General features: G+C 48.4%; 209 protein-coding genes, 4 tRNA genes and 1 other RNA gene (2 of these 214 only partly in view). 89 read left to right on the top strand and 125 right to left on the bottom strand.

Annotated elements, in window-relative coordinates; genetic code table 11:
- A protein-coding gene (thrS, locus tag JQX58_RS01545; protein WP_204145069.1) for a threonine--tRNA ligase crosses the window boundary here: on the bottom strand, nucleotides 1-1,344 show its 5' portion. The gene continues 573 nt to the left of window position 1, outside the view; the window shows 1,344 of its 1,917 coding nt (coding positions 1-1,344); it begins with the start codon at nucleotides 1,342-1,344; its stop codon lies beyond the left edge, outside the window.
- Between the two features lie 245 nt (nucleotides 1,345-1,589).
- Here thrS and JQX58_RS01540 point away from each other — a divergent pair, with 245 nt between their 5' ends.
- Both JQX58_RS01540 and JQX58_RS01535 read left to right on the top strand, forming a co-directional pair.
- Nucleotides 1,590-2,216 (top strand): O-methyltransferase, encoded by a 627-nt coding sequence (locus JQX58_RS01540; protein WP_204145068.1) that lies wholly within the window; start codon nucleotides 1,590-1,592, stop codon nucleotides 2,214-2,216.
- Nucleotides 2,217-2,311: 95 nt separating this feature from the next.
- On the top strand, nucleotides 2,312-3,100 hold the full coding sequence (locus JQX58_RS01535) for a GIY-YIG nuclease family protein (protein WP_204145067.1): 789 nt from the start codon (nucleotides 2,312-2,314) through the stop codon (nucleotides 3,098-3,100).
- A 73-nt stretch (nucleotides 3,101-3,173) separates the two neighbouring features.
- On the opposite strand, the gene JQX58_RS01530 is transcribed toward JQX58_RS01535, so the two are convergent.
- From JQX58_RS01530 to ppiC, 4 genes are all read right to left on the bottom strand, one after another.
- Entirely contained in the window at nucleotides 3,174-4,523 is a 1,350-nt protein-coding gene (locus JQX58_RS01530) for a class II 3-deoxy-7-phosphoheptulonate synthase (protein WP_204145066.1), read from the bottom strand.
- A gap of 31 nt (nucleotides 4,524-4,554) precedes the next feature.
- Nucleotides 4,555-5,166, bottom strand: coding sequence for a helix-turn-helix domain-containing protein (locus tag JQX58_RS01525; protein WP_204145065.1), 612 nt, complete (start codon nucleotides 5,164-5,166; stop codon nucleotides 4,555-4,557).
- A gap of 130 nt (nucleotides 5,167-5,296) precedes the next feature.
- On the bottom strand, nucleotides 5,297-5,722 hold the full coding sequence (locus tag JQX58_RS01520; RefSeq protein WP_204145064.1) for a protein tyrosine phosphatase family protein: 426 nt from the start codon (nucleotides 5,720-5,722) through the stop codon (nucleotides 5,297-5,299).
- Nucleotides 5,723-5,738: 16 nt separating this feature from the next.
- Entirely contained in the window at nucleotides 5,739-6,017 is a 279-nt protein-coding gene (gene ppiC, locus JQX58_RS01515) for a peptidylprolyl isomerase PpiC (protein WP_204145063.1), read from the bottom strand.
- A 102-nt stretch (nucleotides 6,018-6,119) separates the two neighbouring features.
- Between ppiC and JQX58_RS01510 the strand changes: the two genes are divergently transcribed.
- A complete protein-coding gene (locus JQX58_RS01510; protein WP_239090117.1) occupies nucleotides 6,120-6,908 on the top strand; it encodes a response regulator in 789 nt (262 codons plus the stop codon).
- 31 nt (nucleotides 6,909-6,939) lie between these two features.
- Here JQX58_RS01510 and mutT read toward each other — a convergent pair whose 3' ends face one another.
- From mutT to JQX58_RS01385, 25 genes are all read right to left on the bottom strand, one after another.
- Nucleotides 6,940-7,323 (bottom strand): 8-oxo-dGTP diphosphatase MutT, encoded by a 384-nt coding sequence (gene mutT / locus JQX58_RS01505; protein ID WP_204145061.1) that lies wholly within the window; start codon nucleotides 7,321-7,323, stop codon nucleotides 6,940-6,942.
- Nucleotides 7,324-7,326: 3 nt separating this feature from the next.
- Nucleotides 7,327-8,547, bottom strand: coding sequence for a bifunctional glutamate N-acetyltransferase/amino-acid acetyltransferase ArgJ (gene argJ / locus JQX58_RS01500; RefSeq protein ID WP_204145060.1), 1,221 nt, complete (start codon nucleotides 8,545-8,547; stop codon nucleotides 7,327-7,329).
- A gap of 28 nt (nucleotides 8,548-8,575) precedes the next feature.
- Nucleotides 8,576-11,275, bottom strand: a complete 2,700-nt coding sequence (gene secA / locus JQX58_RS01495; RefSeq protein WP_204145059.1) for a preprotein translocase subunit SecA — start codon at nucleotides 11,273-11,275, stop codon at nucleotides 8,576-8,578.
- Between the two features lie 133 nt (nucleotides 11,276-11,408).
- Complete coding sequence (gene lpxC, locus JQX58_RS01490; RefSeq protein ID WP_204145058.1) at nucleotides 11,409-12,323, bottom strand: UDP-3-O-acyl-N-acetylglucosamine deacetylase; 915 nt, start codon at nucleotides 12,321-12,323, stop codon at nucleotides 11,409-11,411.
- Nucleotides 12,324-12,427: 104 nt separating this feature from the next.
- A complete protein-coding gene (ftsZ, locus tag JQX58_RS01485) occupies nucleotides 12,428-13,696 on the bottom strand; it encodes a cell division protein FtsZ (protein ID WP_204145807.1) in 1,269 nt (422 codons plus the stop codon).
- Nucleotides 13,697-13,740: 44 nt separating this feature from the next.
- A complete protein-coding gene (ftsA, locus tag JQX58_RS01480) occupies nucleotides 13,741-15,015 on the bottom strand; it encodes a cell division protein FtsA (RefSeq protein ID WP_204145057.1) in 1,275 nt (424 codons plus the stop codon).
- A 65-nt stretch (nucleotides 15,016-15,080) separates the two neighbouring features.
- Nucleotides 15,081-15,779 carry a cell division protein FtsQ/DivIB gene (locus JQX58_RS01475; RefSeq protein WP_204145056.1) on the bottom strand — a complete coding sequence of 233 codons (699 nt, stop codon included), beginning with the start codon at nucleotides 15,777-15,779 and terminating at the stop codon, nucleotides 15,081-15,083.
- 4 nt (nucleotides 15,780-15,783) lie between these two features.
- Complete coding sequence (locus tag JQX58_RS01470; protein ID WP_204145055.1) at nucleotides 15,784-16,734, bottom strand: D-alanine--D-alanine ligase; 951 nt, start codon at nucleotides 16,732-16,734, stop codon at nucleotides 15,784-15,786.
- A gap of 1 nt (nucleotide 16,735) precedes the next feature.
- Nucleotides 16,736-18,154, bottom strand: coding sequence for a UDP-N-acetylmuramate--L-alanine ligase (gene murC / locus JQX58_RS01465; RefSeq protein WP_204145054.1), 1,419 nt, complete (start codon nucleotides 18,152-18,154; stop codon nucleotides 16,736-16,738).
- Nucleotides 18,151-19,224 (bottom strand): undecaprenyldiphospho-muramoylpentapeptide beta-N-acetylglucosaminyltransferase, encoded by a 1,074-nt coding sequence (gene murG, locus JQX58_RS01460; protein ID WP_204145053.1) that lies wholly within the window; start codon nucleotides 19,222-19,224, stop codon nucleotides 18,151-18,153. The genes murC and murG overlap by 4 nt, the downstream gene beginning before the upstream one ends.
- Complete coding sequence (ftsW, locus tag JQX58_RS01455; RefSeq protein WP_204145052.1) at nucleotides 19,211-20,428, bottom strand: putative lipid II flippase FtsW; 1,218 nt, start codon at nucleotides 20,426-20,428, stop codon at nucleotides 19,211-19,213. Before ftsW ends, murG begins: the two co-directional genes overlap by 14 nt.
- A complete protein-coding gene (gene murD / locus JQX58_RS01450; RefSeq protein WP_204145051.1) occupies nucleotides 20,425-21,774 on the bottom strand; it encodes a UDP-N-acetylmuramoyl-L-alanine--D-glutamate ligase in 1,350 nt (449 codons plus the stop codon). Before murD ends, ftsW begins: the two co-directional genes overlap by 4 nt.
- A gap of 4 nt (nucleotides 21,775-21,778) precedes the next feature.
- Nucleotides 21,779-22,861: a phospho-N-acetylmuramoyl-pentapeptide-transferase gene (gene mraY / locus JQX58_RS01445; protein ID WP_204145050.1), complete on the bottom strand. Its 1,083-nt coding sequence runs from the start codon at nucleotides 22,859-22,861 to the stop codon at nucleotides 21,779-21,781.
- Between the two features lie 14 nt (nucleotides 22,862-22,875).
- Complete coding sequence (locus JQX58_RS01440; protein ID WP_338040634.1) at nucleotides 22,876-24,252, bottom strand: UDP-N-acetylmuramoyl-tripeptide--D-alanyl-D-alanine ligase; 1,377 nt, start codon at nucleotides 24,250-24,252, stop codon at nucleotides 22,876-22,878.
- A complete protein-coding gene (locus JQX58_RS01435) occupies nucleotides 24,218-25,681 on the bottom strand; it encodes a UDP-N-acetylmuramoyl-L-alanyl-D-glutamate--2,6-diaminopimelate ligase (RefSeq protein WP_204145049.1) in 1,464 nt (487 codons plus the stop codon). Before JQX58_RS01435 ends, JQX58_RS01440 begins: the two co-directional genes overlap by 35 nt.
- A 2-nt stretch (nucleotides 25,682-25,683) precedes the next feature.
- Entirely contained in the window at nucleotides 25,684-27,474 is a 1,791-nt protein-coding gene (locus JQX58_RS01430; protein ID WP_204145048.1) for a peptidoglycan D,D-transpeptidase FtsI family protein, read from the bottom strand.
- Nucleotides 27,471-27,749: a cell division protein FtsL gene (ftsL, locus tag JQX58_RS01425; RefSeq protein ID WP_338040632.1), complete on the bottom strand. Its 279-nt coding sequence runs from the start codon at nucleotides 27,747-27,749 to the stop codon at nucleotides 27,471-27,473. The genes JQX58_RS01430 and ftsL overlap by 4 nt, the downstream gene beginning before the upstream one ends.
- On the bottom strand, nucleotides 27,742-28,680 hold the full coding sequence (rsmH, locus tag JQX58_RS01420) for a 16S rRNA (cytosine(1402)-N(4))-methyltransferase RsmH (protein WP_204145047.1): 939 nt from the start codon (nucleotides 28,678-28,680) through the stop codon (nucleotides 27,742-27,744). Before rsmH ends, ftsL begins: the two co-directional genes overlap by 8 nt.
- On the bottom strand, nucleotides 28,677-29,132 hold the full coding sequence (gene mraZ / locus JQX58_RS01415; protein ID WP_204145046.1) for a division/cell wall cluster transcriptional repressor MraZ: 456 nt from the start codon (nucleotides 29,130-29,132) through the stop codon (nucleotides 28,677-28,679). The genes rsmH and mraZ overlap by 4 nt, the downstream gene beginning before the upstream one ends.
- Nucleotides 29,133-29,291: 159 nt before the next feature.
- Nucleotides 29,292-29,643: RNase P RNA component class A (rnpB, locus tag JQX58_RS01410), an RNA gene on the bottom strand.
- Between the two features lie 64 nt (nucleotides 29,644-29,707).
- Complete coding sequence (locus JQX58_RS01405) at nucleotides 29,708-31,027, bottom strand: HAMP domain-containing sensor histidine kinase (protein ID WP_204145045.1); 1,320 nt, start codon at nucleotides 31,025-31,027, stop codon at nucleotides 29,708-29,710.
- A 25-nt stretch (nucleotides 31,028-31,052) separates the two neighbouring features.
- Nucleotides 31,053-31,748 (bottom strand): response regulator transcription factor, encoded by a 696-nt coding sequence (locus JQX58_RS01400; RefSeq protein WP_204145044.1) that lies wholly within the window; start codon nucleotides 31,746-31,748, stop codon nucleotides 31,053-31,055.
- Between the two features lie 181 nt (nucleotides 31,749-31,929).
- Nucleotides 31,930-33,447 (bottom strand): fumarate hydratase, encoded by a 1,518-nt coding sequence (locus JQX58_RS01395; RefSeq protein WP_204145043.1) that lies wholly within the window; start codon nucleotides 33,445-33,447, stop codon nucleotides 31,930-31,932.
- A gap of 145 nt (nucleotides 33,448-33,592) precedes the next feature.
- Nucleotides 33,593-35,257, bottom strand: a complete 1,665-nt coding sequence (locus JQX58_RS01390; protein ID WP_239090116.1) for a coiled-coil domain-containing protein — start codon at nucleotides 35,255-35,257, stop codon at nucleotides 33,593-33,595.
- A 166-nt stretch (nucleotides 35,258-35,423) separates the two neighbouring features.
- Complete coding sequence (locus tag JQX58_RS01385; protein ID WP_204145041.1) at nucleotides 35,424-35,849, bottom strand: HIT domain-containing protein; 426 nt, start codon at nucleotides 35,847-35,849, stop codon at nucleotides 35,424-35,426.
- 86 nt (nucleotides 35,850-35,935) lie between these two features.
- Here JQX58_RS01385 and JQX58_RS01380 point away from each other — a divergent pair, with 86 nt between their 5' ends.
- From JQX58_RS01380 to JQX58_RS01360, 5 genes are all read left to right on the top strand, one after another.
- Complete coding sequence (locus tag JQX58_RS01380; RefSeq protein ID WP_204145040.1) at nucleotides 35,936-36,805, top strand: SMP-30/gluconolactonase/LRE family protein; 870 nt, start codon at nucleotides 35,936-35,938, stop codon at nucleotides 36,803-36,805.
- A 32-nt stretch (nucleotides 36,806-36,837) separates the two neighbouring features.
- Nucleotides 36,838-38,568, top strand: coding sequence for a proline--tRNA ligase (locus JQX58_RS01375; RefSeq protein ID WP_204145039.1), 1,731 nt, complete (start codon nucleotides 36,838-36,840; stop codon nucleotides 38,566-38,568).
- A 92-nt stretch (nucleotides 38,569-38,660) separates the two neighbouring features.
- Nucleotides 38,661-39,005 carry an arsenate reductase (glutaredoxin) gene (gene arsC, locus JQX58_RS01370; RefSeq protein ID WP_204145038.1) on the top strand — a complete coding sequence of 115 codons (345 nt, stop codon included), beginning with the start codon at nucleotides 38,661-38,663 and terminating at the stop codon, nucleotides 39,003-39,005.
- On the top strand, nucleotides 39,005-39,604 hold the full coding sequence (gene wrbA / locus JQX58_RS01365; RefSeq protein ID WP_204145037.1) for an NAD(P)H:quinone oxidoreductase: 600 nt from the start codon (nucleotides 39,005-39,007) through the stop codon (nucleotides 39,602-39,604). Before arsC ends, wrbA begins: the two co-directional genes overlap by 1 nt.
- An 80-nt stretch (nucleotides 39,605-39,684) precedes the next feature.
- Entirely contained in the window at nucleotides 39,685-40,095 is a 411-nt protein-coding gene (locus JQX58_RS01360) for a DUF2069 domain-containing protein (RefSeq protein WP_204145036.1), read from the top strand.
- On the opposite strand, the gene yegD is transcribed toward JQX58_RS01360, so the two are convergent.
- On the bottom strand, nucleotides 40,092-41,453 hold the full coding sequence (gene yegD / locus JQX58_RS01355) for a molecular chaperone (protein ID WP_204145035.1): 1,362 nt from the start codon (nucleotides 41,451-41,453) through the stop codon (nucleotides 40,092-40,094). The genes JQX58_RS01360 and yegD overlap by 4 nt on opposite strands.
- Nucleotides 41,454-41,617: 164 nt before the next feature.
- Here yegD and JQX58_RS01350 point away from each other — a divergent pair, with 164 nt between their 5' ends.
- On the top strand, nucleotides 41,618-42,613 hold the full coding sequence (locus JQX58_RS01350; protein WP_204145034.1) for a GGDEF domain-containing protein: 996 nt from the start codon (nucleotides 41,618-41,620) through the stop codon (nucleotides 42,611-42,613).
- A gap of 90 nt (nucleotides 42,614-42,703) precedes the next feature.
- Here JQX58_RS01350 and JQX58_RS01345 read toward each other — a convergent pair whose 3' ends face one another.
- From JQX58_RS01345 to orn, 12 genes are all read right to left on the bottom strand, one after another.
- Complete coding sequence (locus tag JQX58_RS01345) at nucleotides 42,704-44,005, bottom strand: adenylosuccinate synthase (RefSeq protein ID WP_204145033.1); 1,302 nt, start codon at nucleotides 44,003-44,005, stop codon at nucleotides 42,704-42,706.
- 40 nt (nucleotides 44,006-44,045) lie between these two features.
- Nucleotides 44,046-45,224 carry an ATP phosphoribosyltransferase regulatory subunit gene (locus tag JQX58_RS01340; protein ID WP_204145032.1) on the bottom strand — a complete coding sequence of 393 codons (1,179 nt, stop codon included), beginning with the start codon at nucleotides 45,222-45,224 and terminating at the stop codon, nucleotides 44,046-44,048.
- A 326-nt stretch (nucleotides 45,225-45,550) separates the two neighbouring features.
- Nucleotides 45,551-46,417, bottom strand: a complete 867-nt coding sequence (hflC, locus tag JQX58_RS01335) for a protease modulator HflC (RefSeq protein ID WP_204145031.1) — start codon at nucleotides 46,415-46,417, stop codon at nucleotides 45,551-45,553.
- The gene (hflK, locus tag JQX58_RS01330; protein ID WP_204145030.1) at nucleotides 46,417-47,658 is read right to left on the bottom strand and encodes an FtsH protease activity modulator HflK; all 1,242 of its coding nucleotides are present in this window, start codon (nucleotides 47,656-47,658) and stop codon (nucleotides 46,417-46,419) included. Before hflK ends, hflC begins: the two co-directional genes overlap by 1 nt.
- A 37-nt stretch (nucleotides 47,659-47,695) precedes the next feature.
- Nucleotides 47,696-48,985 carry a ribosome rescue GTPase HflX gene (hflX, locus tag JQX58_RS01325; protein WP_204145029.1) on the bottom strand — a complete coding sequence of 430 codons (1,290 nt, stop codon included), beginning with the start codon at nucleotides 48,983-48,985 and terminating at the stop codon, nucleotides 47,696-47,698.
- A 36-nt stretch (nucleotides 48,986-49,021) separates the two neighbouring features.
- Nucleotides 49,022-49,267, bottom strand: coding sequence for an RNA chaperone Hfq (gene hfq / locus JQX58_RS01320; RefSeq protein WP_204145028.1), 246 nt, complete (start codon nucleotides 49,265-49,267; stop codon nucleotides 49,022-49,024).
- Between the two features lie 89 nt (nucleotides 49,268-49,356).
- Nucleotides 49,357-50,289: a tRNA (adenosine(37)-N6)-dimethylallyltransferase MiaA gene (gene miaA / locus JQX58_RS01315; RefSeq protein WP_204145027.1), complete on the bottom strand. Its 933-nt coding sequence runs from the start codon at nucleotides 50,287-50,289 to the stop codon at nucleotides 49,357-49,359.
- Nucleotides 50,290-50,293: 4 nt separating this feature from the next.
- On the bottom strand, nucleotides 50,294-52,273 hold the full coding sequence (gene mutL / locus JQX58_RS01310) for a DNA mismatch repair endonuclease MutL (protein ID WP_204145026.1): 1,980 nt from the start codon (nucleotides 52,271-52,273) through the stop codon (nucleotides 50,294-50,296).
- A gap of 26 nt (nucleotides 52,274-52,299) precedes the next feature.
- Nucleotides 52,300-53,628 (bottom strand): N-acetylmuramoyl-L-alanine amidase, encoded by a 1,329-nt coding sequence (locus tag JQX58_RS01305; RefSeq protein WP_204145025.1) that lies wholly within the window; start codon nucleotides 53,626-53,628, stop codon nucleotides 52,300-52,302.
- 108 nt (nucleotides 53,629-53,736) lie between these two features.
- On the bottom strand, nucleotides 53,737-54,204 hold the full coding sequence (tsaE, locus tag JQX58_RS01300; protein ID WP_204145024.1) for a tRNA (adenosine(37)-N6)-threonylcarbamoyltransferase complex ATPase subunit type 1 TsaE: 468 nt from the start codon (nucleotides 54,202-54,204) through the stop codon (nucleotides 53,737-53,739).
- A gap of 43 nt (nucleotides 54,205-54,247) precedes the next feature.
- The gene (locus JQX58_RS01295; RefSeq protein WP_204145023.1) at nucleotides 54,248-55,729 is read right to left on the bottom strand and encodes an NAD(P)H-hydrate dehydratase; all 1,482 of its coding nucleotides are present in this window, start codon (nucleotides 55,727-55,729) and stop codon (nucleotides 54,248-54,250) included.
- A gap of 58 nt (nucleotides 55,730-55,787) precedes the next feature.
- Nucleotides 55,788-56,339: an oligoribonuclease gene (gene orn, locus JQX58_RS01290; protein ID WP_204145022.1), complete on the bottom strand. Its 552-nt coding sequence runs from the start codon at nucleotides 56,337-56,339 to the stop codon at nucleotides 55,788-55,790.
- Between the two features lie 72 nt (nucleotides 56,340-56,411).
- Here orn and rsgA point away from each other — a divergent pair, with 72 nt between their 5' ends.
- Nucleotides 56,412-57,446 (top strand): small ribosomal subunit biogenesis GTPase RsgA, encoded by a 1,035-nt coding sequence (gene rsgA / locus JQX58_RS01285; protein ID WP_204145021.1) that lies wholly within the window; start codon nucleotides 56,412-56,414, stop codon nucleotides 57,444-57,446.
- On the opposite strand, the gene JQX58_RS15510 is transcribed toward rsgA, so the two are convergent.
- Together JQX58_RS15510 and motA are read right to left on the bottom strand one after the other, a co-directional pair.
- On the bottom strand, nucleotides 57,443-58,345 hold the full coding sequence (locus JQX58_RS15510; RefSeq protein WP_204145020.1) for a flagellar motor protein MotB: 903 nt from the start codon (nucleotides 58,343-58,345) through the stop codon (nucleotides 57,443-57,445). The two genes, rsgA and JQX58_RS15510, sit on opposite strands and share 4 nt — an antisense overlap.
- 9 nt (nucleotides 58,346-58,354) lie before the next feature.
- The gene (gene motA / locus JQX58_RS01275) at nucleotides 58,355-59,209 is read right to left on the bottom strand and encodes a flagellar motor stator protein MotA (RefSeq protein WP_204145019.1); all 855 of its coding nucleotides are present in this window, start codon (nucleotides 59,207-59,209) and stop codon (nucleotides 58,355-58,357) included.
- 129 nt (nucleotides 59,210-59,338) lie between these two features.
- Between motA and JQX58_RS01270 the strand changes: the two genes are divergently transcribed.
- Nucleotides 59,339-60,817, top strand: a complete 1,479-nt coding sequence (locus tag JQX58_RS01270) for an HDOD domain-containing protein (RefSeq protein ID WP_204145018.1) — start codon at nucleotides 59,339-59,341, stop codon at nucleotides 60,815-60,817.
- A gap of 23 nt (nucleotides 60,818-60,840) precedes the next feature.
- Nucleotides 60,841-61,698, top strand: coding sequence for an archaetidylserine decarboxylase (gene asd, locus JQX58_RS01265; RefSeq protein ID WP_204145017.1), 858 nt, complete (start codon nucleotides 60,841-60,843; stop codon nucleotides 61,696-61,698).
- 56 nt (nucleotides 61,699-61,754) lie between these two features.
- Here the strand turns inward: asd and JQX58_RS01260 are convergent, their stop codons facing one another.
- Nucleotides 61,755-63,053 (bottom strand): M18 family aminopeptidase, encoded by a 1,299-nt coding sequence (locus JQX58_RS01260; protein WP_204145016.1) that lies wholly within the window; start codon nucleotides 63,051-63,053, stop codon nucleotides 61,755-61,757.
- Nucleotides 63,054-63,177: 124 nt separating this feature from the next.
- Here JQX58_RS01260 and JQX58_RS01255 point away from each other — a divergent pair, with 124 nt between their 5' ends.
- Nucleotides 63,178-65,196: a carboxy terminal-processing peptidase gene (locus JQX58_RS01255; RefSeq protein WP_204145015.1), complete on the top strand. Its 2,019-nt coding sequence runs from the start codon at nucleotides 63,178-63,180 to the stop codon at nucleotides 65,194-65,196.
- A 34-nt stretch (nucleotides 65,197-65,230) separates the two neighbouring features.
- On the opposite strand, the gene JQX58_RS01250 is transcribed toward JQX58_RS01255, so the two are convergent.
- Nucleotides 65,231-65,434 carry a DUF2788 domain-containing protein gene (locus tag JQX58_RS01250; protein WP_204145014.1) on the bottom strand — a complete coding sequence of 68 codons (204 nt, stop codon included), beginning with the start codon at nucleotides 65,432-65,434 and terminating at the stop codon, nucleotides 65,231-65,233.
- 34 nt (nucleotides 65,435-65,468) lie between these two features.
- On the opposite strand from JQX58_RS01250, the gene ybfE reads away from it, so the two are divergent.
- From ybfE to JQX58_RS01230, 4 genes are all read left to right on the top strand, one after another.
- Nucleotides 65,469-65,759 carry a LexA regulated protein gene (gene ybfE, locus JQX58_RS01245; RefSeq protein WP_204145013.1) on the top strand — a complete coding sequence of 97 codons (291 nt, stop codon included), beginning with the start codon at nucleotides 65,469-65,471 and terminating at the stop codon, nucleotides 65,757-65,759.
- 15 nt (nucleotides 65,760-65,774) lie between these two features.
- On the top strand, nucleotides 65,775-66,353 hold the full coding sequence (locus JQX58_RS01240; protein WP_204145012.1) for a thymidine kinase: 579 nt from the start codon (nucleotides 65,775-65,777) through the stop codon (nucleotides 66,351-66,353).
- Nucleotides 66,354-66,356: 3 nt separating this feature from the next.
- Nucleotides 66,357-67,259: a recombination-associated protein RdgC gene (locus tag JQX58_RS01235; RefSeq protein ID WP_204145011.1), complete on the top strand. Its 903-nt coding sequence runs from the start codon at nucleotides 66,357-66,359 to the stop codon at nucleotides 67,257-67,259.
- Nucleotides 67,260-67,403: 144 nt separating this feature from the next.
- Nucleotides 67,404-68,564, top strand: a complete 1,161-nt coding sequence (locus tag JQX58_RS01230; RefSeq protein WP_204145010.1) for a cation diffusion facilitator family transporter — start codon at nucleotides 67,404-67,406, stop codon at nucleotides 68,562-68,564.
- Here JQX58_RS01230 and JQX58_RS01225 read toward each other — a convergent pair.
- The gene (locus JQX58_RS01225) at nucleotides 68,561-69,859 is read right to left on the bottom strand and encodes a DNA recombination protein RmuC (RefSeq protein WP_204145009.1); all 1,299 of its coding nucleotides are present in this window, start codon (nucleotides 69,857-69,859) and stop codon (nucleotides 68,561-68,563) included. The genes JQX58_RS01230 and JQX58_RS01225 overlap by 4 nt on opposite strands.
- A gap of 97 nt (nucleotides 69,860-69,956) precedes the next feature.
- Here JQX58_RS01225 and JQX58_RS01220 point away from each other — a divergent pair, with 97 nt between their 5' ends.
- The 3 genes from JQX58_RS01220 to JQX58_RS01210 are packed head-to-tail and all read left to right on the top strand — an operon-like array spanning nucleotide 69,957 to nucleotide 74,034.
- Nucleotides 69,957-70,574, top strand: coding sequence for a YigZ family protein (locus tag JQX58_RS01220; RefSeq protein WP_204145008.1), 618 nt, complete (start codon nucleotides 69,957-69,959; stop codon nucleotides 70,572-70,574).
- Nucleotides 70,575-70,576: 2 nt separating this feature from the next.
- Nucleotides 70,577-73,408, top strand: coding sequence for an RNA polymerase-associated protein RapA (gene rapA / locus JQX58_RS01215; RefSeq protein WP_204145007.1), 2,832 nt, complete (start codon nucleotides 70,577-70,579; stop codon nucleotides 73,406-73,408).
- 8 nt (nucleotides 73,409-73,416) lie between these two features.
- Nucleotides 73,417-74,034, top strand: coding sequence for a pseudouridine synthase (locus JQX58_RS01210; RefSeq protein WP_204145006.1), 618 nt, complete (start codon nucleotides 73,417-73,419; stop codon nucleotides 74,032-74,034).
- Nucleotides 74,035-74,086: 52 nt separating this feature from the next.
- On the opposite strand, the gene JQX58_RS01205 is transcribed toward JQX58_RS01210, so the two are convergent.
- Entirely contained in the window at nucleotides 74,087-74,734 is a 648-nt protein-coding gene (locus JQX58_RS01205; RefSeq protein ID WP_204145005.1) for a DUF2959 domain-containing protein, read from the bottom strand.
- Nucleotides 74,735-74,890: 156 nt separating this feature from the next.
- Between JQX58_RS01205 and JQX58_RS01200 the strand changes: the two genes are divergently transcribed.
- Nucleotides 74,891-75,229 carry a zinc ribbon domain-containing protein YjdM gene (locus JQX58_RS01200; RefSeq protein WP_204145004.1) on the top strand — a complete coding sequence of 113 codons (339 nt, stop codon included), beginning with the start codon at nucleotides 74,891-74,893 and terminating at the stop codon, nucleotides 75,227-75,229.
- A gap of 6 nt (nucleotides 75,230-75,235) precedes the next feature.
- On the opposite strand, the gene JQX58_RS01195 is transcribed toward JQX58_RS01200, so the two are convergent.
- Genes JQX58_RS01195 through JQX58_RS01185 form a run of 3 tightly spaced genes read right to left on the bottom strand, consistent with a single transcriptional unit; the run spans nucleotide 75,236 to nucleotide 77,639 of the window.
- Nucleotides 75,236-75,505 carry a hypothetical protein gene (locus tag JQX58_RS01195; RefSeq protein WP_204145003.1) on the bottom strand — a complete coding sequence of 90 codons (270 nt, stop codon included), beginning with the start codon at nucleotides 75,503-75,505 and terminating at the stop codon, nucleotides 75,236-75,238.
- 50 nt (nucleotides 75,506-75,555) lie between these two features.
- The gene (locus JQX58_RS01190; protein ID WP_239090114.1) at nucleotides 75,556-76,500 is read right to left on the bottom strand and encodes a histone deacetylase family protein; all 945 of its coding nucleotides are present in this window, start codon (nucleotides 76,498-76,500) and stop codon (nucleotides 75,556-75,558) included.
- Between the two features lie 44 nt (nucleotides 76,501-76,544).
- The gene (locus JQX58_RS01185; protein ID WP_204145002.1) at nucleotides 76,545-77,639 is read right to left on the bottom strand and encodes an HD domain-containing phosphohydrolase; all 1,095 of its coding nucleotides are present in this window, start codon (nucleotides 77,637-77,639) and stop codon (nucleotides 76,545-76,547) included.
- A 129-nt stretch (nucleotides 77,640-77,768) separates the two neighbouring features.
- On the opposite strand from JQX58_RS01185, the gene JQX58_RS01180 reads away from it, so the two are divergent.
- Nucleotides 77,769-78,233, top strand: a complete 465-nt coding sequence (locus JQX58_RS01180; RefSeq protein WP_204145001.1) for an EVE domain-containing protein — start codon at nucleotides 77,769-77,771, stop codon at nucleotides 78,231-78,233.
- Here JQX58_RS01180 and JQX58_RS01175 read toward each other — a convergent pair.
- A complete protein-coding gene (locus JQX58_RS01175; RefSeq protein ID WP_204145000.1) occupies nucleotides 78,230-78,865 on the bottom strand; it encodes a hypothetical protein in 636 nt (211 codons plus the stop codon). The two genes, JQX58_RS01180 and JQX58_RS01175, sit on opposite strands and share 4 nt — an antisense overlap.
- A gap of 243 nt (nucleotides 78,866-79,108) precedes the next feature.
- Between JQX58_RS01175 and miaB the strand changes: the two genes are divergently transcribed.
- Genes miaB through lnt form a run of 5 tightly spaced genes read left to right on the top strand, consistent with a single transcriptional unit; the run spans nucleotide 79,109 to nucleotide 84,437 of the window.
- Entirely contained in the window at nucleotides 79,109-80,467 is a 1,359-nt protein-coding gene (miaB, locus tag JQX58_RS01170) for a tRNA (N6-isopentenyl adenosine(37)-C2)-methylthiotransferase MiaB (protein ID WP_204144999.1), read from the top strand.
- Between the two features lie 8 nt (nucleotides 80,468-80,475).
- Nucleotides 80,476-81,528 carry a PhoH family protein gene (locus JQX58_RS01165; RefSeq protein WP_204144998.1) on the top strand — a complete coding sequence of 351 codons (1,053 nt, stop codon included), beginning with the start codon at nucleotides 80,476-80,478 and terminating at the stop codon, nucleotides 81,526-81,528.
- Nucleotides 81,529-81,530: 2 nt separating this feature from the next.
- The gene (gene ybeY, locus JQX58_RS01160; RefSeq protein WP_204144997.1) at nucleotides 81,531-81,992 is read left to right on the top strand and encodes an rRNA maturation RNase YbeY; all 462 of its coding nucleotides are present in this window, start codon (nucleotides 81,531-81,533) and stop codon (nucleotides 81,990-81,992) included.
- Nucleotides 81,993-82,003: 11 nt separating this feature from the next.
- The gene (locus tag JQX58_RS01155) at nucleotides 82,004-82,870 is read left to right on the top strand and encodes an HlyC/CorC family transporter (RefSeq protein WP_204144996.1); all 867 of its coding nucleotides are present in this window, start codon (nucleotides 82,004-82,006) and stop codon (nucleotides 82,868-82,870) included.
- Nucleotide 82,871: 1 nt separating this feature from the next.
- On the top strand, nucleotides 82,872-84,437 hold the full coding sequence (gene lnt, locus JQX58_RS01150; RefSeq protein ID WP_204144995.1) for an apolipoprotein N-acyltransferase: 1,566 nt from the start codon (nucleotides 82,872-82,874) through the stop codon (nucleotides 84,435-84,437).
- Nucleotides 84,438-84,449: 12 nt separating this feature from the next.
- On the opposite strand, the gene JQX58_RS01145 is transcribed toward lnt, so the two are convergent.
- Nucleotides 84,450-84,857 carry a type 2 periplasmic-binding domain-containing protein gene (locus JQX58_RS01145; protein WP_204144994.1) on the bottom strand — a complete coding sequence of 136 codons (408 nt, stop codon included), beginning with the start codon at nucleotides 84,855-84,857 and terminating at the stop codon, nucleotides 84,450-84,452.
- A gap of 182 nt (nucleotides 84,858-85,039) precedes the next feature.
- Here JQX58_RS01145 and leuS point away from each other — a divergent pair, with 182 nt between their 5' ends.
- The 4 genes from leuS to JQX58_RS01125 all read left to right on the top strand — a co-directional run bounded on the left by leuS (nucleotide 85,040) and on the right by JQX58_RS01125 (nucleotide 91,243).
- Entirely contained in the window at nucleotides 85,040-87,487 is a 2,448-nt protein-coding gene (leuS, locus tag JQX58_RS01140; protein WP_204144993.1) for a leucine--tRNA ligase, read from the top strand.
- A gap of 48 nt (nucleotides 87,488-87,535) precedes the next feature.
- Nucleotides 87,536-88,045 carry an LPS-assembly lipoprotein LptE gene (locus JQX58_RS01135; protein ID WP_204144992.1) on the top strand — a complete coding sequence of 170 codons (510 nt, stop codon included), beginning with the start codon at nucleotides 87,536-87,538 and terminating at the stop codon, nucleotides 88,043-88,045.
- Between the two features lie 2 nt (nucleotides 88,046-88,047).
- Nucleotides 88,048-89,085, top strand: a complete 1,038-nt coding sequence (holA, locus tag JQX58_RS01130; RefSeq protein WP_204144991.1) for a DNA polymerase III subunit delta — start codon at nucleotides 88,048-88,050, stop codon at nucleotides 89,083-89,085.
- 139 nt (nucleotides 89,086-89,224) lie between these two features.
- Complete coding sequence (locus tag JQX58_RS01125; protein ID WP_204144990.1) at nucleotides 89,225-91,243, top strand: methyl-accepting chemotaxis protein; 2,019 nt, start codon at nucleotides 89,225-89,227, stop codon at nucleotides 91,241-91,243.
- A 65-nt stretch (nucleotides 91,244-91,308) separates the two neighbouring features.
- Here the strand turns inward: JQX58_RS01125 and JQX58_RS01120 are convergent, their stop codons facing one another.
- From JQX58_RS01120 to JQX58_RS01110, 3 genes are read right to left on the bottom strand one after another with little or no spacing between them, the layout of a single operon-like run.
- Nucleotides 91,309-92,826, bottom strand: coding sequence for a SpoVR family protein (locus tag JQX58_RS01120; protein WP_204144989.1), 1,518 nt, complete (start codon nucleotides 92,824-92,826; stop codon nucleotides 91,309-91,311).
- Nucleotides 92,810-94,099 (bottom strand): YeaH/YhbH family protein, encoded by a 1,290-nt coding sequence (locus JQX58_RS01115; protein ID WP_204144988.1) that lies wholly within the window; start codon nucleotides 94,097-94,099, stop codon nucleotides 92,810-92,812. The genes JQX58_RS01120 and JQX58_RS01115 overlap by 17 nt, the downstream gene beginning before the upstream one ends.
- 50 nt (nucleotides 94,100-94,149) lie before the next feature.
- Nucleotides 94,150-96,072, bottom strand: a complete 1,923-nt coding sequence (locus JQX58_RS01110) for a PrkA family serine protein kinase (protein ID WP_204144987.1) — start codon at nucleotides 96,070-96,072, stop codon at nucleotides 94,150-94,152.
- 533 nt (nucleotides 96,073-96,605) lie between these two features.
- Between JQX58_RS01110 and JQX58_RS01105 the strand changes: the two genes are divergently transcribed.
- Nucleotides 96,606-99,221 carry a cyclic nucleotide-binding domain-containing protein gene (locus tag JQX58_RS01105; RefSeq protein WP_204144986.1) on the top strand — a complete coding sequence of 872 codons (2,616 nt, stop codon included), beginning with the start codon at nucleotides 96,606-96,608 and terminating at the stop codon, nucleotides 99,219-99,221.
- Nucleotides 99,222-99,247: 26 nt separating this feature from the next.
- Here JQX58_RS01105 and JQX58_RS01100 read toward each other — a convergent pair whose 3' ends face one another.
- On the bottom strand, nucleotides 99,248-101,884 hold the full coding sequence (locus tag JQX58_RS01100) for a bifunctional diguanylate cyclase/phosphodiesterase (protein WP_204144985.1): 2,637 nt from the start codon (nucleotides 101,882-101,884) through the stop codon (nucleotides 99,248-99,250).
- Nucleotides 101,885-102,231: 347 nt separating this feature from the next.
- On the opposite strand from JQX58_RS01100, the gene dapA reads away from it, so the two are divergent.
- Entirely contained in the window at nucleotides 102,232-103,104 is an 873-nt protein-coding gene (gene dapA, locus JQX58_RS01095; protein ID WP_204144984.1) for a 4-hydroxy-tetrahydrodipicolinate synthase, read from the top strand.
- A gap of 55 nt (nucleotides 103,105-103,159) precedes the next feature.
- On the opposite strand, the gene JQX58_RS01090 is transcribed toward dapA, so the two are convergent.
- On the bottom strand, nucleotides 103,160-104,797 hold the full coding sequence (locus tag JQX58_RS01090) for an NAD+ synthase (protein ID WP_204144983.1): 1,638 nt from the start codon (nucleotides 104,795-104,797) through the stop codon (nucleotides 103,160-103,162).
- A 75-nt stretch (nucleotides 104,798-104,872) separates the two neighbouring features.
- Between JQX58_RS01090 and JQX58_RS01085 the strand changes: the two genes are divergently transcribed.
- Complete coding sequence (locus tag JQX58_RS01085) at nucleotides 104,873-105,118, top strand: PP0621 family protein (RefSeq protein ID WP_204144982.1); 246 nt, start codon at nucleotides 104,873-104,875, stop codon at nucleotides 105,116-105,118.
- Here JQX58_RS01085 and JQX58_RS01080 read toward each other — a convergent pair.
- The 6 genes from JQX58_RS01080 to JQX58_RS01055 form a co-directional block, all read right to left on the bottom strand.
- Nucleotides 105,115-105,516: a hypothetical protein gene (locus tag JQX58_RS01080; RefSeq protein ID WP_204144981.1), complete on the bottom strand. Its 402-nt coding sequence runs from the start codon at nucleotides 105,514-105,516 to the stop codon at nucleotides 105,115-105,117. The genes JQX58_RS01085 and JQX58_RS01080 overlap by 4 nt on opposite strands.
- Nucleotides 105,516-106,409, bottom strand: a complete 894-nt coding sequence (locus tag JQX58_RS01075; protein ID WP_204144980.1) for a type II secretion system protein — start codon at nucleotides 106,407-106,409, stop codon at nucleotides 105,516-105,518. Before JQX58_RS01075 ends, JQX58_RS01080 begins: the two co-directional genes overlap by 1 nt.
- Complete coding sequence (locus JQX58_RS01070) at nucleotides 106,403-106,693, bottom strand: hypothetical protein (RefSeq protein WP_204144979.1); 291 nt, start codon at nucleotides 106,691-106,693, stop codon at nucleotides 106,403-106,405. The genes JQX58_RS01075 and JQX58_RS01070 overlap by 7 nt, the downstream gene beginning before the upstream one ends.
- The gene (locus JQX58_RS01065; protein WP_204144978.1) at nucleotides 106,690-107,196 is read right to left on the bottom strand and encodes a GspH/FimT family protein; all 507 of its coding nucleotides are present in this window, start codon (nucleotides 107,194-107,196) and stop codon (nucleotides 106,690-106,692) included. The genes JQX58_RS01070 and JQX58_RS01065 overlap by 4 nt, the downstream gene beginning before the upstream one ends.
- 84 nt (nucleotides 107,197-107,280) lie before the next feature.
- Nucleotides 107,281-108,543 (bottom strand): DUF5610 domain-containing protein, encoded by a 1,263-nt coding sequence (locus JQX58_RS01060; protein WP_204144977.1) that lies wholly within the window; start codon nucleotides 108,541-108,543, stop codon nucleotides 107,281-107,283.
- Between the two features lie 78 nt (nucleotides 108,544-108,621).
- Nucleotides 108,622-109,497 carry an alpha/beta fold hydrolase gene (locus JQX58_RS01055; protein ID WP_338040629.1) on the bottom strand — a complete coding sequence of 292 codons (876 nt, stop codon included), beginning with the start codon at nucleotides 109,495-109,497 and terminating at the stop codon, nucleotides 108,622-108,624.
- A gap of 91 nt (nucleotides 109,498-109,588) precedes the next feature.
- Between JQX58_RS01055 and pabB the strand changes: the two genes are divergently transcribed.
- From pabB to JQX58_RS01040, 3 genes are all read left to right on the top strand, one after another.
- Entirely contained in the window at nucleotides 109,589-110,980 is a 1,392-nt protein-coding gene (gene pabB, locus JQX58_RS01050) for an aminodeoxychorismate synthase component I (protein WP_204144976.1), read from the top strand.
- Between the two features lie 7 nt (nucleotides 110,981-110,987).
- Nucleotides 110,988-111,635 (top strand): NUDIX hydrolase, encoded by a 648-nt coding sequence (locus JQX58_RS01045; RefSeq protein WP_204144975.1) that lies wholly within the window; start codon nucleotides 110,988-110,990, stop codon nucleotides 111,633-111,635.
- 101 nt (nucleotides 111,636-111,736) lie between these two features.
- Nucleotides 111,737-112,471 (top strand): phosphoadenylyl-sulfate reductase, encoded by a 735-nt coding sequence (locus JQX58_RS01040; protein WP_204144974.1) that lies wholly within the window; start codon nucleotides 111,737-111,739, stop codon nucleotides 112,469-112,471.
- 26 nt (nucleotides 112,472-112,497) lie between these two features.
- On the opposite strand, the gene JQX58_RS01035 is transcribed toward JQX58_RS01040, so the two are convergent.
- Nucleotides 112,498-112,800: a LysR family transcriptional regulator gene (locus JQX58_RS01035; protein ID WP_204144973.1), complete on the bottom strand. Its 303-nt coding sequence runs from the start codon at nucleotides 112,798-112,800 to the stop codon at nucleotides 112,498-112,500.
- A gap of 111 nt (nucleotides 112,801-112,911) precedes the next feature.
- On the opposite strand from JQX58_RS01035, the gene JQX58_RS01030 reads away from it, so the two are divergent.
- The gene (locus tag JQX58_RS01030) at nucleotides 112,912-114,258 is read left to right on the top strand and encodes an anti-phage deoxyguanosine triphosphatase (protein ID WP_204144972.1); all 1,347 of its coding nucleotides are present in this window, start codon (nucleotides 112,912-112,914) and stop codon (nucleotides 114,256-114,258) included.
- Between the two features lie 13 nt (nucleotides 114,259-114,271).
- Here JQX58_RS01030 and JQX58_RS01025 read toward each other — a convergent pair whose 3' ends face one another.
- The 3 genes from JQX58_RS01025 to JQX58_RS01015 are packed head-to-tail and all read right to left on the bottom strand — an operon-like array spanning nucleotide 114,272 to nucleotide 116,598.
- Entirely contained in the window at nucleotides 114,272-114,769 is a 498-nt protein-coding gene (locus tag JQX58_RS01025; protein ID WP_204144971.1) for a GNAT family N-acetyltransferase, read from the bottom strand.
- A 1-nt stretch (nucleotide 114,770) separates the two neighbouring features.
- Nucleotides 114,771-115,796 carry a DUF2333 family protein gene (locus tag JQX58_RS01020; protein WP_204144970.1) on the bottom strand — a complete coding sequence of 342 codons (1,026 nt, stop codon included), beginning with the start codon at nucleotides 115,794-115,796 and terminating at the stop codon, nucleotides 114,771-114,773.
- 16 nt (nucleotides 115,797-115,812) lie between these two features.
- The gene (locus tag JQX58_RS01015) at nucleotides 115,813-116,598 is read right to left on the bottom strand and encodes a hypothetical protein (protein WP_204144969.1); all 786 of its coding nucleotides are present in this window, start codon (nucleotides 116,596-116,598) and stop codon (nucleotides 115,813-115,815) included.
- 105 nt (nucleotides 116,599-116,703) lie between these two features.
- Here JQX58_RS01015 and dsbD point away from each other — a divergent pair, with 105 nt between their 5' ends.
- The 9 genes from dsbD (at nucleotide 116,704) to purD (ending at nucleotide 127,345) form a co-directional block, all read left to right on the top strand.
- On the top strand, nucleotides 116,704-118,509 hold the full coding sequence (gene dsbD / locus JQX58_RS01010) for a protein-disulfide reductase DsbD (protein WP_204144968.1): 1,806 nt from the start codon (nucleotides 116,704-116,706) through the stop codon (nucleotides 118,507-118,509).
- Nucleotides 118,510-118,730: 221 nt separating this feature from the next.
- Complete coding sequence (gene accB, locus JQX58_RS01005) at nucleotides 118,731-119,177, top strand: acetyl-CoA carboxylase biotin carboxyl carrier protein (RefSeq protein ID WP_204144967.1); 447 nt, start codon at nucleotides 118,731-118,733, stop codon at nucleotides 119,175-119,177.
- A gap of 21 nt (nucleotides 119,178-119,198) precedes the next feature.
- The gene (accC, locus tag JQX58_RS01000; protein ID WP_204144966.1) at nucleotides 119,199-120,539 is read left to right on the top strand and encodes an acetyl-CoA carboxylase biotin carboxylase subunit; all 1,341 of its coding nucleotides are present in this window, start codon (nucleotides 119,199-119,201) and stop codon (nucleotides 120,537-120,539) included.
- A gap of 99 nt (nucleotides 120,540-120,638) precedes the next feature.
- Nucleotides 120,639-121,526, top strand: a complete 888-nt coding sequence (prmA, locus tag JQX58_RS00995; RefSeq protein WP_204144965.1) for a 50S ribosomal protein L11 methyltransferase — start codon at nucleotides 120,639-120,641, stop codon at nucleotides 121,524-121,526.
- A 24-nt stretch (nucleotides 121,527-121,550) separates the two neighbouring features.
- The gene (locus tag JQX58_RS00990) at nucleotides 121,551-122,879 is read left to right on the top strand and encodes a zinc-ribbon and DUF3426 domain-containing protein (RefSeq protein WP_204144964.1); all 1,329 of its coding nucleotides are present in this window, start codon (nucleotides 121,551-121,553) and stop codon (nucleotides 122,877-122,879) included.
- 152 nt (nucleotides 122,880-123,031) lie between these two features.
- Nucleotides 123,032-123,997, top strand: coding sequence for a tRNA dihydrouridine synthase DusB (dusB, locus tag JQX58_RS00985; protein ID WP_239090113.1), 966 nt, complete (start codon nucleotides 123,032-123,034; stop codon nucleotides 123,995-123,997).
- A 100-nt stretch (nucleotides 123,998-124,097) separates the two neighbouring features.
- Nucleotides 124,098-124,376, top strand: a complete 279-nt coding sequence (gene fis, locus JQX58_RS00980) for a DNA-binding transcriptional regulator Fis (RefSeq protein WP_204144963.1) — start codon at nucleotides 124,098-124,100, stop codon at nucleotides 124,374-124,376.
- An 84-nt stretch (nucleotides 124,377-124,460) separates the two neighbouring features.
- Nucleotides 124,461-126,035 (top strand): bifunctional phosphoribosylaminoimidazolecarboxamide formyltransferase/IMP cyclohydrolase, encoded by a 1,575-nt coding sequence (gene purH / locus JQX58_RS00975; protein WP_204144962.1) that lies wholly within the window; start codon nucleotides 124,461-124,463, stop codon nucleotides 126,033-126,035.
- Between the two features lie 20 nt (nucleotides 126,036-126,055).
- A complete protein-coding gene (purD, locus tag JQX58_RS00970) occupies nucleotides 126,056-127,345 on the top strand; it encodes a phosphoribosylamine--glycine ligase (protein WP_204144961.1) in 1,290 nt (429 codons plus the stop codon).
- 75 nt (nucleotides 127,346-127,420) lie between these two features.
- On the opposite strand, the gene JQX58_RS00965 is transcribed toward purD, so the two are convergent.
- The gene (locus tag JQX58_RS00965) at nucleotides 127,421-127,672 is read right to left on the bottom strand and encodes a hypothetical protein (protein ID WP_204144960.1); all 252 of its coding nucleotides are present in this window, start codon (nucleotides 127,670-127,672) and stop codon (nucleotides 127,421-127,423) included.
- 122 nt (nucleotides 127,673-127,794) lie between these two features.
- Here JQX58_RS00965 and JQX58_RS00960 point away from each other — a divergent pair, with 122 nt between their 5' ends.
- The 8 genes from JQX58_RS00960 to JQX58_RS00925 all read left to right on the top strand — a co-directional run bounded on the left by JQX58_RS00960 (nucleotide 127,795) and on the right by JQX58_RS00925 (nucleotide 136,758).
- Entirely contained in the window at nucleotides 127,795-129,990 is a 2,196-nt protein-coding gene (locus JQX58_RS00960) for a 7TMR-DISM family protein (protein ID WP_204144959.1), read from the top strand.
- A gap of 47 nt (nucleotides 129,991-130,037) precedes the next feature.
- A complete protein-coding gene (locus JQX58_RS00955) occupies nucleotides 130,038-130,379 on the top strand; it encodes a histidine triad nucleotide-binding protein (RefSeq protein ID WP_204144958.1) in 342 nt (113 codons plus the stop codon).
- Between the two features lie 14 nt (nucleotides 130,380-130,393).
- Nucleotides 130,394-131,029: a 2-polyprenyl-3-methyl-6-methoxy-1,4-benzoquinone monooxygenase gene (gene coq7, locus JQX58_RS00950; protein ID WP_204144957.1), complete on the top strand. Its 636-nt coding sequence runs from the start codon at nucleotides 130,394-130,396 to the stop codon at nucleotides 131,027-131,029.
- 3 nt (nucleotides 131,030-131,032) lie between these two features.
- Nucleotides 131,033-131,677: a pyridoxamine 5'-phosphate oxidase gene (gene pdxH, locus JQX58_RS00945; RefSeq protein ID WP_204144956.1), complete on the top strand. Its 645-nt coding sequence runs from the start codon at nucleotides 131,033-131,035 to the stop codon at nucleotides 131,675-131,677.
- A 446-nt stretch (nucleotides 131,678-132,123) separates the two neighbouring features.
- Entirely contained in the window at nucleotides 132,124-134,391 is a 2,268-nt protein-coding gene (gene nrdA / locus JQX58_RS00940) for a class 1a ribonucleoside-diphosphate reductase subunit alpha (protein ID WP_204144955.1), read from the top strand.
- Between the two features lie 90 nt (nucleotides 134,392-134,481).
- Entirely contained in the window at nucleotides 134,482-135,618 is a 1,137-nt protein-coding gene (nrdB, locus tag JQX58_RS00935; RefSeq protein ID WP_204144954.1) for a class Ia ribonucleoside-diphosphate reductase subunit beta, read from the top strand.
- Nucleotides 135,596-135,889 carry a class I ribonucleotide reductase maintenance protein YfaE gene (yfaE, locus tag JQX58_RS00930; protein ID WP_239090111.1) on the top strand — a complete coding sequence of 98 codons (294 nt, stop codon included), beginning with the start codon at nucleotides 135,596-135,598 and terminating at the stop codon, nucleotides 135,887-135,889. The genes nrdB and yfaE overlap by 23 nt, the downstream gene beginning before the upstream one ends.
- Before the next feature lie 107 nt (nucleotides 135,890-135,996).
- Complete coding sequence (locus tag JQX58_RS00925; protein WP_204144952.1) at nucleotides 135,997-136,758, top strand: alpha/beta fold hydrolase; 762 nt, start codon at nucleotides 135,997-135,999, stop codon at nucleotides 136,756-136,758.
- Here JQX58_RS00925 and JQX58_RS00920 read toward each other — a convergent pair.
- Nucleotides 136,755-137,618, bottom strand: coding sequence for a prephenate dehydratase (locus JQX58_RS00920; RefSeq protein WP_204144951.1), 864 nt, complete (start codon nucleotides 137,616-137,618; stop codon nucleotides 136,755-136,757). The genes JQX58_RS00925 and JQX58_RS00920 overlap by 4 nt on opposite strands.
- A 91-nt stretch (nucleotides 137,619-137,709) precedes the next feature.
- Between JQX58_RS00920 and yidD the strand changes: the two genes are divergently transcribed.
- The gene (gene yidD / locus JQX58_RS00915) at nucleotides 137,710-137,961 is read left to right on the top strand and encodes a membrane protein insertion efficiency factor YidD (RefSeq protein ID WP_204144950.1); all 252 of its coding nucleotides are present in this window, start codon (nucleotides 137,710-137,712) and stop codon (nucleotides 137,959-137,961) included.
- Here yidD and JQX58_RS00910 read toward each other — a convergent pair.
- The 4 genes from JQX58_RS00910 to JQX58_RS00895 form a co-directional block, all read right to left on the bottom strand.
- Nucleotides 137,954-138,595 (bottom strand): LuxR C-terminal-related transcriptional regulator, encoded by a 642-nt coding sequence (locus tag JQX58_RS00910; RefSeq protein ID WP_204144949.1) that lies wholly within the window; start codon nucleotides 138,593-138,595, stop codon nucleotides 137,954-137,956. The genes yidD and JQX58_RS00910 overlap by 8 nt on opposite strands.
- A gap of 28 nt (nucleotides 138,596-138,623) precedes the next feature.
- A complete protein-coding gene (gene acs, locus JQX58_RS00905) occupies nucleotides 138,624-140,582 on the bottom strand; it encodes an acetate--CoA ligase (protein WP_204144948.1) in 1,959 nt (652 codons plus the stop codon).
- Nucleotides 140,583-140,672: 90 nt separating this feature from the next.
- Nucleotides 140,673-141,422, bottom strand: a complete 750-nt coding sequence (locus JQX58_RS00900) for a class I SAM-dependent methyltransferase (protein ID WP_204144947.1) — start codon at nucleotides 141,420-141,422, stop codon at nucleotides 140,673-140,675.
- A 37-nt stretch (nucleotides 141,423-141,459) separates the two neighbouring features.
- Complete coding sequence (locus tag JQX58_RS00895; RefSeq protein ID WP_204144946.1) at nucleotides 141,460-142,071, bottom strand: HAD family hydrolase; 612 nt, start codon at nucleotides 142,069-142,071, stop codon at nucleotides 141,460-141,462.
- A gap of 187 nt (nucleotides 142,072-142,258) precedes the next feature.
- Between JQX58_RS00895 and JQX58_RS00890 the strand changes: the two genes are divergently transcribed.
- The 4 genes from JQX58_RS00890 to JQX58_RS00875 are packed head-to-tail and all read left to right on the top strand — an operon-like array spanning nucleotide 142,259 to nucleotide 147,160.
- The gene (locus tag JQX58_RS00890) at nucleotides 142,259-142,873 is read left to right on the top strand and encodes a DUF4402 domain-containing protein (protein ID WP_204144945.1); all 615 of its coding nucleotides are present in this window, start codon (nucleotides 142,259-142,261) and stop codon (nucleotides 142,871-142,873) included.
- A 29-nt stretch (nucleotides 142,874-142,902) separates the two neighbouring features.
- Nucleotides 142,903-143,364 carry a DUF4402 domain-containing protein gene (locus tag JQX58_RS00885; protein WP_204144944.1) on the top strand — a complete coding sequence of 154 codons (462 nt, stop codon included), beginning with the start codon at nucleotides 142,903-142,905 and terminating at the stop codon, nucleotides 143,362-143,364.
- 59 nt (nucleotides 143,365-143,423) lie between these two features.
- On the top strand, nucleotides 143,424-144,203 hold the full coding sequence (locus tag JQX58_RS00880) for a fimbrial biogenesis chaperone (RefSeq protein ID WP_204144943.1): 780 nt from the start codon (nucleotides 143,424-143,426) through the stop codon (nucleotides 144,201-144,203).
- A 5-nt stretch (nucleotides 144,204-144,208) separates the two neighbouring features.
- Nucleotides 144,209-147,160: a hypothetical protein gene (locus JQX58_RS00875; RefSeq protein WP_204144942.1), complete on the top strand. Its 2,952-nt coding sequence runs from the start codon at nucleotides 144,209-144,211 to the stop codon at nucleotides 147,158-147,160.
- Between the two features lie 18 nt (nucleotides 147,161-147,178).
- On the opposite strand, the gene JQX58_RS00870 is transcribed toward JQX58_RS00875, so the two are convergent.
- A complete protein-coding gene (locus JQX58_RS00870; RefSeq protein ID WP_204144941.1) occupies nucleotides 147,179-147,916 on the bottom strand; it encodes an SPOR domain-containing protein in 738 nt (245 codons plus the stop codon).
- 27 nt (nucleotides 147,917-147,943) lie between these two features.
- Nucleotides 147,944-148,408: a YqaA family protein gene (locus JQX58_RS00865; RefSeq protein WP_204144940.1), complete on the bottom strand. Its 465-nt coding sequence runs from the start codon at nucleotides 148,406-148,408 to the stop codon at nucleotides 147,944-147,946.
- Nucleotides 148,409-148,616: 208 nt separating this feature from the next.
- Between JQX58_RS00865 and JQX58_RS00860 the strand changes: the two genes are divergently transcribed.
- The 5 genes from JQX58_RS00860 to JQX58_RS00840 all read left to right on the top strand — a co-directional run bounded on the left by JQX58_RS00860 (nucleotide 148,617) and on the right by JQX58_RS00840 (nucleotide 158,367).
- Entirely contained in the window at nucleotides 148,617-151,772 is a 3,156-nt protein-coding gene (locus tag JQX58_RS00860; protein ID WP_204144939.1) for a phosphorylase b kinase regulatory subunit alpha/beta, read from the top strand.
- Nucleotides 151,773-153,947 carry a 1,4-alpha-glucan branching protein GlgB gene (gene glgB / locus JQX58_RS00855; RefSeq protein ID WP_204144938.1) on the top strand — a complete coding sequence of 725 codons (2,175 nt, stop codon included), beginning with the start codon at nucleotides 151,773-151,775 and terminating at the stop codon, nucleotides 153,945-153,947. It begins immediately after the preceding gene.
- Between the two features lie 11 nt (nucleotides 153,948-153,958).
- Entirely contained in the window at nucleotides 153,959-155,989 is a 2,031-nt protein-coding gene (gene glgX, locus JQX58_RS00850; protein ID WP_204144937.1) for a glycogen debranching protein GlgX, read from the top strand.
- Nucleotides 155,990-156,108: 119 nt separating this feature from the next.
- Entirely contained in the window at nucleotides 156,109-157,380 is a 1,272-nt protein-coding gene (locus JQX58_RS15505; protein WP_338040628.1) for a response regulator, read from the top strand.
- A gap of 27 nt (nucleotides 157,381-157,407) precedes the next feature.
- Complete coding sequence (locus tag JQX58_RS00840) at nucleotides 157,408-158,367, top strand: serine/threonine protein kinase (RefSeq protein WP_204144936.1); 960 nt, start codon at nucleotides 157,408-157,410, stop codon at nucleotides 158,365-158,367.
- Nucleotides 158,368-158,374: 7 nt separating this feature from the next.
- On the opposite strand, the gene JQX58_RS00835 is transcribed toward JQX58_RS00840, so the two are convergent.
- Nucleotides 158,375-158,740 (bottom strand): VOC family protein, encoded by a 366-nt coding sequence (locus JQX58_RS00835; RefSeq protein WP_204144935.1) that lies wholly within the window; start codon nucleotides 158,738-158,740, stop codon nucleotides 158,375-158,377.
- Between the two features lie 9 nt (nucleotides 158,741-158,749).
- Nucleotides 158,750-159,097: a GIY-YIG nuclease family protein gene (locus tag JQX58_RS00830; RefSeq protein ID WP_204144934.1), complete on the bottom strand. Its 348-nt coding sequence runs from the start codon at nucleotides 159,095-159,097 to the stop codon at nucleotides 158,750-158,752.
- A gap of 207 nt (nucleotides 159,098-159,304) precedes the next feature.
- Between JQX58_RS00830 and JQX58_RS00825 the strand changes: the two genes are divergently transcribed.
- The 8 genes from JQX58_RS00825 to JQX58_RS00790 all read left to right on the top strand — a co-directional run bounded on the left by JQX58_RS00825 (nucleotide 159,305) and on the right by JQX58_RS00790 (nucleotide 168,875).
- Nucleotides 159,305-160,684: a TolC family protein gene (locus JQX58_RS00825; protein WP_239090110.1), complete on the top strand. Its 1,380-nt coding sequence runs from the start codon at nucleotides 159,305-159,307 to the stop codon at nucleotides 160,682-160,684.
- A complete protein-coding gene (locus tag JQX58_RS00820; protein ID WP_204144933.1) occupies nucleotides 160,684-161,853 on the top strand; it encodes an efflux RND transporter periplasmic adaptor subunit in 1,170 nt (389 codons plus the stop codon). The genes JQX58_RS00825 and JQX58_RS00820 overlap by 1 nt, the downstream gene beginning before the upstream one ends.
- The gene (locus JQX58_RS00815) at nucleotides 161,850-164,996 is read left to right on the top strand and encodes an efflux RND transporter permease subunit (RefSeq protein ID WP_204144932.1); all 3,147 of its coding nucleotides are present in this window, start codon (nucleotides 161,850-161,852) and stop codon (nucleotides 164,994-164,996) included. The genes JQX58_RS00820 and JQX58_RS00815 overlap by 4 nt, the downstream gene beginning before the upstream one ends.
- A 175-nt stretch (nucleotides 164,997-165,171) precedes the next feature.
- A complete protein-coding gene (locus JQX58_RS00810; RefSeq protein WP_204144931.1) occupies nucleotides 165,172-165,432 on the top strand; it encodes a DUF4212 domain-containing protein in 261 nt (86 codons plus the stop codon).
- Between the two features lie 5 nt (nucleotides 165,433-165,437).
- The gene (locus JQX58_RS00805) at nucleotides 165,438-167,204 is read left to right on the top strand and encodes a sodium:solute symporter family protein (RefSeq protein ID WP_204144930.1); all 1,767 of its coding nucleotides are present in this window, start codon (nucleotides 165,438-165,440) and stop codon (nucleotides 167,202-167,204) included.
- A 110-nt stretch (nucleotides 167,205-167,314) separates the two neighbouring features.
- Nucleotides 167,315-167,842 (top strand): hypothetical protein, encoded by a 528-nt coding sequence (locus JQX58_RS00800; protein WP_204144929.1) that lies wholly within the window; start codon nucleotides 167,315-167,317, stop codon nucleotides 167,840-167,842.
- An 85-nt stretch (nucleotides 167,843-167,927) separates the two neighbouring features.
- On the top strand, nucleotides 167,928-168,575 hold the full coding sequence (bluB, locus tag JQX58_RS00795; protein WP_204144928.1) for a 5,6-dimethylbenzimidazole synthase: 648 nt from the start codon (nucleotides 167,928-167,930) through the stop codon (nucleotides 168,573-168,575).
- A 99-nt stretch (nucleotides 168,576-168,674) separates the two neighbouring features.
- Nucleotides 168,675-168,875, top strand: coding sequence for a hypothetical protein (locus tag JQX58_RS00790; RefSeq protein WP_204144927.1), 201 nt, complete (start codon nucleotides 168,675-168,677; stop codon nucleotides 168,873-168,875).
- A gap of 185 nt (nucleotides 168,876-169,060) precedes the next feature.
- Here JQX58_RS00790 and JQX58_RS00785 read toward each other — a convergent pair whose 3' ends face one another.
- A complete protein-coding gene (locus tag JQX58_RS00785) occupies nucleotides 169,061-169,543 on the bottom strand; it encodes an FKBP-type peptidyl-prolyl cis-trans isomerase (RefSeq protein ID WP_204144926.1) in 483 nt (160 codons plus the stop codon).
- A gap of 169 nt (nucleotides 169,544-169,712) precedes the next feature.
- Nucleotides 169,713-170,060 carry a DOPA 4,5-dioxygenase family protein gene (locus JQX58_RS00780; RefSeq protein ID WP_204144925.1) on the bottom strand — a complete coding sequence of 116 codons (348 nt, stop codon included), beginning with the start codon at nucleotides 170,058-170,060 and terminating at the stop codon, nucleotides 169,713-169,715.
- Between the two features lie 188 nt (nucleotides 170,061-170,248).
- Here JQX58_RS00780 and JQX58_RS00775 point away from each other — a divergent pair, with 188 nt between their 5' ends.
- Nucleotides 170,249-173,710 (top strand): hybrid sensor histidine kinase/response regulator, encoded by a 3,462-nt coding sequence (locus tag JQX58_RS00775; RefSeq protein ID WP_204144924.1) that lies wholly within the window; start codon nucleotides 170,249-170,251, stop codon nucleotides 173,708-173,710.
- Here the strand turns inward: JQX58_RS00775 and JQX58_RS00770 are convergent.
- From JQX58_RS00770 to JQX58_RS00660, 23 genes are all read right to left on the bottom strand, one after another.
- Complete coding sequence (locus JQX58_RS00770; protein WP_204144923.1) at nucleotides 173,707-174,342, bottom strand: TetR/AcrR family transcriptional regulator; 636 nt, start codon at nucleotides 174,340-174,342, stop codon at nucleotides 173,707-173,709. The genes JQX58_RS00775 and JQX58_RS00770 overlap by 4 nt on opposite strands.
- A 19-nt stretch (nucleotides 174,343-174,361) precedes the next feature.
- Nucleotides 174,362-174,862 (bottom strand): HugZ family pyridoxamine 5'-phosphate oxidase, encoded by a 501-nt coding sequence (locus JQX58_RS00765; protein ID WP_204144922.1) that lies wholly within the window; start codon nucleotides 174,860-174,862, stop codon nucleotides 174,362-174,364.
- A gap of 17 nt (nucleotides 174,863-174,879) precedes the next feature.
- Nucleotides 174,880-175,260, bottom strand: a complete 381-nt coding sequence (locus JQX58_RS00760) for a DUF2750 domain-containing protein (RefSeq protein ID WP_204144921.1) — start codon at nucleotides 175,258-175,260, stop codon at nucleotides 174,880-174,882.
- Between the two features lie 20 nt (nucleotides 175,261-175,280).
- Nucleotides 175,281-175,994: a pseudouridine synthase gene (locus JQX58_RS00755; protein WP_204144920.1), complete on the bottom strand. Its 714-nt coding sequence runs from the start codon at nucleotides 175,992-175,994 to the stop codon at nucleotides 175,281-175,283.
- 202 nt (nucleotides 175,995-176,196) lie between these two features.
- Nucleotides 176,197-176,814, bottom strand: a complete 618-nt coding sequence (locus JQX58_RS00750) for a YitT family protein (protein WP_204144919.1) — start codon at nucleotides 176,812-176,814, stop codon at nucleotides 176,197-176,199.
- A gap of 204 nt (nucleotides 176,815-177,018) precedes the next feature.
- A complete protein-coding gene (locus tag JQX58_RS00745; RefSeq protein ID WP_204144918.1) occupies nucleotides 177,019-177,474 on the bottom strand; it encodes a tetratricopeptide repeat protein in 456 nt (151 codons plus the stop codon).
- Nucleotides 177,475-177,556: 82 nt separating this feature from the next.
- A complete protein-coding gene (gene cobO, locus JQX58_RS00740; RefSeq protein WP_204144917.1) occupies nucleotides 177,557-178,168 on the bottom strand; it encodes a cob(I)yrinic acid a,c-diamide adenosyltransferase in 612 nt (203 codons plus the stop codon).
- Between the two features lie 132 nt (nucleotides 178,169-178,300).
- Complete coding sequence (locus JQX58_RS00735) at nucleotides 178,301-178,885, bottom strand: histidine phosphatase family protein (protein WP_204144916.1); 585 nt, start codon at nucleotides 178,883-178,885, stop codon at nucleotides 178,301-178,303.
- A complete protein-coding gene (gene cobS, locus JQX58_RS00730; protein WP_338040626.1) occupies nucleotides 178,885-179,664 on the bottom strand; it encodes an adenosylcobinamide-GDP ribazoletransferase in 780 nt (259 codons plus the stop codon). The genes JQX58_RS00735 and cobS overlap by 1 nt, the downstream gene beginning before the upstream one ends.
- Entirely contained in the window at nucleotides 179,645-180,736 is a 1,092-nt protein-coding gene (gene cobT / locus JQX58_RS00725) for a nicotinate-nucleotide--dimethylbenzimidazole phosphoribosyltransferase (RefSeq protein ID WP_204144915.1), read from the bottom strand. The genes cobS and cobT overlap by 20 nt, the downstream gene beginning before the upstream one ends.
- 20 nt (nucleotides 180,737-180,756) lie before the next feature.
- The gene (gene rlmB, locus JQX58_RS00720) at nucleotides 180,757-181,521 is read right to left on the bottom strand and encodes a 23S rRNA (guanosine(2251)-2'-O)-methyltransferase RlmB (RefSeq protein ID WP_204145798.1); all 765 of its coding nucleotides are present in this window, start codon (nucleotides 181,519-181,521) and stop codon (nucleotides 180,757-180,759) included.
- A 32-nt stretch (nucleotides 181,522-181,553) separates the two neighbouring features.
- A complete protein-coding gene (gene rnr / locus JQX58_RS00715; protein WP_204144914.1) occupies nucleotides 181,554-184,166 on the bottom strand; it encodes a ribonuclease R in 2,613 nt (870 codons plus the stop codon).
- Between the two features lie 322 nt (nucleotides 184,167-184,488).
- Nucleotides 184,489-184,755, bottom strand: coding sequence for a DksA/TraR family C4-type zinc finger protein (locus JQX58_RS00710; RefSeq protein WP_204144913.1), 267 nt, complete (start codon nucleotides 184,753-184,755; stop codon nucleotides 184,489-184,491).
- 142 nt (nucleotides 184,756-184,897) lie between these two features.
- On the bottom strand, nucleotides 184,898-186,160 hold the full coding sequence (gene fes, locus JQX58_RS00705; protein WP_204144912.1) for an enterochelin esterase: 1,263 nt from the start codon (nucleotides 186,158-186,160) through the stop codon (nucleotides 184,898-184,900).
- 188 nt (nucleotides 186,161-186,348) lie between these two features.
- Nucleotides 186,349-186,422: transfer RNA gene (locus JQX58_RS00700), tRNA-Cys, on the bottom strand.
- A 33-nt stretch (nucleotides 186,423-186,455) separates the two neighbouring features.
- Nucleotides 186,456-186,542 (bottom strand) — tRNA-Leu (locus JQX58_RS00695).
- A 16-nt stretch (nucleotides 186,543-186,558) separates the two neighbouring features.
- Nucleotides 186,559-186,632 (bottom strand) — tRNA-Cys (locus JQX58_RS00690).
- 26 nt (nucleotides 186,633-186,658) lie between these two features.
- Nucleotides 186,659-186,733 (bottom strand) — tRNA-Gly (locus JQX58_RS00685).
- Nucleotides 186,734-186,871: 138 nt separating this feature from the next.
- A complete protein-coding gene (gene pgsA, locus JQX58_RS00680; protein ID WP_204144911.1) occupies nucleotides 186,872-187,432 on the bottom strand; it encodes a CDP-diacylglycerol--glycerol-3-phosphate 3-phosphatidyltransferase in 561 nt (186 codons plus the stop codon).
- 41 nt (nucleotides 187,433-187,473) lie between these two features.
- On the bottom strand, nucleotides 187,474-189,291 hold the full coding sequence (gene uvrC, locus JQX58_RS00675) for an excinuclease ABC subunit UvrC (RefSeq protein ID WP_204144910.1): 1,818 nt from the start codon (nucleotides 189,289-189,291) through the stop codon (nucleotides 187,474-187,476).
- 15 nt (nucleotides 189,292-189,306) lie between these two features.
- The gene (locus JQX58_RS00670) at nucleotides 189,307-189,948 is read right to left on the bottom strand and encodes a response regulator (RefSeq protein WP_204144909.1); all 642 of its coding nucleotides are present in this window, start codon (nucleotides 189,946-189,948) and stop codon (nucleotides 189,307-189,309) included.
- Nucleotides 189,949-190,089: 141 nt separating this feature from the next.
- The gene (locus JQX58_RS00665; protein ID WP_239090108.1) at nucleotides 190,090-190,905 is read right to left on the bottom strand and encodes a replication protein P; all 816 of its coding nucleotides are present in this window, start codon (nucleotides 190,903-190,905) and stop codon (nucleotides 190,090-190,092) included.
- Nucleotides 190,814-191,632 (bottom strand): DnaT-like ssDNA-binding domain-containing protein, encoded by an 819-nt coding sequence (locus tag JQX58_RS00660; RefSeq protein ID WP_204144908.1) that lies wholly within the window; start codon nucleotides 191,630-191,632, stop codon nucleotides 190,814-190,816. Before JQX58_RS00660 ends, JQX58_RS00665 begins: the two co-directional genes overlap by 92 nt.
- 249 nt (nucleotides 191,633-191,881) lie before the next feature.
- On the opposite strand from JQX58_RS00660, the gene hpf reads away from it, so the two are divergent.
- From hpf to JQX58_RS00630, 6 genes are all read left to right on the top strand, one after another.
- Nucleotides 191,882-192,199, top strand: a complete 318-nt coding sequence (gene hpf, locus JQX58_RS00655; protein ID WP_204144907.1) for a ribosome hibernation-promoting factor, HPF/YfiA family — start codon at nucleotides 191,882-191,884, stop codon at nucleotides 192,197-192,199.
- A 150-nt stretch (nucleotides 192,200-192,349) separates the two neighbouring features.
- A complete protein-coding gene (locus JQX58_RS00650; RefSeq protein WP_204144906.1) occupies nucleotides 192,350-193,006 on the top strand; it encodes a Bax inhibitor-1/YccA family protein in 657 nt (218 codons plus the stop codon).
- Between the two features lie 80 nt (nucleotides 193,007-193,086).
- Nucleotides 193,087-193,476, top strand: a complete 390-nt coding sequence (gene tusD, locus JQX58_RS00645) for a sulfurtransferase complex subunit TusD (protein WP_204144905.1) — start codon at nucleotides 193,087-193,089, stop codon at nucleotides 193,474-193,476.
- 1 nt (nucleotide 193,477) lies between these two features.
- Complete coding sequence (locus JQX58_RS00640) at nucleotides 193,478-193,825, top strand: DsrE family protein (protein ID WP_204144904.1); 348 nt, start codon at nucleotides 193,478-193,480, stop codon at nucleotides 193,823-193,825.
- An 8-nt stretch (nucleotides 193,826-193,833) separates the two neighbouring features.
- The gene (locus JQX58_RS00635; RefSeq protein WP_204144903.1) at nucleotides 193,834-194,118 is read left to right on the top strand and encodes a DsrH/TusB family sulfur metabolism protein; all 285 of its coding nucleotides are present in this window, start codon (nucleotides 193,834-193,836) and stop codon (nucleotides 194,116-194,118) included.
- A gap of 2 nt (nucleotides 194,119-194,120) precedes the next feature.
- The gene (locus tag JQX58_RS00630) at nucleotides 194,121-194,438 is read left to right on the top strand and encodes a TusE/DsrC/DsvC family sulfur relay protein (RefSeq protein WP_204144902.1); all 318 of its coding nucleotides are present in this window, start codon (nucleotides 194,121-194,123) and stop codon (nucleotides 194,436-194,438) included.
- A 42-nt stretch (nucleotides 194,439-194,480) separates the two neighbouring features.
- On the opposite strand, the gene cobA is transcribed toward JQX58_RS00630, so the two are convergent.
- The 7 genes from cobA to JQX58_RS00595 form a co-directional block, all read right to left on the bottom strand.
- Nucleotides 194,481-195,224: a uroporphyrinogen-III C-methyltransferase gene (gene cobA, locus JQX58_RS00625; protein WP_239090107.1), complete on the bottom strand. Its 744-nt coding sequence runs from the start codon at nucleotides 195,222-195,224 to the stop codon at nucleotides 194,481-194,483.
- Nucleotides 195,225-195,286: 62 nt separating this feature from the next.
- Complete coding sequence (gene serS, locus JQX58_RS00620) at nucleotides 195,287-196,582, bottom strand: serine--tRNA ligase (RefSeq protein WP_204144901.1); 1,296 nt, start codon at nucleotides 196,580-196,582, stop codon at nucleotides 195,287-195,289.
- A 50-nt stretch (nucleotides 196,583-196,632) separates the two neighbouring features.
- Nucleotides 196,633-197,001, bottom strand: coding sequence for a fluoride efflux transporter CrcB (gene crcB, locus JQX58_RS00615; RefSeq protein WP_204145795.1), 369 nt, complete (start codon nucleotides 196,999-197,001; stop codon nucleotides 196,633-196,635).
- Nucleotides 197,001-198,353 (bottom strand): replication-associated recombination protein A, encoded by a 1,353-nt coding sequence (locus tag JQX58_RS00610; protein ID WP_204144900.1) that lies wholly within the window; start codon nucleotides 198,351-198,353, stop codon nucleotides 197,001-197,003. The genes crcB and JQX58_RS00610 overlap by 1 nt, the downstream gene beginning before the upstream one ends.
- A gap of 3 nt (nucleotides 198,354-198,356) precedes the next feature.
- Entirely contained in the window at nucleotides 198,357-198,977 is a 621-nt protein-coding gene (gene lolA, locus JQX58_RS00605) for an outer membrane lipoprotein periplasmic chaperone LolA (protein WP_204144899.1), read from the bottom strand.
- 20 nt (nucleotides 198,978-198,997) lie between these two features.
- A complete protein-coding gene (locus JQX58_RS00600) occupies nucleotides 198,998-201,823 on the bottom strand; it encodes a DNA translocase FtsK (protein ID WP_204144898.1) in 2,826 nt (941 codons plus the stop codon).
- 105 nt (nucleotides 201,824-201,928) lie between these two features.
- A complete protein-coding gene (locus JQX58_RS00595; protein WP_204144897.1) occupies nucleotides 201,929-202,804 on the bottom strand; it encodes a hypothetical protein in 876 nt (291 codons plus the stop codon).
- Nucleotides 202,805-203,284: 480 nt separating this feature from the next.
- Here JQX58_RS00595 and aat point away from each other — a divergent pair, with 480 nt between their 5' ends.
- The gene (gene aat, locus JQX58_RS00590) at nucleotides 203,285-204,013 is read left to right on the top strand and encodes a leucyl/phenylalanyl-tRNA--protein transferase (RefSeq protein ID WP_338040624.1); all 729 of its coding nucleotides are present in this window, start codon (nucleotides 203,285-203,287) and stop codon (nucleotides 204,011-204,013) included.
- 133 nt (nucleotides 204,014-204,146) lie between these two features.
- Entirely contained in the window at nucleotides 204,147-204,365 is a 219-nt protein-coding gene (gene infA / locus JQX58_RS00585) for a translation initiation factor IF-1 (protein WP_204144895.1), read from the top strand.
- 93 nt (nucleotides 204,366-204,458) lie between these two features.
- Here the strand turns inward: infA and clpA are convergent, their stop codons facing one another.
- Both clpA and clpS read right to left on the bottom strand, forming a co-directional pair.
- Nucleotides 204,459-206,720, bottom strand: coding sequence for an ATP-dependent Clp protease ATP-binding subunit ClpA (clpA, locus tag JQX58_RS00580; protein ID WP_204144894.1), 2,262 nt, complete (start codon nucleotides 206,718-206,720; stop codon nucleotides 204,459-204,461).
- 20 nt (nucleotides 206,721-206,740) lie between these two features.
- Nucleotides 206,741-207,088, bottom strand: a complete 348-nt coding sequence (gene clpS / locus JQX58_RS00575) for an ATP-dependent Clp protease adapter ClpS (protein WP_204144893.1) — start codon at nucleotides 207,086-207,088, stop codon at nucleotides 206,741-206,743.
- 268 nt (nucleotides 207,089-207,356) lie between these two features.
- On the opposite strand from clpS, the gene JQX58_RS00570 reads away from it, so the two are divergent.
- The 6 genes from JQX58_RS00570 (at nucleotide 207,357) to JQX58_RS00545 (ending at nucleotide 213,013) form a co-directional block, all read left to right on the top strand.
- A complete protein-coding gene (locus tag JQX58_RS00570) occupies nucleotides 207,357-207,596 on the top strand; it encodes a cold shock domain-containing protein (RefSeq protein ID WP_204144892.1) in 240 nt (79 codons plus the stop codon).
- A gap of 99 nt (nucleotides 207,597-207,695) precedes the next feature.
- Complete coding sequence (locus JQX58_RS00565; protein WP_204144891.1) at nucleotides 207,696-208,403, top strand: pseudouridine synthase; 708 nt, start codon at nucleotides 207,696-207,698, stop codon at nucleotides 208,401-208,403.
- Complete coding sequence (locus JQX58_RS00560) at nucleotides 208,336-208,725, top strand: NUDIX domain-containing protein (protein ID WP_239090106.1); 390 nt, start codon at nucleotides 208,336-208,338, stop codon at nucleotides 208,723-208,725. Before JQX58_RS00565 ends, JQX58_RS00560 begins: the two co-directional genes overlap by 68 nt.
- 84 nt (nucleotides 208,726-208,809) lie before the next feature.
- A complete protein-coding gene (gene mnmA, locus JQX58_RS00555; RefSeq protein ID WP_204144889.1) occupies nucleotides 208,810-209,919 on the top strand; it encodes a tRNA 2-thiouridine(34) synthase MnmA in 1,110 nt (369 codons plus the stop codon).
- Nucleotides 209,920-209,933: 14 nt separating this feature from the next.
- A complete protein-coding gene (gene hflD, locus JQX58_RS00550) occupies nucleotides 209,934-210,563 on the top strand; it encodes a high frequency lysogenization protein HflD (RefSeq protein WP_204144888.1) in 630 nt (209 codons plus the stop codon).
- Between the two features lie 230 nt (nucleotides 210,564-210,793).
- Nucleotides 210,794-213,013: an NADP-dependent isocitrate dehydrogenase gene (locus tag JQX58_RS00545; RefSeq protein ID WP_204144887.1), complete on the top strand. Its 2,220-nt coding sequence runs from the start codon at nucleotides 210,794-210,796 to the stop codon at nucleotides 213,011-213,013.
- 107 nt (nucleotides 213,014-213,120) lie between these two features.
- On the opposite strand, the gene gbdR is transcribed toward JQX58_RS00545, so the two are convergent.
- The 4 genes from gbdR to JQX58_RS00525 all read right to left on the bottom strand — a co-directional run bounded on the left by gbdR (nucleotide 213,121) and on the right by JQX58_RS00525 (nucleotide 218,369).
- Entirely contained in the window at nucleotides 213,121-214,221 is a 1,101-nt protein-coding gene (gene gbdR / locus JQX58_RS00540) for a choline metabolism transcriptional regulator GbdR (protein ID WP_204144886.1), read from the bottom strand.
- A 385-nt stretch (nucleotides 214,222-214,606) separates the two neighbouring features.
- Nucleotides 214,607-215,317 carry a 3'-5' exonuclease gene (locus JQX58_RS00535; RefSeq protein ID WP_204144885.1) on the bottom strand — a complete coding sequence of 237 codons (711 nt, stop codon included), beginning with the start codon at nucleotides 215,315-215,317 and terminating at the stop codon, nucleotides 214,607-214,609.
- Between the two features lie 12 nt (nucleotides 215,318-215,329).
- Entirely contained in the window at nucleotides 215,330-217,210 is a 1,881-nt protein-coding gene (locus tag JQX58_RS00530; RefSeq protein ID WP_204144884.1) for a DUF294 nucleotidyltransferase-like domain-containing protein, read from the bottom strand.
- A 25-nt stretch (nucleotides 217,211-217,235) separates the two neighbouring features.
- A complete protein-coding gene (locus tag JQX58_RS00525) occupies nucleotides 217,236-218,369 on the bottom strand; it encodes an FAD-binding oxidoreductase (protein ID WP_204144883.1) in 1,134 nt (377 codons plus the stop codon).
- Nucleotides 218,370-218,686: 317 nt separating this feature from the next.
- Here JQX58_RS00525 and JQX58_RS00520 point away from each other — a divergent pair, with 317 nt between their 5' ends.
- The gene (locus tag JQX58_RS00520; RefSeq protein ID WP_204144882.1) at nucleotides 218,687-219,958 is read left to right on the top strand and encodes an aromatic ring-hydroxylating oxygenase subunit alpha; all 1,272 of its coding nucleotides are present in this window, start codon (nucleotides 218,687-218,689) and stop codon (nucleotides 219,956-219,958) included.
- A gap of 67 nt (nucleotides 219,959-220,025) precedes the next feature.
- Here JQX58_RS00520 and JQX58_RS00515 read toward each other — a convergent pair whose 3' ends face one another.
- The 8 genes from JQX58_RS00515 to dgcA form a co-directional block, all read right to left on the bottom strand.
- The gene (locus tag JQX58_RS00515) at nucleotides 220,026-221,879 is read right to left on the bottom strand and encodes an Lnb N-terminal periplasmic domain-containing protein (protein ID WP_204144881.1); all 1,854 of its coding nucleotides are present in this window, start codon (nucleotides 221,877-221,879) and stop codon (nucleotides 220,026-220,028) included.
- 65 nt (nucleotides 221,880-221,944) lie between these two features.
- A complete protein-coding gene (locus tag JQX58_RS00510) occupies nucleotides 221,945-222,424 on the bottom strand; it encodes a DUF3015 domain-containing protein (RefSeq protein WP_204144880.1) in 480 nt (159 codons plus the stop codon).
- A gap of 206 nt (nucleotides 222,425-222,630) precedes the next feature.
- Entirely contained in the window at nucleotides 222,631-224,220 is a 1,590-nt protein-coding gene (locus JQX58_RS00505) for a BCCT family transporter (protein ID WP_204144879.1), read from the bottom strand.
- Between the two features lie 461 nt (nucleotides 224,221-224,681).
- Nucleotides 224,682-224,918: a hypothetical protein gene (locus tag JQX58_RS00500; protein WP_204144878.1), complete on the bottom strand. Its 237-nt coding sequence runs from the start codon at nucleotides 224,916-224,918 to the stop codon at nucleotides 224,682-224,684.
- 114 nt (nucleotides 224,919-225,032) lie between these two features.
- Nucleotides 225,033-225,803, bottom strand: a complete 771-nt coding sequence (gene etfB, locus JQX58_RS00495) for an electron transfer flavoprotein subunit beta (RefSeq protein WP_204144877.1) — start codon at nucleotides 225,801-225,803, stop codon at nucleotides 225,033-225,035.
- Nucleotides 225,793-227,052, bottom strand: coding sequence for an electron transfer flavoprotein subunit alpha (etfA, locus tag JQX58_RS00490; protein ID WP_204144876.1), 1,260 nt, complete (start codon nucleotides 227,050-227,052; stop codon nucleotides 225,793-225,795). The genes etfB and etfA overlap by 11 nt, the downstream gene beginning before the upstream one ends.
- Nucleotides 227,052-228,965: a (Fe-S)-binding protein gene (locus JQX58_RS00485; protein WP_204144875.1), complete on the bottom strand. Its 1,914-nt coding sequence runs from the start codon at nucleotides 228,963-228,965 to the stop codon at nucleotides 227,052-227,054. The genes etfA and JQX58_RS00485 overlap by 1 nt, the downstream gene beginning before the upstream one ends.
- A gap of 88 nt (nucleotides 228,966-229,053) precedes the next feature.
- Nucleotides 229,054-230,686, bottom strand: partial view of a dimethylglycine demethylation protein DgcA gene (gene dgcA, locus JQX58_RS00480; RefSeq protein WP_204144874.1) — the 3' portion only. Its footprint extends 431 nt past the window's final position; only the last 1,633 of its 2,064 coding nucleotides appear in the window; its start codon lies beyond the right edge, outside the window; it ends in the stop codon at nucleotides 229,054-229,056.

The following is a 230,686-nucleotide window of genomic DNA, read 5'->3' as shown; positions in this document are numbered from 1 at the left end:
AGCTGAATTCAATGCTTCAGCCAAGGCTTTCTCAGCTTTATCCCAAACCTCATCCGAGCCAACACGTTGCTCTGGACGAGTAGATAAGCGGTAAATAATTTGATCGAAACCAAAATCTGCATACACTTCGTGCAGCAAATCAATGAATTCAGACACTTCTGACTGAATCTGATTTTCTGTCACAAAAATATGACCGTCATCTTGTACGAAGTTACGTACACGCATGATGCCATGTAGTGCACCCGATGGCTCGTTACGGTGACATGAACCAAATTCTGCCATACGGTATGGCAAATCACGGTAACTCTTCAAGCCTTGGTTGTACACTTGTACGTGACAAGGACAGTTCATTGGTTTTACGGCGTAGTCGCGGTTTTCTGAATGAGTAGTAAACATGTTTTCATGATACTTACCCCAGTGACCGGATTTTTCCCACAAAACGCGATCGACGATCTGTGGCGTTTTCACCTCTTGGTAACCGTTTTCTAACTGTTTCTGACGCATGTACTGCTCGACAGTTTGGTACAGATTCCAGCCTTTTGGATGCCAGAACACCATGCCAGGTGCTTCTTCTTGCACGTGGAACAAGTCTAGCTTTTTACCAAGTTTACGGTGATCTCGTTTTTCCGCTTCTTCGATACGTGTCAAATACGCTTTTAGATCTTTTTTATCAGACCAAGCCGTACCGTAGATACGTTGTAATTGTTCGTTGCTAGAATCACCACGCCAATAGGCGCCTGCTAGCTTCATCAATTTGAAGTGACGTAGAACACGTGTATTAGGCACGTGTGGGCCACGACACATATCCATGTATTCTTCATGATGGTACAGACCGACTTCTTTAACTGAGTCGTCCATATCATCGATCAATTGTACTTTGTACGATTCACCGCGCTCATCGAATTTAGCACGTGCTTCGTCGACCGGCGTCATCACTTTAACTACGTCGTAGTCTTTTTTGATGAGCTCTGCCATACGTGCTTCGATCGCCGCCATGTCTTCTGGCGTAAACGGACGCTCGTAAGCGATATCGTAGTAAAAGCCTTCATTGATCACAGGACCAATGGCCATTTTGGCAGTTGGGAACAACTGCTTCACTGCATGACCTACCAGGTGGGCAAACGAGTGACGAATGATTTCGATACCTTCTTCGTCTTTTCCCGTCACCAAGCTGACGTCAGAATCTTCGGTAATAAGCTCACATGCATCGACCAACTTGCCGTTGATTTTGCCGGCAACAGTTGCCTTGGCAAGACCTGGACCGATATCCTCGGCCACTTGCATAAGAGTAACGGGCTCAGCAAAGGTACGCTGGCTACCATCTGGTAAAGTAATTACTGGCATTTTTTTCCCCTGTCGGAGTCAGTGGTGCTCCATACGAAAGAGCACATGGAAATTTGAGTGCGTTAAAATAACACTTCTTAGACTATTTTGCGACCATCTTGGCCGGCTTTCATAGTCGTTGAAAATAAGGCACTCTCGCGCATAAAAATCAACCATTTTTTGTGCGCTTCAGCCATAGACTTTCCTCTCTAAGCGGGTAAAATGGCGCCTGTTTCACAACAACCCCTCCAAGATATATAGGCCTTATGGATCACGACGCGATTGACAATTACTGTGTTGAGACAACTCAACCAGAGCCAGACCTTTTGTTGGAATTAGTCGACAAGACTTATACCGACATGGGTTACCCGAATAAATTGTCTGGACGCACGATCGGTCGAGCACTGAAGCTGCTCGCCAAAATCCACCAGCCTAAAAACGCGCTTGAAATCGGCATGTTCACCGGCTATTCAGCGCTATCAATCGCCGAGGGCATGCCAGAAGATGGCAAGCTGATTTGTTGTGAGACCAACCCACGTGCAATTGAGTTTGCACAAAGCTTTTTTGATCGCAGCCCGTTCGGGAACAAGATCACCCCCATTTTCGGCCCCGCCTTGGAGACCATCCAAACCCTCGAAGGGCCGCTCGACTTTGTGTTTATCGATGCCGATAAACGCAACTATCTCAATTATTACGAAGCCGTGCTGCCTTTAGTCCGCAGCGGGGGCTTAATTGTAATTGACAATTCTATCTGGCAAGGACGAGTTCTCTCTCCCGAAGAGAACAGCGATATCGCAGTAGACGCCATGAATAAGCGTATCGCAGAGGATCCGAGAGTGGAAAACGTCCACCTCCACGTACGAGATGGTTTGAATCTCGTCATCAAACTTTAAAACTAATTCTAATAAGTAGGCACCCAGACACTGCCTCTTCTAGGCGGTGTTGGGTGCTATGCTTTTGACTGTAAAAAATTCAAGAGGCAGGGATTTTGGTTGTTTTTAAAATCACAAATAATGTCACTGGAAAGCATTACATCGGCACATCTTTTAACAGTGGATTTCAGCGCTTCGAGCAGTATGTCGAAGCTGCCAACGAAAATTTAGATTTCCCACTGTACGAAGATATCCGCCAGCACGGCGTCGATGCTTTTTCAGTTGAAGAACTGTATGACACAAACGATAAAGAAGAGCTTTACGAGCTAGAGCAGGACTACTTGGTGATCTACAACGCTGAGAGTCTACGTGGCTACAAGATTGGTCAAACAACCGCTAAAGGCCGCCAGCTTGAGCTGGGCAAAAAAGCGATGTTTGATACCAATGGTAAATCGACAGCTGAGCCAGAAAAGAAAACACCTGGCCGTAAGCCAGCGGCTAAAACAGCTGGCAAAAAGAGCGAATTACCTAAGGTAGAGCTACCTAAGAAAGAAGAACCAAAACCAACGGTGTCATCTTTCTTTGGCGAATTGATTGGCGAAGACCGTCTAGACACACCCGCTTCAGGTGAACTAGAAGATCCGACTAAGCCTTCAACTATCAAGCGTAGCGCTGCACCAGCAGCAAGCGAAAAAGCCGCCAGCAGCGCCCCAAAAGGCACCACTCGCAGCTCAAGCAGCATTCAAAAAATGCTCCGTGAAGCCGAGAAACAAGCCAAAGCAGAGCGCGCCGAAGAGCTGCGTAAGCAGCAGCAGGAGCAAGCCGATGAGATGGCGTTGATCATGGCCAAGCTGGACATGACTGCAAAATCAGCACAATCCGCTTTCCGCCGCCGCAAAGGCTAAGTTAGATCCAGTATTAACGAAAAAGCCCCAGTGATCACTCACTGGGGCTTTTTTATACGCGCTTGCTAGCGAATTAAGCGCGCGCTTTTTTCAACGTTTCAGAAATCATGAAGGCCAGCTCTAGCGACTGGTCCGCATTCAAACGTGGATCACAGTGAGTATGATAACGGTCAGCTAGGTCAGCCTCAGTGACTTGGAAAGCACCGCCTACGCACTCAGTGACATTCTGCCCCGTCATTTCAAAATGCACGCCGCCTGGGTAGGTACCTTCAGCTTTATGCACCTCAAAGAACTGCTGCACTTCACGTAGCACATCATCCACTTTGCGAGTCTTGTAGCCTGTACTCGCCTTCACTGTGTTGCCGTGCATTGGGTCACTACTCCACAGCACTTTCTTACCTTCACGCTCAATCGCACGAATCAAGTTTGGCATACCATCAGCTACCTTATCCGCCCCCATACGAACAATAACGTTTAAGCGCCCTTCTTCGTTATCAGGGTTTAAGATATCGCATAGGCGCAACAGATCTTCAGGGTCCATCGATGGGCCAGCTTTCACCCCGATCGGGTTATTTACACCACGCAAGAACTCAACATGAGCACCATCAATCTGACGTGTGCGATCACCGATCCACAGCATATGCGCCGAACAGTCGTACCAATCACCCGTCAAGCTATCTTGGCGCGTCAACGCTTGCTCGTAAGGCAGTAAAAGCGCTTCGTGCGAGGTATAGAACGAGGTCTCACGCAATTGAGAGGCACCGGCACCGATACCACAGGCTTCCATAAACTGTAGCGCGTCATCAATTTTATCGGCCACTGTTTGATAGCGCTCACCAGCAGGACTATTGCTAATGAAATCCAGGTTCCATTGATGCACTTGATGCAAGTCGGCAAAGCCACCTTGCGCAAACGCACGCAATAGGTTCATAGTTGCCGCACTCTGATTGTAGACTTTGAGCAAACGCTCAGGGTCAGGAATACGTGCAGCTTCATCAAACTCGATACCGTTGATAATGTCACCACGGTAGCTTGGCAGCTCAATGCCGTTAATATTTTCCGTACCAGCTGAACGCGGCTTAGCAAACTGCCCTGCCATACGCCCTACTTTTACGACTGGGCATTTGCCTGCATAGGTCATCACCACAGCCATCTGCAACAATACTTTAAAGGTATCGCGAATATTGTTTGCTGAGAACTCAGCAAAACTTTCCGCACAGTCACCACCTTGCAGTAAAAAACCTTTACCATTGGCTACATTGGCCAACTCAGATTTCAACTGACGTGACTCACCGGCAAATACCAATGGCGGCACTTGCGCTAAAGTTTGTTCAACACCGCGCAGTGCTTCCACACTCGGGTATTCTGGCTGCTGTAAAGCCGTCTTTTGACGCCAGCTTTGTACGTCCCATGCGTTAGGCATTATTTCCCCTTACCTATATTTTTATTTGCTGTTAGCGTGCCACCACCCAAAGTATTTGAGCATCGTCTTGTGACTTCGATATGACAATATGCCCCATACCAGCATCATAGTACACACTATCACCTTCGTTTAATTCGACTGGCTCGTAAAACTCCGAATAGAACACCACACTCCCCGAAAGCACCAATAAAAACTCTTCGCCATCGTGGCGCACCCACTCCTTGAACTCATCAAAGCTACGTGCGCGTACTATGGTTTTAAATGGCACCATCTTTTTGCGACTGATAGAAAAGCTCAACAGCTCGTGTTCATAGGTCGCTGTCGGGTGTGGCTCCCCTTCTTCGTTACGTGTTATATCGCGCCGCCCCGCGATCGAGTGCTCTTGCGTTTCCACAAACAGCTGCGGTAAATCCATCCCCAGACCGCCAATCAGCTTTTGCACAATAGCAAAGCTGGGGGAGACATGATCATTCTCGATTTTAGATAAGGTTGAGCGTGCAATTCCCGTGCGCTTACTCACCTCTTCGAGTGTCCAACCTTTGGTCAAACGTATTTCTTTAACACGCTTGCCCAATTCTAACGGCTCGACAAATTGATCCGGGTCTGAAGCGGTAGCAGTTTCTAATGAGGGTCGACTTACCATCTACATTTCTCCTATACGCTCCGCAAGTTTACTAAAATAAACTCTGTTGACCTATATGATATTTAATTTAGTCATTTCATGCAGAGACAAAAAAGCCCGCTTTGAGCGGGCTTTGCACTATTAACGCACCTTAGCGTTTTTTTAATAGCTCCATCGCCGGCAAGCATCGACCCAAATCAAAGCCCTTTTTCATGACATGGGCAACATGTTCGATAAACGAGTTTTCGTCTTTTTGCTCTGCCAAGACCCACAGCACAGATGAGCGAGTCCCCGTACGACAATAAGCAAACACCTTATCAGCCTCGGCCATAGCGTTTTGCTGCTGAACCACTTCTCGGTTAGTTAATTGCTTTAAGTCAATAGGGTTATGGATGTACACCAAACCAGCTTGCTCGGCTGCCGCTTGGATCTCAGCACTGCTTGGCTGATCCTCAGACTCACCATCTGGGCGATTGTTGATTAAAACATCAAAACCTTGCGCTTTAATTTCAGCCACATCAGCCACGTCAATCTGCGGTGCTACAGAATAATTTGAGGCAAGTTCAACACTGTTCATAACTTTGTTCCTTTTACTACGAGCGGTACAGCACTTTAATTAAATGAAAACCAAACTGTGTTTTCACAGGACCTTGGATTTTAAGCAAAGGTCCATTGAATACCGCTTTATCAAACGGCGCAACCATATCGCCTTTACGGAATTCACCTAAATCGCCCCCTTTTTTGCCTGAAGGGCAAGTGGAATGCTTCTTAGCCAACTGATGAAAGTCTGCACCATTATCCAACTTGGTTTTCAGCTGCTCAGCTTCCTGCTTGGTTTTTACGAGTATATGGCAGGCACTTGCTGTAGCCATTTATCACCTCTTCGTTGATTCAACTTAAATACACGGGTAGATTCGTGTGATACATTCAGTTTAAGTATAACTTGTTTCGGATACGAGGATAGTATGGAGTTAATGCCATCATCGGAAGAATTATCGATTTTATTAGTTGAGCCCTCTTCCACACAACAAAAAATTATTCAACGCGCATTGGCCGAAACTGGCATTAGAGATGTGCGCTTCGCCGACTCCATTAAGTCCGCCATCAACGCCGTGAAAGATTACGAACCTGACCTAATTGTGTCCGCCATGTATTTGCCCGATGGTGAGGCTGATACCATGGTCACCATGATGAAAAAGCATCCCGACACTGAACACATTCATTTTATGATCGTCTCCAGTGAGAGGGATCGCTCGCATCTTGAAACGTTACGCCAAGCGGGCGTGATTGCCATCCTGCCGAAACCTTTTGAAATGAAAGACCTACAGCGCGCGATTAATGCCACGCTCGATTTAAGTGTTGAGCAAGAAATCGATCTGGAACTGTTGGACCCGCACGAGATGAGCGTGCTACTGGTGGATGACAGCAAATTGGCGCAAAAGCACATTACCCGCGTCCTAGAGACAATGGGGATCATCAATATCGATGTGGCAGCTAACGGCGCTGATGCGATTCGCTTACTACAAGATGCCGACTACGATTTGGTCATTACTGATTACAATATGCCAGAGATGGATGGCAAAGAACTGGCTCACACCATCCGTATGACGGAAAGCATCTCTCACATTCCTGTACTCATGGTCGCTTCTAACGCCGACCAACCTCAGCTGGCCAACATCACCCAAGAAGGTGTCGATGCGATCTGCGACAAAGTCTTTGAACCTGAGACGTTAAGACGTTTACTGCATAATATCTTAGATTAAAAAAACGGCCCACTGGGCCGTTTTTTGTCTCTTACTTAGACTGTAGCATATCAACAATCGGGACATTGGCCTCAGGAAAGGCCAACTCAGTGAGCTGCTGGCGCGATACCCAAGCCACTTGCTGACCTTCCTTACCGTGAGGTTCGCAAGCAAAGTCAAACACTCGATAAAAGTGTAACTCTACTGATTTGTCACTGTAGTCATGTCGAATGACATGAAATGACTCACTGCCCTGAACCTCGATACCACACTCTTCAGCAAGCTCCCTAGATAAGGCCGCTTGAGGCGTTTCATCAGCCTCAACCTTGCCGCCAGGAAACTCCCAAAGACCACCTTGATGCTTATCACTTGAGCGCAATGCTACAAAAATTTGCCCATCACGCTCAATAATACCTGCTGCGACTCGAATCAACATTGTTTAGGTACGGTACTCAGCATTGATGGTTACATACTCATGCGAGAAGTCCGTTGTCCATACAGTATCGCTTGCCTCACCGGCGCCGAGATCGACAACTATGTGGATTTCCTCAGGCGCCATCGCGGCCTGGCCTGCTTCTTCAGTGTAATCAGGTGAACGACCACCATCGCGTGCGATTTCACAGCCATTAATAGTGAGTGACACGGTGTCGACGTTCAGATCTTCAACGCCCGCACGACCCACCACCGCCAAAACACGACCCCAGTTCGGATCCGATGCAAACAAGGCCGTTTTGACTAGCGGCGAATGCGCAATTTCAAAGGCTGTTTTAGTGGCATCCGACACTTGTTTCGCACCTTTTACTTCCACCGTTACAAACTTAGTTGCACCTTCGCCATCACGAACGATGGCATGAGCTAACTCCTGCATCACTTCAAGGAAAGCCGCTGCGAATACGGCACCGGCACCCGTCGTTAAATCGGTTAACGGTGCATTGCCCGCTTGACCTGTTGCGGCCGCAATACAAGAGTCATTGGTGGATGTATCGCTGTCGATGGTAATACGGTTAAAGCTTTGCTCTGTGGTTTGCTTGAGCAAACTTTGTAGCGCTAGCGGGTCCACTGCGGCATCAGTAAAGATAAAACCTAGCATGGTCGCCATGTTAGGGCGAATCATACCAGCACCTTTAGAGATACCACCAATAGTCACTTGCACACCATCCAACTCAACTTGGCGGTAAGCGCCTTTAGGTAGGGTATCAGTTGTCATAATGCCCACACCCACAGACTGCCAAGCATCGCTTGACAGTGAATGCAAGGCATTAGGCAAAGCCGCTGTAATCTTAGAAACAGGTAATGGCTCACCGATCACGCCCGTAGAAAACGGCAAAATCTGCTCGTTGGCCACACCCGTTAAATGCGCCATGGTTTCACAGGTATGCAACGCATTCTCCATACCTGATTTACCCGTACCAGCATTGGCATTGCCGGTATTAATGACCAGATAGCGTGGTGCTGCTTTGGCTAAATGCTCACGACAAACACGCACTGGTGCCGCGCAAAACTGATTCTGCGTGAATACGCCTGCGACATTCGTGCCTTGAGCTAACTCAAAGACCACTACGTCCTTCTTGTTCGCTTTCTTAATGCCCGCTTCCACTGCTGCAAATCGAACACCTGGGATAGATGGAATATTTGGAAAAGAACCTAAACCAACTGCCATAACGGCCTCTCAAATGAAAACTAATTAATTAAACCAACTTACCGTGGCACTGCTTGAACTTCTTACCAGAACCGCATGGGCACGGCTCATTGCGACCAACACGTGGCGCTTCACCAGCAGGCGCTTGCCCAGCACTCGCTTCAGCAGGCTTACTTGGCTCATCGGACGCATTGGTGGTTACGCGAGTTTTGGCTTCTTGCTGGCGACGCGCTTCTTCAATCTTTTCAGCCTCTTCAGCCGATTGAACCTTGACGCGAGTGACCACTTGAATAACTTCAAACTTAATTTGCTCAAGCAAACCTTGGAACAACTCAAATGCTTCACGCTTGTATTCTTGCTTAGGATTCTTCTGCGCATAACCACGTAAGTGAATACCTTGACGCAGCATATCCATGGTTTGCAAATGCTCTTTCCAAAGCGTATCTAGCACTTGTAGCAATACTTGTTTTTCGAAGTTACGCAACGCTTGAGGGCCAGCAATGGCTTCTTTGGCTTCATAATCATCGATGAAGAATTGCAGAATTTTTTCGCGCAGCGGCTCTTCGTAAAGTTTCTTATCTTCCGCAACCCATTGCTGAATCGGAATCTCCAAGCCAAACTCATTACGAATACGCTCTTCTAAACCTTCAAGATCCCACTGATCGAAGATACTCTGTGGCGGAATGTATTCATCAATCAAGCCTGACACGACGTCTTCACGCATTGATAGAATCGCATCAGAAAGATCGCCCGATGACATCATGTCATAGCGTTGACGGTAAATTACTTGACGCTGATCGTTGGCTACATCGTCGTATTCAAGTAGCTGTTTACGAATATCAAAGTTACGCCCCTCAACCTTACGCTGAGCTTTTTCGATAGCATTAGACACCATCTTATGCTCAATGGCTTCGCCCTTCTCCATGCCTAGCGCTTGCATCATTTTCTTAATGCGCTCAGACATAAAGATTCGCATTAAATTGTCTTCTAGGGACAAGTAGAAACGTGATGAGCCCACATCACCTTGACGACCCGCACGACCACGCAATTGGTTATCAATGCGGCGAGACTCATGACGCTCGGTACCAATGATATGCAAACCGCCTGCCTCTAGCACGGCATCATGGCGTTGCTGCCAATCTTCCTTTAACGCTTCTTTCTCAGCGTCCGTAGCGTCTTCACCAAGTTGCGCAAGTTCTACTTGAAGGTTACCACCCAACACAATATCAGTACCACGACCGGCCATGTTGGTAGCAATCGTTACAGCACCCGGACGGCCCGCTTCAGCAATGATTTCGGCTTCGCGTTCGTGTTGCTTGGCGTTCAACACGTTGTGCTTGATGCCTTTTTTCTCAAGGAAACCTGATAACAACTCAGAGTAATCGATCGATGCCGTACCGACCAAGATCGGGCGACCTTGCTTAACAGCTTCATCGATGTCTTTAACAATGGCCTCAAATTTCTCTTCTGTGGTCATAAAGATCAAGTCATTGAAATCTTTACGAGCAACACCTTTGTTAGTCGGAATAACCACCACAGATAGCGAGTAGATTTGCTGGAATTCAAAGGCTTCTGTATCCGCAGTACCTGTCATACCTGACAACTTATCGTACAAACGGAAGTAGTTCTGGAAGGTTGTCGACGCTAGCGTCTGACTTTCGGCTTGAATCTGCACGCCTTCTTTGGCTTCTACCGCTTGGTGAATGCCTTCAGACCAACGACGCCCTGCCATAGTACGGCCGGTGTGCTCATCGACAATCACTACTTGGCCATTCTGTACCACGTAATCAACGTTTTTCTTAAAGACAATGTGCGCACGCATACAAGCGTATACATGGTGCAGCAACTGCAAGTTGCCAGCCGCGTATAGGCTATCACCTTCTTCTAATAGGCCTTGCTCAACAAGCCACGCTTCAACGAACTGGTGACCATCTTCGGTCAGCTCGACATTTTTTTGCGCTTCGTCGTAAGTGTAATGGCCGACCTCTTCACCTTCGTCTTCTTGACGCGTCAGCAATGGGGCCAATTCATTGATTTTTTTGTACTGAGCAGAGCTGTCTTCGACTGCTCCAGAAATAATCAACGGTGTGCGCGCTTCGTCGATCAGGATCGAGTCCACTTCATCGACGACCGCAAATGATAATTCACGCTGCATACGCTCTTCCATGCGGAAGACCATGTTGTCACGCAAGTAATCAAAACCAAATTCATTGTTAGTACCGTAGGTGATATCCGCTACGTAAGCCGCACGCTTTTCTTCGCGATCTTGCCCTGCGTAAACGACACCAACGTTCATATCCAAGAATTCGTACAACGGACGCATCCAATTCGCGTCACGACGGGCTAGATAATCGTTGACGGTAACGACGTGAACGCCCTTGCCAGCTAACGCATTAAGGTAAACGGCCAAGGTCGCTACCAAGGTTTTACCTTCACCGGTACGCATCTCTGCGATACGCCCTTCATGTAGCACCATGCCGCCGATCAGCTGCACATCAAAGTGGCGCATGCCCATGATACGCTTACTTGCTTCGCGTACCGTTGCAAAAGCTTCTGGCAAAAGAGAGTCAAGTGACTCGCCCTTAGCCAGACGCTCCCGAAACTCGCCCGACTTGGCCATCAAGTCATCGTCAGTTAAATTGTTGAAGCTTTCCTCTAGCTTATTGATCTGTGTAACTGCTTTTTTATAGCGCTTTACTTCTCTGTCGTTTTTAGTACCGACGATCTTTTTAATGACTGTTCCGAACATCTTTTCAACACAACTTAAAATTAGAATGATTTAGAGTCTAACATGGTAGATAGCCATAAAACATGAATTATCAAGCCCTTATAACGAAAAAAGCCAGACATATGTCTGGCTTTTATTCAATACTGAGCATTAATTAGGCAGTGGCCGCTGACTCGGTAAAAGAGATCGGGTTTAGCGCTTCATCTTCTTCAAATGTTACATATTCCCAGCAGTCCTGATTTTGCAATAACTCAAGAAGCAACTTATTGTTTAGGCCGTGCCCCGACTTAAATGCCTTATACTCACCGATGACACTGTGGCCTAGCAAGTAAAGATCACCAATCGCATCCAACACCTTATGACGAACAAGTTCATCACGGTAACGCAGGCCTTCATCATTCATAACACGGTAATCGTCTAGTACGACCGCATTTTCCATGTTGGCGCCACGTGCCAAGTTGTTGTTCTTGAAGTATTCAAGATCTTTCATGAAGCCAAACGTACGCGCACGACTGATTTCTTTAACGAACGTAGTCGTTGAGAATTCCATGGAGGTGTACTGCACTTCTTCGTCAATCGCAGGGTGATCAAAATCAATGGTAAACGACAGTTTGAAACCGTTGTAAGGTTCAAGTGACGCGTACTTATCACCATCTTCAACACGAATCGGCTTAGTGATACGGATGAATTTCTTCGCTGCATCTTGTTCTTCGATGCCGGCTGACTGCAACAAGAATACAAATGGGCTAGCACTACCGTCCATCAACGGGACTTCGCTAGAGCTAAGCTCAACATAAGCATTGTCCACACCCAAACCTGCCATCGCAGACATCAAGTGCTCAACTGTGCTCACTGTGGTTTCACCATCACGCAAGGCTGTAGCAAAGTTGGTCGCACCAACAGATTGAGCTGAGCCCATGATCTCTACTGGCGGTTCCATATCTGTACGCACAAAGACAATACCAGTGTTAACTGGTGCTGGCTTAAGCGTGAGATAAACTTTCTCGCCCGAGTGTAAGCCCACTCCGGTAGCGCGAATGATGTTCTTTAAGGTGCGCTGACGTACCATTACTTTCCTACAATATGATGACAGTGAAAATTTGTTGCAATGATAGCAACAAGTTTTTCGTTATACAATTGACGACCCACAAGCTGCGCAGTTTTTGCGCAAACTTAATCTGCCTGACGACGCAAAAATGCTGGAATATCCAAGTATGACAACTTGTCTTCTGTATTTTGCTCCGCCTGAACAGAGTTCGTTTCCGCTTGCGCTTTAGGCTGTTCAGTCACTTTTGGTGCCACTGGCTCAGCAGGCTTAACTGGCTCTGCTGCAGGCTGCTGCACCGCACTCGCTGCTGGCGCTTGTGGCTCAGCTTTCGGCGCAGGCGCTTCTGTTGGTGCTGGCGTTGTCGCAGCATGCGTTACGCTTGCTGACACACCTGAACCCACTGCAGATTGCATTTGCGCAACGCCACCTTTACCTTCAAGGCCCGTCGCTACAACCGTAACACGCATCTCTTCGCCAACACTTGGATCGATCGCACAACCAATAACAACCGTCGCGTCTTCTGAAGCGTATTCCTCGATGATATTACCCACCTCAGTAAACTCAGAAAGACCCACTTCGTCGTTGGCGGTAATGTTGACCAATACGCCACGCGCACCTTTAAGGTTAATGTCTTCAAGTAATGGGTTATGAATAGCCGCTTCAGCTGCCACACGTGAACGATCTTCACCTGTTGCAGAGCCTGACCCCATCATGGCCATACCCATTTCTTTCATAACCGTCTGCACATCGGCAAAGTCGACGTTGATCAGGCCAGGGCGCATAATCAAGTCCGTGATACCCTGCACTGCATTAAGCAACACATTGTTCGCTTCACCGAAAGCCTTTAGCAACGAAATGTTTTTGCCTAAGACTGGCAACAAACGCTCGTTTGGCACTGTGATTAATGAATCGACATTATCACGCAATTCTTTAATGCCTTCTTCGGCTACCTTAGCTCGACGACGACCTTCAAACGGGAAAGGCTTAGTGACGACAGCCACTGTTAAGATGCCTAATTCACGCGCAACTTTTGCGATCACTGGCGCAGCACCTGTGCCAGTACCACCACCCATACCAGCGGTGATAAAGACCATATCCGCGCCAGTTAGCAACTCTGTAATCTTTTCTTGATCTTCTAGAGCAGAGTCACGACCAATGTTTGGATTCGCACCAGCACCAAGACCTTTAGTAACTGTATTACCTAGTTGCAAGGTAATACCAGAATCCAAGCCAAGCAGGGCTTTGGAATCAGTGTTTGCACAAATGAATTCAACGCCATCCAAGTTGCTCTCAAGCATGTGCTTAACGGCGTTACCGCCGCCACCACCAACACCAACTACTTTGATGACAGCATTGTCTGACAAGTTTTCTTCGGCTAAATCAAATACGTTCATGGACATGGGCTTTAAGCTCCTATAATTCTGCTGTCTATCCTGACCTAAATATAACTCTGAAACCAATCTTTAACCTTGTGCCACGCTTTCGTTGGACTGAAAGCAGGCTTGGTTTCACCTGCTGCCACATCGGGCAGATATTTTTTCTTTAATGTTTTGGTTTGAGCAGTGGTCTCAAACGCCTCGGAAGCGGGCACGTTCGCTCCGGCATACATTAATAATCCTACACTGGTAGCATAACTTGGGTTATCTACCACCTCACTGACTCCCTTCGCCTGTCCAGGCCGAGCAATACGAACTGGCATATCAAAGATACGCTCAGCTAATGCTTCTGCCCCTTCCATCAATGACGTACCGCCAGTGAGTACAATACCTGCCGGAATACGCTCAGCAAATCCACTGCGATTGAGCTCTTCTTGCACCATTGTATAAATTTCTTCGTATCGCGCTTCGACCACTTCCGCTAACGCATGACGCGAAATAGAACGTGGCTGACGATCGCCCACACTTGGTACTTCAATAATTTGTTCCGCGGACGCTAAATCTGACATAGCGCAGGCGTACTTAATCTTGATATTTTCTGCATGTAAAGTCGGCGTACGCAGCGCCATCGAAATATCATTGGTCACTTGATCGCCCGCCACAGGTACGACGGAAGTATGATGCAGTGCACCATCCAACCACACAGCAATGTCTGCTGTACCGGCACCGATATCCACCAAGCACACACCAAGATCTTTTTCATCTTCACTTAAACATACATAGCTTGAAGCCAGCTGTGACAGAATCACACCATCAACTTCTAAGCCACAGCGACGGATGCACTTTTCGACATTCATCACTGCATTCTCCGCGCCTGAGATCAGGTGTACGTTCGCTTCCAAACGCACGCCCGACATCCCTAGCGGATCACGAATCCCCTCTTGAGCGTCGATATGATACTCCTGAGGCAAAACGTGGATAAGACGCTGATCAGAAGAGATCGGTACCGCTTGCGCCGCATCAATCACTCGCTCAATGTCTTCTTTAAAAACTTCACCGTGCTTAATCGCCACAATGCCATGCGAGTTTTGGCTGCGAATATGACTGCCCGCCACACTGACATACACAGAGTGTATGTTGCAGCCTGCCATCAACTCAGCTTCTTCCACCGCACGCTGGATCGACTGGACCGTGGACTCAATATTGATAACGACACCTCGCTTCATACCTTTAGCGACGTGCGAGCCAATACCTACCACTTCCATTACACCATCAACACCGACCTCACCTACGATGCAGGTTATTTTCGAAGTGCCAACGTCTAATCCAACAATCATGAAAAATCCTAAGTTAACTAACGTCCAATGACCCTGTGTTCAAAAAAGCAACAATCAGACCAATTTTACTCGTCTGACGTCCATTTTACCGCTACACCATGTGGGTAACGTGCATCGACGGAGATAATCCGATCTATTCTACCCGATAAATCCGTTTTATACACTGCCACAAAGCGCTGTAATCGATCTAAAATCTGGTCTCGACCCAGTTTTACCGCGATTCCATTGGCGAATTTAATACTCCAAGCACCGCGATCTTCCAACGCCAGCTCTGACACCCTTAAAGACGACGTTGACAGCATTTGACTAACCAAGCTGAATTGATCCAACACCGCTTCTTCGGTATCCACTGGACCACGCAACCAAGTGAGTGGCAATTCTGGGCCTTTACTAGGCGCAATAACCTGCCCCTCTGCGGTAATAACCTTCCCGTCATTCCAGCGCGCCAAGGGCCTATGCTCTGTCACCTCAATGCGTAATGTGTGCGGCCAAAGTCGTCGAATCTGAGCGCTTTTCACCCATTGCGGTTCTGTCGCAAAAGCTTGCAATTGGGCCATGGAACGATCAAACAGTCCTTCACCTAGCAACTGATTGTAAAATCGCTGCAGTTCAGCTTCATCTGCGTAAGTCAGCTGCCCAACAATCTCGACCGTGCGAATATCGAACATCGGCGTTTCATCTGCCGTCGTTGCCGATTCCGGCCCATCTTGAAAGACCGCAAACAATATCAGCAATATCGCGCCAATCAGCGCTGCTATGCGCATACTATCAAGCTACCTCTGAATCCTGCCAAGCGTTCAGCGCGATCATCTCAACCAGATCATCATAAGCAATGCCTTCATAAGCTGCTGCCATCGGCACCAAGCTATGGGATGTCATGCCAGGCGAGGTATTAACCTCAAGCACCGTAAAGGCGCCGGACTCAGTCTGCATCACATCGACACGCCCCCAACCTCGACAACCGAGCGATCGGTATGCTTCGAGCGCTAGTGCTTTAAGCTCTTCCTCCTGCTCTGAGGCAAGACCACAAGGCAACAAGTAAGCCGTATCATCTGCTAAATATTTTGCTTCGTAATCGTACAAAGCATGCCCTTGTGATGGTTTTAAACCAATCGCAGGATACGCTTTATCGTTTATCACGGTGACCGTAAATTCTGGCCCAGAAACAAACTCTTCCACCAAAATATCCGAATCATAGCGACGCGCATCGATTAAAGCTGCAGCCAATTCCTGCGGGCCGTTTACTTTGCTAATGCCAATAGTTGAGCCTTCGCGAGAAGGCTTGATGATCAACGGGTAACGCATCTCTTGCTCAATCTGAGCTACATCTGGCTCAGCACTAAAGCATAGATATTTAGGCGTTGCGATACCAATGCCCTGCCAATAGCGTTTAGTCAAAGCCTTATCCATGGCAAAGCCAGACGCCAAAGGCAAACTTCCGGTATAAGGCTTGTTGAGCATGTCCAGTAAAGCCTGAACACGACCATCTTCACCTTCGCCACCGTGCAGAGCAATAAACGCTAAATCAAACTTTGCACTGGCCAGCTGTTGCACTGGATCCTGCGCAGCTTGCTCGCCGTATAGATCAATTTTGACTACTTGGTAGCCTTTATTAAGCAAGGCTTGGGCAACACGAGTGCCACTTTCAAGAGATACTTCACGCTCTGCTGAGCGACCACCATAAACAACGGCAATGGTTTTATCCTGCAGCACAGTCATATTAAATCCCCTCTGCCGCTAACTTCTTCGATAGCGCCCCTATATCACCAGCTCCTTGCGTGATCAGCAAGTCGTCTGGGCGTAAAACATTTGCCAAGATTGCGCGCAAATCTTCCTCACTACTCACATGAATCGGATCCACCGTGCCACGCTGACGAATACTGCCACATAAGGTTTTACTGTCAGCACCATTAATCGGGGTTTCGCCTGCCGCATAGACATCTAATAACAGCAGCACATCCACCTTTGACAATACTCTGACGAAATCCTCGTATAAGTCACGAGTACGTGAATAACGGTGTGGCTGATAAACCATGACCAGGCGCTTGTCCGGCCAGCCATCACGGATCGATGCAATCGTAGCCTTAACCTCACTTGGGTGATGACCGTAGTCATCGATAAACATTACCTCACCGCCTTCAACCGCTAACGCACCTTGCTCTTGGAAACGACGCCCCACCCCTTCAAAGCCCATCAAACCCGCTTGAATCGCCGCAGGCTCAACACCCAAATCGGTAGCGACTGCGATAGTCGCCAGCGCATTCAAGATGTTATGACGGCCTGGCATAGGTAAACGTATACGCAATGGTTCACCTTCAGGGCGATGCGCTAAGAACTCACAGAAGCGACCGTTTTGCGTGATTTCAGTGGCATAAATATCGGCCTCTTGCTCAATACCGTAGGTCAGTACAGGACGGCTCAGGTGCGGCATAATCGAGCACACATTTTCATCATCTACGCACAGTACTGCCAAGCCGTAGAAGGGTAAATTATGAATGAATTCGATGAAGGTATGCTTCACTTGCTCGAAATCACCGTTGTAGGTGTCCATGTGATCTTCGTCGATATTGGTGACAATGACGGTTTGTGGCTGCAAATGAAGGAAAGACGCATCACTTTCATCAGCCTCAGCCACTAAGTATTTGCTGTCACCTAGCTGCGCATTGGCACCAGCACTGGTCAAACGTCCACCAATGACAAACGTCGGCGATTCATCAGTGGCTGCCAAAATAGACGCCATTAAACTGGTTGTGGTGGTTTTGCCATGCGTACCAGCGACTGCGATACCATGGCGGTAGCGCATCAGCTCTGCCAACATTTCAGCACGACGAACGATAGGAATGCGGTTTTCTTTGCCCCACTTAATTTCAGGGTTGCTCTCATCAATCGCACTGGAGACCACTATCACGTGGGCATTTTTGACATTGCTTTCTTGGTGACCGATAAAGATATCTACCCCAAGACTAGCGAGACGATCCGTCGTCGCCGATGCTTTCAAATCCGATCCACTGACTCGATAACCCTGATTGTTGAGTACCTCTGCAATCCCCGACATCCCCACACCACCGACACCAATAAAGTGGATATTTTGAATGCGGCGCATGGTTGGGATATCGTAGCGAAATTTAGCTTCCATCATTTCTTCATTAACCTTATACAGTGAGATACCACTATCTGTGTGGCCTCGGGTCGACCAGCAGACTTAGCCTGCTGGGACATATGTTTTAACTTATCATTATCTTGTATCAATTCAGTCAAATGCGCTTGTAAAGCCGCAGGCGTCAATTCGGTCTGCGGCAATAAAATAGCCGCACCTACATTCGCCAGCGAACGCGCATTTTCTGTTTGGTGATCATCAATCGCATAGGGATAAGGAATCAGGATCGAGGGCAAACCAGCGATGGCTAGCTCACTGACCGTCATCGCTCCCGCACGACAAATCACCAAGTCAGCCCAATAATAGGCCTGACTCATATTGTTAATATAAGCATCTACTCGGGCTTCGACTGCTAATGCCTCATAACTTTGCGACACGGCTTCAAAATTTTTCGCGCCCGTCTGATGCCACACATCTAAGCGTTGTTCGTGAGGCCAGTTTGCCAATAACGTCGGCACCGCATCATTCAGGGCTTTGGCACCTAAACTGCCACCCACTACTAATAAGCGTAATGGACGCGCCGCGTCTTCACGCACCTCACGCGCTGGTTGCCCTAAAATCGCACCGCGAACAGGGTTACCGACCGTCTGACCGTTTGGCAAAGCGCCATCAAACGCCTGCAAGCAGCTATTGGCCACTTTGGCTAAGAGCTTATTCGTGGTACCAGCGACCGCATTTTGCTCATGAATTAACAATGGAATACCGAGCAATTTAGCTGCAATACCACCAGGCCCTGCGACAAAACCGCCCATACCTAGTACCACGTCAGGCTTAACACGCTTTAAGATCGCAACGGCTTGACCAATAGAATGCGCGATGCGCCATGGTGCCAATGCTAATCCTAATGCGCCTTTACCACGCACCCCTTTGATAGCGATGGTATGCAGCGGAATATCGTGCTCTGGCACCAGTTTTTCTTCCATACCGCCAGCTGAGCCAATCCACTCAACCTCGATACCTTTCTCAATGAGTTTTTCAGCGCAGGCCAAGGCAGGATAGATGTGCCCACCCGTACCACCTGCCATCAATAATACTTTTTTAGCTTGGAACACTTTCGACCTCTTTGCTCTCAATCGGGCTTGATGACGCTTTGGTGACGTCACCCGCTGCTGCCTCAATGCGTCGGTTTTCAATGTCCACTCGGGCAATCACGAATAAGCTCGCCAAGGTAATAATCAAACTACTGCCACCATAACTGATCAGTGGCAGCGTCAAACCCTTGGTCGGCAAAAAACCAGTATTTACCCCGATATTGATAATCACCTGAGCCAGTACCAAAATGGCAAAACCAAAACACATATAACCTTGGAACAAACGCTCTAAACGCATGGCATGCTGACCGATTTTAAACGCTCTTGAGACCATCAACCCGAATACTGCTAGCAGCAACAAGCCGCCCATCATGCCGGTTTCTTCCACCCAAATGGAAAATACAAAATCTGTATGGGCCTCGGGCAAATACGCCAACTTCTGCACACTATTACCAAGACCTAGACCAAACCACTCACCACGGCCGTAAGCAATCAACGCTTGCGACAGCTGATAACCATCATTGTAAGGGTCGGCCCAAGGATCAATGAAGTTCATCAGACGCTTAACACGGTAGCTTTCTGAGAACGCTACCACAGTAAGAGCCCCCGCCACTGCGATGACCAAGCCAATAAACTGCCAGATGGGCGCTCCAGCGATGAACAATAGCGCAATCACTGTACCCACTAGCACCACGGACGCACCGAAGTCAGGCTCCAGCATCAAACAGATCAAAAATAAGAACGACACCACCATCGGCATGCCAGAGCCGATTAACTGCTGACGTACTCGATCAGCCCGACGCACCAAGTAGCCTGAGACGTAGACCACCATACAGACTTTGGCTACCTCTGAAGCTTGCAGGTTAAACACCACTAAATTGATCCAGCGACGACTACCGTTTACCGTTTTACCAATCACTGGCATCAGCACCAAGATCAGCAACACCAAGGAAAACAGCATGAGCCACACCCCCCAACGCTGTAAGGTATCGGTGGGCAGAGACATCATGAAATAGCCAAACACCAAGCCCAAACCTAGGTAGATTAGCTGACGCGTCATAAAATAATAGGGATGTCCGTAGCTAGTCTCCGACAAAAAGATCGAAGCGCTTGAGACCATCACAATACCTAGCATCAAGATGCCTGCTACCGATGCTAAAAACCAAGCATCGACGTGGCGAAACTCTTGATAGGAAATTGGCTCGAGAATGTCACGCCATTTCATAATGCGCTAACCAGCTGGCAAAAATGTTGGCCACGCGTCTCGAAATTCTTGTACTGATCAAAGCTGGCACAAGCAGGTGAAAACAGCACCACATCGCCAGCATTTACTTCTGTTGCCAACGCCCGCATTGCCTCGTCTAACGTCTCAGCTCGAGAGTATGGCGTGCCTTCAGGAACAATGTCGATGATGTTTTGTGCATCTTTACCAAATACATATAGGTGTTTGACAAACTTGGCTAACGCCGGCGCTAAAGGCGCAAAGTCAGCCCCTTTGCCCACACCACCTGCCAGCAGGTGCAAGGTTTTTTGCTGCTTATTGCCCAAACCTTCTAAGGCCGCCAGCGTCGCCCCTACATTAGTGCCTTTGGAGTCATTTATGTAAGTCACTCCATTCACTTCTCGTACCGTTTCGCAGCGATGCGGTAGACCTGAATATTGTGCCAGCACTTGCGCTATTTCAGGCGTATCAATCGGCAAGCCCATCACATCCAAGATAGCCAAACAAGCCAATACATTCGCGTGATTATGTGCACCTTTAAGTCTGATTGAATCTGTGTTGTAAAGACGCTTCACCCCGTAAGACAACCAAGTACCGTCACTGTCTTTTAGTAAGCCAAACTCTTTTAGATCAGGGCTCGCTGTAGTAAAGGTTCGCACAGGTGTATCTTGTGGCAAAAGTGGCGCCGTTAGGATGTCTTGCTTATTACATACCGCTGCCTGACAGCCACGATAAATACGCTGCTTAGCCCGCTGGTAGCTGTACAGATCATCATAACGATCCATATGATCAGCCGACACATTAAGCAAACACGCCACATCGGCTTTTAAGGCATGGGTAGTTTCTAATTGGAAGCTCGACAACTCAAGGACATAGCAGTCAACTGCATCATCCAGTAAATCCAGTGCTGGCAACCCAAGGTTGCCACCGGCTACCGAGCGTTTACCGCTGGCTAAAAGCAGCTCATTCACAAGGGTTGTGACGGTACTTTTAGCATTAGAGCCAGTGATCGCCACAATCGGCGCCTTGGCATAGTCACGAAATAAATCAATGTCGCCACGCATCGCCACACCGTCTGCGGCCAACTGCTGCAATACAGGCGTCGCTAAGGCGATACCAGGACTGACAAAAAGCTCGGTCACACCAAGAGTGGTCAACACCTGAAGGTCGCCAGTAAAAATGCGCTCTTTAGGGCATAGTGCTTCGACCTCAGCTAGCCCCGGCGGCTGCTCGCGCGAATCCACTACATAAAAGTCCAAACCTTGCTGTGCCAAAAAGCGCACCGTAGCAACGCCTGAGACCCCCAAACCTACTACCGCACGTACGCGGTCAGAAGAAATCAGCGACATGGTGTTACCTTACCTTCAGGGTAGCGATACCGATAAGCACTAGGCAAACCGTGATGATCCAAAAACGCACAATCACCTTAGGCTCAGCCCAACCTTTTAATTCAAAATGATGGTGAATCGGTGCCATACGGAAAATACGTCGTTTGGTAAGCTTGTAAGAGGCCACCTGCAAAATCACTGAGACGGTTTCCATCACAAAGACACCGCCCATGATAAACAACACCAACTCTTGGCGCACAATCACCGCAATCACACCCAGTGCAGCCCCTAATGCCAAGGAGCCTACGTCGCCCATGAAGACCTGAGCTGGGTAAGTATTAAACCAAAGAAATCCAAGTCCCGCGCCCACCAGCGCCGCACAGAAGACGATTAACTCGCCGCTACCTTGCACATAAGGAATTAATAGATATTCGGCAAACTTAACGTTACCAGTAAGGTAAGCAAACAAACCTAATGCTCCGCCGACCAACACCGTTGGCAAAATTGCTAAGCCATCTAAGCCGTCCGTTAAGTTAACAGCGTTACTGGTACCGACAATGACGAAGTAGGTTAGCACCACAAAAAATATGCCTAAAGGAATGGCAGCATCTTTAAACAGAGGAATTAGTAATTCAGTTTCGGCAGGTGTAGAGGCATGAAAATATAAGAACAGTGCGGCTGATAAGCCGATAAAGCTTTGCCAGAAATATTTCCACTTAGCAGGCAGTCCTCGAGAGTTTTTCTCTACCACTTTGCGATAATCGTCGATCCAACCAACCGCTCCAAACGCGATCATGGTTAACAAGGTTAACCAGACATACTCGTTAGTAAGATCGCCCCATAATAAGGTACTGATCGTGATGGAAAATAAAATCATCACGCCACCCATGGTTGGCGTGCCCGCCTTACTCAAATGGGATTGTGGACCATCGTCACGTACCGCTTGTCCAATCTGCAAGCGCTGCAGCAAACGTATTACCTTCCCACCGATTAATAAAGAAATGAACAGAGCTGTCAGCACCCCAAGAATGGCGCGCAGCGAAAGGTAATTAAACACCGTAAAAAAGGTAAAGTACTTGCTTAGGTAAGCAGTCAAAAGCAATAGCATGGTTAGGGGTAGTCCTAAATTTTCAAAGCGTTAACAATGTCTTCCATTTTGGCCGAACGCGAGCCTTTTACCAAAATGACGTGATTCGAGTCGAGTTTCTCTAGTAACGCTAGAGCCTCAGTTTTAGACGCACATGCGTGTGTCGTTTGGGTTTGATCAGCCACGCTCTCGAATGCCTTGGCCGCCAACCCAGCGAGCTCACCAATGGTGATAATATGATCGATTTTTTGTTGTGCCGCGTAGCTGCCTAGATCTTGATGAATGACGTCTTCTTGGTCACCCAACTCCCCTAAAGCGCCTAACACTAGCCATTTTGATCGGTCTTTATACAACGCCAACACATCGATGGCCGCCTCAACGGATTTTGGGCTGGCATTGTAACAATCATTAATGATTAGAGCTTCATTTTTTGCATCGACAAGTTCCATTCGCCCCGGCACTTGCGCTGGGTGACGCAGGCGCGATAAGGCCTGCGCCATAGAAAACCCAAGTGCCAACAATGCCAGCGCAACAGCCATTGCATTGGCAACGTGATGCTTGCCTGGACGATCCAATGACAGCGAAAACTCTTCGCCAGCATAGACTAATGTCGCTTGGGTGCCCTGCTCCGATACCTGCATGTCACGCACCCATAAGGTGGCGGGGTTATCAAAAGCAAAGCTCAGCAGATTACGCTGCTCGAGCAAACCGCACCAATACTCAAACGACGCATCATCTGCGTTTAATACCACCGTAGCATTATCTCTGGCAGTTTCGATCAATTTACCTTTCTCTTCGGCAATGCCTTGGATCGAGCCGAAGCCAGATAAATGACTACCACTGGCGTTGGTCAGCACCACCACATCCGCTGCTAAGCAATGACCCAGCTTTTCGATCTCACCTGGAAAGCTGGTCCCAGCTTCGACGACCGCATAGTCATACTGGTCAGAGAGTCCTAATAACGTCTTAGGCACACCAATTTGATTGTTTAAATTGCTGTGCGTTTTGAGCACACACGCCTCTTGCTCTAGCGCACTGGCCAACCAGTCTTTGACACTGGTTTTGCCATTACTGCCCGTGATCGCGACAACAGGATGGGTAAAAGCTTCGCGCTGTAGGCGACCGATCGCACCATAAGCAAGAGTCGTATCGACCACTTCAATACGTGGCTCAAACGCAACGGACTGACTGACCAGCAAAGCCGCTGCACCTTGCTGCATCACGGCTTCGGCAAAATCATGACCATCAAATCGTTCGCCGACCAAAGCCACAAACAGTTTTTGCTCGAGCGCCTCACGAGAGTCAGTGGAGACATCAATGATGTCACAATCATCACCAATTAAAGTGCCATCCACGGCTTGAGCGATGGCAGATAGTTTAAGCTTTTTTAACATAGGCTTGTAACGCGGCACGCGCTTCCTCGGTATCATCAAAATGGTGGCGCACACCGTTTACTTCTTGGTAGGTTTCATGGCCTTTACCCGCTATCAAAACAATATCGCTAGGTTGGGCTTGAGCAATAGCAAGCTTAATGGCTTGGCGGCGATCGGCCTCTATCGCTAATTCAGAATGTTGAGTGCGAGCCACCAAAGCATCTTTAATGATGGCATCAGGATCTTCACTACGCGGATTGTCGGAAGTCAGCCATACACTGTCAGCATGACGCTGCGCCACTTCTAACATCAAAGGACGCTTGCCCGTATCGCGATCACCGCCGCAGCCAAACACACAAATAAGTTTACCTGGGGTATGAGCTCGTACCGCCTGAAGCGCGACCTCTAGTGCATCAGAGGTATGGGCATAATCCACCAATATCAAAGGCGCGTGTGGCATAACAATCGGCTGCATTCGTCCAGGCGCACCCGCTAACGATTCTAACGCCACCACCAAGTCATCACTTATACCTTTGCAGTGGACGATAGCCGCCAGTGCAGCCAGCGCATTTTGAATATTAAAGTCACCCAGTAGCGGCAAAAACAGGTGTATAGGCTGACCCAAGACGCGCACATCCAATTCAACACCAGACTGCACAAAGGTTTTGTTGATCACCGCGAACTCTACCGCTAGATCACGATCAGAGTACTGCCACAAGGGCGCTTCACAACCTTGCTGCATAAACTCTGCGTAGTCGGAATCGGCACAGATAATCGCGCGCTCAAGTGTCTCGAAACGCAATAGCTTACGCTTAGCTTCAGCATAAGCCTGCATTGATCCGTGGTAATCTAAGTGATCGCGGGTGAGATTAGAAAAAATGGCTGTGGTGACGGGCACCCCAGCAAGACGCTTTTGATCTAAGGCATGGGAAGAGGCTTCAAACGCCACTAAGTCAACACCTTGATGCGCAAACGCGGCGAGCTGCTTATGTAAGGTAAGTAAATCTGGCGTGGTTTGTTTGGCTTCTTGTAATTGCCCCAACAGACCGACACCGAAGGTGCCAATCATGGCACTTTTAAGCCCCATCGCTTGCCCTAATTGTGCCACATAAAAACAAATGCTGGATTTGCCATTCGTGCCTGTGACCGCCACAATATGCTTTGGTGGCGGGCCGTAAACATGCTTCACTAAGACCGACACTGCCGCTTCGATATCGTCCACTTCAATCAGTGTTAGTGTCGGATGCACGATGCCTTTGTTAGCGGGCACTAACGCAACGTTTGCACCACGTTCGGCGACTTGATCAAGGTACTCCCAGCCATCACTCGATACCCCCGGCAGCGCCAAAAACAGTGTCTTATTGTCCACTAAACGCGAGTCGGTTTCGATCGTTTGAAAGGTATGCTGACAAGCTTGGTCATCTACTGAAATAGCCAGCCACTGCGCTAGCATTGATACGGTAAACATGACTAACCTCCCTGCTGCACCACACGATATGGCACATCATTATCACTTTCTAGGCGCACTTCACGCAGACCTTCAGGGCGATCTGGCGGAATATTGAGTGTGGTCAAAGCCCCTTCCATTACCCGTGAAAATACTGGTGCTGATACCTCACCACCGTAGTATTTACGTCCTTTAGGGTCATTCACCATCACCACCATTGCCAAACGCGGATTAGTGGCTGGCGCAATACCCGCAAACAGCGAAATGTATTGATCGTATTCATAACCGCCAGCGCCAACTTTGTGCACCGTACCGGTTTTACCCGCCACGTTGTAGCCTGGAATTTGCGCTTTTTTACCCGACCCTTCGATCACCACAGACTGCAGCATGCGTACCACATCGCGCGCGATGTCTGGCGGCACTACTTGATCACCCTGAGGTGGAATGTCCTGTTTAAATAGCGTAATAGGTACTTTGTTACCATCGTTAGCTAGGGTCATATACGCTTGAGCCAACTGCAGAGTCGATACAGATAAGCCGTAACCGTATGACAAGGTAGCAATTTCCGAGGGGTGCCACTTAGGGTGCATAGGCAGCTTACCTGTGGTTTCACCAGGGAAACCTAACCCTACTGGCGAACCAATCCCCAGCTCATAAAACATGTTCCAGATCGTATCCTGCGGTAAAGACAAGGCAATGCGCGACGTACCGACGTTACTGGATTTCACCAGTACCGTTTCTAGATCAATTTCACCATAGTTACGAAAATCACGAATGGTGTAACGTCCAAAGCGGATGTAACCAGGGTTGGTATCAATGACAGATTCTGTCGAATACTGACCGGAGCGTAGTGCTGCGGTCACAGAAAAAGGCTTCATGGTTGAGCCTGGCTCAAACAAATCGATCACTGCACGGTTACGCAATTGCTCAGGCTCGATATCCGAACGATCGTTAGGGTTATAAGATGGCTGGTTAACCATGGCCAATACTTCCCCAGTACGCACATCCAAAATCACCGCCGAAGCCGATGACGCACGCTGCTCGGTCACTACCGCCTTAAGCTCACGATAAGCTAGGTATTGCAGGCGCATATCGATACTAAGCTCAATGGTTTCACCACTTTGCTCTGGAATCTCTTGGCCTAGTGTGCGGATGATATTGCCTTTAAGGTCTTTGATGTAGGAAATCTGACCAGGCTTGCCTTGCAGAGCCTGCTCATAAGCCAACTCAATACCTTCTTGGCCTTTATCATCAATATTAGTAAAACCAACCACTTGTGCCGTTACTTCGCCAGCTGGGTAAAAGCGCTTATATTCTTTAATCTTGGTCACACCCACGACATCGGCTTCAACAATTGCCTCGGCTTCATGTGGTGGAATCTGACGTTTAAGGTACATAAAACCGCGTGAACGGTTGCTTTCAAAGCGCTCTTCAAGCCATGCACTACCAACCCCCATGGCTTCTGCTAGGCGCGCTATTTCCTCGCGTGGTTGTTTACGCTCACCGATTGGCTTAGCCAAATTAACGGGGTCTTCGTCCAGTTTCCACAGCGCTCTAGGATTGGCAATCACCGTCCAAGTCGGCGTACTGACCGCTAGCGGTTCACCATTACGATCCAAAATCATGCCACGCGTCGCTGGGATCGACTCGGTGCGTTCGGCACGCATATCCCCCTGTGACTGAAGAAATTCCTTGTCCAGCACAGTCAAATAGAACAACCTGCCACCGGCGACGGCAAACAGGGCGAACGCGATCGCATAGACTAGATACAATCGCCATCTTGAGGGTAAGTGTTTTTGGTCATGTGCACTCATGGCTTTACTATTACCAATTCTTCAGGGGTCGGGGCATGCATATCAAGGTCTTTTATGGCCGCCTGTTCAAGGCGACTGGGTTGGGTGAGCGCGCTCTGCTCTAGCAATAACTGCCCCCACACCACTTCATAATTAACCTCATCCTTTTTCAGCTTTTGTAGGTACGCGAAATCCCTACGAAAGTCGTAAACCTGTGCTACAAGAATGATTGCCATCGCGCCGGTCGCTATAAGCCCCAGCAAAAATGAAGCAATTTTGCCATTCTCACTATTCACTGATGCGCTCCATTACGCGCAATACCGCACTGCGTGAACGCACATTATCTGACACCTCACCTTTAGACGGCTTAATGGCTTTGCCGACGGTTTTAAAGTGGATATCTAAATGTGCATTCTGGATGGGTAAGTGGCGAGGTAAATCCGGCCCCTTACACATCTTCTTCATAAACTGTTTTACAATTCGATCTTCCAATGAGTGGAAACTGATGACTACTAAGCGACCGCCGACTTTGAGCGCTTTCGCCGCTGCTTCTAAGCCCTCTTCTAAGTCGCCTAGTTCGTTATTGATATGGATTCGAATACCTTGAAAAGCACGTGTGGCAGGGTTTTTACCTTTTTCCCATGCAGGATGGGCTTCGGCGACAATTTTCGCCAATTGCTTGGTAGTCGTGATCGAAGTGTCTTTGCGATACTCGACGATGGCTCGGGCGATGCGACGCGAGAAGCGCTCTTCGCCATATTGATACATCACATCGGCAATTTCTTTTTCCGGCGCACTAGCGATCCATTCGGCAGCACTTTGACCTGCTTCAGGGTTCATGCGCATATCCAATGGACCATCATTCATAAAGCTGAAGCCACGCTCAGCATCATCTAGCTGTGGTGATGAGACACCCAAGTCCATCATGATGCCATCGACTTTTTCCACCCCAAACACGTCGGGAATGTGCTCTGCCATGGCCGCAAAGCTATCTTGAACGATGGTAAAACGATCATCTTCTGCTTCCAGCGCCTTGCCATGGCCAATGGCCACTGGGTCTTTATCAAAGCCCAACATTTTGCCTTGCGCTAAGCGTGACAATACCAAACGCGTATGACCTCCACGACCAAAGGTGCCATCTACATATAAGCCATTATCATCGGTCACTAACATATCCACCGACTCATTCAGCATTACGCTAATATGTTCTGGGGCCGTATCTGTCATAGTGAAATATCCATCATTGTATCGAGTTCTAAGTTTTCTGAAGCGGCTTCAGAGAGGTAGGCATCACGCTGCGCTTCCCATTCCTCTAAGCCCCAAATTTCTATTTTTTTACCTTGCCCCAACAACGTTGACTTACGGTCAATCTTGGCAAACTCTCGCAGCGGCGCAGGCAGTAATAAACGCCCAGCGCTGTCGAGCTCTAAATCTGTGGCATGACCCACCAGCAAACGTTGCAAACGCCTTGTTTGCGGCTGAAACGTCGGCAAACGGTCCAATTTCGCCTGAATCTGCTCCCACTCTTGTACTGGGTAAAGCAACAAACAACAGGACATCGGGTCGATTGTGACGACAAGCCCAGACTCTTCGTATTGTTCAAATTCGTCGCGCAAGCGTGCCGGAAGCGCTAATCGCCCCTTTGCATCCACACTGACTTGATGAATCCCACGAAACATGTCCATATCCCACTTATCGACACTATTCCCCACAATTTAACATTAAAATAAAAAATAGGTAAAAAAATCCCGATAAAAAACGCCAAAAGCACGTTTTTTTCTTTAAACAAGGGATTCGTTTGCGAGAACTTTAAAGAAGAGAGGTAAAAAACGAGGAAGTGTGCAAGCCGGCCGATAAGCCGGGTTCTGTCGTGGACAGTCATTCATCTAGGCCATACATCGCTGCATGGCTCGAGCAACCTACCCGAACTCAGTGCGGGTCACACCTATGAGTTCCTATTTGGTCTTGCTTCAAGTGGGGTTTACCTTGCCGCATACTGTTGCCAGATGCGCGGTGCGCTCTTACCGCACCATTTCAACCTTACCGGCAGTAAACTGCTTAGGCGGTATTTTTTCTGCTGCACTTTCCGTAGGCTTGCGCCCCCCAGGCGTTACCTGGCACTTCACCCTGCGAAGCCCGGACTTTCCTCCCCTTTGAACGAGTCAAAGCGGCGACTGTCTGGCCGACTTGCGGGGCGCATACTACAGTGTGTAGAGGTAAATGCAAGGGGAAATCCCCCTTGCGTGAGGATTTTTTAGACTGGCAAACAAAAACGTACTTCTAAACCGCCTTCTGGGCGGTTAAAAGCCTGTATTTCGCCATTGTGCGCTTGAGCAATACGCTTAGCGATCGTTAAACCTACGCCAAAGCCGCCGCTATTGGACTCACGCGCAGAAGAGGATCGAAAAAAGGCGTGGAAGATCTTGTCTAGCATTTCATCGGCAACACCTGGGCCATTGTCCTTGATGGAAATGACCGCTCGACCGTCTACCACATCAGAAGATAACTCCACTCGGCTGTTATCCCCCGAATAGAAGCAAGCATTACGCAGCACGTTCTCTACTGCATGACGCAACTGTACTGAGTCGCCATACAAAAGCTTAGGCGCATCGCCTGTGCGGGCTATCGAAATACCACGCAACTGTGATTCAAATTGCACATCCGCAACAATATCATCGAGCCAAGGCTGCACTTTGATCTGCTCTTTTTGCATCGACGCCGCCTCCAGCCGAGACAAGGTCAACACTTGGCCGATCAATTCATCCAACTCGTGAAGCTCATTACGAATACGGTGCAGGTAATTCTGTTGAACTTCTTGGCCTTGTTTGTCTTCTGCAATGGTAAGCGCCACTTCTATACGCGCCAGTGGCGTACGCAACTCGTGAGAAACATCTCTAAGTAAGCGCTCTTTGGAGCTCAGCAAGGTTTCGATACGACCCGCCATTTCGTTAAATTCACGGGCCAAATTACCGATCGCATCGTTACGATCCACCAAGCGTTGATCCACTCGCGCGGTCATATCACCTTGGCCAAACAAGCGGGTGATTTTCTGCAGCTTTAGCAAAGGACCAAGCAACCAATACGCTAGAATCGCACTAGACACCAATAAACCAAGCAAGGAAAGCAAGGTAATAGCCCAAGGGCTGACAGGGCCTGCTTTATCCAGCGGACGGAACACCAGTAGGTACTGAGTATTGCTCGCACCGATAACTTGGATAAATTGACTACGACGTGCATCGGCTGAAGCTTGTGCTGAACCGTCATCCATAGGGTCGCCTGAGTCTGGGCTTTCACGGAAGTTGCGTGGCAAAGGGCGCAACAAAGGACGCCCATTCTCTTGATAAATGAAGATACTACCCTGTAACTTCTTCTCGTACTTCGCTGCCTCTTCTTCAAGAGCACCTACTCCACTGCTTTCATAGGTTGATACCAGTGTGACACCCACATCCCCCAACAAGTCAGCTGACACCTCGTCTTGGTCTTGCACAAAATTAACAATCCCAAGGCCGATCGTAACAACCACCATGTTAGAAAACAGTACAACCAAAAAAACCCGTAAAAAAGTACTCTTCATAAAATTAGGCAACTAACACAACTGGCTAGCCTTCTGCTCCATCAACAAAAATATATCCAACGCCTCGAACTGTCTTGATGCGCGGCTCACCGCTCTCAAGGACACCGACTTTTTTACGCAAGTTACTGATATGCATATCTAGGCTGCGATCATACATGGTTAGCTTACGGCCCAGCGCTTTTTCTGACAGTTCCTGTTTCGTCAACACTTGCCCAGGCACCATCATCATACATTCTAACAAGGCATACTCTGAGGTAGTCAATTCGATTGGCTCATCATGCAAAAATACCGTGCGATCGCGACGACGCAACAACACGTCTGATAAAAACAAATCCGACATTGGGTCGTCTTCTTGCTCTTGTGAAGAACGACGCAAGATAGCTTTGATACGCGCCAACAACTCGCGTGGATTAAACGGTTTTGACAAATAATCATCTGCCCCCATTTCCAAGCCAAGAATACGGTCGATGTCATCACCTTTGGCCGTCAACATGATCACGGGGATAGAGCTTTTATTACGAATCTGCTTCAGTGTCTCAAAACCATCCAACACCGGCATCATAACATCTAAAATCACAATATCTGGGCGATCTTGCTCCATGTAATCTAGCGCCTCTTGACCATTCCAAGCATGCGTGACTTCATAGCCTTCGCCATCAAAGTATTCTTTCACCAAATCTGATAGACGCGCATCATCGTCTGCTAATAGCAACTTAACCATAATCAACCCTTTCTATTTGTAAAGTTGTTTGACTATTCAATAGTAAGGTAGTAATGCGACAAAGAAACCCCTCTTTTCAAAGAACTGACAATTTTTGCAATTCGGCTGACCTATTAGCCCATAAAAAACGCCCTGCTGACAAAATCAGAGGGCGCTCTTGTGTAAACCATTGATTAAAGGTTTATTTTATTTCTAGGGTTTGCGCTTCGATTTTCGCTTTCCACTCAGCTGGGCCCGTCAAATGCACCGACGTACCTGCTGCATCAACAGCAACGGTTACCGGCATATCGACTACGTCAAACTCGTAGACCGCTTCCATCCCCAATTCTGGGAACGCCACAACCTCTGCATTTTTGATCGCTTTGGATACCAAGTACGCAGCGCCGCCCACAGCCATTAGATAGACCGCACCAAACTCTTTGATCGCCTCGATCGCCACAGGACCACGCTCAGCTTTACCGATCATGCCTAGTAGGCCTGTCTTTTCAAGCATAGTATGTGTGAACTTATCCATACGCGTCGACGTGGTCGGACCAGCCGGACCTACAGCTTCATCTTTTACAGGATCAACTGGGCCTACGTAGTAGATAAAGCGCCCTTTAAGGTCAACTGGCAACTCTTCACCATTGGCCATCATTTCGACCATTTTCTTGTGTGCCGCATCGCGGCCCGTGAGCATTTTGCCATTCAGAAGAACTGTTTCGCCTGGTTGCCACTCTTTGACCATCTCTGGCGTCACTTCATCAAGATTGACGCGACGCACACTGTCACCTACTTCCCAAGTGATATCTGGCCAGTCGTCCAATGAAGGCGGCACAAGATCCGCCGGACCGGAACCATCTAGCACAAAATGCGCGTGACGCGTTGCTGCGCAGTTAGGGATCATGGCAACAGGCAAGGACGCCGCGTGTGTTGGGTAGTCCATGATTTTGACATCTAGCACTGTCGTTAGACCACCAAGGCCTTGTGCACCAATACCTAGATTGTTGACCGCTTCAAAAATCTCTAGACGTAGCTCTTCCACACGATTTTGTGGACCACGAGCCTTCAGCTCATGAATATCGATGGGCTCCATTAAAGATTCTTTAGCCATGACCATGGCTTTCTCTGCGGTACCGCCGATGCCTATACCCAGCATACCTGGCGGACACCAACCAGCACCCATTGTCGGTACGGTTTTCTTAACCCACTCAACAATAGAGTCTGATGGATTTAACATAGCAAGTTTAGACTTATTCTCTGAACCACCACCTTTAGCTGCCACATGCACTTCCACCGTGTCACCTGGCACAATTTCCATGTGAATGACGGCCGGCGTGTTGTCTTTGGTGTTTTTACGTGCCCCAGCAGGATCGTCAAGAATCGATGCACGTAAAACGTTATCTGGGTGCAAGTAAGCACGACGCACACCTTCGTTAATCATGTCAGTCACGCTCATTGAGCCTTCCCACTGAACATTCATGCCAACTTTCACAAATACTGTCACGATACCAGTATCTTGACAGATTGGTCGCTTACCCTCGGCACACATGCGTGAGTTGATAAGGATTTGCGCCATTGAGTCTTTTGCGGCCTGACTTTCTTCGCGCTCGTAAGCTTCGTGAACGGCTTTAACGAAGTCTAATGGATGGTAGTAAGAAATAAACTGAAGGGAATCTGCAACGCTGTCGATCAGATCATCCTGTTTAATAATGCTCATGCGCCTCTCCTGCCGAGTATTATGCTTTTATGGGGAAGCAGAATGTTAAAAGATGCGGCAGGGGTTTAAAAGCTAAAAGCAAAATTTTCAGCAGGTATAGTGTCTATTCACAAGATCTATGTCGCTAAACTCACATTGCCTCTTATCAGGCCTTTTGCGACGACGGTGGATTCATCAAAGAATACTGAACATATTCTTCGAGTACGGATGAGGTGAATTTTTCCCGCTCACTCAAGGAATGGATCTGCTCCGCCTCCCAGTTGATCAAACATACAAAGACTGAGTATTTATTGATGCAGCCATAATCCAAATCGCGCACACTGATTTGGTGCGACTCCATTAAGCGCAACACCTGCTCAATGACTTTTTGACTTTCAAAATGCCCCACACCCTCGATGCTTTTAAGCATACGCTGAACTCGTTCAACTGGGTTTTCTGAAGGTTTTGGTACTTCAGTTTGACGACTGGCTAATAAAAATTTATCCAACATTTCTTCGGTGTACAGCTCGCGCTCGTGGACGTCCGAAATCTGCGCTGACTCACGTTCCAAAAGACGAATAAACAAGCTTTTGTTACGGATATCAGAAAACTCCAGATCGCGCAGACTCAAACCGCTATCAGACATGATCGCAATGACTGCTTCGTAAGACCCTGTGGCTTGCTCATCACCTTTTGCAGCTAAGGTTAAATGGCGACGCAGCTCGTGCATGATTTTAGCCGCACGATAATCTTCCTTAAGTTGCTGGTGCTGGGTGTACTGCTCTTTGCAATGCTCCAAACGCCCTTCCAAGTCTTGGAAGCCTTGCTGCGCTTCTTGTTCAGCTCGCATTGATGTGACGCGCAGCTCAGCGCGGCGTTTTTCCCAAGCTTCATAAGCACGGGCACGGGCTTGGAATGCTCGCTCAATGGCTTCTTCAAAACTTTGCTCGATGCGCGCCCGCTCCGAGCGTTCGCGCTGTTCTTCCTGCTCCACTGCCGCACGTTCAGTGCGCTTACTGCTTAGCTCTGCTTCAGCAGCGCTTAACTCATGCTCAAGCGAATCAATTTGTGACAGTACATCCGACTCATCAAAGTCCGCCAACAAGTTGTACACTTTGCGCCAATAAGAATCTTCTTCAAACGGCACATCAGGATTACTCGACGCATACTGATTGCGCAGTGTCTCCTTAAATTGCTCGCCACTTGGACGAAAGGCATTAGCCGCATTAATAACATTATCGTAAGAAGAAAAACGCTCGGCGTTCACGTTTGTGTCATCCTTAGAAGTTGGCGTAGATTCATCCTGTTTTACGGATGCGCTTTGATCATTTTCATGTACTTCAGTAAGGGCCTCTTCAAAGACCTCATCCATTTTATTGCTCGGTATCGAGTCTTCTACTTCCTGCTCGCAGGCTTTTGGTTCAACCGTGTGCGCTGAATCATGATCTTGTGGCTCACAGGCAGGTTCGTTTTGCTCTCTAAAATGCGCCGCATCAGCGGTAGCTGATGCCATGTCCGAAGTTGCTGTATGATCTGCAGCCACATTAAATTCAAATGGCGCATTCTTGGCAAAAGGTGCCTCTTCAAGATCGTCCAAGATAGTGCGCGCACTGGCGTACGCCTTGCTGGGATCGACTGGCTTTTCACTAAAACGACGGGCAGACAAGGATTCGGAACGCGGCCGCTGATCCGCCGCAGATTTAGCATGCAAAGGGACACCATTCCAGCTCACTTTGAATAAAGTGTTGCGATCACACAACTGGTACATCGGGATATCGCCCTGGGTCAGGCCATTTTGCATGATAATGGATTCAGCGTGACGAAGCGCCATTGAGGATTCACTAGCGTTAGCTGAGGTCGCTAAATTTAACAATTTTACTACCTTACCAATCGCTTTTTTTCTTCGTCTTAGACTCATCGTATGCCGTCCTATACTTAGTATTCCTGCCCGTGTTGATCGCGTATTTCAATCGAATTTTGTCTGCACTCACTATAGATCAATCTGCTTGAGCGACCAACTCATCACCCAATAAACTTCTAACCTTTTGCAAAATACTCGCCAACTCTGACTCACTATAAGGTGTGGCTGCAATTTTGCCCCAAACAGGCTCGGGCCAGCAGCTGTCTTGGGTAAAACGTGCCACGTGATGCAAATGGAGTTGCTGAACTTTGTTGCCGATAGCGGCAACATTTAGTTTATCGGGCGCAAAGACATCCTGCATGGTTTCCGCCAAGAGGCAACTTTCTGCCATCAACTGTTGACGATCCTCAGGCTCAAGATGATGAATCTCACGAATATCGGCACGTTTAGGCACTAAAATAAACCACGGCGCATTGGCATTATTGATAAGACGTAATTGACTGAGTGGAAAATCTCCCACCCACACAGAATCACGCTCCAAAACGGCGTCTAATTCAAACATGTAACGGTACTCCTACTTTACTTTACGGCCTTACATAAGCACTATAGCATTCTATTTTTAATTGTACCCTACGACTTGGAGTTCCCATGACGGAAATGCGTTGTGTCTTGGACGCAAAAGCCAAACTCGCAGAGTGTCCCCGCTGGGATGAACAGACCCAAACTTTGTATTTTGTGGACATCGACTCCTTTGCGCTACACGCTTATCACTTACCTAGTGAGAGCCATAAAGTGCGCCATTTTGACGAAGAAATTGGTTGCTTTTCTCTAGCTCAGGGCGGCGGCTTCATCGCTGCGTTTCGTTCCGGTGTCTACACCTTTTCAGATTTTGATGCGCCTCTGACCTCGTACTGGCAAGCCGATTATGACGTCACAACGACCCGTTTCAATGATGGTCGTTGCGATCCTGCAGGGCGTTTTTTAGCGGGTACTATGTACGCGCCCAAAGATGCTTTTGCGGCTGGGCTTTACCAATTTGAAAAAGGCCAACAGCGTCTACTAGATCAAGCCGCATGGACCTCTAATGGGCTAGCGTTTTCACCTGACCACAGCATTATGTACTACTCGGATACCCCCAATCACATCGTGTACCAATTCGATTACGATGTGAGCACCGGCGTGGCCAGCAACAAACGCACCTTTATCGAATTTCCACGTGGCAATGGCCGCCCAGACGGCGCCGCTGTTGATCGTGATGGCAACTACTGGTCTGCCCTATACCAAGGTCAGCGCGTGGTCAAAATCAGCCCAGCGGGTGACATTTTGGCAGAGTATCCGGTACCCGCCACATATCCGACCATGGTTGCGTTTGGTGGTAAAGACATGAACACCCTGTTTGTGTCCACCTGCCGTGCCGCCCAAAGCGCCGAAGAACTGGAACAATTTCCAGCAGCCGGCGGCATCTTCGCCTTAGATGTTGAAAACGAAGGTCAAATTGAATTCCGCTTTGCGGGTTAATTTAATACTAAAAAATTGAAGACGACATAATCATGCGCGCAAGCAATTATCTATTCTCTACACTACGTGATGCCCCATCCGATGCAGTGGTGGCTAGCCACCAACTTATGATTCGTGCCGGTATGATCCGCCAAGTTTCAAAAGGCTTGTACACTTGGCTACCAACCGGTGTCAAAGTCTTGAAAAAAGTGGAAAACATCGTTCGCGAAGAAATGCAAAAAGCGGGCGTATTAGAAGTCATCATGCCTGGCGTACAGCCAGCGGAACTGTGGGAAGAAACGGGTCGCTGGCAAAAATACGGCCCAGAGCTACTGCGCCTAAAAGATCGTCATGACCGTGATTACTGCCTTGGCCCAACCCACGAAGAAGTCATCACAGACATCGCCCGTAATGAGCTAAGCAGCTACAAGCAACTGCCACTAAACGTATTCCAAATCCAGACCAAATTCCGTGATGAAGTGCGTCCACGCTTTGGCGTAATGCGTTCGCGTGAGTTCTTGATGAAAGACGCTTACTCGTTCCATGCCAACACTGAATGTTTGCAAACCACCTATGATGCAATGCATGCAGCCTACTGCAAAGTGTTTGATCGTATTGGTTTAGATTACCGTCCTGTGCGCGCTGACACAGGCTCGATCGGTGGCGCGTTCTCTCACGAGTTCCACGTATTAGCCGAATCAGGTGAAGACGATATCGCTTTCAGTGATACGTCTGACTTCGCCGCCAACGTAGAGCTTGCAGAAGCATTGTGCGCCAAAGAAGCACCCGATGCACCGACTCAAGAACTTGCCGAAGTCTACACACCGAACTGCAAAACCATCGCCGCTGTAGCAGAGTTTTTGGATCTTCCAGTTGAGAAAACCATCAAGACCATGTTGATCAAAGGCGTGGATGCAGACGGTGAACCAAACATCATCGCGCTAGTTTTGCGTGGCGATCACTCAATCAATGAAATCAAAGTTGAGAAGATCGAAGGCGCCGTGGCACCTTTTGAGTTTGCTTCTGAGCAGGACATCATTAACAAAATTGGCTGCCAGCCGGGCTCGATCGGTCCTCGTGGTCTAAAAGCCGCAGGCATTCGCGTGATCGTTGACCGCTCAGCTGCTGTTCTATCTGACTTCTGCGCTGGTGCCAACAAAGACGATTACCACGTAACGGGCCTTAACTGGGCACGTGATTGCGATGAGTTTGAAGTGGCAGATATCCGTAACGTTGTCGAAGGTGACCCGTCACCTGACGGCCAAGGCCATATCGTAATTAAACGCGGTATCGAGGTGGGTCATATCTTCCAACTAGGCCAGTCTTATTCTGAAGCCATGAAAGCCACTGTGCTTGACGAAAACGGCAAAGCACAAGTGATGCACATGGGTTGTTACGGTATCGGTGTATCGCGTGTGGTAGCGGCGGCTATTGAGCAAAACTTCGATGACAAAGGCATCAAATGGCCGCAGTCTATCGCTCCTTATGAAGTCGCTATCATCGGCATGAACTACGAGAAGTCAGATGACGTTCGTGAGGCTTGTGATGAGCTTTACGCTGCGCTACAGGCCAAAGGCATTGATGTGATGCTAGACGATCGTAAAGAGCGCCCTGGGGTGAAATTCGCAGACTGTGAATTGCTTGGCATTCCACACCGTCTAGTGGTCGGTGATCGTGGCCTAAAAGAAGGCAATCTTGAGTACAAGAGCCGCGCCACAGGTGACGGTGAAGACGTGACTCAAGCAGATGCGATTGATTTCATCCTTGAGAAGCTAGGTCAATAAACCTATTTCACTCATACCTAAGCCGCATAAGCTCTTAACTTATGCGGCTTTTTATTATATTGCTTCATCACAGCTGACCAACGAGGTTTTCTATGACTGCTATTTATCATAATCCACGCTGCTCCAAATCCCGCGAAACATTAGCTTTACTTGAGCAAAATGACATTCATCCTGAAGTGAAGCTGTATCTTAACAACCCACCCTCTAAAGCTGAGCTGCAAGGCCTTTTAAAACAGCTAGGCATGGATTCTGCACGCCAGCTGATGCGCACTAAAGAAGACATTTACAAAAGCCTAGGCCTCAAAGACGAGCAAGATGAAGACGCTCTGCTTGATGCAATGTTAGAGCACCCTAAGCTGATCGAACGCCCGATTGTGCTACACAACGGCCAAGCTAGAATCGGCCGCCCACCTGAAGCTGTACTAGAGATCTTCTAATGAGTACCAATATTTTAGTGGTGTTTTACTCACGCCATGGCTCTGTCGCTGCCATGGCAAAGCATATCGCCCGAGGCGCGCAACGTGTCGCCGATACCGACGTCACCATCCGTCAATTGGCACCCGCTTCTTTTGAGCACGAGCAAACCGCGCAAGCGATCCCAGAAGACGGTTATCCGTACTGCGATATCGATGACCTAGCCGCCTGCGATGGCTTAGCCATTGGCAGCCCATCATACTTTGGTGGCATGGCAGCACCGGTCAAACTCTTCTTGGATCAAAGCAGTACGATTTGGATGAGTGGTCAGCTCGCTGATAAACCCGCCTGTGGCTTCGCTAGCGCCAGCACCATGCATGGTGGTCACGAAATGACGCTGCAGTCGCTGATGATTCCTTTATTGCACCATGGCATGATTTGGGCAGGACTGCCCTACAAGAATAAAGAGCTGATCAGCACTCAAGCTGGAGGCACACCTTATGGCGTGACACACTTGGCCTCGCAAACTCGTGATACAGAGTTAACCCAAGATGAGATCGCCTTATGCGAAGCGCAGGGCGAACGCCTAGCAACGCTTGCCCATAGCCTTAAAAAAGCCTAAGTAGCCGACGCAAATCAATGTTGTAGTAGTCATAAGCATTTATTATGCAGCCTCTACAACATTGATAGGCCATTATCTAAATGAGCAAACGAACCCATATAAGCGTGTGCGAAAAGCAACTTTTCGAATACCGCACAAAACTCTGCAAGCCCCTCATCACACTGGCGCTGTGTGCGCTGATCAGCGTTATCAGTCTCTGGCATTTGGTACTCAATCAACTAACGCTACAACATCCTTTACTGTTACTCGGCGTTGTCATTCTGCCTTTACTATTAGCATTGTGGGCCAACCTAAACGGTAGCTACAAAGGCGCCATCGGCGTTTGCTTTATCAGCCTTTTTTATTTTACCGCCGGTGTCACACACTGGTTCCACCCACACCTATGGCCCATCGGCATGAGTGAAACACTGCTGTCAGCTTGTCTATTTACTTTAGCGTTATTGTACGCGCGCTGGCTGGCGCTCAGTCACCTTCCATACGACGCTGCTTAAGCAAACAGGTGCTCAGCCCATACCGTTAGACCGCTTGCGACACTGCCAAAGTGATCGCCATCCAACACTTCAATATCACCGATATGCTGGCGAACTGCAGCCTGGATGGCTGGGGATTTCGCCGAGCCACCGGTGATGTAAATCACATCGGGCTGCTGGCCCGCTTCATCAATTGCATCTTGCATCAGCTTGATCATTTTTTCGATCGGTGCCGCGATCGCTTGAGCCAATTCATCGCGGCTAATATCTAACGCTAATTCCGCTTCGATATAGCTTAAATCCAGCGTCTGCGACGTTTGTTCGGATAGACTAATTTTGGCCTCTTCAGCATTTTTCACCACATGGAAGTTATGCTTATGCTCACGCAGATAGGCAAAGCGATCCATCAAGCGCGGCTGGTGCATATCCAATCTAAGTTGCTCAATTTGCGTTTTGGTCTCTAAGCTATTAAAGATCGCCTGGGCCGTCACATCATTCGTTGTCACTGCGTTCCAAAACAGCTGAGTTGGCATTGGTAGCCCAGTCTTCAGCTCAGCTCCCATACCAAATAACGGCATAATCTGTCGGCCAGCCAACTGAATATCTAGGTCGTTACCGCCGACACGCTCCCCTGTGTAGGCTAAAAAGTCATCGCTTCGGTCAAGCTTATGACGGTAATTCGGTCCCATGCGCACCATCGCACAGTCACTGGTACCACCACCAATATCGACTACTAATACTGTTCGATCTTGCTGCAAGCCGCGCTCAAAGTCCAACCCCGCTGCGATGGGCTCGTATTGAAACTCTACCGACTTGAAGCCGGCACGCTGTGCTGCCGTAGTCAAAATAGCCAACGCTTGAGTGTTACTTTCTTGGGCATTGACACCCTGAAAATTCACCGGCCGACCAATAACCGTTTGCTCCAGCTCTCGCCCTAAACTTTGTTGAGCTTTGCTCTTCACATTAAGCATCATCAGGGTGACCACATCCTCAAAAAATTGAATGTGCTCAGCACGCAAACCAGAGCCGCCTAAAAATGACTTAGGCGATTTAACAAAGTAACCTTCATCCGGGAATTGGTAATACTCTTGAAAAGCTTCGCGCCCATAAAATAAGACTTGATCGTCCGCCTCATAATCCTCTTCACGGCGAAAGCGCTGCGCGCGACTTAAAATACCTTGGCGCGAAGTCATAAACTCTCGCTGAGCTTCACCGGATAACTGTCGTGCAACACCTTCGGTGATAAAGTCGCGGCTTAAGCCGTAAACCGCTGAAGGTAGATAGCAATGCTCTGCTTCCAGTTTCGCAAGCTCTGGTGCACCATTATTCATGACACCTAACGCACAATTGGATGTGCCGTAATCAAATCCGCAAAACACAGCAAACCTCACTCAATACAAAAACGGTCGCGGACTCTAGCATAATCTGACTAAAATCATAAGTATTCGCTATAGCTTAGACTTATAAGTGTCTTGATAGAATCTTTACGTTTATAATTACAATTTGTAATAATCAATGTAAACGCACGTTAAGGGGCTTCATTTTGGGCATCTCCAACAATATCCTTCATCATATTGAGAACTTTACTGCGCAACGGGATAAGGAATTGCTGGCGTTTAGTTTACTTAAAAGTATTCGTGACATTCTAAATCCCACCCAAGCCCGAATCTTAACCGTCAACGGCCAAGATGAGCCGATCATGGAAATTGTAATTAACGGCAACGACGCCTGCCATTACAACTACCAAAACATCACCATCTCAGAGAACATCAAAGCGTCTTTAGATTACATCAGCAAATGGCACCTAGATGAACTGATGGAAGCCCATGAAGAGCAATACACAGCCTTTCACGTGCTTAAACAAAGTCGTCAATTATCACAGTACTTGATTGTCAATCTGGACAACAAACCAAGCCGCTCAGAAAGCTATATCATCAAGGGCATGCTCAGCATTTACAGCAACTTCAGCTCACTATTAGCGGAAGCACAGACGGACGAGCTGACAGGCTTAATGAACCGTAAAACGTTCGATGAATCCATTGTCAAACTGTACCAAAGCAGCGCCTTAGACGAGCACAACCAAAACAGCGCTAACTGGATTGCCATCATCGACCTAGATCACTTTAAAACCATCAACGACACCTATGGTCACCTGTATGGCGATGAAGTTCTAATTCATGTCGCCCGCGCCTTACAACAAACCTTTCGCCAAGATGACATGCTGTTCCGTTTTGGCGGCGAAGAGTTTGTAATCTTGATGCGTAACCTTAAGCGCGAACAATGCATGGAGCTGTTAGAGCGACTACAGCACCAAGTAAGCAAAATCGCCATGAGCACCATTGATGACATTACGGTGAGTATCGGCGTATGTGAATTCAAAAATGATATTTTCCACATCACACTGATGGATCAAGCCGACCAAGCCTTGTACCACAGCAAACAAAACGGCCGTAATCGAGTGACTTTCTATGACAACATCGTTGAAGCAGGATTAGCTCAAGACAAGGTTGTGCAAGGTGGTACGGTCGACTTCTTCTAGTGAACACGTCACAGTGTGACGCGCCCGCCACATAATAGACATAAAAAAAGCCGAGTGAATCACTCGGCTTTTTTGTATCATAGTTCAGTATTACTGAGCCTTGAATGGGTCACGTAGAACGATTGTTTCGTTACGATCTGGACCAGTAGAGATGATATCCACCGGCACACCCACTTTTTCTTCGATGAACTTGATGTAGGCTTGAGCATTGGCAGGTAGCGCATCGAAGCTCGGTGCACCCACTGTTGACTCAGACCAGCCTGGCAGCTCTTCGTATACTGGAATCGCTTGATCGTAGCTTTCGCTGTCAACCAACGAGCCAGATACCGCGTTGCCCGCTTCGTCTTGGTAGCCAACACAAACTTTGATGGTTTCAAAGCCATCAAGTACATCAAGCTTCGTTAGACAGATACCAGAGATTGAGTTGATTTGCACCGCATGGCGCAGCACCATGGCATCAAACCAACCACAACGACGCTGACGACCAGTTGTCGCACCAAACTCATGACCACGTTCGCCTAAGCGCTGACCGTCATCACAGTTAAGCTCTGTTGGGAATGGACCTGAACCAACACGTGTCGTGTAAGCTTTGGTGATACCCAAAACGTAGTCTAAATACAATGGGCCAAAGCCTGTACCCGCTGGCGCTCCACCTGCCGTTGTATTAGATGACGTGACGTATGGGTAAGTACCGTGGTCAACATCTAGTAGAGAACCTTGCGCGCCTTCAAACATGATGTTTTTGCCAGCTTTACGCAGATCGTGTAGCAAGTTAATTGTATCAGCCACCATAGGACGCAAGAATTCCGCCATACGTAGGCCTTCTTCGTATACTTCGTCGTATGATAGCGGCTCAACTTGGTAGAAGTTTTCTAGCATGAAGTTGTAGAACGCTAGTACTTCTTTCAGTTTTTCCGCAAAACGGTCTTTATCTAGGATGTCCGCAACACGAATCGCACGACGTGCTACTTTATCTTCGTAAGCAGGCCCGATACCACGGCCCGTTGTGCCGATTTTTTTATCGCCTTTGGCCACTTCACGCGCTTGGTCCATCGCAATGTGGTATGGCAAAATCAGTGGACACGCAGCACTTACTTTTAAGCGCTCAACCGCTGGAATACCTTGCTCTTGAAGCTCTTCAACTTCGTTTTGTAGTGCTACAGGAGACAACACTACACCGTTACCGATGACACACTGAACACCGTCACGAAGGATACCTGATGGAATCAGGTGCAATACAGTCTTCTTACCATCGATCACAAGCGTGTGGCCAGCATTGTGACCACCTTGGAAGCGTACGACTGCAGCCACTTCTTCCGTTAGTAGGTCTACGACCTTACCTTTACCTTCGTCACCCCATTGAGTGCCAAGAATAACAACGTTCTTACCCATTTTATGGTCTCGCTTAAGATTGCTCTAAACAGAAAATCATTTATTGAACTGAAACTAATTTCCAGTCATCGCCCTCAGCGACCAACTGAAAATCAAAATTTGATGCGTCAGCACTGCCGTCCAACTGCTCTAATACACGGTAGCCTTCGTTACGCAAAGCCTGTACTCGCTGCCAAAGAACATCATTCTTTGCAGCCACAGGCGCCAATACACTAGGCTTCTGGGCAACCGCCACATCCACCATCGATACCAGTGTTTTTACATCGGTACTAAAACCCGTTGCCGGACGCGAACGACCAAATACTTCACCGATGTAATCATAACGGCCGCCACGAGCAACTGCGTTACCGTGACCAGGTACGTAGGCAGCAAACACCAACCCTGTGTGATAGCTGTATGACTCAAGGTCAGACATATCAAAATGCAAACCTACAGACTCGAAGCGAGATGATACAACATCTACCACTGCTCGAATTTGCGCCAGTGCGTCAGATACAGATTGGCTCACGCCTGCCAGTTCACGCTCAGCTAACGATAGGGCTTCAACACCACCACACAAACGCGGCAATACGGACAACCAATGCTTCGCTTGATCATCGATATCCGACTTAGCCAAGAAGGCTTCAAGCTCTGGCAAGCCCTTCGCTTTGTATAACAGCGCTAATTTGGCTTCTTGCTCTTGCGTCAAATTTGACGCCGCCATGACACCGCGTACCACATCAATATGGCCCACGTCTAAGACCAGCTTTTTAAGTCCAGCACAGGTGAGGGTCTCAAGCATCAGTGACAAAATTTCTAAGTCACTTTCAATGGTGCTATGACCGTACAGCTCAGCGCCCAATTGAATTGGACTACGTGTACCATCTAGCCCTGCAGGCGTAGTGCGTAGCACGCTACCGCAGTAACTTAAGCGCTGCACGCCTTCATTCTTAAGACAATGCGCATCGATGCGAGCAACCTGAGAAGTGAAATCTGCACGAATCCCCATTAAGCGCCCAGATAGCTGATCAATCACCTTGAAGGTTTCAATTTCAAGATCTGAACCAGCCCCAATCAATAGGGAATCTAGGTATTCAAGTAGTGGCGGAATTACCAACTGGTAACCCCAACTTTCGTGTAGATTAAGCAGTGTTCGTCTTAGGTGTTCAATTTTGGCAGCCTGCTGAGGCAAGGCTTCATCTACACCATCGGGTAGCAACCAGCGATCTGCTAGCGTCATTAAACTGTATCCTCTTAGCTTCGGGTCAGTCATAGGAGTATTAATCCAAGAAACATACTCACCGCCCCAAGCGCTCGCAAACGAGTGTTTGAACTTGCGATGGCTTTACCGCACTCTGCCTTGAAACGGACAGTGTGATGGGCAATCCCCGGTCGACTTTCAAAAGCGAACTGAAGCCGATACGAAGTGAATGCAACAATTCCTGCACGGACTCACTATATTTTGACCATTAAAAAACCGGGCTTGACCCGGTTTTTGTGATTCTAGCATGAATTAATGGCTGACTTACAGGCATATCCTGAATAAGTCAGCCAAAAACCAAGCCTTTAATTTGTTTGCTTGAAGTACTTGAAGAACTCGCCTTCTGGATCAAGTACAAACATGTCGCCATTACCCGAGAAGCTCTCACGGTAGGCTTGTAAGCTGCGGTAAAAATCAAAGAACTCTGGGTCCTGTTGATAAACTTCAGCGTAAACAGCCGCCGCTTGCGCATCACCGTCACCGCGAATCATCTCAGCGTCACGCTGTGCTTCCGCCTCAAGAACGACACGCTGACGGTCGGCATCGGCACGAATACCTTCGGCTAGCTCAAGACCTTTCGAACGGTGCTCACGGGCTTCACGCTCACGCTCAGTACGCATACGCTGATAAACCGACTCACTGACATCTGGTGGCAGATCAATACGCTTAACGCGGATATCAACAATCGTAATACCCAGCTCGTTCTTAGCAACAGTATCAATACGATCACGCAATTCCGTCATCAGCTCTTCACGCTCACCAGATACCACTTCGTGCATGGTTCGCTCACCAAACTGGTTACGAAGACCTGTATCCACACGTGATGATAAGACACGGTTCGCTACAAACTCATCACCCGAGGTTGATTGATAAAAGCGTGACACATCCGCAATTTTCCATTTCACGTAAGAGTCGACAATCACTGCCTTCTTCTCAAGTGTCAGGTAACGCTGTGGACGCGAATCCATGGTTAGAATACGCGCATCGAACTTTTTCACTTCGTTCATGATCGGCAGTTTAAAATGCAAGCCAGGCTGCACATCATCTTGCACAATCTCACCGAACTTAAGCACGACAGCACGCTCGGTTTCTTTGACGACATATAACGTCTGCGAGGCGATCAAAATACCTGCAAGAACGATAAAAATAATCGCAAATGATAGGTTTCTCATTAGTTTCTCCCCTCACGAACCGAATTCGCTGATTGACGCTTACGAATCTCAGCAATCACCTGGTCTGTTAAATTGCTTACAGACGAGGAAGACCCAAGCTGACTCAATTCAGAATCCGCCTTACGCTGTTTCATTAGTTGGTCCAGTGGTAGGTACATCATGTTGTTGCCACCCTCTGCATCGATCATCACTTTATTAACATCTTTATAGATGCTTTCAAGCGTCTCTAGGTACAGACGGCGTTTCGTCACTTCTGGCGCTTTCACGTATTCTTGATATAAGCGATCAAAACGATCGGCTTGACCTTGAGCACGGGCAACCACTTCTGAGCGGTAAGCTTCTGCTTCCTCACGAATACGTTGTGCACGACCACGCGCCTCAGGAATGATACCGTTGGCGTAAGACTCAGCCTCGTTACGCACACGCTGCTCATCCTCTTTTGCCTTGATGACATCATCAAATGCTTCTTGCACTTGGTTAGGCGCTTGAGTGTTCTCAACGTTTACTTTCGAGATCAAAAGGCCTGTGCCGTAATCATTGATGTAAGACTGCAGACGCTGTTTCACATCGGCTGCCAGCACTTCACGACCCTCGGTCAGGATCTGATCCATTTCAGTCGTACCAACCACGTGACGCAATGAACTTTCCACCGCTTGCGCGAGGGATTCTTCCGGCGAGCGAACATTTAGTACAAAGTTACGTGGATCTTCGATCGAGTATTGCACAGAGACACTAACGTCGACGATTGCCTCATCTACCGTCAGCATCAGTGCTTGGTGATCATGTGAACGGACTTTGGTCACGTTAACTGTGGTCACAGAGTCCACCAGTGGTGGATTCCAGTGCAGACCTGGCATCACAATATCGTGGAACTTACCCAGGCGAAGCACGACACCGCGCTCTTGCTGATCGACTTGGTAAATACCAGATGCCACCCATAGAGCCACCAAGCCAACCAAGATAATGCCAACTAAGCCACCGCTAAATTTACCGCCAAGACCTGGGCCACCAGAATTATTGGAGCCACCGCCGCCATTGCGTTTTTTCTTAACGCCGAGCATGTCCATTAATTTGCCGAAGGCCTCATCAAGATCTGGTGGCGCTTGATCCTTACCACCTTTTTGACCTTGACGTCCCCATGGATCGTTATTGGGTTCTTGGTCACGACCGCCATTGCTGTTACGGTTTTTGTCCGTATTCCAAGGGTCGTTGTCGTTATTACCCGGTTCATTCCAGGCCATACTACATCTCCACTTATTGTAATGATAATCCGGTGATTTAGGCTGCCTGAATTTGCTCTTCAGACATACCAACTCTGGCAAGGATCTGTAAATAATCCTTGCGCGGCAAGCATAGCTCTAGCACGGATTGCCCTGACTCGTCATAAGATTCACCTTTGACACCACCCTGTTCAAACAGCATCGCTCGTAAGCGACCTTGAGTCGCGGGCAGCACAATCGTTTCTTTGACAATTTCATCGGACAATAATTCCGCAATGGCCTGCTCTAGCAATTCTATGCCAGTTCCTTCACGTGCAGACACCCAAACGCGAACAGGGTTCCCCTGCTCATCCCTATCAATGCGAGCTTCGCCGGTGGGCATAGCATCTATTTTGTTGAACACTCGTAGTGTTGGAATTTCGTTGGCGCCGATTTCTTCTAGCACCTCTTCCACATCAGAGATATTTTCATCGCGATTTACATCCGCCGCATCCACTACGTGAAGTAGCAAATTCGCTTCTGCTGACTCTTTAAGGGTCGCCTGAAAGGCCTTTACCAAACGGTGCGGCAGCTTACGAATAAAACCTACGGTATCCGCTAGTACAACCGTGCCGACTTGTTCAATATCCAGACGACGCAAGGTCGGATCCAAGGTTGCAAACAACTGGTCTGCGGCATATACATCGGCACCAGTCGCCTGATTAAACAGGGTCGATTTACCCGCATTGGTATAGCCTACCAATGAGATCGTTGGCACATCTGAGCGTGAACGAGCACGACGGCTCTGGTCGCGTTGGGAGTTTACTTTTTCAAGACGTTTTTGGATCGCTTTGATTCGCTCACGTAGCAAGCGTCGGTCGGTTTCCAGCTGAGTTTCACCTGGACCTCGCATACCGATGCCGCCTTTTTGACGCTCAAGGTGGGTCCAACCTCGAATCAATCGAGTAGACATGTGTTGGAGTTGCGCCAGCTCGACCTGCAATTTACCTTCGTGGGTACGAGCACGCTGAGCGAAGATATCCAAGATCAAACCCGTGCGGTCTAGCACTCGGCATTTGAGCTCGGCCTCAAGGTTACGCTCTTGAGAAGGCGATAAGGCATGGTCAAAAAGCACGACTTGGGCTTCTTCACGATGCACTAAATCTTTGATTTCTTGTAACTTACCAGTGCCGACAAAAAACTTGGAATCAGGTTTTTGTCGCGACCCTGTTACCACGGCAACAGGGTCTGCACCAGCAGAGATAGCGAGTTCTACGAACTCTTCTGGCCCATGATTATCGGCTTGATCATGAAAATCGATATGAACCAGGACAGCAATTTCACCACTTTCAGGGCGTTCGAAAAACAAGTTATATAACCTCTCATTTGTCCTGTATGGACAAATTTATTCTGCTGAGTCTTCCGCCTGATCAGGAGACGGCAGACGAATCGTACGAGAAGGAACAACTGTCGAGATCGCGTGCTTGTAAACCATTTGGCTTACAGTGTTTTTCAACAAAATCACGAACTGATCAAATGACTCGATTTGTCCCTGTAATTTAATACCGTTCACAAGAAAGATTGACACAGGCACTCTCTCTTTGCGTAGAACGTTTAAGTAAGGGTCTTGTAGTGACTGCCCTTTTGACATCGGTTTCTCCTTAAGCAAGCAAACATATAATTAAAATATTGGCAAAACAATACTATAGATAATACACCAAATCTTTCTTGATTTCCCCTTTATATAATCCTGCTTTCAAGGTATTTCAAGGTTTGTCCTAAAAGATCGGACTGCAAACTATCAAAAATCGCCAAATCTTCCCAGCCGCGCAGCCAAGTATGCTGCCTTTTTGCCAATTGACGCGTCGCGACGATGCCTTTAAATACGGCATCTTCTAGTGTGTCTTCGCCTTCCAAGTATTGCCATAACTGGCGATATCCCACGCAGCGTACAGATGGCATATCGATACTCAAATCACCACGCTGATGCAAGGCTTTCACTTCTTCTAGAAATCCTTGCGCCATCATCTGCTCAAAACGCGCTTCGATGCGCTTGTGCAAGGTGGTGCGATCCTCTGGCATCACGGCAATATTAACCAAATCAAATGGCAGCTCTTGCGCATCTTGTTCCGCCCAAAGCTGAGTCATGGACTTACCCGTAAGACGAAAAACCTCAATGGCGCGCTGTAGTCGCTGAGGGTCATTAGGACTAATACGTTCTGCTGAGACCGGGTCAACGCGTTTTAGTTCCTCATGCAGACTTACCAAGCCCTGCTCGGCAATCTGCTCGGCCAACTGAGCTCGAAGTTCTGGATTTGCCGCGGGCATTGGCGCCAAGCCTTTCTGCAACGCATTGAAATACATCATGGTACCGCCCACTAACAGTGGCTTCTTACCTTGGGCAATAATATCGGCTACCTCGACCTGCACATCGCGGACAAAGTCGGCGGCAGAATAGCTCTCACTAGGGTCAATAATATCGATCAAGCGATGTGGCGCTTGCGCAAGCGTAGCGGCATCAGGCTTAGCGGTACCGATATCCATACCCTTGTAGACCAACGCCGAATCAACGCTAATAATGTCATAGCCATGCTGACTGGCAAGCTCAACAGCAAGCCCGGTTTTACCCGATGCAGTTGGCCCCATAAGACACACAATTTTTGGCTTCGACATTGGATTAACGACCTCGTAAAAATAATTTATCTAAATCTTGCATGGACAACTGCGTCCACGTCGGACGACCGTGATTGCACTGGCCGCTACGTTCGGTAATCTCCATATCACGCAACAAACTGTTCATTTCAGCAATGGTAAGCTTACGATTAGCACGCACAGAGCCATGACATGCCATGGTCGCCATCAGCTCATTGGCACGGGCCTGTAGCAAATCACTCGCGCCATTAACATTTAAATCGCTGACCACATCTCGCACTAGGCTTTCAACATCACCATTGATCAAAATAACCGGCACTTCACGCACCATGACACTTTCTGGCCCCGAGCGCTCCAATCGAAAACCAAACTGCGTAAATACCTCACTGCTGTCCTCAACAAGATCTGCCTCCGCCTGAGAAATGGCCACATTAATCGGCACTAAAAGCGGCTGCGAGGCGACATTTTTGGCATAGAAAGCGGCTTTCATACGCTCATAAACAATACGCTCATGTGCAGCATGCATGTCGACAATGATCATCCCGCTAGCAGTTTCCGAGAGAATATAGATACCGTGCAACTGCGCTACCGCATAACCAAGCGGCGGCGTCACCGCATCACTTGGTAAAGGCTCGCGCACACGCCCGGTCCCCGTCTCTGACTGTGGCACCACCTCAGCAACGCCCGAGTGTTCCCCGTTGTCTTGGGCTACATAATTTTTAATTTCGCCGGTTTCAGGGTCGACCTCTTGGGCCCCGAAAGAGCGCGCAAAATCGGTCATTTGTGACATCACGCCCAATTGCCCAGCAACTTGACCTGGTGCAATTGATTCACGCTGTGGTGCTACACCGCCTGCCGCACTCATCCAGCTGGTATCACGTGCGGCACCTGGATGACCCAATCCTAGATTTTCCTGTTCACGCATTTGCTCAGGCTGCGCGGTTTGAGAAGATACGTGCGCTTGAATTGGATTTTCGGCGCTACCAGAGCCTTGAGCTTCTGGACGTACATCGGCCAAGACTTTATGAATACGACTAAACAAGAAATCGTGCACTAAACGCCCGTCACGAAAACGCACTTCATGTTTGGTAGGATGGACGTTGACATCGACCGTACCTGGATCAAGCTCTAGATACAGCACAAAGGTGGGGTGGCGACCATTATATAAAACGTCACGGTAAGCTTGTCGCACTGCATGCGCCACTAGCTTATCGCGCACCACACGACCATTAACGAAGAAGTATTGCAGATCCGCCTGCGAGCGAGAAAAGGTTGGCAAACCAATCCAACCCCATAAGCGTAAACCAGCTGCCTCGACATCAATCGTCAGAGCGTTCTCGATAAACTTTTTACCCAGCAGGTTGGCCAAGCGGTGCTCAGCATGCAACTGATTCATCACCGGACGCAGATCATACACTTGCTTGCCATTGTGATTGAGACGAAAGCCCACATCATAGCGGCTCAGCGCCAAACGCTTGACTACTTCCTCTAAGTGATTGAACTCGGTTTTCTCAGTGCGTAAAAACTTACGACGTGCAGGCGTGTTAAAAAATAAGTCGCGCGCCTCGATAGTCGTGCCTTGGGGGTGCGACGCTGGGCGCACATTAGTGGCCATATCCTTGCCTTCCGCCTCAACACGCCACGCTTCTTCCTGCCCGGCGGCGCAGGAGGTAAGATGCATGCGCGAGACCGAACTGATACTGGCTAATGCTTCCCCACGAAAACCAAGGGTTGATACCGCCTCAAGATCGTCTAAGGTGACTATTTTGCTGGTTGCGTGTCGACTTAAGGCCAGCGGCAGATCTTCTTTATCTATGCCGCTACCATTGTCACGAATCTTGATACTGCGCACACCGCCCTGCTCGACATCGATATCTAGCTGAGTCGCCCCCGCATCAAGACTGTTTTCAAGCAACTCCTTCACTACCGATGCGGGTCGCTCAACCACCTCACCCGCAGCAATTTGGTTGGCTAGGCGAGGCGATAGTAAATTAATTCTAGACATGCATATCCTTCTAAAAGCGTCGCTAACTAGCTTGCAGGAATGGACAGCTTTTGCCCAATCCAAATAACATCATTTTTGAGGGTGTTGGCCGAACGCAAGGCATCCAATGTAACATTGTTACGACGCGCAATATCTGACAGCGTATCCCCTTTAGACACCGTATAGGTTGAACCACCGCGTTGATTCTGCTGCCAAGCGATAAAGGTGCCATCTGGTGGGTTAGCGGTAAAAAAGTCCTCCACACCTTTGGCAATCGAGGCTGCCAAACGCACACGATAAGCACGGCTGCCTAAGTTTTTCGCCTCAGTAGCATTAGATACAAAGCCTGTTTCCACCAAAATAGAAGGAATATCCGGCGATTTCAGCACCACAAAACCGGCTTGTTGTACCGAGTTTTTGTGCAATACCGCCACGCGGCGCATGTTGCCTAATACCTTACTGCCAATATCCAAACTCATTTGAATCGTCGAGTTCATCGACATATCGAGCAACACTTCGGCCAACAGCTGATCTTTATCATCCAACGAGATACCACCGACTAAATCGGTTTCCTTCTCTTGCTGCGCAAGCCAACGACCCATTTCTGAGGTTTTACCGCTTAGAGAAAGCGCCCACACCGAGGCACCTCGAGCAGAAGGTTTGGTAAACGCGTCGGCGTGCACCGAGATCAATAAGTCCGCATTGGCTTCACGCGCAATTCGAGAACGCTCACGCAGCTGGAGGTACTCATCCGTCGAGCGCGTCATCACCGCTTTGATACCAGGCGTAGCATTTAAACGATCGGCCAACTCACGGCCAATTGATAAGACAATATCTTTCTCACGCACCTTGAATTGCCCCAAGGCACCTGGATCTTTGCCCCCATGACCTGGGTCGATCACCACCACGATGTCGCGCTTGCCATTGGAAATGGACGCTAGGCTTTTGATCACATTGGTAGAGCTTTGGCTAGCGCCATACTCCAGTTCCACCATGATACGCGGACCATACTCCCCCGACGCTGCCAACACCGTCGACTTAGCTTTCACTTTTTGCGACAGATCTAAGACAAAGCGCAGTCCATTATTGCGCTTAGCATAACGCACACGCATCAAGGCATCCGAGGACAACGCTTTGAGATCGTTGACCACTGACTGGGAAATATCAGCATCACTGACATCAAGCACCACTCGGTCCGGATTGCTTAACGGGAACATTCGATGCTCGGCGGCACCGCTTAACTCAAAAACCAAACGCGTCGAGCCACTTTGCGTGCCAACACGAATGTCTTTTACCTGAGCAGCGTGCACTACCGAAGACAACGTCAAAATTAGTACTGGCAACAGCCAATTAATTGAAAAGATTTTTTTATACATATCAGACAGCTAGCAAGTATATGGAAACACTATAACGGTTGCTGCCGGCGATCTCAATCAAACTGCCATCCAGACAAAAAAGGAGGCTTGCGCCTCCTGCTCGAATGGTTAATTGGCAAGCCGTTCAGAGATCGCCGCAAGCGTTTCGACCCCATAGGGTGTTTTCGGTTCAATGGCGATCGCGCGGCCGTGGCGCACTAGACTCAGATGCACCACTAAATCAGGACGTGGCAACACGCCTTCTCCCATTTCAGCCCATTCTACTAAGCATAAAGCACCGTCTTTAAAATAATCACGAATCCCCATGTATTCCAGTTCTTCCGCATCAGAGATACGATACAGATCAAAGTGATACACTTCAGCATCGGCTAATTCATAAGGCTCAACAATGGTATAGGTTGGGCTTTTTACCGGCCCTTGATAACCTAAACCACGTAATACACCTCGTACCAAGGTGGTTTTGCCCATGCCCAGATTACCTTCTAACGACACCACACCACCATTTTTAAGCGCTGCAGCAAGCTGTTCACCAAACAGCTCCATTGCCTCTTCGCCAAATACTTCACGTTCCAACATATACAACCTACTCACTTCTCTACACACACCCGTGTGCGCCGTTTCATTCTAAATAATTCAATAGCTGGTATGGCTGCATGGTAACCATACCAAGGTCATTTGCGCATTGTTGTGCCGCTTTATTATGCCATGCCGCCCCTATCACCGCCGCTGCAAAAGCCTCTTTGTAATACGCCAAACAAGCCCCTACTACCCCACTCAGCACATCACCTGAGCCGCCTTTAGCCAATCCTGGGCAAGGCTGCCCAGCGATGACCACTTGCCCCGACACATCAGCAATCACACTCGTGGCGCCTTTTAAAATAACCACCGCTTGATAGCGCCGGGCGAGTTGCTTAGCCGCCTCAGTGAGGTTCTCTAAAACGGCCTGCACAGATTGCTCCAATAACATGGCCGCTTCACCAGGATGCGGCGTAATAATCAAGTTTGCAGCGCCAATGGGCTGCTGCTTTAACCAGTACAGACCATCCGCATCGACCACCAACCATTGCGCTTTCACCTTTTGTAGCGCCAGCCATTGATCTTCTGACCATTTACTGCGTCCAAGCCCTGGTCCAGCCACTACAACCGAATCTTGCCCGCGCAAAGTTTGCTCAAGATCTATATCAGCATCTGTGTGACACATTACATTGGGATTACGCACTAAAGACGCCGTCAGATGACTAGGCTGCGTCAATAAAGCTACTGTGCCAGCGCCAGCTTTGCCCGCCGCCTCACTGGCCATGATTGCAGCACCTCCCATTCCCATATCGCCACCTAACACCAGCACATGGCCGTAGCTGCCTTTATGTGAATTGGCAAAGCGCTCACAAGGAAGTAAGGTGTCTAGCGCTGAAGGGGCCAAGCGGTATGCTTGGGGCGCATCAGCCAAGTCAACAGCTTGTAAAGTTTCGATGACAACCTGATGACAACACACAGCGCCATCACGCAAATGATGACCGACTTTATCTGCGATAAAACTGACCACCAAGTCTGCCTTAATGGCCTGCTCGCCAGCACCAGAGTGAAGCTCAAGACCACTGGGACAATCCACACTCACAAGCTCAGCACCCGCCTTACCTAAAGCGTTCATAACCTCAATAGCTTCGGCGTACAGAGCACTCAGCGGCGGCTTAAAACCTATCCCTAATAACGCATCAACAATCACCCCAGCCGATTCATCAGCTAAGCTTTCGGGCGCACACCACAGCACGTTAGGCTGTTGATCAAGCAAATCCATGGCCTGCTTGGCATCGCCTTGTCGCGCACTGGAAGCAAAATCATAGAGCCGAACCGCAACACCTTCTTGAGCCGCCAAGTACGCCACAATTAGACCATCTCCACCATTATTGCCGCCACCGACTACAATCGCTAGCTGCTGAAGATCTGGCGAGCGCTTAAGGATATGCTGCCACAGCGCATGGCCGGCACGTTGCATCATAGCAAAGCTTTCACCTTCTTGAGCAAAGCTTGCTTGCTCACGGCGCCGGATAGCCGCTATATCAAACAATGGCTGCAAATAGCGCTTGGGGATGCTCGGCAACATAACATAACTCCTTTTAATGGCAGACACGTTAAAACAAAAACGCTAGAGCCAGCGACGCTTAATCGTCCAAGCCAAACATGGTTTTACGATAATGTTTTAACTCTTCAATCGACTCAATAATATCGTCTAACGCTAGATGTGCTCCGGACTTTTCAAACCCCTCCAGAGCTTCTGGCTTCCAGCGCTTCGCCAACTCCTTAACCGTACTGACATCTAGGTAACGGTAATGAAAAAACGCCTCAAGCTTAGGCATATAGCGGTACAGGAAGCGACGATCTTGGCCCACGCTGTTACCGCAAATTGGCGACTTGCCAGCTGGCACAAACTGCTCCAAGAAAGCAATGGTTTGCGCTTCGGCATCGGCCATGGAAATCTCTGAAGTCAGCACACGCTCAGTCAAGCCAGATTGACCATGATGTGTTGTACACCATTCGTCCATCGCATCCATAGTGGCTTTTGACTGATGGATGGCCAAATTAGGACCTTTACCCAAGACATTGAGATCCTTATCAGTGACGATCGTGGCAATCTCAATAATCGTATCTGTCTCAGGCTCTAAGCCGGTCATTTCTAGGTCAATCCAGATCAAATTGTCTTCGCTGTAACTCATAACACCTAATCCTGTATTTTAATTGCTAGCCATTATACTCTATGCGTTTAAATTAACGACCCATGTGAGCTCATGTCGAAACGAAAGCTGACCAAACAACAAGCCTGGCGCATTGAACGCATCCACAAGGAACGCATGGAGCGCACGCAAAAGCGCGCAGATAAAGCCGAAGAAGCCCTGCAGTCCTCAGACTTAGGACCTGAAACGGAAGGTATCATCATCTCCCACTTTGGCACCCAAGTAGAAGTGGAAGGCACGCTTGCGCCCCATATTGGCGTTAGCACCCGCTGTAATATGCGCGCCAACCTTGGCCAGCTAGTCACAGGGGACAAAGTTGTCTGGCGCCCCAAACATACCGAAGGTGGTGTTGTGGTGGCGAGAGCGGATCGCGACACTTTGCTGCAACGCCCTGATATGCACGGCCGACTCAAACCTGTGGCCGCCAACATAGATTACATTGTGGTGGTGATCGCTGCCGAACCTGTGCCCCACGCCAACCTGATTGACCGCTACCTAGTCGCTGCCGAAACCGTCGATATTCCGCCCGTCATTCTATTAAACAAGTGTGACCTAATTGATGATGCCAACCGCGCCGAACTGGAAAGCTTGCTGCAAACCTACATTGATTTGGGCTACTCGGTGATTCGCACCTCCGCCAAAGACGATCAAGGTATGGCTGAACTACACGACTTTCTAGCCGATCGTATTAGTGTGTTTGTTGGCCAATCGGGGGTCGGTAAATCCTCTTTGATCGGCACCTTACTGCCAGGCATTGAAATCAGTGTTGGCGAACTGTCACAGAAGCGCAAAAAAGGCACCCATACCACGACCACAGCGCGTTTATTCCACATGCCTACCGGCGGTGATTTAATCGACTCCCCTGGGATTCGTGAGTTTGGCCTCTGGCACATCAGTGAAGAAGAACTATTGGAAGGTTTTATCGAGTTTCGCCCCCATCTAGGCTACTGCAAGTTCCGCGACTGCAGTCACGAACAAGAGCCTGGCTGCGCCATTCGCGAAGCACTTGAGAAAGGCGACATCTCAGCGCATCGCTTTGAGAGCTTCCTGCGCATTCGCCAGTCTATTCGCGACAATGACGCCTTTTAAAATACATCCGCTGGGGTTATGTCGGGATCAAGCTCTACTTGCTCGCCGCCATAACGTCGGCGACTTTGTAACAACATGCGCTTATAAGCCTCATCGGTCAGCAGCATAATCGATACTCGGCGATTCTCTGCACTATCCGGCTCAAGACGATTATAAGGCACGGTATCTGCCAGCCCTGTCACTTGTGCAATACGCCGAGTTGCAACTCCGCCCTCGATCAAAGCGCGCTTAGCCGCATTGGCACGCGCACTCGAAAGATCCCAGTTATCCATATAGCCCGCACCAGTGAACACCGATGAATCCGTATGTCCGGTAATCGCTAAAGGATTCTGAACCCTTGATAAAACGGACCCCATCGACAATAAAGTATTTTCCATGTCCGGTATTAAGCGCGCACTGCCCCGCTCAAACATTGGATTATCAGGATCGTCGATCAGCGTAATACGCACCCCATCAGGCGTAATCTCAATGCGCATATTTTGCTGCTGTGAATTGATACGATCAATGCTCTGGAACTGCTCTACCAGCAGGTTATTCATATCTTCAAGCTCATCGCCTTTACGACCTTGCCCTTGCTCGTCGGCATCCTGTGGTGTGGGAGTGCTGCCAGGTTCTGGCAGATCCATATCCAGCTTGCGCTCAGCGCTCATGGCTGGACTGCCCCCTAAATCAATGGGCTGATTACTGTAACCTGCCGTCGACATGCCCATAGGGTCATTGAAGTAGCCTTCGATCGCCGCCAATTCTTCAGGCGAAGAGACATTAATGATCCAGAGCACCAAAAAAAACGCCATCATCGCCAAAGCAAAATCCGCTAAGGCAATTTTCCAGGCACCACCGTGGTGGCCACCCTTTTTGACTTTTTTAACGCGACGGATAACTGGATCGTAATTATTCACAAACGCCCCTTAGCGAAATTGCTTCACAAGGTCAGAAAGCTCTAAGAAGCTAGGACGAAGATGTGATGGCAACATTTTTCGGCCCGCCTCCACAGCAATCGCTGGCGGATGGCCTGAGGCCATGGCACTTAAGCAAGACTTAACACATAAATACGCTTGTAAATGTTGCTCACCCAAGCGCTCCATATGCGCCGAAGACGGCCCCACAAAACCATAGGCAAAAAACACCCCAAGAAACGTACCGACCAAGGCCGCGGCAACGTGATAACCAATTTCTTCCATCGGCCCGCCAATCGAGCCCATAGTAATAACGATCCCCAAAACTGCCGCTACGATACCAAAGCCAGGCAAAGCTTCAGCAACGCGATTCACGGCATGACCAGGGGCCACTAACTCTTCCGCAATCAATTCAAGTTCAGAATCAAGCATGGCTTCTAATTCGTGCGCTGGAAGGCCAGTGATAGTGTAAACACGGTAATTATCAGTAAAAAATTCAACTAATTCGTGATCACGCAAGACATCGGGAAAGCGCGCAAACAGCTCACTTTCAAAAGGAGCTTCTACGTCTTGTTCAATCGCCAAAAAACCTTCTTGGCGACTGCGCTGAAATAGGGAGTAAATACAGGTAAGCAATTGGATATAGAACGCCTGATTATGGCGACTACCCAGAAACATCTGCGGAATCAGTTTAAACACGCGTTTTTGCAACGACAGCGGATTAGCCACCAAGAAAGCACCAAAGGCTGCACCACAAATAATTAACACTTCAAATGGCTGCCATAGCGCCAGCAGCTCACCATGGGCTGCCAAATAGCCCGTCACGGTACTGATGATAACGACCAGCATGCCCGCTAATACAAACATAATTCATTCCTAATTTTCGACGGTGTATTCTCGCAAAAGAATATACAGTATGATTGCTAAATCCATGCAAATATAACTGGCACGCAAATGAACTTTTAACCGCTGCCTTGGCCTTAAATGTAACGAGCTATGAACAATAAGTCACCCTTTGGTCTAAATGAATGGTTACTTTATCTGCAAGATCGTAAGTTTCCAGCTGGCTCCGAAAGCATTGCCAAGCTGACCAAGCAGATAAAAACACCAGATGAAACCTTGGATCGGATGCAAAAAAACATTGCCTCTGAGCCGATGCTCGCGTTCGCCATTTTGAATCAAGCCAACACCATTGTTGAATACAAGCGCAACGACATTAAGAGCCCTTTGCATGCAGCCTCAATGATTGGCATGAAGGGTATCGGCCAGTCTCTGAGCAAGCTTGATAGCTACACACCTTCCTCGAAAAACAAAGCACATATAAGTTTTTTGCGTGAAATTCAAATCAGCTACGAAGCCGCCGCCATGGCCAGACGCTGGGCGATTGATAAGAAAATCAGCCACACTGAAGATGTCTTTTGGTTAACCTTCTTTCGTGACGCGGTGCGCTGGCTGTTGTGGTATCACGCTTGCGATGCCATGGAGCAGATCACACAACGCTTACGTCGCGGTGATAGCCCTATCAAAACAGAAATGGAATTGCTTGGTTGTCGTATCGATGAGTTAAGCGTGGCATTGTTCAAATACTGGAAAGTGCCCAACATCATCATTGATTCTTTCTTAACTGACCAAGTGCCCACTGCGGAAGAGTTGCAAAGTATCGCACGCTTAACGCACACGCCCGATCAATTGCCAGGTTTTGCTGAAGATAAGCGCATAACCATCCTCATGAACAGCCCATTGATTTTGGCCTACTGCGCCACTCGCGTCGCGCAAGAAGCCAACGTAATGGGCTGGGCCAGCAAACAGCTGCCATTTTTTTACCGCGTCATCGCAGCGATTCTTCATATCCGCCTAGGCGATGCAATACAGTTGACTCACTATGCCTGTGTGGAAGCCGCACAAGATGCACGCTACTCAGCCAAACCGAGCTTGGCCGCACAACTGCTTTCACCTATGCTCTACACTCGCCCGAGCGAATCCGGCGCGGGTAACCTTGCTAAAAAAGTCAAAAGCGACCCATTAACCGCTTTGCAGAAACAACTAGAGCACACCCAAGAACCTAAACCTCGCGCAAGTTTGGCCATGAAAGCCATGCTGCGACTATTTGCTACGGCTAGCCAACAGATTTTGATCCTCAAACATGATCAAGCCACTAATAAACTCAGCCCAATGCTGCAGTACGGTTTAGACTTAGAACTGATCAAAAAAGTCCAGTGGAATACCCCCTCAAGCGTGATCAACAAACTCATTAGCAAGCGTGTGGCCGTGCATTTCAACGACAGCAAATTAAGCACTATGTTTGAACAAATGCCAGCAGGATCTAAGTCTTTATTTGCTTCTGGCCAACATTTATTTTTAGCCTCAGCTCCAGTCACCGACACCGAAACCTACATTTATTGGCTGATCGGAAATGAAGCACTGGATGGCAAACAATTCGATCTTTTCAAGCGCATCATTAAACTCGCCGATTAATATTTTCAGAATTAGGACCCAACGTGACCAAAGATAAACTATTTGCCCTACTGCAACATATGACGCCACAACACGCCTTGTCGCGCCTAATCGGACGCGTTGCAGAATGCACTAATCCACTGGTAAAGCGCGCCTTTATCGGCCCGTTTGTCAAAAAATACCAAGTCGACATGTCGCAAGCGGTGAACTCAGACCCGTTCAGCTACCGCAACTTTAACGACTTCTTTACTCGCGCTATCAAGCCAGAACTTCGCCCAATTGCTTCAGGCGAACACACTATTGCCTGCCCTGCTGACGGCGCCATTAGCCAACTTGGCGATATCGAGTACGGCACCATCTACCAAGCAAAAGGTCATCGCTACAGCTTAACTGAATTGCTAGGTGGCGATGCTGAGCTATCAAACCTATTTTTGGACGGCAAATTTGCCACGGTGTATCTATCCCCTAAAGATTACCATCGTGTGCACATGCCGATTGATGGCAAGCTAATTAAGACTATTCACGTACCTGGAAAGCTGTTTTCGGTAAACAAAGTCACGGCGGAACAAATCCCTAACGTGTTTGCTCGTAACGAGCGGACGGTGTGTATTTTTGAGACAGCGGTTGGCCCGATGGCGGTTATTTTGGTCGGCGCTATGATCGTGGCCAGTATCGAAACGGTCTGGACTGGACAAGTCACACCGTTTAGCAAACAAGTGCAAACGTGGGACTATGAAAAGCTTGCAAACATCACGCTGAAAAAAGGCGAAGAAATGGGCCGTTTCAAACTTGGCTCCACCGCTATCGTGCTGTTTGGCAAAGATGCTGCGAACTGGGAAAGCCACCTACGTGCAGAAACGCCAACCCAAATGGGCATGGCTTTTGGTCAAATCACCCCTTAATAAAAAAGGCCCATTGCGCTCAGCAATGGGCCTTTTAATCCAATACGGCCGAGCATTTAGCCCATTAAATGCTCGCGCTCAGAAAATTTGCACAGCACTTGGTAAAGCTTAAAGGCATCTTCGCTGCCGGCCAGCTCACGAATAGAGTGCATGGCGAACGTCGGCAAACCAATATCCAAGGTCGCCACCCCAATTTCGCTTGAAGTAATCGGACCAATGGTGCTGCCACAAGCCATATCACTACGCACCACAAACGTTTGCACCGCAAGACCCAACTCAGCCGCGATATCTTTGTACACCGCCGTCGTTTCACTATTGGTTGCATAACGCTGGTTATTGTTCACCTTGATCACCGCTCCTTGGTTGATCTGTGGAGCATGCAACTGATCATGCTTTGCGGCATAGTTTGGATGAAGGGCATGAGCATTATCGGCCGAAATCAGCATAGAACGCTGAACCGTCTGCGTGTATTGCTCAGGGTTCGGCACTAAACGGCGCAGCACGTCTTCTAGGAAAGGGCCGTTGGCACCACAAGCAGATTGGCTGCCCACTTCTTCATGATCGGTACAAATCAGCAGTGATGGCTGTGTCGCTTTAGCATCAAGCTGTGCTTGCAAGCCTACATAGCAACTTAACAAATTATCCAAGCGCGACGCCGAAATGTACTCTTGATGCAAACCGGTCAAAGCCGCTTTTTGCACATCGTATAGGCTCAGCTCAAAGCTCAGCACCGCAGCCACATTAAAATCTGGATGTTGACGCTGTACTTGCTCAATCAACCATGCTTCTAATTCGAAATCTTTATCTGAACCACATAAAATCGGCAGAATTTCTTCTTGCGGGTTAACCTTAAAACCTTCGCTATTAACGCCACGATTCAAATGAATCGCCAAGTTAGGAATCACAGCGATAGGATCTTTAAAGTCAATTAAACAGCTTTTAAGTGAGCCTTGAGCAGTTTTAACGGTCACTCGCCCGGCAATAGAGAGATCACGATCAAACCAAGTATGAACCAATACCCCGCCATACAACTCTACTCCAAGCTGATGATGACCAAAGCGATCTACGTGGGCATTGGGCTTAAGTTTCGGGCATGGACTATCGGTGTGTGCACCTACCATACGAAAACCACGATGGGCAAAATCTAATGTCGGCGCAGTAAAGGCAATAATGGAAGAATCATTACGTGTCACATAATACTTACCACCTTCGCTGATGACCCACTCATCTTGTTCATTAAGAACCTGATAACCAGCAGCATTGAGCTGGCGTTTCATGGTTTCAACAGCATGAAACGGTGTTGGGGAATCATCAAGAAATGACAATAATGATTGATTAAAGCTGGCTTGATTCATAATTTCCTGCTAAGTCAATGATATAAAAAAACGACTTTTTCACAACTGGACTGGTCTTGTCGGTACTAGTCTAATATGATTTTAGGTCAACGTAGACAAAACTGTTTAAAGGAACCAATTGCGGATGTTTTATAAACGCCTCTTGTTAAGTTTGCTACCCAGTATCGCATTAGCTAGCGGTTCCGTTTCGGCGTATGAAAAACTTGAACCCCCTCATGACTATGATCAGGTCGCACAAGAAATCGTCGCGACACTTGAGAACGTTCACTATAACAAAACCCTCATCGACGATCGAATTTCCGAGCAAGCGTTTGAAAACTACTTGGACTCGCTAGACCCTTCACGTAGCTTTTTCCTAAAAGCCGATATCGAAGCGCTTAAACGCTATCAAAACGACTTTGATGACGCCCTGCGTGATGGCGACACTCAAGTAGCTTACGACATCTATAACCTGTATCGAGAGCGTGCGGAAGCGCGTATCGAAAAAGTACTAGCTCGCGTGCCCGAAATGGTCAAAGGTTTCGACTATACGGTCGATGAATCTCTTAATATCGACCCAGATGCCCTTGAATGGTCTAGCACTGAAGCGCAGCTTGATGAATATTGGCGTAAACGCATTAAAAACCGTGCCCTGACCCTCAAGCTCAACGATGAGCCGCAAGAAGAAATCATTGCTGCGATTGAGCGTCGTTACAACAACCAGCTGCGTCAAATCGAGCAAACCAATGCTGTGGATGTGTTCCAAAGCTTTGCCAACTCCGTAACAGCAGCCTTAGACCCGCACACGAACTACTTTGCGCCGCGCGCTTCAGAAGCGTTCAACATCAATATGAGCCTATCACTTGAAGGTATTGGTGCTGTGCTACAGATGGAAGACGATTACACCAAGGTGGTGCGTTTGATTCCTGGTGGCCCGGCGGAAGCGCAGAACGAACTGGCACCAAATGACCGTATCATTGCGGTCGGCCAAAAAGACGAGCCTATGGTGGATGTCATTGGCATGCGTTTGGACGACGTGGTCGATATGATCCGAGGCGAGCGTGGCACAGATGTCATTCTTGAAGTCATCCCGGCTAAGAGCAGCACCCAAAACAGTAAAAAGATCACCATCACCCGTGAAAAAGTGAAGCTTGAAGACCAATCAGCACAGAAGAAAATTGTTGAAGTTGAGCGTGGCGGTGAAACCTTCAAAGTGGGTGTGATTGAGTTACCGACCTTCTACTCGGATTTTGCCGCCATCCAGCGTGGCGATAAAGACTACAAAAGCTCGACCCGTGATACCAAGAAACTGATTGAAGAACTGCAACAAGAAGACATCACCGGCCTGATTCTTGACCTGCGCAACAATGGCGGTGGCTCACTACAAGAAGCCAACTCGCTGACAGGACTCTTTATCCCTGGCGGCCCAGTGGTACAAATTCGTGATGCGTCTGGTCGCGTCAGTATCTTGGGAGACCAAGATCGTGGTGTTACCTACAGTGGCCCCATGGCTGTGATGGTCAACCGCATGAGTGCATCCGCTTCGGAAATCGTTGCTGGTGCTCTTAAGGACTATGGTCGCGCCATCGTAGTCGGCGATCAAACCTTCGGTAAAGGCACGGTGCAAGTACTACAGGAAGTAGATCAAGGCCAGCTTAAGATCACCCAGGCTAAGTTCTATCGTGTCTCTGGTGAAAGTACCCAGCATAAGGGCGTGATGCCAGACATCAACTTCCCTTCGCTGATTGATACTGAAAGCGTCGGTGAAAGCGCACTCGAGAATCCGCTGCCATGGGATCACATCCATGAAACGCGCTACCCTGTGTACTGGAATTTTGAAGAGTACATTGACCAACTGACTAGCTTACACGACACCCGTATCAAGCAAGACGCTAACTTTGTCGCGCTCGAGGATCAAATTGCTGAAGCCAAACGACAGGCAGAGCATTTTAAATCCATCTCCCTTAACGAGATGACCCGAGAGCAGCAACGTGAAGACAACGAAGCCAAAGATTTAGCGCGTGAGAATACTCGTCGCAAAGCCCTAGATTTGCCGACGCTAGAGTCTGTTGAGGACATCGAAGAGCCAGAGCAAGACGCCTACGCCCATGAAGCGGCCGAAGTGTTATTGGACTTCATTTCTCTATACCAACAGAATCAGTAAGCCCATAAAGCTGGGAAAAGAGATTTTCCCAGCTTTACACCCCTAAAATTAACTCAATCACCACACCTTTCACGACAAAGGCTAGCATTCCAAGGCCCAAACCGCCGATAATAACGCATGTGCCCAAACGACCGGCATTTGACTTACGAGCTAAGTCCCACATGATGAACAACATAAATAGGCAAAAGCCACTTAACAGCACTGTCATCATCAGGGATTCAAATTCTTCTATTTCCATTAAAACCTACAATTAAGATTTAAAATTCAACGTTATGGCTAAAGCTTCTTCTGACCGCAATACGATCGACCTTTTTGGCACAGTTCGCGGCCGCCCTCGTACTCATCCCTTACCTCGCAAAGATCAGCTCAAAGCCAATAAGCGTGTACAAAGAGAAAAGGAAAAAAACCTCGGAATGAAACGTCTCGAACTGACAGTGGACGAGGATACCGTAAAGAAGCTGGATCAGCTATGTGATATGTCAGGCATTAAACGTGCAGACTGGCTCACCATGCAAGTCGCGCTGGCTTATAACAAAGCCAAGATTACAGCAAAAGACTCCTAGGATCCTCTCAACCTCATGGCCAAGCTGTACTACTATTATTCGGCAATGAATGCAGGCAAATCCACCACTCTGCTGCAGTCTGCTTACAACTACCAAGAGCGCGGCATGCAAACTCTTTTGCTGACCGCGGCCCTTGATGATCGTTATCAACAAGGCACCATTACATCGCGCATTGGCATCAGCGCCAATGCCGAGCTTTTTACTGCCAATACTGAGCTGCTGCAACTGGTGCAGGCACAACACGGCCAGCAGCCTATTGGGTGCGTACTGGTCGATGAAGCGCAGTTTTTAACACAACAGCAGGTGTATCAGCTGTCAGAAGTGGTCGATCGTTTGCATATTCCAGTGCTGGCATTTGGCATTCGCACAGACTTCAAAGGGGAATTATTTCCTGGCAGTCAAGCCCTGCTAGCATGGGCCGATAAGCTCATCGAGCTAAAAACCATCTGTCATTGCGGCAGTAAAGCCAACATGGTGATTCGTGTAGATGCGGATGGCCATGCCATTAAAGAAGGTACACAAGTTGAGATTGGCGGCAATGATCGCTACGTCTCTGTGTGCCGCAAACATTTTAAAGCGGCGATTAAGGATTAAGGTATGTGGTTTAAAAATTTACAGATTTTCCAGCTTAAAGACACGGAAACGTTCAGCAGCAATGAGTTAATCAGCAAGCTACCTGAGTACCCTCTAAGGGACTGTGGCTCGCAAGAAGAATTCACCTTTGGCTGGCTGCCACTCATTCGTAACAGCGAGCAATGGAGCGTTGCGACCAATCACTGCTTATTGATCCGCGCTGGCAAAGAAGAAAAAGTCCTACCTACCGCTGTCGTGCGTGAAGAACTTGAAACTAAGGTAGCTGAAATCGAGTTGGTCGAAGGGCGCAAAGTGGGCCGTAAAGAAAAAGCCGACATGAAAGAAGAGTTGGTGTTTACATTACGTCCGCGTGCATTTTCGAAACGCTCTGATATCTGGGCTTACATCGACCTAAAAGCCAAACTACTGGTCTTAAACAGCACCAACGCTGGCATGACCGAGCAGCTATTCAAACTGTTGCAAACCACCTTGGGCAGCTTCCCAATGGTGCCGCTGCAAGCGCAAGTATCACCCGCATCACTGATGACTGATTGGCTCATGAAAAATGAGCTACCCGCGAGCCTCGAAAGTGGCGATGAGTGCGAAATTCAAGACAACTCGGAAGATCGTGCCAAGATCCGTTTTAAGTCATTGGAGCCACTTTCTGAGGATGTCACACGCCACCTAGAACAAGGCATGACCGTCAAAAACCTAGCTCTACGCTGGACCGACAAGATGTCATTTGTGCTAAATGATGACCTTACCTTGAAAAAAGTAAAATTCGACGACACCCTTAAAGAGTCTGCATTTAACGATTCACAAGGCGGCGACTTATCCGATATGGATGCTAACTTTGCCCTCATGTCTTTAACCGTACGCGAGTTCTTTGAATCTTACCAACAGTGGTTTGAAATCGCTGACGACTAAGACTTTTCCACAGTTTAGGTGGATAACACTGGGGAGAACAGCGGCGACGCCAGAGAACCTCTGGCAAAGCTGGTTAACGCCCCTTTTTTGCAACACTCTGACACGATAGTTTTTCACAGTTAGGCTCACTCGGAACACTCAAACATGTCAAACTTGAAACAAGAAACGCAAATAGCTCAACGAGTTACCGTAGTCGGTGCAATTTGGGATGCGCTACTCGGGGTTTTGAAAATCATCGCTGGCCTCTTCTCACAATCCCAAGCGCTGGTGGCGGATGGTATCCACTCATTATCGGACTTAGTCACCGATGTATTTGTCTATATTGCTTCAAGTAATGCCCGCCAAGCGCCTGATCAAAAACACCCCTACGGCCACCTACGCTTTGAAACGCTAACGACAGTAATTTTAGGCGTCGTACTGATCGTGGTGGCGACCGGCATTGTGTTTGAAGCGTTTAATGCCGACACACAACCAGTGGCTACTTGGTATGGCGTGGCGGCGGTGATCCTGACACTGATTGTTAAAGAAGCTATTTTCCATTACACCCATCGCGCCGGCAAACAAATCGGCAGTAAACTCTTGATCGCTAACGCTTGGCACAGCCGCAGCGACGCCTTGTCGTCTGTGGCGGTACTGGCAGGTTTAGTCGGGGTCTATTTTGGCTACGCTTGGGCTGACCAAGTCGCTTCTGTGATTGTCGGTATTTTGATCGGTAAAATCGCCGTTGAGATGATCTGGGAGAATTTAGCAGAGCTGGTGGACACCTCTCCAGACCCTAAAACTATTGAGCACATTAAAGCCACAGCAGATCAGCTTAAACATGTAATGGCGCCACACGATGTACGTGCCCGCTCCATGGCCGGCAAGATTTTCTTAGATATGCACATTCACGTGCCCGCTCATGCCACCGTCAGTGAAGGGCATTACTTGAGTGATCTTGTGGTTTACACCATCAAACAGGCACATCCCAATGTGCAAGATGTCATGGTGCATGTAGATACAGACGATCATATCCAATCAGATACTCAGGCTGACAGCCATCAAGGCAAACCGCCAGCGTTGAAGTTACCCGCACGAGATCAAGTGCTGGCTGATCTTGGCTTTATGCTGCGCAGTCACCGTGAGTACTTGGATCTTGACGCTACGCAGCTACACTATCTCGATCGTACGCTCTACATTCACTTAATTGCCAAGGCCAAATTGGCGCCGTCCCAAGACTATGAGCGCCTATCCCAAAGCATCCTCATGGACATGCAAAATATCCCTTACGGCACCGATCCTAAGGTACGTTGGGAGTTCGATTAATCTTCTGTGTCATCTTCATCTTCTGGGAGCGAGAGCTGTTTATTGGTTTTCGCTCCCATTAGCCGCAAGCGTTCAGCTCGGCTCATTAAGTTACCACGCCCTACCGAGAGTTTTTTCATCGCTTGTTCATGACTGCGTGACAGCGCATCAATACGTCCGCCAATGTCATCCATGTCGCTAACAAACCCGGCAAATTTGTCATACATAGCACCTGCTTGACGGGCAATTTCGATGGCATTTTGGCTTTGTTTTTCATTACGCCAAATGTTTTGTACGGTACGTAAAGTCGCCAATAAATTGGATGGACCGGTGATGATAATGTTGTGTTCAAACGCCTCGGTGAACAAGCCATTTTCAGCTTGTAGCGCTAGCCCATAAGCCGCTTCGATCGGGATAAACATGATGACAAAATCAAGCGACTCGACGCCCTTGAGATCATGGTAATTTTTACCACTCAACTCTTTCATGTGGCGGCGAATCGCCTCTAGATGCTGACGCAGTGCCTGCTGTTTCGTCTGCTCATCCTCTGCTTCGACATAGGCAAGATAGCTAACCAACACCATCTTAGAGTCGATAATGATTTGCTTGTTGTCTGGCAGATGCACAATGACATCCGGCTGATACCGTTTACCTTCTTCGTTGTTTAATGACACCTGAACATCATATTCACGGCCCTTTTCCAGACCAGAGCGCTCCAGAATACGCTCTAAAATTACCTCGCCCCAGCCACCTTGGACTTTATTTTGGCCTTTAAGTGCTTGCGTCAAACTCACCGCATCGTCGCTAATGCGCTGATTTAACTGCTGTAAATTTTTAATCTCACGCACCAATGAAAAACGCTCTCGAGCTTCTTGATCGTAGCTTTTTTCGACGCGCTGCTGAAATTGCTGTATTTGCTGGCCAAGCGGTGATAACAACGCGCTTAACTGGCGCTCATTTTCAGTGGCGAGACGGGCGCCCTGCTGCTGCATAACTTCTTGAGCGAGCTGCTTAAATTGGGCTTCATTTTGACGCTGTTGTTGCTCTAAAAACTGCTCTTTTTGCTGCCAAATCTCTTGGGCAGAGGCAAATTGTTGCTCTAAGGTTAGAGCTTCTTTTTCCAGCTGGTGCACCTCTTGCTGAGTGTACTCAAGCTGCTGACGTAGGGTTTGGATCTGCTGCACAGAATTTTCATGCTCTACCTGCCACTTATGGCGGATTCTCTGTACAATAGCCCCCGCAATGGCGGTCGCGACAGCAACACCAATCACACATCCCAAAGCAATCCACACAGATTGTTGAAGCCAGTCTGTCATTTATCTAACCCGCCACTTTACTATTTAAAAAGTACTACATTGAAAAGAACGTTTAAAAACAAGAACTTTTGAAATTCAACCGTTAAGCAAAGTTTACATGGATTACTACCAGAGCCCAACACACGAACAGCGCTTTGATCTGGAAATTAAGAATAGCCAGTTCATTACCACGATTCGTCGCACCCGTGGTCGCGATGAAGCGAAGGCATTTATCGCGGACATGAACCAACGCTACCCAGACGCGAACCACAACTGTTGGGCGTTTGTCGCCGGCGCACCAAACAACGTACACCTTTGGGACCAAAGCGATGACGGCGAGCCCAAAGGCACCGCCGGCAAACCCATGTTAAACGTGCTACAGCATTCCAACTTTGGCGAGATCACCGTAGTGGTCACACGCTACTTCGGTGGCATCAAGCTGGGTGCTGGTGGCTTAGTACGCGCCTACAGCCAAGCCACTCAAGAAGCGTTAACGCAACTTGAATGGCAAGAAATTTACCCGCGTCAAAGCGTTGCCATAAAAATCGCCTACCCTATGTTAGGTAAGGTTGAATATTGGCTCGACAGTAGCGATATAGAAATAGAAGACAAACAATACTCAGCCGAGATTGAGCTCACGCTTGCGGTCATCGAACGCACGTGGCCAGAACAACGACAGGCCTTGATCGACATGTGTCAGGGCAATATCACGATTATTGAAAACGACAAAGAGTAGTTATGTACCAAATTGGACAACGTTGGAGCAGCCGGAACGAGCCTCAGCTAGGCATCGGCATTATTATTGATTTACAGCCAAAATCCTTTGTCTTGTACTTTTCTGATGCCGAGACTGAGCGCAACTATGCCGTCTCGCAAACCAGCCTAGTGCGCCGCACCCTAACGGTTGGCGATCAATTGATATTTGAAGACGAACCACACATCGTCGAAGAAGTACGTGAATTTGACGAACTGATGGAATACCGCATCGGTGATGAATGGGTCGACGAGTCCGAGATCCAGTTCCCACGCAACGATAAAAACGAGCTTGATGCTATTTTAGCGTTATCGCCTGCGCGTCGTATGTGGTTTGACCTGCGTCGTAAAACCCTTGAGCATCAAGCCATCCATGCCGCCAGCCCAGTGCGAGGTCTGATGGGCCTTAAGGCAGAACTGCTGCCTCACCAAATTTATCTTGCTCATGACATCGCCAAACGTCCTGAAGCGCGCGCCTTGCTGTGTGATGAAGTCGGTATGGGTAAAACCCTAGAAGCGGGTCTGATCCTGCACCACCGCGTGCTAAATGGCTTATCTGAGCGGGCACTGATTTTGACGCCAACCAACTTACAGCATCAGTGGTTGGTAGAAATGTTGCGCCGCTTTAACCAGCCGTTCACCTTGATCAACGAAACCGTCTACGAAGACTTTATGGAAGGTGACGACAATCCATTTGACGCCCAACCCTTTGTGATTGCGCCGATTGATTTCGTCTCTACCAATGGCAAAGCCGCCAAGCACATGCTGGCCTCTGAGTGGGATATGGTGATTGTCGATGAGGCTCACCACCTTGAGTGGGACCCAGAGACCCCAAGCATTGCTTACCAACTGGTACAGCACCTAGCCATGTCGACCGAGTCGGTATTACTACTTAGTGCAACCCCTGAGCAAACGGGCGAGCGTGAACACTTCTCGCGCTTACAGCTACTCGATCCAGAGCACTACCACAGCTTTGAGGTGTACCAAGCACAACAGGCTGAGTTCAAAAAGGCCGCTGAGCTGGCGGAGCAATTACTGCCTTACACCGATGCGAACAATAACCTGGCTGATCTGGATTGGTCCGATGTGTTTGCTGATTACGCGCACGACGTGCAAGCCAAAGATTGGTTTGTCGAGCTGTCTAGCGATGATAAAGCCAAACAAGCACAAGCCGCTGGCGACGCCGTCAACTGGCTAATCGACCGCCATGGCACGGGCCGCGAAATGTTCCGTAATACACGTGCCGCCATTGGTGGTTTCCCAGAGCGTAATCTTAATGTTTACCCACTGGCCAATAACGACACCTATGCTGAGAGCTCAGCCCATCATGTACTACCTGAATCACAGGTCAACGAAGGTCACTGGGAACAAGACCCTCGCTGGGAATGGCTAAAAGAATTCTTAGGCGATCAAAAAGTTGGCAGTAAGGTTCTGGTTATTTGTCATACCGCCGATATGGCGCAATGGCTGAATGATCAACTGACGTTTGCAGGTTTCCAAAGTGCCGACTTCCATGAACAGATGCCATTGATTCACCGTGATCGTGCTGCGGCCTACTTTGCTGACCCGGCAGGTGCACAAGTATTGGTCTGCTCAGAAATCGGTAGTGAAGGTCGTAACTTCCAGTTTAGCCACAACTTAGTGATGTACGACCTGCCTGAGCACCCAGATTTGCTCGAGCAGCGTATTGGTCGTCTCGACCGCCTTGGTCAACGCAATACTGTACAAATCCACGTGCCGTACTTGGAAAACAGTGTTCAAGAGCGCCTATACAAGTGGTATCACCTCGCTCTAAATGCGTTTAATCGCACCACAGGCTCAGGTGACAAAGTCAAATCTGCCTTCCAAGAGCAACTGCAAGCATTCTTGTACGGCAGTGATGAAGATGATGCTCTTTTAGACGAAGCGCACATCTACCATGAAGCCTTGCTCAAACAAATGGAAGAAGGACGTAACCGTCTATTAGAGCTATCATCGTGCCGTCCTGCTATTGCTCAAGCACTGATTGATCAGATTCAAGACGAAGAAACTCATGGCCTGCACGAATACATCGAACAAGTGACCCATGCGTTTAACATTCACGCCGAGTGTCTAAACGATGTGCCAGAGCTTGGGTCTTGGTTCATTCGCCCTTCGACAGATATGATGCTTGAAGCGCTACCGGGGATCGAAGAAGAAGGCAAAACCTTGATGCTGGATCGCCGCCAAGCAAGTCAGCGTGAAGATGTCGCCTTCGCGACTTGGGAGCACCCGCTTATCACCATGCTGATGGATGAAGTACAAGGCTTTGACTCAGGCAAGCTGACATCTGCGATTTTACCGATTGCCGCCCTGCCAGAAGGCACCGTACTGGTCGAAAGTATGTTCGTCATTGAAACCAGCGGCCATGCGCGTTTGAAACTTGCGCAATCTCTGCCTATGACGCCGATTTGGCAGCTTTCAGATGCCAATGGCAAGTTCTTGCACGGTCAATTTACGCCAGAAAAATGGGCCGAAAAGCTTAAAGGCGTGCCAAACCGAGTGGCCGAGCAGTGGGTCGCCGCGTTGCGTACTCAGCTTTTAGACATCTTGCAAGCGCACCAGCTTAGCGCTCAGGACCAAGCACGACCAACGGTCCATGCAGCGAAAGAGACTTATCAGCGCAAATGGCAGGCAGAGATTGATCGCTTACGCGAGCTACAGCAACAAAACCCGGCCATCAAGGACGAGCACATTGCCGAATTCGAGAGCAATCTTGAAGAAGGCTTGGCGCGCATTGATGAGCACCAAATCCGTTTGGATGGCATTCGTATTATCTTGACGACTAAGCCTGAGTAACGCGTCACGTGCTAGACATCTTGTACCAAGACGAATGGTTGGTCGTCGTTAATAAGCCCGCCAAATGTTTATCTGTGCCTGGTCGGGGCGCAGATAAACACGATTCAATTGTGACACGGGCACAAACCTTATTTGGCGAAGCCCATGCCATCCATCGTCTGGACTATGCCACATCAGGACTCATCTTGATTGCGCGCAGTTTGGAGTGCCAAAAGCGCATGTACGCACAGTTTCGTGAGCGCCATGTGCAAAAAGAATACCGCGCTATCGTACGCGGCCAACTGCAAGGTCAATGGGGAGAGGTGCGTAAACCTTTACGCTGTGATTGGGAGCGCCGTCCGCGACAAATGATCTGCACACAGTGGGGCAAAGATGCCATCACCCAGTGGACGCCACTAGGTTATGAAGATGGTCACACACGGGTTAGTCTCAAACCCATTACTGGCCGCTCGCATCAGCTTAGGGTACACATGCAAAGCCTAGGTCATCCAATCTTAGGCGACGAGTTTTATGATTGTGAGCCTACCCATGAAGATGAGCGCCTATTATTACATGCTTATCGAGTAGAGTTTTTTCACCCTTTCACTAACGCTTGGGTAAAGTTCGTCGCACCCTGTCCATTTTAAGACGCAGTAGCAAGCCAAGCTTGCTACTGCGTTACCCTCAATCTCTTAACCCTTACTGCTTAAGGGTGGCAATGAACGCATCCGATTCGTCGATCGCTTGGCTCATTTCATTGATCAAACCAGAGATATCGGTTTTCAGGCTGTTAAATTCACCTTTGATAGCGCTGATCGCCGCGGCATTAAGGTTGTGTTTAAGGTACAGCACGTTGTCGTTGAGCGTCGCTAAAACCGGATCCATTTTCGCTTCAGCTTGACGCATGCTACGAAGCAACTGGTTGAATTGTTGCTGAGTCTCTTTTAATTTCGCTTGGCTTGAGCGACGCAGACGGTCATTGGTGTACATATCCAATTCGTCTTGCCACTCGTCAAAAAGATCTTCTGCCACTTCTTGTACATCGTCGATCTGCTTCGATACACGCTCAGCGGCCTTTTTACTGTCTTGATAGTCGCTGTTTAGTTGAGAGTATACTTCTTCGTATTCTTGGCCTTCAAAGCCTGTCAATTCGACCAAGCGCTCGTAAGCCGACTGAAACTCTTCTTTACTGTCTTTTTGACCATCGCGCACATCTTCGACACGATCCACCAAGATATCGCGTTTATCAATGCCTACTTTTTCCAAAGCATTGTAGTAAGCGGTCTGGCAACCAGCTAACGTCAGCAAAAGCGTTGCGCCAGCTAGCTTGAATACAGTGGTTTTCATAATCTTGAGTTCCTTAATAAACGTATCAATCGTCATCATTTTTGCGGCTCTTGGGCACAATTACAACCATGCTCTATGAATAAAGCGTGCATTGCGCTTCACCTAGTGAGGTGATGACAGTAAACTGGGCGCTTTTTACACCAACAAGAAGTCACTATGTCCTTACCACCCTGCCCTAAATGTGCCTCAGAGTACGTTTACCAAGATCAAGAAAACTTTATCTGTCCTATGTGTTCTTATGAATGGCACCCAGATCAACTTAATGCCGACGATGAGGCACTGAACGTCAAAGATGCCAATGGCACACTGCTTGTAGAAGGCGATAAAGTAACGTTAGCAAAAGATGTGAAAGTAAAAGGCAGTTCCCAAGGCATTAAGATCGGCACCAAGGCCCTGATCAAACGCATTCGTGAAGGCAAAGACCATCAATTAGACTGCAAAGTCGATGGGCATGGGGAAATGTATATTACCGCTAAATTTGTCAAAAAAGCCTAGCGGGCGCTAAACCTTAATGTCGATCAGGGTGCCCAGCATGTCATCCGCAGCGCCAATCACTTTAGCATTGGCCTTGGCATTAAGCTCACTGATGTTAGCATTGACTAAGCCATCGCGAATCTCAGCGCCAGCATTGGTCGTGCCATTAGTGTTATTGACGCTGGCAAGCTGAGTGCTGGCCGACGCCACTTGGGCACTGGCTTGATCAAGATTATTTTGGCTGCGCTGTAGGCCCATTTGGCCGTAATTAAGCGCGCCAGAATTGGTAATTTGCATGCTGACACCTCACTCTTTAGCTTTTATCTTAACCATCTCGGCGATCACGTCTAGGTCTTTTTTGTAACTATTTGGCCGCCCTCATAGCGTTGCTGCCAGACTTTATGCGCTGCTTGATGAAGCATACTGTGGCGTTTAGCCACGACTTCATGCACATGGTCATAGCCACCGCCGATCACTCCCGCTAAGGGAATGCCAGCATCTAGTACGGTCTCCATCACGTATTGGTCCCGTGCAAAAATACCAGCATCGGTTAACTGAACATGTCCTAAACGGTCATCGCGATGCACATCAACGCCCGCATCGTAAAGTACAATATCTGGCTGATGTTGAGCCAGTAAGCTTGGCAAATGCGCTTGTAATATCGTCATATACTCATTGTCCCCTGCCCCCTTGGGCACAGCAATATCGATACCGCCAGGCTGCTTGGTCAACGGAAAGTTCTCTTCGCAATGCATAGATACCGCTATCACATTAGGCTGATTGGTAAAAAACGCCGCGGTACCATCCCCCTGATGCACATCACAATCAAAGATCATTACCTTGTTGGCTTGCCCTTTATTAATCAGCGCCAGTGCTGTGACCGCAAGATCGTTAAATATACAAAAGCCACTACCACGTTCAGGGAAAGCATGATGCGTTCCACCCGCTAAGTGACAGGCAAGCCCATGTTCAAGGGCTAAGTCCGCTGTTAGCAAGGTGCCCGATACGGCTCTAAGGGTTCGCTCTACCAGCCACTCACTCCACGGCAAACCAATGGCTTTTTGCTCTGCTTGGGTTAATTGGTCACGGATAAAGCGCTGCACATAATCAGGCTCATGGGCCTGCATTAAAGTCGTCAGTGACAAAGGCTTGGGGGTGTAACAGTTAGCGGACGTTAACATCCCAAGCTCGGTTAGATGCTCCGCCAGTAGGCGAAACTTGGGCATCGGAAAGCGATGACGCTCAGGAAAGGGAATACTGTAATGCGGGTGGTAAACAAGCGGTAGTTTCAAAGCAACGCACAAAATATCTTGGTTAAGGTGCGTCTACGATACCGTTATCGCTGCTTCGCCACCAGCAATTTGCGCACTGCTCGGTTAAACGCATCCACCAGATGCGGCGGAATGCCTTTACCACTTTCGGCGTTGACTTTTTGGATCGCGCGCATAGCACTCTTCTTGTACTCGTCACCCGACTTACCCCACACCACATCAATGAAGCGCACCGCCATGGCCAATACAAATGCCCCTTGCGGAATCATGCCACCGACCAAACCTTCAGGGTAACCAGTACCATCAAAGCGCTCTTTGTAGGAAATCACGATATCTGAAGCCTGATCCCAACCGTCATGCTTACTCAGTAACTGAGCACCGACCATAGGGTGATTAAGCTCTGCTTTGTGCTTCGCCGCTTCATCATCGCCACACTTTAATGTCATGGCCAGCCCCATATTGTGCATATAAGCCGCGGCTGATAATTGCGCACGATCGGTCGGATCTGCGCACTCACGGTTAATGATCTGGCACAGTTTTAAAATGCGCTCGCCGCGCTCAGGTGAGTAACCTAAAAGCTTATTTAAACGATAGCTAAAATGACGAAATTGCTCGATATCTGTTTCTTGCATGGGCGTATACTCGACACGCACTACCAGATCATCTTGTTTAGTAGATGGCTCTTCAGGTTCATTGTGCAAGGCAGCCAAGAGAGCCTCAGCCGCTTGCAAACGAAGATCGTGCTCTTCTAAAGCGTAGACTTGATCAAGCCCTGCTTGGAGCATATTGAGCAACGCCGTATCCGCACCATGAAACTGATGCAACTGACGCAACAAGGTTAAGACATGATCCAATACCGTATTGATCAATGCACCTAAAATGGAGTCGTAAGCGATGTAACCGCCGCGCATGCCATCGACAATTTCCTCTAAGCGGTGCAAAGCATCCACTAGCGGATCAAGAAAGCAAACTGAGCAATTGCCTTTCATGCTATGTAGCGAGCGAAACAACGTATCCAGCTTCTCATGAGAAAAGCCGGTTGCCTCGATATCATTGACGATGGTTTCAATTTCTAATTGCGCCTCTAGATAGCACTCAAGCAAGTCATCCTTGAGCTCCTTATCTAAGGCCGAGAAATCTTTACAAGCAAATTGCCCCATACCTTTTCCCACTTACGATCCGTTTGCAACTGTTGTCGCTTGATGACCATAATTGTAGATACAATCCTAAGACTAATGAACAAAATCAATGTATCTTTCTGAAACCACACACGTAACAAGGCTTTACAAATGAACGTTTGGTTAATGAAATCCGAGCCTGATGAATTTTCTATTCAGGACCTTTACCGTAAAGGTAGGGAAAACTGGGATGGCGTGCGCAATTTTCAAGCGCGCAATTACATGCGCGAGATGGCGCTAGGAGACTTGGTGCTGTTTTATCATTCCAGCTGTAAAACACCTGGCATCGTGGGCACAGCAACCGTCTCAAAAACCGCGCACCCTGATCCGAGTTGCTATAACCCTGAAAGCCCCTATTACGATGCTAAATCCAGCGCCAACAAACCGCGCTGGGATCAAGTAGAGCTGACCTTCGAGTCTATGTGTCAAGACACCATTAGTCTGCGCTATTTGAAGTCTTTACCCACAATGGCTGACTTCGAGCTAATCACTCGAAGCCGTCTGAGCGTTATGCCCGTCAAGCCGCCCTATTGGCAGGTGTTAGAACCCTTAGTGCGACAAACTCGCGATCTCTAGTGAAAGGCACGATCGCGCTGTTTAAGTGAATACACTCGATCAAAGAAATAGGTGACTTCAAGGCCTACATAAGGGAACGACAAATCTTCGCGGTCACTTATCACTGCCCCAAAGGCTAATTTCTGATCGTACTTTTCAGGCTGGATGTTACCCTCTATGCGCCAGCCGTGACTGTCATCATAGCGTTCGTGATACACCGCCAGACTGCGCTCGGTGTCTGGATACCAAATGGCACCAGCGCGTAGTGTGCGTACGCCATCAAACTCGTCTTCATACAGTTGGTAATTTGCATCAAGGGTGACGTCTTGGAAGTAGTACGCACCTAATAGATGCATGACCGCTGTACGCTCAGTATCAAACTCATCATCTCGAGCTTTCTTTTCTAATACCCCGACACCACCTCCGACGCGCCCAGAAGACATACGGTAAAAGCCAATGCCGTTGAATTCTGACATAGCATAATCTTCGTAATCCGGATCGTTAAACACGTATTCACTGTCCAAATTTAGCTGCCCAGTGAAAACTTGAGTAAATGGCATATTGATGGTGAGGTCCAAATTAAACATCGGTATGTCTTTGGCAATGCCACCGCCGATGCCGAGCTCGAAGTTAGGCAACTCTGTTTCAGCCATCAAGCTTGGCGAAACACCTAACAAACAAATAAAAAATGGAGATTTGAAGCACTTTATGGGGTTATTAAACACGTATTTGTTCCCTAAATGACCAGAATTTCAAAGAGTTCCGTTCGCATAAAAGCGACCTGCCCAAGAAAATCGTACAGACGTATCCTCACACCCTATGGGAATCAGACCAAAACCTCAATATAATGTGCGCCAAAGTCACACGACGCACAAATTATTAGGTTTACTGTTTACATGGCGAAAAAACTCTTTATCCAAACACACGGCTGTCAGATGAACGAATACGATTCATCACGCATGGCAGACCTATTGGGCGAATCTCACGAAATGGAGCTAACCGACAACGCAGAGGAAGCGGACGTCCTACTGTTAAATACTTGCTCGATTCGTGAAAAAGCGCAAGACAAGGTATACCATCAGCTTGGCCGTTGGAAAAAGCTGAAAGAGAAAAACCCTAATCTTAAAATCGGTGTGGGTGGCTGCGTGGCGTCTCAAGAAGGTGACAGCATCCGCAAACGTGCCAAGCACGTAGACATGATCTTTGGACCTCAAACACTGCATAAGCTACCAGAGATGGTCAATGCAGCGAACAATTCGATTCCGATCACAGATGTCACTTTCCCAGAAATTGAGAAGTTCGACCATCTACCGGCCCCTCGTGTCGAAGGCGCTGAAGCGTTTGTATCGGTTATGGAAGGTTGCAGCAAATACTGTACCTTCTGTGTTGTGCCTTACACACGCGGCGAAGAAGTCAGCCGTCACTTTGAAGACATCATGAAAGAAGTGTCACAACTGGCCGATCAGGGTGTGCGCGAAATTCATCTACTGGGCCAAAACGTTAACGCTTACCGTGGTGAAAATGCCGAAGGCGACGAAATGGATTTGGCAGATGTTATTCACGCTACAGCTCGTATTCCGGGCATTGAGCGCATCCGCTTTACCACGTCGCACCCAGTTGAGTTTACCGACAGCCTAATCGAAGCGTTCCGCACCGAGCCGAAGCTTGTCAGCCACCTACATTTACCGGTGCAGAGCGGTTCAGATGCCGTATTAGCCGGTATGAAGCGTGGTCACGGGCGTCAGTTCTACATTGATAAGATCAATCAGATTAAAGAAGCGCGCCCTGGTATCAGCTTGTCGTCTGATTTCATCATTGGCTTCCCTGGTGAAACCGATGAGGACTTCGTTGATACAATGAATCTGATTCAAGAAATTGGCTTCGATCACTCGTTTAGCTTTGTCTACAGCCAACGCCCTGGTACGCCAGCGTCTAACTTAGAAGACGAAACACCTGAAGACGTGAAGAAACAGCGCTTGGCCATTTTGCAACGCCGTATTAGCCAACAAGCCTTCGACATTAGCCTAAGTATGGTCGGCAATATTGAGCGCATTTTGGTCAGCGGCTACTCGCCACGTGATCCAGGCCAGCTTCAAGGCCGTACAGAAAACAACCGCATCGTTAACTTCAGAGCGGATGACCCACGCCTGATCGGTAAATTTGCCGACGTGGTCATCACAGACGCCTACTCTAACTCTCTACTTGGTGAGTTCGTTGGCTCTGAACTTGATGCAGATTTCGAATTAACTAAATAAGGTCTATCTTGGACAAACAATCCGCAATATCCCAACAAATTCGTCTGGAGCCTGCTGAGGCTCCAGCATTGGCCGCCCTTTGCGGTCAATTCGATGAACATTTAAAACAAATCGAGCAACGCTTAAACTTATCGATTTCCCACCGTGGTGAACTGTTTGAAATCACCGGTGAAGACAGCGAGCGTGTCGCTGCAACGAAAACGCTACTCGAGAGCATTTATCGTGAAGCCCTAGCGCAAAAAGAAATCACTAAAGAAGCGATCCACCTATACCTGCAAGAGTCAGCGATCGAAGCGCTGTCAAAAGGTAAAGAAGAGCGTGGCCAAGTGGTGATTAAAACCCGTAAGGCTTTTATCAAGCCTAAAGGCCAAAACCAACAAAGTTACGTGCAAAAGGTTCGCCAGCACGACATTAACTTTGGTATCGGGCCTGCCGGTACGGGTAAAACCTACCTTGCGGTGGCTTGTGCGGTCGAAGCTTTAGAAGCGGACAAAGTCGAGCGTATCATGTTGGTACGTCCAGCCGTGGAAGCCGGTGAAAAACTGGGCTTCTTACCAGGGGACTTATCGCAAAAAATCGACCCATACTTACGTCCGCTATACGATGCTTTGTATGAAATGCTGGGCTTTGAGTTAGTCGATAAGCTGATCGAGAAAAACGTCATCGAAATCGCACCGCTAGCCTTTATGCGTGGTCGTACACTGAATAACTCTTTCATCATTCTGGATGAAAGTCAGAACACCACCCGCGAACAGATGAAAATGTTTTTGACGCGTATCGGCTTTGGCTCTACTGCAGTGATCACCGGTGACCGCACCCAGGTCGACTTACCACGCGGCACCAACTCTGGTTTGGCGCATGCCCTACACGTTTTAAATGGCGTAAATGGTATCAGCATTACTAACTTCTCAGCCTCTGACGTGGTTCGCCACCCATTGGTGCAACGCATCGTAGAAGCATACGACAAGTATGATGAAGAAGCAGAAGCCGAGCGCAAAGAGAAAGAAGCACAACGCAAAGCTGAGCGCGAACAAGCCCAGCAAGCAGATCAAGGTAACTAACGGTGAGTGAACTGTATCTAGACCTCCAGCTTGCTTGTGAAGAGCAAGCTGACTTACCTAGTGAGGCTGAGCTTCACGCGTGGGCATTTGCTGCGTTGCCGCAAGGCGAAGAGTTTGAAATCACCATCCGCATCGTTGACGAAGACGAAAGCCAAACGCTCAATCATGAGTATCGCGGTAAAGACAAACCAACGAATGTGTTGTCCTTCCCTTTTGAGGTACCTGAAGGAATTGAGCTACCGCTATTAGGAGATTTGGTGATTTGCCGTCAAGTGGTCGAGCGCGAAGCACTTGAGCAACAAAAGCCCCTTCTGCACCACTGGGCTCATATGGTCGTACATGGCGTGTTGCATTTGCGCGGCTATGATCATATAAAGGATGATGAAGCAGAGGAAATGGAAGCATTGGAAACACACATCCTAGCTTCTTTGTCGATTCCTGACCCCTATATTGTAAACGAGTGAGTTTCACTACTATGAGCGAAGACCGATCGGGAAGTTCTAACGATCAACAGAAATCTTGGTTTGAACGTTTAGCGCAAGCCTTTCATGACGAGCCGCGTAACCGTGGAGACATCATTGAGTTGCTACAGACAGCCGTAAAGTCTGAAGTAATTGACCGTGATGCCTACACCATTGTTGAGGGCGCTCTAGAAGTGTCCGAAGTACAAGCCCGTGACATCATGATCCCGCCGTCACAGATGATTGTCATCAAATCCGAAGACGACCCTAAAACCTCTATCCGTAAAGTCATTGATTCGTCCCATTCACGTTTTCCTGTCGTGGGCGAAGACTCGGATGAAATTTTAGGGGTACTGCTGGCCAAAGATCTACTTCCTTTGCTATTCAAAGACGGTGACATCACTCTTGATGACATTCTAGATCGCTTACGTCCTGCAAACTTTATCCCAGAATCAAAACGCCTTAATGTACTGCTTAATGAATTTCGTACCAAGCGCTACCATATGGCGATAGTACTAGACGAGTACGGCAGTGTGTCCGGTCTGGTCACCATCGAAGATGTGCTGGAGCAGATCGTAGGCGAAATCGAAGACGAAACTGACCGCCTAGAAAACGAAGACATTCAAGCAACAGACAAAGAAGGGATTTTCTCAGTACCTGCGCTAGTGTCTGTAGAAGACTTCAATGAGTTCTTTGATGCTCATATTAGCGAAGAAGAATTCGACACCATTGGTGGTATTATCGTGCAGCAGTTTGGCCATGTACCAACCCGCGGTGAAGAGATCACCTTTGAAAACTTCCACTTCAATGTCGTGAAGTCAGACGGTCGCCGTGTCAAAACACTGCAAGTCAGCAAAGTTAAAGAAGACTCAATTTTATAATATGAATCAAAACGCCACCTCTTTCACAGCGGATGTTACGGGGTGGCGCTTACGCCTCCTGAGCTTTTCTCAGCAGCATCCCAAGCTTAATTACCTCATCCTCTTTTTACTCGGTGCCTGCGGCACGTTAAGCTTTGCCCCGTTCTATTTCTGGCCTAGCTATCTAGTTGGCATTGGTTATCTGTTTTTAAGCCTAATGCTGGCAAAAGACCGTAAACAAGCCTTTGCCTGCGCCGTTAGCTTTGCCCTAGGTTTATTTAGCGCAGGGGTCTCTTGGGTCTACATCAGTGTGGCTAACTTTGGCCAAGTAGGCCTAGTAATCGCCGCTCTTATTACCTTTGGCTTGATCTTGGCCGCGTCACTCTACTGGGGCGTATTTGGCTACGTATTTTTTCGCCTCAACGAGCGTTTGCCCATCAAGTTCATGCCGTTTTTGTTTATCGCGTCACTACTTGGGTTCGAATGGCTGCGCAGCTGGTTATTTACTGGCTTTCCATGGTTATTGCCGGGCTATATCGTGGAAGCCAGCTGGCTGTTTGAATGGCTTCCAATCGGTGGCATTTGGTTTGTTAGCGCTGTTTGTCTGCTAAGCGGTGTGGCTGTGGCCCAAGCACTCATCTGCCGCCAATATCGTTGGGCCAGCTTCGCTGGATTACTTTGGCTAGCCGCTGGGGTCTTATCCATGATATCCCCATCGTTTGTCAGCCCGACTGAGACGCAACGTGTCACCTTGGTGCAAGGCAATGTCGCCCAAGACCAAAAATGGCTCTCTGAAACAGCCCAGCAAACCCTTAGCTTTTACCAGCAGGCAACCCTTGAAAACCTTGATAGTGATATTGTTATCTGGCCTGAGACCGCTATCACTTATCTACAACATCAAGTAAAACCATTTTTTGAACGCTTTGGTGAGCAACTTGCAGACGAAGAGACGACCTTAATCACGGGTGTGCCCGTCTATGACCCGCGCCGTGAAGCGTACTTCAATGGCGTCTGGGCACTTGGCAACGGTTTTGGCTTGTACGAGAAGCAAAAGCTCGTCCCGTTTGGTGAGTACGTGCCACTAGCACAGTGGTTTGGTCCTATTTTTGACCTATTTGGCATGCCTATGTCTCAGTTCAAAAAAGGCCCTGCCAATCAGCCAACTTTACAGGCAGGTGAAATCAGCGTCGCGCCTTTTATTTGCTATGAGGTGGTTTACCCTGAACTGGTACGCAGTATGGTCCGCGACAGCGATGTATTACTCACGATCAGCAACGATGCTTGGTTTGGTGACTCTATCGGTCCCCTACAGCACCTTCAGATCGCGCAATTTCGTGCTAAAGAGTCAGGTCGCTATATGATTCGCGCCACCAATAATGGTGTAACCGCGATCATTAATGAGCGAGGTGAGATTGAGCAACGCTTGCCACAATTCACCCAAGCCGTGCTAAACGCTGAGGTTAAAGGCATGCAAGGCAATACCCCGTATGTGTTGTATGGCAACTTGGGGCTCTGGTTACTTTTAGCCGCGATGGCTATGTTGGCGAGCTTACCGCAGCAAGCCCGCCATAGAGTTAAAACACCCTAAGCACTATTTGTACTACTCGCCTTGATAGTACATCAAGCCGTAATGACACACCTCACAGGTGGCCAAGGTGCCACCTGGGTGGGTGTTTTCGTGCCCACAGTCCATACAAATGTAGCGCCCAGCTTGCGCCTCTTTGCCTGCCACAGAGCATTGCTCTAGGGGCACTGGATTATTGTTGGCGTGGTTGATCAGCCATAGCAGCGCAGCATCTTCCCGACGATCTAAGTCCTCGACAAGTTCTTCACTTTCGTCTTGCACCAAGTGCCAGTTGGCATCGATCCATGCTTCGGTGTAGCCCATCTTATCGTGCCAATACGCCTTCACTAGCTCCACATCTTCCAAGAACCAGTTCTTCGCACCAACTAAGGTTTTCTTAGCTTCTTCGACCAAATCTAGGTCTTGATCTGAATCTTTTTTCATAGAATGTACAACTCCATCATTATGCGCCTTCTATTGTGCGCCCCATCTATATAAAATAGCGGATATTTCAATTTTCTGTTGGCGAAATTTAGCCGCCGAGCGCAGCGATTCCATCATTAACGTTTTACTACGTATTGAGACGCCAAACAAACTTAACGCCTATAACGGGATGAGCAAAGCACATGCAAGAACAATATAGTCCGCAGCAAATCGAAACTGCTGCACAAAGCTATTGGGACGAAAACAAAGTATTTAAAGCCGTGGCAGACTCAAGCAAAGAGAAATACTACTGCCTATCTATGTTCCCTTACCCAAGTGGTCGACTCCACATGGGCCATGTGCGTAACTACACCATCGGTGATGTGATCTCTCGCTACCAGCGTATGCTGGGTAAAAATGTAATGCAACCAATGGGTTGGGACGCATTTGGTATGCCTGCGGAAAACGCGGCGATCAAAAACAAAACCGCGCCAGCCAAATGGACCGATGAAAACATCGCCTACATGAAAGGCCAGCTGAAAAAGCTCGGTTTTGGCTACGACTGGGACCGTGAAATTGCCACCTGTAAACCTGAATACTACAAGTGGGAACAATGGTTCTTCACTCAGTTAGTGGAGAAAGGCCTAGCGTACAAAAAGACGTCTGCAGTGAACTGGTGTCCAGAAGACCAAACCGTACTGGCCAACGAGCAAGTTGAAGACGGTGGTTGCTGGCGTTGTGGCACACAAGTTGTGCGCAAACACATCCCCCAGTGGTTTATTAAAATCACGGATTACGCAGAAGAACTGCTGAACGACCTTGATCAGCTAGATGGCTGGCCAGAAAAAGTTAAGGCGATGCAGCGTAACTGGATCGGTCGTTCTGAAGGTCTAGAGTTCAGCTTTGCTGTAGAAGGCAAAGAAGAGCGCGTATCGGTTTACACGACACGCCCTGACACCGTTATGGGTGTGACCTACTTGGCGGTGGCAGCAACGCACCCGCTAGCGCTTGAAGCTTCTGAAACCAATGCCGATCTTGCTGCCTTCATCGAAGAAAGCAAACATTCTTCTACTACCGAGGCTGATCTTGCGACGGTTGAGAAAAAAGGTATGGATACCGGCTTTAAGGCCGTACACCCTATCACCGGTGAATCGGTTCCAGTTTATGCAGCCAACTTCGTATTGATGGATTACGGTTCTGGTGCGGTCATGTCTGTACCCGCCCACGATCAACGCGACTACGAATTTGCAGAGAAATACGGTCTACCAGTTAAACAAGTGATCCAACCTGCGGGTGACGAAGCCATTGATCTCGCAAAAGAAGCCTTCACTGAAAAAGGTATTCTTTGCAACTCTGGTCAATTCGATGGCCTAGATTTCACTGCTGCATTCGATGCCATTGCAGCCTTCATGACCGAGCAAGGCATTGGTGAGCGTAAGGTAAATTACCGTCTACGTGACTGGGGTGTAAGTCGTCAGCGTTACTGGGGCGCGCCGATCCCAACGATCAACCTTGAAGATGGCACAGTGGTTACTACACCGCATGACCAACTGCCAGTTGAATTGCCTACCGAAGTGGTTATGGACGGTGTGAATTCACCGATCAAGAATAACCCTGAGTTCTCGGCAACGACTTACAATGGCCAGCCAGCTGAGCGTGAAACAGATACCTTCGATACCTTTATGGAATCGTCTTGGTACTTCGCACGCTACTGCTGCCCAGAGTCTGACGATGCTATGCTAACCGAAGAAGCCAACTACTGGCTTCCTGTTGACCAATACATCGGTGGTGTTGAGCACGCTATTTTGCACTTGCTATACGCGCGTTTCTTCCACAAATTGCTACGCGATGCGGGTCTTGTAACGTCTGACGAGCCATTTAAGCGCCTATTAACGCAAGGCATGGTAAACAAAGACGGTACTAAGATGTCGAAATCTAAGGGCAACACCGTTGACCCACAAGAGATGATCGAGAAATACGGTGCCGACACAGTACGTCTGTTCATCATGTTTACTGCGCCACCAGAGCAATCTCTAGAGTGGAACGATGCAGGTGTCGATGGTGCTTCTCGCTTCCTACGTCGTCTATGGTCACTTGCATATCGCCACAATAATGCTGGCACAGTAGGTCAACTAGATGTCGAAGCGTTAAACGGTGACCAGAAAGCACTGCGTCGTAAAACCCATGAAACCATTGGTAAAGTCAGTGACGATATCGAGCGTCGCCAGACTTTCAACACTGCTATCGCGGCCGTGATGGAACTGTGCAACGAGATCAGCAAATTTGAAGACCAATCAGAGCTGGGTCTAGCAGTTGAGCGCGAAGCACTCGAAGCAGCCATCCTATTGCTGTCGCCGATCGTGCCACACATTGCGCACCAGCTTTGGCAAGAGCTTGGCCACGGTGACAACGTGGTGAATGCGCCTTGGCCTCAAGTAGACGAAGCGGCGTTGGTCAAAGATGAACTGACCATCGTGGTTCAAGTACTTGGTAAAAAGCGTGCGGAAATGACCGTATCAGCCAAGGCTGATAACAAAGAAGTGGAAGCACAAGCATTGGCTAACCCAAATGTACAGAAGTTCATCGAAGGTAAGACAGTACGTAAAGTCATTGTCGTACCGGGACGTCTGGTTAACATTGTCGCCAACTAAGTGACGACAAAGGGTGGCTCAGGCCACCCTTTTTATTAAGGAATTTCTATGATTTTACAAGCACGTACCATTGGGTTATTAGGCGTATTGATGCTGGCATTGTTGATGACTGCCTGTGGTTTTCACCTTCGTGGTGAAGTCAATATTCCACCTCAACTACAAACTCTGACATTGTCTCTTGATAGCGGCTCAGCAGAGTTTAACCGAGACCTTCGCATTGCCTTAGCCAAAGCGGGGATTAATATTGTCGAAGGTGAACCGACCGCTGACCTGTATCAGCTCAAAGTTAATCCTATCAGCTCAAGTGATACGGTTATGGCCCGTGCCAGTGACAACGACGTGACGCAAGTAGAGCGTCGCATCAGCGCCATTTACTTTATTCGTGATGAACAAGGCAAAGCACTTTGGGGCCCGCGCACCATCAGTACGTCTATCATGCTGAATAACCAAGATGCTGAGCAAAGTGTCAAAGCCGCCTACAACAACGAGCAAATGCGTCGCGCGGGCAGTCTACTGGCCAATGAGCTTCTTTACGATTTGAATTACGCGCCACTATAACGATGAAGATTCGCCCAGACCAACTTAATCAAGCACTCGAAAAACAGCTACAGCCACTTTATATTGTCTCTGGCGATGAAGTGCTTTTAATGCAAGAAGCCTGTGATGCGGTGCGCAAAGCGGCCGCTCACCATGGCATTGAAGAGCGCCTGCGTTTTGTCGCCGACGCTCAATTTGATTGGCAAGAGGTGATCAACGAGCTACAAGCCTTGTCACTGTTCTCGACACGGCGCTTGTTTGATATCCAAATTGATAAACTGGGCGAAAAACACAGCAAAGCGCTGGCGCAAGTTGCACAGCATCTTAATGGTGACAATGTACTGTTGCTAACGCTACCTAAAGTAGATGCTCGCACCCAAAAAGCCAAATGGTTTAGCCAGCTAGAGCAGCAAGGCGCTTTTGTCCAAGTCTGGCCGATTGATGCCAATCGCTTGCCTGCATGGCTACAGCAGCGCGCGAAAGCCCTTAACCTTACGCTTTCACGCGATGCGGCGAGCATAATGTGTGAGCGTGGTGAAGGTAACCTGCTAGCGCTTTCTCAAGAGCTCGAAAAGCTTCTGTTGAGCCACGGACCTGGGACACAGCTAGACGCTCAAACCATCGAAGAATCGGTTGCCGACTCTAGTCGTTATACGGTCTATGATTTGAGCGATCGCCTACTGACGGGCAAAGTAAAAGAGGCCTTGCACTGCTTGCACCAATTACGTGCAGAAGGTATCGAAGACAGCATCTTGCTCTGGCTGTTTAACCGTGAACTTAGCACGCTTAGTCAATTGGGTCATATGGCCAGCCAACAAGGTTTTCGCCAAGCCTGTCAGCAGCTGCGCATCTGGGATAAGCGCATTCCAATTTATGAAAGTGCTTACAGCCGCCATTCTGGTAATTCTCTAGCGTACATGCAGCGCTATATCGCGCTTCTGGACCAAAGCATTAAGGGTCTTGATGGCCCCGATATCGAACTGGGCTTTCGCAATCTAGCTTTGATGTTTTGTGGCATCAAACCCGTCGCTACCGAATTAGATCGCGCCACACTGACCTAAGCCAAGCCTCCCCTAAACAGTGCACCCATCATTTGACGCGCACTGAAAAGCAACCTAAGTTTACAAAAACCCAACAGGCCATGAAGCCCATGGCCCATACACTAACCTAATACACGGTTGCTACTATTAGGATAAAAATATGGCTTGGTTCAAACGTACTTCTGCTGACACTTCAGCACCAAAGCGTGACCTAGAATACTCTCATATTGTGCAAGTAAGCTCAGCGCAGATCGATGCAGAGCATCTAGCACCTTTAGCATTCACCAAAGCGGAAACCCGTCTAATCTTGGCGTATGTATCACCTCATTTAAATTTTGAAGCAACCGTTCAGAAGATCAAAGCTGCAGCGCCGTTCTGTCGCAACGTAGTTGCCATCATGACCGCAGGTGAGTTAAATAGCTGTGGTAGCAATCTTTATCAAGCTGCGGATGGCCAATGGGATAATTTGGTATTACAGAGCTTTAGTAGCGACTTATTTGCCGAGGTGAGCATTCATTCGGTTCCTCTGCACTGTGAAGACTTACGCAACGGCAGCCCTACTCTTTCAAAAGCCCAACGCATCCATGCTATTGAGAAGGACATGGCAAAGATCAATGTGCCGTTTCCAATTTACTTCAATGACACCATCGCCCTAACCTTTATTGACGGTCTATCATCCTCTGAAAACTTTTTTATGCAGGGCATGTACGCTACGGGCAAGTTCCCTTGCCATTTTTTAGGTGGCTCTGCCGGTGGTAAGCTCGATTTCCAACAAGCCCTTGTCCATGATGGCAATAAAGTAGCGCATAATTGTGCAGTCGTCGCGTTTGTAAAAATGCAGCCCAATACTCGATTTGGCATTCTCAAAACTCACAACTTTGAGCGCACCAGCGAGTCGTTTGTGATCGCCGAAGCGGACGCACTTAATCGTAATGTGCGCTCAGTCATTTCCCAAAAGACCGGCAAAGTCGTCAATATCATTGAGCACTTATGCACTCACTTCCAGTGTCAACCTCATGAATTAGACAGCAAGCTTGTTGGCCATACGTTTGCGGTCAGTATTCGCGACGAGCTATTCATCCGTTCTGTTGCAGGCATCGATGTCGAGCAAGGTCTGATCCACTTTTTCTGTGACTTAGATTTTGGCGATGAACTGATTCTGGTAAAAGCGCAAGATTTTGTCGGCAGTACCGAACGCGCGGCGCAAGCTTTTATGCGCGACAAGCCAAGTCAACCTGTAGCGATGATTGCCAATGACTGTATATTGCGTCGCCTCAATAACAGCAAAGAACTTAACAACATCCAAAGTTTCAAAGCCATCAAAGCCGCTGGGTATTCCACTTTTGGTGAGATTCTCGGCTTACATATGAACCAAACTTTGACTGGATTATTCTTCTTCAAAGTGAATCCTGGTGAAACATTTAAAGACTACTTCGTCGATAATTTTCCGATTCACTACGCGAACTTTCGTGAGTACTTCTTGCTAACACAGCTCAACAGTAGCCGTCAGCTGAATCAACTGCAGGAAAATCTCATTCAACAGCTTTCTGAATACCGCCCACTACTCCAAGAAGCTACCGCCAGCTTTGAGCGCGTCACAGATTACTCGCAATCAACGCAAAGCGTAGTCACCGGCGTAAGCTCTGAATTCGCCTCTTTTAGCCAAGCCATTCAAGCGCAAGAAAAAGACCGTATTGAGATGGTGGAAAATGTAAAACAGCTCAAAGATAATGCTGAGCGCGTTTTAAGCATCATCAAGGTAATCTCTGGGATCGCTGATCAAACCAACCTTTTGGCGCTCAATGCTGCCATCGAGGCCGCTCGTGCTGGAGAAGCTGGACGTGGCTTTGCCGTGGTCGCCGATGAAGTACGTCAACTGTCGCAAAACACTCAGCAAAGCCTAAATCAGACTGGCGAAACCATCCATGCCGTGGATGGCTCAGTGAGCTCAATCGAGCAAAGCATTCAAAAAATAGACAGCTTTATGGGGCAACTACTGCAAAGTACCACAACCCTGTCAGAACAGATCAATAGCTTAAACAGCACCTCAGAAATGGCCAGCCAAGACGTGCAGTCGAGCATCGCGTCGATTAACGAGATGAGCCATCGTGTAGTTGAGATCGACCAAGAAGTCGACATGATCGCACGCCTCAAGTCGAATAATCAGCTAGATTTCTAATCTTGATTGATCAAAAAAGGGAGGCCTGAGCCTCCCTTGTTATTTGTCTTTAAAGTTACATCTTCCTAAAGAGAAGTGCTGTCGCAGTTATAGGTTTGTAAAATAGTCTCACCACTGCAAGATTCCAAGCGAACTTCGAATCCCCAAAGGCGCTTAAAGTGCTTGATTACTTCCATGGTGTCATCATTCAAAGGGCGACCATTATCCATAGTGTGACGTAGAGTTAAGCTGCGATCGCCGTATAAGTCGACTCGTTGCACCTGAATATTAGGCTCACGGTAGCTCAAGTTGTATTGCTGTGCCAAGCGCTGGCGCAACGCATGGAAGCCTTCATCATTATGAATCTCTTTGACTTCTACGTACGGATCAACCTCATTGTTCTCAATGCCAAAGAAGCGAAAATCTCGCATCACCTTAGGCGATAGAAATTGCAGGATGAAGCTCTCATCCTTGAAGTTATGCATGGCAAAATGCAACACCTCCAGCCAAGGTCGATCCACTAGGTCCGGAAACCAGCGACGATCTTCTTCGGTTGGCGCTTCACACATACGTTTTAAGTCCGAATATATCGCAAAACCCAACGCATAAGGGTTAATCCCCGAATAGTATGGCGAATCGAAGCTAGGCTGATACACCACATTGGTATGGGACTGTAGAAACTCAAGAATAAAACCCTCACCTACTTTACCGCGGTTATAAAGCTCATTCATTAGAGTGTAATGCCAAAAAGATGCCCAGCCCTCATTCATCACCTGCGTCTGGCGCTGCGGATAAAAGTACTGTGCCATCTTGCGCACGATACGAATAATCTCACGTTGCCAAGGTTTTAGAAGTGGCGCATTTTTCTCTAAGAAGTAGAGTAAGTTTTCTTGTGGCTCACTCGGAAAAACCGCTTCTTTAAGTTTGCTCTGCTCTACTTTCTCTGACACCGGAATGGTGCGCCAAAGATCGTTAACCTGCTGCTGTAAGATTTGCTCACGCTCATCTTGGCGAGCTTTTTCTTCGGTCAAAGACAATGGGATAGGACGCTTGTAGCGGTCAACGCCAAAATTCATCAACGCATGGCACGAATCAAGCGTAAGCTCTACTTCTTCGATGCCGTACTTTTCTTCACAGTCCAAGATATACTTTTTGGCAAATACTAAGTAGTCAATAATCGCACTGGCATCGGTCCATGTTTGAAACAGATAGTTACCCTTGAAAAAAGAATTGTGACCATAACAAGCATGGGCAATAACCAACGCCTGCATCATCATATTGTTCTCTTCCATCAGGTAAGCAATACATGGAGACGAGTTAATGACGATCTCATACGCAAGCCCCATACGCCCGCGTTTATAGTTTTGCTCGGTCTCTAAAAATTGTTTGCCGTAGGACCAATGATGGTAGCCTAGCGGCATGCCCACGGATGCATAGGCATCCATCATTTGCTCGGAGCTGATGATCTCAATTTGATTCGGGTAGGTGTCCAAACCGAACTCTTGGGCGATTTTACCGATTTCAATATCGTACTGCTCTATCGACTCAAATGACCAATCAGGACCTTGAGACAGGTAGTCGGACTTACTAGTGGCTCGACTCATGTTGCCTCCTTTGGAACAAATCACGGAACACAGGGTAAATGTCTCCGACCTCAACAATATGACGCATAGCAAAGCTGTCTGGATGCGCTGCCTGTACTTCTTCATAGGCGTACCAAAGGCTTTGATGATCCCTTGGCGTAATTTCTATGTAGGTAAAGTACTGCACTAGATCCACTAAATCCTCAGCCAATACTTGCTTACAAATACGCGAATCATCGTCCCAATTGTCTCCGTCCGAGGCTTGAGCTGCGTAGATGTTCCATTGATCAGGCGAATAGCGCTCTTTAACAATCTTATGCATCAGCTTGAGTGCACTCGAAACAATAGTCCCGCCCGTCTCACGAGAATAAAAAAACTCTTCTTCGGTCACTTCTTTGGCACTGGTGTGATGGCGAATAAAGACCACATCGATCTTTTCGTAGTTACGGTGCAAAAACAGATACAGCAGAATAAAAAAGCGCTTAGCAATATTTTTCGTCTCCTGCGTCATTGATCCAGACACGTCCATAATGCAAAACATCACCGCTTTGCTACTCGGGCGCGGCTCTTTGATATGATGGTTGTAACGCAGATCATAGGTATCTAAAAAGGGCGTGCTTTCAATCTTTTGCTTGAGCAACTCAATCTGCTCATCAAGCCAGACGAGGCGGGCTTTCTCTTCAGCACTGCTTGCGCTGTCTAATAAGGCCTCACGCTCTGCTTCTGCTTCGGCGAGTTTTCGACGTGACGAGCTGCTCATGACCATACGTCGAGCATAAGCATTGCGCATTGAGCGCACCAAATTCAGTTTGGAAGGGGTACCTTCAGAGACCACCCCTGCATGCTTTAAATTAAATTCTTTGATCTCCTTGAGATCCTTGCGCACCAGATTAGGCAGTGCCAAATCCTCAAAGACAAAGTCCAAAAACTCTTCTTGAGAAATTTGAAACACAAAATCGTCTTCGCCTTCACCTTGATTGGAGGCATTGCCTTGCCCTGAACCGCCCCCTTGCCCTCCTTCAGGTTTAGGAATGCGATCGCCCGAGGCAAACTCTTTATTACCTGGATGCACGATCGAGCCTTTGCCCCCTTGGCCATGGCCAAAGTGGGGCTCGTGAATATCACGCTTGGGGATGGTGATCTGCTCACCGCGATCCAAATCCTGAATACTGCGCTGGTTCACCGCTTGCTCAACCGCTTTGCGGATATGCTCTTTATAGCGACGCAAAAAACGCTGTCGATTGACGCTACTTTTGTGCTTCCCATTCAGGCGGCGGTCAATTATGTAAGACATGCTCGCACCCTCCTCTATCAACCAATATTAGGCAACTACTCAACCACTACCTATTGGGATTTACGCACTCGTAGATACCACTCAGACAATAGACGAACTTGTTTTTCAGTGTAGCCACGCTCAACCATTCGCTTCACAAACTCGTTGTGTTTGCGTTGGTCTTCTTTAGACGATTTGGCACTAAACGAAATCACCGGCAACAAGTCTTCCGTATTGGAGAACATCTTACGCTCAATCACCACACGTAATTTTTCATAGCTTAACCAGCTTGGGTTTTGGCCATTGTTATTAGCGCGAGCACGCAACACAAAATTCACTACCTCATTACGGAAGTCTTTCGGGTTGCTGATCCCTGCAGGTTTCTCGATTTTCTCTAGCTCATCATTGATCGCAGCACGATCTAAAATATCGCCTGTTTCAGGGTCTCGGTATTCTTGGTCTTGAATCCAAAAGTCGGCATAAGTGACGTAACGATCGAAAATGTTTTGGCCGTACTCAGAATACGACTCAAGATACGCAGTTTGAATTTCCTTACCAATGAACTCTACATAACGTGGCGCAATGAATTCTTTTAAGGCACGTAGATAACGATCATGGCGCTCTTGCTCGAATTGCTCTTGCTCGATCTGTTGCTCCAACACATACATTAAATGCACAGGATTGGCCGCCACTTCAGTCGGATCAAAATTAAACACCCGTGACAAAATCTTGAAGGCAAAACGGGTCGATAGGCCATCCATCCCTTCGTTCACACCCGCCGCGTCTTTGTACTCTTGCAATGATTTTGCTTTCGGGTCGATGTCTTTCAAAGATTCGCCGTCATAGATACGCATTTTCGAGAAAATACTGGAGTTCTCAGGTTCTTTGATGCGCGATAGTACTGAGAACTGCGCCAACATTTTTAACGTATCCGGCGCACAAGGCGCGTGTCGAAGAGAAGAATGCTCAAGTAATTTTTGATAAATGCTCATCTCTTCTGTGACACGCAAGCAATAAGGCACTTTGACGGTAAACACACGGTCAATGAAGGCCTCATTGGTTTTGTTGTTTTTAAAGGTTTGCCACTCAGATTCGTTAGAGTGAGCCAAAATAATGCCATCAAATGGAATGCCACCTAAGCCTTCGGTACCATTGTAGTTACCCTCCTGAGTGGCGGTAAGCAATGGATGCAGCACCTTAATAGGTGCTTTAAACATCTCAACGAATTCCATGATGCCACGGTTACCGCGACACAAACCGCCAGAATAGCTATACGCATCGGCGTCGTTTTGCTCAAAGAATTCCAGTTTACGAATATCCACTTTACCAACTAGCGCCGAGATATCTTGGTTGTTTTCATCCCCTGGCTCAGTTTTGGAAATACCAATTTGCTTAATGGCTGACGGGTACACTTTCACTACGCGAAACTGTTGGATATCGCCGTTGTATTCCTTAAGACGCTTAGCGGCCCAAGGCGACATGACACTTTTAAGGTAGCGTTTGGGAATGCCATATTCGTCTTCTAAAATGTCACCGTCTTCGTTCACATCAAATAATGAAAGCGGTGATTCAAACACAGGCGAGCCTTTGATGGCATAAAATGGCACCGACTGCATAAGCTCTTTAAGCTTCTCAGCTAGAGAAGACTTACCACCGCCCACTGGCCCCAATAAATACAGCACCTGCTTGGACTCTTCGAGACCTTGAGCCGCATGTTTTAAGAAGGAAACAATCTTTTCGATCGAATCTTCCATGCCGTAAAAATGCTCAAAAGTTGGGTAACGCTTAATCAGCTTATTAGAAAAAATCCGACTGCTGCGCGTGTCTTTTGAGGTATCAATGATTTCGGGCTCACCGATGGCTAACAGCAAGCGCTCAGCCGCCGAAGCATAGGCAGAGGGATCTGATTTACAGAGGGTTAGATACTCGTCTAAAGACATTTCTTCTTCTTTTTGCGCGTCAAAACGAGATTGAACATGGTCAAAAATACTCATGGCGGTATCCCCTTATCTACAGTCTATGGGCGCGCACAAGTGCAACGGCTACCCAGGGTGTCAAGCAAACTCTCGTGGAGAAAAGAGCAATAAATAGTCAGACAAGATAATTAAGGTTTAGCATAGTCTGGCGACTACTCAAGGAAGAATGCTGCGCTTTTACAAAAATAAATGTTCAGTAAAACAAAGTGATAAGCCATTAACTATCTGAAATGTAAGCAATTCAAATATCTATGCACAAGATTAAGGAAGTTACACATAGAGGTTTACTCAAAAACCTAAAAGCGCATCATAAACTGCAGGTATTTTGGTCGTAACAAGGCAACTACCCTTTCCTAAATCGTCTTTTTTGTAGTAATTTAACGAAAAAACAATTGCTTGCCTCGCGCTAAATAGCGGTTGTTAATGGTGTTTTAGGAACAGATTTTGCTTTGATTTTATACACTCGCCGATATGGGCACAGCTACCAGCTTAAACGTGTCATCTGCGAACTAATAGGGTCTTAGCCAACACATCACACTCAAGGTGGTTTAATGGATTTATCAAACTATGTGAGCGCACTTCCTTTTGCCGAACATGCCTCAGACGACGTCATACAGACATTAAATGAGCTGGCCCACTACAAAACGCTCAAAGCTGGCGAAATGCTCGCTAGACAGTTTGAGGTCGGCCACTCACTATACTTTTTGCTGGAAGGGGAAATTTCGATTTCTATTCCTTTGCAAGACTCCGGTAAGTCCTATCATGTTGGCTTGATTAGTAAAAAACATTCACCAGTAGGTTGGTCAGCATTTCGTCATCCATCCCGTTATGCCACCAGTTTTCAGGCTACCAAAGAAAGCCAACTGATCGCCTTCCCTATTGTTGCGCTACAAAAGCTTTTAGACGATGACAATACGTTTGCTCAGCAATTTTTAGCGTTCGTGTACCGCGAATCTTTACCTGTGCTCACCACTATTCAAAACCTGACACGCCCTTTCTTTGCCAACGAGTCTTTGGCCTTTGAAGAAACGCGTCCATTGCTGGAGCCTGAGCGCCTTAAGCAAACCATCAAAGAGTCGTTTGCCCTCCTCTCTGATACGGCTTTTTGTGAGACATTTACCCAAGCAGAGATTCAAGCGCTGGCGAAACACGCTCACGTTATTTTGGCCCACCAAGGGGACATCATCTCACAGCAGGATCAACCTGAAGATGGGCTGTATTTTTTAATTAAAGGTAAAGCGGTTGTCAGTTACCAAACCGATGCTGGGGACATTCTCACCACGCGAACCATTGCCCGCCCCGGAACAGTCTTGGCTTGGTGTACGCCGCAAACTGAGCAACGCAATCGCTCTACTATTATTAGCTCACGTGACAGCACCGTTCTGTTTATTACCAAGCAAGACTTGGCTGAAATCTGTGAGCAGCTGCCCAAGTTTGCAATCAAATATTGGTACCGCTTAATCTGGCTGGTCGGCACTCACCTGATGTCTGCGCGCATGCGTTACCTATCGCAAATCGCGGGCGATGAAGTGCTTGCCGTTAACAGCATGATTGAACAAAGCGCGGCGATTTTGCCGGTCAGTTCGCCGCTGTATAAGGTCGGCGCTCTGCTTAAAAACTCCGTCACCACCGACGAAGCGTTTGGTGTCTTATATCAATGCCTGCACTACGGCAATCGCACCGAGCGGACGGTCGCTGGCATGAGTCTTGATATTTTAAAAGACTTACAGCGTGAAAATGCTTTTTACCGCAAGCTCACTCAGATCTACGATACCGTCAACAGCCTACCGAATGACCTCAGCGCCATTGATATCCGTCGTGTCGGCACTGAGCAGTTTCAGCAGGCCTTCCAACAAGTGCCCTATATCATTAAAGGCACCGAGAATTTACCTAAAAACCAAGGCTGCTTGTTTATTTACAACCACCTTTTAGGCTCACAAAGCACGCAGCTACCTAATGGTTTCCGCTATTCATTGGACGCACAATTTATTAGCTCCATGGTCATTTCGCGCCAATACGGCGTTGCGGCGCAACGGGTAGTCCGCCGTAGCAAAGAGTACGAATTCTGGCGCGATGCTTACTATGAGCGCTTTGGCAATATTTTTGTCGATAGCTGGGATGCTTTGACCCATGGTACCGAGGCGTACGAGCAGTTCATTGAAGAGGGTCAAGCAACCCTTCGCGAGCATACGCCTCTGCTGATCTCGCCAGAAGGCAAAAGCTTTGCCACACAAGAATCTCCAGGTGAATTACTACCCTATGTGTTTGAGCTAGCAGGCTCTTTTAATGCAGAAGAGGAACCTTGGATCGTGCCCATTGCGGTCGCCAACTTTGATAAGCGTGCCGATCACAATATTTATTCGGTTGTGATTAAACCGGCATTTCGCATCTCGGAGCGCGTGGACATCCAAGATAAAGCCGCGTTGACGCAATTTTTAGCCGACTACCAAATCGAATTTAGAGACGCGGTTAAGGAAGCCGAAAGCTTAGCCCAAGAAATGAAAAAGTACCCTGTACTCAGTGGTCAGCAAGGCTGTATTTCCAACGTACGCAGTGTGAACCAATTAGATGTAGAGTTTGAGTCAGATGTACGTCAGCTCGAATTCAGTCTGGCCCATCGTACCTTCGAGCAACGCCCAACCGCCTTTTTTGGCAGTACGACCATCCGCTCGTGGATCGACTTTAATGAGCATTTTGATGACCATAATGCGGTTAACTTAGGCTTCAATGGCGCCACCGTTGAAGCGTGTGTGTACTATTTCGAACGTATTGTACTGCCTTACAACCCTGCGGCACTGGTGATCTACGCTGGTGACAACGACATTGGTAATAAACAAAGCAGTAATCGTGTGATCGAATGGTATGTCAGCCTGCTGGAAAAAGTAGATCGCTATCTGCCAGGCTGTGTAGTGACTATCTTGGGTATCAAACTAAGCCCTACACGACAGCACTTACGTCATACGGTGAATAACACCAACAAGCAGCTACAACAGCTGGCGAAAGCACGTCCAAACACCTATTTCATCGACAGCAATGCTATGCTGCTAGACGCTCAAGGCAACGTTGACCATGGCATGTTTCAATGCGACTTGCTGCATTTAAATGAAAAAGGCTATGAGAAATGGACACAAGCTCTGTTAGCGCATAAACCGTCATTGTTGGGATAGCCAAACATCAGCCAGTAAGCCTGCGCTTACTGGCTGGTATCGCAGGCTTTTTCAGGCCTACTCAACGGTAGCAAAATAGTTTGCTCAATATCATGAGCAGATCTTGGTTTAGAAAAGAAAAAGCCTTGCAGATATTTACAGCCAAATGAGCGTAGCATATCCCATTGCGCTTTGGTCTCGACCCCTTCAGCGACCACTTCCATCGACATACTTGTAGCCAAGGCAATGATGGCCTTAGCCACATCACGATCGTAGTCATCGTAGGTAATACCATCGATAAAACTACGATCGATCTTCAAGGTATTAGCGTTTAACTTTTTCAGATACCCCAATGACGTATAGCCTGAGCCAAAATCATCTACCGAAGAATTAACCCCTGCCGCTCGCAGTTCATTTAAAATCTTAGTGGCTTTATCAGGGTCAGCCATGATGGCCGTTTCGGTGAGTTCAATCTCTAGGCAATTGATTAAATAAGGGTATTCGCGCAACAGCTGCTGAAACAGGTCAATCAACTCTAAGCGTGTCACATGGGCCGCAGACACATTCACCGATACCGACAAAATAGGCAATTTAGCTTGATGCCATTGACGAATCTGCTGCGCTGCTGCGTTCACAACCCAGCGATCCAGCTCAAGAATCAAGTTCGATTCTTCTGCGATGCCAATAAACTGGTCTGGGTAGACCAAGCCCAAACGCGGATGATTCCAGCGCACCAAGGCCTCAAGTCCATAAACTTTGCCGGAGTTTGCTTCAACTTTGGGTTGAAAATGCAGTACCAGCTGATCTTCTAAAATCGCTTCACGTAACTCAGATTCTAAGCGTATGCGCTCAGGCGTTGAGTCTTTTAAGAAGCTTGTCTGCCAAAACGTATAACAGCCTTTACCCGACTTCTTCGCTTGATATAGCGAAATGTCTGCATAGCGCATGGCCGACACCAAATCCTGCGCGTCGGCTGGCAAATTGACAATGCCCATACTCGCGCCGATGTAAACCTGCGTTTCGAACACTACAAACACTTCCGCCAACTGCTCAATCAGATAGCTAGCAATCTGCTCTTGTTGCGCACGGCTTAACTGTCCTGTCAGCAACATGACAAACTCATCACCGCCTTGTCGCGCGACCAAGGTCGCATTGGGCACCGCTGAGGTTAAACGCTTACCGACCTGACGTAATAACTCATCCCCAGCATGATGCCCTAAGGAGTCATTAACGAATTTAAAGCGGTCTAAATCTAGATAAAACAGCGTGATGGGTTGTTGCGCTAAGGTAGAAGAGCTGAGTTTCTGGCGCAGGAATTGCTCAAACTGAAAGCGATTAGGCAAGGCCGTTTGTGGGTCAAAATACGCCATATGATGTAGCTGTTCTTCTGCTACTTTCGAATCGGTAATATCGTTAAAAATGGCGATAAAGTTAATCACTTTGCCTTGTTTGTCACGTAAAGCTTCAAGTGACAACCATAAGGTTTTGTCGACCATTTCTGGCGCGGTAAAGTAGACTTCACCCGCCCAATGATTTTGCTCAACCACATGACGCCAAATATCGTTGATCGACATGTCATGCGTCCATGCGGTCGCCAAACGCTCATTGATGCGCTTAGCAAACACGTGCTCATTGAGCTTAAAAATACTGCAAGCAACATCATTAAAATCCAAGATGCTGCGCTGTCTGTCCATCAAGACATTGCCTTGCATCGAGGACTGAAAAAAGTGTGACGACACTTTTACTAGATGTTCGGAGGTGCGCAAATCTGAAATATCCTGCAACACTCCGTGAATACGGTCTTCAGCAGATAAATCGGCCACCTTGAGTCGGCCTCGCAAAATCACGTAACGGTCTTGCCCATTGATGACGCACTGCAGCTCAGACTGAATGGTCGTACCATGCTCTTGGCAGCGACTGAATTGACGCGTTAGCTCTTCACGCTGACTATCTTCAACAAGCGCTAAAAAACTCTCTAGGGACAAGCTACGCTGATTAGAATCAAGCTGTAACAACTGGATGATGTCGTCTGAAAACTCAAACATCTGCGTGGCAAAGGTAAAGCGCCAAGCTCCCATTTTAGCCAACTCGTGGGCATTTTGGAGCTCTTGCTGATAATCCAGCAACGCTCGTTGGGATTGTTTGTGATCGGTAATATCTGTGAGGGTCCACAGCCGACCGACAAGCTTGCCATGTTGCAATCTAGGCCGTACTGAATACTTCAGCCAACGACCATTTTGTAGCAATAACTCACCTTCGAATTCACTAATATTGTCGTGACTTTGTTTAAGAAAACTTAAAAAGTTGTCGGGATTCTCTAAGTGAGTCGCCAATAGCGAAAGGAATTGCTCTAGGCTGATTTCACCTTGAAAGCTTTCAGGGACGTTAAGCAAACACGCTAAGGCATGATTGTAGGTTAATCGCTGGGCCTCAAAATCCACTAAGATCAGCCCTTCTCGAGCCCCCCAAAAAGTGGTTTCGAACAGCTCCAAATGCTCAACCGCAAAGCTTTCTCGTTCGCTCATAGCATCCGATGTTAAATCCATCGTACGCTCAAGCAGGGCAATCTCGTCGTCTTTTTCTTGCAGCAACTGATCAAACTCAGATGCGAGTCGTGCATAGGTTTCTGAAGCACACTGCTCAGGCAAATGCTTTTCTAGCAACGCTTTGATCTTATCGTGCATAGTCTTCCTCAAACGACGCTTAACTGCCATGACGATGTGCTAACGTCGGCGGCATCCATGCTAATTAAAAAGCTTTCGAATTACTAACTTAATAACGACAATTTATCCACTTTCTTGGTTGACTCAACAAATAAAAACCGTCAGCATGACCTGAATTAGAATTTTAGTTTTAAGCGAACCCAATGATCCAGGTAACACTCCCATCAAAACGCAACGGCGATAAACGTAAGGTGAAACAAACTTGCGATGCTGGCGTGTGGATGTAACCTAACAAAAACCCGACAGCATGTTTGCTGAACGGGCCCCCTACTAAGCCAACATGCTGTCCACTAACAAGAGGTATCAGTATGTTTCAAGGCGCCATCACTGCACTCGTAACACCATTTCGTGACAATCAACTTGACGAAGAAGCTCTGCGCCGCCTTGTGCGTCGTCAAATAGAGCAAGGCATCGATGGTCTTGTGCCGGTTGGCACCACTGGCGAAAGCCCAACACTGAGCGAAGCCGAGCACAAACGTGTGATTGAAATCACTGTTGAAGAAGCGAATAAAGCAGTACCTATTATTGCCGGGGCAGGCTCCAACAACCCAATTGAAGCGGTTGAATATTCGAATTACGCGGCAGAGGCAGGCGCTGATGCGACCTTGCATGTCGCTGGCTACTATAACCGTCCAAACCAACGTGGCATTTATGCGCACTTTGAGTACGTTCACAACCATACCGAGTTGCCTATCATTGTTTATAACATCCCACCACGCGCCGTGGTTGGTGTCGAAGTAGACACGTTAGCACAACTAGCTCAACTCCCTCGTATTGTAGGAGTCAAAGACGCGACCGGAGACCTGACTCGCCCAATTCGCGAGCGCGCCCTGATTCAGAAGCCGTTTAGTTACTTAAGCGGTGATGATGTCACAGCGATCGCCTACAACGTCGGTGGCGGTAATGGCTGTATTTCGGTCACATCAAACGTTGCACCTAAGCAATCTGCCGAGATGCATCGCCTCTGTCGTGAAGGTGATTTTGTCGCTGCTGCAAAGCTGCAGGACAAGCTATTTGCGCTACACGCAGCACTGTTCATCGAACCCAATCCTGCTGGGGCGAAGTACGCACTGTCTCTGCTTGGCTTATGTACCGATGAATGCCGTTTGCCAATGGTTCCTCTGCAGGACAGTACTAAAGCCGCGATTCGCCAAGCAATGATGGACTTAGAATTGCTGTAACACAAAAAAGGGGCAATCCGAAGATTGCCCCTTTTTAAACGCTTAAGCTTTCGGTTTATTCTCCGATGTGCCAACCATTGGTGATTGGATAACGACGGTCTCGTCCAAAGCCACGTTCGGTAATACGTACGCCGGTCGGTGCTTGGCGACGTTTGTACTCATTTAAATCCACTAAACGTAACACGCGATACACGGTATCACGATCAAACTCGCCCGCTGCCAAAATCGCTTCGGCACTCATATCTTGCTCAATGTACTGATGCAGGATTTTATCCAGCACATCATAGCTTGGTAGCGAATCTTCATCGACCTGATCTGGGGCCAATTCCGCACTCGGCGGACGTGTAATCACGCGCTCAGGAATGACATAGCCTAAGCTATTACGGTAGCGACATAGACGGAATACTAACGTCTTAAAGACATCTTTTAGTACTGAATAACCACCGACCATATCACCATACAATGTGGCATAACCCACTGCCATTTCACTCTTATTACCGGTCGTCAGCACCATATAGCCTTTCTTGTTGGAGATCGCCATCAGCGTCACACCGCGCGTACGTGCCTGTAGATTTTCCTCGGTGGTATCACGTGCCAAACCTTCAAATTCAGGCGCTAACGTCTCCATAAAGGCAGTGACCATGGGTTCAATTGGCAACACGCTATATTCAACGCCTAGAAGCTTAGCTTCTTCTTCAGCGTCCTCTAAGCTCATTGATGAGGTATACGTGTACGGCATCATAACCGCTTGAACACGATCGGCACCGATCGCATCGACCGCCACAGCCAACGATAAAGCCGAATCAATACCACCACTTAAGCCCAGCACGATGCCTTTAAAACGGTTTTTCTCGATATAGTCGCGCAGCCCAGTAACCATGGCTTGGTAAACGCTGGCTTCAACGTCCAGTGTCGGTGCAATGGTGCCTTGCATCGGCACCACACGCGGCGAGCGATCTTCTGCAATATTGAAATCAACACAGTAAAGGCCTGCTTCATACCACGGCGCCTGGCAAACCTTGTTGCCTTGAGCATCGACAGCAAAAGAACCGCCTTCGTAGACCAGCTCGTCTTGCGCGCCCATAAAGTTAACGTAGACGATCGGCAATTCATTTTCACTGGCACGCTGATGCAATAAGCGCTCACGCACACCCATTTTTTCGATATGGAATGGCGAAGCATTAAGGTTCAGGATAAGCTCTGCGCCCGCGGCTTTAGCTTGAGCGATCGGCTCTGGATGCCACACATCTTCACAGATGCTCAAGCCAACCTTGGCGCCCTTAATCGTAACAATGCAAGGCTCGGTGCCCGCACTGAAGTAACGCTTGTCATCAAATACTTTAAAGTTCGGTAGCTTCTGCTTCGCGTACTCGCCTATTAAAGCACCTTGGTAAATAACGCCAGCGCAGTTAAATAACTCACCATCGATAACACGCGGGTAGCCTACGACAACATAGATGTCTTGAACACGCGCTAAGATTTCTTGTAACGCTGCCTCAATACGCGGTGCCAAGCTTGGGCGTAGTAGTAAATCTTCTGGCGGATAGCCGGTCAGAGTTAACTCAGGAAACACAATAACATCAGCCTGATGCTCTTGCTTCGCTTTCAGGGATTGCTCGATTACGGATTCTGTATTGTTCTTAATGTCGCCAACCAGCATATCCAGTTGGGCCATGGCTACTCGAATGGTCATTTCGTTGCTATCTCAGAGAGTCTGTTAGATGATATGGTGTTATTGTCGTGGAATTGCATTGCTAAGGTAAAGGGCATGATCGTACGTTTATTATTATTTATACTAGTTTTTGCTGTTGGCTGGATAATTTATAGACAGTTTATGAAAGTGCTGACCTCGAAAAGCCAAACACCCGCCAAGAAATCAGAGCAACCTCACGAAGAAGCCATGGTTAAATGCGCGCATTGCGGAACTTTCATCCCTAAAAACCACGCTATTTATAACCACGAGCAATTACCTTTTTGTACCTTAGAGCACCAACAAGCCCAGCAAAAGCGCTAGCGTATTAGCTGCGCAAAAGACCTTTGTCCGTCGCGCTGCCATGCGCAATAGATCAGCTTTTTATCTAGGCTCGCACACCAACGTTTTGCATCATAATTATCGTGATGATGCACTTGCACAAATAGCGTGTCACCATCGAGCTGCATGCTCTGCCAAGATTGGACTGAGGCCCAAGGTGAGCAGAAGCCATCGCAAGCACTAGGCAAGCTGGCAACCGCGCCAGACTGTAACTTCGCAAACACGCTACGCCAATACTGTTGTGCACTCGTGGTTTGGAAGTAAGACTGCCATAAGACATGCTCATTGACGGATGACTGCAACGCCAGCAAAAGCCCAGTGACACTCAGAATCAACACCATAATGGGCACTGACACCCATCCTAAGCGCGTGTTTTTCATCACCAGCGCCCCAAATCGATCAATATTTTTGATACCGCACTACAGCGATTATCATATCGCCATGTATCGCCTCTCAGAGAATGGTAGGTAAACTTAGCGTGGTTAGACAAAGCATCTACACACTCGCTTACTTGGAAGCGATATTCCACCAGCATCCCTTCAAGTGAATTCAACGCCACTTGCTTAAGCCGCGTCTCAATGGTGTCAGCGTGACCATCTTGATCACTATCAACAACAGGATAGACACGCAAGTGGGTTATATTGGGCTGCAGTTCTGTCGCATTCCCCTGATTCACAGGCTTACGCCATAGCGTTGTGACCCCATGGGCTCGCCCTGGGGCCAAATACCAATAAAACGGCACTTGTGTGCTGAGTAATACCGTGCCATCGAGCAGCGCAGAAGCATCAGTTTGCGCAATAACCTGCTCAGCTTGACGTGTCAGCACTCGCGCCTGAGCCGCGCCAGTACAACTGCTTATTAACAGATGATCGCCAATATCGAGTCCATCACACGGTAGCTGCGCCTCGATACGCTGACCTTGTTTGATGCCATACCCATTACAAAGCCCGCTATCTGTCGCGCGCAGCCAATCACTGCCTGTAACCAAATCCGCCTGACGTAAAATCGCGGGTGGGGATGCACTAGAACCTATGGTCATTTGGCCTGACGCATTATGGCAGCCAACTCGACCTAGGCGAGCAAACTGAGCGCGTAACTGCTCAGAAATAACGCGCTCCAAAGCCAAGCGCTGTAATATCGCCTCACGTTCATGAGTGGCTTGTTGAACAGAGCCAATAAAAGGCGATACCAATGCCACTACTGTAACTAAAATGGCGATGGCTAAAACCGCCTCTAGGAGCATAAACCCGCGGCGTGAATGAGGTCTTACCATTGGTTTAACTCATAATTGAGCACTTGTATCAAATCACTGCCACGACAACTATGACAAGTCGGTACGCGCTGCTTTGCCTCCCTTAAAACAATATTACGGCCGAATAATCGCGCTGCGGTATCTTGCATCACTTGTTGCTGTTGTTGACGCTGGTTCAGGATCAATTCACTGAGACGCTGATCTACTTGCCTTTGCTGGAAGTGGGCATAGGACAATACTAATGCCAAACAAGTCACTGCAAGCATGGTTTCTATCAACATCCAGCCACGTCGCGAACTCTTCACAGACACTCCTTGGCAGCGTAATTGGGCGCATCAAGGTAGGCACGACCACTTTGATTAATAATGACTCGTTGCGCGTGAGACTGCTCTAAGCAGATATAAAAAGAGCCGTTTTGATAGCTGGCAAGACCTGTTGGCAAAAACTCAATGTAGTCTCGTTGCTGGGGAAATCCTTGCCAGTTTATGCGTGTCTGGGCGGCAAACTCTTTACGCCAAAGTGGGGTTCCACCTGTGGCGTAGGTCAAATAAAGCGCGTCCGACCATGCGCCATTACAGGCACGCCCGCCACACAACATTACGGATTGACCACTACTGATGGCAAGAGTACGGGCGCGTTCAATTCCCCGTAAGAGGGTTTGGCTTTGCTCACTTAAGGTATGTTCTAGGGACCATGAACGGAACATTTGTGTCATGCCCGTGGCTCGAAAAGCGGCCGCTGCCATGCTTAACAGCACAATGACGACCAGCACTTCGACTAGGGAAAACGCGTGGTAAGATATCTTCAAGACACACTCCTTATGTCTTTTTTAAAAACACTAACAGAATGTGAGTAAGCCTCCTTGCTTACTAACATTCATTAACCGCTAAGATCAGGCATTACTGGTTTGGTTGCTCTCAACCTCACGGCTATCGTTAGTGGCTTGCTCTGCGTCTGGCATTAACCACTGACTGATGCGATCAATCATTTCTCTTTGATAGGCAAACATCTGTTGCATATCATCCATTTTCTGCTCTTGCTCTTCTCGCATGGTCATGATGTTGCCCATCACTGAATCCACCACATCGCGGAAATCTGTGAAGATTTCTGACGCTTTTTGTATGGTATCTTCCAGCGCTTCTCGGTAATCAGCCAACGGTTCCTGAATCGAACGCATTCCCGAGCCAGCCCCTTGACCATAGGCAGACACTGCTTGCGATGAACGCATCGTTTGCGTCGATGACAGACTCATAGAGAAAGATGCTAATTGGGAGGCATCGAAGCCCATATCCAACCCTTTTTGCAAGGCGCCAGCGACATCTCCGTCGTAAAATAAATCTGAGACTTGGCCAACAGACTGCATCATTTGCTGGATCGCAGCACGCTCATCGTCGTTCAAATCGCCTTCTACACTAAAGTCGAAGGCAAACGACTGGCTCGAGCTTTCGTAACGTACAAAGCTGACACCATTTTCATCCATTGCCGCAGCTTGCCCTTGAGCACTAGCCTGTAGCGCATACAGATTCACGCTCACAACATCCCCTTCTTGGGTCGTCATCTGAATCTGTGAATAGTCTTCACGCTGATAACTTTGCTGTGTCTGCATAGACGCTTGCATGACGGTCTCAGCAGACTGCAAAAACATTTTATCGAGGGATTCAAAGCCGTCATCAATCAGCGCTTGCGTGTCATCAATACCTTGCTGGACACCGGTTGTTAGCCAGCCTAGCGCCTCTAACTTCTCGCTGGCATCAGCCATGCCTTGGGCAACCGCGGACTTAGCCGTATCGAATACCGAACTGAGGCGCTCGTTATCCGCACCTTCTTGCTGCAGTTTTTCCATATAATTGCCAATATGAGACAAGATACGCTGTGCGACTTTATCAGGCGAAAAATCATTTTGATTTTTGCTAGCAGATGTTTGCGCTTGTTCAGCGGCATTGGCATTAGGCGTGGCAAAGCTCGCTTGCAAGCGTGCGGACATCGACTGCTGTACGACACTCAATGACCGCGTAGACATAGACGTACCTGGACTGTAGCCATCCACCCCGCGGTTTTGCAGCCCTTGCGGTGACGCTAGCATATTCTCAGCGGGCGACCGTCGAGGTAAAAAAGCCGTATTTAAGTCGCCTAAACCCTTTAATGGATCAGACATAACTTCCTCCAGATAGATTGAACCTTTGTTCAATTATCGACCAATATTAAAATAACTTTAGCAAAAAATAACAGTTTTTTACGCCCCATCGCATTTCTCTAGCCACTGCGCCACATGACGGGCAATTTGTCGTGGCTTTTGAAATGGCAGCGAGTGATCACAGCCCGACACAGAGACATGCTGCCAAGCTGGGTAGCGCTCGGCTAATACATCGTAGTGCTGACGCAGCAATTCATGACTCAACGCGCCTGAGAACAACAATACTTGTGGTGCTGCTTCGAATAACTCTGTACGCAGTTCAGGTGTTTGGTAGACACGCTCAGCCCAATCTGTCACCGCATCCAGTGCATAACTAAAGCCAATCGGACGATGTGCCAAACGGCTTTGGGTCATCTGCTCAGCTACAGGGTGTTTACGACGGTTAGGCGACACACCATCCATAAAATGGGCAATGCCAAGCTCTACATCACCGGTCTCACGAATGGTTTGTGAAGCCTTGCGATAGCGCTGACGAACTTTAGCGAGCGTCTCTTCACACTCGCGCTCTAAAGAAGCAGGTTCCATCAATACAAGACGTCGAGCCTGTTGCGCCGCATTGGCTAAATGAGCTTGCACATGCAGCGCCACCAAGCCGCCCAAGGAATACCCGATCAGATCAAATTGCTGCCAGTTTAAGTGCGCTAACAGTGCTTGAATATCAGCTGATAAGCTTTCAATCGTTACTGGCGCTTCTTGTTGTCCTTGAAAATACGACTCTCCCATACCATTTAAATCTGGCACCAGCACCCAACGCCAATAATTGAGGTGTTCAAGCATTGGCTCGTAGGTCAATTGCCCAGCGACGCCTGCCCCATGAATCATGACGCAGGCACGATCGGTTTTGCTATTCGGTATTTCAATCAGATGGTAAGCCAGCTCAGAATCCGGCCTTGGTAAAAATTTTGTCGCAAACACTTTAATTCTTTCCCACTCAATCGCTTTTTTCAGGGTAAAATGTCGCCCTGAAAACGCTTTAATACAATTTCTAACTTACGTGGTTCCCATTATGGCAGAAGTCAAACTCATTAGTTTGCCTTATGAAAGCTCATTAGCAACTCTGTTCCCAAAGTTCAGTCATCTTCCATACCCAACATTACTGGACAGTAATCATCCGCACTTTAAGGATACACGCTTTGATATTCTCAGTGCGGCACCGCTTGCGATGCTGGAAGCCCAAGGCGCTCATTGCCAGCTTCATTGGTTTGTCGAACCTGTGGTACAGATCGACGCTGAGCAGCCGCTGGATATCCTAACTGAGTTAGTCGCGCAAATGACTTGCCAGCCATGGGCCAATGACACCCAAGTGCCTTTTAACGGTGGTTTACTTGGCTATTATGGCTATGAAGCAGGACGCTACGTAGAACAACTGCCGCAAACAGTGATCGAAGACGTTAATCTTCCCACTATTCTGATGGGCCTTTATGGCTGGGCCATCGTAACCGATCATCAGCAGCAGCAAACACAACTGGTCATCACGCCGTGGAGTCAATTCGATGAGCAAACGCTACTCGATTTGTTAGGCCAAGAGGACGATCAGACTTTAGCGCAACCGTTTGCATTAAACGCTGCGTTTGAGGCCAACATGACGGCGGCAGAATATGCCGAGCGTTTTCAAAAAGTACAAGACTATATTCAAGCCGGTGACTGTTACCAAGTAAACCTAACACAGCGCTTCAGCGCGCCTTACCAAGGTCAAACTTGGCAAGCCTACCAAGCTCTAAAAGCGGCTTGTCCGACGCCATTTGGCGCATACATGGTACTGCCTGATGGGCGCGCAGTGCTGTCACACTCACCAGAGCGTTTTATTCAAAGCTATGATAACCGTGTGGAATCTAAGCCGATTAAAGGTACGCGCCCCCGCGGTGAGACGCCCGAGCAAGATAAAGCACTGGCCGACGAGTTACTCAACTCAGAAAAAGATCGTGCCGAGAACCTTATGATCGTTGACCTTTTGCGCAACGACCTTGGCAAAAACTGCCTGACTGGCAGTATTCGTGTACCTAAACTTTTCGCTCTAGAAAGCTACGCCAATGTCCATCACATGGTGTCTACTGTAGAAGGCCGCGTTGCCACACCGGCTGATACCATCAAAGTGTTTCAAGAAAGCTTCCCTGGCGGCTCGATCACTGGTGCGCCTAAAGTGCGTGCGATGCAAATCATTGACGAACTTGAGCCCCATGAGCGCAGCGTTTACTGCGGCTCGTTCGTATATTTTGGTGCTAATGGTCAAATGGATTCCAGTATCACCATCCGCACCATGATCGCCGATGGTGAGCGCATGCATTGCTGGGCTGGTGGCGGGCTGGTCGCGGATTCTATTTGTGCTGAAGAGTATCAAGAAACCTTTACCAAAATAGGCAAATTAACTCATACTTTAGAGACACAATTTTTGAAGTAATTTGGCCATGAAGCATGTCACGCGTTTCCTCGAATCTCGCCCACTCGATCCCACGATTGACGAGATTCGTACGGCCTTAAATCACTACCAAGAAACGCAAATCTACAATCCTGATCAACACATCGCGCCGCAGGCCTATCATCATGATTACCGTGCGGCAGCTGTGTTAATCCCTATTTATCACTGCCCCCACACTGACCAGCTGCAAGTACTCTTGACCCAACGCGCACTCCATATGCGCAATCATCCTGGCCAGATCGCCTTCCCAGGTGGCAAGCATGACCCTGAAGACGCCAGCATCCAGTACACAGCCCTGCGTGAAACCATGGAAGAAGTTGGCCTAACACCGGATTGCTTTGATTTGCTCGGCCAACTGGGCGAATACTGCTCGATTTCGGGATTTTGTATTCAACCCGTGGTCGCCGAAGTGATCCGCTTAAGCGAGCTTAGCTTAAGCGTCGACGAAGTCGATAGTGTGCATTGGGTACCACTCCAGCATCTGCTAGACCCAAGAAACTTTCGTTATGTTGAGCGAGAAATTGGCGCCTTAAAACGCGGCTTCTTTGAGATTCACTTCGAGGGTTTACGTATCTGGGGGGTCACGGCTGGCATTATTTTCGGCCTCTATCAGGCGATTGAAAATCATTCTCGCTGATAGACCTTATGCATTATAAGGTTAGGCGGCAAATGTATTTTATCTATGCCGTTGAACTTGGTAAGGTACTGCCAATTTGATCAATAGCAGGATTGAAACCTATGTCTAACTTTGACTTAGACGCTTTCGTCGCCAGCCATAAGGCTGACGAAGCGCAGAAGATCATTCACAGTGCTCTAAAAGAATTCGACAACATTGCCATCTCCTTTAGTGGTGCAGAAGATGTCGTGTTGATCGACATGGCCGTAAAAGCTAAAAAAGATGTCACCGTCTTTTCGCTAGATACTGGCCGCCTTCATGCTGAGACGTATCGTTTTATCGAGCAAGTGCGTAAACACTACAATATCAACATTGACATCATGTCACCGGATGCCGAAAAGCTTGAAGCCTTCACCAAAGAAAAAGGTTTATTCAGCTTCTACGAAGACGGACATAAAGAGTGTTGTGGTATTCGTAAAGTGGCGCCGCTACGCAAAAAGCTAGCGACCTTAGACGCGTGGATTACAGGGCAGCGTAAAGACCAAAGCCATGGTACACGTAACCAACTAGATTTTGCAGAAAAAGACAGTGCGTTTAGCACGGATGAGCATACCCTTTACAAGTTCAACCCACTTGCAAACTGGAGCTCTGAAGACGTTTGGAACTACATCAAAGTATTTGAAGTACCTTTCAACGAGCTACACCAAAAAGGCTTTATCAGCATCGGTTGTGAACCTTGCACACGTCCAGTGCTACCGAACCAACACGAGCGCGAAGGCCGCTGGTGGTGGGAAGAGTCCGAACACAAAGAGTGTGGCCTGCACGTGGGTAATATCATCCCAACGGCACAGGCATAATCACGACACCTGCCTAGAGCGCAGCTCTAGGCACTGGTGCGCAACGGCTCTGCCGTCTTTTTCTTCGCCATATAGCCGTCCCATTTGACCATAAAGCTGTCATAGCACTGCCCTAGGTCAATCACATGTTGGTACAACACTTCCCCAGCTTCGGTTAACTCTGTCGAGCGACCGTGACGTATCAATAGCGCTTCCCCAAGTCCTTTTTCTAGTTTTTGTATGTGCTGACTGACCGCCGGTTGAGTTAAGCCCAACTTACGTGCCGTCTGCGTGAAACTTCCTGTTTCAACCAATGTTCTAAATGTGATGAGATGTTGAGTATTCAGCATAATGTTTCCTTATGTCGCTAAACATTATGCCGCTAAGCTTAGGTCCAGACATTGACCTATATCGTATTTTAATGAAAGACTGCTACTAGGGTATTTGAAGGAATACAAAGCATGACCACAGACAATTTCGATGTATCTCAATGGATGGCTCGCCGCTCAGGCCCGCGACAAGAACGCAGTAACGATCACCGTGATGTCTATCAAAGAGATCGCGCCCGTATCATCCACAGCGCAGCGTTTCGCCGCCTGCAATCCAAAACACAAATCCTCGCCATTCGCCAAAACGACTACAGCCGCACACGTTTAACCCACTCACTAGAAGTGGCACAAATTGGCGGTGGTATTGTGTATCACTTGCAATCGTCTCACGATGAACAAGCTCCCTTCCAACCTTGGTTGGCCAGCAACTCTTTAATGGAAACCATTTGTTTAAGTCATGATATCGGCCACCCGCCTTTTGGCCATGGTGGCGAAGTAGCACTTAATTTTATGATGACAGAGCATGGCGGCTTCGAAGGTAATGGCCAATCCCTGCGCATCCTAGGGAAGCGTGGCTCTTACTCTGAAGAGTTTGGCATGGATGTCTCGCGTCGAACTATGCTTGGGGTACTCAAATATCCTGCCTTATACGAATCCGTTGCGGGTCAGTATCCAGAAAAGCCGACCAACTTGCGCCATTACAAGGCCCAAGATTGGCACCCACCAAAGTGTGTTTATGCTGAAGAAGCACCGTTGTTAGACTGGATTTTAGCGCCATTTAGTGACGAGGATCGCGAGCAATTTTTGCAAGTTACTCGTCCTGAATTCCAGCGCCACGGGCGTACACAGCACGCCGCCTTTGATACGACTATTATGGATTTGGCTGACGATATTGCCTATGGCGTACACGACCTAGAAGATGCCATCGTCTTGGGCATGGTCACACGTGACATGTGGCAACAACACCTGTTACCCGCGCTTAAGGCGATTGATTCAGACTTTTTACGAAATAATCTAGCACGCATCGAAACGCAGCTATTTAGCAAACAAAGTCACCTGCGTAAAAAAGCCATCGGTGATTTGGTGAGCTGGTTTATCACCCGTTGCTTAGTGGTCGAGAAAGAGAACTTCGAGCATCCTTTGCTGCGCTTCCAAGCACAACTCCCAGCCCCTGAGCGTGCTGCCCTTGATGTACTTAAGGCCTTTGAGATGCGTCATATTATCCAGCGCCCTGAGGTACAGATCTTAGTCTATAAAGGTCAGCAAATGTTGCTAGAGATGTTTGAAGCTTTATCTGCCGATCCTGCGCGTTTGTTACCTAAAGAATTGGCAAAAGAATGGCAACACATCTCTGACGCTGGCGGTAATGGCCATCGCATCATTTGCGATTATATGGCGTCAATGAGTGACGATTACGCCAGCCGTATTTACAAAACCCTGTTTGTGCCAAGTTCTGGTTCTGTCTTTGAACCCATATGACGTAGCAGCCAAGCTAAGACAGTTGACGCCCCAGCATCAGCAAATCACAGACCTGCCCCTGGCTTCGAGCCAGTTGTGGCAGGCAGCCCCATTGCGAAAATCCCTGTGCACTAAAAAACGCTTGGCTAGCCTGATTATTGGCCAAGGTATAGGCTACTAAACTGTGAAGCTTCAATGACGCTTGCTGGCTAATCACGTGCTCTAATAAACTTCGACCTGCCCCCTGACCATGAAACGCTTGATCGATATAGATGGCGATTTCTTGGGCGCCCACTAAAGAAGGCAAACCATAAAACGGCTCTAATGCACACCAACCAACGACAACGGCATTGGCTTCAACCACCCAAAAAGGATGCTCTGGCGATGCACTGTCTAGCCACTCAACCACTGACGCTAGACTGACTCCGGTCTTAAATACCGCTTGGGCTTCGGATTGCAAAAAGATAGAAAGGATTTGTGGTGCGTCGGCAATCTCAGCCAAACGCACCACAAATGAGGGCGAGCGATTCAAGTTAGCCTTGCTCTAGCAAACGAATCAAATCGATCATTTGTGCGTTAGCACGAGACATGTACGATGCCATGACCAAAGAATGGTTCGCCAGTAAGCCAAAACCACTACCGTTTAGAATCATGGGTGACCAAACGGTCTGCTGAGTCGCCTCAAGCTCACGAATGATCTGACGTAGGCTAACCAGCGCATTCTTACCTTCTAAGGTATTAGCAAAGTCGACTTCCACCGCTTTTAAGATATGCAGCATCGCGTAGCTAGCACCACGCGCTTCATAAAATACATTATCCACTTCAAGCCACGGTGTTTTGACGTATTTAACCGATGAGCTTGCAGTCGATTGACGAGCGTTAGCAACCCCTGCTAAATCCGTGTTTTCACGCTCTTTGGCAACGCTAGCAGAGAGTCGTTGTGACAGACTGCCAAGACGAGTCGACATATCTGACAAGTAATCTGCTAAGTTATCGGCACGGGCATAAAACTGCGCATTACTGCGTTGGCTTGCCAGACGATCTAGGTATTTAAGTAGCTCATCGTTACCACGGCGGTATTCGCTTTCACTCGAAGGGAGCGCCCAGCTACGCGTATCAAAGTTATATTGTGGTTCGGCGATTTTCAGGTTTTCGTCTTCGGTTGACTGAGACTGGCTACGACTAAACTCTTTGCGCAGGCCACGCGCCAAATCACGCACTTGTACCATGACACCAAATTCCCATGAAGGCATGTTGTCCATAAACACACCCGGCGGCAACATATCATTAGAGATAAAACCACCGTTTTTGGTCAACAGTGTGTCTACTAAGGTGTAAAGCGTGTTGGTCATCACATAACCCGTTACTAACTGTTCTGGGTTTTGATTAAGGCGTTGCGCGCGCTGTTTCGCTTCGCTTACCACGTTAAATTGGTCGGGCTCTGAATTCCAGTACATGCCCAAACCTGTCAGCAACACGCCCGCTGCGACCACACCGACTGTAATGCCCTTGCCCATTTTTGGCAGTCGACCAGAGACTTTATTCATAAATTTTGCCATTGATGTGTTCCCATAGTTAGTTATCTTTGACTTCAACCGAGTGCTGCTGACTACGATGGATCATAGCGCGGACTCGAAATTCGGGTGTTCGACTATTAATGATTTGGTACAGCAGCCGCCCTTCTCGATCATTCGACCAATGTATTTCAATCGCCGCTTGGGTGGCCGCTACTTGATCGATAATGGGCTGCAATACCGCGAGCACTTGTTCATCAGAGCGCTCGAATAAATCTTTTGGTAAACCAAAGAAAGCGTCTGATTGGCTTGAAGCTGACGGATTTTGCACCGTTTGTTTACGCTCGGCAGCGCTTGTCTGAGCCAAATTACGCACTCTTTGCTCTGCTTCAAGAATAGCAGGATCGCCACTGTTTACCGTACGTGCTTGCTGTAAAAAATGCTTGGCCGTCGCGCTATCACCACGCTCGGCAGCGCCCACCGCCCATGCTAAATAACGATCGACTATTTCAGCAATACCTAGCGTCGCTTGATAATTACCTGGGTCACGCCCAAGTACCACTTGAAAGTATAAGTTGGCGTTGTCACCTTCGGGCGTTAATAAGTGGTTGCGCGCCAATGCTTGCTGGCCTGAGCGCAATAAATTCGCGGTAATGCGATCAAAACGTTGCTGGGAAGTCAGCGCTGACGTCTGTGCAGAATTATTGCCACTATCTGACATGGTCGCTTGCCTATCTGCGCCAATATCGGCAGTTGGCGTCGAACGCGAGGAATCCTGTACGGACAAACCACTACACGCGACCAAAAACATTGACGAAGTAAGCAAGAAAAGCGCTTTTTTACTCAAGAGATCTCCTAGATATTTGGAAACTTTCATGTCGATTGGTAGTCTATAGCGCCTTTGCAGCCGAAGAAACCACCCAGCAGAATTTATATTAGGCGTACTCTATTTATGCGAGCCCTTGTTGCCCTGTTTGCCTTAACACTCTCAACGCTAAGCTTAGCCTTTGGCCTTAGCTCACCGTTTAGCTCAGAGCCTGAATTTTTACCGGTTGAGCAAGCATTTCAAAGCTCCGTCAGCCAAGATGATAACGGCCAAGTCTGGGTTAGCTGGGACATCGCTGATGGCTATTACCTGTACCGTCACCAACTCAAAGTCAGCGCCGTAGACACCGACATTGAATTCGCTCACATTCCGCCAGGTAAAACCAAACACGACCAATACTTTGGTGACGTTGAGGTCTACTACGACTCTTTGCGCTTACCGGTTCAAATCCCTGCACAAGAACTACCTAAAGTGGTTGACTTCACCTTGCAATACCAAGGATGCGCCGAGCAAGGTCTATGTTACCCACCTCAGTCAGTCCCCATGTCGACCGAATTTTCCACGCTTGCTCAAGACTCCACTTCCCAGTCCAGTGCCGGCCAAGCCTCAACACCTACGGTAAATATTTCGGGGGCACAAAATGTCTCTGGCATTTTAGCCCAAGCAAGTGTTTGGCAAGCACTGCTCGCCATGTTTGGACTAGGGCTGTTGTTATCATTTACCCCTTGCGTGTTACCCATGGTGCCAATTGTGAGTGCTATTGTGGTCGGCAGTAAATCTAAAGGTTGGGGAGGATTTTACCTAAGCGCTCTGTACGTCTTAGGTATGGCTCTGACCTACGCTGTGATTGGTGCGTTAGCGGGCTGGTTTGGCGCTCAACTTAACCTTCAAGCAGCCCTGCAAAACCCGATCATTTTAGGCGTCAGTAGCGCACTCTTTGTATTGCTGGCACTCGCCATGTTTGGAGTATTTGAGTTGCGCTTACCCGCTAAACTTCAAACCAAGCTCGACCAAACAGCTAGTCAGTCACAAAACACCAAATCTCGCGTATTAGGCGTGTTTTTAGCTGGCATCTTTGCCACACTCGTGGTGTCACCTTGTGTGTCAGCGCCGCTAGCAGGGGTCGTGCTATACATTAGCACCAGCTCTGACCCAATGTTTGGGGCCGCAAGCTTATTTGTGATGGGCCTAGGAATGGGCATTCCACTACTACTCGTAGGAGCGTTGGGCAGCAAAGTTCTTCCGAAAAATGGCCCATGGCTAGAAGATATGAAAAAGCTGATGGGCTTTGGTCTGCTCGCACTAGCCATCTGGTTAGCCATTCGCTGGATCAGTGGCCCGTACACACTCTATTTGTGGGGGGCTTGGCTAATTGCACTGGGCGCGTATTTCTTACATCGTGCCGTTACAGGTTTATCTCACCCAGTGCGCTGGTTCATTGCTGTGGTCACCCTAGTTGTCGGTAGCACTCAGTTCGTAGGCGGCCTTGCTGGTAACTATAATCCACTTAAGCCACTACAAGGGTTAGGCTCCAACAACTCGGCATCTGAGCACTCCGAACAAGTACCTTATTATGCCACCATCACTAGCTCGCAAGAATTAGACAGCATACTGGCACAAAGCAATCGCCCGGTCGTGGTCGACCTCTACGCAGACTGGTGTATCAGTTGTAAAGTCACCGAAGAAGAAGTATTTAAAGCCCCTGATGTGCTGCCGCTGTTGGAACAAGTCACCTTTGTGCAGGTAGATGTTACTAACAATGACGAAGCCAATCAGGCCTTTTTGAATCAATATCAATTATTTGGACCGCCAGCCATGCTATTTTTTGATGCCCAAGCAGAGCAAATTCATGATTACAACCTTGTCGGGGAGCCAACCAAACAAGAGGTGTTAGAGCGCTTACAGGCGGTTTTAAAACAGCCAAACCAGTAAGAGTTTACTGCAGAACAAAAAACATACAGCAAAACAAGTTATAGGTTTTTTAGCCTCAAAACTGGACAATATCGTGCTTTTTACTGATAATTTCCGGCTAATTGAATTTCCCAAAAAGACAAAAGCAAATTTGTATACGCTTTTGCCTTGGAGCGCCTGTCCTGAGCGTATTTCAGGACGGAACAAGACTGATTACTTAGACAAAAGAAAAGAGAGTCAACATGGACATTCGCAAAATTAAAAAGCTTATCGAACTACTAGAAGAATCGAACGTATACGAAATCGAGATCAAGGAAGGTGAAGAAGCAGTTCGAATCAGCCGTGGCGGAGCGCCTGTAGCAGCCCCTCAAATGGTAGCAGCACCTGCTCCAGCGGCGGCGCCAGCCCCTGCAGCAGCCGCTCCAGAAGCTGCGCCAGCTGAAGCTGCGGTCACTGGCCACACAGTGAACTCTCCAATGGTAGGTACTTTCTACCAGTCACCTGCTCCAGGTGCGAAGTCATTCGTTGAAGTAGGTCAAAAAGTTAACGCTGGCGATACTATCTGTATCGTTGAAGCGATGAAGATGATGAACCAAATCGAAGCTGACAAGTCAGGTACAATCGGTGCCATTCTTGTAGAAGACGGCGAGCCAGTCGAATTCGATCAACCGCTTGTTACTATCGTTTAATTTACGGCCAAAGGTTTCATCATGCTAGATAAAGTATTGATTGCTAACCGAGGCGAAATTGCACTGCGTATTCTACGCGCTTGTAAAGAACTCGGTATCAAGACAGTTGCGGTTCACTCGAAAATTGACCGCGACTTATTACACGTACGCCTTGCAGATGAATCCATCTGTATCGGCCCTAACCCATCGAAAGACAGCTATCTGAATATTCCTGCATTGATCAGTGCAGCCGAGTTAACAGATACTTGTGCGATTCACCCAGGCTACGGCTTCTTGGCGGAAAACGCAGATTTTGCTGAGCAGGTTGAGCGCTCTGGCTTTACTTTCATCGGCCCTAAAGCAGAGACGATTCGCCTGATGGGTGACAAAGTGTCTGCTATCGAAGCGATGCGTGAAGCGAACGTACCAACCGTACCTGGTTCAAACGGCCCTGTGCCAACCGATCCAGACGAGTGTATGCGTATCGCCCGTGAAATCGGCTACCCAGTGATCGTCAAAGCCGCAGCTGGCGGTGGTGGTCGTGGTATGCGCGTGGTTCACAATGAAGGCAGCCTACTAAAATCGATCAGCATCACACAATCTGAAGCAGGCTCTTACTTCGGTGACAGCACGGTTTACATGGAGAAATTCCTAACCAACCCACGTCACGTTGAAGTGCAAGTACTGGCAGATGGTCAAGGCAATGCGGTTCACCTTTACGACCGTGACTGTTCTTTGCAGCGCCGCCACCAAAAAGTATTGGAAGAAGCGCCAGCGCCACATCTAGATCAAGACGCTCGCGCACAATGTCTACAAGCCTGTGTCGACGCCTGTATCAAGATCGGCTACCGCGGTGCTGGTACGTTTGAGTTCCTATACGAAGATGGCCGTTTCTACTTCATCGAAATGAACACTCGTGTACAAGTAGAGCACCCAGTAACGGAAATGGTGACTGGCGTGGACATCGTTAAAGAACAGCTACGCATTGCCAGCGGTCTACCGCTATCGATCAAGCAAGAAGATGTGAAAATCAAAGGTCACGCGGTCGAAGCACGTATCAACGCTGAAGACCCACAAACCTTTATGCCAAGCCCAGGCAAAGTTAACTACTTCCACGCACCGGGCGGCATGGGCGTGCGCGTCGACTCACACCTTTACAGTGGCTACTCTGTACCACCGACTTACGATTCTATGATCGCAAAAGTCATCTGTTTTGCTGACACTCGCGAAGAGTCTTTAAAACGCCTTGAAGTGGCGCTAGATGAGACATTTGTTGATGGCATCAAAACCAACATCGCATTGCAGAAAGAATTGGTTACCGATTCTAACTTCATCGCAGGCGGCGTTAATATCCATTACTTGGAAAAGAAACTCGGCCTTTAATGCGCCGAGTTACTACACCTCCGCACGGAGGTGTAGTACCCTCCCTTCTTAAAGATTCAAAATCACGCTTCAATAAACTCGCATTGGACCTTATTACTCATGCCTTGGCTGCAAATCCGCGTTCATACAACGCCAGAACATGTTCCTGCTTTCGAAGACACTTTACTTGAGTGTGGCGCTCTGGTCGTCACCTTCGAAGACGTACACGATGATCCGGTCTATGAACCAGATTTAAACACTACGCCACTTTGGAAAAACACCCGTGTCACAGGCCTATTCGATGCCGATGCAGATATTGAGCACATCCGCAGCGCCGTGGTACACAAAGCCGAACACCTAGGCGACTCTGAGATTGATCTTAAGATTGAAATCCTAGAAGACAAAGATTGGATTCGTGAATGGATGGACAGCTACCACCCAATTCAATTTGGTGAACGTTTATGGGTCTGCCCAAGCTGGCGCGAAGCACCGGATGCGGATGCGGTTAACCTAATTCTTGATCCAGGCTTGGCTTTTGGTACAGGTACACACCCGACCACAGCACTGTGTTTAGAATGGCTGGATTCGATTGATTGCCAAGACAAAACCATCATCGACTACGGCTGCGGCTCTGGTATCTTAGGCATTGCAGGCTTATTATTAGGAGCCAAGTCTATGGTCGGCATCGACATTGACCCACAAGCAGTCGAAGCGACCCAAGCAAACGCTGAGCGTAATCACATCACAGCGGAGCGCTATGAAGTTAAACTACCACCCCATGATACGGATGTAGAAGCCGATATCGTGGTGGCTAATATTCTGGCTGGCCCTTTAGCTGAATTGTCTGAAACCATCTCTAAGCTGGTTAAACAAGGGGGCTTGCTTGCCCTATCCGGCATTTTAGAAAGCCAAGCCCATTCAGTGGTTGAAGCTTACAAGCCTTGGTTTAGTATTGAATCTATCAGTGAAAAAGAAGAATGGATTCGCATCGTTGCAAAGAAGCTTTAGTGTACTAGGAAAGAATACACCACTATGTCCGATAGCATGATCACACGCTGCCCAAAATGCGCCACCACCTTTCGCGTCACTCAAGAAGTGCTCAGTATGGCAAAAGGCAAGGTACGCTGTGGTCAATGCTTCCACATCTTCACGGCTGCCGCGCAGCCCACTGAAACCTCTACTGCAACCAAAACGGCGCGCCAAGCAACACCGCAAAGCCAGCCAACACCAAGCAATCCAGCCCCTACTTATCAGTATGCCGAGCCAGAAAGCCCCCCTAAGCGTGAGCCAAAACCCGCTGTGGAAACTGTCACTGCGCCAGTGCAAGAAGATGGCAGCGTCAACCCTGATTGGCTAGACACGCTATTTCATGAAGAGGACCTAGCGCCGTATACGCCGCCCGAACCCGCTACAGATCCACTTAGCGAAGACGTCAATACAAACGCTTCTACTCAGGCAAGTAATCCCAAGCAGGGTACCACGAACCGCAACACTCAGGACCAACCGGCGCGCCACAATGCCGATGAACTGGCCCCATGGGAAGTTGAACTGGCAGAACTCGAAGACGAGTTCTCGCGCCAAGCACCTGAACATGAGCCTGTGTTCAGTGAGCAACTCAAAGTAGAACACCCTACACAACCAAGTGCCGCGCCTAGCACCACTAAGCCAACCCGCACCAGTCACGCCAGCACTTCAAGTCATGAGCCAGATTACATGCAAGCGCTGCACTCACTGGCCCATGATATTTCTAAGCAAGATCAGCTGAGCCAAGACGACTATCAATCGCAAGAAAGCATGAAACAGTTGGCGGCTGAGTACAGTTTGGCATCACTAACAGACTCTGATACCCCTAAGCGAGCGTCAAAGAAAACCAAATACGGCTGGTTATGGTCTCTGGGAAGCGTCGCTGCCCTGCTCTTACTCCTAATTCAAATTGCGATTGGCTTTTTCGACCAAGGTAGCCGCTCCCCCGAATTTCGTGGCTTTTATCGCGCCGCCTGCTCTTACCTAAGCTGCTCTTTACCGGCCTTCGAAGACATCAGTGCGATCGAGATCGAGCATGTGCGCATCCAAAGCCATCCGACCCTGCCAAACACCTTGCAGGTCAATGCTATCATGACCAACACCAGCCAGTTTGCTCAGCCCATGCCCAAACTCGCATTGGAGTTTTACGACCTAAACCGCATGCCTGTGGCCGCGCGATTGTTCGCCCCACAAAGCTATTTGCACCGTGATTTCCTCGACATCACCTACATGCCCCCAAGCACTCCCATCCACGTGGTTATTCCAATTCAAGACCCAGGCGCACGTGCAGTGACCCACCAGATTAAAGTGTTCTCTAATCAAACACAGTCCTACTAAATGTGCATTTAATATACACATTCAAAATAAGCACAATTTTTAGCCAATTTCTTTGTTGTCAAGACTTCAAAAACACCTATCGCCTAGGTATTATTCACGCCCGCTCGACGGTGTAGCAGATCTTTAACAAAACAGATTCGGTATAACACATCATGGCCTTCAACATCGGCAATTACAGCATCGAAAAGCCTGTTATTCTCGCCCCTATGGCAGGCGTAACAGACTTACCTTTTCGACGCCTTTGTCATCAACATGGAGCAGGCTTAGTGGTGTCAGAAATGGTCACCTCTGATGTGCGCCTGTGGCATTCGAACAAAAGCCGTATGCGCTTGGTTCATGATGCGGAAGTGGCGCCACGCTCAGTGCAAATCGCAGGCTCAGATCCTGACATGATGGCGCAAGCCGCGCGTCAAAACGTTGAGCTTGGGGCGCAAATCATTGACATCAACATGGGCTGCCCTGCCAAAAAAGTGCTTAATAAAGCCGCTGGTTCGGCCTTATTGCGCGATGAGCTTCTGGTCAAACAAATACTCGAATCTGTTGTAAGTAGTGTCGATGTGCCGGTCACCTTAAAAATTCGGACCGGTTGGGCCGAAGATGAGCGTAACGGTACACGTATCGCCAAAATTGCCGAACAATCTGGTATTCAAGCCCTTGCCGTACATGGTCGTACGCGTGCCTGCAAATTTAAAGGCCAAGCTGAATACGACACCATTGCCAAGATCAAACAGTCGATCGCCATTCCGGTATTTGCCAATGGTGACATATGTAGCGCTGAACAAGCCAAACATGTACTTGATTATACGCAAGCGGACGCTGTCATGATTGGACGCGCAGCCCAAGGACGCCCATGGATCTTCCGGGAAATCAATCACTACTTAGAAAACAACACACTGTTACCAGCACCTTCAAAGGATGAAGTTAAAGCCATTGTCATGCGCCATGTCGCCGCGCTGCATGACTTTTATGGTACGCACATGGGAACACGCATTGCCCGTAAACACGTGGGTTGGTATCTGCAAACACTGGCAGACACAACGCCATTTCGAAGCCAGTTTAATCGCATCGAAGATGCACAAGAACAGCTCGATCTGTTGAATGAATTCTTTGCTTCTTAGACTACTAAGCAGCATCTCTGGTAACTGAACAGTGCCTCAAGCCACGAGCTTGCCCTGCCACTGTTCAACAATGGTTAGCTTTAAAATAGAAGGTTATTCTGTGGTAGATCAAACACATACTCAAACGTTTCAAACAGCTTCTGCTGAGCAATCGCAAACTCTGCGCGACAATGTAGAAAAAGCATTGCAAAACTACTTTGCTCATCTAGATGGCCAGCCTGTTACTGATTTGTACCAACTTGTACTTGCTGAAGTTGAGGCTCCTTTACTTGAGTCCGTCATGCACTACACTAAGGACAATCAAACTAAGGCATCTGCGATTTTAGGCTTAAATCGCGGTACACTTCGCAAAAAATTGAAGCAGTACGGTATGCTGTAAGTTAAAAAAGGGCGCTTTACGCCCTTTTTTCGTTTTACCCGTTCCCCAACATTTATTGACGTTAATCACATTGCGAGAAGCATAATGGCAAACTCAAATACAACACCTATCAAACGCGCTCTGATCAGCGTATCCGACAAATCAGGCATTGTTGAATTCGCACGCGAATTGGCTAACCAAGGCGTAGAAATCCTGTCTACTGGCGGCACTTACAAACTACTTCTTGAAAACAGCGTAAAAGCTGTAGAAGTGTCTGATTACACAGGCTTCCCTGAAATGATGGATGGCCGTGTTAAAACACTTCACCCAAAAGTACACGGCGGTATTCTAGGTCGTCGTGACATCGATGGTGCGGTTATGCAAGAGCACGGCATCGACGAAATCGATATGGTGGTTGTGAACCTTTACCCATTTGAAGCAACCATCGCACGCCCTGATTGCGATCTGCCTATGGCGATTGAAAACATCGACATCGGTGGCCCAACTATGGTTCGCTCAGCAGCGAAAAACCACAAAGATGTGGCTATTGTGGTAGATCCTGCAAGCTACGAAGGCATTCTTGCTTCTCTTAAAGCTGACGGCGGTTTGACTTACGAGCAGCGCTTCGACCTAGCTGTAAAAGCATTCGAACACACGTCTAACTACGACGGTAACATCGCTAACTTCCTAGGCAAAAAAGTCGACGGTGGCAGCGAAGACTTCCCACGCACGTTCAACTTGCAATTCGACAAGCAAGAAGAGATGCGTTACGGCGAAAACCCACACCAAAAAGCGGCTTTCTACGTTGAATCTAACCCACAAGAAGCCTCTATCAGCACCGCTAAACAGCTACAAGGTAAGGCTCTGTCTTACAACAACATCGCTGATACCGATGCAGCACTTGAGTGCGTGAAAAGCTTTGATGAGCCAGCTTGTGTCATCGTTAAGCACGCTAACCCATGTGGTGTTGCGATCGCTGACAACCAATTAGAAGCATACGATCTAGCCTTCAAAACCGACCCAACGTCTGCCTTTGGCGGCATCATTGCCTTCAACCAAGAGCTGACAGCAGAAACGGCACAAGCGATCGTTGAGCGCCAATTCGTTGAAGTCATTATTGCCCCTAAAGTTAGCCAAGGTGCGATTGACGTGGTAGCAGCGAAGCAAAACGTACGTCTTCTTGAGTGTGGCGAATGGTCAAAAGACAAGCCAGCAGCGCTTGACTACAAACGCGTAAATGGCGGCCTATTGGTGCAAGACCGTGATGACGGTGCGGTTACCATGGACGACCTGAAAGTTGTATCGAAGCGTCAACCTTCTGAAGAAGAACTAAAAGACCTTCTATTCGCTTGGAAAGTAGCGAAATTCGTTAAGTCTAATGCGATCGTGTACACCAAAGCAGGTCAAACCATCGGTGTGGGCGCTGGCCAAATGAGCCGCGTTTACTCTGCGAAAATCGCTGGCATCAAAGCGGCGGATGAAAGCCTACAAGTAGAAGGTTCTGTTATGGCCTCTGATGCATTCTTCCCATTCCGCGACGGTATCGATGCGGCGGCTGAAGCAGGCATCACTGCTGTTATCCAGCCTGGCGGTTCAATGCGTGACGAAGAAGTCATCGCAGCGGCTGACGAAGCTGGCATGGCAATGGTCTTCACTGGCATGCGCCACTTCCGCCACTAATAAAGACATAGGATTCCAGCATGAATGTTCTTGTAATTGGTAACGGCGGGCGCGAACACGCGCTGGCCTGGAAAGCCGCTCAATCTGCCGACGTAGACACTGTTTACGTCGCACCAGGTAACGCAGGTACCGCCCTCGAAGCCAAAGTAGAAAACGTTAATATCGGCGTTGAAGACATCGATGCGTTATTGGCCTTTGCCCAAGAAAAGCAAATCGGCCTAACCATCGTTGGCCCAGAAGCACCGCTAGTGATCGGTGTCGTGGATGCATTTGAAGCGGCAGGCTTGCCAATCTTTGGGCCAACCAAAGCGGCTGCACAGCTAGAAGGCTCAAAAGCTTTCACCAAAGACTTCTTAGAGCGTCACAATATCCCGACGGCTGATTATGCGAATTTCACTGAAATTCCAGCAGCCATCGAGTACATCAAAGCCAAAGGCGCACCGATTGTTGTTAAAGCCGACGGTCTGGCTGCTGGTAAAGGCGTTATCGTTGCACAAACGGAAGCCGAAGCCATTGCTGCCGTAGAAGACATGCTAGCAGGTAACGCATTTGGTGATGCCGGCTCACGTGTAGTGGTTGAAGAGTTCCTAGTGGGTGAAGAAGCCAGCTTTATCGTCATGGTTGACGGTGAGACTGTTTTACCGATGGTATCAAGCCAAGACCATAAAGCCCGTGATAACGGCGACACTGGCCCAAACACAGGCGGCATGGGGGCTTACTCACCTGCTCCTGTGGTGACGCCAGAAATTCATGATCGCATCATGAACGAAGTCGTTATGCCGACCGTAAAAGGCATGAACGCTGAAGGCAACCGCTACCGTGGCTTCCTTTACGCCGGTGTCATGGTCGCCGCTGACGGCACACCAAAAGTGCTGGAATACAACTGCCGCTTTGGCGACCCTGAGACACAACCTATCATGATGCGTCTACGCTCTGATCTTGTAGCCATGTGTCTTGCTGCGGTGAATGGCAAACTGGATACCGTGGAAGCGGACTGGGACCCTCGTGCTAGCCTTGGCGTTGTCTTGGCTGCCGGTGGCTACCCTGCGTCCTACAACAAAGGCGATGCGATCTCTGGCTACGATGTTGCACTGCCAGAGCACCAAAAAGTGTTCCACGCAGGTACTTCTGAAAAAGATGGCAACATCGTCACCAGCGGTGGTCGTGTACTTTGCGCGGTATCACTAGGCGATACTGTTGCTGACGCACAAGCTGGTGCCTACGAAGTGGTCAAACACCTATCATGGGACAAGGTTTACTTCCGCACAGACATCGGTCATCGCGCCGTGTCACGCGAGCAAGAGAAGTAAGCTTTAGCGTTATCCAAAAAGGCCACACAGTGTGTGGCCTTTTTTGTCTTTAGCACCCTTGCAGCCTGCTTTAGGCTACTTTTTTAAGTTGGCTTGCTTCTTATCCAGCCACGCCTTAAATACCTTACCCAACTCCAAAACAATCAAACCAAAAATCACGCCTGCCATCCAATCAAAGTCGAGCAAAAAGCCCACAGTGCCTAGCATTGCGTAACCATATAAAAAATTGGTTCGTGTTTGCCCTTGATGCACCCGTGTAAACCAGGTGATGACCAACAAGGCAATACACCACCAAACATAATATTCCACCAAGATTGGATATAGCATTTCACACCCTAACTAGTTAATAATGTAGGCCTCTGGAGGCCATTTTGATCAAGCACTATTTTAAACTACTTATATTCATGACGCTCACGCTATTCACAAGCTTTGCATACAGCGCCCCTGTGATGGCTATATTAGACGAGCAAAATCAAAGTGTGAACGTCGCTGATGTAGGCAGTTACTATATTGATCAATCCAGCAACTTAACGCTTCGAGATATAGACTCAGAAGCATTGCGCAAAAGTTTCATTCCACTTAAAAGTGAATTTTTACAGTTTGGTTTAGTAAAAGGCAACGTCTGGGTGCGCGTTGATATTGCGCAAAACCTTCCTGCTAACACGCCCGCTGTGCTGCATATCAAGGCTCCCCGTGTGCAGGTCATTGATGTATATACGCCCGGCCTAACGAACAATCAAATCTTTAAAGAAATGGGCGAGGCGCGCGCGTTTGACAACCGTTCAGTATCTTATCCTGATTATGTGGTGCCGCTACCTGCGAATGTGCCGCCAGTCTATACACTGTATGTAAAAGTAAACTCGCATCTGCCGATCAACTTCCTCGTTGAAATTAAGACATTGTCGGCTTTAGCCATGGATATGGAGCAAGATCTAACCATCACAGGTCTACTGCTCGGCATTTTGTTTATGCTGTTTGCGTGTAACATGTTTTTCTTTATTAAAACTCGCCGCTCTATGTATGGCGTCTACAGCTTACTACTGATTGGCATTGCTGCGCTGCACCTGTCTATGCATGGATTTATTTATCAGTTACTGCCCTCTTTCTCTGGGCTGCAAGAACGGCTGTACAACTTCAACTCACTGGCGTGTGCAGCAGCTATCACCTACTTCACTCGCTCCTACTTGAGCACCAAGGACTTTTTACCACGCACCGATCGAGCGCTTCTGGCCATCGGCTTTATTGACTTGGTGCTAGCGGTGCTCTACAGCCTCGCGCCGAGTGAATTAAATATCGCCCTACTAACCTTGGCCGCGGCCTTTACTTTGCTGTTCTTGTTTGGCTTATCCATTTATGCCGTGAGCAAAAAACTGCCCTACTCAAAATACTACTTTACCGCCCGACTGGTACTCACGTCGGGCTATATTACTTGGGTACTCAGTGCTTATGGCATCGTACCGCTGCCTTCGTGGTTTGAATGGGGACTGACGGTATCGATTATTTTAGAAGCATTGATTCACTTCACTGGCTTAATGACTAACTTAACACCAGGCCGTAATAGCCAAACCAAAACAGAAGTATTTGCCGCAGACAACACCGCATTACTGGACGACATTGCCACACGCATTAAAAACCAAACCGCTATCGTCGAGTACTACGAACAAAATCAGCACGAGCACGGCAGCGAGAAAATCAAACGCGCGCATGCCAACCTAACTCATTTGGCAGAAAAGCTCACCAACATGCACCGCATTCATGCCAATACGCCACCGTCACATTCGTACAGCACCATCAATTTACAAATTCTAATCGAACAAGCACTCACGGGGTTTCAGTCTCTGGATCAAAACGACTCAGAGATAGAGCTGCACTACAATGACATTAGTTGCTGGGAATTAACGGCCAAAAGCGCGCTGTTTAAGCATATGTTTCAAACCATTATGGAAGAGCTGAAACACCATACCGACCAAGTATTAAGCATCGACACCGAGGTCGAAATACTAGAGCGCGACAGTCTCAAAAACTTACACATAGAAGTGTATCCTCTCCCTAGCTCTATCGAGGTGAATGCTCAACACACCTTGGGCTGCCGCTATCTAAATGAACTTGTGCAATATTTAGAAGGCACGATTCAAATCGAGGGTGAGGGCCGTAATCGTAAAATGATCTTCGATATCCCTGTGGCTCTCAATTACATTGAAGCCAGTGAGCTGGCTAAGAAAACCCACAACGAAGAACTGGTGTTAGTGATCGTGGGACAAGATTCGGACGAAATCGAACGCGCGCAAAACATTCTTCACTCGCGCTTATTCTCGGTGGCACACATCGACCAACTGGACGAGCTGCTGTCACTATTACACTATCGTCATGATACATCGCGCTTTAGCATCCTGCTGTTTGAAGACAAAGAAAACTTTGGCACTTCACAACTGGAGCGCTTCAAGAGCGAATTACACGATCGCGACACATGCCTATTGATTTCAAACGATGTTAAAATGTCAAAAGAATATGCCAGTAATCTAGGCTTTGACAGCTACATCTACAGCGCCAATATTGAGAGTATGCTGATCGCTGAACTAGAGCGTTTAAATAAAGAAGATAAGCTAATCCTGCCGCGGGTCAATAGACACTTATTAAGCAGTTGAGCCTTAGCCGCTTCTTTGAATAATGAATACACGATTAGGAGATATCCATGGACTGCCTATTTTGCAAACTTGTACAAGGCGATATTCCGGCGACGATTTTATACCAAGACGATGATGTTATCGCCTTTGAGGACATCGCCCCTCAAGCCCCAACGCATTTTCTAGTGATTCCTAAGCGCCACATCAGCACCCTTAATGATGTTAGCGATGACGATGCAGCCCTATTAGGTAAATTACCGATCGTGGCAGCACGCGTGGCCAAAGAAAAAGGCATCGCTGAAGACGGCTTTCGTGTCACCATGAACTGCAATGAAATGGGCGGTCAAACAGTCTATCACATTCACATGCACGTACTCGGCGGCCGTGCGATGACTTGGCCTCCAGGCTAGCAGAGGATTCAACCATGCAGCTAACAGCAATCGATAAAGCAGTACTTCAACTGGATAGAGCTCTGCAAACCCTTGTCCCTAAAGCCGCCAAAGCGGCGCGGCCTTCGCCGGCACAAGCCCACGAAGACGCATCGCTAGACAGCGCTGAGCGACAACATGCAGTAGGCCTGATGCGCATCAATCACACTGGCGAAGTCTGTGCCCAAGCTCTGTATGCTGGCCAAGCGACGACCGCCAAGTTAGCCAGCGTGCGAACGGACATGGAGCATGCGGCCGACGAAGAGATCGACCATTTGGTGTGGTGCGAAGAACGACTTTATGAGCTAGGCAGTCGACCAAGTATTCTCAACCCACTATTTTATGGCGCCTCTTTTTGCATCGGTGCTGGGGCTGGCTTAGTCAGCGATAAACTCAGCTTAGGCTTTGTCGCCGCCACCGAAGATCAAGTATGCCTCCACCTTGATAAGCATATGGCTGCACTCCCCGAACAAGACGCCCGCTCCCGTGCAGTACTCGAACAAATGCACATTGATGAAGCCAAACACAAACAAATGGCCTTGGACTCTGGTGGCTACCAATTTCCACAGCCTGTGATGCGTGTTATGACTATGGTGTCCAAATTAATGACTCACTCAACTTACCGGATCTAAGCTATGAATCGTGATTTACAATCTTTACGTCGTGATTATCAGTTTGCCGACTTAACCGAACAAGAAGCTGGCAACGATCCCCTTCCTTTGTTTGACGCTTGGTTAGATCAGGCCATCGAAACCTGCCCTGACGACCCAACTGGTATGCTATTGAGCACTGTGGATGCTGACAACAAGCCACACTGTCGCACGGTACTATTAAAACAGCGCAACCAAGACTGTTTTACTTTCTTTACCAACTACGACAGTGATAAAGGACAAGATATTGCGCACAATGCCAACGTCTCACTGACTTTCTTTTGGCCCGCGCTGTCACGTCAAATTCGCATTGAAGGCATCGCGACCAAAGTCGCACGAGAAGTCTCTGAAGCGTATTTCGCAACACGCCCTAAAGGCAGTCAAATTGCCGCTAGCGTGTCACGCCAGAGCCAAGTAGTCGAATCTCGCGATGTCTTAGCCAACGAGTTTGCCGCACTTGAACAACAATTTGCCGATCAAGATGTACTCCCGTGCCCTGAGAACTGGGGAGGCTATTCGGTGCAAGCAACCTATATTGAATTTTGGCAAGGCCGTCCGAGCCGTCTACACGACCGCATTTGCTTCGAGCGCGAAGGAGATGCTTGGAGTCGCGTGCGTAAAGCGCCATAAGCCTCTTAGGGCGTTGGCCTAGGCCAACGCCCTACCATAATTTAATACCTTGTGAGCACTCATGCAGTGCCGCTCAGGCGCGGTTATACATTCCTCCGTCTAAGCCCTTAATCCGCTTATTGCTCAGCCCGCTTTAGAAAGACTAAGGCGCACGTTTTAAACCACCCAAGCTGAATCAATAACGCCAAAAAGAGGATGCAAAAAAATCTTTTAAGGGTTGCATTTATTCGTTTCAGAACTTTTGGGCGCGGTGACGTAAGTGACCACTTCACTATAGGCTGAGGCGCAAATTTTTGTATTTTTCAAGGCTTGATTTTCAGCCACATGAGCACTATTGTTCGTGCCATCGATAAGCAATTTAACACTACATCTAGTATCAAGCAGTAACCCAAAATACTATATACAGTATATCCACAGGTTTTACTGCCATAACGGGAATTTAAGGCATGAGCACTCTGACAGTCACCAAGCGGAACGGCACCACCGAAAACATAAACCTAGATAAAATCCACAAAGTCATCACTTGGGCAGCTGAAGGCTTAGAGAATGTTTCCGTTTCGCAGGTTGAACTAAAAGCTCAAATTCAATTCTTTGAAGGCATCCGCACCACAGACATTCACGAGACACTGATCAAGTCTGCGGCGGATCTTATCTCTGAAGACGCACCAGATTATCAATACCTTGCTGCGCGCTTAGCGATCTTCCACCTACGTAAAAAAGCGTTTGGCGATTTTGAGCCGCCACACTTGCATGACCACGTGCGCAACTTGGTTGAACAAGGTCGTTACGACAAGCAAATTTTAGAGAAATACTCAGCTGAAGACCTAGACATCATCAATGGTTTTATTGATCACTCACGTGACATGAACTTCTCTTACGCCGCAGTGAAGCAGCTAGAAGGCAAATACCTTGTTCAAAACCGTGTGACAGGTGATATCTACGAAAGTCCGCAGTTCATCTACATCTTAGTGGCTGCCTGCCTATTCGCCGAGTACGACCAAGCAAGCCGCCTAGACCTAATTCGCCGTTTCTACAACGCGGTGTCACAATTTAAGATCTCTTTGCCGACGCCAATCATGTCAGGCATCCGTACCCCTACGCGTCAGTTCAGTAGCTGTGTCTTGATCGAATGTGGTGATTCGCTTGATTCAATCAACGCGACCTCAAGCGCAGTCGTAAAATACGTCAGCCAACGTGCGGGGATCGGTATCAATGCGGGTGCCTTGCGTGCCCTTGGTAGCCCAATCCGTGGCGGTGAAGCGTTCCACACTGGCTGTATCCCATTCTACAAACACTTCCAAACAGCGGTTAAAAGCTGTTCTCAAGGTGGTGTTCGTGGTGGTGCAGCAACCGTGTTCTACCCAATTTGGCACCTTGAAGTCGAAAGCCTATTGGTACTGAAGAACAACCGTGGTGTTGAAGAAAACCGTGTGCGCCACCTTGACTACGGTGTGCAATTTAACCGTCTGATGTACCAACGTCTTATCAAAGGCGGTGACATCACACTGTTCAGCCCATCTGATGTACCTGGCCTGTACGACGCTTTCTTCGCTGACCAAGAAGAATTCGACCGCCTATACACTCAATACGAAGCCGACGAGAGCATCCGTAAGAAAACCGTTAAAGCGTCGGAACTGTTTACTTTGTTCGCCTCAGAACGTGCCAGCACTGGTCGCATTTACCTACAAAACGTTGACCACTGTAATACCCACAGTCCGTTTGACCCAAGCGTTGCACCGGTTAAGCAAAGTAACCTATGTCTTGAGATTGCGCTGCCGACTAAGCCGCTTAATCGCATCGACGATCCAGAAGGTGAAATTGCCCTATGTACGCTGTCCGCTTTCAACTTGGGCGCTTTGAAAAACCTAGACGAACTAGAAGAACTGTCTGAGCTGATCGTACGTGCACTAGATAGTCTACTGGATTACCAAAACTACCCAGTACCAGCGGCACAACGTGCCACTGAGCAACGTCGTACCTTGGGTGTAGGCGTCATCAACTACGCTTACTATCTAGCGAAGCACGGTGTGCGTTACTCAGATGGCAGTGCCAACAACCTGACACACGAGACGTTTGAAGCGATCCAGTACTACTTGCTAAAAGCGTCTAACACGCTAGCAAAAGAGTTTGGCCCATGTCTTGGCTTTAACGAAACGACGTACTCAAAAGGCATCTTGCCAATTGATACCTACAAAAAAGAGCTAGATAGCGTCGTTTCTACCGCTTTGCAGTACGACTGGGAAACGCTACGTAGTGAGATCAAAGAGCACGGTTTGCGTAACTCTACATTGACCGCGCTGATGCCTTCAGAGACCTCTTCGCAGATCAGTAACGCAACCAATGGTATTGAGCCACCACGTGGTTTTGTATCCATCAAAGCCAGTAAAGACGGTATCTTGAAGCAAGTTGTGCCAGAGTTTGACCGTTTGAAAAACAACTACGAGCTTTTGTGGAGCATTCCATCAAACGATGGCTACCTACAATTGGTCGGCATCATGCAAAAATTCGTAGACCAAGCGATCTCTGCCAACACTAACTACGACCCAACTAAGTTTGAAGCGGGCAAAGTGCCTATGAAGGTGATCCTAAAAGACCTTCTAACCGCTTACAAATTGGGCGTAAAAACGCTGTACTACCACAACACTCGTGACGGTGCAGAAGACAAGCAAGACGACATGGTTGATGATTGTGCTGGCGGCGCTTGTAAGATCTAAAACCTTTGGCCCTGCGTACTAATGCGCGGGGCCACCCTATTTTTCATTTTAATAGTTATATGCGGTCACAGTTAAGGATCACTTTCGGCAATGAGTTACTCTACTTTCAATCGTAAAAAATTCGACAGCCTTCAAGAACCTATGTTTTTTGGTGAAAACGTTAACGTTGCACGTTACGACCAGCAAAAGCATCCGATCTTCGAAAAGCTTATCGAAAAGCAACTGTCGTTCTTTTGGCGTCCAGAGGAAGTGGATCTATCTAATGACCGCAAAGACTTCTTGAAACTAGAAGTGCATGAGCAACACATCTTCTTAAGTAACCTTAAGTACCAAACCTTGCTGGACAGTGTCCAAGGTCGTTCACCAAACGTTGCCCTGCTGCCGATCGTGTCTTTGCCTGAGCTTGAGACGTGGATCGAAACCTGGTCATTCTCAGAAACGATTCACAGCCGCTCTTACACTCATATCATTCGTAACATCGTCAATGATCCGACTAAAGTGTTTGACGACATCATCGTTAATGACGAGATCGCCAAGCGTGCTATCAGTGTCTCTAAGTACTACGACGATCTGATTGAACTGGTCAATCTATACAACACGCTTGGTCTAGGTGTACACCATGTGCCAGAGCGTGGTGACGTAACTGTCAGCATGCACTCGCTTAAAAAAGCCCTCTACCTGACCGTTGCTTCTGTGAACGTGCTAGAGGCGATTCGTTTCTACGTCAGCTTTGCTTGTAGCTTTGCCTTTGCTGAGCGTACTTTGATGGAAGGTAACGCTAAAATCATCAAGCTAATTGCCCGCGATGAGGCTCTTCATCTAAACGGCACGCAGCACATGATGAACTTGATGGCGTTGGGTCGTGATGATCCAGAAATGGCGAAAATCGCTGAAGAATGCAAAGACGATGTGATCAATATCTTCGTCGAAGCGGCACAGCAAGAAAAAGACTGGGCTAAATACCTATTCAAAGATGGTTCAATGATTGGCCTAAACGCACAAATCCTTGGTCAATACGTTGAGTACATCACCAATGTGCGTATGCAGGCAGTTGGTCTAGAAGCCCAATTTGAGACCAAGAACAACCCAATCCCATGGATCAATGCATGGCTTGTCAGTGACAACGTACAAGTCGCCCCACAAGAAGCGGAAATCACGTCTTACCTAGTTGGGCAAATTGACAACGATCTAGATGGAGCAGATTTTGACGATTTTGGCGACCTCTAACAAAGCGCCTGAAGACCCACAAGTACACCGAGTTTTATTGGGCAAACAGCAGATTCTTGTCAGCGAAGATGAGCCTCTGCTGCCCCAGCTCGAGCGTGCGGGCGTCACCATCGAATACCAATGTCGCGAGGGGTACTGCTCCTCTTGCGCCATCAAATTACTCTGGGGCAAAGTTGAATACCCAGTGGAACCGCTAGCTTGGATACATAGCGGCGCCATGCTCGCCTGCTGTGCGATCGTCAAAAGTGATATTGAAATCGGCTTTTTTTGATTGCTCACCCTAGCCTGTTAACGGGCACCGCCCTCCTTATGATTCGCGGCATAAGCTTTCTTTGCTATTATTAGCGCCTTGTGATCCGCCACTAGAGGACATTTAATATGATTCATGCAAAACAGTACGGGGAAGGTTTACCTCCGTTAGTCGTGCTTCACGGCCTATTTGGCAATGCCGATAACTGGCATTCAATTGCTCAAAAATGGTCTGAGCATTTCACCGTGTACTGTTTAGATTTACCGAATCATGGCAAATCCTCGCGCTTAGACCCAGTCACGTTTCCAGCGATGTCTGAGGCCATCAATGCTTGGTTAGAAGAAAATAAGCTCGATAGCATTTATTTACTTGGCCACTCCATCGGCGGCAAAGTGGTGATGCAGATGGCCAGTGATTACCCTGATAAGATTAAAAAACTTGTGGTGGCAGACATCGCTCCGGTTACTTATAAACCGAGCCACACAGAGATTTTTAAAGGCTTGCGCCTCATTAATGAGCAACGCCCAAGCAGCCGTAAAGCCGCTGATGACCTATTGGCACCCTATGAAGACAACCAAGGCATTCGCCAGTTTTTATTAAAGAACCTGAAGCGTGACGGTGAAGGTCATATGATTGATTTGGGGCTTGAGGAGCTGTACCACAGCTACCCTACTCTGCTTGAGCAGCCGCCCTTACGCGAAGGCATCGAGACGGAAACCTTGTTTATCAAAGGCGAACATTCGCCCTATATCCAAGCTAAATTCCAGCAGCAAACTCTAAAGCACTTCCCCAATGCCAGCGTCAAAATGATTCCTGATACGGCGCACTGGTTGCACGCCGAGAAGCCCACTACTTTCGCCAGCTTGGTGAAACGCTTTTTACAAGGTTAACTACGATAACTAGCGGCAGGGTAAGTTCCGAGAATGCGCACGTCTTCTGAGAAAAAGCGTAACTCTGCCAACGCCGCCTGCATTTTAGGCGCGTCTAGATGCGCCTCAACATCAATGTAAAACTGCGTTGCGGTAAACTCGCCATCAAGCATATAACTCTCAAGCTTCAACATATTAATGCCATGTGTGGCAAAGCCACCCATGGCTTTATAAAGCGCCGCAGGGATATTACGCACGCGAAATAAGAAAGTCGTGATGTAGCGTTCGCCCTCAACATAATCTGGCTTATGCTGACTTTTGGCGAAGACCAAAAAGCGCGTGGTGTTTCCGTCCACATCATTGAAGTGGGACTTTAAGATCGACAGCCCATAAAGCTCTGCTGCCAAACTGGAAGAAATCACAGCAAGCCCTGACTCTTTTGACTCGGCCAGCTGTTTCGCAGCCCCCGCTGTGTCATACATGGCGACTGGGCGTGCATCAAGTGCGCGAATATTACGGTCACACTGCGCTAACGCCTGCGGATGACTGCCTATATGAGTGACTTGATCCAATGTCATACCGTCGACGCCAATCAAGCAGTGACTGACGGGCTCAAAGTGCTCTTTGACCACAAACAGCTCGGTACCTTTTAACTCGCGATAAATCTCTTCCACACGGCCTGCAGTAGAATTCTCTACTGGGATCATGGCATATGTAGCACTGCCTTCTTCCACCTTACGTAAAGCCTGACTGAAGCTAGCGCAATGGTGCATTTGCCACTCAGGAAAGCAGTGCTTGCTCGCCAAGTGAGAGTAAGCCCCTGGCTCACCTTGGTAAGCAACTACTTGATCAACAGCAGTTTGCGTGTCACAGTTTGGCATAAGATGAATTTCGTCCTTTTATACGGGTTTCAAGGCGTATAGAGCGGCGTGGCACAACACACGAAGCGTCAACAGAGCGCCATCACACCCTATGAAAAAGCTTTTTATCCTACTTGTTCGAGCCTATCAATATATACTCAGCCCTTTATTGGGTAATAACTGTCGTTACTATCCGACCTGCTCGGCTTATATGATTGAGGCAATTGAACGCTTTGGCGTATGCAAAGGCGTATGGCTGGGGTTAAAACGCTTAAGCCGATGCCACCCTTTTCATGAGGGAGGAATCGACCCAGTACCAGACAAGCACACCTGTCAGTGTGATGATCACCAAAAGCCTAGTTAAGCTGTAGGTTTAAATCACTGACCACCAACACCGCTTGCGTACGATTATTGATATTCAGCTTACGAAAAATAGCGGTAATATGGGCTTTCACAGTGGCTTCAGAGATATTGAGCTCAAAGGCAATCTGCTTGTTTAGTAGACCTTCATGCAGATAACACAAGACTTTATATTGTTGTGGCGTCAGCTCAGCAACGCGTTTTTGCATATCCAGATCGGGCTTCGGCAAATGCTCTAACTGCTGCGCAATTTGCTCCGGCAGCCAACTATCACCGTCCAAAATGGCCGAAATAGCCTCGGCATAAACTTTCGGCTCACTGGTTTTCGGAATAAAACCTAACGCCCCTGCCTCAATGACATTAGCAACGACCGTTAGCTCTTCACTGCCTGAAATAACGGCTACGGGGATGTCCGCATAATCCGAACGAATGCGTATCAATCCATATAAATCCCCACTGCCTGGCATATTCAAATCCAAAAGCAACAAATCCACATCAGGATTGGCTTTTAGGCACCCTAATGTGGATTCTAAATCGTGGGACTCTTGGATCTCTACTTCACCAAGCTGATCTCGTAGTGCGCTGACCAGCGCACTACGAAACAGAGGATGATCATCAGCGATAAGAAGTGAAATCACTAGGTTTCCTTAACATCAACATGTGGTTTTACTTATTTAACCTGTTATCGATCAAATCATCAACCACACCTGGATCTGCTAAGGTACTTGTGTCACCTAATGCATCATGCTCATTGGCCGCAATCTTGCGCAAAATACGGCGCATAATCTTGCCTGAGCGTGTTTTGGGTAAGCCCGTCGTCGCCCAATGCACCAAATCTGGCGTTGCAATTGGGCCAACTTCTTGGCGCACCATCATCTTCACGGACTTGGTCAGTTCCTCATCTGGTTCGACCCCAGAGTTAGGAATGATGTACACATAAATGCCCTGACCTTTAAGATCATGGGGATAACCCACTACTGCCGCTTCCGCAACTGCTGGGTGAGCCACCAACGCACTCTCGATTTCAGCGGTACCTAAGCGGTGACCAGACACGTTTAAGACATCGTCCATACGCCCAGTAATCCAGTAAGCGCCATCCGCATCACGGCGAGCACCGTCACCCGTAAAGTATTTACCTTCAAATGTACTAAAGTAGGTTTGCTCAAAGCGCTCATGATCACCATAGACGGTACGCGATTGACCTGGCCACGAATCAAGAATCACCAGACCACCTTCAACCTCTTTGCCCGTCTCTTCGATCAGATTACCTTCTGCATCGACCAGTGCTGGCTGCACGCCATACAAAGGACTCGTACACGAGCCTGGCTTCGGATTGGTTTCGGTCACGCGTGGCGTCATCATCAGACCACCGGTCTCAGTTTGCCACCACGTATCGACAATCGGACATTTACCGTTACCGATATTTTTGTGATACCAAACCCAAGCTTCTGGGTTAATTGGCTCGCCCACACTGCCTAATACGCGCAATGAATCACGTGAACTCGTTGCGGTCGGCTCATCGCCTTTGGCCATTAAAGCTCGAATCGCAGTCGGTGCCGTGTACAGCTGGGTCACTTTGAACTTATCAACCACACGGCCAATACGACCCGAATCAGGGTACGTAGGTACGCCTTCAAACAAGACACTGGTCACACCATTCGCAAGCGGGCCATAGACCATATAACTATGGCCGGTAATCCAGCCCACATCCGCTGCGCACCAATAAACATCATCAGGTTTGATGTCGAATACCAGCTCATGGGTCAACGACGTGTAGACTAAGTAACCACCCGTGGTATGCACAACCCCTTTGGGCTTACCTGTTGAGCCAGAGGTGTAAAGAATGAACAGCGGATCTTCGGCATTCATTGGCTCAGGAGTCGCCTCAGTGCTCTGCTCAGCAGCAAGTTTTGCCCAGTCAAGATCACGACCTTCGACCCAATTCACATCCGCTTGAGTGTAACGATAGACGATGACATTTTTGACGGACGGACAAGCGTTGTTTTCAAGCGCTTTGTCGACGTTGTTTTTCAATGGAATGGCATTACCTGCACGCTTACCTTGATCAGCGGTTAGCACTACCTTCACACCACAGTCATTGAGGCGGTCAGCAATCGCTGAAGCAGAGAAACCACCAAAGATAACGCTGTGAATCGCACCGATGCGCGCACAAGCCAGCATAGCGTATGTAGCTTGCGGGATCATTGGCATGTAGATCGCGACACGATCGCCTTTTTCTACACCTTGAGCTCGAAGTAGGTTCGCCAAGCGACCAACTTCGTCGTGCAATTGCTGGTAGGTCACCACACCGTCTTCGCCTTCCGTATCGCCTTCAACATAAAAGGCCACTTGATCGGCTTTGGCTGGAAGATGGCGGTCGATACAGTTGTAAGCGGCGTTTAGTTCACCGTCTTCGAACCATTTAATGCTGACATTACCACGGGCAAAACTGGTGTTTTTAACTTTAGTATAAGGCTTAGACCATTCTAGGCGCTGACCTTCTTTGCGCCAGAAAGCCTCGGGATCGGAGATCGATTCTTGGTAACGTTGCTCGAATTCAGCTTGACTGACATTAGCATTGGAATAAGTGTAATCCATCTGCTCGGTGTAGGATGTCTGTGACATGAGAAGTGCTCCATTGTTATTTTTTATTAGGATGCTGAAAACTACTATATAGACTGAATATGGTCAGGCTATGCCACTTTAGTCTAACCCTCAATAGGCGCCCTCAAAGTGACCGGCATAGACAAAGAAAGGTAAGCGCGCTTCGACTTTTTCTTGCGGCGCGTGCCATGCTTGTTCAACAGCGATCTCGGCTTGCTTGAGCTGCTCATCACCATGCTTCTCAACCATAATTTGAGCCGCGGACCAAGAGCGCATAAAAGCAAAGGCTTGAGACATGGTCCAATGGCATTTTAATTCAAAGCTTGGCGTTTCAATCTGAGCAAACGGAAATTCAATGCTCTGGTACTGGCAGCGCAATAGCGAGGTTTGCTCGGGCCAGTAAGGTTGTAACACCGGTAAAATACTTTCTTTTACAACACTGCCAATACTGTGGTCGAACTCAACCCAGTTATACCCCCAAATAAAAACCTTACCATTAGGTTTTAAGACGCGCTTCACTTCTTGCCAAAAGCCTTCAAGATCAAACCAATGCAGCGCGTGCGCCACACATACTGCGTCAAAATAGTTATCTGGGTAATTGGTCTGCTCCGCCGGCTGGACGCTGTAGTTTACATGGCGGTGCGGTGTGGCTCTGGCAATTTGCGCTTCAGAAATATCGGAAGCATCCACATGATTAAAGTAGGCAGCTAAATCGATAGAGGCTTGTCCGGTGCCACAGGCGCAATCCCAAACACGATCTGTATGCGTGACCTGCTTGCTCAGCCAATAATACAATTCAGCAGGATAAGTGGGCCGCACACGTGAATAATTGGCGGCGCTTGAAGGATCAAAAATACGCATACATCTTCCGTAGATTGTGTTGTTTTAGTAACAGTATCTACCTTATCACACCATATGTTAAAAGGATTTCCTGTGCACATTGTATGCCTTTGCCCCATTCGGCTTGCATACCCGCTTGGCGTGCCGCCTCAACGTTGATTTGATTATCATCGATAAACAAGATCTCATTGGGCGCGACGCCTAGCTTAGCAATCACATGCTCGAACAAAGATAGCTCAGGTTTCACCAACCCCACTTGATGGGAAGCAAAATACTGGTGAAATAATCCTGCTAAGCCCATGTCATCTAAAATGCGTGCCCAGTGTGCATCATTGGTATTGGACAATACCGCACGATGATAATGTGCAGGGATACGTTGCACCAGCTCGATGGCGCCGTCATACAAGCCTTGCGGCCAAGCAATGAACGCTTGTTTAAGTGCTTCCCGATCAGCCTCTAACGATAGCTCAGCAAGCAGGCGATCAATAAAACTATCAAGCGAGATTTGCCCGGCGTCAAAGGCTTTGACCGACGGTGACGCCAGCCAGTGCTCCCAGAGCTCGGCTTCACTTACTCCTTGCAGTGGAAAAATACGCGTAAAACGCTCTTTTGGCCCAAGATCAACCAACACATGACCAAGATCGAATAGAACCACTTTAATTGTCTGCAAAATACTTTTCCTTATGTTGCAGTGGAAGCTGAATCACGCTCACGGGCTAGTGCACCACTTACTCAACGACAAAGCCCATAAAAAGCTAGAATTTTGGTGACTGACACATTATTGTCTAAAGATTGACTAAAGATTTAACAAATGTAGCCGTCATCAAGCTATGAGTTAATCAAAACAGGGACTTATTATGAATAAATTGACCTACCTAGTTGCTGCGACCGCCTTGATTCCGATGTCGTTAAGTCACGCAGCCGAAACCGCTACCGGAACAGCCACTGTAATGGTGCAAAACACTTTTACCTTTGGTCAAGATTCGGGCATCGATTTTGGCACCATTCGCGCTCAAATAGGCAGTGCTGATGGCACGAACGTTAACGTCATGACGATGACGCTACCTGCCGATGGTAGCAACCCGACCGTTGCTGAGAGTGTCTCTGGTGATAGTTCTCGATTATCCACCTTAAACATTATCACCCCTGGGACGCCGGGGGTTTTCAGTGTATCAGGTGCAGCACCTAATACAGCACTGACGATCACACTGCCAGCCAGTCCATTTACACTTAACAGCAGCGGTGGCGGTGCCGGCCCAACATTTGAGGGAGCGATTACCGAAGCCTACATCACCAGTGGTACCTTTGCGAATCAGCTTTATGATGGCACCACAACCTTTTTAACGACCGATGCTACAGGTAGCGCCACCTTCCGAGTCGGTGGTACTTTGTCAACAGACAGCACAGGCAATGCCACTAACTACCAAGACGTTGCCTACAATGGTCAATATAGCATAACTGTTGCCTACTAAGAGTTTACGTGACAAGGAAGGAAGCCTTAATGCCATGTCGTCCGCTCCAAGCGCTGCTGCTTTTTTTCTGTGCAAACGTCTGCCTTGCCGACATTACAGAAATCGAGCCCTTGGCGTTTGGACGGATTGCTATCATTGATAATGACAGCCCTGAATACATCAGTATTAGTCATGTCGGCGTGGTTTCTACGTCTGGCTCAATACTGGTTATTGAGCGTCCTGAAGTGGGTGAGTTCTTGTTTTCGAATTTGCCTGCTTATCAGCGCCTAAACCTTTCAGCACGCCCTACCCAAGCCACATCAAGCAGTGTGCAATATTCCAGTGAGCAGTTTCGTCTTACGGCAATTGATCTACCTTCAGCCATCGACACTGACGGCAACGGTGAAGCCAGAATACAAGTGGGCGGCACCCTTAGCACCTCAGGCTCTGGCAGCACACGCTACATCGATACCCAATATCGCATTCGCTATCAAATCACCATCGATTACTAATTATTATGTTGCTATTTTCCCGCTGTACCCGACTCTGTGCATTGTTAGCACTCCTGCTATTGAGCTTAAACAGCTATGCAGACCTACTGATTTCACCGGTTAGAGTGGTGCTGGATGAGCGCGATCGATCTGCATCCGTCACCCTTATCAACTCAGGCCAAGAGACACGCAGCTATCGCGTTAGTTGGAGTAAAAAAATCGCCTTACCTCAAGGCGGCTACCGTGATCTAACGCCCGAAGAAGATGCCCAATACGCGGGCCTTGAGCGAATGGTGCGCATCAGTCCCAAGCAAGTAACACTGGCGCCTAAGCAACGCCAGACAATTAAGCTATTAGTGCGCAACCCTGGTAACCTAGCCGAAGGCGAATACCGCTCGCACTTAACCTTCACGGCGCTACCGGCACAAGAGCGCCAACAAAACGCACCCGCTGCCTTTAACATCAATGTGCTGATGAACTACACCATGCCAGTGCTGTATCGCAAGGGTACCGTGCGCGTTGCACCGAGCATCGAAAACTTATCCTTGGTTACCAAACAAGAATTAGGTAAGACCTTCATCAAAGTCGATCTGGCTCATCAAGATCGTTACAGCACCTCGGGTCGTTTAATTGCCTACTGGACCCCTGAAGGTGGCGAGCAACGCCAAGTGGCGCTAATCAATGGCTACAACTTCTATCCTGAGCTGCGCACAGCACAAGTGCATTTAGCTTGGCCCGACTTTGCCTTAGAGCCTGGCTTACTTGAAGTGCGTTACGAAGGACAGAATGAGTTTAGAAACTATCTGCTCGCACGCCAGCAACTGCTCATCACCAACGACATGATTCGTTCTCTAAGATGACAATAATGCGCGCCGTGGCGTACGGGCTATTACTATGTGTTGCCTCAAACAGTTTTGCTAGCGATGCTTTGCAAAGGCTGAAAGCACGCTATCGCGCCATCGAGCAAGGGCAAACCGAACTTCCCTCCTTAACGCAGCCCCCAGCGACAGCACTTAATGTCGCTGACACACCAGAGGTCTCGACCGTCGGTATCATTCCAACGGGTGAGGAGCTTATTTTTTCGGTGCAACTAGAAGAATATGCCCTTGGCGATGTGCTGGGCGTTAAAACAGACGCTGGGGCCGCATTTAGTTTATTAGATATCGCCAGTGCATTAGATTTTCCCCTTTCAGTCGGCGAGGCACCAGTTTTAGCTCAAGGTTGGATACGCAGTCCTGATACGCCATTTGTCTTGCGCCAGCAAGGTCAAAACTTCAGCGTCACTGTGGGTGACGACACAACAACAATCGATGATGGCACGCTCATCGATATTGACGAGCTTTATGTCACCAGCGCGGCTCTTGAGCGCTGGTTCGATATTTCTATGGCACTCGATTTTCAAACCTTAACACTCAGCGTCGACAGTGAAGACCCTTTGCCTTTACAGGAAAAAATCGCCCGACAGCAGCGCGCCGACAACATCAGCCCACTATCGAACATTGCGCAGCATCCATTAGACTCTGCCACCTACAGCCCGTTATCCAAACCCGTGGTCGACCTACAAGCAAGCACCACTTACACAGAAACTGGCGGAAGCAACAGCAATCTGTCTATTTTGGGCAGTAACGATTTGGCGTACTTCAACACACGCTACTATGCAAACAGCAACTCTGAGCTCGGGCTGACTGACGCCACATTACAAGCCAGTCGGATCAGCCCAGAAGCCAATTTACTCGGCCCGCTTAATGCTAGCATTATTGAATTTGGTGACATTCGTCCGACGCGAGTGAACTCCAACGCCCCCACCCGTGACAGTGTGGGCCTGCGCATTAGTAACGAGCGCTTTGGTCGCCAAGCTGATTCTACGGTCGATTTAACGGGCGAGATTCAGCCTGGTTGGGACATCGAGATCTACCGTAATAATCTACTCATAGACAGCCAAACCAATATCGGTGGTGGTGAATATCGCTTTGATAATGTACCACTCACCTTTGGCGCCAACACTATAGAACTCGTGTTTTACGGGCCACAAGGTCAAGTCGAACGCCAAACTCAGAGTTATTATATTGATGGCACCGGCCAAAAAGCAGGCGATTTTGAGTACGATGTCAGCGTGTTTGAAGACAATACCAAACTGTTTGAAGATAACTTCAACAGCCAGCGTCTTCGTCAGTCCTACGGCACCACGGTAAGTGGTTTTGCACGCTACGCACTGAGCGATTGGTTTAGCGTCAATGCTGGCCAAACACAACACCTAGACGATCAGTACGAAGCATTTGATCGTCAGGCTTTTGGTACGTCGACATCTCTTTTTGGCAATGCTTTATTTACCACCGACTACGTACTTTTTCCTGACGACTCGACGCTTACAGAGTACGCTCTATCAACACGTTTATTTGATCAAGCGGTACGCTACTCGCTCAATCAAGCCGATACCTGGAATGAGCAAAATCAACAAACACAAGAACGCGAATTGGAAGAGTTAAGCGTCTCGGGAATGGTGCGCGATCTTAATCTTTCATACCAACAAGATATCCGCCGACTGGAGGTGGATGGTGATGAGTCGTTTAATTATCGTAACCAACTGGCCACCGGCGTCGGATCGTATTATGTCAGCCACCAATTTGATTGGTACACCGATGACCGCCCTAACGTCGGACAAATACAGCTACAACGCTATCTTGATAATTATTTCGCACGGCTTGGCTTTAGCTACCGCACTGACCCAGACTGGTCAGCCAATGGCATTTTTGCTGAGGTAAGTGGTTCACCCTATCCTGATGTGCAAACACGGGTGACGCTCTCCCGTAACATTTACGACAACATCAACAGTATTGGCCTGACCAACAGTTGGCGCCCAAATGAATTCACTCTGACCTCTAATATCGCCTATAACGACATCCTTGGCTGGAGTACCCGTCTATCTGGGCAAGTGAGTATTGGTCAAACTGACAGCAGCTTATTTGTCTCCAATCGCTCGCTGGTGGGCCAAGGGTCGGTGGCGGTTCTGGTGTATTGGGATCGCAATGATAATGGCGTGTTTGATGCCAGTGATGAGCCGCTGCCGAATATTAAGGTGACCAGTCGCCAAAGTTTTCGTAAAACCACCAGCAACGATCAAGGCATCGCTTTGCTAAAGGCGCTTCCCAATTATCAGCAAACCGATATAGAAATTGATCCAAACTCGGTCGACGATCCATTTTTAATGCCTCGTAGCGCCGGTCTCTCTGTGATTCCAAGATCAGGCACGGTCCAACAAGTCGAGTTACCTATGGTGACGTCCTATGAGGTCGAAGGAACCTTGCATGAACTGTCATCAGATAAACCTGCGCGCACCCTATCTTATGCGCCAGTACAATTGATCGATGCTAATGGCAAGATTGTCGATGAAGTGATGACCGAGTTTGACGGTTACTACCTGTTTGCCCCAGTACCACCGCGACGCTACCAAGTTCGCGTGGCCCCAGAGTATATTCAAAACCGTGGCTATTTAGCGCAGACCGGACGCAATATTAATCTTGACGGACGGGACGATAACATCGTTGCTGGACTGGATTTATATCTACGAAAAGCACTAGATCGACAAGGCTACAGCGCGCAAATTAAAACTTTCCAATCCCTTAATACGCTGCGCAGCTATTGGAGCATCTTAAAAGCGCGCCATCCTGTACTCGCTGAGCAACGCTACTATCATGTCCGCTCTGAACAAGGTTACACCCTATACATTGGCTTTACTGACAGTCCCGACGCTATAGAACCTATCTGTGACGCACTGGCCAAGCTTAGCTGCGAAGTGACGCAGATGGCACGACGCTAGCTTAGTTAGCCAAATTATTTACCGCGTTAGCAAAGGCTCGCCTTGGTACTGAGTCACCAAGCACTCTTCCTGCATCTGCTTAAGCATGTTGCAGAAATTATTGGCGACTGGTTTTTCAACAAATGGCCCCACGATAAGCTTATGGTACTGCTTACCTTTGATGCTGGTTTGATAGACGCGTGGCGCCACTTCAGCAAACTCTTCAGCGTAACGACCACTGATGGTTTGCCAACCCGTTAGTGCCTGTTCTTTATTGGCATAAGCAGCCAGCTGCACACCAAAGTAATTTGGTTCGGCAGACTTAGGGGTGTCAGTTTTGCGCGCAGCAGTCGGCGCCGGGGTGGCTGTCGTAGTGCGAGGTGGCTCGTAAAACTGCGCTCGTCCAACATTTTCTAAAGACTCATCGGTCACCTCTTGCGTCGTAGGCGCTTCTGTCTTATCTAAGTCAGCCAAAGCGGCACTCGGCTGAATCGCACCAGCCTCAGACTGTGCTAGGTCAGAGTCAGGCGTTAGCTCTTGGGTGATCTCATCGCTCGATTCTGGCACCGTATCCAACGCTTCAACTAACAACTTTAAATCGGACTCCAATGCCAATACACGCTGCAACTGAGGCTTCATGGCTTGCCATTCCTGCTGTTGCTGCTCAAGCTGCGCTTGTAACTGCGCATTGCTCGGCTCTTGGTCTTGTTGCGAAAACACCGAACAACCGGACAGTAACAAACTGCCAGTTACCATCACCCACACCTTATGTTTCATACATCCACCTCCATTGCTATACGCATATTACGACAACCATACCGCGTTTGTCCCCCAAATCACGACTGCGTAACGTAAGCCTTTCCCGATCATGACCCAAACTGCACAATTCATCAGCTTTAACCGAGCTACACCCGCCGCTAAACACAAGCCATCACCTATCGCCGGTAGCCAGCTTAATAACAGAATCGGCTGACCATAGCGTGTAAACAAAACATGTACTCTCTCCAGCTGCGTGCTAGATAGCGGGAACCAGCGACGATCTTTATACGCCAAAAAGTAACGCCCTAACAGCCAATTGGTTAGGCCTCCTAAGGTATTACCTAACGTCGCCCACCACCAAGACCCCAAGGCAGCCTCGGGGTGTTGCGTCACCACCGCTAATAACACCACTTCTGAACCGAGCGGTAATAAGGTAGCCGCCAAAAATGATACGACAAATAGACCCAACCACTGCCACCCAAGTGACGCCGTTAATAAGGATTCAAGCATGCTCTACCTGATACAAAAAAGGGTTAAAACAAATCCCACTAATACTGCTCGTAACCTGAGCACAAATCATGATACTAATTATTGATAGGCACATGAAAAGTTAACATTGGCCTGTCATGCTCTATGAGAACACGATCATACTTTTGTTGATTAAGGTCTTAAAATTGCATGAGCCAAAGTGCTCTCACTCATAAAAGGGATCTTTTATATGTCGTTTGATAAAGCAACCGAGCTTGAAACCCTGTATCGCCATATTGATAAAGTTATCTTATCACGCCAACACCCTGTGACAGGACTCTTTCCCGCGAGCACGAGTGTCAATAACCACGGGGATTACACCGATGCATGGGTGCGTGATAATGTGTACTCCATTCAGGCAGTATGGGCACTTTCACTTGCTTACAAACGTGCCTCAAATCCCAATAAACGTGCTCACGAGTTAGAGTACGCTTGCATCAAAATGATGCGTGGCCTCTTGTTTGCCATGATGCGTCAATCCCATAAAGTGGAAGCGTTTAAAGACACGCTCGACCCCAAAGATGCCTTACACGCGAAATACGATACTAAGACTGGTCTTGAAGTCGTGGCAGACGATGCTTGGGGACACTTACAAATCGACGCCACAAGCTTCTACTTACTGACCTTGGCGCAGATGACCAAATCTGGCAGCGCCATTATTTACTCAGAGGATGAGCTGAACTTCATCCAAAATCTGGTTTACTACATCTCACGTACCTACCGTACCCCAGACTTTGGCATTTGGGAGCGAGGCAATAAGGTCAACAACGGTAAAGCCGAAATCAATGCCAGCTCCGTGGGCATGGCGAAAGCAGCGCTAGAAGCGTTAGACGGCCTCAATTTATTTGGCGAAAATGGCCCTGAATGGGCAGTCATTCATTCCTTTGCTGATGCCGTGGCTCGTGCTGGTTCAGTGCTAGAGTCATTGTTGCCTAAAGAATCACGCTCTAAAGAAGTCGATGGTGCTTTGCTCAGTATCATCAGTTTTCCAGCCTTTGCGGTCAATGATGAAACACTGAAACGCCGTACGCGCCAAGAGATTTTAGACAAGCTGGGCGGCAATTATGGCTGCAAACGCTTTCTTCTTGATGGCCACCAAACAGTGATAGAAGACCATAGCCGTATCTATTACGAACACGATGAGCTGATTAACTTTGAGCACATTGAATCCGAGTGGCCGCTCTTTTTTACTTACTTGTACATTGATCGCCTATTTGCCCGCGACTGGGAAAGCGCTAACTACTATCGCTACCAACTAGAAAGCTTAATGGTTGAACAAGATGGAGAAATGTTACTGCCTGAGCTGTACTACGTACCAGAAGAAAACATCTTAGAAGAAAAAGCCAATCCAGGTAGCCAGCCGCGCAAACCCAATGACAACCTGCCTCTGGTCTGGGCGCAAAGCCTCTATCTTGTCGGTAAAATGCTGGATGATGAACTGATCACCACCGCAGATCTGGACCCTTTAGGACTGCATCGCAAGCAGCACTCACGCAAAAGCGTGAATATTTCCATGGTGGTACTGGCGAAAAACAAAAAGATTAAGCAACAACTGATCGACGCCGGCTGTTTGTGTCAGACCATTGATGAGATCGATCCCATTCGAGTCATCAGCTCAGAGCAATTGATCGAACTCTATGGTCACGTCGGAGCCAGTCAAGCACTAGGTTTGAGTGGCCGACCGACGCGCGCACTCAACAGCTTGGCCGTGGCTCAACCTTTTGTGATTAACGAACAACCTTGTCTGTGCTTAGGCTGGTTTCAAAACGAAGATCGCAATTACCGTAAAGCCGATCCAGCCTTGTTTGAGCAGCATATTCGTAATGAACTGGCGATACTGTCGCAATATTGGTACTACCCTGCCAACGCTGTCTTTACCGTACTGATCGATGAAGCACTGGCGGAAATGGAAGGCGCATCCGAGCTGTTCGAATTTATTCGTCGCCTGCAAAAGCGAGAGTTCAATGAGTTTCGCGTGTTACCGCAATCCGCTAAAAACGCCTTTAAATCTGGCAGTCGACGCTTGATGCGCTTTGATATCTCACACGAGCACACCTTAGGCGCGCAACTGCCAGTGTATGAGTCGCCTTGGCCATTGGCGAAAACCCCGGATGCTACCGGTGTTGACTACCCTAACTGGGAAACCTCCGCCTTGGTTGCCTACTTAGCCACCCAACCTTCACTGATGGATGCGACCGATATCCTCGTTGAACTTGGCAAGCGCGATGCATTAGAAGAAACACTGATCAGTCCCGATAACCTGACGGTCAGCGTTCGCAACGTGTTGGATTCTGTGTATACCAATGCCTTGATCCACCGTCACTGGCTCAGTGTGCGTCAGCTGTTTGCTATCCTGAGTAAGCCCACCACGGATATGGCAACACATATCGCCGAAATTACTGTGCGCCAGCGCGTACTGGTCATCGGCGAACCCAAAGCAGAACAAGTCACCATCTCGACCCCCTTGCATCACGATGAGATCTACAACCTATTCCAAAAGTGCTCTGGCTCTGCTTTGGCGCAAGTGGTTAACCACGAATTGCTGGCCATCACTGGCTCATTGCTGAAAATTCACCCAGAGTACTTCGCTGGCGTGCGTACCATCCGCTTGCATAACTTAAGCCTATTGTGTGCTTACAAGTCACTTGAGTGCGATGATCCAGAAGACTGCGACCCGATCGCGGTATTAGCCCAACAATCTCCCATGGCGCTCTATCAAACCTTGCGCGCGGTGCTGATTGAAAAACACAAAGAGTTTACCCACGTGGTGGCCAGCGTTCGCTATCATAAAAAACTTGAAGGCGAAGGCAGCCGTAACCGCGACATTGATTGGTTCGAATGGCGCACTGGGCAAGGCCTCATCACTAAGCTGCCAGAAGAGATGCTGCAGCAACTTTGGAACAGCTTAAACCAAACCGACCGTATCGTATTTGGCGATCCGCAAAGTAATACTATTTTGCAAAGTAAACCGACCCTAAACTCAATGACCCCTGGCGAAGATACCTTCGCCTTGTTAATCGAGTCATTGACCAGCGACATCGCCCCCAGCTGGTATAAATGCATGATTTTTGAAGCTCTGTACGCCTTCATTCAATTTTGCCAGCAACATCCGACAGGCAGTTTCATCGAAGAGGTGAATTTACCGGTTTTGGTTTCCAAAGCCGCCCTAGATCATGTAAAACAGTACAACAGTGATCACCCTGAGATCGAAAATGTCGACATGGCGTTAGACGAATTCGCGCAACTGACACCAAACAAAGTGAACCACTATTTGGGCTGGGCAGTGACGAAATTACACAGCCAACAGCGCCACACAATGAAACATCCTAATCGGTTGGAGAAGTAAATGGACCTTCTGAACGACGTGATCAACGCTCGCTGTTCCGACCCCTTTAGTTGCCTTGGACTGAAGCCTAACACCAGTGGTGGCTTTACCCTGACAGCTTGGCGTCCGAACGCAACGCGGATCGAAGTACTCGACATCACCACGGACCAGCATATTGGTGTCATGACACCTCATGAGCCAGATGGGCTCTTTACCCTGCCATGGCCCGATACCGTACCAACCGGTTATTACAAGCTAAAAGTGCATTATGGCGATGATGTCTTCACCATTGTCGATGCTTATCAGTTTTCGGAGGCGACCTTCTCCGATGAGGCGCACCACAGTGCCACCTTGTATAAAAAAGAAGGTGCCTTACCACGCCGCGTGCAAATCAACGACGACCTCGCCATTGACGGTACCCGCTTCGGGGTTTATGCCCCTGCGGCACGCTCGGTCTCCATCATCGGTGACTTTAATGGCTGGGATGGTCGTTTACACCCGATGTCGAGTAATGGTGATGGTGTTTGGCGACTTTTTATTCCTGATGTGGGACCAGGCGCGCGCTATAAAATTGAGCTACGCGCCGCCAATGGCGAGCTGCTACCACATCGCACCGACCCGTTTGCTAAACGCATCGAGCAGTTTCCCTCGTTTGCCAGCGTAGTTTGCGCACAAGACACATACACTTGGCAAGATAAAGCCTGGACCGAGCGCGATGTTGTTGATGTATACGAACATCCAATGAGCATCTATGAGGTGCACTTAGGCTCTTGGCGTAAACACTTAGACGGTCGCTCACTTAGCTATACCGAGCTTAAAGAGCAACTGGTGCCTTACGTGGTCGAGATGGGCTACACCCATATTGAACTCTTGCCCGTGATGGAATACCCATTTGATGGCTCTTGGGGTTACCAACCAATTGGTCTGTATGCTCCGACCTCGCGCTTTGGCACCGCAGATGAATTCCGTGCGCTTGTAGATGCGTTTCACCAAGCCGGCATTGGCGTCATCATGGATTGGGTGCCCGCTCACTTCCCAACCGACAGTCATGGCCTTGCTGACTTTGATGGCAGCAAACAATACGAATATTCCGATCCTAAAAAGGGTTGGCACACCGAATGGAACTCACTGATTTACGACTTTGGCAAAGAGCACGTAGTCGACTATTTGATCAGTAATGCCAATTATTGGTTATCAGAGTTCCATATCGACGGTCTGCGCGTCGATGCGGTGGCGTCAATGCTGTATCTTGATTACTCCCGCGAAGAAGGCGAATGGATTCCCAATGTGGATGGTGGCAATCACAACTATGAGGCCATCAGCTTTATTCGTCGCCTCAACGAAACCATCTACCTTAACCATCCGCGCTGTTTTACCGTGGCAGAAGAGTCCACAGCGTTTCCAGGCGTATCTAAGCCCACCTATATGAACGGCTTAGGCTTTGGCTTTAAGTGGAACATGGGCTGGATGAATGACTCATTAGCCTACATCAACAAAGACCCGATATACCGTCAGTACCATCAAGGTAGCTTAAGTTTTTCTATGGTGTATGCCTTTGATGAGCAGTTCATTTTACCGATCTCCCATGACGAAGTGGTTCATGGTAAAGGCTCAATGATTGCCAAAATGCCTGGCGACGCTTGGCAGAAATTCGCGAACTTACGCGCATTTACCAGCTATATGTACTTCCACCCAGGCAAAAAGCTCAACTTCATGGGCAATGAACTGGCCCAAGGCCAAGAGTGGAGCCACGAACGCTCCTTAGATTGGCATTTATTAGACGTGGACTATCATGCGGGCCAACAGCAAGTTACTAAGACCTTAAATCACTTATACCAACAGCAAGCCGCAATGCAACTGGATCACTCATATCAAGGGTTTGAGTGGATCAGCTACGATGATGCGAGCAACTCAACGTTAGCCTTTGTACGTAAAGCAAAGCAATCAGAGGAGCACCTTGTGGTACTGGTGAACTTTACGCCAACGCCTCATGAGCATTACCGTATCGGCACGCCTCAGGCAGGACGCTATGAATTGCTTTTCAATTCTGACGCTGCGCAATACTGCGGCAGTGGTTATCAGGTACCAACAGAAGTCATCGCCGATGGCCCAGCAAGTCACGGCCGCGAGCAAAGTATTGGCGTGCCTCTGCCGCCCTTAAGTGTGATTGCATTGAAATGGTGCCCCCAGTCATAAAGGAAAAAAGCATGACCCGACATTGGCAAATCGAATTAGGTTCCCCCTTGCCCTTAGGCGCGACACCGACCGCCAATGGGGTCAACTTTGCGGTGTTTTCTGAACATGCTAGCCAACTCTATCTATGTCTGTTTAATGAACAAGGGGATGAAATAGCCCACCTTCCCTTCGAGCATAAGCAGCGCGGTATCTGGCACATGGAAGTACTGGACGTGCATGAAGGGCAGCATTATGGTCTGCGCGCTGACGGTCCATTTGAGCCCGCCGCCATGCATGTGTTTAATCCGCACAAGTTACTGATCGACCCATACGCCAAGGCTCTCAGCGGCCGCCTGACATTTCACCCCGAACACATCAGTGTCAGTGGCGAGGGGCAAATGGATCAGCATGATTCGGCCGCTTCCATCCCCAAAGCCATCGTGCGTCAAATACCGGCGGCTGACAGAGCCCATAAGCCCAATATAGAGCGCGAGCAACGCTGCTTGTACGAAATGCACATCAAAGGGTTCAGTCAACATCTAGACATTGACCCAGCTTTACAAGGCACCTATTTAGGCGCTTGCAGTGAGCCAGCGCTTGAGCATCTTAAAGCACTTGGTATCAGCACCATTCAGATCATGCCCTGCTTTGCCTTTGCCGACGAGCCACACCTGCAAGACAAAGGCCTCAATAATTACTGGGGCTACAACCCGATTAATTTCTTTACCCCGGATGATCGCTATGCCCAGCAAGATGCGGTCAGTGAATGCCAAACCATGATCGCCACGTTTCATGAAGCAGGCTTTGAAGTCATACTTGATGTGGTTTACAACCACACAGCAGAAGGTGAGATCGGCCAAGGCACCAGTTGCTATCGCGGCCTAGATAATGCGATCTATTACCGCCACCAAGACGGTCAGTATTTAAACTACACAGGCTGTGGCAACTGCGTAAATACCTATCATCCAGCCACCGTGCGGCTCGTCTGTGACAGCATGCGCTACTGGGTCGAAAGCATGGGCGTAGATGGCTTTCGCTTTGATTTAGGCGTTGATTTGGGGCGTGAGCAACACGACTTTTCGCCCACCTCTCCGTTGCTACAAGCCATCTTACAAGACCCCATTTTGAGCCAAACGACCTTAGTGATGGAACCTTGGGATATTGGCCCAGATGGCTATCAAGTGGGCCATTTCCCACGTGGCTTTTTAGAATGTAACGATAAATATCGCGACAGCATTAGACGTTTTTGGCGTGGCGATTCTGACGTGGTGCCGGAGTTTGCTACCCGTATTATGGGCTCACGCGATGTGTTTCATAAAGGCCACAAGTGCGCTCTACACTCGGTCAACTTCATTACTTACCACGATGGCTATACCTTGCAAGATTTGGTGTCGTACCACCGTCGTCATAACCTAGCCAACAAAGAGCACAACCGCGACGGGCACGGTGACAACATTAGCCAAAACTTCGGCGCTGAAGGCCCAAGTGATGATCCGCGTATCCAAGCCGCGCGCTTAAATCAGCAAAACTGCTTCTTGGCGACACTATTGCTAAGCCAAGGAACGCCTCACCTGTTAGGCGGAGATGAGCTGTGTCACAGCCAAAATGGCAATAACAATGCCTATTGCCAAGACAACGATCTTACTTGGCTGGCTTGGCAGCAAGTACCTGAGTCTGCCAAGACCTTGCAAACAACGATTAGTAATTTGCTCAGTTTACGCCAGCAGCATCCTATTTTGGCCGAAGCGCTGCTGCCAGATGATCCGCTCTATGCCCACAAACAAAGCGATCAAGTCGACTGGTTTAATGAAGATGGGCAACCCATGTCGCAACAAGATTGGGATAATCCCGAGCAAGACTTTCTGTCTTTAACGCTGCGGCGGGGTGAGCAAAATACTTGCCTATGGCTAATTTTTTACCGCGAGGATCTACCGCTTACCGTAACCGTGCCAGCGCAGCATCAGTTTAAAGAAGTCTTATTTGCCAGCGGTGCGTATCAGCGTGAAGCGAACAATTTATCAATCGATACTCGCTCCGTTCTGCTAATTGAGTTAGAGTCGTAGTATTATAATTAATCAAATCAGTTAACCCGATCCGTCGAATGGAGAGCTCAGCCTTTGAGCTTTCCTGCCCCAACGACTAAGCAACAACATAAAAAACGATCGGCAGTAAGGAATAAAACGTGGCAGATATCAGTGTGCCAGATTTTCAAAACCTCGCTAAAAAAGGCGAGGATAAGAAAGAATCGGTAGCAAATAAACGGGTTTTAATTGTCGAAGATATTGGCGAAATGCGCATTATGCTGAAATCGCTAATGAGCAGTTTAGGTTATGCCAAAATCGATATCGAGCCATCCGGCCAAGCAGCACTTAAGCGAATTCTTGACGGGCGCTATGACATCGTATTATCTGACTACAATTTAGGTGGCAGTGTGGATGGCCAGCAGCTTTTGGAAGTCACGCGCAAAACCTATGCGCTAGACCATTCGACTATTTTCATGATGATTACCGCTGATACCGCCTATGAGGCAGTAGTCAGCGTGCTTGAATACCAACCCGACAGCTACTTGGTCAAACCCTTCCCGCCCGAAGCCTTTATGCGTCGTTTGGGCCGCGTGATCCAGCAGAAAAAAGCCTTTAATAAACTCAATAAAGCACGCATAAACGAAGATTGGCCGGCAGTTATCGAAGAGGCTAAGGCCATCATGGCCAAACACAAGCCTTACGCGAATTTGTGTTTGAAGTCGATCGGTGAGTCTTTGCACGCGCAAGGCAGCTTTAAAGAAGCCAAAACGCACTACATGCTGATCACGCAAAAGCATAAAAACTTGGCTTGGGCCTACTATGGCATCGCCCAATGTGAAATGTCGCTGGGGCAATACGCCGGCGCCGCCAAAAATCTTGAGACAACCATTAGCCTTAGTCGCCACTTTTTATCCGCCTACGATTTACTGGCCGATGCACAAGAACAGATGGGGAACTTAGAACAAGCGCAGCAAGCATTACGCTCGGTGCTTGAAGTGTCACCACGCTCAGCAGAGCGCAGCAAACGCCTAGGCGATATCAGCGCCAAACTCAAAGACTGGGCCTCAGCAGAACAAGCCTACGCACGCGTGATTCGCTTAAGCCGCGATACCGTCGATGAAACCGTTGATATGTATTATGATCATCTACAAGCCATCACTAATTTGATCGCCTCAGAAGGTGAAAACAGTAAACTGCTTAACGATAAATTCAAACGCTCACTGACACGTTTACGCATTATCGGCAAAGCTAGCCCTGTTGCTGTTACCAACTCCTTCCGAATCGAAGTACAGCAATACGTGACGCGCAATCATATTGGCGAAGCTATTAAAAGCTGGACTAACTGGAATCGGTTAATCAAAGACGGCAAAGCTTCCCCCTTAACCGAAGCGCAAGAATACACCCTTAAAAAACGTTTGGGGCTAGTGTAGCCCCGACCGCCCTAAATCGAGTACCTCATGCAACATCCCTACAGTCAATTATCTCCAGATCTTATTATGGACGCTCTGGAGTCCATTGGCCTCTACAGCGACTACCGCCTATATCCTTTAAACAGCTACGAAAACCGTGTTTACCAAGTAGGAATCGAAGACTCAACGCCAGTGATTGCCAAGTTTTATCGCCCTGGCCGCTGGAACAAAGCGCAAATCCAAGAAGAGCACGACCTCCTGCAACGCCTAGCAGCAGACGATATTGCCGTAGCCAAACCGCTTTTAATCGAGCAGCAGTCAGTGTTTGAGCACCAAGGCTTTTACTTTAGTGTAACGCCCAAACTACCAGGTGATGCTCCTGAAGCGGGTAACCTTGATCAACTGTTTCAGTTAGGTGAACTAATCGGGGCCATGCATCATGCAAGCGCTGCAGTAGAGCTTACAGAACGCCCAACCTTAAGCCCAGTTGAGCGCATGCAACAGGCAAGTCAGCTGGTGCTACAAAGTGAGCACTTGCCGGCCTCGTTGCGTGCAGATTACGTACGACTAATTGAGCAATTAATCGTACGCAGCCAACAAACGCTGGATGCTCATCCTAAGCGTCTGCGTTGCATTCACGGCGACTGCCATCGTAGCAATGTCCTCAACCATCAAGGTCAACTCACGCTGCTGGATTTTGACGATTGTCGTATGGGGTACGCGGTACAGGATTTGTGGTTACATATCTCCGATCATGATACCAAGCGCCAGCAGCTTAGTGAGCTGATCGAAGGCTATGAAACCTACACCCCATTTGATACCCGCGAGCTCGATTTGATCGATGCGTTTATGGCCGAGCGAAGTGTCGTATATACCGCTTGGATCGCCCAACGTTGGCAAGATCCGGCCTTCCCTAAACTCTTCCCACATTTTCAAACAAAAGAGTATTGGCAACAACACATCGCCGATCTTGAGGACATTTATAAAAATTGGGGCAACTGGCGCTAATTCAGTCTTAGACGGAATAGCTACGTACTTCAATCAGGTTGTTATCAAGATCATTAAAAAACACCGCTTGGCATTGCCCTTGCGCCGTTGACTGTTTGATGGGGCCTTCTAGCACCATCACCGCATGCTTATCTAAGTGCTGGAGCAGATCGTCCATGCCCCAATCTGTAGACAAACAAAGGTGCGCCGCCCCTTCTAATGCGTGATGGCGCATCTCTTCCCCTAACAGCTGAAATTGAATAATTTGCGTGCCCGCAACGACACAATCTTGCGTCTGCTGTAACCGCGACATCTGCAATACACGCTGATAAAAGTCCAGCGCCTGAGCGCGGTTGCTGACGGTTAAAACCACACGTTCAATACCTCGAATCATGCGTTATTCCTATTTTGTCACTTCACTAATGATGCCGACTGATGTGCCCGCTCCACAGACATCGGCCGCGTCAAAAACCTCTGGAAACAGGGCTACCAAAGCAATCTCACCTGCAACAATTTTGTCTTTAAGCGGACGTGCCAATCGCTTAATGCGATACTCAAGCTGCATGGCGACACGCTTGCCCGCTACGCGCTCATGCCACACCAACGTCAAAGGCGCTTTGCCACGCAAATAACGCGCACTCTTTTTGCCCGACGAGGCATGCTCTTCAAAGCGGCGCGTAACATCAGTCGTGACACCCGTATATAGGGTGTTAAGCCCCGTTTTGATGATATAAACAGACCAATCAGACATAACCAAATTTAAGCTTTCCTATTAATCGGTAAGTGTCGCACCTCTGCTAGCGCTTTGCCAGCCTAGCAACAGCCCAACGACGACCGCAGACTGCAACTATGTCAAGATTCAGTGGTCTTTACTTTTCTTTGCATTTGAAACAGTAAACAATCTGTCATTCACCTCGGTATAATTAACTTTCTTGTACTGTAGAACTGGGTTGTTTTAATGATCGGAGCGGCTATGACACCTAGCGCCAAACTTCCACTGCTGATGCTTTGCCTTGTAGGGCTGACAGGTTGTAATCATCTGTCCGAGCGTCATGACTATCAAGCCGATGCCCAAAACCAGCTAGAGACCGAACAACAACACGTTTTTGGACGCCCCGAAGGTGACGAAAGCACGCTACATTTAGGCGATTTAATCGCTTCTGACCAGTTAGATAGGCTTATTAAACAAGCCTTAGCTGGCAACCCTAGTCTGCAGCGTACAGCGCTCTCACTGGAAGCCAGCCGTTGGAATATTCGCAGCGTGCAAGGTGAACAACTGCCTCAAGTAGACACCAGTGTCTCAGCTAACCGCGAGCAAGACAGCGATACCCGCTACAGCGCCAGCGCCAACATAAGCTGGGAGCTTGATCTATGGGCACAGCTTGCCGATCGGGAGTCCGCCGCGCTTAAAACCCTTGCTAGCGACAGTGAAACCTATCGCGCCAGTCAAGCCAGCTTAGCGGCTAATGTGATGAAAAACTGGCTTCTGCTGATTGCAAACCAGCGCGCGATTGACATCGAGCGACAGCGCTTAGCGCTACTTGAAACCAATGAAAAACTGATTATCCAGCGCTTTCGCAACGGTCTAGGCACGCTAGAAAACCTCGATCAAGCCGAAACCTCCACATCGCAATCAAGAGCCTCATTAGCCGAGTACCAAGAAAATCTCGCCAGTAACTATCGCGCCCTGAAATTACTACTCGGCAGCAATCAAGACTTTAACGTGCCGCCAGCCACTGATTATCCTGAGATCATCATGCCTTTAACCGATCTGCCCAACCAATCTTTAGCCCTGCGCCCGGATTTACGGGCCGCTTACCTTGCTATCGAAGCTGCCGATTACAACGCCGCGGTGGCTTACAAAGACATGCTGCCATCGCTGAGTTTAAGCGCTAGCTTATCAGACAGCGCTAGCACTTTACGCGACGCGTTATTTGTTTCTCCTGTGTGGTCTTTATTAGGTCAACTCAGTGCACCGATCTTTCAAGGCAATCGTCTAAAAGCCGCCAGCGAAGTCGCAAAAATCGAGGTAGCTCAAGCCTATCAAGACTATCGTGAAACGCTCTTAACCGCCGTCAACGAAGTGGAAAACGCCATCGGGCAAGAGCGCGTACTCGCGACCCGCCGCGCCCATATCGCCGATGCGCTGGACAATGCTGAAAGCAACCGTCAGCTGTACGAGCGTCGCTATCGCTCAGGCTTAGTCGAATTAAGGGATCTGCTTGATGCTCAGCAGTCAGTGTTTGACCTGCAAGCAGAATTAGACGATTTACACTATCAACAACTGACCAATCGTGTCGATTTAGGGCTGGCGCTTGGCCTAGGAGTACAACAGTAATGGGACGTAAATTACCTTGGCTGGTATTTGGCTTAGCCGTTGCCTTGTTTATTGGCGTCTATGCCTATATTCAATACGCCATCAGCCAAAACCAAGCGCAATTCAGTCGTAGCAGACCCGCTGCCCCCGAAACCGCACTGGATGTTACTGTGGTCAATGTTACACCGTCTTCACATGCCGCCTCCTTGACCGCTGTCGGTCTAGCGCAGCCTAACTACAATCTAAGCTTGACCAGTCAAGTAAGTGGTGAAGTGACCACAGTGTCGCCTAACTTGGAAGCCGGCGCTCAAGTCAAACAAGGAGAAGTTCTAGCACAACTGACTAACCTTAGTTTGCTTACTGAGCTGGCCAGCGCCAAAAATGAACTCGCCGCTTCACGCCTCGCCCTTAAACAAGAACAGCGTCAAGTAGAGCAAGCCAACGCCGAATGGCAAGCTGCCGGACTTGAAGGTCAACCCGACTCCGACCTAGTGCTACGCGAGCCTCAGCTGGCTGCCGCTCAGGCCGATGTCGATGCCGCGGAGTCCGCTTTGGCGCTCGCCCAAGACAATGTTGAAAAGCTAACCATTCGCGCGCCCTTTGATGGTGTCATCGCCGCCGAAGCCATTTCGCTAGGCACTTACCTAAGCAGTGGTGCCGAAGTCGCTACCTTATATAGCTCGGATCGCGTCGAAATCGCTCTACAACTAAGCCAGCAAGATTGGCAAAAGTTACCTACCGCCCAGACCATGCTCGAGCAACATTGGCCAGCCCAAGTGCGAGCGGTGGATGGTCAGCATGTTTGGCCTGGGTATGTGAAGCAAGCCGGCCTTCATGTGGACACTGAGACAGGCTTACGCAGCCTTTATGTTGCGGTCGATAACCCCTTAGCTCAGCAACCTAGTTTATTATTAGGCAGTTACGTTCGTATCACGTTATCGGGCAAACAACTTGAGAATCTTTGGCAGCTGCCCAATTCTGCATTGAGTCAAAAAAGCCAAATTTGGTACGTCGATGCGGATAACCGTCTGGCGAATTTCGATACCACGCCCCGCTTTGTCGACCAAGAGTATGTCTATGTGGATGTGCCAGAATCACTCCAAGGGCAAGCGCAACAAGTCCTAACCCATCCTTACAATAGCTACCTGAAAGGCATGTTGGTAAATCCGGTGGAGTGGGCACAAGAATGAACTCTGAACAAGCTCGCGGCATCATCCCTTGGTTTGCCAACAACCCAGTAGCGGCCAATCTACTTCTCGTACTCGTGATTGCCCTAGGCATCATGAGCGTGGGCGATCTAAATCGTGAGGCCTTCCCAAGTTTCCCTGCCGATCGTGTATCCATTTCCGTCGACTACGACAGTGGTTCAGCGCAAGCCTCTGAAGAAGGGGTAGCCATCCCCATCGAACAGGCGCTCCAAGATGTTTTGGGCATTGATGACCTGACCACCCAATCCACGGCCAACGGAGCAAGCGCCACCATTGAAATGCAAGAAGGCTATGACATCGAAAAGCTGATGCAGGATGTCAAAGACAAACTCGACCAAGTCACCTCATTTCCAGATGAAGCCGACCCACCGGTGGTCTCTCGCTCACGCCGTGAAGAGCATGCTTTGTGGATTCAATTGTATGGCGACGCCGATCGACGCACCCTACAAACTTTGGCTGAAGAGCTTGAGTCAGACTTGTTGACCAGTGCGTACATCAATGCTGTTTCGATTTCAGGCTGGCTCGATCCCACTATGTTGATCGAGGTCGATAAGACCAAGCTGGAAGCTTACAATCTCACCTTGTCGGACATCGCTAATGCGATCAACGAAGAGTCTACGCCCTCTCGCGTCGCTACCGTTCGCGACGCCGATGTCTATTTACACGTGCGCGCCTCTGAGCAAGCCTATGTCAAACAGCAGTTCGCCGACATTCGCATTGTTTCGCTTGCCAGTGGTGGTAGCTTGCGCCTTGGTGACCTAGCCATTATTCGTGATGCCTATGACGAAGACGATTTTGTCTTATCACGCTTTAATGGCGAGTCCAGCCTCGCCTTAGAAGTCATTACCACCGGCGAAGATGACATCACTGCCTCCGTCAATGGTGCGCGAGACATCATTCAACAATGGCTCGACAGCAATCGTTTACCCCAAGGCGTGTCTTTAGACACTTGGCATGATCGCAGTGAATCCATCAATGATCGCCTCGCACTGATGGTTAAAAATGCCATTACCGGTATTTTATTGGTGTTTGTCATGTTGGCGGTATTTTTGAATTTAACCGTCGCATTTTGGGTCGCCCTAGGCTTACCGTTTATTTTCTTTGGTACGTTTTATGTCATGGGACTTGAGAGCGTCGGCTTAACCCTAAATCTACTGACCACCTTTGGCTTTATCATGGCCCTAGGGATTGTTGTCGACGATGCGGTGGTCATCGGTGAGAGCGTTTACAGCGTCAGACAAAAAGAAGGCGACACCCTCGCCAACACCATCAAAGGCACCATGCAGGTGGCGGTGCCGACTCTATTTGGCGTCTTTACCACGGTGGCAGCGTTTTGGGCACTGTCCAATATCGAAGGTCGCCTAGGCCAACTGTACGCTCAGTTCGCTGCGGTGGTGACCATCTGTTTGTTGTTGTCTGTGATCGAGTCGAAACTTATTTTGCCCGCTCACTTGGCCCACTTAAACACGCAAAAGCGTCGTGCGGAAAATCCACTACTAAAACTCTGGAGTAAAGTGCAACAGACAGCGGATGGTGCTCTGCAATGGTTCAACCATAAAATCTATTATGGCCTAATCCATCGCGCCATTGATCACCGTTACGCGGTGATTGTGCTGTTTGCAGCGGTATTCACACTGGTGGCCTCGATGCCCTTTACTGGTGCCATTCGCATCAGCTTTTTCCCCGACATCCCGGGCGACACCATCCGTGCAAATCTCACCATGCACAACGATGCCAGCTATGGGCAAACGCACAAGGTCTTAACACACCTTGAACAAAGCGCGCTGGCAACTGATCGCCAATTACGTGGTGAGCAAGAACAAGCTGGCATTGAAAACTTACAAGTGACCGCTAGCAATGACCAATCCGGAAGCCTGCGCATTGAGCTGGGCAGTCAAGCCAATTACAGTGCCGCCGAGTTCGCACGCACTTGGCAAACGCTTATCGGTGAACCAGAAGGCGTCAGCAACTTGCGTATACGCACCTCATGGGGTTCAGTCGATGCCCTTAGAGTTGAACTACGTGGCAGTGACAACAGTGTACTTGATGCCGCCATGGCAACACTGATCAAGAAGCTAGATGCCGTACCAGCCGTGCAAGGAATCGAAGAAAATGACTCGGCTAAGGAGTCACGTATTGTACTCAACCTAAACGATCAAGGGCGCTCCTTAGGGCTCACCACCAATGAACTGGCGAGTCAAATCATGAGCAACTTTGATGGCCAAGTGGTGCAAAAATACCAACGTGATAATTCCGAAGTTGAAGTTCGCTTGGGCTATCCCGATGCCCAACAAGAAAGCCCAGCCAACATACTCAACACACTGATCATTCTCGAAAACGGCGCCCGTGTGCCGCTCGCATCAGTCGCTTATCTCACCCAGGAAGTAGCACAAACCAAAATCACACGCATCGATAGCAAGCGCTCGGTATACCTCTCAGCCGAAGTCGACAAAGAGCGTATGTCGGCTACCGAGGTAGTGGCCTATCTTAAAAATGCTGTCGAACCGGAAATGAAACAGCGCTTCCCAGCAGTCGATATGTATTACTCGGGCGAAGCAGAAGAGCGCGAAGAAACTGAGTCGTCTATGGTTGAGATGTTTGCCATCGCCATGCTGATCATCTACGGCTTGCTGGCCATTCCGCTAAAGTCCTACAGCCAACCAATTGTCATCATGATGGCCATTCCCTTTGGCGTAGTCGGTGCCCTCTTAGGCCATTGGTTCAATGACTTAGCGCTGGGGATTTTTTCACTCAATGGCATCATCGCGCTGTCGGGGGTGGTGGTCAACGACAGCCTACTGCTTACCTCGCGCTTTAATGAGCTGCGCAAACAAACCGTGCATTTGCGCAAAGCTGTCGTGGAAGCCTGTCAAAGTCGCCTACGCGCAGTATTATTGACGTCTGTCACCACCTACGCGGGCTTGATCCCAATTTTGGGTGAGACCTCGCGTCAGGCCAAAGTCATGGTGCCCGCCGCCGTCTCATTAGCTTACGGTATCCTGTTTGCTACCCTGATCACTTTAGTGCTGATTCCAGTGTTATTGATGATCAAGGAAGACTTGCACAATTTATACAGTCGCCTCAAAGGCAAAGTAAGCGGTCAAACTGTCGAGCAAGCTCCTTAACGGCGCACCAACACAAATTATTACATTTGTTTCACGCCAAGTGCCCTGCGGCCTTGGCGTTTTTTATTGCCTATCAAAACGTTATTTTTCCGACTCTTCGACTAAAGTCTCACTTCTTCTTTACAACGGCACTGCTACATTCAATGTGCAAATAAAAATAACAAAGGAGACGACTATGTCGGATCATACTCAAAACCAAGAAAACTACTGGAAGGCGAACGTCAGATTAATCTTCGGATGTTTAATCGTTTGGGCACTGGTGTCCTACGGCTTTGGCATTCTGCTTCGTCCAATGCTCGCCGGAATAGAAGTCGGGGGCACCGACTTAGGCTTCTGGTTTGCTCAACAAGGTTCCATCATCAGCTTTATCATCTTGGTGTTTTTCTACGCATGGCGTATGAATGCACTGGACAAAGAATACGGCCTTGAGGAGTAATCACCATGAGTCAGTTTACGATTAACTTGCTGTTTGTAGGGGCCTCGTTTGCCCTCTACTTTGGTATCGCGATTTGGGCTCGTGCCGGCTCAACTAAAGAATTCTATGTCGCCGGTGGTGGTGTTCACCCTGTCATGAACGGCATGGCAACCGCGGCCGACTGGATGTCTGCGGCGTCTTTCATTTCCATGGCGGGTCTAATTGCCGCCGGTGGTTATGCTAACTCTACTTTCCTTATGGGCTGGACCGGTGGCTACGTTTTGCTCGCCATGCTACTGGCCCCATATCTGCGTAAATTTGGTAAATTTACCGTCCCTGATTTCATCGGTGACCGCTTTTACTCTAGAACGGCTCGCTTAGTGGCCGTTGCCTGTTTGATCGCGGCCTCTGTTACCTACGTCATCGGCCAGATGACTGGTGCGGGCGTAGCGTTCTCTCGCTTCCTTGAAGTTGATAACAATACCGGCCTAATGATTGCTGCCGTAGTCGTATTCTTCTACGCAGTATTAGGTGGTATGAAAGGAATTACCTACACTCAGGTGGCACAGTACTGTGTATTGATCGTTGCTTACACGATCCCTGCGGTGTTTATCTCGCTACAACTTACCGATACGTTTATCCCAGCGATTGGTTTGTTCTCTGATCACACAGCTTCAGGCATGCCACTACTGCAAAAGCTTGATGAAGTAGTTCGTGAGCTTGGTTTCCAAGATTACACCGCTGATGTGGACAACAAACTCAACATGGTGCTGTTCACTCTATCGCTGATGATCGGTACAGCGGGTCTGCCGCACGTTATCATTCGTTTCTTCACCGTACCTAAAGTTGCCGATGCACGCTGGTCAGCAGGTTGGGCGCTAGTCTTTATTGCCCTACTGTACCTAACAGCGCCTGCAGTAGCCTCTATGGCACGTTTGAATCTAATGACCACTATCTACCCTGATGGCCCAAATCAAGAAGCGATCGCTTACGCCGACCGCCCTGATTGGATCCAAACTTGGGAGCAAACCGGTCTGATCAAATACGAAGATAAAAACGGTGACGGCCGTGTGCAGTTCTACAACGACACACCTGCGTTTGAAGCTGAAGCGACGGCGCGTGGCTGGGCTGGCAACGAGCTAGACGTAAACCGTGACATTCTAGTATTGGCAAACCCTGAAATTGCCAACCTACCAAGCTGGGTAATCGGTTTGATTGCTGCAGGTGGTTTGGCCGCCGCCCTATCAACGGCAGCAGGTCTACTATTGGCGATTTCTTCTGCGGTCAGTCATGACTTGATCAAAGGCTCGATTAACCCTGATATCACTGAGAAAGGCGAGTTGCTGGCAGCGCGTATTTCCATGTTTGTGGCGATCCTTGTGGCAACCTACTTAGGTATGAACCCACCAGGCTTTGCGGCACAGGTGGTGGCACTCGCCTTTGGTATTGCTGCAGCGTCGATCTTCCCAGCATTGATGATGGGTATCTTCTCTAAACGCATTAACAACAAAGGTGCCATTGCCGGCATGCTAGCAGGTCTATTGTCTACGCTGGTCTACATCTTTACTTACCTAGGTTGGTTCTTCATCCCAGGTACCAATACACTGGCGAATACACCAGATAATTGGTTACTAGGTGTGTCGCCTCTGTCTTTTGGTGCGATTGGTGCGGTGATTAACTTCGCGGTAGCCTTCATCGTGTCAAATATGACCGACGATGTGCCAGAAGAGATCCAAGAATTGGTAGAGAGCGTCCGTTACCCGAAAGGGGCTGGCGGTGCGATTGACCATTAATCGATAATTAGCAACACAAGCGCCATCATGGCTGCATCCCCAGTGCGGATGATGCAGCCATGATTTAGCGCGTTATAAAGATCAAACAATAATAAAAAAGGTGATGGCTTATGCTTTGGGAATTAATCGCGACTGTATGTGCAGGCTTAGCCGGAGCGGGTATTGCTCTGTTTCTACGTAAGCTGACATTAGGTAAAACCCCTAAATGGATCATCCCTGCCCTAGCCGGCCTTGGCATGTTAGGTTTTCAAATTCAAAGTGAGTACACATGGTACGAACACCAAGCAAGTCTTTTGCCAGACGGCGTTGTGGTGGTTAAAACTGTTGAAGAGCAAGCCCCTTGGCGCCCTTGGAGTTTGGTGTACCCACAAACCACGCGCTTCATTGCTGCGGACATCGACAATGCCGCGCAAAATCAAAACAACCAGCAAGTTTACTTGGTTGACTTATACTTCTTCGAGCGTCGTTTAGCCGCCAAACGTGTCACTCAGGTGGTGCATTGTGGCGCTCAAGCCAGAGCTGACTTTACTAATCAACTGCAAGTCCCTCATGGTAATGCGGTCGATCCTGAGCTATGGCGTGATCTGCCAACCAATGACCCACTATTGCAAGCCGTTTGCTCAGAACGCGCATCATGAGCATTACTCACCTGATTCCACCTAGACAAAGTTGCTGTCTGAGTAATTTCCAATAGAATATGGGACTTCGTTGAAGGAGTCCCCCATGCATTTCAGCCCTGAAGAGCGCGCAACCTTACATAACATTATTTTCAGCCGCCGAGATGTGCGCCGCGAGTTTTTGCCCACTCCGATTCCTGATGATGTCATTCAGCGTATTCTAAGCGCTGCTCACCATGCCCCCAGTGTTGGCTTCATGCAGCCCTGGGACTTTATTGTCATCAAAAGCGACCACACCAAAGAACAGATCAAACAGGGCTTTTTAGCAGCCAACGAAAAATCGGCCAAAATGTTTGATGAACAGCGGGAGCAACATTATCGTCAACTCAAACTGGAAGGCATCGAAGAAGCCCCTCTAGGCATTTGTATTACTTGCGACCGTCGTCGTACAGGGGATGTGGTACTGGGGCGAACGATTAAGCCAGAAATGGATTTATTCAGTGCTGTCTGTGCCGTGCAAAATCTTTGGTTGGCTGCCCGCGCTGAAAACTTAGGCATGGGCTGGGTCAGCATTTTAGAGGATGAAGTGCTGTATGAGGCGCTAAATATCCCACGTGAACTCGATATTATCGGTTACTTTTGCATCGGCTATGTCGAGCAGTTTCAAACCACCCCTGACCTTGAGCGCCATGGTTGGCAAGATCGCCGACCGTTACAAGACGCCATTCATTATGAAGCGTGGCAACCCAAATAGATGAAAAAAACTAAACTATTAGACAAAAATATATCGTTTGTTGTGAGGCCTTTAGACCACTAAACTTATTCATATCGAAAACGTTCTAAGGAGAACATTATGAGTAATAAAACTTTGGTCGAAATGATTAATGACATCGATACTAGCTACCTAACAGAACAAGAGAAACAAGAAGCGGTTGCACGTGCTCGCGCTGCGGAATACACAGTTGAATTGCTACACTCAGCTTTTACTTGGGTTAAAACTCAACTAGTTGGCAAACGCGTTCCATTTAACCCAACCAAACAATCTCACGCTTAATCCTTACTGCAACACCCTAATCAGACCGTCACTACGGGACGAGCGCTAAAATAACATTAACAAGCGCTTTCTGGTCTGGCTTCCTCCTTGTTTTATCCTTTCAGTTATGTCCATCTATTTTAGACACAAAAAAGGCCACCTAGCGAACTAAGCAGCCTTCTTCGTCAGCAATTGCGTCTACAAACTTAGTGTTCGTGACCGCCTTCACCGTGTACGTGGCCGTGCTCAACTTCTTCAGAAGTCGCTTCACGAACTTCAACGATTTCTACGTCAAAGCTTAGAGATTTGCCCGCTAGAGGGTGGTTACCGTCTAGTAGGATGCCATCTTCTTCAACGCCGATTACTGTAACAGGCTGTTGACCGTTTGGCGTTTGCGCCATGAACTGCATGCCAACTTCGATGGTATCAACACCTTGGAAGTTTTCACGTGGTACTTGTTGAATAAGTTCTTGATGAACTGGGCCGTAACCTTCTTCAGGAGTTACTTCAACTTTCATCTCATCGCCAGCAGACTTACCTTGGATCGCATTGTCTAAGCCTTCAATGATGTTGCGAGCACCGCTCAAAAATACAAGAGGCTCTTGGCCTGCAGATGAATCTAGTACTTGGCCACCCTCGTCAGTCAGGGTGTAGTGCATGCTCACAACTGTGTTTGGCGCGATTTGCATTCTCTTCTCCTAATAATGGTTTGGGAACGAGTGTCTGATACCAGCAAATAAGTTTGCCTAACACCGTCACTTCACGAACCCTTAAGTTAACTTCACCACTAATGGTAACGAAGCCAGAAAGCGATGACTACCGTAGGAGGCGTTTTCTCTGCAATTTGTCATTTATCGACTAGTTTTTAGTCAAAAATTGGCGAATATCCAAATCATGTGCATTGCCAAGCCAAGCCACTCCTTGGGTATGATCGAATAATTCATCGCCTGTAAGAGGGTGATAAAACACATCTAAGTCTCCACGGTTAAGCATCAACCATGGGATCACCTGAGCAAATTCTGGGGCTGCAAATGAAATCTGCACACTCCACTTTGGATGGGGACCCACTTTTTTCTGATGAAAGCGCCCTACTTTGACCTCAAACTGTTGCTCGATTTGCGCTGCCAATTGCTGCGCTTGCGCAAGGCCTGCCTCATCATCGTAATAAATGTGTGCATGATAAAACTGAATGTCTGCTGTGTTCATAGGCCCTCCAAGTATTCATTGAGGGTATTTTATCATTTCACACATTTGAAATAGACAGATGATAAAGCAACGCACTATTACCTAGAATGAAATCGTCATGAGCGCGACTATTGTCTAAAGGCAAGCGCCACTGACTGTGCTAAATTAGTTGGCATATCATTTAGTTAGCAATGGAAATCAGCGCCTTTATGACGGCTTTTTGGGTACTACTAGCAATTCTGTATATTTTAGGGCTTTTTTGGATTGCCAACTGGGGCGACAAAGAAGGACCTATTGCTAAACGCCTCACCCGCCACCCACTGGTCTACAGCTTATCGCTCGCCATTTACTGTACCGCTTGGACGTTTTATGGCGCTATTGGCGAAGCCACCCGCTCTGGCTGGACATACCTGCCAATCTTGTTAGGCCCAGTTCTGCTGTATACATTTGGCTTCCGCATTCTAAAGAAGATGATTTTTGTCAGCCATCGTCAAAACATCACCTCGGTGGCAGACTTTATCTCTTCTCGTTATGGCAAGCGCCCGCTAACCGCACCGTTGGTTATTTTAATCTGCATGCTGGCGATCATTCCGTACATTGCCCTGCAGCTTAAAGCCATCGGCTTCAATTTCGCCCTATTTGTTAACCAAGACGAAAGCTCAGCAAGCTTGGTAGTATTTGTAGCGACGGTACTGATCGGTATTTTTGCCATGCTGTTTGGTACCCGCAAAGTGGAAGTCACCGAATATCGCTCAGGTATGATGCTCGCCATCGGCAGCGAGTCTTTATTTAAACTGATCGCGATCATTGCTGTGGGTATGGTGGCGATTTTTGCCGTCTCGCATAACTCGCTGGAGAGTTTTTATCACACGGCTAACCTTGATGCTTGGACCCTGGATACCTTTTTTTCTTTCCCATTTTTAATGCAAACAGCGATGGCGGCAGCGGCGGTGATTTGCTTGCCAAGACAATTCCATGTAACCGTCGTGGATCATCAAGACAAGCGCCAATCCAAAACCGCTCGTTGGGTGTTTCCGCTTTACCTTACTATCTTTGCCGCCTTGATTCCGCCGATCGCGATCGTCGGACAGACCCTGTTTGGTGGCGACGTCAATGGCGACACTTACGTTATCCAATTCGCTCTCGAATCAGAAAACCTGCCGCTGCAGATGCTGATGTTTTTGGGCGGTATGTCGGCCACCACAGCCATGGTGATCATCGCCACCTTTGCTCTCAGTATCATGATCAGCAACGATGTGATTTTGCCGCTAATGCTGGCACGTAATAAAAACCAAGGCCAAGCCCTGCCTACCTATAATCGCCGTATCCTGCTGATCCGCCGTATCGCCATGTTAGGCATCTTAGGCCTATCGTTTATTTATTACCAAGAAATGGCCAATAGTGAATCCTTGGCCAGCACCGGCCTGATTGCCTTCTCTTTAGTGTTTCAACTAGTACCCGCGGTCATCGGTGGATTGTACTGGAAACGCGGCCATGCCTACGGCGTGTATGCGGGTTTAACCCTAGGTTTCCTATGCTGGTTCCTGTGGATGCTGCTGCCGTTTACCGGTGGTGACGATCTGACCTTGGGTAATTATGGGACGCGCTCGGAGCTAATCAGCTTTGGCGCCTTGATTAGTCTTATTGCCAACATCATCGGTTATGTCTTTGGCTCTTTGCTAGCCAACGAACGTTTGGTCGATCGCATCCAAGCCACGGCCTTTGTCACGCCCACATCCGAGATTGAAAACCGCTTTTTCAAACCGAAAAGCAAAGCCTTTAACAGCGACCTATTTGTGTTACTGGAAACCTTCTTAGGTGAGCGCAAATGCGCCGAGGTAATCCACACCTTTGAGTCTACCTATGACGAAGCCCTCACGCCTAATGAGCGCCCTTCGCGCCGCTTTGTGGATTACTGTGAACGTGTTTTAGGCGGTGTGTTAGGCGGCTCATCGGCACGCACCATCGTAAATTCTTTGCTGGTAGATAAGCAGATCAACGTTGAGGAAATGGTGACCTACCTCGATGAAGCCACACAGGCGATTCAGTTTAACCAAAACCTATTGTTCATCTCCTTGGACAATTTGGATCACGGCATCAGTGTGGTCGACAAAGATCTAAGAATGGTCGCTTGGAATAAAACCTATCAAGCGCTCTACCCGTATCCTGAGGGCATGCTTAAAATCGGCTTGCCCGTCGAAGAGCTGATTCGTTTCAATGCCGAAAACGGCGAATGTGGTGTGGGCGATGTCGAAGCTCTGGTTAACAAACGTCTAGAACATTTACGTAAAGGCACTGGACATAGATTTTTACGGCGCCGCGCGAATGGGCGCGTCATCGAAATGGTCGGCAACCCGCTACCTAATGGCGGCTTTGTGACGAGTTTTACCGACGTCACCGAACACATCGAAAGCCAGCAAGCTCTCAAAGATGCCAACATTGACCTTGAGAAACGTGTCGTCGCGCGCACCCAAGAGGTACAAGGCATCAACCAGGAGTTGGTACAAGAGATCGAGCGTCGCGCCCAAGCTGAGCAAGAACTGATCAGCGCTAAAGCCGAAGCCGAACGGGCGAACGCTTCCAAAACCGAATTCTTAGCGCTGGCGAGTCATGATATTTTACAGCCACTAAACGCGGCTAAGCTCTACCTTGGTGCGCTGCAAGACAGTGACTTAAGCCAAGAATCAGGCCAAACGCTTAACAAGCTAAGTGACTCATTAGAATCCACCGAAACCTTGATTGCGACATTATTAGAGATCGCACGCTTAGACCAAGGCGCGATCACCCCCACCTTAGTAGATAGCGACATTGCACCGATTATCGATCCGATCGTGGCAGAGTTTGATGTGATTGCCCAGAGTAAGCAGCTACGCTTAAGCACGCATATTCGCCCTTGCCGTGTACACAGTGATCCGCTGTATCTGCGCCGTATTATTCAAAACTTTGTTTCCAACGCGGTCAAATACACAGAACATGGACGCGTGTTGATTTCGGTGCGTCCTAAAGCAGATAAGATTTGCATTCAAGTTTGGGATACGGGCGTTGGCATTCCGGTCGCTGAGCAACAGAAAGTGTTCGAAGATTTCTACCGCTGGGAAAACAACCAAGAGCCAGGCATGGGTTTGGGCTTAGGCTTAGTACGACGCATGCAGCGATTGCTCGGCGTCACCACTGAAGTTCGCTCAACACCACATAAGGGCAGTTGCTTTACCATCCTAGTGCCTGCGGCTCGCAGTACCGCTCAGAGCAGCGTCGCCCCAACGATCGCGGCGCCCAGCAAAATCGATAAAGCCCTCGCCATGTGCCATGTCTGGTGTGTCGATGATGACCGCAATAATCTAGAAGCGATGAGTACTTTACTAGATAAGTGGCATTGCTCGTACCGTACTTTTGCTCGCTATGAGGATGCGCTGCATGCCAGTACAGAGAGTGCACCTGAACTTCTACTCATGGATTATCAACTTAATGATCAACAAGACGGTATGGAACTGATCGCACGGCTACGGGCACGCTTTGGCCAGACAATCCCTGCGGTTCTGATCACTGCGGTACGAGACAACGATTTGGCAGAGCGCTGCCAAGCCAATGATATTTCTTATATGCCAAAACCAGCAAAGCCCGCAAAATTACGGGCTTTGGTACAGCATATCGTTAGCCAACGGCAACCTTAATTGACTGAAGGTGCCTCAAGAGACAGACCACAGCCACGCAAGATCACATCACTGAGCGTATCACCGATGCGCTCAAGATCCGCTTCTTCGTAGCGCTCTTTGCCAGTTAAAGCAAAGATTTGCGCCTCAAAATCGGCGTAATGCTGCGTCGTCGACCAAATCATAAAAATCAGTGCTACAGGGTCTAAGGGACGCATTTTGCCGTCTGCAATCCATTGCTCAATCACACCAACACGTGACTCGAACCATGGGCGTAAATCTTGCTTTAAGTAATCACCAATGTGCTGAGCACCTTGAATGACTTCTTGAGCAAAAATACGCGACGAGCGGCCATGCTCAAAGCTTTGGCGCAGCTTGGTGCGAATAAAGCTATCCAGCACCACAGCTGGGTCGTCTTCTGGGGTCGCTTTATCAAATAGGTCGTTCCAACTGTCGGCAATATTATTCAGCACTTGCTTATACAGATTGGCTTTTGAATGGAAGTAGTAAACGATATTTGGCTTAGGCAAACCAGCGCGCTCAGCAATGTGTTGCAAGCTTGCGCCGCCATACCCTTTTAACCCAAATTCAATTTCAGCCGCTTCTAAGATGCGCGAGAAAATTTCTTCGCGATTGGCTTGGCGCTTACTCATGATGACTTGTATTCCTTAGTTAACCACGTAAATGAGCCAGTTGCTCACCTACCAAAACGTTTTGTGGCAGCTCGTATGCGCGCCCAAAACCTTTTACAAACCGTCCTGACAGAGGACTTAATTTAAATAAATGAAAGTCGCCCAATTGCATCAATTGATCAACGATCTCACCGTGACGCTGCTGCAATGCCGCGCAAGCGGACGACCACAAAGCTGTCTCACGCGCAATGGCGGTCACTTGCATCTCATACTGCAGGCGTCGACGGGCGTATACAGTAGCGCAATTCGCCTCATCCTCCATGATCATTACCGACGCAAGAGAGGATGTTTGTAACGCTTGGGTGTGTTGGGCTAACTCACTGACTAGGATCATCAGCCCTGCTTCATGTTCGGCAAAAGGCGCATAAGACGCGATAGGTTTGCCATCCGGCATCACCAAGCCCAGCGATAAGGTCAACTGAGAGGTTAAGAAAGTACGTATTTCTTCGACCAGTTCTTGAGCCAATCGCTGATTTTTCATCGCGCCTCCTTCGGCTTTTATTCGGCTTGAGCCAATAAAGCTTTGAGCTCTACCGCGGTGGTTAACTTACCTTCATCCTCGATATTGGGGAATATCGCCAAGGTAATGTTGTCTTGCTCAAGACTCGGCAGCCACATGGTTTGGAAGGTTTCCATCGACACTTCCACTGGCTCACAGTCATCCCATTCTTCTACCGCCCACTGAGCAGCAAATTCGGCGTCTGGCCACACCATGACACAATCACCGTCATCCGTTTCCACCATGACAAAGCCTTCTTCATTGCTGAGGCTCCAAACCGTTTGCGTCGCTTTGACGGTATTTACAAAGTACTCAAGACGCACGTCATCAGGCGATGCAAGCAGTTGAATACGCTGATCAAGGGATAATTCTTGGCTCATAATACAGACTCTCTAAAGGACTAAAATAACGCAATTTCTTCATCTGTCAGGGCACGGTACTCCCCTTCAGCTAGATCATCGATGCTCAGGGACGCAATCGTTTCACGATGCAGCTTTTCAACTCGGTTACCCGTCGCTGCCAACATTCGCTTCACTTGGTGGTACTTGCCTTCACTGATGGTCAATAGAATCTCGTCACAATCAACGCGCTCGACTGCGTCTGCTTGCGTCGGAGCATGTTCGCCATTCAACATCACGCCCTCTTGCAACGCTTGCATGGCCTCATCAGTGACATCGTCAACCGTCCAGACTCGGTACTGTTTAGGGCATTGGCTCTTCGGCGAAGTAATACGATGCAGCCATTGGCCATCGGTGGTAAGCAAAAGCAAACCTGTGGTATCAAGATCCAGACGCCCCACCACACGCAAATCTTTTTGCTCATGGGCTTCGATCAACTCCAGCACCACCGGATGAACATCGTCTTCGGTCGCACATACAAAACCTGCGGGCTTGTTCAGCACGAAGTATTTTTCCGCTGGCCACGACAGCTCTTCTTCTTGGCAGACGATGGTGTCTTCACGAGTGACGCTATGATTGGCTTTTTTCACCAGCTCGCCATTGACGTTAACGTGACCTTTGCCGATCAACATTTTGGCCTCTTTACGAGACAGCCCTAGAGTGTGGGAAATATAAAAATCTAAGCGTACAACCGCATCAGTAAAAGGTTTCGACATACAGTATTTGAATCGGCTCAATCGATGAATAGAAGGTGGTACTAAGCAAGCATAAATGCATCCTAGTACACACTCAGTTTGGTATGTCACCGATATATAAGCGGCAGGCACAAGGGCCCTGCAACGGCGCGATCAGTGACAGATGACTTTGGCGTCCATCATACCTGACCCGCACCGTTTAAGGAATGGCGTTTAAAGCGGACTATGGGGAGACAGCGTAGCGGCCTGGTTTGTGATTCATCACCAACATGAAGTTCAACAACACAGCGCCAAAAATAGACATAGCGATCAAAGATAAATCGACGATAAAGATCGATAGCACCACCACTAAGCAGTCGACTGTCATCATAAACTTACCAATCGGCACACCGCGGGTTTGGAATAGATAGCGCGCCAAAATGTTTAGTCCGCCCAAGCTTGCGTTATGACGGAACAGCATCACAAAGCCTACACCGATCAAAAAGCTACCAACGATGGTGGCGTAAAAAGGATTGATATCGGCTAGGTGTAAAAACATCGGCGTGATATCAGAAAAAGCCGACACCAAAAACACCGCTAAAAAGGTTTTAAGGGTGAAGTCCCAACCGATGCGGCGAATCGATAGCCAGTAAAATGGCAAGTTAATCACGAAAAATACTTGGCCGAAGGTAAACTGAGAAATGTAGCTAAATAGAAAGGCGAGACCCGCTGTCCCCCCTGTGAGCAACCCCACTTGCGTGTAAAAGTTCACTCCTAGGGCAATCATCAAGGTCCCCGCAATGATGGCTTGAGCATCTTCAAGCCAAGTGTGCCGTTGAATATCAGGGGCCGCCACAGACATAATTATCCTCTCTAAAAACTGATCTAATGTGAGAGCGTATTTTAGTCTGTGTCGCTTCCTGCCACTATGGCACGGGCAAACATGGAAACGCTTGTGCTCGCCAAAGTGTACAAAAAACTATACACCTTAGCGAAACACCAAATGCAATACGAGCACCAGTAACATCAGCACTAATATGCCGGTTAGCACATCAATCATCAGCATCTACACTGCCCAGCTTGAAGCATTTTGAGGATTATCTAAAAGACCTTTGGAGCGCCAGAGCAAAGCGTGTTGACGTCGAGCTTGCTCCAACCTGTGGCCGTAAGTGGTGGAAAACAACTCCCACTCAAAACGAATATGGGTGGCCATACGCTCAATCAGATCACGGTGCTCGTGCAGAATATCACTGGATACCAGCACGGTTTGTAGGAAGTGCACACCACGCTCAAAATAGTCATTGGCATGGCGCCACTCTTTCATTGAGATGGCGACTTCAGCAAGATTGAGATAACTGACAATCACCGCCGACACCGCAGATTCTGCGTCGATTTTGAAGTCATCTTCAAAGGTGGCTTTAGCGCAGGCGAGCGCTTTTTGATTGAGCTCTTGAGCATCCGCAAAAGATGCTCGTGTGTGGGCTTCGTTTGCTTGTCGTGTTAAATGTTGCCAGTAAATCATAGAACCCTCCTTCTCAGATGATGAAAATCATTATCATCCACAAATTCAGGAAAGTCCAATTAAATGAGAAAAATTCTCATTACTACCATTCAATACCAGGCTGGGCTTTTACGCCCCCTTCAAAGGCATGTCGCTCATTAGCGATTTTGCTATGGGTATCTACACTGTCGAGTAACTCACGTGGTGCGGTTCGCCCTGTCATCATGACATTTTGGTGGGCTGGGCGCGCCGCCAAAGCCGTCACTAAGTCATTGACCTCGAGATAACCGTATTTGTACATATAGGTCAGTTCATCGAGCAGCACAAAGTGCACTTCTGGATCCGCCAATGCACGCTTCGCTACTTCCCAAGCCTGCTCAGCGGCCTGCTTTTCAAGCTCTGGATTACGTGTTTCCCAAGTAAATCCATGTCCCATCACGTGAAAGTCTACTTGCGGATGCTGGCCAAAAAATAGCTGTTCGCCCGTTTCTTTACGCCCTTTAATAAACTGCACCACCGTCGCTTTATGGCCGTGACCTAAGGCACGCGCCATGGTACCAAAGGCGCTAGAACTTTTACCTTTGCCATTACCCGTTAACAAGATAGTGACGCCACGCTCCTCAGTCGCCTTAGCAATGCGCTCATCGACCACTTGCTTCTTTTTCAGGCGCTTGGCCATTTCGATTTCTGCTTGTTCCGCTGCACTTCTCGACATTCGCTTCGCTCTCTTTATCAATCTCTGTGTGGGCGTTTAGCTGCCCTGCTTAGGCAACTCATTATAAAGGTGCACCACACTAGGTAAATGTAGATCTACTCATAGCAATCCACCGTTTTCTCGTCTTGAGGATTATCCCCTTGCCCAATCACCTGCACCAAGACGATTTAATAGAGCAAACCCTGGGCCCAAATCGAGTTCGGTAATACTTGAGTAAGTAGGATTTAAACGAAAGCATTCGGTCATGGAAAACTGACATAACGCCGCCACGAGTACTTTAATAACCCCCGAATGAGTGACTAACACCACATCTTTGTCGGCTTCGATCAATGGCTCAAACCAAGCTAAGACACGCGCTTGCAACACCGCTAAAGATTCCCCTTCATAAGGAGCGGCCTGCATTAGATCATCACGCCAGGCATCAATGTCAGCTTTGGGAATATCGGACCACAGACAATTTTCCCAGCGACCAAAATCTACTTCTTTAAGCGCATCAACTGGCGTGCTTTGTGGCGCTAAAGCATAAGCCAACAACTGAGTACGAGTTAACGGGCTGTGATACCAAGCAAAATTATGCTCTGGATAACACTTATCCATAAATTGCGCGATCGCCTTGGCATCCGCTTGCCAGTTTTCAATCAACGGAACATCACTCTGACCGTAGCAAAGCCCCTTTGGCACTTCGGGTTTTGGGTGTCGAATAATCACCAACTTCATTACGCGCTCCAACCTAATAACACAAACAACACCAATAGCTCCGCCAACTGCTCACTGGCCCCCAAGGTATCGCCGTTGTAGCCGCCAATACGACGCTTAAGATAACAGCCGATGACTAAGCCAAGCAGTATCAGCGCCACCAGCAATTCAAGGACAGTCGCACTGCCTACTAATAACCAGACTAAAACTAATGAAGCGAGCCACCACAAACCAGCACGAAGATTGAGTCGCTGAATCATCTGCTGAGCTTTGCTTTGCCCTTGGCTAACATAGGAAAGACTTTGCATCAGTAGCAATGGCAGCCAACGTGCCACGCTATGCATTACGATCCAGCCAGCTAAAATAGACCACTGAGAACCGTCCCAAAGTGCCTCCGTTAGCCATTGACTTAACAACCACCACTTCAGGGCAAACGAGAAAATACCCGCCAGCACACCGTAGCTGCCGACGCGGGAGTCTTTCATAATCTGCAAGCGCTGCTCTGGCGTCCAGCCACCGACTAAGCCATCGCAAGCGTCCATCAAGCCATCTTCATGGAAAGCTCCAGTGACTAGCACGGCGGATAACATCATCAATAACGCTTGCAAGCCTGCGGACCAGTGCCCGATCAATAGCGGCCAAGCACTCAACAGCGCTACGATGACGCCAACAAAAGGCAAAAAGCACACGCTTGGCGTGTGCTTTTGTGGACTGTCCCAATCAATGTTGAGGGGGATTCGCGTGTAGGTAGCAAGGCTTCGTAGGAAGCCTTGCCAATCCTCAATGAGGGCTGTTCGCACCACTGACTCCTGCGTCATCAAAACTTGCCATGTCATTAAAAAACGCCACCGCACTTTGGATAATCGGATAGCTCAAAATTGCCCCCGAGCCTTCGCCAAGACGCAAGTCGAGCTTTAAGATCGGTGTCGCTGAAAAGTGCTCCAGCAAACGAGCATGTGCTTGCTCATCAGACTGATGGGCAAAAATGGCATAGTCCACCACCTGCGCCTGTATTTGCTGAGCAAACAACAGCGCCACAGTACAAATAAAACCATCCACCACAAACGGCTTGCCTAATTCAGCTGTGCGCAACATCGCACCCGACATGGCCAAGATTTCTAAGCCACCGACCTGAGTCGCCACTTCCCATGGCGCCCACTCGCCCGCAGGGCGTTTTAGTTGCTGAGTTACCCGTTCAAGCGCTTGCTCAATCACTGCCACTTTACGTGATACACCTTGCTCATTAAGGCCAGTACCACGACCTGTAGTTTGCTCAGGGGCAAGCCCCGTTAAGGCACTAAACATACAAGACGCTACACCGGTATTACCAATGCCCATTTCACCGAACATCAATAAATCCACATTGGCTTCGATGGCTGACACCTGATCAGCCCCAACCTCTAGCGCCTGATTCACCTGATCAAGGGTTAGTGCTGCTCCTTGGGTAAAGTCTTGGCTGGCATAGGCTACTTTCTTTTGTACGAGCAAAGGATGATTGGTAAGTTTCTCTTTCACCCCAACGTCCACAACTTTTAGCCCAACGCCATGTTGGCGGCAGAATACGCTCACAGCCGCACCGCCCGCTAAGAAGTTACCCACCATTTGCGGCGTCACTTCTTGTGGAAACGCACTGATACCCTGATCAACCGCACCATGATCGGCGGCAAAGACCAGCATCTGCGCGCGTTTTATGCTTGGTGCCAAGGTACGCTGAATACGCGCGATTTGAAACGCAATTGACTCAAGCCCACCGAGTGACCCAGGTGGCTTGGTTTTTTGATCAATCTTGCGTTGAATATCGCTATCCAACTCACCGCTTAAAGGCGCTACTTGAAAGGGTTTAAGCACATTTACCTCGATCGACTTAACCATAACTCAGACCAAGCAGGCGACTAGGCGCCTGCTTTGGCGGCGCGCTGACGCACGACTTCGTACAAACACACACCTGTAGCCACGGAAACATTAAGACTACTGACCACACCTGCCATTGGCAGCTTGATCAAGTAATCACATTGTTCACGGGTCAAACGGCGCATACCATCACCTTCAGCGCCCATCACGATCGCCGTCGGGATGGTAAGATCCTGTTCGTACAAGGTTTGCGTCGCTTCACCTGCGGTGCCAAAGATCCAAACACCTAAGTCTTGCAGCTTTTTCATAGCACGCGCTAAGTTAGTGACGGCAAAAACGGGCATACTCTCGGCTGCACCACAGGCCACTTTACTGACCGTGGCACTTAGCTGAGCAGATTTATCCTTCGGAATCACCACCGCGTGGGCACCAGCAGCATCAGCACTACGCAAACACGCACCAAGGTTATGTGGGTCCGTGACACCGTCCAAGATAATGATCAACGGCACTTCATCTAGGTTTTCCACTAGGCGCGCTAGATCTTTGTCATCACCGGTTTTGGTCACTTCCGCCAGCGCCACAACACCTTGGTGAACGATGCGCTCTTTACTCTTGCTAAACAGCTGATCCAACTCTTTACGTGGCACCTGCTGCACGCGCAAGCCTTGCGCCTGACACAGCTTGGCGATCTGCTGCATCTTTTTATCGTCACGCCCTTCCTGTAAGCGCACTTCTTTTACTTTGCCTTTCTGGCTCAACGCGTTTTCTACGGCATGGATACCGTAAACCCAATCTAAATCTGCCATCTGGCTCATACACTCTTATTCAGGAATTGCTTTTAATCGTTAGCACGCGCTTTGGCATTGCTCTTTTTCTTAACCTTGGTTTTCAGCTTTTTCGCTTTGGTTCCCACGGCTTTTTTAGCTTTTTTCAGTGGCGACTTTTTAGCGCTGTCGGCACTCGATTTTTTGCTTTTGCCCTTGTCTTTGCTCGAAGCTTTACCGGTTTTAGACTTTTTGTCTTTGCTAAAAGGCTTCTTTTTAGACTGCTTCTTGGGCTTGTTGTCCCACTCTTCGTCCGCTGGGGCTTTTTGCCCGGCACGATCGCCTGTGGCTTTTGGCTTCACTCGGCCGCCAAGCTCCATCGGTGGTAATTGCGCCAGCTGCATTTCAAGCTCACTTAGCTCATCACGATCCATACGCGGTTTCGGCTTAGCACGGCCCTCTTCCATCTTAAGATCGATCTTACGCTGCTCAAGATTGACGCTGACCACAGAAACGCGAATCTGATCCCCTAGACGGAATACTTTATGCGTACGCTCGCCAACGATCGCTTGACGTTCAGGGTCGTGGACAAAGTAATCGTTACCCAGACCAGAGATGTGCACTAGACCGTCGACAAACAAACCACCTAGCTCAACAAACAAGCCAAACGGTGTCACGGCAGTGACAATGCCATCGAAGTGATCGCCAATATGTTGCTCAACGTACTGACACTTAAGCCAAGATTCCACATCACGAGTGGCTTCATCGGCGCGGCGCTCAGTCATAGAGCAACTTTCACCAAACTGGTCCATCTCAGCGTCATCGTAATCGTAGATCTTGTTGGCTTTAATCGTCGGGCTGCCCGGCACTTTGTACGCTTGACGTACTTTTGGAGCGCCTTCGCCGCGGATCAAATAACGAATCGCACGATGCACCAATAAGTCAGGGTAACGGCGGATCGGCGAGGTAAAGTGGGTGTAGGCTTCATACGCCAAACCAAAGTGACCAACGTTGTCCGGCTGATACACCGCTTGCGACATAGAACGCAGCAGCATGGTTTGAATGCTACGCGAATCAGCGCGCTCTTGGATGCGCTCAGCCAGCTCAGCATAATCAGCTGGGGTTGGTTTAATACCACCGCCCAACTCAAGCCCAAGCACCGACAAGTACGAACGCAAAGCGATCAGTTTTTCTTCACGTGGACCTTCGTGAATACGGAACAATGCTGGGATATTGGCTTTAAGCAATAGCTCGGCCGTCGCTACGTTGGCACACAGCATGCACTCTTCGATTAGCTTGTGGGCATCGTTACGCTCGATCGGTACGATTTGATCAATCTTGGCATTTTCATCAAACACCATGCGCGTTTCGACCGTATCAAAGTCCATGGCACCGCGCTCTTCACGAGACGCACGCAACACTTTGTACAGATCATACAAATCATCAATATGAGTGATGATATTTTGGTAGCGCTCACGTAGCTCAAGGCCTTGTTCATCTGGCTCGGCCGCGATCATCTTCGCCACTTTGGTGTAGGTCAAACGCGCGTGGGAGTTGATCAAACCTTCATAAAACTTGAAGCCACGCATCTTGCCACGGGACGTCAACGAAATCTCCGCGACCATCGCCAAGCGGTCCACATTTGGGTTCAACGAACACAAACCGTTAGACAGCACTTCTGGCAACATAGGCACGACGCGACCAGGGAAGTAGACAGAGTTACCACGGGCGATGGCTTCATCGTCCAGTGCTGTGCCTTTTTTCACATAGTGCGAGACATCGGCAATGGCGACATATAGCTTGTAACCACCTGGTGTTTTTTCACAGTACACGGCGTCATCAAAGTCGCGCGCATCTTCACCATCGATGGTGACAAATGGCGTATCACGCAGATCAACACGGTGCTGTTTGTCTTCTTCCGCTACCTCAGTGGTGAAATGGCGCACTTGTTTCTCAACGTCTTTCGGCCACTCGTTAGGGATATCGTAGTTATGAATCGCGACATCGATCTCAAGTCCTGGCGCCATAAAGTCACCAAGGATCTTTTTCACCACGCCTTTTGCTGGGCTGCGGCGCTCAGCGTAGCTAACGATCTCAACCAACACATACTGACCATGGGTTGGCTGCAAGCCAGAGTCCTGCTCGATCATGATGTCTTGGGAAATACGTGGGTTTTCTGGTGTGACAAACGCGGTGCCACTCTCGGCGTAATAACGCCCGACTAGCGTTGAATGCTTACGCTCTTTGACTTCGACCACCACGCCATCTAGGCGGCCTTTGATGGTTTTGCCAGATAAGCGTGCGACCACTAGATCGCCGTCCATAACCGATTGCATCTGACGCGGTGACAAGAAAATATCGTCCGCATCAGGGCGCAGTAAGAAGCCTTGGCCATCTTTACCGCCTTGTACATAGCCTTCGATCAAGTCGCTTTCGACAATCGGTGCGTAGGCATCATCACTGTTACTCACAAGCTGATGATCTCGACACATGGCAATCAAGCGACGACGCGCCGCTTCAATAGAATCTTCGTCCTGTAAGCCAAAGGCTTCGCAGAGCTCTGGGTGAGTAACAGGACGACCCAGCGAAGCAATAAATTCTAGGATGTATTCGCGACTTGGAATGGGATTATCGTATTTAGATGCTTCCCGATCTCGATGTGGGTCTTGAATGTTGTTTTTACTCAAATGGTACCGTCCTATTGTGAGAGGGCATCATCTTCGGCCCTCTTTGGTATATGTGTTTTAAATTATTCATTAAGTATAAGTTATTCTTAGAGAATTCTCTCTAATGGCGACAAGATTCTTCATCAAAGCCGCCACCGTTCATTGGGACCAAGCAGCAAGGCTTAGAACCGTTTTGTAATCAATCATTGTGCCTGAAGCTTATAACATCGTTGTGACATTTGCCTATTTTTAGCAAATATAAGCAATAAAGGTTAAGGCGAAGCGCGCAAGAAAATAACAATAATGAAGGAGTCAAAGGGCTCTGAGCTGGAGCCCGGCAGGATCAACGTAATTGGCTGTCTTTACTGGCGCTGCGATTATATAAGCTGCGCGCTTTATCCGAGCGTTCCATCTCTGTTTGACACTGAATGCACAGACGTACGCCAGGGATTGCTTGGCGACGACGCTCTGGAATCTCGGCATCGCACTCTTCGCAAAACTCTAGACTTTCGCCCACACCTAAGCGACTGCGAGCCTGCTCCACCGCAGAATCTACCGTCGCATCGATTTGATCTTGTACCGCACCATCGTGCGCCCATCCACTTGCCATATGTTCTCCGACACAGACTTAAAAATGAAACATCCTTGCAGTATAGAAACTGTTCGTTTGCTAGACAATAGGCGTTTTGTGGGCACGTCTAAAAATACACAATCGATGTCGGAACCACGCAAACCCAAGACATAAAATCACTTTAATTGTCCAACAGCGCCGATAAGCCACGTATCAGGCTAGAGCGCCAAGACAACCAGTCGTGGCCACCGGCGTAGTTCTCATACAGTACTTTGCTCTGCTTATGTTGCAGTACATAAGCCATTTCTTCATTGTGCGCCAGTAAAGTTCGCTCACCTTCTCCGGCAGCAAAATACACGCTTAACTGCGCCAATGGACTACAACTTGCCATCACTTGATCCATCAAGCGCACCGAATTGGCATCGGCTTTGGCCAACGGCTCACGACGCTTATCCGGCCACCAAAAGGCGCCTGATAAACTGATCACCTTGGTGATGTATTGCGGCCAATACAGCCCTGCTTGCAGCGCTGACAAACCTCCCAACTCTTGCCCTGCTACCAGCATATTTTGCGCCAATGGTGGCAGGCCAAACTCTAACTTAAGCTTGGGTATTAGCTCCTCAAAGAACGCTAACCAGAAGTCATCGTTGGCGGTAAATTCTTGCACGCGCTGCTCAGCACCCACACTGCCTACCATGATATACACCGCTGGCGACAGGAGTTTGCATTGGGTCAAAAAATTAAGCACATCTGGTAAGCCAGACGCCTTTGACCAACACTCGCCATCCAGCAAAGTCACCACAGGCTTGTCACTTAAATCCGTAGTACCGGTTTCGAAGCAGGTCACGTTGCGCTCATTGCCAAGCCATGGGCTGGCCCACGTTAAAGTATGCACACTCACCGACAGCAACTCGCCGCGGTCCCACTCTTCCCAGCCAAGCTCATAGCCTGCCTCTAAGCCATGTAACGGCGAGCCAGATGGCAAAGATGCGTTGGAGATATCGGGGCGATGATTACAAGGGTCGGTAAACGATTGATGCTGCAGCCAATCATAATGCTGCTCGTAACCCGCGACGCGAGTGCGCGCTTGTTTCTGATCAAGGTCAGCTGTGGTCAGCGGAATAAAGCGATAACTCGCCCGCCAACTGGCCTGCATAATCACATACGCATGAAACACATCCGTGCCAGCAACACGCTTCAATAATGAGACCTCACGCGGAGGTTCTGACGAGACACTGTGAAATACCAACTGCACTTTGGCAATGTCAGACGCAAGCCCTTGTGGATCGCGCCAAAAGAAATCCACCCGCACACGCTGATCGTCGACCGGTGTCTGCAGTGGCGTCCCTTTGCGCGCCAACTCGGCCCACCATCGATCACTGCCGACATTATTCTTCGCGAGACACGCTGGGCGTCGCGCCCGCACCGTACTGTTGTAAGTCACCACGCCATCCTCCGGTCGTTAAACTACAACAACATTATTGATATTCATTCTCATTATCAATAGGTGAAGCGCGATTTTACATGCCCATGACGCCAAAACACGTATCAAGCAAGCGCAAAGACAGATATAGCAAAAATAAGGATAAACAATAACGGGAGAAGTATAACGAAGGGAGTTTGTATCAGAATTGGAGGCCGGAGTCGGAATCGAACCGGCGTACACGGAGTTGCAGTCCGCTGCATGACCACTCTGCCATCCGGCCTCATGGTGCTTTAAAAACAAAAAAGGCACCAAATGGTGCCCGGGACCGGAATCGAACCGGTACGATATTTCTATCGCAAGATTTTAAGTCTTGTGTGTCTACCAATTTCACCACCCGGGCTTTGTACTGAATGAAATGGAGGCCGGAGTCGGAATCGAACCGGCGTACACGGAGTTGCAGTCCGCTGCATGACCACTCTGCCATCCGGCCTCAATCATCAGTCTATCTTTAGAGAATGGAGCGGGAAACGAGGCTCGAACTCGCGACCCCAACCTTGGCAAGGTTGTGCTCTACCACTGAGCTATTCCCGCGTCTCAAAAGATGGTGCGTATTCTATAGAACTGGCTTAATACGTCAAGGGTAAAATATAAATAAATGGCTAATTTCGTTAATTTTTTTGCCATCGTTTACGTATTAACCAGCCCTGATTAGTCCTTGCACAACAAAGACTAATCGTTATCCGACTGACTTGACGTCAGCTCAGGCCACGCAGCTTTAAGGTAGATATACATTGACCAAAGCGTTAGTAACGCTGCGATCACCAGCACAAACAAACCAAGTGTCGCCCAGCCAGTGGTCGGCGCGTTCGACAGTAGAATAAAGATGGCAATCATCTGCATGGTGGTTTTGATCTTGCCAACAAACGATACCGCGACACTGGCGCGTTTGCCCATCTCGGCCATCCACTCACGTAGAGCTGAGATCACGATCTCACGGCCAATGATGACAGCGCTGGCCAAGGTCATTAACAAGCTGTCGTATTCGGCTACAAGTAGCACCAAAGCTACTGAGACCATCACTTTGTCCGCCACCGGATCAAAAAAGGCGCCAAACGGTGTGGTTTGATTCAAGGCACGTGCTAAAAAGCCGTCTAACCAATCAGTGATCGCAGCAATACCAAAGATGGCGGCACTGGCGTAAAAGCGCCCTTCCCATGGTAAGTAGTAGATCACTACCAAGATTGGAATCAGAAAGATGCGTAATGACGTAAGAAAATTTGGAATGTTCATAAATGCCTTGAATATAAGTAACAACCGCAAGAGTGCTTAGCTTAACTTTTATGGAGGTAGAGGTATATCTCTTGCGCCTTATTTCCACTGATGCCTTTGACCTTGGCAATGTCTGCCTGGCTTGCGGACATCAACTCCTGATAACCACCAAATGCTGTCAGTAATTCTTTACGACGTTTTGGCCCGATACCCGGAATGTTTTCTAGGGATGACTGGCGACGCTTTTTATCCCGCTGACGGCGGTGATTTTTGACGGCGAAACGGTGGGCTTCGTCACGAATGTGCTGGATCAAATGCAGCGCAGCAGAGTCGGGTGGCAACACCACCTCGTCTTCTTTAGAACCCACATAAAGGGTTTCAAGACCCGGCTTACGGGTATCCCCTTTGGCGACGCCTAATAAAAAGATATCGACAATGCCAAGCTCTTTAAGCACCGCTTCTGCTTGCGACAACTGACCTTTACCACCATCGATCAACAGCACGTCTGGCGCCGGTATCTCGCCATCTTTAACGCGTTTATAGCGACGTGTCAGCGCTTGGCGCATGGCGGCGTAATCATCTCCTGCTTCGACACCTTCGATATTAAAGTAGCGGTAGCGCTTTTTATCCGGGCCTTCAGGGCCAAATACCACGCATGAAGCAACCGTGGCCTCACCACTAGAGTGAGAAATATCGAAACACTCCATATGCGTCGGCGGCTCTTTAAAGCCAAGCACTTTTTGTAGCGCAGTAATACGACTGAAATGATTGCGCTTATCGGTTAAGCGTGTCTGTAACCCCTGCTCCGCATTGAGCTTAGCAAGATCCAGCCAACGTGCACGCTGACCACGCACATTGGCGGCGACTTCAACTTTTTTGTTGGTGGTCTCAAATAGCGCACTTTCGAGTACGTCTTGATCCTCTACCGCATGACTTAAGATCAACGTCTTCGGCAGCTCTTGAGCACCGCCTATGTAGCGCTGCGCAATAAAAGAAGAAAGCAACTCTGGCTCAGTGATCTCGATCGGCATTTTCGGATAGTGGCTTTGACTGCCAATCACCTTGCCTTGGCGCACCATCATCACGTGCACACACAAGCCGCCCGGCTGAATGATTGCCGCGAGCACATCAGCATCGCCGCTTTGGCCGTAAACATGCTGCTCTTCTTGAACATGCTTAAGCTGTACGATTTGATCGCGCAAGGCGGCTGCCCGCTCAAACTCCATCTCTTGCGCCGCAGTACTCATTTTGTCTGATAATTCGGCGGTAAGCTCTTGGTTTTTACCTTGTAGGAACATGCGCGCGTGCTGTACGTCTTCGGCATACTCTTCATTAGAAATCAGCCCTACGCAAGGGCCAGAGCAACGCTTAATCTGATACTGCAAACACGGGCGTGTGCGGTTGGCATAGACCGAGTCTTCACACTGGCGCACCTTAAAGACCTTTTGCATGGCAATCATGCTTTCGCGTACCGCAGTACCATTGGGATAAGGCCCGTATAACTGGCCTTCTTTGCTTTTTTGACCGCGTCGAAACAAGATCGCCGGATGAGGATGGTTGGAGATCAGAATGTAAGGGTACGATTTATCGTCACGCAATAGGATGTTGTAAGGCGGACGATGCTGCTTGATCAGCGTTTGCTCAAGTAGCAGAGCTTCGGTTTCACTCTTGGTGACGGTGATCTGGATATCGTCGATGCGACTCACCAAGGCCATGGTTTTGGTGGTCAGCCCTGTGGCTCGAAAATAACTCGATACGCGGTTTTTGAGGTTTTTGGCTTTACCGACGTACAGCAATTCACCTTTGCCATACATGCGGTAAACTCCTGGGCGGGTCGTTAAATTTTGGACAAAATGTTTTGGATCAAAGTCTTGCGACACGCAGTAAACAGCCTTCTAAACTAAACCTAGTACGTTATAACGCATCGCCAAGCGCGCCAGCTCTACATCGCTTTCGACGTCTAGCTTGGTAAAAATACGTTTACGGAAGGTACTGACCGTTTTATCTGATACATGTAAGCGATCCGCGATCACTTTGGTTTTGACACAATCAACAATCATTTGCGCCACTTGTAGCTCACGATCAGACAATTCATCAAAAGGCGATTCAGCACCGTTCTTCATAGTACGAGATAACGCGACCTTTTGCGCCACCACACGTGACAAATATTGTTGACCTTTTAAGACAGTATCAATGGCTTCTAGTAACTCTGGCATATCCGAGCCTTTGGCCACGTAACCACTGGCACCTGCTTCCATCATTTTTGATGGGTATGGCGCATCGTCATTGGCCGACAAGGCAATGACTTTGGTTTCTGGATAGAGTCGTTTGATTTCACGCGTTGCTCCCAAACCGCCGATCCCGGGCATGTGCACATCCATCAACACAATATCAATACGCTCTTTGCGTAGTATGTCTAGTGCTTCTTCACCACTGTGTACGGTGGCCCACACATCTACGCCCTCAATGTCTTCAATGACACGCTTGATCCCTTCACACACCACAGTGTGATCATCGACGATTAGAATTTTACGCATCTCAACCTCATTTAGAGCTTTGCTATATAGTATGAGATATTACCGTTTACTTAACTTTTCGAAAACACGTAAACACTTACAAATCGTAGAGAATTGTAAGAGACATAACTAAAAGTAATTATTACTAGCCGTTATTCATGCTTAAGCGGGTAATTCTTGTTGGTAGCCCATGTCTTGCAAAGCCTGTTGCGCGCGTGCTCGGTACTGAGCGCGGATCGCTGTGCCCGCCGTTTTGTGAAGATAGTATAAATGCGGGGCAACCTGCTCCTCACTCACTTGCAGCTCCTGAGCAATGCTGCGCATCAGGTTTTCCAGCGCAGGGGCAGGTTTATGTTCAACCATTACCACTTCTGGCACATGCAAGGCCTCACCGTTGATCACACGATCCACCAGCGCCACATAATGCTTTTCAAATAGCGGCCAGGTCACTCGCTCATCTTCAGTACGTAAGCGATACCAACCCGCCTCTGCACCGGCAAAATACACCGCCGGATGCGACCATTTCACCTTGCGCGGGTCATAGGTGCACTGACACGCCTCGAGATAGGCTTGACGAGGCTCCGGTAAACCATAAGCACGATAGGCCGTATGGATTACTGACAAAAATTCGGAAATCGTCGGCGGCCAAGCAAAACGCTCTTTGGTGCGCTCTACCGCATACGCCAGCAGCGGCTCTTGAAAGCCTTTTAAGGCGATCGCCCACTCGCGCTTAGCAAGCTTGACCTCTTCGGTGGTGGCATAAGCCGAAGCAAATTTATGAGTGTAAATCGCCTTAAATCGCGCAAACAGCATATTGACCAATACGCGAGTGCGTTGCTCGGCCTCATGGGAAGCTTGGCTTTGTTGGCTTTGCTGCCCTTGTTCGCTACCAGTCTGTGTCGTGGATGTTGGTGAGGGCGTTGCTAACTTGCTCGCGACTGGATTTAGAATTTGCTGAATAGGTTGCGGTTCCTTCATGGGACTGACGATCCGATTGCTTGTATTGCCATTGACGTTTTACGTACTTAAAAAACTCACTGTTCCAAGTACGCACATTTTTGCGCTGCTCTTTGATGCGCAACAAAAATTCCGGCAGCAGCGCTTGAGCAAAACCACGCTCAATACCCGCCTGCTGAATTTGTTCAAGCGTCGCTTCTTCAGGCAGCCATTGATCCGGTTGGCGGTTACGCTCTTTTGCCTCTAAATATAGATCAAAATCGGTCAAACCTCGGCGATCACTCGGAGCAGGACTCGTCGCTGGGGCATAAGACTCACTGGGTTCACGTGACGCACGCGGACTGTATTGCGGCGCACTACTTGGCTCTTTATGCGCGGCTTCTTGCTGTAGACGCGATAGCTTACTCAGCATTTCACCACCGTCCGCCTCTGAGGATTGCGCGGCAGTGGTGCTACTCGAAGGCTTAGGTTTCACCTCACCTGGAGCCTCTAACATAATCTCCAAGCCTGCGTCGCTACGACGAAACTGAAGGCGCTGAGCCACTTGCAGAGTGGTCATCAATCGCACCGTGTAAGGCGCAGTCCAAAACGGCAACATGTCGACCAGTTCGCGATGCGAGACTTTGATTTGGCGACTGCCCAAATGATGAGCACGCTGCTGTAAGAAGGTTAGCAAGACACTTTCTTCAAGCCCTAACTCGCACGCCAAATTAAACGAAACAGGTAATGTAAAATCAGAAGCAACCATAAACTCGACATATCATTGGATGGTGGAACAGTTTAACAAAAGGCAAACGCATAAGCACGATAACTCGCGCGCCAAGCGCGAATCAAGCTTTGTCAAAACGGCCTAACATAAAATTATGACCGCTACATTTCTTTACAGTGAAATCATATTGACAGGCCAAATTTACGCTCCTATGCTGGAAATGTGCCGCGAGGTTAGAGTCCTTCCAACCTCCAAAAAATCGGCCAACTTTACCGAGGAGAAAGTTGTATGTATACAATAAATATCACAGGTCATCACGTCGACGTCACTCCAGCTATCAAAGATCACATCAATGAGAAAATGCAAAAAATCTCTAAGCTAAGTGATCAAATCACCTCAGTTAACGTGACCCTAATACAGGACAGTAAAGAACAAAAAGCCGAAGCGCGAATACACGTGCCTGGTAAAGAGCTGTTTGCTACCGCATCCTCAGAAGACCGTTTATTCCATGCCATCGATGGCATGATTGAAAAACTAGCGCGTCAGGTAGACAAGCACAAAAACAAGCAAACCGCAGGTAACCATAAAGCCGCCGTTGCTTCTTAAACAGTACATCACTAAACAAATCGCAACGCCCACTTCTTTTAAGTGGGCGTTTTTGTTGTTACCACGGTATAAAATCAGTTGAAGTTTTGAACTCCTACCCTCATAGTTTGTCTTAACTCTAAGCATTTTCTTAAAAGGAGAACTTCGATCATGCGTTATACCGATGCCCTTTCGACACACACGTCCCAAGCGGCGAACAAAACGCTGCGTAATACCTACGGCCTACTGGCTTTAACATTACTGTTCAGTGCGTTCACGGCTGGCATAAGCATGGTAATGAACTTGCCACATCCTGGCCTGATCATCACCTTGGTAGGTTTCTATGGATTGCTTTTCCTAACACACAAATGCCGCAACAGCGCTATGGGCTTATTGTGCGTCTTTGCACTTACTGGTTTTATGGGCCTAACTCTAGGACCGATCCTTAACGCCTACCTAAGCATGCAAAACGGTGCAGCACTGATTATGAGTGCGTTAGGTATGACAGGTCTGTCATTCTTAGGTCTTTCAGCTTACGCCATTGTTTCTAAGAAAGACTTTAGCTTCCTAGGCGGCTTCATCACAGTTGGCTTCTTTGCACTGTTGTTCGCTATGATCGCAGGCTTCTTTATCCAGCTGCCAGCGTTGCAAATCTTCATCTCAGTCGGTTTCACTTTGTTCTCTGCGGCGATCATTTTGCTGCAAACCAGTGAAATCGTTCGTGGTGGTGAAACCAACTACATCATCGCCACAGTGAACTTATATGTTTCACTATACAACATGTTCCTAAGCTTGCTATCTCTATTTGGCATGGCAAGTGACGACTAAACATGCTTGATAAGCTTTTCAAAGGCCGCTGACTGCGGCCTTTTTTATGTGTAAACTTCTCTATTTGACTTGCATATCAGATGAATTATTCAATATTTATAACGGGCAGCCCGACGCAATCCCGCGCGTGCCAAAGCGCATTAAGCTTTGCCGAGGCAGCCATCGCCAGCGGACATACCATTCAGGGGGTGTTCTTGTATGAAGAAGCCGTACTGCTCGCCAACGCCTTTGCCATGCCGCCGCGTGATGAAAGCAACCTTCGCGCTGAATGGGTAGCGTTCGCAACCGAGCACAACATCCCTCTAAAAGTCTGCATCGCAGCGGCTATTCGTCGCGGCATTCTGAATCCGGCGGAAGCCCAGCGCCATGAGCTCAACCATCACAATCTCAGTGAAGGCTTTGAGCTTGAAGGCCTAGGCAGTTTTATCGATATGTCTCTGGGCTCAGATAAAGTGATGAGGTTTAAGTAGCATGAAAGATACACTGATTTATCTGTCTAGCTCGCCATACCAAAGCACAGCGGCCAAAGAGGCATTAGATCTTGCCTTGGTATTGGGCACGTTTGAGCAGCCGGTGAGTTTATGTGTCACGGGTGATGCACTAGCGATATTAAGTGACGGCCAAGCTCCTAGCCAACGTCACGGTAAGCACCTGTTCAAACTGCTCGACGGCCTCGAATTTTATGACATTGAAAACGTCTACGTTAGAGACTCGGAGATAAGCCAGCTGAGCTCACCTCTTTGGTCAGGCGTGCAGGCATTAAGCGACGAGCAGTGGCACACAATGCTGCAGCAACCTGCTGCGATTTACCGTTTTTAAGGGCCATTATGAAACTCTATCAGATCAACCAGAGCCTCTACCCTGTTACGGTTGAACAGGATTGGCTTAATACCTTACAACAAGGCGATGCGGTCTTATTCATGGAATCCGGCGTATTAAAAGTCCAGCAATGTCGAGCGCAAATCGAACTGCTTGATGAGCGTGGCGTGCTGATTTTTTATCGCCAATCAGACCTTGATAGCTACGCGGTTAAGCCCCTAATTGGTCACGGCATTTCCGACCAAGAATGGGTTGAATTAACTACTCGCAGCCACCCAATCGTAAGCTGGTAACTATGACTGCACCTGAATTATTTGATGAAGAAGGCTACTTACTCGACCTAAACGACTGGAACGAGTCGCTTGCCCAAGAAGTTGCCGCCAAAGAAGGCCTTGACTTGACGCCCGCTCACTGGGAAATCATTCATGTATTGCGCGACTTTTACACGCAATTTGAAGTATCCCCAGCCATGCGACCGTTAGTCAAAGCAGTGACCAAAGCGCTAGGCCCGGACAAAGGCAAAAGCATTTACCTGATGCAGCTTTTTCCTGGTAGCCCACCTAAGCTTGCCGCCAAGATAGCAGGATTGCCCAAGCCCGCCAATTGCTTATAAAAAAAGGCAGCCGTATGGCTGCCTTTTTACACTGTGCTGTAATTAAGCGCTGAACCACGCCAATTTATCTTGTAAGGTCACCACCTCACCGATGATCAACAAAGCGGGAGATTTGACTTCATTTTGCTGCGCCACGCCGACCACATCTTTTATGGTTGAAGTAAACACACGCTGCTCAGAAGAAGTGCCTTTTTCCACAATCGCCACTGGCATAGATGGGCGCATACCAAAACGAATCAATGACTGACTGATCGATTCAAGCCCGGTTAAGCCCATGTAGATGACTAAGGTTTGTGACGGATGTACCAGTTCATCCCATGGTAACTCAGTCGTACCATCCTTTAGGTGACCAGTTAAAAAACGTACTGATTGCGCGTAATCACGGTGCGTCAGTGGAATGCCAGCATAGGCGGCACAGCCTGCTGCAGCGGTTACGCCTGGCACAACTTCAAACGATACGCCCTCTTCTACCAACTCCTCAAGCTCTTCGCCACCGCGACCAAAGATAAAGGGATCGCCACCTTTAAGGCGCACCACGACTTTACCTTCTTTTGCTTTGCGCGCTAGCAAAGAGTTGATTTGGTCTTGCGGTAGGCTGTGCAAGGACTTCGCCTTACCCACGTAAAGCTTCTCGGTCGCTTCGGGAATCATCGCAATAATATCCGCCCCCACCAAACGATCGTACAGCACCACATCGGCTTGCTGTAACAAGCGGTGCGCTTTGATGGTAAGAAGATCTGGGTCGCCAGGACCAGCGCCCACTAAAAATACTTTGCCTGTCATCATTTTCACTCAAACACAAAGGCCCCTTAGTCAGGGGCCTTTGTTAATACTTTCCCATCGGGCAATTAACCGATAACGGTTTTACCACCCATGTAAGGCACTAATACTTCAGGCACAGTGACTGTACCATCGGCATTTTGGTAGTTTTCAAGAATCGCCACCAAGGTACGACCGACCGCAAGGCCAGAGCCATTTAGCGTGTGTGCTAGCTCAGGCTTGCCGGTTTCAGGGTTACGCCAGCGCGCCTGCATACGACGTGCTTGGAAGTCGCCCATGTTCGAACAAGACGAAATCTCACGGAATTTTTGCTGACCTGGTAGCCACACTTCGATGTCGTAGGTTTTGTGTGCTGAGAAACCTAAGTCGCCGCCACACAAAATCACCGTGCGGTACGGTAAGTTTAGCTGCTGTAAGATCGTCTCGGCGTGGCCCGTCAACTCTTCTAGTGCTTGCGTTGATCGATCTGGACGACAGATGTGTACCAATTCAACTTTTTCAAACTGATGTTGGCGAATCATACCACGGGTATCGCGACCGTAGCTGCCAGCTTCACTACGGAAACATGGCGTGTGCGCCACAAATTTCTGATGCAGATCCGCATCATTTAGGATCTCATCACGCGCCACGTTAGTCACGGGTACTTCTGCCGTCGGGATCAAGTATAGATCACTGTTGCCACTGTCTTTGTCCACTGGCACTTTAAACAGGTCCGCTTCAAACTTCGGCAACTGACCCGTGCCTTTTAGAGAGGCAGAGTTTACTAGGTACGGCACGTAAATTTCAGAGTAACCGTGGTTCTCAATGTGCGTATTAAGCATAAACTGAATCAAAGCGCGGTGCATGCGCGCCAAGTCTGAACGCATGACGGCAAAACGAGAGCCGGTAATTTTAGCCGCTAATTCAAAATCCAACATGCCTAGAGCAGCGCCCACATCGACATGATCTTTAACTTCAAAATCAAAGCTGCGTGGCTCGCCCCAACGACGAATTTCGACGTTATCGTCTTCGCTTTCACCTTCTGGCACAGACTCGTGTGGCACGTTCGGAATGCTTTCTAACAAACGGTCCATTTCCGCCTGAACATCGACGAGCTTCTGCTTGGCGCTTGCCAAGTCATCACCCAATGTGGCGGTTTGAGCTTTAAGGTCCTCGGCAAGGGCTTTGTCACCTGCCTTCATCGCAGCACCGATTTCTTTAGACACGGAGTTACGGGACTGTTGCAGCGTTTCCGTTTCAATCTGAATGGCTTTACGGCGCTCTTCTAGATTCGAGAACGTCGCTACATCTAACTCAAAGCCTTTTTTCTTTAGTAAAGCGGCAATCGCTTCAGGGTCCGCCCGTAGAGCTTTAATGTCTAACATTGCTGCAACAAAACCTTATGTAATTAAAAATAAATGTCGTTTGGGATAGATCAAAATGCGCGTGTTAGGCCGATTCCGGCGGCCAGCGCCAAAATGCCTAGCAAACAGCTTAATGATAAATAGCTTAGCGCTGTTAGCCAAGCTTGCTGATTAAAGAGTGACACAATTTCTAAAGAAAAAGTGGAAAAGGTGGTAAAAGCGCCTAAAAAGCCCACCATGATTAGCGGCCGGTAGGGCTCTAAGGCTGGCATACGCTCGCTAATCAGCACAAACGCAACCCCCATCAAAAAACTGCCCAGCACATTAATAGTCAGAGTAGCTAGGGGAAAATGCATCGCCCAAGACTGGTTGATCCAACGTGTCAGTCCATAACGCGACAAGGCGCCAAGGGCGCCTCCCAAGGCAATCATCACATACATCACTGGCCAAAGTCCTCATGACGATAACGCTGTAGCGGACTTAATTGATCCAGTTGCTCAAGCCAAGACAGCTTCTCACCGATTTTTTTCTCAAGACCACGGTCGGTTGGCTGATAGTAGCGCTCACCGATAAGCTCTGGCGGCAAATACTTTTCACCCGCCGCATAAGCATGCTCTTCGGAGTGAGCGTAACGGTAGTCCTCACCATGCCCCATTTCTTTCGCTAAACTAGTAGGCGCATTACGCAAATGATTGGGCACTTCAAGACTTGGCTGACTGGCCACATCACTCATGGCTTGACTAAAGCCTCGATAGACAGCGTTACTCTTAGGGGCGCAAGCCATATAAACGGCTGCTTGGGCAATCGCACGATTGCCTTCATAAGGACCGACACGATCGAATATATCCCACGCATTAAGGCCTACTTGCAGCGCCCTTGGATCCGCATTGCCAATGTCTTCTGAAGCAATCGCAAGCAAACGACGAGCAATATAAAGTGGATCACAACCACCATCGAGCATACGCGCCATCCAATACAAAGCACCGTCAGGCGAAGAGCCACGCACGGACTTATGGAACGCTGATATCTGATCGTAAAATACATCCCCGCCTTTGTCGTAGCGACGAATACTACCACCTAGCACATCTTCTAGTTGCGCATCGGTGACTGACTCACCGTCTTCGACAAAGTCGGCCAAGATTTCTAAAAAGTTTAAACTGCGGCGCACATCACCATCAGCCGCTTGGGCAAGAATATCAAGCTGGCGCTCATCAATACGGATATCGCGCTGCCCTAAGCCACGCACTTCATCTTTTAAGGCATGACGCATCACGGCTAGTAGGTCTTCTTTAGCAGGGGTCTGCAAACGATACACACGCGCCCGAGACAGTAACGCTGAGTTAAGCTCAAAGGCAGGGTTTTCGGTGGTTGCACCGACAAACAAAAACGTGCCATCTTCGATAAACGGCAAAAAGGCATCTTGCTGGGATTTATTAAAGCGATGCACCTCATCGACAAACAATAAGGTCGCCTTTTGGGTCATCAAGCGCCACTGTTTGGCGTCATCCACTGCGGCTCGGATGTCTTTCACACCAGACATCACTGCCGATAATTCGATAAATTTAGCGTCCAATGAGTGCGCAAACAGCTGCGCAAAAGTGGTTTTACCAACGCCTGGCGGGCCCCACAAAATAAACGAGTGCCCTTGGCGTCGTTCCACCATTTTACGTAAAGGTTTGCCTTCGCCAACTAAATGCTGTTGACCGACATACTCATCTAAAGTTTTGGGACGCATACGTGCTGCCAACGGCTGCATCATATCCACTTCATTGGCGCTAAATAAATCGTCCATCTATTACTGCTCGACAATCACATCAACGGAATCAGGCAGATCAACTACAAAGTTTTCCTCTGACACCCCTTCATGAGCCTCAATACTGGCAAACTCAATCACTGTGGTCTGACCGAGCACATCGCGAATACTCATGGCACTGATCTCGCCATCATCAAAAGCTAAGGTCAGCGTATCAAACATATCTTCTTCGCCCTGTGGCTTTAAGCGATATTTTTCACCGCTAAGCTCACTCACTTGATAATGCGCAATGACCTTATCAGATGATTCACCTAACAACGCTGCAGGCGATTCACCAAGCGTACCGGCAATCGGTTTACGTGTGGCTTGCTCTAAATCCACATCCCAAATCGTTACCCACTCACCATCTGAGACAATGCGCTGTGGAAACGGCGCGACCGTATCCCAGACAAAGCGATTTGGCGCGGCGAGGAGGAAGACGCCACTACTGGCTTGCACTTCATCGCCTTGCTCATTGTAGGTCGTTTGGCGAAACTCACCCTCAACATTACGGTTTTGATCCAACAACTTGGACAAGGCCTGCTCACCATCGGCCCACACCGACACACTTAGTAACGCCAACAACAGTCCAACACACTGACGTACGACTTTCACGCTACCCATAATCACTCCTACGTTGATGTTTATTCTGGTATTAGAATTTCACGCTGGCCATTGGTTCCCATTGGTCCCACTAATCCAGCGGATTCCATCGCTTCCACTAGATTGGCCGCGCGGTTATAGCCGATCTTAAGGCGTCGCTGGATAGAGGAGATAGAAGCTTTACGTGTTTCTATCACTATTTTCACAGCTTCGTCGTAGAGCGCATCTTTATCTTCGCCACCGCCAGAAGTTAACTCTTCGGCACTCACGGTCACATCATTGATGTATTGTGGCTCACCACGCGCTTTCCACTCTTCTACCACGGCATGAACTTCATCGTCGGATACGAAAGCACCATGCACTCGAATCGGCGTAGGCAAACCTGCTGGTAAATACAGCATGTCACCTTGTCCTAATAGCTGATCAGCGCCACCTTGGTCTAAGATGGTACGAGAGTCAATTTTGGATGATACTTGGAATGCCATACGCGTCGGGATATTGGCTTTAATCAAACCAGTAATTACATCCACCGATGGACGCTGAGTCGCTAATACCAAGTGTATGCCGGCGGCACGTGCTTTTTGTGCAATACGCGCAATCAGCTCTTCCACTTTTTTGCCGACAATCATCATCATGTCAGCAAACTCGTCGACAACGATGACAATGTAAGGAAGTGGCTCAAGATGTGGCACCGTTCGGGCCACACCGTCTTCTGAGAACATCGCCATTTCGGGCGTCCAAAGTGGATCCTCGATCGGCTCTCCGGCAGCCGCGGCTTCGCGCACTTTTTTGTTAAAACCGGCGATATTACGCACCCCTAACTTCGCCATCAGCTTGTAACGACGCTCCATTTCATCCACCGACCAACGCAAGCCATTGGCCGCATCTTTCATGTCGGTGATCACTGGCGTGAGCAAGTGTGGAATGCCTTCATAGATTGACAGCTCAAGCATTTTAGGGTCGACCATGATCATACGCACTTCGTCTGGTGTCGACTTAAGCAGCATACTTAAGATCATAGCATTCACCCCCACAGACTTACCCGAGCCTGTGGTACCCGCGACCAAGACATGGGGCATTTTCGCCAAGTCCACCACCACAGGTTCACCGGAAATATCATGACCTAATGAAAGTGTTAACGGCGAGCTGGCGTTGTCATACATCGGAGTATTGATAACTTCGGAGAAATAAACGGTGTCGCGAATCTGATTAGGAATCTCAATACCGATGGTCGATTTACCCGCAATGACTTCTACTACACGCACACTCATCACACTTAAAGAGCGCGCTAAGTCTTTGGCTAAGTTGGTAATTCGCGAAACCTTAACACCCGGCGCTGGCTGGATTTCAAAGCGTGTAATCACAGGACCAGGGTTCACCTCGACCACCTCGGCTTTAACACCAAAGTCCTGCAAACGCTGCTCGAGAAGCGCGGATAAGTTCAGTAATTCCTCTTCCGTGTAGCCGCCTTGCTTTGGCTTAGGCTGAGTCAATACACTGCGATCTGGCAACGTGTAAGCGGCTTCAGTGCGCTCAACTTCAGCGCTGGGCCCACCTAAACTCTCTAAACGTTTGGCTTCTGATAAGGTTTTTACCGCCGGTTTATGACCCGAGGTTTGCAATACATCTTCCACTGGCGCAGCCTGACGCGTACTTGGCTTAGGCGCCACAGCAGACTCAGGCACTTGCACCTCCGCTGTTTGCGGCTCAGCGTATGCTGAAGGTTCCTCGTTTGGCTCAGACTCTGGTGCTACTTCTGGCTCTGGTGTTACGTCAGGCGCTTGTGCCCTAGGCTGCCAGTTTTCCAAGTCGTCTGGTGCTGCCGTGTCGCTTGCTGGGGTCGATTTACGCTGCCCCCATACATCGTCAAATTGCAGTTCGTCGGCAGCAGGCTCTACATAGAGCGTATCACCAAAATCCAGCTGATCATCGTCGATTGCCACGCCATCTAACCCAGCAAAGCTTGGTTCTACATGCGCCTGGCTTGAGTTAGCGGCAGGCGCTTGGCGCCAGGACACTTCATCTTCATTAGGTTCATCGTCGACATCAGAACGGCGTAGTTTGGCTTTCAGTCGCTGCCATACTGAGGGCAATTCGTCTGTATCTTCTTCTGGCTCATCAACCTTAGTCGCACCACCTGGTGTCAGCGCGTCTTTAATACGCTTTTTGCGGAAAATAGCCGGCTTATCAATATCACTGCTGGCCTCTTCTGCTTGCTTGTCTTTTTTAACTTTTTCCGGCTTGGCTTCTTTTGGCTCACGGGCCAGCTTCGCCTGTAACCACTGATAAGCCTGGGTAGCACGCTCACCAATAAATTCAAGTAACTGACTCCAATGTATTTGTGCCAGCAAAGTAAAGGCCAACACAAAAAGCGCCAAACTCACCAGAGTGGCGCCATCATAGCCGATCCAATGGTATAAGGTTTGCCCCAGCGCTTGGCCTAAAATGCCGCCTGCGCCAAATTGCAAAGCTCCATCACCCACTGTATGCAAGAAGCAAAGCGCAGAACCAAAGCTCAGGTATAAGATACTGCCAACCACACAGATTAAGGCGTTATTGAGGGGGATTAATTGATGTGGATTGCGCCACAAGATATAGGCGACTAACAGAAACAGTAATGGTAACGAATAAAACAGACTGCCAAAAAACGCTGCCATCAAGTCTGCCAAAACCGCGCCGATGACGCCCATTGAATTCTGTGTGGCAGCACCACTGCCCGAATAAAACCATCCAGCATCTCCAGGATGGTAACTGTATGTCGCAAAGGCAAAAAATAAAAAAAACAGCAGCGCAGTAATAAACGCAGCTTGCTTTGCAAACGTCCCCCAGATGGGCGATCCGACTGACTCACTCCGTGCTTGTGTCAAAAGCCACCTTCCAAAAACTAAATACTCACTATAGGGACCGCTAGCTTACCATAAAAAAAGCCAGCCCGAAGGGCTGGCTTGCTGTTTTACAAAGAACAGAGAATCTTAGAATGAAACGTACGCACCAATGGTGGTTGCTTCTTTTTCGACTTCATTACCCGTATCAGAGTCAATTTGGTCGCCATCTAGGTAGGTCGCGAAGTAAGTGATATCACCCACTGTGTAGTAAGCGGTCAACTCAGCGTTATCTACGTCGTTTTCAAGATCTGCAGAGAACTGAGCAGAGATCGCAAACGCTTCAGTAATGGCAATATCGGCACCGAGCACAGCGGATTCGAAGTCAGCATCATTGATCTCACCACCTGAGTAAGATGCGATCAGCACAGCTTGGCCCATTGGCACTTTCAAACCTAGAGAGTAATCAGTGACTTCTAATGTTTCAGTAACATTACCTTCGTCATTCTTATCACCTTCGTAAGAACCCGCAGATAAACCTAGCGTTGCGCCGTTAAGGTCATGCTCGTAAGAGAATGCACCACCCACACCATCAAAGCCTTCCGCCATTTCAGCTGCGACTGTAAAATTGTCCGTAACCTTGTAGCGTACACCTAGATCGGTTTTTTCACCGTCTTCGTACTCGCCTTCTTCCCAAACTGCAGCATTGTAGGCTGCATCGACCGATACAGAACCATCAAAGTCACCAAACGATACCGCACCGACTTTCACGTAAGCTTCATCAAGGTCGAAACCGGCATTTTCAGCACCATCACCACCTTCCATGTCAAGGTCGAAGTACACTAGACCCGTATCCATGATGATGTTCACTTCACCTTCTGAAGTCCAATTCTCATTACCACTTTCTGCATGGTAATTAAGACCAGCCTCGCCAGAGAAAACTGGTTCTGCTGCCAATGTTGAAGTAGATACCGCAGCTGCTACCGCTGATACTGCAAAGACAGAAGCTAGTTTGATCGCTTTCATTCAAGATTCCCCTTGTAATTTTATAAATAGGTCAATGACCTAAAAACAGGCTTAAATTCTTATTTTTCTTTTAAATCAATAACTTGAAGAATTTTAAGCGCTATCAGTTCAAGTTTATGGCACCCCATAAAACCAAACCCCCAGTCATAAGACGCACTTATTTGTGTGATTTTTTTGCACGTTTCGCTGAGATAGATTGATTAAAACGGAGTAACATATGAACGGTCAAGTATTTTTGACACTTTTTATGAATTATTTTTGCACTATTCACAAAATAACTATATTTAAGCAAATAAATATCACTTAAAGTGATTAAATTAAGGCTAAAAAATGCACAAAAGCTCTACACAACATGAAAAGCTCACCATTGAGCGTATTTCCATAGACGCCATAGGCTTAGATTTTGGATAATATGAGAGGCATCAATAACTAGGGGTTATCTAAGATATGCATAAAAACTCTACTGAGGAGTCATTCGTAGTGCCTGAATTAGTCCTACTTACCGAATCAGTGCAAGACACGCCAGATCCTTTTAGAGCCCTCACGGACCCAGAGGGCCTATCTGCAGTAGGTGGTGATTTAAAGCCAGAAAGGCTTATTCATTTGTATCAACATGGCTTTTTCCCTTGGTATAGCGACCCCGACCCAATTCTTTGGTGGCATCCCTTGGAGCGCTGCACACTCATTCCAAGCGACTTTCACTTAAGTCGATCGCTGAAAAAAGCTATCAATAGAGAGACTTGGAGCTGGAAAGTTAACCATAATTTCGACCAAGCGATTGAAACCTGCCGTAGTTTGCGAGCCCAAGCAGAAGGCACTTGGATCTCCAAAGATGTCATCGCCGCCTACAGCGCGTTACAAAAAAAAGGTTATGCCTTTTCTATGGAAGTCTTCTGCAACGGTGAGCTGGCAGGTGGTTTTTACGGCGTAGCCATGGGGCGGATGTTTTTTGGCGAGTCCATGTTTTCGTTGCAAGCCAATGGCTCAAAGGTTGCCCTTTGGCAGTTTTGTCAGCTTTGCCCCGAGCTTGGAATTGACTTAATTGACTGTCAGGTGCATTCTGACCACTTAATATCATTGGGTGCTCAGATGCAATCCAAGCAATCGTTTGTCGATGACTTGCACAAACTCATCCCAACCCCTAGCCAAAACCATAAACTGTTGGCTCTGGCAGGCTCTAATACTCTTCAAGCAGTACATATCGCTTAAGGCTAAATTTGCTTTTTCGCGCTATTTTGGGCAAAATAGCGCCGAAATTTTAGCAAACTCGCCAATCAAAAGCCTATTTTTAGCCTAAATAGCGAGAGAATGCTTAACCTTAATTAAGAACAGGACACTGATTGTGGCAAAAGAAGATAGCATTGAAATGGAAGGTGTCATCGTTGACACTTTGCCAAACACTATGTTCCGTGTGGAACTTGAAAATGGTCACGTTGTGACAGCGCATATCTCTGGCAAGATGCGTAAAAACTACATTCGAATTTTGACTGGTGACAAAGTTAAGGTAGAACTAACACCTTACGATTTGTCCAAAGGTCGTATTGTTTACCGTTCTCGTTAATTTCGAGCACGCTAGGCAACAAAAAGGCCGCTTAACCTAGGTTAAGCGGCCTTTTTGTATTTAGGGACTGTGTGAACAGCCCCTAACACTGATTTAACAGTTCACAGCCTCTTTCTTAACCGAGAAATCGAGTTCGTCTTTCTCTTCGTTAAGGGAGACGCTTACTACCCCACCTTCGACCAGGTCGCCAAACAGTATCATATTGGCAAGGGGTTTCTTAAGATGCTCTTGGATCACGCGCGCCATCGGACGAGCGCCCATCTGACGGTCATAACCTTTGTTGGCCAACCAGCCTCGCGCGGTATCACTCACTTCGATCATAACGCCTTTGGCATCTAACTGCGCCTGCAGCTCAACCAAGAATTTATCAACCACATTAAAGATTACTTGCTCATCTAGCTGCTTAAACTGAATCACAGCATCTAAGCGGTTGCGGAATTCTGGTGTGAAAGTCTTATTAATGACTTCCATACCGTCGGTTGAGTTATCCTGCAGCGAGAAACCAATCGAGCGCTTAGCAAGCTCTTCAGCGCCAGCATTGGAGGTCATAATCAAGATCACATTACGGAAGTCAGCTTTACGGCCATTATTATCCGTTAAGGTACCATGGTCCATCACCTGCAAAAGTAGGTTGAAGACTTCAGGATGCGCTTTTTCAATCTCATCCAGCAGCACCACACTGTGTGGATTTTTGGTAACCGCTTCGGTTAACAAACCACCTTGGTCAAAACCAACGTAACCTGGTGGCGCACCGATCAAACGTGACACCGCATGACGCTCCATGTACTCGGACATATCAAAGCGAATTAACTCTAATCCCATGATCTTGGCAAGTTGACGCGTCACCTCAGTTTTACCCACACCGGTTGGGCCGGCCATTAGGAACGAGCCAATCGGTTTTTGGTCAGCTTTTAGACCAGCTCGAGACAATTTAATCGCATCGGAGAGTGATTCGATCGCGCCATCTTGACCAAACACCACCATTTTAAGATTGCGCTCTAGGTTACCCAGCACTTGTTTGTCATCCGAGTTAGCCGCTTTCACTGGCACGCGCGCAATCTTAGAAACAATTTCTTCGATGTCCTCGACGGTAATCATCTCTTTGCGCTCATCTTCGGACTTAAGACGTTGATAAGCCCCCGCTTCGTCCACCACATCGATGGCTTTGTCTGGCATGTGGCGATCAGGCACATAACGCTGCGCAAGCTCAGACGCTGCTCGCAACGCCGCATCTTCGTATTTGATCTTATGATGCTCTTCAAAGGAGCCTATGATGCCTTTGAGAATCTCATAGGTATCGTCAACGCTCGGTTCGTTTACGTCAATCTTCTGGAAACGACGCGCCAAGGCATGGTCTTTTTCAAACACCCCACGGAACTCTTGGAAAGTCGTTGAACCAATACAACGCAACTGACCAGAGCTTAGTGCCGGCTTCAAAAGGTTTGAGGCGTCCATAACACCACCTGATGCGGCACCGGCACCGATAATGGTATGAATTTCGTCGATAAACAAAATCGCGTTAGGCTGCTTCTTAAGCTCACCCAACAAATGCTTGAGGCGTTTTTCAAAGTCGCCACGGTATTTGGTACCGGCGAGTAAAGCCCCCAAATCAAGAGAATACACGACCCCATCAGCGATCACATCTGGCACTTCACCATCAACAATACGTTTGGCTAAGCCTTCGGCAATGGCCGTTTTACCAACCCCAGACTCACCCACCAATAACGGGTTATTTTTACGACGGCGGGATAAGGTTTGCACCACACGCTCAACTTCGTATTGACGGCCAATCAGACGATCAATACGCCCTGATTTGGCTTCTTCATTAAGGTTGGTAGCGTATTTTTGCAGTGGCGCTTTAGCAGACTCTTCACCGTCTTCTTCATCTTGCTCAATCGGCTCGTCTTGGGCTGAACCACCTAGTTTAGAAATGCCATGCGCCACAAAATTGACAACATCGATACGAGCGACGTTGTGACGACGCAATAGGTAGACCGCTTGGCTTTCTTGCTCACTAAACATAGCAACCAGCACATTAGCGCCCGTTACTTCACGCTTGCCAGAAGACTGCACATGGAAAACGGCGCGCTGTAGTACACGTTGAAAGCCCAGTGTTGGCTGCACTTCACGCTCTTGGTCATCCTCAGGGATAAGGGGCGTGGTGCTGTCGACGAACTCTTCTAACTCCTTGCTTAGGGTTTCTAAGGTCACGCCACAGGCTTCAAGCACCTTGGCCGCTGCTGCATTGTCGATTAAAGCCAGCAATAAGTGCTCGACCGTCATAAATTCATGACGCTTATCGCGGGCGGCTTTGAACGCATTATTCAAGGTTTGTTCTAGTTCTTTGTCTAGCATCGCTTATCCCTCACTAAAAATCAGTCGACTTTTTGCAAGTCACACATTAGGGGGTGCTCGTTTTGCTCTGAAAACTGCTGCACCATAGCTACTTTGGTTTCCGCAATACCGTAAGGGTAGATGCCACAAACACCCTTGCCTTTGGTATGTACTTCCATCATTACATGCTGGGCTTTTTCTGAATCCATGTTAAAAAAGCGCTGGAGAACGAACACGACAAAATCCATTGGCGTGTAATCATCATTAAACAGTACCACCTGATACATAGAGGGTGGTTGCAGATCGGTTTCATCCGGTGCAATGGCAACCGACGAGTGACCGTTGTCATCGTCCTCTAAATTTAGACTAATTTGCTTCGATGCAAACATCTGGACCTCAAAGACTACAAATATTCACGTTAGTTAGCATTTTCACAATCCCTGAAACAACAAAAACTGGAAAACAATAAGATTTTACAAATACGCAATAGGGTTCTACTCTGATCTATGTGTGGTCAAAAGTTGATCATTTAAACCCTAGCTTGCGCTTGTGGTAAAAGTTTATCAAATTTTGGCCATCGATATTGAACCGAATTTACCAACAGCGTTGATTTGTAGTTCGGCTTTCCCAGCCTTAAGAGTATTGAAGGAGTGACTCATGCACCGTGGATCCGTTAAATGGTTTAATAACGCAAAAGGGTATGGCTTTATCGTATCAGACAGTTTTGATGAAGATTTGTTCATCCACTACTCTGCCATCAATGTCGAAGGCTACAAAACCCTTAAAGCAGGTCAGTCCGTTACCTTTGACGTAACACCAGGCAAACGTGGCTTGCACGCTATTGAGATCACACCAGTAAAAGCAGAGGAAAAGGAAAGCGCAGGCTCAACCGCCTAATCTTTTAGAGTTTTTCACCCCACAACTGGCACCTTTGTTATCATACATCGCAAAGGTGCACACGCGTGCACCAGTATTTAGCCTCATACTAGAGACCTTATGCTGTTAATTCTCAACAAACCTTTTCAGGTATTGAGTCAATTCACCACTGACTCAGACAAAGACACACTCGCCTCGTACGTTGATATTGCGGACATCTATCCTGCTGGACGTCTTGATTATGATTCTGAAGGGCTACTGCTACTTACCGACGAGGGCCCTTTACAGCATCTAATCGCCTCACCTAAATTTAAATTGCCCAAAACCTATTGGGTTCAAGTGGAAGGCGACATTGACGCTGCGGCCATCGAGCAAATGTCACAAGGTGTCACTTTAAAAGATGGGCCGACACGCCCTGCGCAATGCCGCAAAATAGCACCACCCGATATTTGGGAGCGCAACCCTCCGATCCGCGAGCGCGCTAACATACCGACCAGCTGGATTGAGTTAGTCATCAGTGAAGGGAAAAATCGTCAAGTCAGACGCATGACGGCACACGTTGGCTACCCTACATTACGTTTAATTCGTGCAGCGATAGGTCCTTATACCCTTGAAAACCTGTCTCCTGGACAATATTTAATCATACAGCCGACACCAGAACTGACTCAGCAGGTACAAGATTTTGAACGAGACAAAGCGAGCAAGACTTCCACATCTAACCGTCGCCGCTCTAGTAGTGGACGAGCAACAACGGTATCTGATGGTCACCGAAACTCAGGACCGACAAATCGTCATCAACCAGCCCGCCGGTCACGTGGAAAACGGTGAAACCCTCGAACAAGCTGTAATCCGTGAGACACTGGAAGAGTCTGGTTGGCAGGTAACGCCTGAGGCACTACTAGGCATTTACGCTTTTACGCCTTATCAAGGCGCCGATACTTATCATCGCGTTTGCTTTGTCTGTACGCCACAAAAATACGTTACCGAGACATTGGATGAAGACATTTTAGCCGCCAATTGGTTGAGTAAGCCTGAGCTACTCAAGATGCGCCATCGCAGCCCACTCATCATGCAATGCATTGAAGACTTTGAGCAAGGCCAACGCCTACCACTCAGCGCCATTAACAACGTGCATATTGAGCCAAGCTAAAGACCTTAACCGCAACATCCGTTACACTATAGCGCACATTCTAATGACGGGCCTTTACCCCGTTTCCACTATTAGAGAGATCTCATGAGTAAAGCAAACCCTAACGCCTCCATCAAAGTTATTGTCGGCATGTCCGGCGGTGTCGACTCTTCTGTATCGGCCCTACTTCTACAGCAGCAAGGCTACCAAGTCGAAGGCCTGTTTATGAAAAACTGGGACGAAGACGACGGTACAGAATACTGCACCGCTAAAGAAGATCTAGCGGACGCCCAAGCCGTGTGCGACAAGCTTGGTATTCATCTACATACGGCTAACTTTGCCGCAGAATACTGGGACAATGTATTCGAGCATTTCTTAGCCGAATATAAAGCTGGCCGCACGCCCAACCCAGACATTTTGTGTAACAAAGAAATCAAATTCAAAGCGTTTCTAGAATACGCTCTGGCGCTGGGCGCTGATTACATAGCCACAGGCCACTACGTGCGTCGTGGTGAAATTGATGGCGAGCCAGTGCTGCTTAAAGGGTTGGATAACAACAAAGACCAAAGCTACTTCTTATATGCCGTGGGTAAAGAAGAAATTGGTCGCACCTTCTTCCCAGTTGGCGAGCTTGAAAAACCAGAGGTACGTCGCCTAGCGGAAGAGCATGACCTCATTACCCACAATAAAAAAGACAGCACCGGTATCTGCTTTATCGGCGAACGTCGCTTTAAAGACTTCCTAGAGCAATATTTACCCGCCCAACCAGGCAACATCGAAACCCTCGAAGGCGATGTAATCGGCAAACATCATGGCCTGATGTACCACACTATCGGCCAGCGCCAGGGCTTGGGCATTGGTGGACTGTCAAACTACCCAGATGAGCCTTGGTACGTGGTTGAAAAAGACCTACAGCGTAACGTACTCGTCGTCACCCAAGGTGGTCAGCATGAGTCGCTGTACAAAACGCACATGATTGCCGACAACTTTGATTGGGTGGCCCGTGAGAAGCCAGCCATGCCATTAACCTGCATGGCGAAGTGCCGCTACCGTCAGCCAGATCAGGAATGCACCTTGACGGAACTCGCCGACGGTCGTGTGGAAGTAAGCTTCAAAGAGCCACAGCGCGCCATTACACCAGGCCAGTCGGCTGTATTTTACCTTGGCGAGCACTGTCTAGGCGGCGGCATTATCAACGTTGCCTTTAATAAATAATGGCAGGAGGCCCCATGCAACACGATGTAAAAGAACAAGCGATTGCGCTGTCTGCTATCTTCCAAGCGGCAGAACTTGTGGCGACCTTGGCCCGCAAAGGCACGCTTGATGAAACGCATGCTGAGCCATTGCTCAACAGTATTTTGGTGGTCAATGCTGAGCGTACTGAAGACATCTACGGTGGCCAGTTTGATTGCCAAGGCAACTTGGCATTAGGCCGTCGCATCGCTAAGCAAGTAATGGGCAAAGAGCGCGAAGCGGTGAATCCCGATACGATTCGCTATGCATTGAGCATGATCCACCTCGAATCCAAACTGCAAAAAGATGACGCTATGCTCAGTGCTATTGGCCGTCAGCTTGGGCAAGTAGAGCGCCAAAAAGAGCATTTTGAGTCAGTGTTGCATGAAAACATGGTTGCGGGCATCTCTGGCATGTATCAAGACACCTTGAGCAAAATGTCGTTTCGCATCCAAGTGCATGGTGACAGCCGTCATCTGCAGCAACCTCAAATCGCTAACCAGGTACGCGCCCTACTCATGTCAGGCGTACGTGCGGCCATGCTGTGGCGTCAGGTCGGCGGGCGTCGCTGGCACTTGATCTTTAAACGTAAAGCCATCCTGCAACAACTGGATGCACGCTTCTAAGCATCTAACAGAGGGTCAGCTTAAGCTGGCCCTCTTGCGTTTTCATTCCTTGATTCGTCACAATCATTCAGATCAATCTTGACTATATTCGAGGTCAATATTTCTTCAAAGCCCATTTGCGGTAGTATACTGACCAAAATTTTAATCAAACGATTTGATTTACTGAGAATGGCGGCCACAAGTCACCTTCTATCCAATCGGCTAACTAGCCAGAACGTTAGGGGAATTACATGTCAAAACAAACGATCTATTACACGTTGACAGACGAAGCACCAGCGCTAGCAACCGCTTCTCTTCTGCCAATCTTCAGTTCTTTCGCAAAAGAAGCAGATATCGAGCTTAAACTTACTGATATCTCTCTAGCTGGCCGTATTTTGGCAGCATTTTCTGATCGCCTACCTGAAGATCAACGCGTAGAAGACGGTCTAACATTTTTAGGCGAACTGACAGCAGAACCAACAGCTAACTTCATTAAGCTGCCGAACATCTCTGCCTCAATCCCACAGCTGCACGCAGCCATTAAAGAGCTACAAGGACAAGGCTACGACATCCCTAGCTACCCTGAAAAAGCTGAGTCAGAAGAAGACAAAGAAATCCAATCTCGCTACGCTAAGCTACTAGGCAGCGCAGTAAACCCAGTATTGCGTCAAGGTAACTCTGACCGCCGTGCACCGGCTGCAGTAAAAGCCTTTGCTCGCAAACACCCGCACTCAATGGGCGAATGGAAAAAAACCTCACAGACGCACGCAGACTACATGCGTGGCGGTGACTTCTTCTCATCTGAGCAATCTGTGACTATGGACAAAGCGCAGGATGTTCGCATTGAATTCGTGAGCCAGTCTGGCAACGTTGAGCTGAAAAAGACGCTTCCGCTACTTGAAGGCGAAGTACTAGACAGCATGAACATGAGTGCGAAAAAACTTCGTGAGTTCTTCGAGGAGTCACTACAAGAAGCCAAAGAAGCCGGCATCATGTGGTCACTGCACGTAAAAGCGACCATGATGAAAGTCTCTCACCCGATTGTATTTGGTCACGCGGTAACGGTTTTCTACAAAGAAGTATGGGATAAATTTGGCGACCTATTTGATCAAATCGGCGTTAACCCAAATAACGGCCTTGGTAGCGTCTACGACAAGATTCAAACCCTGCCACAATCTCAGCAAGACGAGATCCTACAAGCGATTCACGACTGCTACGAGCACCGCCCTGAAATTGCTATGGTTGACTCTGTGCGCGGCGTTACCAACCTACACGTACCGTCAGACGTAATCGTTGATGCTTCTATGCCAGCAATGATCCGTAACTCTGGCAAAATGTGGGGCCGTGACGGCAAGCTGAAAGAAACCAAAGCAGTAATGCCTGAATCAACTTACGCTCGCATTTATCAAGAAGTAATCAATTTCTGTAAAACCAATGGCGCATTTGACCCAACTACGATGGGCACCGTGCCAAACGTTGGCCTAATGGCGCAAAAAGCAGAAGAATACGGCTCACACGACAAAACGTTTGAAGCAAAAGAAGATGGCGTAATGCGCATTGTTGATGCTGACGGCAACGTTCTAATGCAGCACGATGTTGAGAAAGGTGACATCTGGCGCGCTTGTCAAACCAAAGATGCAGCGATCAAAGACTGGGTAAAACTGGGTGTTACTCGTGCGCGCAACTCTGACACTCCTGCTATCTTCTGGTTAGACGCAGAGCGTGCCCACGATAACGAGCTACGTAAAAAAGTTGAGCTATACCTTCAGGACCACGACCTAGAAGGTCTAGACGTTCGTATCATGTCTTACAACGAAGCAATGCGCTTCTCACTAGAACGCATCATTCGCGGCCAAGACACTATTTCTGTTACAGGTAACGTTCTACGTGACTACCTAACAGACTTATTCCCAATCATGGAACTTGGTACCTCAGCGAAAATGCTGTCTATCGTGCCAATGCTAAATGGCGGTGGCATGTACGAAACAGGTGCAGGTGGTTCTGCGCCTAAACACGTACAACAGCTACTTGAAGAAAACTACCTACGTTGGGATTCTCTAGGTGAATTCCTTGCGACTGCGGTATCTTTCGAAGAGCTTGGTATCAAAGAAGGCAACGAAAAGGCTAAAGTTCTGGCTAAATGCTTGGACAAAGCGACAGGCAAGCTACTTGAAAACAACAAGTCACCTTCACGCAAGATCGGCGACATCGACAACCGCGGCAGCCACTTCTACCTAGCCATGTACTGGGCACAAGAATTGGCAGCGCAATCTGATGATGCAGCATTGGCAGCTAAGTTCGCGCCACTGGCGAAAACATTGACTGACAACGAAGCGAAAATCGTAGAAGAATTGGCCGCTGTTCAAGGCAAGCCTGCAGATCTTGAAGGTTACTACCACATGGATCTTGAGCAACTTTGGAAAGTCATGCGCCCAAGTCAAACACTAAACGAAGCGCTGGCATCACTATAAGCTTGTCATTAGGGCAGCGACACTCGCTGCCCTAGTTATTAAACCAAGCAAAATCAGCACAAAAAAAGGGAGCTCTTAGCTCCCTTTTTCATTTCTAAACTTTGTGCTTACATCACAATCGAACCAAAACTTGGTTCAGAGTGAGCATTACTTAAGGCATGGGTAGAATGTGGCATGTAGACCAGATTACCAACACCCTGCTCAGTTGGAGTGATATTCCCCATCCAAGCGACTTTACGCTCATCTCGTGGCGAAATGCCAAGATGTTTACGGTAACAACGGCTGAAATGCGGCGTTGAAATAAAACCGCAAGCTGCAGAAATTTCAACAATCGACATACTCGATTGCTTTAATAACTGACGCGCACGATCTAAACGCAAACGCAGGTAGTAACGTGACGGTGAACAATCTAAGTACTTGTGGAACATACGCTCTAACTGACGACGAGAAACATCAACAAACGCAGCTAACTCGTCTAAATCAATCGGCTCTTCAAGATTGTTTTCCATCAGCTCGATCACATCGACCAACTTAGGTTTACAACCACCTTTATTAAGCTGACGTAACGGCACACGCTGCTGATCATATTCACTGCGAATACGGTCACAGATAAACATATCAGACACGGCACTAGACAATTTCGCTCCATGCTCACGGGCGATGATCGTCAAGAACATATCCATTGGTGCACTGCCACCTGTGGCAGTGAAACGCGCCTCATCCATTGAGAACAGACGGTTATTACAGCGTACTTTAGGGTAGCTTTCCTGCAACGCAGTCATACATTCCCAGTGCACACTACAATTGTAGCCGTCTAATAACCCGGCATGTGCAAGCACATACGCCCCTGTACAAATACTACCAAGCGTAATTCCTTTACGCCCTCTTTGCTGCAACCAACTCACTTGCTTTGAAGTAAAAGCACGAGTGATGTCCAGACCACCTGCCACGATAATCATATCGAGTTCAGGACAATCTGCGATCGAAGTATCTGCCGCTAGACTCAAACCGTCACTGGCTACCACAGCTTCGCCAGATTCAGAAATCATATGCCAATTGTAAAGCTCCTCGCCGTAAAGCTGATTTGCCATACGTAAAGGTTCTAGAGCAGACGCTAACGCGATCATAGTAAAGTTATCTAACAGCAAGAAGCCAACACGAGTGACTTTCTTGGCCGCGACAACTTGGGTAGGGGAAGATGAGACCATGAGAGTGCCCTCTTATACGTGATATATAGCGTAAGCAATTAGTAGGCCAATTTGCCATACACACCATTTTTATTATGACGGACCGACAGTAGCTGTTGGAATTACGTCTCTTCGCTTTTTTTCCACTGCCACCTAACACTAGGGGCTAAACGGAAAGCGTATAATAATTGACCCACCCACTATAAATATCACGTTAGCGACAAGATAAGCAACCATTTTAACCAAAAGCGACAACTGAGAATCACTATCAGATCCTAATAATTGGTCGTTTTTAATACAGTAATCCCAATCAATTTAACTAATTACGACAAGACCGCATCAGAATGGTGCACTGGAAGGGGGTGTTCGCACTGTTTGCGACACATTTGAAGGGCAATGATCTAGATCACAGAAATAATTCTGTCACAATTTTGTTGTTAGAATAACGGTGCTTTATTTGTGCCTGCAATAACTCTGCCGTCGCAATCGCATCGCTCATGGCACTGTGCAAATGGTACCTTGGCAGAGCATAACGCAGCCGACTATCCGCCAAACGAATGGACTGCAGTCGCCCACCTAGTAGACGCTTTAGCTTGTTGCGCCAGCCTGCTCGATACAAGACTCCCTCAAGCCACATGGTGTCCACCATAGGAAAGACTAATCCAGTATCAAAACGATGCTGAACCGCACGATTAAGAAATTCACGTTCTATGTACTGATAGTGAACTACGACTACACGGCCAGCCAAGCAACTCAGGACCTGCTCTAGCACCTCATCAAGCGTGGGCGCATCAGAAATCGCAGAATGCGTAATACCATGAATCACGATGGAATCATCTTTAAGATTGCACTCAGGTTTGACGATCCAGTGACGAGCTTGGGAGACCTTAATGCGGTCAAGAGTAAAAGGTACTAAACCGATACTAACGATTTCATCGTTTTCTACATCAAGGCCAGTCGTCTCAAAATCTAATGCTACGAACTCCGCTTCAGCGACCGTTAAGTGCTCAGGAAAGATCTGACTTTCAATAAATTGCTGTACGACCGGCTGCTCACAAGCACTGGCTTGTTGTGTTAGGAATGCACGCCAAGAAAACTCATCTTTCACACGACCCACAGCAGGACTCCATTATGAGAAAGGATATCGATATTTCAGGAAGCGCTGACTGTTATTCAGCACATTGAAGGCTTCTTTAAGATTACGACGCTCGATATCAGATAAGGTATCTGGCTCGATATTGTTATCAATCTCCTGCCCCTCTTCGACATCTTCCACTTGATGACGAATGCGCACCATCGCCAAATACTCCAGCGCATATTTGAGCTCTTGACCGCGCTTATCTGGCAAGATACCAGCACGAATTATGTCATCCAAACGGCTAAAAGAGTTGCGTGACATTGAACCCACTGCGAGCGCATGAACGCGAATTAAGTCAGCCAGTGGCGCTGTACCACGGCGCTTAAGGTTAATAGTTCGACGATGCTCCCCATCTTGCTCCATCACGAACTCTTTGAAGAAGCCTAGTGGCGGTGTACGCAGCAGTGCATTACGGGCTAAACTGGCTAAAAATTTAGGGCTCGACTTAGTGCGATTCACAACAAATCGGTACAACTCTTCAGCCCATTCGGTTTTGCCCCATACACCTTCTAAATCGAAAAACACGGAACTGTTAAGCAAGGCATCAGGATTGGGCGTATCGATCCAATCCGCAAAACAAGCACGCCAATCCGATATCGTTTTACGCCAACGCGGATTGGTCGCCATAATGCGGCCACTACAATATGGGTAGCCACACTTATCTAAACCGTCTGAGACAAACGCTGAAAGCGCTTCAAAATAAGCATTGTGCTTGGCATGGTCATACTCATTGGAAAGGATAATGGCGTTGTCTTGATCGGTAATTAACAATTGCTCATCACGGGCCATAGAGCCCAGCGCAAGAAAACAATACGGTACCGGCGGCGGCCCAAGCTTTTCTTCCGCAAGCTCCAACAAGCGTTGCTTGAAGCTACGCCCAATTACCGACATGGCACTGCCAATCATATGTGCGCTCGAATCTTGTCGCACCATGCGAATAAAGCAATCGGACACATCTTTTGCCACTTCCACCAACTCTTCTTGGCTGTGTTGACGATGAATCAAACTAACAATGTAAAGACTGTTTTTAGATTCGTAGCGAACGATGTCAGAAATGGCAAGTACGCCTTTGGGGCGGCCATGATCAACTACAGGTAAATGGTGCAGGTTGAAGCGCAGCATCATAAGCATGGCTTCAAACACATAGGTGTCTTTGTCGATGGTTTTGGGGTGCGGTGTCATGACCGCAGCAACCGAACCATCTAAGTCCAAGCCTTGAGACACCACGCGCGTTCTTAAATCACGATCCGTCAAAATACCCACTAAGTCGTATTGCGGCTCACCATCATCTTCATAAGACGAAATTTCATCGACAATCAACAAGCATGACACGGAATCTTCGGTCATCTTCAAGGCTGCATGACGAATGCTAGCGCTGGTATTAATCATGACCGGAGCACGGGTAATCAGTGTGGCAACTTTTTCACTGCTGAGCGCACCTTCACCACGTTGCTGCTCCACTTCTTTATTCAGTTTGCGCTTATCATCCACTTCGACAAAATAGGCAAACTCTTCAAAGTCGTCACACAACTCGTGAAACAGTTTTTCTGGCAAAAAGTATAGCAGTGAATCTTCCATTGCTCGGGCAGGCAAACGCACACGATTGGACATCAACAAGCCCAACTGCCCAAACACGTCCCCGACACTGAGGCGATTATAAAGATTGCCATTACGACGATAAATTTCAACGGCTCCGCTGCGAATGATACATAAGTCATGTATCTCATCACCAAAGCGGAACACATCCGTACCTTGACGGTAGTAGCTTATCTCAACCGAGGTTGCGACACGCTGTAAGGTCTTTTCAGGGAGAAAAGTAAAAGGAGGATAGCGCCCTAAAAATTCCGCTATCTCAATTTGTTCTGCTTCCATTTAGGGCGCCTAGTCTGACAGTTAATTAGTATTCAATTACTACATCAGATTTCGCTACTGTACAGCAAGACAGTACGTAGCCTTCTGCAACGTCTTCATCGGTGATACCACCGTTGGCTTCCATGTGTGTCTCGCCTTCTTTGACAAGTACTTTACATGTACCACAGATACCCATACCACATGCCTTTGGAATGTGTAGGTTCAGTTTCGCTGCTGCGTTGTGTAGCGTTTCGTTAGGTGGCACCTGAACACTCATGTTCATACCGCCACTGATTACTTCCACGCGATGCATATCTTCAGATGTTAGCGCATCCGCTTCAGCTTGTGCCACTTCTGCGTTTTCGATCGCATCTTCAACGATCTCATCTGGCGTCGCACCGAAGGCTTCTTCGTGGTAACGCGTCATGTCGAAGCCTTTCTCTTTAAGAAGCTTCTTCACAGCATTCATGTAAGGTGTTGGACCACAACAGAAGATCTCACGCTCCATGAAATCTGGGGCAATCATTTCAAGCTTAACCGCATCTAGGTAACCACGGTAACCATGCCATGCGTGGCCGTTTTCCATACGCTCAACAATCACGTTCAAGCTGAAGTTGCTTAGACGTGAGGCAATGTGATCAAGCTCACGAGCGTAAATCAAATCACGTGGCGAACGCGCACTATGAATGAAAGAAACATCAACGTCTGCGTTAGAGTCAAACCACCAACGTGCCATAGACATCACAGGTGTAATACCCACACCACCAGATAGAAGCAATACTTTATCAGCTGGGAAATCGATACAGTTGAAGTTACCTACTGGACCGTGAACGGCAAGCTCGGTACCTACTTCCATGTTGTCATGTAGCCAGTTAGAAACCAGACCACCCGGTGCACGCTTAACAGTAATAGAGAAGCTGTAAGGTACTGATGGCGAGCTTGAGATAGTGTACGAGCGCATCACCTGCTTACCATCGATCTCTAACTCCAACGTCACAAACTGACCTGGTTTAAAGAAGAACATCACTGGCTGCTGAGCCATGAAACAGAATGTGCGCACATCCCAAGACTCTTGAATGACGGCAACACAACGTACGTTGTGACGGCCATTCACCCAAGTTTGGGTGTTAACGGGTGCTAAGTAGTCTGCAGTAGTTGAGACTGTTGAAGGATTAGTCATGGTTATTCTCTCTTGATGGCGTTGACGTTTCACCTATTCGAGCAATTGTCGTTCGAGTCCCCTTATTTAAGTTAACTATTTACGACACCAAGTTGCTCATAGCGGCCATGAAAATACCGCTAACCCCCTGATATAGCAAGAAGAGTCGATTTATGTATGTGACCATGTCGCAATTGGTCATTTTAATTTTCGAAACATAGGTGAGGATAGCGTCATTATTATAACGATAAACGGGAACGCCTAAAGCAACTCCCACATTTGTTGCTCCGACGAGGGAAACAACATCAACTCGGCTTTTGTTATTGAGGATCACTCTAATGAATCAAAATGATCTGCTAAATATGCGTTACGCGACTATCACCGAAGCTCGCGAAGAAATGTCTAAATTGCTTGAGGCTCGCCCAGCAAACTACTCGTTGGACGCGCCACTGTACAACGACCCTCACATGTTCCGCGTTGATGTGGAAGAAATATTCCAGAAAGAATGGCTATTCGTTGGTATGACCAGCGAAATCCCTAATCGTGGCGACTACTTCACAGTAGAAATCGCGCAAAACCCTATCCTAGTCGTACGCGATGCAGATGGTTCTGTGAATGCCTTCCACAACACTTGTCGTCACCGTGGCTCACGCGTATGTCTTGAGCACCGCGGTAAAGTAGCAAACCTAGTATGTCCTTACCACCAGTGGACTTACGACCTTAAAGGTAACCTACTATTTGCTGGTACTGAGATGGGCGATAGCTTTGATAAGTCTCAGCACGGCCTTAAGAAAGCACACTGCAAAACTGCAGGCGGCTTCATCTTTATCTCTCTAGGTAAAGAAGAACCACAAGGCGACTTCGATGAGTTCCTAGCAACTCTAGAAGAGTACATGGCTCCTTACGACGTAGAAAACACTAAGTTGGCTGCTGAGTCTAACATGTACGAAAAAGCTAACTGGAAGCTTGTACTAGAAAACAACCGTGAGTGTTACCACTGTGCCGGTAGCCACCCAGAGCTACTTAACACAATCCTAGAATGGGACGACACAAACGACCCACGCGCACCACAGGACTTCCTAGATCACTACGCTGATCAAGCGGCTAAATGGGACGCTGAAGGCATTCCACACGAGCACAAGAGCTACGGCCCAGGTAAGCGTAACCGTATCGTTCGTATGCCACTGAAAAAAGGCACGAAAGTAATGACGATCGACGGTGAAGCCGGTTGTAAGAAGATGCTAGGCAGCATCAAGAACCCAGAACTAGGTTCTATGCGTATCCTTCACCTTCCAAACTCTTGGAACCACATGCAGTCTGACCACTTCATCGTGTTCCGTGTACTACCAATCTCTGCGCAAGAGTCTATGGTGACTACTAAGTGGTTCGTACACAAAGATGCAGTAGAAGGCGAAGATTACGATCCAGAGCGTCTACGTCAGGTTTGGGATGCAACAAACGACCAAGACCGTATCCTTGGCGAGCAAAACCAACTAGGTATCAACTCTGTAGGTTACCAACCAGGTCAGTACTCTGAAACGTACGAATTTGGTGTTATGAACTTCCTAGAGTGGTACACAGACACTATCCAGAAAAATCTTAAAAAATAATTAAGATGATTCGATAGGCACAAAAAAGCCAGCATCCAGCTGGCTTTTTTTATATCTAAAGAAAGGCTTAAAAATAGTAATTAACCATTCCTTTGACATGGCTCCACTCATCTTCCGAAACCTTAGTGTGGCCAGCCTCAAGACGCCATTGCCAATCCTGTGCAAATGTATGTGCCACACCAAATTGAGCCTCTTGGCGCTCACCATCATGGCGATTAACATCTTCCAAGTACTGATAACTCAAAGATAGATTGATTTGCTCAAACGACGCCAGCCACTTGATCTCAGGGCCTGTCGCAAGCTGATAACCATCTTTATATTCATCATCTAGAGAAGCGCGACCATTCCAAAAGCCTGCCAACAAACTATTATCACCGATACGCTGGGTCACCCCTGCCCCACCATGTAAGCGAAACACCAATTCATCGTCTAACGCAATATCACGCAGCAGACTGGCATTGATATGCCAAGACTTAGGCAGCATCAACGCATTGGCTGGCGCCATTGAATGAATATTAAGGAAATTAATCTGATCAATCTCGAGACCATCTTGTTCCGACCAACGCAAAGCACCACTAAACATAGACAGCTCTGCCCCCTCAAGATACCCCCCCTTAGGATCAAGCACGTCATGATATGAAGGGCGATAGTCTAGAATCGTGTAATTCTCGCCAAGACGACGCTCACCACCAAGACTGATACGCGAGGTGCTGTGCCCTTGATCATCACGCACACTTGGCGTAGTTACCGGCGCAAACACATCATCAACTTGAAGCTTACTACGCAAAGACAACAACTTAATGGACCTGCCACTTAAATGCGCAAGCGTGGATTTTTTGCGGGCGGATAAATAGCGGCTGTATTCATAAGCGACATCATACACACGCGCTTGCTCGACCGGCGTCAAAGGTGCCACAGCCGCCAAATCAAGTTCTGGCTGCTCAACCAACTCACGGGCTATAGCAATCTGCTCTGGCGACACTTGAGCCAGCATGTTTTCGATTTTATTGAGCGTTGAAGGCCGATAAGAGGCCTCACCCAACACACCTTGACGCTTAATCTCTCGCACAGTATCGGCAGGAATCGCCCAAATATCGAATTGTGCAGCCAAGTTAAGTCTTGGACTCGCCGCATCCAACATCGTCAACAACTGGTAGGAGCAGTTTTGCGAAAAGAAGTAGTAGGGCATCGAAGTACGCTTCATTTCCCATATATGACGCACAAACTGATCGACTTCCTCGGACGTGAGATCTAACTCATACTCCCAAATATCGCGGTTCTCGAGAAAATTATACTCTTTGACCTTTTGATAGAAAGGCATTACCGACACCACGCCAGGATAGCCCCCTGAAAGCCCTTTGTAGCTAAACACAAGCTGGTTGTCAGCAGGATCAGTATTGGCAGCGTAATTCACCGCAAAGTCGAGCAGTGGCGTGTCATTGCCCTTCTTCTTTAGACGAAATAATGTATGCCCATACATAGAAGACGGACTGTTCAAATACGCCGCTGGAAACACCAGAAACACCTTTTCCGCATTAAGCTGCTGCCGCCACTCATCAAATTCAGGGCAGTCAACTGACTCAAATTGAGTCTCTGGGAGATGCTCCTGAAGCCAAGCTAAACGTGCGGGATAGCGACACTGGGCTGACTCATTCACATCGCCCACTGGCTGACGAGTCATCGCAGCAACGGTTGCCTTAAGCTCAGCTAACGCTGAATACTGACCGTCTGCAGCAAGAAAAAAACTGGCATCTTCAATTTGGCTTCCAGACTGACGTAGCACACCTATTTGGTCGTAGTGCAGCATACTGCGCCACTGACGCTCTTGTGCCAAATCTTCGAGGGCTGGCGATGCGATTGCAGAAGTGGAGAGCGACAAGGTCGCTAGGGAAGCATAGGAAAATAAAGCTAGATTACGCATATAAATCCGTTTAAACAAAAAGAGCGGACAAGTCCGCTCTTTATCGGTCAACGTGCAAGCACGGATTAACCTAGGTACTTAGATAGCTCTGGAGACTTAGCCATAACACCTACGATGTCTTCGTAAGCTGTTTGAGAAGTCACTTGAGAAGACGCGAAGATCACATCGAAGTTAGCTTGCATTTCTCGTTGGAACACAGCTTTGTCTTGTGACTCAACACCGATAAGATCTGCTAGGGCATTCAATGTTTCGCCTTCACCTTTGGCAGAATCTACTGCTAGAGGCTCAAGGTTATCATTGATGAACAATGCCACACCACCCGCTAGAGGCGCATCAGGCACGTCACAACCTAGTGTACCAGACGTCATACCAAACGTTTGGTTACCAGAAGTACCGTTAGTTGTTGCCGCCAACACATGCTCATGCCACTCATCTGCATTCTGGAATACAACTTCTGTACCTAGACCACAACCTGCTGGGCCGTATGCAGCAAAAGATGAGAATGAAGCAGAAGCTAATACAACTGACAAAAGTACTTTTTTCATAGGTAATTCCTCGAATTCCATTTAACTATTATTGATTACATAGCATCCAGTCTTCTCCATAGAGAGCACTGAAAGTGCACGTCATATTATATAGACATGTACAGTTAACACCATAACAACATACCAAGCAATTGACATAAAAGATAAAAAACACAAAAAAGCCGCGCTAGAGAGCTAGCGCGGCTTTTTGTCAGAGCTTAAATATATTAGCGCTTAGAAGGTACTTCAGTACGTAGACCTTTGTAGATACTTACACACATCAGTAGCAAGATAACAACGAACGGTAGACCTGTTGTTACAGCACCTGCCTGAAGTGCTGTCAGCGCCTCAGAACCGCCGCCAAACAATAGCACCGCAGCGATGAAACCTTCCATAGTAGCCCAGAAGATACGCTGTGGCACTGGCGTTTCAACTTTACCACCAGCAGTGATTGAGTCGATTACCAATGAACCAGAGTCAGAAGAGGTAATGAAGAATACCAATACTAGGATGATTGCAATGAATGCAGTGATTTCAACCATTGGCAATTCATTTAGCATTTGGAACATCGCAGATGTTACATCTGTTAGACCATTTGCACCCAACTCACCGATACCCGCTTGAATTTGATCAAGACCTTGACCACCGAAAGCTGACATCCAGAAGATAGAAACAATGGTTGGTACCAATAGGACTGCGATCATGAATTCACGAACCGTACGACCTTTTGATACACGCGCGATGAACATACCTACGAATGGTGACCAGCTGATCCACCAAGCCCAGTAGAATACAGTCCAGCCTTCGTAGAATTTAGTATCGTCACGACCAATCCAGTTACTTAGAGGAATCACGTATTCAGCGTAGGCAACAGTCGTGTTGAATAGGTGACCAAAGAAACCAGAGATAGAACCGAATAGGATAACGAACAGCATCAATACCGCAGCGATGATCATGTTGATGTTACTCAACAGTTTCACACCGCCATCAAGACCACGTACCACAGAGATAACAGCAATCGCTGTCACTACAAAGATAATACCGATTTGAGTCGAGATGTTGTTTTCAATACCAAATAGGAACTCAAGACCGCCACCCGCTTGTGACGCGCCCAAACCTAGAGAAGTCGCTAGACCGAAGATGGTAGCCATTGCCGCAATGATATCGATCACATGACCGATAGGACCCCAGCAGCGCTCACCCAGTAGTGGGTAGAAAGCCGAACGGATCGTTAAAGGCAGGCCTTTGTTGAAAGAGAAGAATGCAAGTGCTAGTGCAACGACACCGTAGATCGCCCAAGGGTGAAGACCCCAGTGGAACATAGTAGCACCCATCGCCGCTTTAGCTGCTTCAGGTGTATTAGGTTCAACACCTAGTGGCGTACCCCACCAGTCTGTGTAGTAAGCCGCAGGCTCCGCTACACTCCAGAACATCAGACCGATACCCATACCTGCTGCGAACAGCATTGAGAACCAAGACATGGTTGTAAATTCTGGTCGTGCATCATCACCACCCAAACGTACGCGACCGACTGGCAAGAAGATCAACGCCAAACAGAACAATACAAACACGTTACCACCGATCATAAATAACCAGTCGAAGTTTGAAATTGCCCAGCCACGAGCTCCAAGAAGAGCTTCGTTAGATTGCGCAGGGAAAATCAAAGCTAGCGCGATGAACGCGATAACCAAGACAGCACTTGTTGTAAAAACAGGGTTGTGAACATCCATCCCTAGTATTTGGACGTTATCCTGTCCCGCCTTATAGTCAGACGTATAATCCGTCGACTTAGGGCGCTTTTTAGTTTTTGGATCCATTGTGATACTCCACCTAGTTTAAGTCATCAACCGCTCACCTAGAAACACCAATTGCTGATCTAGGTGAACAGTCCATTATTTTTGATATTAGCGACTTCGTGTTAATTAAAAAGCTTAGCTTTCAATTAAGAGTGTATTTATTTACACCCCAAAAAGATAGTACGACGAGTATTTGCGCATTTGCTATCCAATAACGACAGATAAGCAACTCATATCAACCAATTACGACAAATATTAAATTTAAGCATAAGCAAATAATTGACAGCTGTGAAGATATTCCTTCCAGTGCAACGTAATGAAGCACGAAGCACAATCGTTGGGCACGGCTAAATATGGCAAGAAAATAAAAAATATATAACTAAAACAATAGGTTAAACAATGAACCTATAAAATAAAAGCATATCCTCACATTGAAGACATGCTTTTTACTGATATAAGAAAAAGATACTGGAAAAATATAGCTAGCGCGCCTGAAGCGCCTGAATAACATCCAATACTTCTGGCAAAATCGTCGCGCCCGAGGCTTCTAATTCGGTGCACGCTTCTTTCACCGCTGCCAGTTGCTCAGGGCTTTGCACCAACCAAGCATCCACTTTAGTAGTCACTTCCTCAAGGGTATCGTTTGGCTCGATCGGTGCGCCAATACCCAATAGCTTATCTTTGAAATCTACTTCGTCGATTAGCTCTACAATCATCATAACTTGAGACCTCGATCACCTTTCTGAAGGCAATAGTAAAACAGAGAACACAAAACGAATAAAGGGCCTTAGCTTAACACTAAGGCCCTTTAAAAAAACCGACTATGTCACAAATTAGCGGATAACTTTCTCTTCCACTAACAAGTCGAAAATTGCTTTCGCTTTTTCTTCGACACTTTCGTTTTTCATTACCTTACCAGATCCACCTTGCGGTTTCGCAGTTGCCGCCTTGAAACGGTCTGCAGCGGTTTTAGCTTTAACAACCTTCAAGCGTTTAGGGCGTGCTTTTGCAGGCACTTCTTCCCAATTAAGACGGATCTCATCAACACTTTCTGAACCTTGTTGCGCTTCCATCTTAGCACGCAGACCAGGACCAAACGCACTTTGACGAGCGGCTTGTGCTGCATTATCGATCGATGCAATGAAAGGTAGTTTAACGGTTACTTGGCGACGCTGACCACGAGGAAGAGCAAGTAAAACCTGCGCTTCACCATCTTTTACTTCAACGATATCCGCAACGCGCGACACCATTGGCCAACCTAAACTTTCTGCTAGCAAATATGGTGTCATGCCTGAAGACTCGCCGCTTTCAGCGCGTACACCCGTCAAAACGATATCTACTTTTTCAGACTGCAAGTAAGACTGCAACGACTCAACAGCGTCCGCTTTTTCGTCTTGCTCAAGTACAGTCACACTTGGCAAACCCATACCTGCGTATTGACGCAAGGTTGGTTCTTCAGTGTTACCAGCATGGACCACGTCAAGATCCGTGCCCGCTAGTTTAAGACCTAGCTCGACAGCACGGCTGTCTTGCTCGGCGCGACGTGAGCGACCTGATTGAGGGTGGCGACCAACAGAGATTAATGAAACAACCTTATGCGGCATTGCTATTCTCCTCCGCTTGATCACTTAGACTGGTTTGCTTGTGCTCAGCTACTAGCTTCATCAGTTCGGCAAGGATTTCCTCACTGTCACCGATAACGCTTAGCGCAGCGCGTTTCACCATGTCACAACCCGCATCGGTGTTGATCGCGACAACTTTGTCAACTTGACCAATACCTTGCATGTGCTGGATCGCACCAGAGATACCGACTGCTACGTAAACGCGAGCGGTAACCCAAGTACCGGTTGCACCCACCTGACGGAAACGTGGCATGAAGCCATCATCGACCGCCACACGGCTGGCACCTTCCGTTGCACCCAACACTTTGGCTGCTTCGTGGAATTGATCCCAGTTATGGATACCGTTACCGGCAGACAAAATAAACTCTGCTTCACCCAATGGGATAGCATTTGGATCCACATCCATTAGACCTTGATCAGTAATGGTTGGCGCAGCGACAGAGAAGGTCTCTAGAGTCAGAGGTGTCGCTTCATGACGAGTTTCGTCAATCGCATCCGCACACTCTTCTAACAACATTAGAATCTTCGGTGTCTTACGGGTGATATCTAGGCTTGCAGAGGCACCACGGCTAACCGCTTGCTCAGCGTTAACTTGCCAAGCTTGAGTCGCCGGACGTTCACCTAGACGTGCTGCTAGGCGCGAAGCCAAATCACAACCGCCATGGATACTGTCAGGGAACAACCAATGCTTAACTGTGTATTGGCTTTCTACCTGAGCCAGCGCTTGCATACGAGCTTCAGGTGCATAACCTTCAAACTCTTCACCTTCAATGTGCAAGACGCGGTCAGCGCCAGCAGTATCAAAGTGCTCTTCTTTGACTTCGCCAAAGCACACCGCAACGACCGCGCCGTTACCGCCTTCTTCAGCAATAAGTTTATGAGCTAGACCCAAAATATCTTTATCGTGGCTCGTTAGACGGCCACCGACCATATCTGCCGCAACCATGATGTAGTAATCAGGGTTCGCAACAGTATGTAGCGGTAACTGAACCTCTTGGGCAGCCGATGAACGGCGGCCCTGAGGAGCAGAAGAGTTACCTTTAAGACGGTCAATACGCTTGATGCCGTTTGGTCCGATAAAACCAACTTTGTGTGGGAATTTACGGATCAAACCAGATGGACCGCGAACTTCGCCGCCCTCTTCTTGGCTTACATATTGATCATGTAGTGGGTGCAGACGGTTACGCATAATCCATTCTGCACGCGGGTCACGACGAATGATGTCACTCATTAGTGAACCTCCTCGACTAATTGATCAACTAGGATCTCGGAGATGTCTTTCACCTCTGGTCGAGGCTCAACTACACCTTCAAGCATGGCTGTACATTGCTGACAACCTACTGCGACTAATTCAGCACCGGTTTCAGAAGCATCTTCCATACGCATATCAGCGATACGACGTTCACCTGGAATATCCGTGATCGGGGCACCACCGCCACCGCCACAACAACGTGAACGGAAACCAGAACGCTCCATTTCAGCCACTTCGATGCCTAACGAGCGCAACAACTCACGTGGTGCTTCGTACTCACCATTGTAACGACCCAAGTAACATGGATCATGGTAAGTCACTTTGCCACCTTTGAATGCATCAAGCTTCAAGGCACCAGACTGAACCAACTGGTTTAAGAACGTAGTATGGTGCAATACTTCAACACCCGCCAATGCACCGTCTGTATCAAAATCGCCGTATTCATTACGTAGACAGTGATAAGCGTGTGGATCGGTCGTAACAATCTTCTTGAACTTGTATTGACCAAGTGTGGCCAAGTTGCGTTTAGCTAAGCTCTGGAAGGTCGCATCGTCACCTAGACGACGTGCAACGTCACCACTGTCACGCTCTTCATCACCTAGAATCGCCACATCAACGTTGGCATGCTTCATCAGTTTTACGAACGCACGCAAGATACGTTGGCTACGCATATCAAAGGCACCATCAGATACCCAGAACAATACGTCTGCTTCTTGCTTCTCTTTCATTACGGCTAGATTTTGGTCAGCTGCCCAGTTAGTACGGCTACTTGGCGCGTAACCATTTGGGTTATCTGTCGCAATGATGTTTTCTAGAACCTCAGAACCTTTGTTTGGTGTTTCGCCTTTTTCCATGGTTAGGAAACGACGCATGTCCACGATCGCATCAACGTGCTCGATCATCATTGGACACTCTTCCACACAAGCACGACAAGTCGTACAAGACCAAAGTGTTTCTTGGCTCACAAGACCTGCTGTGATGATCTCATCTGGACCACCTTTAGCGTTACCTACTTCCTTACCTGGGTAAGGACTACCCGCGTAATTGGCATCAGTACCGCCAGCAAGACCTACCACCATATCTTGGATAAGTTTTTTCGGGTTTAGCGGCTGGCCAGCAGCAAACGCAGGACACATCGCCTGACACTTACCACACTGTACACAGGCATCAAAACCCAACAGCTGATTCCATTTGAAGTCACTTGGTTTAGCAACACCAAGAACATCACCCTCAAGGTTTACAGGCTTAAGACCCGTTGAGCGACCGCCACCAAAACGCTCAGGGCGACGGTGGAATGCTAAGTGCAAAGCACCCGCGAACGCGTGCTTCATTGGGCCGCCCCACCCCATGCCGAACAATAGTTCGCCAAGGCCGATCACCACACCCACACTCAATACCGCGGTCAATACGACACCACCAGCACCCTCAGGCAGGATACCTGCAGCTGGAAGCGTTAGTACGATGAACGTAAGTGCGTAAATCATCAGCGTCTTAGGTAAACGCATCCATGGGCCTTTAGAAAGGCGCGCAGGTGGGTTTAGACGACGCTTGAAGACGAAGAATGCACCGGTCAGCATGATTAGTAGCGCACCCAACAATGCCCAAGCAACGATCTGCTCATTGACATCGAATACGTGTACAACCAGTACCAGCACCATAGATAAAACAAAACCGCCACCCGTCGCAACGTGTGTACGTGACATGTATTTGTCGCGTTCTACCACATGGTGCAAATCTTTAAGGTAACGGCCAGGCATCGCTAGCAAGCCAGCGATCAAATTGACTTTTTCAGGTTGACCCGCACGCCATAGGCTGACACGGCGCAGCGCACCAATCACACCCAGTGCAAGCAAGACAACAATAAGAACAGAAGGTAACCAGTCGATAACCATCTTTCAACCCTCATATAGCATTAAAGAGGCGGCCGCATTGCCGCCTCTTGGGTTCGGTTTGTTGGTTTAGTTTTGAATGGCTAAACGATTATAGGTCTTTACATAGACGTAGAGCATCGTACATCGCAGCGTGTGTATTACGTTGAGATACACAGTCACCTAGACGCCACAAGATCATGCCATCGCCACTTTCAGAAAGAATTGGCTGTGGTTTGATGTCGAACATTGCTTCAACATCAAGTTGACCTTTGTTACGAGACTCTTCTTTCAGTTCGTAGTAAAGCTCTTCGTTTGGACGAATGCCGTTTTCAATGACTACTTGGTCTACAACACGCTCTTCATGCTGACCTGTGTACTCGTTTTCTAGTACGGCTACTAGGTTGTCACCTTCACGGTAAACTTTCTCTAGTAGGAAGTCAGATGTCATGACTACTTCTTTCTCGTATAGAGAACGGTAGTAAGTCGGGAATGTTGTACCACCGATACCAACACCTGGTTTGATGTCATCTGTCACGATCTCAACCAATGAACCTTTAGAAGATAGGTAGTCAGCTGCTGACAGACCAGAGAATTCACAGATTGTATCGTAGATAAGAACGTTCTTACCTGGCTCAACTTTACCATTTAGGATATCCCAGCTTGATACTACAAGGCCTTCTTCAGCGCCCCATGCTGGGTTTTGATCCATGTATGGACGACCACCAGTGGCCATAACACACACATCAGGTTTCAGATCACGGATCATTTGTGCATCAGCTGTTACACCTGTACGAACTTCAACGCCTAGACGGTCAAGTTCCATTACCAACCAACGAGTGATACCCGCGATTTGGTCACGCTGTGGCGCTTTCGCTGCGATTGTGATCTGACCACCAAGCTCTTCATTACGCTCAAGTAGTGTTACTTTGTGACCACGCTCTGCTGCAACACGTGCCGCTTCCATACCACCAGGGCCACCACCAACAACTACTACGCTGCGGATAGGTCCTTCAGTTTTCTCGATGATGTGAGGAAGCCCCATGTACTCACGAGAAGTTGCTGCGTTTTGGATACAAAGAACGTCAAGACCTTGGTACTGACGGTCGATACAGTAGTTAGCACCAACACACTGACGAATTTGGTCAACTTGGTCGTTTTTGATTTTCGCGATCAAGTGTGGGTCAGCGATGTGTGCACGCGTCATACCAACAAAGTCAACGTAACCCGCTTCAACGATACGTTTCGCTTGGTTAGGATCTTTGATGTTCTGAGCGTGAATGACAGGAACACTTACTACTTCTTTGATGCCTGCTGCCAAGTGTAGGAATGGCTCAGGTGGGTAGCTCATGTTTGGAATTACGTTTGCTAGTGTGTTGTGCGTGTCACAACCAGAGCCTACTACACCGAAGTAGTCGATTAGACCAGTTTCGTCGTAGTACTTAGCAATTTGTTTCATGTCGTCGTGGTTTAGACCGTCTGGGTGGAACTCGTCACCCGTGATACGCATACCCACAACGAAGTCTGGACCTACTTCTTCACGAACGGCTTTCGCTACTTCTAGACCGAACTTCATACGACCCTCGAAAGTACCACCCCATTCGTCAGTACGTTTGTTTACACGTGGCGACCAGAATTGGTCGATCATGTGCTGGTGTACCGCTGACAGTTCCACACCGTCAAGACCACCTTCTTTGGCACGACGAGCTGCTTGCACGAAGTCGCCGATAACACGCCAAATTTCT

The sequence above is a fragment of the Marinomonas ostreistagni genome (assembly GCF_016888445.1).
In the GTDB taxonomy this organism is placed as follows: Bacteria; Pseudomonadota; Gammaproteobacteria; order Pseudomonadales; family Marinomonadaceae; genus Marinomonas; species Marinomonas ostreistagni.
This window is presented reverse-complemented; position numbering and strand designations above follow the sequence as displayed.

What these genes read in the sequence shown, in the direction of transcription:
- JQX58_RS01100 (WP_204144985.1), bottom strand. Translation starts at nt 101,884, where the DNA reads ATGCACGATAAGATCAAAGCGTTGCTAGAAAAGCATTTGCCTGAGCAG.
- secA (WP_204145059.1), bottom strand. Translation starts at nt 11,275, where the DNA reads ATGTTCGGAACAGTCATTAAAAAGATCGTCGGTACTAAAAACGACAGA.
- lnt (WP_204144995.1), top strand. Translation starts at nt 82,872, where the DNA reads ATGAATCAAAACGCCACCTCTTTCACAGCGGATGTTACGGGGTGGCGC.
- JQX58_RS00860 (WP_204144939.1), top strand. Translation starts at nt 148,617, where the DNA reads ATGTCGTTTGATAAAGCAACCGAGCTTGAAACCCTGTATCGCCATATT.
- JQX58_RS00820 (WP_204144933.1), top strand. Translation starts at nt 160,684, where the DNA reads ATGGGACGTAAATTACCTTGGCTGGTATTTGGCTTAGCCGTTGCCTTG.
- JQX58_RS01040 (WP_204144974.1), top strand. Translation starts at nt 111,737, where the DNA reads ATGTCTAACTTTGACTTAGACGCTTTCGTCGCCAGCCATAAGGCTGAC.
- JQX58_RS01270 (WP_204145018.1), top strand. Translation starts at nt 59,339, where the DNA reads ATGAACAATAAGTCACCCTTTGGTCTAAATGAATGGTTACTTTATCTG.
- dapA (WP_204144984.1), top strand. Translation starts at nt 102,232, where the DNA reads ATGTTTCAAGGCGCCATCACTGCACTCGTAACACCATTTCGTGACAAT.
- pdxH (WP_204144956.1), top strand. Translation starts at nt 131,033, where the DNA reads ATGAATCGTGATTTACAATCTTTACGTCGTGATTATCAGTTTGCCGAC.
- JQX58_RS01075 (WP_204144980.1), bottom strand. Translation starts at nt 106,409, where the DNA reads ATGGTAAGACCTCATTCACGCCGCGGGTTTATGCTCCTAGAGGCGGTT.
- tusD (WP_204144905.1), top strand. Translation starts at nt 193,087, where the DNA reads ATGAATTATTCAATATTTATAACGGGCAGCCCGACGCAATCCCGCGCG.
- JQX58_RS00810 (WP_204144931.1), top strand. Translation starts at nt 165,172, where the DNA reads ATGTCGGATCATACTCAAAACCAAGAAAACTACTGGAAGGCGAACGTC.
- JQX58_RS01540 (WP_204145068.1), top strand. Translation starts at nt 1,590, where the DNA reads ATGGATCACGACGCGATTGACAATTACTGTGTTGAGACAACTCAACCA.
- JQX58_RS01020 (WP_204144970.1), bottom strand. Translation starts at nt 115,796, where the DNA reads ATGGCAAAATTTATGAATAAAGTCTCTGGTCGACTGCCAAAAATGGGC.
- purD (WP_204144961.1), top strand. Translation starts at nt 126,056, where the DNA reads ATGAATGTTCTTGTAATTGGTAACGGCGGGCGCGAACACGCGCTGGCC.
- JQX58_RS01060 (WP_204144977.1), bottom strand. Translation starts at nt 108,543, where the DNA reads ATGTCTGATCCATTAAAGGGTTTAGGCGACTTAAATACGGCTTTTTTA.
- JQX58_RS00780 (WP_204144925.1), bottom strand. Translation starts at nt 170,060, where the DNA reads ATGAACACAGCAGACATTCAGTTTTATCATGCACACATTTATTACGAT.
- wrbA (WP_204145037.1), top strand. Translation starts at nt 39,005, where the DNA reads ATGAGTACCAATATTTTAGTGGTGTTTTACTCACGCCATGGCTCTGTC.
- JQX58_RS01360 (WP_204145036.1), top strand. Translation starts at nt 39,685, where the DNA reads ATGAGCAAACGAACCCATATAAGCGTGTGCGAAAAGCAACTTTTCGAA.
- JQX58_RS00785 (WP_204144926.1), bottom strand. Translation starts at nt 169,543, where the DNA reads ATGCAAATCGCGCCAAACACAGTTGTGAGCATGCACTACACCCTGACT.
- argJ (WP_204145060.1), bottom strand. Translation starts at nt 8,547, where the DNA reads ATGGCAGTTGGTTTAGGTTCTTTTCCAAATATTCCATCTATCCCAGGT.
- JQX58_RS01340 (WP_204145032.1), bottom strand. Translation starts at nt 45,224, where the DNA reads ATGACGCTAGCAGATCGCTGGTTGCTACCCGATGGTGTAGATGAAGCC.
- nrdB (WP_204144954.1), top strand. Translation starts at nt 134,482, where the DNA reads ATGAGTTACTCTACTTTCAATCGTAAAAAATTCGACAGCCTTCAAGAA.
- arsC (WP_204145038.1), top strand. Translation starts at nt 38,661, where the DNA reads ATGACTGCTATTTATCATAATCCACGCTGCTCCAAATCCCGCGAAACA.
- JQX58_RS00630 (WP_204144902.1), top strand. Translation starts at nt 194,121, where the DNA reads ATGACTGCACCTGAATTATTTGATGAAGAAGGCTACTTACTCGACCTA.
- JQX58_RS00890 (WP_204144945.1), top strand. Translation starts at nt 142,259, where the DNA reads ATGAATAAATTGACCTACCTAGTTGCTGCGACCGCCTTGATTCCGATG.
- etfB (WP_204144877.1), bottom strand. Translation starts at nt 225,803, where the DNA reads ATGCCGCATAAGGTTGTTTCATTAATCTCTGTTGGTCGCCACCCTCAA.
- JQX58_RS00925 (WP_204144952.1), top strand. Translation starts at nt 135,997, where the DNA reads ATGATTCATGCAAAACAGTACGGGGAAGGTTTACCTCCGTTAGTCGTG.
- JQX58_RS01260 (WP_204145016.1), bottom strand. Translation starts at nt 63,053, where the DNA reads ATGAATCAAGCCAGCTTTAATCAATCATTATTGTCATTTCTTGATGAT.
- JQX58_RS00830 (WP_204144934.1), bottom strand. Translation starts at nt 159,097, where the DNA reads ATGTCTGATTGGTCTGTTTATATCATCAAAACGGGGCTTAACACCCTA.
- JQX58_RS00500 (WP_204144878.1), bottom strand. Translation starts at nt 224,918, where the DNA reads ATGATGATTGTAGAGCTAATCGACGAAGTAGATTTCAAAGATAAGCTA.
- hflK (WP_204145030.1), bottom strand. Translation starts at nt 47,658, where the DNA reads ATGGCCTGGAATGAACCGGGTAATAACGACAACGACCCTTGGAATACG.
- JQX58_RS00735 (WP_204144916.1), bottom strand. Translation starts at nt 178,885, where the DNA reads ATGAAGTTGGTGATTATTCGACACCCAAAACCCGAAGTGCCAAAGGGG.
- JQX58_RS00485 (WP_204144875.1), bottom strand. Translation starts at nt 228,965, where the DNA reads ATGGTTATCGACTGGTTACCTTCTGTTCTTATTGTTGTCTTGCTTGCA.
- JQX58_RS01080 (WP_204144981.1), bottom strand. Translation starts at nt 105,516, where the DNA reads ATGAAAAACACGCGCTTAGGATGGGTGTCAGTGCCCATTATGGTGTTG.
- JQX58_RS01225 (WP_204145009.1), bottom strand. Translation starts at nt 69,859, where the DNA reads ATGACAGACTGGCTTCAACAATCTGTGTGGATTGCTTTGGGATGTGTG.
- JQX58_RS00520 (WP_204144882.1), top strand. Translation starts at nt 218,687, where the DNA reads ATGAATCAAAATGATCTGCTAAATATGCGTTACGCGACTATCACCGAA.
- hpf (WP_204144907.1), top strand. Translation starts at nt 191,882, where the DNA reads ATGTATACAATAAATATCACAGGTCATCACGTCGACGTCACTCCAGCT.
- leuS (WP_204144993.1), top strand. Translation starts at nt 85,040, where the DNA reads ATGCAAGAACAATATAGTCCGCAGCAAATCGAAACTGCTGCACAAAGC.
- orn (WP_204145022.1), bottom strand. Translation starts at nt 56,339, where the DNA reads ATGAGTTACAGCGAAGACAATTTGATCTGGATTGACCTAGAAATGACC.
- JQX58_RS00640 (WP_204144904.1), top strand. Translation starts at nt 193,478, where the DNA reads ATGAAAGATACACTGATTTATCTGTCTAGCTCGCCATACCAAAGCACA.
- JQX58_RS01250 (WP_204145014.1), bottom strand. Translation starts at nt 65,434, where the DNA reads ATGGAAATAGAAGAATTTGAATCCCTGATGATGACAGTGCTGTTAAGT.
- holA (WP_204144991.1), top strand. Translation starts at nt 88,048, where the DNA reads ATGAAGATTCGCCCAGACCAACTTAATCAAGCACTCGAAAAACAGCTA.
- JQX58_RS01395 (WP_204145043.1), bottom strand. Translation starts at nt 33,447, where the DNA reads ATGAGCATTATTAAACAGGATGATCTGATCGACAGCGTTGCAGATTCC.
- JQX58_RS01475 (WP_204145056.1), bottom strand. Translation starts at nt 15,779, where the DNA reads ATGCGCATAGCAGCGCTGATTGGCGCGATATTGCTGATATTGTTTGCG.
- JQX58_RS00525 (WP_204144883.1), bottom strand. Translation starts at nt 218,369, where the DNA reads ATGACTAATCCTTCAACAGTCTCAACTACTGCAGACTACTTAGCACCC.
- JQX58_RS01345 (WP_204145033.1), bottom strand. Translation starts at nt 44,005, where the DNA reads ATGGGTAAGAACGTTGTTATTCTTGGCACTCAATGGGGTGACGAAGGT.
- JQX58_RS00665 (WP_239090108.1), bottom strand. Translation starts at nt 190,905, where the DNA reads ATGAAGGAACCGCAACCTATTCAGCAAATTCTAAATCCAGTCGCGAGC.
- JQX58_RS01110 (WP_204144987.1), bottom strand. Translation starts at nt 96,072, where the DNA reads ATGAGTATTTTTGACCATGTTCAATCTCGTTTTGACGCGCAAAAAGAA.
- hflD (WP_204144888.1), top strand. Translation starts at nt 209,934, where the DNA reads ATGCAACACGATGTAAAAGAACAAGCGATTGCGCTGTCTGCTATCTTC.
- mnmA (WP_204144889.1), top strand. Translation starts at nt 208,810, where the DNA reads ATGAGTAAAGCAAACCCTAACGCCTCCATCAAAGTTATTGTCGGCATG.
- tsaE (WP_204145024.1), bottom strand. Translation starts at nt 54,204, where the DNA reads ATGTTGGAACGTGAAGTATTTGGCGAAGAGGCAATGGAGCTGTTTGGT.
- serS (WP_204144901.1), bottom strand. Translation starts at nt 196,582, where the DNA reads ATGTTAGACATTAAAGCTCTACGGGCGGACCCTGAAGCGATTGCCGCT.
- accC (WP_204144966.1), top strand. Translation starts at nt 119,199, where the DNA reads ATGCTAGATAAAGTATTGATTGCTAACCGAGGCGAAATTGCACTGCGT.
- JQX58_RS00885 (WP_204144944.1), top strand. Translation starts at nt 142,903, where the DNA reads ATGCCATGTCGTCCGCTCCAAGCGCTGCTGCTTTTTTTCTGTGCAAAC.
- JQX58_RS00530 (WP_204144884.1), bottom strand. Translation starts at nt 217,210, where the DNA reads ATGGAAGCAGAACAAATTGAGATAGCGGAATTTTTAGGGCGCTATCCT.
- JQX58_RS01105 (WP_204144986.1), top strand. Translation starts at nt 96,606, where the DNA reads ATGGATTTATCAAACTATGTGAGCGCACTTCCTTTTGCCGAACATGCC.
- mraZ (WP_204145046.1), bottom strand. Translation starts at nt 29,132, where the DNA reads ATGTTTCGTGGGATTCATCAAGTCAGTGTGGATGCAAAGGGGCGATTA.
- ybfE (WP_204145013.1), top strand. Translation starts at nt 65,469, where the DNA reads ATGGCTAAAGCTTCTTCTGACCGCAATACGATCGACCTTTTTGGCACA.
- JQX58_RS01120 (WP_204144989.1), bottom strand. Translation starts at nt 92,826, where the DNA reads ATGAGTCGAGCCACTAGTAAGTCCGACTACCTGTCTCAAGGTCCTGAT.
- JQX58_RS01375 (WP_204145039.1), top strand. Translation starts at nt 36,838, where the DNA reads ATGCGCGCAAGCAATTATCTATTCTCTACACTACGTGATGCCCCATCC.
- JQX58_RS00760 (WP_204144921.1), bottom strand. Translation starts at nt 175,260, where the DNA reads ATGAGCCAAGAATTATCCCTTGATCAGCGTATTCAACTGCTTGCATCG.
- purH (WP_204144962.1), top strand. Translation starts at nt 124,461, where the DNA reads ATGGCAAACTCAAATACAACACCTATCAAACGCGCTCTGATCAGCGTA.
- JQX58_RS00805 (WP_204144930.1), top strand. Translation starts at nt 165,438, where the DNA reads ATGAGTCAGTTTACGATTAACTTGCTGTTTGTAGGGGCCTCGTTTGCC.
- JQX58_RS01525 (WP_204145065.1), bottom strand. Translation starts at nt 5,166, where the DNA reads ATGGTAAGTCGACCCTCATTAGAAACTGCTACCGCTTCAGACCCGGAT.
- JQX58_RS01520 (WP_204145064.1), bottom strand. Translation starts at nt 5,722, where the DNA reads ATGAACAGTGTTGAACTTGCCTCAAATTATTCTGTAGCACCGCAGATT.
- motA (WP_204145019.1), bottom strand. Translation starts at nt 59,209, where the DNA reads ATGTTTGTATTAGCGGGCATGCTGGTCGTTATCATCAGTACCGTGACG.
- JQX58_RS01175 (WP_204145000.1), bottom strand. Translation starts at nt 78,865, where the DNA reads ATGGCTGAAACAGAGTTGCCTAACTTCGAGCTCGGCATCGGCGGTGGC.
- JQX58_RS01230 (WP_204145010.1), top strand. Translation starts at nt 67,404, where the DNA reads ATGTCAAACTTGAAACAAGAAACGCAAATAGCTCAACGAGTTACCGTA.
- JQX58_RS00515 (WP_204144881.1), bottom strand. Translation starts at nt 221,879, where the DNA reads ATGCGTAATCTAGCTTTATTTTCCTATGCTTCCCTAGCGACCTTGTCG.
- JQX58_RS01435 (WP_204145049.1), bottom strand. Translation starts at nt 25,681, where the DNA reads ATGTTTACCGTATCAATGCTAGCGCAGTGGCTGGCTATTTCAGTAGAT.
- JQX58_RS00835 (WP_204144935.1), bottom strand. Translation starts at nt 158,740, where the DNA reads ATGATTCGAGGTATTGAACGTGTGGTTTTAACCGTCAGCAACCGCGCT.
- glgB (WP_204144938.1), top strand. Translation starts at nt 151,773, where the DNA reads ATGGACCTTCTGAACGACGTGATCAACGCTCGCTGTTCCGACCCCTTT.
- JQX58_RS00750 (WP_204144919.1), bottom strand. Translation starts at nt 176,814, where the DNA reads ATGTCTGTGGCGGCCCCTGATATTCAACGGCACACTTGGCTTGAAGAT.
- JQX58_RS01255 (WP_204145015.1), top strand. Translation starts at nt 63,178, where the DNA reads ATGTTTTATAAACGCCTCTTGTTAAGTTTGCTACCCAGTATCGCATTA.
- JQX58_RS01155 (WP_204144996.1), top strand. Translation starts at nt 82,004, where the DNA reads ATGAGCGAAGACCGATCGGGAAGTTCTAACGATCAACAGAAATCTTGG.
- ftsZ (WP_204145807.1), bottom strand. Translation starts at nt 13,696, where the DNA reads ATGAACGTATTTGATTTAGCCGAAGAAAACTTGTCAGACAATGCTGTC.
- JQX58_RS01090 (WP_204144983.1), bottom strand. Translation starts at nt 104,797, where the DNA reads ATGACCATTCGAGTAGCCATGGCCCAACTGGATATGCTGGTTGGCGAC.
- JQX58_RS00710 (WP_204144913.1), bottom strand. Translation starts at nt 184,755, where the DNA reads ATGGCAAGTGGATGGGCGCACGATGGTGCGGTACAAGATCAAATCGAT.
- bluB (WP_204144928.1), top strand. Translation starts at nt 167,928, where the DNA reads ATGCATTTCAGCCCTGAAGAGCGCGCAACCTTACATAACATTATTTTC.
- JQX58_RS01195 (WP_204145003.1), bottom strand. Translation starts at nt 75,505, where the DNA reads ATGCAAATTACCAATTCTGGCGCGCTTAATTACGGCCAAATGGGCCTA.
- JQX58_RS01305 (WP_204145025.1), bottom strand. Translation starts at nt 53,628, where the DNA reads ATGTATAAAAAAATCTTTTCAATTAATTGGCTGTTGCCAGTACTAATT.
- murD (WP_204145051.1), bottom strand. Translation starts at nt 21,774, where the DNA reads ATGTCGCTGATTTCTTCTGACCGCGTACGTGCGGTAGTAGGTTTGGGG.
- JQX58_RS00770 (WP_204144923.1), bottom strand. Translation starts at nt 174,342, where the DNA reads ATGAGTAAGCGCCAAGCCAATCGCGAAGAAATTTTCTCGCGCATCTTA.
- ppiC (WP_204145063.1), bottom strand. Translation starts at nt 6,017, where the DNA reads ATGGCTACAGCAAGTGCCTGCCATATACTCGTAAAAACCAAGCAGGAA.
- JQX58_RS01235 (WP_204145011.1), top strand. Translation starts at nt 66,357, where the DNA reads ATGTGGTTTAAAAATTTACAGATTTTCCAGCTTAAAGACACGGAAACG.
- JQX58_RS01125 (WP_204144990.1), top strand. Translation starts at nt 89,225, where the DNA reads ATGGCTTGGTTCAAACGTACTTCTGCTGACACTTCAGCACCAAAGCGT.
- JQX58_RS00875 (WP_204144942.1), top strand. Translation starts at nt 144,209, where the DNA reads ATGCGCGCCGTGGCGTACGGGCTATTACTATGTGTTGCCTCAAACAGT.
- acs (WP_204144948.1), bottom strand. Translation starts at nt 140,582, where the DNA reads ATGTCACAGACATCCTACACCGAGCAGATGGATTACACTTATTCCAAT.
- JQX58_RS01115 (WP_204144988.1), bottom strand. Translation starts at nt 94,099, where the DNA reads ATGTCTTACATAATTGACCGCCGCCTGAATGGGAAGCACAAAAGTAGC.
- JQX58_RS01295 (WP_204145023.1), bottom strand. Translation starts at nt 55,729, where the DNA reads ATGTTGCCGAGCATCCCCAAGCGCTATTTGCAGCCATTGTTTGATATA.
- JQX58_RS01200 (WP_204145004.1), top strand. Translation starts at nt 74,891, where the DNA reads ATGTCCTTACCACCCTGCCCTAAATGTGCCTCAGAGTACGTTTACCAA.
- JQX58_RS01240 (WP_204145012.1), top strand. Translation starts at nt 65,775, where the DNA reads ATGGCCAAGCTGTACTACTATTATTCGGCAATGAATGCAGGCAAATCC.
- JQX58_RS00965 (WP_204144960.1), bottom strand. Translation starts at nt 127,672, where the DNA reads ATGCTATATCCAATCTTGGTGGAATATTATGTTTGGTGGTGTATTGCC.
- JQX58_RS00765 (WP_204144922.1), bottom strand. Translation starts at nt 174,862, where the DNA reads ATGAAAAATCAGCGATTGGCTCAAGAACTGGTCGAAGAAATACGTACT.
- JQX58_RS00920 (WP_204144951.1), bottom strand. Translation starts at nt 137,618, where the DNA reads ATGCCAAACTGTGACACGCAAACTGCTGTTGATCAAGTAGTTGCTTAC.
- JQX58_RS00595 (WP_204144897.1), bottom strand. Translation starts at nt 202,804, where the DNA reads ATGAAAGCGATCAAACTAGCTTCTGTCTTTGCAGTATCAGCGGTAGCA.
- yidD (WP_204144950.1), top strand. Translation starts at nt 137,710, where the DNA reads ATGAAAAAGCTTTTTATCCTACTTGTTCGAGCCTATCAATATATACTC.
- mutT (WP_204145061.1), bottom strand. Translation starts at nt 7,323, where the DNA reads ATGTTGATTCGAGTCGCAGCAGGTATTATTGAGCGTGATGGGCAAATT.
- JQX58_RS00800 (WP_204144929.1), top strand. Translation starts at nt 167,315, where the DNA reads ATGCTTTGGGAATTAATCGCGACTGTATGTGCAGGCTTAGCCGGAGCG.
- hfq (WP_204145028.1), bottom strand. Translation starts at nt 49,267, where the DNA reads ATGTCAAAAGGGCAGTCACTACAAGACCCTTACTTAAACGTTCTACGC.
- pabB (WP_204144976.1), top strand. Translation starts at nt 109,589, where the DNA reads ATGGCAGAAGTCAAACTCATTAGTTTGCCTTATGAAAGCTCATTAGCA.
- JQX58_RS01035 (WP_204144973.1), bottom strand. Translation starts at nt 112,800, where the DNA reads ATGCTGAATACTCAACATCTCATCACATTTAGAACATTGGTTGAAACA.
- JQX58_RS00565 (WP_204144891.1), top strand. Translation starts at nt 207,696, where the DNA reads ATGCTGTTAATTCTCAACAAACCTTTTCAGGTATTGAGTCAATTCACC.
- JQX58_RS00635 (WP_204144903.1), top strand. Translation starts at nt 193,834, where the DNA reads ATGAAACTCTATCAGATCAACCAGAGCCTCTACCCTGTTACGGTTGAA.
- mraY (WP_204145050.1), bottom strand. Translation starts at nt 22,861, where the DNA reads ATGCTATTGCTTTTGACTGCTTACCTAAGCAAGTACTTTACCTTTTTT.
- JQX58_RS00510 (WP_204144880.1), bottom strand. Translation starts at nt 222,424, where the DNA reads ATGAAAAAAGTACTTTTGTCAGTTGTATTAGCTTCTGCTTCATTCTCA.
- JQX58_RS01220 (WP_204145008.1), top strand. Translation starts at nt 69,957, where the DNA reads ATGGATTACTACCAGAGCCCAACACACGAACAGCGCTTTGATCTGGAA.
- JQX58_RS01205 (WP_204145005.1), bottom strand. Translation starts at nt 74,734, where the DNA reads ATGAAAACCACTGTATTCAAGCTAGCTGGCGCAACGCTTTTGCTGACG.
- murC (WP_204145054.1), bottom strand. Translation starts at nt 18,154, where the DNA reads ATGATGGAAGCTAAATTTCGCTACGATATCCCAACCATGCGCCGCATT.
- JQX58_RS01085 (WP_204144982.1), top strand. Translation starts at nt 104,873, where the DNA reads ATGATCGTACGTTTATTATTATTTATACTAGTTTTTGCTGTTGGCTGG.
- JQX58_RS00865 (WP_204144940.1), bottom strand. Translation starts at nt 148,408, where the DNA reads ATGCTTGAATCCTTATTAACGGCGTCACTTGGGTGGCAGTGGTTGGGT.
- JQX58_RS01145 (WP_204144994.1), bottom strand. Translation starts at nt 84,857, where the DNA reads ATGAAAAAAGATTCAGATCAAGACCTAGATTTGGTCGAAGAAGCTAAG.
- cobA (WP_239090107.1), bottom strand. Translation starts at nt 195,224, where the DNA reads ATGATGACAGGCAAAGTATTTTTAGTGGGCGCTGGTCCTGGCGACCCA.
- JQX58_RS01470 (WP_204145055.1), bottom strand. Translation starts at nt 16,734, where the DNA reads ATGACTGTGCTGCAGGATAAAACCATTGCCGTTGTTTATGGTGGTCGC.
- JQX58_RS00545 (WP_204144887.1), top strand. Translation starts at nt 210,794, where the DNA reads ATGTCAAAACAAACGATCTATTACACGTTGACAGACGAAGCACCAGCG.
- JQX58_RS01530 (WP_204145066.1), bottom strand. Translation starts at nt 4,523, where the DNA reads ATGCCTAACGCATGGGACGTACAAAGCTGGCGTCAAAAGACGGCTTTA.
- JQX58_RS01185 (WP_204145002.1), bottom strand. Translation starts at nt 77,639, where the DNA reads ATGGGGCAATTTGCTTGTAAAGATTTCTCGGCCTTAGATAAGGAGCTC.
- JQX58_RS00990 (WP_204144964.1), top strand. Translation starts at nt 121,551, where the DNA reads ATGTCCGATAGCATGATCACACGCTGCCCAAAATGCGCCACCACCTTT.
- JQX58_RS00670 (WP_204144909.1), bottom strand. Translation starts at nt 189,948, where the DNA reads ATGCGTAAAATTCTAATCGTCGATGATCACACTGTGGTGTGTGAAGGG.
- JQX58_RS00505 (WP_204144879.1), bottom strand. Translation starts at nt 224,220, where the DNA reads ATGGATCCAAAAACTAAAAAGCGCCCTAAGTCGACGGATTATACGTCT.
- JQX58_RS00815 (WP_204144932.1), top strand. Translation starts at nt 161,850, where the DNA reads ATGAACTCTGAACAAGCTCGCGGCATCATCCCTTGGTTTGCCAACAAC.
- rapA (WP_204145007.1), top strand. Translation starts at nt 70,577, where the DNA reads ATGTACCAAATTGGACAACGTTGGAGCAGCCGGAACGAGCCTCAGCTA.
- hflC (WP_204145031.1), bottom strand. Translation starts at nt 46,417, where the DNA reads ATGAGAAACCTATCATTTGCGATTATTTTTATCGTTCTTGCAGGTATT.
- JQX58_RS00955 (WP_204144958.1), top strand. Translation starts at nt 130,038, where the DNA reads ATGGACTGCCTATTTTGCAAACTTGTACAAGGCGATATTCCGGCGACG.
- JQX58_RS00745 (WP_204144918.1), bottom strand. Translation starts at nt 177,474, where the DNA reads ATGATTTACTGGCAACATTTAACACGACAAGCAAACGAAGCCCACACA.
- JQX58_RS01380 (WP_204145040.1), top strand. Translation starts at nt 35,936, where the DNA reads ATGACGGAAATGCGTTGTGTCTTGGACGCAAAAGCCAAACTCGCAGAG.
- JQX58_RS01045 (WP_204144975.1), top strand. Translation starts at nt 110,988, where the DNA reads ATGAAGCATGTCACGCGTTTCCTCGAATCTCGCCCACTCGATCCCACG.
- JQX58_RS01135 (WP_204144992.1), top strand. Translation starts at nt 87,536, where the DNA reads ATGATTTTACAAGCACGTACCATTGGGTTATTAGGCGTATTGATGCTG.
- JQX58_RS01405 (WP_204145045.1), bottom strand. Translation starts at nt 31,027, where the DNA reads ATGAAGAGTACTTTTTTACGGGTTTTTTTGGTTGTACTGTTTTCTAAC.
- miaB (WP_204144999.1), top strand. Translation starts at nt 79,109, where the DNA reads ATGGCGAAAAAACTCTTTATCCAAACACACGGCTGTCAGATGAACGAA.
- cobT (WP_204144915.1), bottom strand. Translation starts at nt 180,736, where the DNA reads ATGGTTAAGTCGATCGAGGTAAATGTGCTTAAACCCTTTCAAGTAGCG.
- ftsA (WP_204145057.1), bottom strand. Translation starts at nt 15,015, where the DNA reads ATGATTGTTGGATTAGACGTTGGCACTTCGAAAATAACCTGCATCGTA.
- cobO (WP_204144917.1), bottom strand. Translation starts at nt 178,168, where the DNA reads ATGTCGAGAAGTGCAGCGGAACAAGCAGAAATCGAAATGGCCAAGCGC.
- JQX58_RS00960 (WP_204144959.1), top strand. Translation starts at nt 127,795, where the DNA reads ATGGCTATATTAGACGAGCAAAATCAAAGTGTGAACGTCGCTGATGTA.
- lpxC (WP_204145058.1), bottom strand. Translation starts at nt 12,323, where the DNA reads ATGGTACGTCAGCGCACCTTAAAGAACATCATTCGCGCTACCGGAGTG.
- lolA (WP_204144899.1), bottom strand. Translation starts at nt 198,977, where the DNA reads ATGGGTAGCGTGAAAGTCGTACGTCAGTGTGTTGGACTGTTGTTGGCG.
- clpA (WP_204144894.1), bottom strand. Translation starts at nt 206,720, where the DNA reads ATGCTAGACAAAGAACTAGAACAAACCTTGAATAATGCGTTCAAAGCC.
- accB (WP_204144967.1), top strand. Translation starts at nt 118,731, where the DNA reads ATGGACATTCGCAAAATTAAAAAGCTTATCGAACTACTAGAAGAATCG.
- dusB (WP_239090113.1), top strand. Translation starts at nt 123,032, where the DNA reads ATGGCCTTCAACATCGGCAATTACAGCATCGAAAAGCCTGTTATTCTC.
- JQX58_RS00755 (WP_204144920.1), bottom strand. Translation starts at nt 175,994, where the DNA reads ATGTCGAAACCTTTTACTGATGCGGTTGTACGCTTAGATTTTTATATT.
- JQX58_RS00560 (WP_239090106.1), top strand. Translation starts at nt 208,336, where the DNA reads ATGGTCACCGAAACTCAGGACCGACAAATCGTCATCAACCAGCCCGCC.
- JQX58_RS00660 (WP_204144908.1), bottom strand. Translation starts at nt 191,632, where the DNA reads ATGGTTGCTTCTGATTTTACATTACCTGTTTCGTTTAATTTGGCGTGC.
- ftsW (WP_204145052.1), bottom strand. Translation starts at nt 20,428, where the DNA reads ATGAAATGGCGTGACATTCTCGAGCCAATTTCCTATCAAGAGTTTCGC.
- gbdR (WP_204144886.1), bottom strand. Translation starts at nt 214,221, where the DNA reads ATGGTCTCATCTTCCCCTACCCAAGTTGTCGCGGCCAAGAAAGTCACT.
- rsgA (WP_204145021.1), top strand. Translation starts at nt 56,412, where the DNA reads ATGTCGAAACGAAAGCTGACCAAACAACAAGCCTGGCGCATTGAACGC.
- prmA (WP_204144965.1), top strand. Translation starts at nt 120,639, where the DNA reads ATGCCTTGGCTGCAAATCCGCGTTCATACAACGCCAGAACATGTTCCT.
- dsbD (WP_204144968.1), top strand. Translation starts at nt 116,704, where the DNA reads ATGCGAGCCCTTGTTGCCCTGTTTGCCTTAACACTCTCAACGCTAAGC.
- glgX (WP_204144937.1), top strand. Translation starts at nt 153,959, where the DNA reads ATGACCCGACATTGGCAAATCGAATTAGGTTCCCCCTTGCCCTTAGGC.
- JQX58_RS00840 (WP_204144936.1), top strand. Translation starts at nt 157,408, where the DNA reads ATGCAACATCCCTACAGTCAATTATCTCCAGATCTTATTATGGACGCT.
- rlmB (WP_204145798.1), bottom strand. Translation starts at nt 181,521, where the DNA reads ATGGCAGATTTAGATTGGGTTTACGGTATCCATGCCGTAGAAAACGCG.
- JQX58_RS01510 (WP_239090117.1), top strand. Translation starts at nt 6,120, where the DNA reads ATGCCATCATCGGAAGAATTATCGATTTTATTAGTTGAGCCCTCTTCC.
- JQX58_RS00570 (WP_204144892.1), top strand. Translation starts at nt 207,357, where the DNA reads ATGCACCGTGGATCCGTTAAATGGTTTAATAACGCAAAAGGGTATGGC.
- JQX58_RS00870 (WP_204144941.1), bottom strand. Translation starts at nt 147,916, where the DNA reads ATGAAACATAAGGTGTGGGTGATGGTAACTGGCAGTTTGTTACTGTCC.
- JQX58_RS01180 (WP_204145001.1), top strand. Translation starts at nt 77,769, where the DNA reads ATGAACGTTTGGTTAATGAAATCCGAGCCTGATGAATTTTCTATTCAG.
- JQX58_RS00610 (WP_204144900.1), bottom strand. Translation starts at nt 198,353, where the DNA reads ATGGACGATTTATTTAGCGCCAATGAAGTGGATATGATGCAGCCGTTG.
- clpS (WP_204144893.1), bottom strand. Translation starts at nt 207,088, where the DNA reads ATGTTTGCATCGAAGCAAATTAGTCTAAATTTAGAGGACGATGACAAC.
- rsmH (WP_204145047.1), bottom strand. Translation starts at nt 28,680, where the DNA reads ATGACAGATACGGCCCCAGAACATATTAGCGTAATGCTGAATGAGTCG.
- coq7 (WP_204144957.1), top strand. Translation starts at nt 130,394, where the DNA reads ATGCAGCTAACAGCAATCGATAAAGCAGTACTTCAACTGGATAGAGCT.
- nrdA (WP_204144955.1), top strand. Translation starts at nt 132,124, where the DNA reads ATGAGCACTCTGACAGTCACCAAGCGGAACGGCACCACCGAAAACATA.
- JQX58_RS01390 (WP_239090116.1), bottom strand. Translation starts at nt 35,257, where the DNA reads ATGGCGCTTCGTCACGCTGAATCCATTATCATGCAAAATGGCCTGACC.
- miaA (WP_204145027.1), bottom strand. Translation starts at nt 50,289, where the DNA reads ATGTCGAAGCCAAAAATTGTGTGTCTTATGGGGCCAACTGCATCGGGT.
- JQX58_RS01385 (WP_204145041.1), bottom strand. Translation starts at nt 35,849, where the DNA reads ATGTTTGAATTAGACGCCGTTTTGGAGCGTGATTCTGTGTGGGTGGGA.
- JQX58_RS00900 (WP_204144947.1), bottom strand. Translation starts at nt 141,422, where the DNA reads ATGCGTATTTTTGATCCTTCAAGCGCCGCCAATTATTCACGTGTGCGG.
- mutL (WP_204145026.1), bottom strand. Translation starts at nt 52,273, where the DNA reads ATGTCTAGAATTAATTTACTATCGCCTCGCCTAGCCAACCAAATTGCT.
- JQX58_RS00825 (WP_239090110.1), top strand. Translation starts at nt 159,305, where the DNA reads ATGATCGGAGCGGCTATGACACCTAGCGCCAAACTTCCACTGCTGATG.
- JQX58_RS01400 (WP_204145044.1), bottom strand. Translation starts at nt 31,748, where the DNA reads ATGGTTAAGTTGCTATTAGCAGACGATGATGCGCGTCTATCAGATTTG.
- etfA (WP_204144876.1), bottom strand. Translation starts at nt 227,052, where the DNA reads ATGAGTGACATCATTCGTCGTGACCCGCGTGCAGAATGGATTATGCGT.
- JQX58_RS00775 (WP_204144924.1), top strand. Translation starts at nt 170,249, where the DNA reads ATGACGGCTTTTTGGGTACTACTAGCAATTCTGTATATTTTAGGGCTT.
- JQX58_RS01430 (WP_204145048.1), bottom strand. Translation starts at nt 27,474, where the DNA reads ATGAGTGCACATGACCAAAAACACTTACCCTCAAGATGGCGATTGTAT.
- JQX58_RS01030 (WP_204144972.1), top strand. Translation starts at nt 112,912, where the DNA reads ATGACCACAGACAATTTCGATGTATCTCAATGGATGGCTCGCCGCTCA.
- crcB (WP_204145795.1), bottom strand. Translation starts at nt 197,001, where the DNA reads ATGTATGTGATGATTGCCTTGGGAGGCGCCCTTGGCGCCTTGTCGCGT.
- JQX58_RS00650 (WP_204144906.1), top strand. Translation starts at nt 192,350, where the DNA reads ATGCGTTATACCGATGCCCTTTCGACACACACGTCCCAAGCGGCGAAC.
- JQX58_RS00790 (WP_204144927.1), top strand. Translation starts at nt 168,675, where the DNA reads ATGAGTAATAAAACTTTGGTCGAAATGATTAATGACATCGATACTAGC.
- pgsA (WP_204144911.1), bottom strand. Translation starts at nt 187,432, where the DNA reads ATGAACATTCCAAATTTTCTTACGTCATTACGCATCTTTCTGATTCCA.